We start from the raw sequence: 230,686 nt of genomic DNA on the forward strand, positions 1-230,686 counted from the left end.
ATCGTCAATGTACTGCGCGCGATCGATACGGCGTTCGTGCAGCAGCTTGGCGATTTTTTTATATTCATCAGGATGCAGATAGCGGAAGCAGAAATCCTCCAGCTCCCACTTCAACTGGCCGATACCCAGGCGGTTAGCCAGCGGCGCATAGATATTGGTACACTCTTTGGCCGCCAATACCCGTTCTTCTTCCGGGGCATCCTTCACTTCACGCAGGTGCGCAATTCGCTCCGCGAGCTTGATCACCACGCAGCGGAAATCTTCCACCATCGCCAGCAGCATGCGGCGGATGTTATCGACCTGCTCAGACGCGCCGGAATCATTCTGCGTCGCTTTGAGCTGGCGGATTGCATCCATATCGCGCACGCCATGCACCAAATCAACGATGTTTTTACCAAACGCGGCTTCCAGCGTCGCCTCGTCGACCACGTTCGCATCGGCCAGCGGAAAGAGCAGCGCCGCGCGCATGCTGTCATTGTCCATGCTGAGCGTGGACAGAATTTCCACCATTTCAATGCCGCGCCACAACAGTAGCGATGCATCGGCGTGATCTTGCGTTTGCTGCTCACAGTAACGCCAGGTTTCGGCTAAACGTTCACACGATTGCTGGCTGGAAATACCCAGTGAAGCAATCCACGCGTCAGGGACAAATTCACCTGCCGTATTCAAATGCGCACTTCTTACCGCAACCATAATTTCTCCCTACGTTACCCTTCACCTTGCAAACGACGCCGCTTTGCTGCCTGTTACGCCTTTCGCGTGCCGGTATCGTGCAAAAACAGTGCCATCGACTCAAGGTGACCGGTATGTGGAAACATATCCAACATGGCGACATTCGCCAGCCTAAAACCTGCGGCCAGTAATACTTTGCTGTCGCGTGCTAGCGTCGTGGCGTTACAGGAGACATACACCACGCGTTTCGGTGCCAGTCTGGTTATCTGCTCCATCACGCCTGCCGCGCCTGCACGTGCCGGATCAAGTAATATCTTATCAAAACCCTGAGCCGCCCACGGCTGCTGGGTGACGTCATCTTCAAGATTTTGGTGAAAAAATGTGACATTGGACAGCCCATTGCGTCGGGCATTCTCGCGTCCTTTCTCAACCAACGCGGTCACACCTTCCACGCCGACGACGCTAGCGGCGCGCTGTGCCAGCGGTAGCGTGAAGTTACCCATGCCACAAAACAGATCTAATATTCTATCCTGTGGTTGCACATCCAGCCATGTCAGCGCCTGCGCGACCATCTGCTGGTTCACCGCGTCATTGACCTGAATAAAATCGCGCGGGCTAAAGGCCAGCGTCAGCCCGGCAACGTGATAAACCGGTTCTTCACCCTGTAGACACGTCAGCGAGTCGGCATCCGGTGCCAGATAAACCGAAACGCCCTGCTGCTGCGCAAAATCACGCAGCGCCTGCTGATCCGATGCATGCAGTGGATCAAGGTGCCTCAGCACCAGCAGCGGACCGTTCTCCGCCTGCACCAGTTCCACATGCCCAAGACGCTTCACCGCCTTTAATCGGCTCAGGCAGTCGCGCAGCGGTTGCAGCAGCGCTTCAAGCTCGGGGCGCAACACCGGACAGACTTTGATATCCACCAGATCGTGAGAATTTGACTGCCGATAACCCATCAACAAGCGCTGCTCTTTTGCCTGAAAGTATAACGCAAGCCGCGCACGCCTCCGATAGGCATAAGGTGTGCCGGCAATCAGCGAGGCTTCAGGCAGCTCTGCGCCTGTTTCCCGCGTCATCAGGCGCACCAATGCAGCCGTTTTGCTGCTCTGTTGCAGCGTGATGTCTGCGTGCTGCTGCTGGCAGCCGCCGCAGCGGGTAAAATGGGGGCACGGCGGCGTAACACGCTGCGGGCTAGGCGTCAGAAGGCGTTTCAGTTTTGCATGCGAAAACTGACGCTTCTCTTCCGTCAACTGAACCTCGGCCTGCTCTCCCGGCAGTACACCCGTGACAAACACCGTCTTGCCTTCGTGACGCGCCACCCCCTGCCCAAACGGATCAAGCGACGTGACCGTAACAGTGAGGTTCTTAGCAGGAATCGCTTTCCGGGTCGTCACACGCCGGTTTGGAGAGTAGAATTGCGCCATAATGTACTATCGATTTTCTCTTGAGTTGAACGGCTGTACCCGAATACCCGTCATACTTCAAGCTGCATGTGCGTTGGCTTTCCTCGTTCACCCCAGTCACTTACCTAAGTAAGCTCCTGAGGATTCACTGTGTCGCCGCCTTCCTGCAACTCGAATTATTTAAGGTATAACTAATGACATAATAGGGTGCCTAGCATCCCCTAATTCTCCCACATTGGAACCCCATGACCAAATACAGTCTTCGTGCACGGATGTTGATACTGATTTTGGCACCGACGCTGATGATCGGGCTGCTGCTGAGTTCGTTCTTCGTCATTCATCGTTACAATCAGTTGCAGTCGCAGTTGGCCGATTCGGGTACCAGTATCATTGAGCCGCTGGCGACCATCAGCGCTTACGCTATTACCCATCGCCAGATGGACACGATTCCCGCGTTAATCAATACGCTTCATCGCCGCCACTCCGCGATTATTCGTACCATTAGCGTGTTCGATGCGCGTAATCAGCTTCTGGCGACCACCAACGTACGCAACAACGTGACATTGCAGCCGCTCAGCAGCGATGCGCTTGCGCACAATAAACTGCACCTGCACCACACGAATGACGCGCTGATTCTGCACATGCCGATCGTCAATGACAGCGAATTCATGCCGGGCGGAACAACACCGGTGCTGCCCGGTACCGCTACACCTCTCGGCTATCTGGTGATCGAGCTGGATACCAGCACCATTCGGCTTCAGCAGTATCAGGAAATCTTCATCGCCGCGCTCCTGCTGCTGCTCTCTCTGGGTGCCGCTGTCATCTTTGCCTATCGTCTGATGCGGGATGTCACCACCCCGATTCGTAATATGGTGGATACCGTTGACCGCATTCGCCGTGGGCAGTTGGATAGCCGGGTCGAAGGTTACATGCTCGGCGAACTGGATATGCTGAAAAACGGCATCAACTCGATGGCAATGTCGCTGACCGCCTACCACGAAGAGATGCAGCAAAATATCGATCAGGCGACCTACGATCTGCGGGAAACGCTGGAGCAGATGGAGATCCAAAACGTCGAGCTGGATCTGGCCAAAAAGCGCGCGCAGGAAGCGGCGCGCATAAAATCAGAGTTTCTGGCAAATATGTCGCACGAACTGAGAACGCCGCTGAATGGCGTGATCGGTTTCACCCGCCAGACGTTGAAGACGCCGCTGAACACCACGCAGACGGACTATCTGCTCACCATCGAACGGTCCGCCAATAACCTGCTGAATATTATTAACGATGTGCTGGATTTCTCGAAGCTGGAAGCCGGAAAACTGGTGCTGGAGGATATTCCTTTCTCGCTGCACAACACGCTGGACGACGTTGTGATGCTGCTGGCGCACACGGCACATGAAAAAGGATTGGAGCTAACGCTCAGTATTCAGAATGACGTGCCCGAACAGTTTGTCGGCGATCCGCTGCGGATACAGCAAATCATCACCAACCTGCTGGGCAATGCGATCAAATTCACTGAACAGGGCAATATCGATATTCGGGTGGAGAAGCGTCGACAGGAATCTCATCAGGTGCAGCTAGAGGTGCAAATACGCGATACCGGCATCGGTATCGCCGAGTTACAGCAATCGCAGCTGTTCCAGGCTTTCCGTCAGGCCGACACCAGTATTTCACGCCGTCATGGCGGTACGGGGCTCGGGCTGGTCATCACCCAGCGTCTGGTCAAAGAGATGGGGGGCGATATCAGTTTCCAGAGCCAGCTCAACAAGGGATCGACCTTCTGGTTCCACATCACGCTGCCGCTCAACCCGCACGCTATGCCGACCGAGCCAGCCTACACGATGCTGCAAGGCAAACATCTGGCCTACGTTGAGTACCATCCCATCGCTGCGCAAGCCACGCTGGATATCCTGAGCCAGACGCCGCTTATCGTGAGCTACAGCCCGACGTTTGAGCAACTGCCGGAAGGGGAGTTCGATATCCTGCTGCTCGGTATTCCCGTGCAATATCGCAACACCCTGCTCGACTACACGCCCAGACTGCGCGATATCTGCCGCCGCTCGCCTTGTGTGATTCTGGCGCTGCCCAGCCTCGCGCAAATGGATGCCGAGCAGTTGAAAACCTTCGGCGTACATGCCTGCCTGAGCAAACCGCTCGCCGCGTCACGCCTGCTGCCGCTGTTACAGGACAGTACGCTGTTCCAGCTCTCTTTTCTGCCGGACGATGCCGCACCGAATCAGGGTGTCGTACGCCATCCCGCCCGTTTGCCGCTGCGCGTGATGGCGGTGGATGACAATCCGGCTAATCTGAAACTGATAGGCACGCTGCTGGAAGAGCAGGTCGAGACGATTATCCTGTGCGAAAGCGGACAAGATGCGATTGCACAGGCAGAACTGAATCAGTGCGATATTATCCTCATGGATATTCAGATGCCGGGTATGGACGGCATTTGCGCCAGCGAGTTGATCCGTCAGATTCCTCATCATGCCACCACGCCGATCATCGCGGTGACGGCGCAGACCATGACCGGTGAGCGCGAGCATCTGCTGCGTTCGGGTATGGATGACTATCTTGCTAAACCGATAGACGAACAGATGCTGAAAAGCGTGCTGACACGTCATGCACGGCAAGATCCGTTGAAGCGCAATCAGGGCGATATGACAGGATTACTGAACGAGCACGACGATAGCCAGCTATCACTCGACTGGGCGCTGGCGCAGCAACAGGCGGCCAACAAACCAGAACTGGCGCGTGACCTGCTGCAAATGCTGTTGGATTTCTTGCCGGAGGTTCAGCGGAAGATAGAAAACGTGCTGAAGGGCCAGACGGATGATGGCATCATCGAGCTGGTTCATAAACTGCATGGCAGTTGCAGCTACAGCGGCGTTCCGCGTCTGCAACGCATCTGCCGCTATCTGGAACAACAGCTGCGTAAAGGCGTTCACGCCAGCGATCTGGAACCCGAATGGCTGGAGCTGCTGGACGAAATCGACAACGTCAACAAAGCCGCCCAACCGCATATCAACCCTATGCATTCGTAATCAATATCCCCACGTCATATTTTATGTGGCTGTGGAGACAGTTTCGTGCGCTTTGCTGTTATCCGGCGTAAAAAATTATGCTGAGGAGATAGCGGGCTTCGGATGAGCCGCAGGGACGCGGCGAAAGCTTGCGCCACGTCAGACAAAAACGTCAGAGACGTTTTTGAACAGCACTCGTGCTGGCCCGAAGGGCGAGCCCCATTTATGGGGCGAGTAAACGTGTCGCAAGCGGTCCGTTAAGCCAGATACCGACGAAGGCACCGCGTCAGCGGCATAATTTCCCGCCTAAAGCCTGGGGTCACGGGGCGAGCGGCGTTTGAGCCGTCCCGTGTCGGGCGCGTGCTGCGAAGTAGCATGAAATAGCCGTATTGTGGCGCACGAAACCGTCTCTCAGTCTGCATAAAATATATAGATAAGGCACTGACTAACCGTAGCGCCATCCCATCACGATGACGATCAACGCGATACCGACTGCGCCAGTCGGATCGTGGCAGCGATATTACGTGCCGTCATCCGTACATTCTCTGCCGCATTATCCAGTGCTTCTTCGAGTGAGCAGATGTTATAAAGCACGCTGAATACGGCATCCAGGCCATGTTCATGCACCACGGCGACATCTGCCGTCAGGCTGCCAGCAATGCCAATCACCGGTTTATTATACTGTTTGGCAACCCGCGCCACGCCAATCGGTACTTTGCCGTGGATCGTCTGACTGTCGATGCGCCCTTCCCCGGTAATCACCAGCGTGGCATCTCGTACCAGTTCATCCAGCCCCAACGCTTCAGTGACAATCTCAATGCCCTGACGCAGCTCAGCACCGCAAAAGGCCTGTAGCGCCGCCCCCATACCGCCCGCCGCCCCCGCACCGGGAACGTGTTCCACGTCCATATCCAGATCGTGGCGAATCACCGCCGCATAATGCTTCAGCGCATTATCCAGCTGTTCAATCATCTCCGGCGTTGCCCCTTTCTGAGGGCCAAAAATCGCCGACGCGCCCTGTTTCCCCGTCAACGGGTTAGTCACATCGCAGGCCACTTCAAAGCGACAATTTTTAATACGCTCATCCAGCTCGCTGATATCGATGCGTTCAAGTTTGTCGAGTTCACCACCGCCAAAACCAATCTGTTCGCCCTGCTTATCCAGCAACTTCGCGCCCAGCGCCTGCACCATGCCTGACCCACCGTCATTGGTTGCGCTTCCGCCAATCCCGATGATGCAGTGCCGAACACCGTGATCCAACGCACAGCGAATCAACTCGCCCGTGCCATAGCTGGTGGTTTTTAACGGATTACGCAGTTGCGAAGGCACCCGCTCCAGACCACTTGCCGCCGCCATCTCAATAAAAGCCGTTTTTTCATCGCCAGACAGGCCAAAGAACGCATCGATGTTATCGCCTAACGGTCCTGTCACCTTAACATTCACAATCTTGCCATCGGTCGCAGCGACCATGGCTTCAACGGTGCCTTCCCCACCATCTGCAACAGGCAATTTGACATAGCAGGCATCGGGAAATATTTCACGAAATCCCTTTTCAATCTGCGTAGCAACATCTTGTGCAGACAGGCTTTCTTTATAAGAATCCGGTGCGATCACTATTTTCATAAACGATCCGATTTCATCAACGTTCCGATTGCATCAATAATCCGCGCGCTCATGAAACGGCGCTTATACCTGCCAACGTTCAGGGCAGAAGATCCTGAAACCCAGTAGGTAGATCAGAGTGATTATCTGCCAGTCGGCTGGCATCCTGTGCCAGCCTCGTGACTATCGCTTCACGGCTTATCGCGTAACTTCAACTTTGGCCAGCTTCTCGTAGTAACACGCCAGCGCACTGTGGTCGGCCGATCCCAGATCGTCCGCTTTCAGTGCCTGCATCATTTCCATCACCGCCGCGGTTAACGGCAGCTGTGCACCAACGCCGTGTGAGGTATCCAGCGCGTTTGCCAGATCCTTGATATGCAGATCGATGCGGAAACCTGGCTTAAAGTTACGATCCATCACCATCGGAGCTTTCGCATCCAGCACGGTGCTGCCCGCCAAACCACCGCGGATCGCCTGATAAACCAGATCCGGGTTAACGCCTGCTTTCGTTGCCAGCACCAGCGCTTCAGACATGGCGGCAATGTTCAGCGCCACAATCACCTGGTTCGCCAGTTTGGTCACATTACCCGCGCCGATATCACCGGTATGCACAACGGAACCTGCCATGGATTTGAGAATCTCAAAGCAACGGTCAAACTGCGCTTTGTCGCCACCGACCATCACGGACAGCGTGCCGTCGATCGCTTTAGGCTCACCGCCACTGACCGGCGCGTCCAACATCGCGATCTCTTTCGCCGCCAGTGCGGTAGCAATTTCACGGCTGGCAAGCGGGGCGATTGAGCTCATGTCCACCACAATGCTTCCGGCGCGCGCGCCGTCGATGACGCCGTTTTCACCCAGCACCACGTCTTTAACGTGCGGAGAGTTAGGCAGCATGGTGATGATGACATCGCACTGCTCTGCAACCTGTTTCGGCGTTTCAGCCGCTGTAGCACCCGCTGCAACCACTTCCGCGACCGCGTCCAGATTTCGATCCATCACGACTAATGAGTAACCTGCTTTCAGCAGATTTTTACTCATCGGTTTTCCCATAATGCCCAATCCAATAAAACCAATTTTCATCGCCCTAACCTCATTGTCTGATGTAGATATCTCTTCAATTCACGATGAACCCGCCTCATGGCGGATCCGATTCGCACGGAATGACTGAATTTGCTGACAAAGTACGCCGAGCAATGGCAATGGGTAGATCGTAAAGACGCTGCAAGTACGTCCCTGTAAGCTCGAGCCGCGCCATCCCTGGCGCGGACGCTTTACTCTTCTATCCCATTACCATCGTTCTCGTTCCGTAAATAGGTTTGTCAACGGCCTGAATTACTTCTTGTACTTGTCGCTCAGCGCCTGTGTTGCGCTGCGGAACACGCCCAGATCGCTACCGACTGCAACGAAGCTTGCGCCCCATTCCAGATAGCGACGCGCATCGGCTTCAACCGGAGCCAAAATGCCGCACGGCTTGTTATGCGCCGCGGTACGATCGAAGATGTGGCGGATCGCCTTCTGCACCTCAGGATGGTTAGGCTGACCGAGATAGCCCAGCGCCGCAGACAGGTCGCTCGGGCCAACAAACACGCCGTCTACGCCGTCAACCGCGATAATCGCATCCAGATTGTCGAGGCCATCCTGACTTTCGATTTGCACCACGACGGTAATGTTGTCGTTAATCTTGGCGAAGTAATCCGGTTCGGTGCCATAGCAGTTGCTACGGTGCGCCACGGAAACCCCGCGAATTCCCGCTGGTGGATAACGGGTTGATGCAACCGCACGCGCGGCTTCTTCCGCCGTTTCCACGAAGGGAATCAGGAAGTTATTGAACCCAATATCCAGCAGTCGCTTAATGATGATCGGCTCATTGCACGGCGGACGGACGACGGGTGCGCTGTGGCTGCCTTTCAGCGCCATGAGCTGAGGAATAAACGTCACGATATCGTTAGGCGCATGCTCTCCATCCAGCACCAGCCAGTCGAATCCCGCCAGCCCCAGCACTTCAGTTGAAATCGGGTTGCCCAGCGCACACCAGCAGCCAATCAACGTTTTCCCCTGCAGCAAATCTTGGCGAAAACGGTTAGGTAACAGCGGAGTCTTCATTTTTTATCCTCGGTCATTCCAGCGCCGCTTGCCTGAAGCGGCGCGCTCAAAAAACGGAAAATCAGAACGTTAGCGAACCAGACACGGACGTTTATTATCAAACGTCCACTCAGGGATAAGGTACTGCATTCCCATGGCGTCGTTACGTGCGCCTAATCCCATGTTTTTATACAGTTCGTGTGCTTTCATCACCTGGTCCATATCCAGATCGACGCCCAGACCCGGTTTCTTCGGCACTTCCACCATGCCGCCAACAATCTGCAACGGTTCTTTCGTCAGGCGTTGGTTGCCTTCCTGCCAGATCCAGTGCGTATCAATCGCCGTAATCTTGCCCGGCGCAGCCGCGGCGACCTGAGTAAACATGGCCAGTGAAATATCAAAGTGGTTATTGGAGTGAGAACCCCAGGTTAAGCCCCATTCGTGGCACATTTGCGCCACGCGAACGGAACCTTGCATCGTCCAGAAATGCGGATCGGCCAGCGGGATATCGACCGATTGCAGCGAAATGGTGTGCCCCATCTGCCGCCAGTCGGTGGCGATCATGTTGGTCGCGGTAGGCAGCCCCGTCGCACGACGGAATTCCGCCATGACTTCACGCCCGGAGAAGCCTTGCTCCGCGCCGCACGGATCTTCCGCATACGCCAGCACGTCGCGGAGCTGTTTGCCCAGACCGATAGCTTCATCCAGCGACCAGGCACCGTTGGGATCCAGCGTGATACGCGCCTGTGGGAAGCGTTTTGCCAGCGCGGTAACCGCCTCGGCCTCTTCGCTACCGGCCAGTACGCCGCCTTTCAGTTTGAAATCGTTGAAACCGTATTTTTCGTACGCGGCTTCAGCCAGACGCACGATGGTCTCTGGCGTCAGGGCTTCTTCGTGACGCAGGCGATACCAGTCGCATTTCTCATTAGTCTGGCTCTGGTAAGGCAAGTCGGTTTTATTACGATCGCCGATGTAGAACAGGTAGCCCAGCATCTCGACGGCATCACGCTGTTGACCATCGCCCAGCAGCGAGGCCACGCTGACGTTGAGGAATTGCCCCAGCAGATCGAGCATGGCGGCTTCGATCCCTGTGACGACATGGATAGTGGTACGCAGATCGAACGTCTGCAAACCACGCCCAGAAGAATCGCGGTCAGCGAACTGCGCACGCACCGCCGTCATCACGTTTTTGTATTCGCCCAGCGTTTTTCCCACCACCAGCGCGGCAGCATCCTCCAGCGTCTGACGGATTTTCTCACCGCCGGGAATTTCACCGACACCGGTATTCCCGGCGTTATCTTTCAGAATCACAATGTTGCGAGTGAAATAAGGTGCATGTGCGCCACTCAGGTTGAGCAGCATACTGTCGTGACCTGCAACCGGAATAACCTGCATGTGAGTAATCACCGGCGTTGAACTTTGCAATGTCATTTTCTTATCCTTTCTCTCTCATTTTTCTATGTAGGGTTAGCGGCCAAAAACCGGGCGTTTACGATCAAATTTCCAACCAGGAATCAGGTACTGCATGGCGACGGCATCATTACGTGCCCCGCTCGGTAATTTTTTGTACAAATCGTGGGCTTTCATGACCTGTGCCATATCCAACTCAACCCCCAGACCGGGGCGATCAGGCACCTTAATTTTGCCGTTGACGATTTGCAGTGGCTCTTTGGTCAGATGCTGCCCTTCCTGCCAGATCCAGTGCGTATCAATCGCCGTCGGGTTGCCCGGTGCCGCAGCCCCCACATGCGTGAACATCGCCAGAGAAATATCGAAGTGGTTATTGGAATGGCAGCCCCACGTCAGACCCCACTCATCACACAGTTGGGCGACGCGCACCGCACCGTGCATCGTCCAGAAATGCGGATCGGCCAGCGGGATATCGACCGCCTGTAGCATCACGGCATGGTTCATTTCGCGCCAGTTGGTGGCAATCATGTTGGTCGCTACTGGCAGCCCGGTGGCGCGGCGGAATTCCGCCATCACTTCACGGCCGGAGAAACCTTGTTCGGCACCGCACGGGTCTTCCGCGTAGGTCAGAATGCCCTTCATGTCTTTGCACAACCCAATCGCTTCATCCAGCAGCCAGGCACCGTTTGGATCGACGGTGATACGCGCATCCGGGAAACGTTTCTTCAGCGCCTTCACGGCATCGATTTCCTGCTCGCCGGGCAACACGCCGCCTTTGAGTTTAAAATCTTTGAATCCGTAGCGGTCAGTTGTGGCTTCGGCCAGACGCACAATCGCTTCGCTGTCCATCGCCTGCTGGTGACGCAGGTGATACCACTCGTGCTTGCCTTTCTCACCAGATAAATAAGGTAAGTCCGTCTTCGTGCGATCGCCGATATAGAACAGATAACCGAGTACGGTGACTTCATCACGCTGTTTACCGGGTCCCAGCAGCTCGGCAACGGGAACACCCATGAATTGCCCCAGCAGATCGAGCAGCGCCGCTTCGAGTGCCGCCACCGCATTCACGCGCAGCTCAAATGTCCAGGCACCTTTGCCGAAGGAATCAAAATCAGAAGATTGGTTGCCGACATGAATGTCATGAACCAGACGGTTCATACGGGCGATTTGCTCGCCTTTCACACGGGGAATCGCCTCAACCAGCGTGTTGTAAATGACTTCACCACCGGGCGCTTCGCCGACACCGGTATGCCCGGCGCTGTCGGTTAAAATGACGAGGTTACGCGTGAAGTAAGCACCATGTGCACCGCCGATGTTCAACAACATGCTGTCATAGCCCGCAACGGGGATGACTTTCATGTCGGTAATCACAGGCGTCGCTGAAAAGTTTGTCATGACAGGCTCCCGTCATGAATGGCGCGCACAGAATTGACGCTTAGGTTTCCGATGTGTGCCACAACGCAGGGGCGCGCTGAGGCGGATGAAAATAATTCAGTCATACAGAAATAAAAAAAAGATGGTGCACCAGTAGATGATTTCATGTTGTTTTCCTACTTTATTAGCGCGACCTTGTTTTTACTCTGATTTGAACTGAACACTGCTTGTAGGGTTATCAGAATAAAAACAGGTTATAACGGTCCCGATACCGAAATAAACCAGTCAGGAAAGCGATGCTGTACTCCGTACCGCCTTACCAACCTCAGTAAAAAGTATAAGTTTTCTTATTTCACAACTCATTGGGCAATAGCACAGCATTCCCTGTCGAAATGCAGATTAAATATGTCATTATCACAGGCCAATGGGAGGTGTTTCACGAAAACCGGGAAAAGCGAATTTCCGCCTTATAAACACCGAAATACGTCTTCCCAGCAGCCGATTTCAAAGAGATAAAACCTGGATTTCCATGAGATAAATAAACGGCAAGCCTATACCCTAAATAATTCGAGTTTCAGGAAGGCGGCAAGAGAATGAGTCCCGATGAGCTTACTCAAGTAAGTGATTCGGGTGAGTAAGCGCAGCCAACGCACATGCAACTTGAAGTATGACGGGGATATAGCAAAACGCTGCGCCATCAGTACGATAGCGCAGCGTTTTGTGTTATTGCCTATATTCAGATTAATGCAGTAACGACTGGCCTTAATTCTTAACGAACGGCTTCAATTCGATACGTTTAATATCTTTCACAATGAACAGGTAGCTAAAGATCGCAACCAGCGCATGAATCCCGACATACACCAGACCACCATTGAAGGAACCGGTCATTCCGATGATGTAGCCAATCGCAATCGGCGTCACGATACCAGACGCGTTACCGAACATATTGAACAGCCCGCCGCTTAACCCGCTGATTTCTTTCGGTGCGGTATCGGCCATAACCGCCCAGCCCAGCGCACCAATGCCTTTACCGAAGAAGGCTGCTGACATCACTGCAATAACCACCCACTCGGTTTCAACGTAGTTACAAATCACCATCGACATGGAGAGCAACATACCGAGAACGATGGGCGTTTTCCGGGCAAAGGTCAGTGAATTGGTCCGGCGCATCAGGTAATCGGAAATCACGCCACCCAGAACGCCCCCGACAAAACCACAGATAGCAGGAACCGAGGCGACAAATCCCGCTTTGAGGATCGACATACCGCGAGCCTGAACCAGATAAAGTGGGAACCAGGTGATGAAGAAATAGGTCAGTGCGTTAATACAGTATTGACCGATATACACACCCAGCATCATACGGGACTGCATTAATTGCTTGATTTGGTGCCATTTTTCGCCTTTTTCGGTCGCTTTCTTTGTCCCTTTGGCGTCCATGTTAATTAGTGCGCCACCGGCTTCGATGTAGTCCAGTTCGGCCTGATTCACACCAGGGTGATCTTTCGGATCGTGGATCACTTTCAGCCAGATGAAGCTCAGAATGATACCCAATCCGCCCATGAACCAGAACACGTGCGCCCAGCCAACTGCCTGCGTCAACCATCCCATGATCGGTGCAAAAATGACCGTGGCAAAATACTGTGCCGAGTTGAATATCGCAACGGCAGTACCACGTTCTTGTGCAGGGAACCAGGCAGCGACAATGCGGCTATTTCCTGGGAAGGAAGGCGATTCACACAAGCCGACCATAAAGCGCAGGAGGAACAGAGAAATAACAATGCCCGCGCCGCTGAAGATATCGACAAAGCCTTGTAATAAGGTAAAAAGCGACCAGGTCAAGATACTGTAGAAGTAGACTTTCTTTGAGCCAAAGCGATCGAGCAGCCAGCCCCCAGGTATTTGCCCAATAACATAGGCCCAGGAGAACGCCGAGAAGATATAACCCATCCCCACCGCGTCCAACCCAATTTCCTTAGACATTGCTGAGCCAGCAATGGACAAGGTCGCACGGTCTCCATAGTTAAATGACGTGACAATAAACAACATCACGACAATCCAGTAGCGGGCGTTTGTTCTCTTTTGTATCGCGCCAGCTGCTGAGCTTACTGTATTCATGATGAACTCCTGCTTCAATCGCGGTTCGCTCATTCATTCCGAATAACAGATAACGGTGTAGGGTTATCAGAATGAAGATCAGTGGATAGTTAACATTCCCATTTTTATTTTTTTTGCGAATAGCCAGGCTATATAGCATCAGAGTAATTAGCTGACATATTCAACTCGCAGGAACATTATAATTTTTACCCGCTGACTGCTCACTAGATAAAAGCACAACATTAAAAATGTCCTTTTGAATATGTTGGTGCACTTGCACGATATAATGCGAGGTATTTCACGAAAAACACCGCCGTTCTCTTTTTACATTTATACACATTATTGTCATTTCCTCCTGAAAAAACCGTACGCAGTCAGAATGTGATCAAACTCACCGAAAATTGGTTCTTCGCCTGATAAATCCGAAACAAAAAGCGCTGGCTTAGGTCAATTGCATAATGTACGAGAAGAGAACCTCACGTATACTCGTTAGCGAGCAATGAAATAATAGCGTGATAATAGTTATCACCGCGTTTCTGATAAACCAATAATAAAGGCTTGCATCATGTCAGATAAATCAGAAAGTAATGCTGCACAAGAGCAGCCACTTTATATTAAGGTTCACGATTCTGATAATGTTGCCATTGTTGTTAATAATAATGGCTTACGTGCTGGAACCCGTTTTAATGACGATCTGGAATTAATTGAGCATGTTCCGCAAGGTCACAAAGTAGCCCTTGTGGATATCGCCAAATCAGGCGCCATCATCCGCTATGGTGAAATTATCGGGTATGCGCTGCGCGATATTGCCAAAGGAAGCTGGATCGATGAATCGCTGGTCGAGTTGCCTCAGGCTCCCGCGCTGGAAACCCTGCCGCTAGCGACCAAAATTCCCCCTGCTCTGCCTGCGCTGGAAGGTTATACCTTTGAAGGCTACCGCAACGCCGACGGAAGCGTAGGGACGAAAAATCTGTTAGGCATCAGCACCAGCGTGCACTGCGTCGCGGGCGTGGTGGACTATGTCGTCAAAATTATCGAGCGCGATTTATTACCGAGATATCCCAATGTGGATGGCGTGGTCGCACTCAACCATCTTTATGGCTGTGGCGTAGCAATCAATGCCCCCGCTGCGGTGGTTCCTATCCGTACCATTCACAATCTGGCGCTGAACCCGAATTTTGGCGGCGAGATATTGGTGGTCGGCCTGGGCTGTGAAAAATTACAGCCGGAGCGCCTGCTGGAAGGAACGTCTGACGTACAGGCCATCTCCCTTGACGACACCAGCATTGTCCGCTTGCAGGATGAACACCACGTGGGTTTCAGATCGATGGTGGACGACATTCTGACGATGGCAGACAAGCACCTGCAGCGGCTGAACAAACGTCAGCGTGAAACCTGCCCGGCCTCTGAGCTGGTTGTCGGCATGCAGTGTGGTGGCAGCGATGCTTTCTCCGGCGTGACCGCGAACCCAGCCGTTGGTTTTGCATCCGACCTGCTGGTACGCTGCGGCGCAACCGTCATGTTCTCCGAAGTGACCGAAGTGCGCGACGCCATTCATCTGTTAACGCCACGCGTCATCAATGAAGAAGTCGGTAAACGCCTGCTGGAAGAAATGGCCTGGTACGATAACTACCTCGACAGCGGGCAAACTGACCGTAGCGCCAACCCATCGCCGGGCAACAAAAAAGGCGGCCTCGCGAACGTGGTGGAAAAAGCGCTTGGTTCCATCGCCAAATCCGGCACCAGCGCGATTGTCGAAGTCCTGTCCCCCGGACAGCGTCCAACCAAACGTGGCTTGATTTACGCCGCAACACCGGCCAGCGACTTTGTGTGCGGTACCCAGCAGCTTGCTTCCGGTATCACCGTGCAGGTCTTCACCACCGGTCGCGGTACCCCCTATGGCCTGCTGGCTGTACCCGTCATCAAAATGGCGACCCGCACTGCATTGGCAAACCGCTGGCACGATCTGATGGATATTGATGCCGGTACGATTGCGACCGGAGAAGCCACGATCGAAGACGTAGGCTGGCAGCTTTTCCACTTCATTTTGGATATCGCCAGCGGCAAGAAAAAAACCTGGTCCGATCAATGGGGGCTGCATAATGCACTGGCCGTCTTCAATCCAGCGCCAGTAACCTGATTACCGTTCTCCGCAGGCCAGCGTCATTATCTGGTCTGCGGATAGCGTTATTTGATCTAAAATAAATTCAGCGTTAATAAAAACGAAAGAAAGGCGGTAATTAAAAGAATAAACAGCAGAGCAGCAACATTTAATTTCATTCACGCAAAGAAAAAATAAAAAAAACTTAACAAGTCATTCTTCTTAGCGTCAAATTCATCGATTCCAAAACATCTTTTAAGAAAAATCCCTATTTTACTTCCTACCTATTTTTTAATCATTTTTTACCAATTATTTATTGCTAATAAAATGAATCAATTGACAGATAATCGCCCTCATCATAAATTTACGCGTGCTGAAAAAGCGTGCTAACACTGATGAAATATTTGTTACAAAATCGCCATCACGCACAATATAGGGTAAATAGGCCGATCATTATAAATAATGCATAAAATTATTTTATATAAATGAACGAGTCACCCAAAAAATTTCAGTATACCCATTTGAATAACTTGAATATTTACACAGCAATATGCCTGACAGATTTCACGGGACGAACCATTCGGCAGCGACACGGCGTTTCAGCCTCTGTAATAACCAGAGCGACTGAGGCGAGAAAAGCGGCCAGCATGTCTGAACCTGGAAACTGAGCGGGATACGTACGCCGGGGTTTCTAATGAGATTAAATACACCTGTTACACAGCAGGAGTATCTGTTAGACATGGACACCATATTGATGTCCACGACAAATATTCACAGCCACATTACCTATGCCAACTCTGCCTTCATTACGGTTAGTGGTTTTTCCGAAGAGCAGCTCATCAATCAGCCTCACAATATTGTGCGCCATCCTGACATGCCCGTTGAAGCCTATGCCGACATGTGGTTTACGCTGAAACAAGGCGATAGCTGGACTGGGTTAGTTAAAAATCGTCGCAACAACGGTGATCACTATTGGGTTCGCGCTAACGTTACGCCGGTCTACCAGCAGGAGCAGCTCGCAGGCTATATTTCGGTACGTAACACGCCCAACGCCGAAGAAATCAAGTCTGCCGAAGCGCTGTATAGCGCCGTGCAGAAAAAACAGGCGGGCAGCCGTAAGTTCTACAAAGGATTAGTCGTTCGCACCGGACTCTTTTCGCCACTGTCGCTCTTGCAGAAATTGTCAGTCCGCTGGCGCCTGCGCATTGCGGTCTTAGCGGTGGGCCTCATTCCCGCACTGCTTGCTTTCAGCGGTATGAATCCGCTGTGGCTGCTGGCACTGACGCTACTACTCATCGTCATCATGGATCAGTTTCTGCAACAGCAAATTGCACAGCCAATCAGGATGATACTGAAGCAGGCTCAGCATGTGGTATCAGGCCGTAAAGTAAAGCATGTCCACCTGAACCGGGTCGACGAAATTGGCTTGCTGCTACGCTCTGTTAACCAGTTTGGCCTGAACCTGCATTCGCTTGTCGGCGACGTCAGTACACAGGTAAACGGCATCACCAACGTCAGCCATAAGCTGGCGGAAAACAATGTCGACCTGAATACCCGCACGGAAGAAACATCGGCCAATCTGCAACAAACCGCCGCCGCCATTGAAGAAATTACCGTTGCCGTGCAGCAAAGTGCAGAAACGGCGGCACAGGCCACCATCATGGCAGAAGCCGCCAGCGGTACCGCGCTTAAAGGTGGCAACATCATGAAGGAAACCATCGGCATGATGGATTCCATCTCCAGCGCCAGCGATAAAATCGTTGATATCATTGGCGTGATAGACAGTATTGCCTTCCAGACCAACATCCTTGCGCTGAATGCGGCCGTTGAAGCCGCTCGTGCAGGCGTACAGGGGCGCGGATTTGCGGTGGTGGCCGCTGAGGTTCGCAATCTGGCACAGCATTCCGCTTCTGCGGCCAAAGAGATTAAAGCGCTGATCGATGCCAACGTCGAAAGTGTGAAACAGGGCAGCACAATGGTCGAGAACGCGGGCAAACATATCAGCGACATTGTTGATGAAGTCTTGCAGGTCTCCACCATGATCAAAGAGATCAGCAACGCAACGCATGAGCAAACCTCAGCATTGGGCCTGATCAATACCTCTATTGCGCAGATAGAACAAATGACACAGCGCAACACCGATATGGTTACGCACTCAACAGAAGCCGCTGAAGGGCTCAACCTTCAGGCAAGGCGGCTGAATAGCGCGATTAACGTGTACGGTAGTTAACTAACGTCATCTCATCCATTGCGGCAAGGGAGTAGAAAAGCCCCCTTGCCCCCCTTTATTTCCCTCCTGTAAACGCATATCCCCCTCGTAGTTTTGTAAGCTTTTCGTAAAGAAAAGGGCGAGACTGCCGATAATCACTGCAGAATTGACTTATTTCAGGAGGAAGTGATGGCCAATGATATCAGCCGGATTACAATGAATACGGTATCAAACGTAGCGGCGGCCTCTACGGCCAGCAAGTCTGGATCTAATACGGAGGGTAAGGCTGCATCGACGAGTGATAGTAAAGCTGCGCCTTCTGGCAGTAGTGCTGCTCAACAAAAAATTGCCGCAATACAACATCAGATCAAACAGCTGACCAAAAAGCTAAAAGATCTGGGCACATCGGCCGCCAATGCGCAAAGTGAAGACGAGCGTAAACTCATCAAACAGCAGCAGCAGATGATTCAGGCACAAATCCAGGCGCTCTATGCCGAAATTGCCCGCATCCAAAAAGAAGAAGCGGAAAAGAAAGCGATGGAAGCTGCATCAAAAACAACATCACAACAAACTGTAAATAAAGCCAAAAAAGGCGGTGTTGATATCTACGTCTAACTGCAATATCTGGCGTATCCCCCTGCTTCTTTTTCTCCCTTTCCTGACTGATACATTTTGTTACATGAGCTGTCAGGAAAGTGAGCATTTCATGTTTCATTGCCAACAATATCCCCTTCGAGAAAGTGCTTAAATTGCCGATGCACAGGCATCTAGCCCAAGTCATTCGGGTATCAACCCTAAATAATTCGAGTTTCAGGCAGGCGGTAAGCGAGGGAGTCCCGATGAGCTTACATAAGTAAGTGATTCGGGTGACTAAGCGCAGCCAACGCACATGCAACTTGAAGAATGACGGGTACATCGGCATCTTTTCAGGAGGGAAAATGTCAAACACCATCAGTAGTATCAGCGTATCGACAACCACGGCAAGCAGCAGTAAAAGCAGCAACACCTCAGAGCAACAGATTGCGCAGCTCACCAAGCAGGTTCAGGCGCTTACCAAACAGGTGAGTAAACTGACCGAATCCGCTTCCAGCGCAGAAAGCGACGAAGAACGTAAACTGATCGAACAGCAGCAGCAGGCCATTCAAGCGCAGATCCAGGCGTTACAGGCACAAATTGCCCGTTTGCAGAGTGAAAAATCGGAACAGCAGTCTGATTCCTCTGCTTCGGCTCAAAGTGCTAAACAAGAAGGCGTTAACCGCCCGACAGCAGATAACCAGATTAATATCTACGTGTAGTCTGCGTCAGGGATGGGGTAGCTAGTCAATGTGAAAGGTCGCTTCATTGAAGCGACCTTTTTCGTCAGAGGTTACGACAGGAAATGATAATCAGGAGCGGGACCGCTTCAGCGGCGTAACCAACCCTTGCAGACCTTCTATCTTGATTGCCAGCGTAATCTGCATCAATTCCCCTAAGCGACCTTTAGGAAATTCATCCTTGCGGGAGAACCACAGCAGGTACTCTTCCGGTAAATCGATCAGCACTCGCCCTTTGTATTTACCAAACGGCATCTGCATCGTGGCAATGTCTATCAGGTCTTCTTTTTCCATCCGTTTACGCCCCCAATAGTCGGATCATTTCCGCCTCATCGATCACTGGGATCCCTAGTTCCTGCGCCTTCGCCAGTTTAGAACCCGCGGCTTCACCCGCAATCACCATATCGGTTTTCTTCGAGACGCTGCCGCTTACTTTCGCCCCTAACGCCGTTAACCGATCTTTGGCTTCGTCGCGGGACAGAATACTTAGCGATCCGGTCAAGACCACCGTTTTCCCCGCAAATGGGCTGTCGATCTCTTCCGCATTGACCACCTGAACCTCAGGCCAGTGAATGTTGATGCCGGCGGGATCGGTCAGTTCGCGGATCACGGTTTGGTTGTGCTCTTCCTCAAGGAAATGACGCACATGCGCGGCAACGACTTTACCGACATCCGGCACCGCCAGCAGCGCGTCTTCATCGGCAGCAAAAAGCGCCTCTAGCGAACCAAAATGAGCAGCCAGATTAGCCGCCGTCGATTCGCCAACGTCACGGATCCCCAACGCATAGAGGAAACGTGCCAGCGTGGTACTTTTCGCCTTTTCTAGCGCATTGACCAGATTCGTCGCGGATTTCGGCCCCATGCGATCCAGCCCCGTCATGATCCCAGCGCTCAGACGAAACAGATCGGCTGGCGTCTTGACGTACTCTTTTTCCACCAGTTGATCGATGATCTTATCGCCCATGCCTTCCACGTCCAATGCGCGACGAGAAACAAAATGCTTCAGTGCCTCTTTGCGCTGGGCACCGCAGATCAGGCCACCGGTACAGCGCGTGACGGCCTCGCCCTCTACGCGTTCAACGTCAGATCCACACACGGGACAGGCTGCCGGGAAAACGATCGGGCGCACCGTTTCTGGCCGCTCAGATTCCACGATGCCGACGATCTGCGGGATCACATCCCCCGCTCTACGCACAATGACGCGATCGCCAATCTGCAAACCTAGCCGCTCAATTTCATCCGCATTATGCAGCGTGGCGTTGCTGACGATAACCCCAGCCACGGCGACCGGCTCCAGACGCGCAACGGGCGTGATTGCGCCTGTCCGCCCAACCTGAAACTCGACATCGCGCACCCAAGTCAGCTGTTCCTGCGCCGGGAATTTAAAAGCCACCGCCCAGCGAGGCGCACGGGCAACGAACCCTAACCGTTCCTGCAGTTCCAGAGAGTCAACTTTGACAACCACGCCATCGATATCAAAGCCTAACGCGCTACGTGTCTGCTCAACCTTACGATAAAAATCGAGTACCTCGGCCGGACCAGTGCACAGCTTAATTCTGTCGCTAACCGGCAGTCCCCAATTCTTGAACTGCATCAGTCGCTCCCAGTGGCTGGCGGGCAACTCACCGCCTTCCAGCAGACCGACGCCATAGCAGAAGAAGGTCAGCGGACGCTTAGCCGTAATGCGCGGGTCAAGCTGGCGCAGCGATCCGGCGGCAGCGTTACGCGGGTTGGCAAACACTTTACTCCCCGTACGGCGAGCCTCTTCGTTCAGCTTTTCAAAACCGCTGTGCTTCATAAACACTTCACCGCGTACTTCAACACGGCGCGGAATATTGTCACCCTCAAGGCGCAGTGGAATCGCTGCAACGGTACGGATGTTACTGGTGATATTTTCCCCGGTCGTGCCATCTCCGCGCGTGGCCGCCTGCACCAGAACACCGTCTTCATATAACAGGCTGACGGCTAAGCCATCCAGTTTCAGCTCGCAGCAGAAGGTCAGATCGTCACCGTTCTTCAGCCTGTCGCCAATTCGCTTGCTGAAGGCCAGATAGCTTTCCTCATCAAAGACGTTATCCAGCGATAACATCGGCACTTCATGGCGTACCTGCTCAAATGCCGCCAGCGGTGCCGCACCCACGCGCTGCGTGGGAGAATCGCTGGTCACCAACTCGGGGTGATCCGCCTCTAACGCTTTCAGTTCCTGCATGAGTTTGTCATATTCGATATCAGGAATTTCGGGCGCATCTTCAACGTGATATTTGTATTCGTGATGGCGTAAGACCCGGCGCAACTCCGCTACCCGCAGTGCGGCCGCATTCACTTCGGCTGGTTCTTTCTTCACTGGTTTCATACCTGTTTTATCTGACGTGTCGCCCTGTCGGCGTCGTGATTGTTATGATTCTCGCCCGTGATGTACCAGAGCGAGAATCATTAGCTTGCGGACTAACGGCGCCGAAACCTTTCGAGCACCGTCAGTTTTATTTCATTTAAGATTTAGACGTGTTGGCTTTAATCGTGTTGATGATGTTCGTCGTGGAACAGCCGTCCTCAAAGTTCAGGACTTTCACTTCACCGCCGTTGGCCCAGACTTCTTCACTACCGGCGATTTCATGTGGCTGGTAGTCTCCGCCTTTCACCAGAATGTCCGGCAGAATGCTGGCAATCAGGCGCTGCGGCGTATCTTCTTCAAACGGCACGACCCAGTCGACGGCTTCCAGTGCACCCAGCACGATCATCCGCTGCGGCAGCGGGTTGACGGGACGAGTCGGCCCCTTCAGACGCTTGGTTGAGGCATCGCTGTTTACCGCAACAATTAATCTGTCGCCAAGTTTGCGGGCGTTTGCCAAGTAAGACACGTGTCCGGCGTGCAGAATATCGAAGCAGCCGTTGGTCATCACGATCTTTTCGCCACGCTGACGCGCCAGTTCAACGGCATGCTTCAGCTGTTCTTCGGTCATTACACCAAATCCGGTGTCGGCACGGCCGCGGATAGCATTTTCCAATTCAATCGGCGTGACCGTAGACGTACCCAGCTTGCCGACGACGACGCCTGCGGCGGCATTCGCCAGGAAACAGGCCTCTTCCAGCGGGTTGCCTGCCGCCAGCGCAGCGGCCAACACACCGATTACGGTATCGCCCGCACCGGTCACGTCGTACACTTCCTGCGCCTGCGTCGGCAAATGCAGCGGTGCTTTGCCCGGCTGTAGCAGCGTCATCCCTTGCTCGGAACGGGTAATCAGCAACGCGGACAGATCGTAATCGGCCACCAGTTGCATACCGCGCTCAACCAGCTCGTCTTCCGTTTTGCAACGCCCTGCCACCGCTTCAAACTCAGACAGGTTTGGCGTCAGCAACGTCGCGCCACGGTAACGGGCAAAATCCGTGCCTTTCGGGTCGATCAACACCGGAACGCCAGCCGCTTTTGCCGTCTGAATCATGGTTTGCACATGCGCTAATGCGCCTTTCGCATAGTCAGACAGCACCAGCGCGCCAATTTTTGGCAGCGCCAGTTGAATACGCTCGATGATCGGCTGAGGATCAATCCCTTCAAATCCCTCTTCGAAATCCAGTCGGATCAACTGCTGATTACGCGACAGCACGCGCAGCTTGGTGATCGTCGGATGCGTAGGAACCGCGACAAAGTCACACTTCACATTCACTTCGCCAAGTTTGGCATTCAGTGCGCGAGCAGCATCATCAATGCCCGTTAACCCCACCAGACGCGACCCCGCGCCCAATGCAGCGATGTTCATGGCGACGTTCGCCGCGCCGCCGGGGCGCTCTTCGATCGTATCCACCTTGACCACAGGCACCGGTGCCTCCGGTGAAATTCGGCTGGTCGGCCCATACCAGTAACGATCCAGCATGACATCACCCACCACTAACACACCCGCTTGACGGAAATCAGGCAGCGTCACTTTCATCCTCTACTCCAGGCTTATTTCGCATAATGCGCGTAATAATATCATAGGCACGTATCATACACGCCACTGCCGCGCGGCTCTAAACCGCACGACACATTTGACCAATAGATAGAAGGAACTTACGCTCCCACCAGCCACTTATTCCAACTCACCAGCACCTGCTCCCGCTCCGCAACAAACCGATCCTTGCTGACCCGACCGGACAGCTCTTGCAAAGCCAGATGGTGCAGTTCATTGCGCATGGTGACGTAGGCCAGCTTGAGCGCGTTGGCTTCGCTCTCTTCCATCACGCCATATTGCGCCATCAGTTCCAGAATACGCACATTGTCTGACCAACGGGTCAAACGCGGTTCCTGAGCGGCGTAACGCAGCATCAGATATTGGGCAATGAATTCGATATCCGTAATACCGCCCGCATCCGTTTTGATGTCAAAGAGTGCTTTATCTTTGTTCGCCAGATGCTGACGCATTTTTTCCCGCATTTCTCGCACTTCGGTTCGCAGCGTCTCCGCGTCACGCTCGGCGCACAGAATGCTGCGGCGAATAGATTCAAAGGTCTGCTGCACGCCGCTTTCGCCGTACACCATACGCGCGCGCACCAGCGCCTGATGCTCCCACGTCCATGCCTCATTGCGCTGATACTCATCAAACGCTTCTACCGTACTCACCAGCATCCCCGCCGCGCCCGATGGCCGCAGACGGGCATCCACTTCATATAAAATGCCTGATGACGTCCGGGTGCTAAACAGATGCATCACTCGCTGTGCAAGGCGCAGGTAAAACTGACGACCATCAATACTGCGCTCACCATCCGTCATCACGTCTGAGGGACAATCCAGCAAGAATACCAAATCCAGATCGGAGCTATATCCCAGCTCCCAGCCGCCAAGTTTGCCATAGGCAATAACGGCAAACCCACGGCCTTCACGGTGCTGCAAATGGGACGGTTGGCCATAGCGCGCTACCATCTGTCCCCACGCCTGCTGAACCACCGCCGCGATAATCGCTTCCGCCAAATACGTTAAGTGATCGCTCACTTTCATCACGGGCAGTACGCAGCCGATATCCCCTGCGGCGATGCGTAGCTGCTGCGACTGCTTGAACTGGCGAACCGCTTCTAACTGCTGTTCTTCATCATCCTCAGGAACGCGCATCAAATACTGACGTAGCTCATCGGCATACGCACCCGGTGCCGTCGGCTGATACAGCGTTGACGCATCGAGCAGTTCATCCAGCAGCAGGGGATAGCGCGCCAGTTGGCTGGCAACCATTGGCGACGCCGCGCACAGGCGAATCAGTTGGCCGAGCGCCGCACGAGACTCCAGCAGCAGTTCGAGATAGGTGGTGCGTGTGACGATCCCCAGCAGCAGCGGCGTCAGACGAGACAGCACCGTATCTGCTTCCTGACGAGCGCAGACTTCCGCCAGCAAACACGGCATGAGCTGATCCAGCACGTCTCGCCCGCGCGGCCCTATCGTGCGTTTCGCCACATCGTGGCGGAACTCCACAATCGTCCGCATCAGCTTTTCACGCACGTTTTCCGAGAGATGCGGCGTCAGCGGAGCCAGCTCGCCATCATCCAGCGTGTCCTGCCATAGGCTGCTATAGCTGCTATGTTCAGGGATGTCATTATTGTCCGGCGCATCATCGCCAATCAGGTCATCAAATACATGGCGCACCGCCTGCATATGCTGTTCCAGCATGGATTGCAGCGCGTCCCAGTTATCGAAACCCATTCCCCATGCCAGCCGCTGCTGATTCAGCTCATCACCCGGCAAGGTTTGCGTCTGCTCATCGGCAATCGCCTGCAACAGGTTCTCTAAACGGCGCAGAAACAGATAAGAAGTACTGAGATCGAGCACCTGCTGCGGCGTTAATAATCCCAGAGTGCCGACATGCTGGAGCGTAGGCAGCAGCGAGCGCCCCTGCAATCCTGGTTCACGCCCGCCACGAATCAGTTGGAAAACCTGCGTGATAAATTCGATTTCACGAATGCCGCCCGCACCCAGCTTGATGTTATTGCGCAGATCCCGGCGACGCACTTCGCGGGCAATCATGCTCTTCATATTTCGCAGCGACTGGATCACGCTGAAATCGATATAGCGACGGAAGACAAAGGGCTTCAGCGTACTGCGCAGTTCCTGACTGTAGGCATCGTCCATTCCTCCCATCAGGCGCGCTTTGACCATCGCATAGCGTTCCCAGTCGCGGCCTTGTTCCTGATAGTAATCTTCCATGGCCGCAAAGCTGAGCACCAGCGGGCCGCTGTCACCAAAGGGACGTAGCCGCATATCCACGCGATAAACAAAACCATCAACGGTCGGCTGATCCAGTACCTTAATGAGCCGCTGTCCCAGACGCGTGAAGAACTGCGCGTTATCCAGCTCGCGTCGTCCGCCTTGCGTATGACCATTTTCGGGATAGACGAAGATCAGGTCGATATCCGAAGAGAAGTTAAGTTCTCCCCCACCCAGTTTTCCCATGCCAAGAATCAGCAGAGGCTGAGCCACGCCCTGCGCATTGCAAGGTGTGCCCCACTCGCGACAACAGGCCTGATATAGCCAGCTTCTGGCCGCCACGATCACCACTTCTGCCAGTTCACTCAACTGACGCAGCGTGTGTTCCGTGGTACTGGTTTGCAGCGCCTGCGACCACGCAATTCGCGTCAGCATATGGCGACGAAACCGGCGCAATGCCGCCATCAACGCATTTTCATCGTTAATATCGACCAGCGCGTTATTCAACCAGTCAGCGTAATGCTGCCACTCTTCGGGCTGCGGCGGTTGCTGATGAATCCCTTGCCACCAGTCAGGATGCAGTGCAAGCGCATCGCTGACAAAATCGCTCAATGCCAGAACAGCAGAGTCACTGTCGGTTATCGGTTCATCAGGTGCGGCTTCCCGCAAACGCGACAGAGCACGCTGAGATTGTTCCGTCAGAAGCACAGGTAAAGCGGGCAAAGGAAGTATCGACATGGGGGTTCCCTTGATGCGCCGCCTATCCTCACTGACAAGCGGCAGTTAACGGTTACTGTGATGGTCCGCCGCTATGTAGCCAGAACGGAGACAAGTTCAGCACCTCTTTACGGTAGGCTTCCAGATAGGCAGAAGGAGCCTGCCCGGCAGCGAGCCGCTCAATTTCCTGGAGTAACGCCCGCCAGTGTGAAATGTAGGTTTCCACCTGCTCCGCCGGATAAGCGCTGGATAAGAGAAGAAACGCGTAGATATTCCGTTGCAGACGAGGGATTTGCTGTTCGTACTGCGCTTCCGTCAATTTAGAAGAAAAGGCGCTTTTCAGATCCGCGGTGCTACGGCTTAGCATAATGTCGGCAAAGCGTTTGAACGAACCCTGTAGTTTAATGCGATCTTTATTATCCATATGGTCACGCCAGCCAGACTCAACCAGCCAAGAAGTCAGTACCAACTTACTTTGCAGATAGTCGACGCTGTAGCACACTTCCGCACCGTCGGAGCTTTGTAGCCGAGCCTCCAGAGTGGCGAGTGCAGAGCGAAAAAGCGTGGTGACCTTGCGTAACACGACACCTCCCACCAGCACCAGCATTTCGCGCATCATCGCGCTGGCCTCTGGCAGGGCTTCACGGGCAGAGGCATTCCCTCTTACCCACAGTTCTTCGTGGTATTGCCAGTGACTCAACCCCAGCTCCAGCGCTGCGCGGATGGCCTGATCGATATTGGTTTTTGGATCCACAACCAATCGAGTGAGAGGCTGACACTCGCGAACGGGATTACCTTTAGCCAGATGATATCCGCGCGCCGCCTTACTCAGGCTGCCTTGGCGCATACCACCAAACTCTGCGATTTCCTTTGCCAGCTCCAGCAGATGGGTGGTCTGCCCAATCTTAAGTTCCATCTCCAATTCGCACAGCGGTTCACTCAAGTCGCCTGCACGAATCTCACCGCGATCTAAGGCAACCTCAATCACGCTTTGATAGTAAGTAAACACCCACTTTTCACGCGTAAAATCCGTACTAAACAGCGGATTGAGCGAGGATCGCAGTTCCACAACATCGCAATCTTCCGGCCAGACTTCCGCAGGAAACAGGCTGAGATCCAACTCAGCTTTCTCCAGCTCAACGTTATATTCTGGGTGTTGATGCAGCCCGCCAATCACCTTACCAGCCGTTTTCGCCGTCATTTCGTAGCGTTCATTTTCGCCACGAATACGCAGGCCGATGCCATTGCGACGCAGGTAATTATCCGCCGTTTCATAATAGGTATTGCTCAGACGCTGAGCACGCATGTGCTCATACTGACTGTAATCACTTTCCCAGTCAGCCAGTTGCGTCAGCAGCGATTCAACGCTGTCGGGATGAACAATAAACTTCAGCTCAATTTCTTCACTCATAGCATTCACAACACCAAGACCACGTTCATTATCATGTCAGTAAATAACATTTTACTTCAGCTTACTACTCTTACCGCACACACTCTTTTTCACCTGCGAACAAGCGCGCATTTCTTATGCAAACCTGCTATCAGTGACACCGCTTTCCCCCGCTTAAACAGGCTGCCTGCCGCCTTCTAACAACCTATCCCAGTAGGCATTATTGGTGTGAAATAGCTCTAATGGGGAGGTTCTAAGACTGTTCTCATTTCGGTTTATACATTGCCTCGTCAGACTTAAGCCTCTACTATCGGACCACCATTAACGCAACATGATGATCTTATGCAGAAATTAGGCTTACTCTGTTTTACTTTATTTTCTCTCACGCTGAGCTGGACCGCACAGGCGGAAGAAAAACGCTACATTTCCGATGAGTTATTGACGTATGTCCACAGCGGCCCTGGCAATCAATATCGTATCGTCGGCACACTGAATGCAGGTGCAGAGGTCACGTTACTCAGCGTTAATGAGAACGCGGGCTATGCGCAGATCCGTGATGACAAAAACCGCACCACCTGGATTCCTCTCGACCAGCTTAGCAATACGCCGAGCCTGCGCACGCGGGTGCCGGAGCTGGAAAATCAGGTTAAAGACCTGACTGACAAACTGAATAATATCGATCAGACCTGGAACCAGCGTACCGCTGATATGCAGCAGAAAGTCGCTGCCAGCGATAGTGTTATCAATGGATTACGCCAGGAAAATCAGGATCTGAAAAATCAGCTTATCGTTGCGCAGAAGAAAGTCAGCGCGGCGAATGTCCAACTTGATGATAAGCAGCGCACCATCATTCTACAGTGGTTTATGTATGGCGGCGGCGTTGCTGGCATAGGCTTGCTGCTAGGTCTGCTGTTGCCGCACATCATCCCCCGCAAAAAGAAAAATGACCGTTGGATGAGCTAATCAGAACATGTGCCTGCTTCTTGCAGGCATTTTTCTTTGCAGCCAACGTAGCGGCGCAAAGATGGTAGTATGTAATGAAGTATTGGTTATTGATTCAGGAGCCCGACGTTGAAGATTTACCTTGTCGGCGGCGCTGTTCGGGACAGCCTGCTGGGTTTACCCGTCACCGAGAAAGATTGGGTGGTGGTCGGCGCGACGCCGGAGAACCTGCTCTCGCAGGGCTACCAGCAGGTTGGAAAGGATTTCCCCGTCTTCTTACACCCCGTTAGCCGCGATGAATACGCTCTCGCGCGCACCGAACGCAAATCTGGCAAAGGCTATACTGGGTTTGTCTGTCATGCCGCACCCGATGTCACGTTAGAGCAGGATTTGCTGCGCCGCGATTTGACCATCAATGCCATTGCCCGCACCGAGCAAGGCGACCTTATCGATCCTTATCACGGTCGTCGCGATCTTGAGAATCGCGTGCTACGCCACGTCTCCGACGCATTCAGCGAAGATCCGTTACGGGTGCTGCGCGTCGCCCGTTTTGCCGCGCGTTTTGCGCATCTCGGCTTCCAGATTGCCGAAGAAACCATGGCGCTGATGCAAAAAATGGCGCATGAGGGCGAACTGGCTTACCTGACGCCAGAGCGCGTCTGGAAAGAGACGGAAAAAGCGCTCGGTACCTCGTCGCCAGATGTCTATTTTCAGGTGCTGCGAGACTGCGGCGCGCTGGCCGTGCTGTTCGCTGAAATCGATAACCTGTACGGCGTGCCCGCCCCCGCTAAATGGCACCCGGAAATCGATACCGGCATTCATACCATGATGACAGTGGCGATGGCTGCTCGTCTCAGCCCTGAGATTGACGTACGTTTTGCTACGCTGTGCCACGATTTAGGAAAAGGGCTGACGCCGCCTGAACTCTGGCCGCGTCATCACGGGCATGGCCCGGCGGGTGTCAAATTGGTTGAAGCACTGTGCCAGCGCCTGCGCATCCCTAACCCGATTCGCGATTTGGCAAAGCTGGTTGCGGAATATCATGATCTGGTTCATACCGTGCAGGTACTGCAACCCAAAACCCTGCTGAAGTTATTTGATGCGATTGACGTCTGGCGCAAGCCACAGCGTCTGGAGCAGTTAGCGCTCACGAGCGAAGCCGATGCCAGAGGCCGTGCCGGTTTTGAAGAGAACCCGTATCCACAAGGCGACTATCTGCGTGAAGCCTTCCGCGTCGCCAGCCAGGTCAGCAGTGCGGATGTCGTCGCCGATGGATTTAAGGGCATTGACGTGCGTAACGAACTGGCACGCCGCCGCATTCATGCACTGGCAGACTGGAAAGCACAGCAGCCAGATTCATCAGGCGCGTCCTGAAACAAAGAGGCCACGCTAATGCGTGGCCTCTTCTCTATCACGGTCGACCTAAAATCGACGTTCTCAGTCTTACATAAACACCATGTAAACCACGCCCGCGACGATAAAACGGTAAATCGCGAACGGGACAAACGAGATGCGTTTGATGATTTTCAGGAAGGTTTTAATCGCAATCAGCGCCACGATAAAGGCCGTCACGAAACCAACGGCAAACATCGGCACATCGGCCAGCGACAGGAAATGCCAGCTTTTATACAGATCCAGAACGGTCGCGCCCATCATCATGGGAACCGCCAGAATAAAAGAGAACTCAGAAGCGGCATAGCGGCTGACGCCCATCAGCATCCCGCCGGAAATGGTCGCCCCTGAACGTGAAAAGCCGGGCCACAGCGCCAGACATTGAAAACAGCCAATCATAAATGCCTGACGATGCGTGATGTCATCCAGCCCGACAGCACGCGGCTGTTTTGGCTTGAACCATTCCGCCGCTAACAGCAGGAAGCCACCGATCACCAGCGCATACATCACGTTCTGCGGATAAAACAGCGACTTGATGACGTCATGAAAAATCAGACCAAGCACCACGGCAGGAATCATTGCCAGCAAGATGTGCGTCAGTTTCAGACGCCCAGAGGTTTGTCCCTCGTGTGGAACTTCTCCGAAGTGAATCCCTATCAGACCAAAGAGGCGGCGCCAGAACATCACGACAACGGCCAGAATCGAGCCAAGCTGAATGATAACTTCAAACGTCTTGGCTTTCTCATCAGCAAACCCTAACCAATGACCAACGATAATCATATGCCCCGTAGACGATACGGGCAAAAACTCGGTCAGTCCTTCAACCACGCCAAGAATAAATGCGATTAGCAATGAATGCAGGTCAGTCATCTAAAAATCCTTGCCTCTAATAAAAACGAAAAATGCAGCGCACAAAAAAGCGGCTGCGTACTTCCGCGAGCCGCTATAACTGGCTTATAGACTATTTGGGTTACGGTTTAGTTGCACGTAAATCAGTATTTATTCTGTTAAATCAGATTTATCGTGTACCGCGCTCAATGATGACGCCTACTTGACGTGCCTGTGCGACGGCACCCGGCTTGCTGAGCTTGATCCGCAGCCAAGGGATCGAGAAGCGCTGCATCAGCATGTGTGCGACTTCTTCGGCAACGCGTTCCACCAGAGCAAAGCGCTGGTTTGCCACGTGGGCAATCACCGCCTCGCTGACATCGGCATAGCTCAGGCAGTCATTCACATCGTCACTGGCAGCTGCCTGACGGTTATCCCAGCCCATTTCGATATCGAACACCAGTTTCTGCTGGATGGTCTGTTCCCAATCGTAAACACCAATAGTGGTGATTACAGTAAGTTCTTCAATAAATACGATATCCATCACGCCATTCTCTGTTTTTGTCGCTGTCGGATACCACTTCCGACGGAATGTGCGTATTATCCACAGATGAGAAGAGTAAAACGACCCTTATTAAACGTCTCTCTATACAAACTAAACGGAATAGCGTTATGAGTGTTACCGCGCTTGGTATGATGTTAATCGCGTATCTGTGTGGCTCTATTTCCAGTGCGATTTTGTTTTGCAGAATTGCTGGGCTACCCGACCCGCGCCAGCATGGTTCTGGGAACCCCGGAGCCACTAACGTATTGCGTATTGGCGGCAAAGCGGCCGCTGCAACCGTATTGGTGTTTGATGTTCTGAAAGGTATGCTGCCAGTCTGGGCCGCTTACGAACTGGGCGTTCCGCCGCTGTATCTTGGGCTAACCGCTATCGCTGCCTGCCTCGGCCATATCTATCCAGTCTTTTTCCACTTTCGCGGTGGCAAAGGCGTGGCAACGGCGCTGGGTGCCATCGCCCCTATCGGCTGGGATCTGACGGGTCTGATGACCGGCACCTGGCTACTGACCGTGCTGCTCAGCGGCTATTCCTCGCTTGGCGCGATTGTCAGTGCGCTCATCGCACCGTTTTATGTCTGGTGGTTCAAGCCACAGTTTACCTTCCCCGTCGCGATGCTCTCTTGCCTGATACTGATGCGCCATCATGACAATATCCAACGCCTCTGGCGCGGACAGGAAAGTAAAATCTGGAATAAGCTACGCAAGAAGAAGCAGCCAGAAGACGAACAGACGTCCTCCGAGGAATAAGACAAAAAAATTCCCGTTTTCACGGGAATTTTTTTATGAAGTATGACGGGAATTAGAATCGGCCGATGGCGGCAAACTCCTGCGACTGCACTTTAAACTGAGACATACTTTCTGCCAGCAGGCGCGCCTGATCTTCCAGTGAGCGCGTAGCGGCGGCGGACTCTTCTACCAGAGACGCATTTTGCTGTGCGACTTCATCCATCTGCGATACCGCCAGATTCACCTGCCCAATGCCATTGCTTTGCTCACGCGTGGCCGTTGAGATCTCACGCATCAGGGACGTCACGCGCGCCACGGCGTCAGAAACGTCATTCATCGTTTCGCCCGCCATTTTCGCCATCACGGTGCCTTCACTGACGCGGCTTTGAGATTCCTCCATCAGCATTTTTATCTCTTTGGCCGATTGCGCACTGCGCTGCGCCAGACTGCGGACTTCACCCGCAACCACCGCAAATCCACGCCCCTGCTCACCTGCACGCGCGGCTTCTACTGCCGCATTCAGCGCCAGAATATTGGTCTGGAACGCGATGCCGTCAATCACCGCCAGAATATCGCCAATGCGTGCGGAGCTGCTGGAGATCATCTCCATTTTCTCAATCATGCTCCCCACGGTTTCGCTGCCTTTATTGGCGATGTCGGATACATTTTGCGCCAGCGTATGCGCTTGCTCTGCACTCTCCGCGTTCAGCGTCACTGTCGCGGTCAACTGCTCCATGCTGGCTGCGGTTTCTTCCAGCGAGGAGGCTGATTCTTCCGTACGTGCGGCTAAATGGGTATTGCCGGAAGACAACTCGCGCGTGCCGACGTCAATCTGCATACCGGCATCACGGACGCGGCCCACGGCGGTTGCCAACGAATGCTGCATGGCCTTCATCGCCTGAATCAGACGGCCAATTTCATTATTGCCACCATCGGCGATGCGCTGGGTCAAATCACCACGGGCAATAAACTCCAGTTGACCGACCGTCTCTTCAAGCGGAGACAGGATAGAACGCTTCAAGGCAATCCAGGCTGCCAACACCAGCAGCAGCACGGAGATACAGGCAATACCGATGATCATCAGGCGGTTGAACGCGAAATTTTCCGCTTCTGCGAGCATGTTTTCCCCCACTTCCAGACCGAAGTCGCGGAATTCATTCGCCACCTTGTCCATCTTTACGCTAAGCGGTGGTAACACGTCCTGCAACAGCACGTAGTAGGCAGCAACATCGCCACGTTTCAGCGCATCAACCATCGGCTGAACGCCAAGATTCATGTATTGCTCGTAGTTACTTTTCACCTCTGCGGCCATTTTGGCACCGCGCTCCGTTACTGTGCCGTAGGAAAGAAAGCGTGCCATTTCTTTGTGGGAAAGCGCCGTGTAGGCTTCTGCTCGTGCGACCGATGCATTCGCCAGATCGGTCAGCCCGCTTTCCATCTGACGAGCCGCCAACGCTGCCCCCGTTCTTGCACGCAGTGACGCGGTATAGCTCCCCGCCAGCGCCGTGACTTCTTTGCCCTGAATCTTGTCGATTGTCGTAAGTGAAGTGATTCCCTGATTGATTGAGGTGATGCCAATTCCGCACACCAGCAATAACAGCAGTACCATCGTTCCTAACAAAGCAATCAAGCTCGTCTTGATTGTGATGTTTCTTAACATTTTTGTTTCCCTGATATTACAAATGATAAATAAATGCGGAGAAATGCTCCGCATAACGTGATCTCGATCATGTTTCTATCGGTAGCAAGCCTGCTTTCTTTAAAGAAACTTTAGTAACGAAAGTATTTTTACTTAAACGACTCGCGCCAGCGCATCGCGCCTTGCACACGCTAAAAATCGGGGACATTAAACGCTTTTTGGCTATAATGACGGCCACGCTATTTCAGGTTTAAGAGAAGGAAACCGACATGAGTCTGAACAATGTCCCGGCGGGTAAAGATCTGCCGGAAGATATCTATGTAGTGATTGAAATTCCCGCGAACGCCGATCCGATCAAATATGAAATTGATAAAGATACCGGTGCGCTGTTTGTAGACCGTTTCATGTCTACGGCCATGTTCTACCCATGCAACTACGGCTACATCAACCACACGCTGTCTCTGGATGGCGACCCGGTTGACGTTCTGGTGCCGACCCCGTATCCGTTGCAACCAGGCTCAGTGATCCGCTGCCGTCCTGTTGGCGTGCTGAAAATGACCGACGAAGCGGGCGAAGATGCCAAGCTGGTTGCCGTTCCGCACAGCAAGCTGACCAAAGAATACGATCACATTAAAGACGTTAACGACCTGCCTGAACTGCTGCGTGCGCAGATCGGCCACTTCTTTGAACACTACAAAGATCTGGAAAAAGGCAAGTGGGTTAAAGTTGAAGGTTGGGATAACGCTGCTGCGGCGAAAGCCGAGATCGTTGCTTCCTTCGAGCGCGCGAAAAACAAATAAGCGCCATACGATATGCATTAAAGCCCCTACGGGCTCAAGATATCGCATGATCAAAAACACCGCCTTGCGCGGTGTTTTTATTTATGGCGACCATGACTTGATTGGCGATTCGGCCTCAAGCCTCTTCTTCACTGCGCTTTAGCCAGTCACCGCTGGCAATACGCGTCAGCCCTACAACAGGGTGCTTGTACAGATAGATCCAGGCACTGCCCAGAGGCGTACGAATCAACTCACGTTGGTATTCGTGGCCGTCCCGCTTTAAGGCATCCAGTTCTGTCAAAATCGACGAACTAATGCGATAAACCTCGCAATGGATTTCTCCATCGCCGGGTACGACTGCCGGATAATGGCCGAGATCGTACAGCTCGAAACCTGCGAGCTGACAATCCCCTAACCATTGCGCATTTGTCATCCAATGACTGTTTCCCTGTTTGCGTCGTAAACTGCCGTAAACAATAATTCGCATCGCTAGAACTCAAACTGATAGAGCACATCTAATGCCTGGCTAATTCCAGACACCGCTTCCAAGTATAGTTTTGGCATCAGGCGATAACGTAGCGTTAACGTTGCCAAAGAATCGAATATGCCAACACCATATTTCACTTGCAGACCCGGAAGGACGTAGCCGCTGACGACAACCTGAGAATTATCGCCAACACCCTGTGTATCCAGAGCTAAATTACTTACGCCAAAGGCCTCGCCGATTTTACCCACAACTTGACCACTTTGTGCAACCCCTAAACCGACTAACATTGAGGTCATTGCCGAGCTATCTGCTCCACCGCTGTCCAAACCCTGTCCACGCAGCAGATAAGAAAGCGCTTCCTGCTGTGACATCGCCGGATCGGAGAAGACTTCCAGCTTAGGCGTAGCGGCCATTCCGGTAACACGTACGCCAGCGGTGACGTCATCGGCCGTGTTGTCTGGGTTACGAATAGCTTCGATATTCAGGATCGGCTGATCCGGCGGGCCGGAGAACAGAATCAGCCCTTTGCGGACGATCAGATCCTGCCCGTAGGCTTTAAAGCGGCCAGATGGAATGTCGATCTGGCCGTTCAGCCCTAATCCGCGTTCGTCCTGAACCATTTTCAGGTCGCCCTGTAGACGAGCCGCCAGCCCGAACGCATCCAGCCGCACATCATTACCGACGCGGATCGTCAGGTTGCTGTTAATCGGAATCGCGGCGCTGGCTTTCTTCAGCGGCTGGCGCTGTGCATCCAGCATCACTTCATCCGATGACACCGCCACCGCACTTTCCGGCATGTCTTTAACCACAATGCGTGCCCACGGAATACTGACCGATCCGTTTAATGCGAACAGCTGCGGCGTAGCCTCAAAGACAATATCCGGTGAGACATCCAGCCGCGCCATCGGCGGAATCGTCACCCGCAGCTTCTGGCCTTTCGCCGCAATCCGCGCACGCCAGGCATCAGGCTGCGACCAGTCCGCGTTCCCGCCGAGGTTCAACTGCCCGTTATCCGTTTTCAGGAAGCCTTGCAGCGTTGACGACATCCCACTGAAATTCACCGCCAGCCGTCCATTGGTCAGATCGACCGGCATCCAGTTGCCATCAATATCCAAGCGTTCCAACACCATCTGGCCGAAGATCTGAGGACGCGCCGCATCCCCCGCCAGACGCAGGTTCGCATTCAGTATCCCCGCCGCTTTTTCTCCTTTACTCAACGCAGGGTTGAGCAGCGCCAGCGAAATATTGTTGATCGTGACGCTGCCGCCGAGGTTGCGTCGGCCCTGTGGATCGGTCACCTGAATATCACCGCTGAAGCGTCCGTTCTCGCGAATCGCCATCAGCCAGCCAAGCTGTGCTCGCCCGCGATCGAGCCCGGCATTCAACGTAAAGGTATCGAAATCAATCGGCAGCGTGTTGCCCTGCATTTGCTGACGAACGCTGACGCCGTTACCCACCAGCGACACTTTTGCCTGCGGTAAGCCTTGTCCCGCCTGCCAGCTGATATCGGCACCGCCGGTAAACGTCCCGGCCAGCACCGTATCCGCCGTCAGGAACGGTTTCAGCATGGCGAGATCGAAGCGGTTCAGTCGAATACTCGCCTGTCCACTCGGTCCAGCTTCAATCGCTTTTGGTACACAAAGCTCCGCGTTTGGATTCCGCCAGCAGTGCGTACCGATAGTGATCTTCTGCTGCGCATTCAGGTAATCCAGCGCCATATCCTGCGTCAGACGCCATTCACCCACTGGCGTATCAAAGCGGGTATTGTTCAGCGTGCCGCGCCAGCGCTGTTCCTGACGATCGAAGCTACCCGAAAGTGCCAATTGCCCCGCAACGGGTTCGCCCTGCATATTCAGGCGAAGCTGGTGCTGCTTTTCATTGCCGCTGGCATCCAGCGTCAACAGCGCAATATTCAGGCCATCCTGCTTGAGCGCTTCAAGACGCACGGCCAGCTTGCCCTGAATCTGCTGTTCAGAGCGCACATCGCCTTCCACCCTCACACTGCTAATCGTCATCGCCTGCCAGCGCAGACCAGACGCCGTGATGTCCGCCAGCATCTGCGGTTCACGCAGATTGCCTCGGAGTTTGAGTGTACCGATGGCACGCCCCGCTAGGCCGGGCAACATGCCGTCCAGCGACGGCGCATTGATATCTGCATCCAACTGCCACTTATCGCTCAGCTCGCCTTTAACGTTCAGTTGGTTGCGACCTAACGCCAGATTCAGCGCTGGAATTGTCCACTGACCCGCCGCGTTACCGCGCAGTTCGCCTCTGGCCGTGAGCTTATTCGCTTTCACATTGCCGTCCAGACGCAGTTCAGGCACCTGTAACTGCCAGCTACCGCCATAAACGCTGCCGCGCGTCGTAATCTTGCCGTCGACTTTTGCAGGCCATTCAGGCCACTGTTTCGCGGTATTAATCCCGTTCAGCAGCAGCTCGCTACGCCAGCTTATGGCTTTGCTCCAGTCGATAAGCGCCGTCAGATCGGCATTTCCCTGCAACGCCGCCAACCGCAGGCGGCTCAGCGTAAACTGCTGTTCGTTGCCTTTGCCATCCAACAGCAGCGTCGCGGGGGGAATATCCGCCCCGCTCAGATCGCCGCGCAGCGACAGCGCATAGTCGGTCGCTTTGCCGTTAAAACGCAGCCTGACGTTGTCAGCTTGATACTGCGTTGCACCCGTCAGCGGCCAGCGCACGCGTTCGGTTTGCAGCGTCAATGCCAGCGGCAGCCCGGCTTCCGCCAGTTTGGTTTGCAGATCCAACTGGGCACGCTGCGGTCCCGAGAGATTCAGCGCCACATTCAACTGTTCGCGCAGGCCGCCATCAACCGTCAGTTTCAGCTTTTCGCCTTTGATCGGATCGACGTTCAGCACGCCGTTCGCCGTCAGCGAGACGGGCCAGTTCTCGCTGAGCGTCGCTTCACCGCGCACATTCAGTCCGCCATGCGGCGATTGCACGATCAGCTTGTCCAGACGCAAATGCTGTTGCTGGGTAGAGGCCTGTACGAACAGGTTATTAATCAAAATGTCCTGATCGCCCGTCAGCCGCAGCTGTTCGCCGTGAATCTCGACAATATTCAGATCCAGCGGCAGCGTGAACTGGGGTAAATCAGGTAATAGCGGTTTGGAGAACAGCTCGCTAAGGCGTTCACCCAGCGGTTTTTCAGGCACGGCTGGCTTGTCAGAAGCGCTATCCGTTTTGGATGTCGACGCTGTTGGTATCGGTGTCGTGGTAGTAGCTGCCGCGACCCTATTATTTGCCGCCAGCGCGTTATCGATATGAACGGTTTGCGACGAGCCTTTTTCGGCCGCTTCACGCACGCTTTCCGCCGTTTCTTTGATGACAGAGGCCATTTCTGCCGCCGTCACTTTGCCATCTTCCAGCACATCGACAGGGGTTTTCGGCAAGGCCACCAGCAGGGCGCTGATTTTGGTCGGCAATAGCGTCAACGCGCGCCCTTCCCACTGCATCCCGGTGCGGAATTCGCTCAGTGAAATCGCCGTGTCATCCACGGTAACCTGAACGTTGCTGAGCGTTAACTGACGCAGTGAAATCGGGAATGGTGCAGAGATTTCCGTGACTGGCGTTGAAGGCGGCGGTGGCTCTGCTGCCGCAGGCAAGGCTTTGGTATCCACAACCACATCGACGCGATTCGCCGAAAGATCGTTAATGCACAGTTGGCTTTTGCGCAGACATCCCAGCGCGAGCGACAGATGAAACTCCTCGCTCTTTACCGTCACGCCCGGCATTTGGTAGCTGACATTTTTCAGCGTTAAATCACGCCAGCCGCCGCTCACGCTGGCAATGTCCAGCCCCGGCACCACGCGTGATGCGGTATTCAGCAACAGGTGCAGACCCGGCGTAGTGCCCACCAGCAGCCCCACACCAACCACGAGCAGCAGTAAGAATGCCACGAAGCCAATACCGATGCGTTTCCACCAGCGCCCTTTTCGTGCCGGCGTCGTCGGCACGTTATCCTGCGCGACGTTTTCTTCTGTCACCAGATCCTGGGCTTTTTTTTCGTTTTTCTCATCCATCATAATTCAGGCCCCAGCGCGATATAGAACTGAACATCGTTCTTCTTCTCTGCATCGCCGATCGGCATAGCAACATCGAGTTTCACCGGGCCAATCGGTGAGGCCCAGCGTACGCCGACGCCCGTGCCTGTCTTAAAGTTACTGCGTTTGATGTCATTCACTGCTTCACCTGAATCAACAAACACTGCGCCCCACCATTTTCCCGTGACGTTGTATTGGTATTCGAGCGAGCCGGTCGCCAGCTTGGACGCACCGGTCAGTTTACCGTCGCTGTCGCGCGGCGAAATCGATTTGTACTTATAGCCACGGATGCTGCGATCGCCACCGGCAAAGAAACGCAGTGAAGGCGGGACGCGGGAGAAATTATTGGTTTCAATCCAACCCAAATTACCGCGCGCGACAAAGCGGTGTTTATCCGCCAGCGTACGAATCCAGACGTTTTGCGCCTGAACCACGGCAAAGTCGATATCCGATCCCCAGGCGGTGTCAGAAATATCGATGGAATAGCGCTGCGTATCACCCCATACCGGCATTAGCCCGCCGCGTTGGCGAGTTCGGTTAATGCTGACGCCCGGATAGATCAGCATGGTGGTATCCGTCACGCTCGCCTGCGTAAAGTGATCGAGGCTCCAGCGCAGGTTAATCGCCCGTTGCCAGCCGCTGGAGAGATCCCAATAGCGTGCCACGTTCAGCGTGGTGCCATCGGACTGAGTATCGTTGAGATCTTCGCGTTTGAAGCCGCCTTGCAGCAGGTAATACTGCTCAAGCGGGTTCTTCAGCAAGGGGATTTTATAGCTAAAATCGAGCGACTGCTCCGGCGCGGACACGCTCAGGCTGCTTTCCAGACTGTGGCCCCGTGAATTCACCCAAGGCTTATTCCAGGTCGTTTTAAAGCGAGGGCCAACATCCGTGGCATAGCCGACCCCGGTTTCAATGCGATTACGGGTTCGTGGCGTCACCACAGCTTCCAGCGGTAGCACCTTGGAGCTTTTCGACCGCTCGAAATCAGGCGAGACTACGACAGAGTTAAACCACCCCGTCGCAGAAAGACGGCGGTTTAATTCACCAAGATCTTCGCTGGTGTAAGCATCACCTTCGTGAAACGGCACCAGATTTTGCAGATAGTCATCGCGGATTTGTGCGCCCTGAAAATGTACGGCACCGAAGCGATAGCGCTCGCCGCTGTCAAAGTCGATATCCCAAAACGCCTCCCTCTCTTCCCGCATCACGCCAAGCTGGCTTTGCTGGAAGCGCGCATCGAAATAGCCTTTGCGTAATGACAAACCGTTCAGCCCGCTTTTAAAGCGATCGAAATCACCGTGGTTCAACACCGAACCGATTTCAGGGCGATCGTCTTTAACCAGCTGTTGGTAGTCTTTATCGTCATGCGCACCGCCGCGCAGGGTGATGTTCACCCCAGCAATTTTTACCGGTTCACCGGGAGTAACGGTGGCAATCAATACGGGTCGTCCGCCATTAACGGCAGGCCGGAATTCGAAGCCAATCTGTGGATCGTAGTAGCCGAGCGCGCGCAATCCCTGACGGATCGCTTCATCAACGCGTGAGCGGAAACGCCCATCGGCATTCACCTCATCAACCGAAATGGTCGATAAGCGTGCCCGTACATTCTTTTGTAACTGCCCTTCCAGCCCCATAACTTGCAGACGCACATTCGCCGCCTGGCTCTCTGGGGCCAGCATCAGCAGCGCGCACATCAGGCCAAGAACCCGGTATCGTGGCGCACCGCAGCCAGCAAAGCTATTTTTTTGTCCTGCTATGCCTTTTTGCCCGGTAACGCTTTTTTTTCCAATGAAACTTTTCGTTGAGATGAAAATAGTCACTGAGCTCCCTGATAAATCTGTCTGTCGCCTAAAACCTTGTCTTATAAAACCTATAGCATGGCTTTTATCACTTCGCCCGCCGCATTGACGGCCGTCGCTGTACGCTTACCTGACAATCCGCCACGCAGCGCCGAAATCTCCTACCAACTTTGCATGATATTAGTGATAAATACTAATTTTCTATCTTAAGAATAGATTTTCACCTACAAACATCAATATGCGACATTACAGATAAACATTACCTTAACATCAAACACCATGAAGATATAAAGACAGCCCAACGCTTCTTGGTTATGCTTTCCATGAAAACGGGTTATTTACCCAGTCTAGCTGGAGTTAACAACGTGATGAATTCAATTGATAAAACGCAGCGGATTACGCAATCCGATGCTTTACCAGGGCGTTCCACCCCCATGCCCGTCGCCAGGCTGCATGTCGTGCATGAACATTCGATGACGCATGTGCCGGATCACATGTCCGTGGCAATTTTTGCGATGGGCTGTTTCTGGGGAGTAGAGCGCTTATTCTGGCAACAGCCAGGCATCTACAGCACCGCTGCGGGTTACACTGGCGGTTACACGCCCAACCCGACCTACCGTGAAGTGTGCAGCGGGCAGACCGATCATGCCGAAGCGGTGCGTGTCGTTTTCGATCCTGCGGTGATCGGCTACGAGCAGTTGTTGCAACTGTTCTGGGAAAATCACGACCCCGCGCAGGGTATGCGTCAGGGGGGCGATATCGGTAGCCAGTACCGTTCCGCTATCTATACGCTCACGCCTGAACAGGAAAAGGCGGCAGAGGAAAGCCTTCAACGCTTCCAGCAAGCAATGAGGGAAAACGGTGACGGACGCGCCATCAGCACAGAAATCGAGCCTGCGGGTCCGTTCTATTATGCGGAAGACGATCACCAGCAATACCTGTACAAGAACCCGAACGGCTACTGTGGATTAGGCGGTATCGGCGTCTGTCTTCCACCTCAGCGTTGACCACTGGCGGTAATTTCACCGCTCCTGCTATAATGCGTCCGAACCGGGCAGCCCGTTGCCCGGTTATAGTCCTTCAATAACTACCATAATGTGTTCACCTTTCTGAGGATCGCTGCGTCAATCTCGACTCATGCGAAAACTTTAAAAATGATGTTAAACAGTCTATTACTGATTCTTTGTCTCATTGCCATCAGTGCGTTTTTCTCGCTGTCCGAGATCTCGCTGGCGGCGTCCCGTAAAATCAAACTCAAGCTAATGGCCGATGAGGGAAACCTCAACGCCGATCTGGTGCTCAAGTTTCAGGAAACACCGGGCATCTTCTTTACCGTAATTCAAATTGGCGTCAACGCCGTCGCGATTCTGGCCGGTATCATCGGCGATGCGGCATTTTCCCCGACGTTTTCCATACTGTTTGAACGCTTCATGTCACCCGAAGCTGCAGATAAAGTCAGCTTCATCTGCTCATTCGTACTCGTCACCAGTCTGTTTATCCTGTTTGGCGATCTCACCCCGAAACGCATTGGTATGATTGCGCCGGAAACCGTCGCGGTCCGCATAATCAACCCCATGCGCTTCTGCCTGTTCCTCTTCCGTCCGCTGGTTTGGATCTTTAACGGTCTGGCTAACGTCATTTTCCGCCTGCTCAAGCTGCCGATGGTGCGTAAAGATGACATCACGTCCGATGATATTTATGCCGTGGTGGAAGCTGGCGCACTGGCTGGCGTACTGCGTAAGCAGGAACATGAGCTTATCGAGAACGTGTTTGAGCTAGAATCCCGTACCGTACCGTCTTCGATGACCTCACGCGAAAGCGTGGTCTATTTCGATCTGCGCGAGCAGGAAGACAGCATTAAGGAAAAGATCGCCCAGCAGCCGCACTCCAAGTTTCTGGTTTGCGATGGCACGATCGATCAGATCGTCGGCTACGTGGATTCCAAAGACCTGCTGATTCGGGTGCTGGGAAACCAGAGCCTGACGCTGAGTAGCGGCGTGCAGATTCGTCCGGCGCTGATCGTGCCGGATACGCTGACGCTGTCCGAAGCGCTAGAAAGCTTTAAAACCGCGGGCGAAGATTTTGCCGTTATTCTGAACGAATATGCGCTGATCGTCGGCATCATCACGCTTAACGACGTGATGACGACGTTGATGGGCGACCTCGTGGGTCAGGGAATGGAAGAACAGATTGTCGCGCGCGACGAGAATTCATGGCTGGTTGAAGGCGGCACGCCAATAGAAGACGTGATGCGCGCGCTGAATATTGATGATTTCCCGCATTCCGGCAACTACGAAACCATCGGCGGCTTCATGATGTATACGCTGCGGAAAATCCCGAAACGTACCGATGCGGTGCGCTTCTCAGGCTATAAGTTTGAAGTGGTGGATATCGACAGCTACAAGATCGATCAGCTGTTGGTGACGCGTCTGGAAGATCGCCCGATTGTCTCATCAAGCGTGAAGATTGATAGCGACGATTAACCGCTAAAAGACATGCATAAGCCAATCAGGCTTCATAAAAACCAGAACGGCCCGCTACGGGCCGTTTCTTTATCAATCATCCCATCTCGGCCTGAAGCCGGATGACCTGGCGATTCACTTCAGACATCACCAGAAGATGCTGCTTATCCTGTTTCTTTGGCAATAGAATTTTGCCGTAGTCGAACTCAAAAGCACCAACCCCTTTTATGTACAGCCGCCCACGAAACAGGGTTTTCACATACTTGGCGACTTTCAAAGGATTGTAACGTTCGAAGATCCTCATCGTTTTACTCTCCCGTTTTATTTTTTTACGCTCTCCCTTTCGCCAACATGGCTGAGGTTATGGAGCGCTAATGAGATAACGGATACTGCTAATTAGTGCTGTAAAACGGCATTTAGTTCCCCACTATTCAGTATTCTTAACTGCTTTTACAGATTTTTACAGAGTAGTGTTTAAGGAAACCCTTAGTCATCAGTATAAACCTTCAAAAATAAGGGTTTTGTGCACTCGGGCACAAACCGTTTTATCGCAAAGCAGGACAGACCAGTTTCCTGAATCTACGCTTATTCCATAGCTCGATATTTTCCATCATTGATATCGCATCGGGCCCCACACTGAAGGACATACCATGATAAAAATACGCCACCTGCTCCTCGCGCTCTCTATCACGCCTCTGCTGGGGCTCCCAGCCTTAGCCCATACGCTGGTACTCAACCAATTGGTTCCTCCCGTCGGCGTCGCAGACAGAGGAGAACTTCAGTACCTTAATAATCAGTTTAGTTATAAAAACTGGAACAGCGCGCAATTGCCCGGAAAAGTGCGGGTGATACAACATATCGCTGGCCGAACCTCTGCCAAAGAGATGAACGATCCGCTCATCTCCGCACTGAAGGCCGCTAACCTACCGCATGATTATTACCAAACGACGACAATCGTGAATACCGACGATGCCATCATCGGCACCAGCATGTTTGTGCGCAGTAGCCTGGAGGACAACAAGAAAGCCTTCCCGTGGTCGCAATTTATTGTCGATAGCAACGGCAACGTGCGGAAAACCTGGCAGCTACAGCCGCAAAGCTCGGCTATCGCGGTGCTGGATAAACAGGGGAAAGTCCGTTTCGTGAAGGATGGCGCGTTGAGCGGGCAGGAAGTGCAGCAGGTGATGTCCCTGCTGCGCCAGTTGCTGGAAGAGAAATAACGAATCCAGGCTCTAGCTGATTAAAATAAAGAGACGCGAAAACCGGGGTTAAGGAAAGATTCACGCGGCGTGTAGGACAGCGGACGCCCTTGCCAATCGTTAACCTGCGCCCCGGCTGCCACCGCTACCGCATGGCCTGCTGCGGTATCCCAAATGTTGGTCGGCCCGAAGCGTGGGTAAAGCTGCGCTTCGCCTTCCGCCACTAGACAAAATTTTAGCGATGACCCAATCGCCACCGTCTGGTGTTCGCCCAACTGGTTGAGGTAATCCTTTAATTCCTGATCGGCATGAGAGCGGCTAACCACCACCAGCGGCAGACTAGCCTGCTTCACCGTAATTTGCCGACGTTGGCCGTTCTCTTCTTTCCAGGCTTTGCCGTCCGCCGCAGAATACATCACGTCAGTGACCGGCACATACACCACGCCCAACACGGGCTGACCGTTCTCGATCAACGCAATATTCACCGTAAATTCGCCATTGCGGCTGAGGAACTCTTTGGTGCCGTCCAGCGGATCGACCAACCAATAGCGCTGCCAGTGCCGACGGGTTTCCCATTCAGGCGGATCTTCCTCTGACAGCAAAGAAATATCGGGATACGCCGCAGCCAGCCCGTCCTTAATCACTCGATGCGCCGCAAGGTCAGCAGCCGTCACCGGTGAATCATCTTTCTTGTGCGCAACATCGACAGGATGTTGCCCTTCGTAAACCTGCATAATCGCAGCACCGGCATCGCGAGCCAGTTGGCAAACAGTTTCTAACATGATCGACCTCGTCGTTATCGGTTACACGTAACGCAGACTTCATCTCTGTCATTCATTATACATCTGTGAGGCAATCTACGATTATTGCCATTATTGATGTCATCCTCAGCATTTAGGGACGATAATCACTTTAACTTCATCATGATATGAAAGACACCCCCGATCGCCTCACGCGTCGACAATTACCTCACAAGGAGTTACGCAATGAAGCATTCACTGGCACTCAGCCTGCTTGCTACGCTGGTCGCCACGACCGTTCATGCCGCTACTGTTGATCTACGGGTATTGGAAACCACCGATCTACACAGCAATATGATGGATTTCGATTACTACAAAGATACGCCAACCGATAAATTTGGTCTGGTGCGTACCGCCAGCCTGATTCACGCCGCACGCGAACAAGCCACCAATAGCGTGCTGGTGGATAACGGCGATCTGATTCAGGGCAGCCCGTTAGGCGATTACATGGCCGCGAAGGGGCTGAAAGCGGGCGATGTGCACCCGGTTTATCAGGCGATGAACACGCTGGATTATTCCGTCGGCAACATCGGTAACCACGAATTCAACTATGGCCTGGACTACTTGCACAAGGCGCTGTCCGGCGCGAAATTCCCTTATGTGAACGCCAACGTGCTGGATGCGAAAACGGGTAAACCGCTGTTTACGCCTTACCACATTGAAAACAAGTCAGTTACGGATCGCGACGGCAAACAGCATACCCTGCGTATTGGCTATATTGGTTTCGTCCCGCCGCAGGTCATGGTGTGGGATAAAGCCAATTTGACAGGAAAAGTCACCGTAGAAGACATCACGGAGAGTGCCAAAAAGTGGGTGCCTGAAATGCGTAAGCAAGGTGCCGATCTGGTGATTGTTATCCCTCACTCCGGCCTTTCTGCCGAACCGTATAAAGCGATGGCAGAAAACTCGGTTTACTACCTCAGCCAAATTCCTGGGGTCGATGCGATCATGTTCGGCCATGCTCACGCCGTTTTCCCTAGCAATGATTTTGCGAACATCAAGGGTGCCGACATCAAACAGGGAACGCTCAACGGCGTGCCTGCAGTAATGCCGGGGCAATGGGGTGACCACCTCGGCGTCGTCGATTTCACGCTGAATAACGACAGCGGCACATGGAAGGTGGAACAGGCGAAAGCGGAAGCCAGACCGATCTATGACAAAGCGCAGAAGAAATCACTGGCGGCGGAAGATGACAAGCTGGTGAAAGTACTGTCCGATGCGCACCAGAATACGCGCGAATTTGTCAGCAAACCGATCGGCAAATCCGCAGACAACATGTATAGCTACCTGTCGCTGATTCAGGACGATCCTACCGTGCAGATCGTCAACAATGCACAGCGCACCTATGTGGAACACTTTATTCAGGGCGATCCCGATCTGGCCGATCTGCCGGTACTTTCCGCCGCCGCGCCGTTTAAAGCCGGTGGACGTAAAAACGATCCGGCCAGCTACGTCGAAGTAGAAAAAGGCCAGCTCACCTTCCGTAACGCTGCCGATCTGTATCTCTACCCGAATACGCTGGTGGTGGTGAAAGTTAACGGGCAGCAGGTACAAGAGTGGCTGGAGTGCTCTGCGGGTCAGTTCAAACAAATCGATCCAAGCAAGCGTGAACCGCAATCTCTGCTCAACTGGGATGGTTTCCGCACCTATAACTTCGACGTGATCGATGGTGTTAATTATCAGATTGATGTGACGCAGCCTGCCCGCTATGACAGCGAGTGCGCATTGATCAACGATAAATCGCACCGTATCAAAGGGCTGACGTTTAACGGCAAACCGATCGATCCCAAAGCGACCTTCCTGATCGCCACCAATAACTATCGCGCCTACGGTGAGAAATTTGCCGGTACGGGTGAGAAGTATGTGGCCTTCGCCTCGCCGGATGAAAACCGCTCCGTTCTGGCGGCCTACATCAGCGCGGAAACGCAAAAGTCGGGAGAAGTGAAGCCGCAGGCGGATAACAACTGGCGTCTGGCACCTATCGTCAGCGATACGCCGCTGGATATCCGTTTTGAGACATCACCGTCTGAGAAAGCCACAGCGTTTATCAAAGAGAAAGCACAGTACCCGATGACGTCCGTCGGCAATGACGAAACGGGCTTTGCGGTTTATCGCTTGGATCTGCAACACGCGAAATAAAGACTGACAGCCATGTCATCCACAGGCTCCTGCTTCGGCAGGAGCCTGTATGAACGGCTAGTCGCGAAACGATCCCCGACCATTGCGATAGTAACCATTACCCCGCTCATACCCGCGTCTGTCCCAATCACCGCGACGCGGCCCGCGCTCGTCAACGTAGCGAGGGGGCTCAAAACGGCGCTTGTCATAATCGCGTCTGTCGCGCTGACTTTCACGCCACCCGCGGGCATCGCGCCAACGCCAACCATCCCAATAGTAACCGTGCCGATTACGTTCACCACGCTGGTAACCCCGGTGCTCCTGCCACCAGCGCTCGCTGCGCCAGTCATAGCCATCCCAGTAATTACCTCGTCTGTCACGCTCGCCGATATTCAACGTGACACCGGGCATCAGATCGATGCTGGCACCCTTAGCCTCTGGCGCTGGCATGACCGCAAACATTCCCACAAACAGGGCACTGATGACGAGTGGCTTAAACATAGGGTAACTCCTTGCTCACCGCGACTGCGGCCTGACAGAGATATACGGGGAAATCCTCTGCACCACTATCAGATAAATACTTATTTTCCTGATTTTACCATTCTTAACGTTTCGCTAACGCCGATGCACGCTATTCATCAGCACCCTATTAATTCATTAATAAATTTAATACTAAAAAACCTCTCAAGTACGAAAAAACGTAGCTTTAAGGATTAACCATAGGGAATAAATATTAGAAATATTCACCTTAACGCTAATACTTAACGTCAGAATATCCGTCATTCATAGAGGAATCAGCGATGAGCGAAAACTATACAGTGGGTGATTATTTACTGGATCGCCTGGCACAAATTGGTATTCAGCATCTCTTCGGCGTGCCGGGCGATTACAACCTGCATTTTCTCGATCATGTTATCAGGCATCCTGAGATCGCCTGGGTCGGCTGTGCGAATGAGTTAAATGCCGCTTATGCCGCCGATGGCTATGCGCGATGCCGTCCGGCGGCGGCCCTACTCACCACCTTCGGCGTCGGCGAGCTCAGCGCGATTAACGGTATCGCAGGCAGCTACGCGGAATGCCTGCCCGTCATTCACATTGCCGTTGCGCCCAGTCTGGCATCACAGCACAACGGAGAATTACTCCATCACACATTAGGCGACGGCGACTTTAGCCACTTTTCCCGCATGGCGGCAGAAGTCACCGTTGCGCAAGCCAGCCTCACCGCCGAGAACGCCACCACAGAGATCGACAGGGTCATTGGAGAAGCGCTTGCTCAGCACAAGCCGGTATACCTGTTTCTGCCCTTAGACGTGGCTGCGGCACCGGCTGGAACACGACCGTATTCGCTCGTTATCCCTGAACCATTACGCTCTGATGAGTCACTACAAGCCTTTGTTACCGCCGCCACAGCGATGCTGAGCGAGGCAAAATCGGTCTCATTACTGGCTGATTTTCTGGCTCAGCGCGTTGGCGTTGCAGAGCAAATCCAACGCTGGCTCGATAAAACGCCGCTCCCCCACTCCACCTTACTGATGGGGAAAGGCACGCTAAACGAACAGCACCATAGCTTTACCGGCACCTACTCGGGTGGCGGCAGTCACGAAGCGATCCGGGCACACATCGAAGACGCGGATGTCATCATCAGCATTGGTGTACGCTACACCGATACGATTACCGCAGGCTTCAGCCACCAGATTCCCAGCGAAAAAAATATCGATATCCAGCCCACGCTGGCGCGTGTCGGCAGTCAGGTTTTCCCAGCTATTCCAATGTCAGACGCTATCGCCGCGCTGGAAAACATCACCGCGACACTCGCGCCCCGTTGGGATCACCGCACCATTACGCCTCCGGCTTTACCACCATCAGAGCACACAGACGCACTCAATCAGCGGGAGTTGTGGCAACAGATGCAGCGCTTCCTCCGGCCCGGCGATATTCTCGTGACCGACCAGGGCACCTCCTGTTTTGGGGCAGCAGCGCTTCGGTTACCGAACAACTGCCACTTCATCGTTCAGCCGCTGTGGGGATCGATAGGCTATTCTCTGCCAGCGGCATTCGGCGCACAAATTGCTGAACCAGAACGGCGCGTGGTGCTGTTGATCGGCGACGGCTCACTTCAGCTCACCGTACAGGAGCTTGGCTCTATCATTCGGGATCGCTTGAACATGGTCATTGTGGTGCTGAATAACGAAGGCTACACAGTCGAACGCGCCATTCACGGCCCTGAACAGCGCTACAACGATATTGCCGCCTGGAACTGGACACAGCTTCCCGCTGCACTAGGTGCAGATGAAAATGAGATACTCTGCAAACAGGTGTGTTCACCAGCTGCACTCGCGCAAGCGCTTGAGCAGGTGAACACAGAATCTCGCCTGTCGCTTATAGAGGTCGTACTGCCGAGAATGGATATTCCCGCGCTCTTACACACCATCACGCAGTCGCTTGAGACCCGCAATACCGTGCAGTAGAACGACATACTTTATACCGCCTACCTCGTAAGCGGTATATTCAATGATTAAAGATGCATTTAAAATGCAATTTATAAACTGCATTCGTTGAGAGGCATCATCATGGCATACCGCGATCAATCCCTGGGTGAGTTGGCTATCGCTATTCCGCGCGCGACCAAACTCTTTCGTGAACTCAATCTGGACTTCTGCTGTGGCGGAAAGCAAACGCTCAGCCGCGCAGCGGGCAAAAAAGATCTCAATATCGACGAGCTGGAAGCACAGCTAGAAAAACTGGCCGCACAGCCTTCTGACGCGCGCGACTGGCGTGAAGCACCGCTGGCCGACATTATCGCGTACATCATCCCTCGCTTTCACGATCGCCACCGCGAACAGCTGCCGGAGCTGATTCTGATGGCAGAAAAAGTCGAGCGCGTGCATCACGATAAAACCGACTGCCCGCACGGCCTCGCAAACCAGCTGACCGCCATCTATAACGAGCTGTCTCAGCATATGATGAAAGAAGAACGCATCCTCTTCCCGATGATCAGTCAGGGAATGGGCGCGAATGCTGCCGCACCGATTTCAGTGATGGAGCATGAGCACGATGACGCGGGACGTGATGTGGAAGTGGTCAAAGAGCTGACCAACGGCGTTGTACCACCGGAAGGGGCCTGCAATACCTGGCGTGCGCTGTACTCCGGTATCAACGAGTTCATTACCGACCTGATGGAACACATCCATCTGGAAAACAATTTGCTGTTCCCACGCGCGCTGCGCGGTGAGTAATGTCGCTTCAATAAAAAAAGAAAGTCAGTAGAAATAACCATTCAGTAAAAACCATTCCGTAGAAACAAGAAAAGCGCTCATTGAGCGCCTTTCTTTTTGTCTGGAGATTACAGAATTTCCAGCAGTTCCACTTCAAAAATCAGCGCGCTGAACGGCGGAATGGAAGCACCTGCGCCACGTTCGCCATACGCCAGATTGTGCGGAATATAGAGTTCCCACTTGGAACCCACTGGCATCAGCGTCAACGCTTCAATCCAGCCTGGAATCACGCCGCTTACTGGGAATTCAGCAGGTTGACCACGCTGGACGGAGCTGTCGAACACGCTGCCGTCAATCAGACGACCGGTATAATGCACACGTACGCGATCCTGACGAGCCGGGATCGAACCTTCACCCTGCGTCAACACGCGGAATTGCAGACCAGATTCCGTGCTGTTCACGCCTTCTTTCTGCGCGTTTTCAGCTAGGAACTGCTGACCTTCTACCGCCAACACCTGTTGGCGATCGCGACGTACCGCATCAGCACGTTCGTGAATTTCACGCAGCGCACGATGAACCACATCCACAGGCACCGCAGGCGCATTACCTTCCAGCGCGTCACGTAAACCAGCAAGCAGCGCTTCTGGGATCAGGCCTTCAAGACCTGATTCCTGTAACTGTTGACCAACCTGTAAGCCGATGCCGTAACTTGCCTGCGCTTCGACGCTATCAAAAGAAGGAGTTGTCATGGATGTTCCTTTTAATCTGTAAAAAACTGAAAGCGCAGCATAACAGCGACGGGGATTGGGGTAAAATCCTGTGTGCAGGTAATCACGTTAACCGCACGCCAGCCAAGCCATTCCGGGAAGCTGGCCTATACTGGTAGTTCTGGTGTTTCTATCGCACGGGTTGCCTTAATCATCAACGCGTTAACTGGTCAGCCTATGCGGATTATCGGTATACTGGATTGCGTTATTATCCTGATACTGTTTTTATGCCGACGCCGTCTGGCTACTGGTATAGCGTAGTGACTGGCATAGCGTTGTTAATGACATCATTTTTATATGATGCTGTTTTTATACTGATTTTTATACTGAACTGTTTTTATATTAAACCGTAGTAAGAGAGGTCACCATGGGCAGAATTGCGCCCAGGAAGCGGAAAACCACCTGGGATTATCAAACGCTAGTACGCTTCTGCCAGCGAATCATCCAGCGGCAGCCCTCACATGCTGTAGCCGTAGAAAACGACGGGGAACGCGAAGAGCAGGAACAACTGCACTCTCCTTCCCTGCGCGAGCGTCTTGGTGCCATGCTACAGAAAGTCTGGCATCTGCCCGACGGCTATCACTGGATGGAACCGTTGCCGTTCCTCCATCGCCGCTGGATTTTAATCGCTATCGCACTGCTGCTCGTTGTGTTGCTTTGGCCTTACAGCGCCCAACATCCGCAGCCTGCCCGTACCACGCCCGTACCTCTTACGCAGGCAGATAATCAGGCTGCAATGCAGGCCGTAATTATTGAAAGCCAGCCTTCCATACCCCAGCAGCAGCCTGCGGCTACCGAGCCTCCGGCGCCATCATCAGCGCCGTGGCGACAGTATGAGATCGCCTCGGGGCAAACGCTGGCCCAGCTCTTTCGCGATAACAATCTGCCCGTCAGCGATGTGTTCGCGATGGCTCAGGTGGAAGGCAGGGATAAGCCGCTCAGCAATTTACGCGCAGGTCAGGCAGTTAAATTACAGCTGAATGCACAAGGTATGGTCGCCGAGCTAGAGATCGAAACCACGGCGAACCAGACGATTCGGTTCACCCGCGGTGCGGACGGTGCCTTTACTCGCACTCGCTAGCGAGCCAGCCGTTCTAATAGAAAATCGCGCAGGACGATAGCATGGTTGTGCTGCGCGTCTTTGCTGCCATAAAGCAGCGTGATTGCCTGCTTCTCTTCAAGTAACGCCAACAGCCTGCCGCACGCCGAGCCCTGCGCTAACTCATTACGATAATAATCCACAAATTCCGCCCAGCGTTCAGGCTCGGCGTGAAACCACTTCCGCAGATCGCTGCTCGGCGCGATGTCTTTAAACCATTCAACGCCCTCCAGACGCGCTTTGCTGATGCCACGCGGCCACAGGCGGTCAATCAGAAAAGTGGGGGAAGAGAAAGGCGCGTGCGCGTCATAAACACGGATGAGATGAATCAAGTCAGACATGCGGCCTCCGGCCTGCTTTTTAGGTATAGGTAATGATAGGTCATTTCCCGATCCCTAAAATGCAAAACGCTGGCACAAGGCCAGCGTTTCACATGTTAACTAAAGTGTTAATTCAACGATAAACGTGAATTACGCTTCAGCAACAACAACAACATTCAGTTCAGCAAAGACATCGCTGTGTACCTGGAAGCTCACTTCGTGCTCACCCAGAGTACGCAGAACGCCGTTCGGCAGGCGAACTTCGCTCTTAGCAATGTCAACACCGGCAGCCGTTACCGCATCAGCGATATCGCGAGTACCGATGGAACCGAACAGTTTACCTTCGTCGCCTGCTTTAGACGCGATGGTAACGCTACCCAGTTCTTTGATCTTAGCAGCGCGAGCTTCAGCAGCAGCCAGAACGTCAGCCAGTTTGGCTTCCAGTTCAGCACGGCGTGCTTCGAAGAACTCAACGTTTTTCTTGGTTGCCGGGACAGCTTTGCCCTGTGGAACCAGGAAGTTACGAGCATAGCCCGCTTTAACGTTTACCTGATCACCCAGGCTGCCCAGGTTTGCTACTTTATCAAGCAGAATAACTTGCATTACTTTATCCTCTCAAAGTCTCGTTAATGGACAGTGGCCGATTACTGATGACGGTCAGTGTACGGCAACAAAGACAAGTAACGCGCACGCTTGATAGCGCGGGCCAGCTGACGCTGGTATTTTGCACGAGTACCGGTGATACGGCTCGGAACAATCTTGCCGCTTTCAGTGATATAGTTTTTCAGCGTAGCGATATCTTTATAATCAATCTCTACAACGCCTTCCGCGGTGAAACGGCAGAATTTGCGACGACGGAAATAACGTGCCATGTGGCTAGTCTCCAGAATCTATCAATTCAATCTGCTCGGCATGTAACACTATCTTGCTCAAGCCATTGCGCCCTTGATGGCAGCTAATGAACCCGTGCACGGTAAGTTGCGTGCCGACCGTTATACTGTGGGTAACTGCTTGTGACGAGAGTCCGCTGACAATCACGGGCATACGACACCATGCTTGCCGACTCAATCCGGCTTCCTCCTGTGTCGAGCGGTGCTCAAGCACAAACTGACAGTGAGGAATGCCTGACGGACTGACTTTACGAATGGGCGTCTTGCACACTGTGCCGGACAACACCAGACGATTCACCGTCACCACAACAATTACTCTTCAGAATCCCCTGCATCCACATCATCGCCAGCTTCAGCGAAATCTTCACGACGCTCACGGCGTTCGTCTTTCGCTTTCACCATTGGAGATGCTTCAGTTACCGCGTGCTTAACGCGCATAACCATGCTGCGGATAACGGCATCGTTAAAGCGGAAGTTTGTTTCCAGCTCATCGATCGCTTCCTGCGGCGCTTCAACGTTCAGCAGAACGTAGTGTGCCTTGTGCAGTTTGTTGATCGGGTAAGCCAGTTGACGGCGGCCCCAGTCTTCCAGACGGTGGATCGTGCCCTGCGCACCAGTGATAGTGGCAGTGTAGCGCTCGATCATGCCCGGAACCTGTTCGCTCTGGTCAGGATGAACCATAAATACGATTTCGTAATGACGCATCAAATTGCTCCTTACGGATTATTCAGCCTCCTGTCTGGGTCAACCGCGGCCCGTGGAGGCAAGGAACGTGTGTATGTGCGGCTGAAAAAATGACGCGTAAGTATAGTGCCCGACATTAAAGAACACAAGGAAGAAACACAGGAGTTTTCTGCGTGGCGATATTTCAGCGATCGGGGCAGGATTACAGCGTCCGCCGGAAGAAATCAGCGCCCGCCTGCAGCGCCGTTGGCGTAATGCGATGCCCCACGCCCGGTTCGGTCAAATACGTCAGATTAGCCAGCTTATCGCGCGCCTGTAATGCCTGATAGAGACGGGCGCTTTCTGCCGCCGGTACGACATCATCCGCTTCACCGTGCCACACCAGCAGCGGACGTTCGGACAACGCGTCCAGACGCATAGTGACATCATAATCAGCCAGTTTGCTCGCTAACGTCTGCAACACCGCTTGATTTTCCTCATTATCGGCAGGAACCGGTGGAAACAGCGCGGACGATAGCGTAGAGAAATAACCCGATCCCATAAACGCCGCCACCGCGGTAATCCAGGGATAGCGCGCCATACACCCAAGTGCACTCATTCCACCGAGCGACGCGCCGCAAACACCAATCCGTTCCCCATCAATTAAGCCACGCTGCCGATATTCCGCCACATAGCCGGGGAGTTCTTCTATATTCGATTGCAGAATATCCCAGAAGTGGCGCAACCGCCGTGCGTCATCCCCGTCATAGCGCGCACCGTGCATGGCCGCATCGGCCAAAATCACCCGAAACCCGGCCTGAGCCAACGCATAGCCAAAATACGAGTACACCTCTTTTGATGAAGTGTAACCATGAAAGAAAAAAATCGTCGGAAGGGGCTGCTCTCTCCTTCCCGCGGGCGCCGCGTGAATCGTTTCAATACCGCTACCGAGTTTATCCAGTGACATTTCGACCATATTTCCCTCGTTTTCTGTTCTGTCAGCCTATGCTTATGTAGCGAAATCGTATTTAGCAGAAAGGGGGTGACCTTCTACGATAACCCACTCACAGCCATTTTCTTATCTCCGTGTCGTCACTGATTCCGTGCTGGTTTAATCGGCGTATTTATGTAAATAAAAAAATCACATTGATCTAGATCAATAACAGAAATGAATGTTTACACTCCGTGATTAATTTTTTTGCACTTACTGCCGTTAACGCATGTGAAGCAAGACTAAAAAATAACCTTTTTTATTATAAGAGACACACATATGTTGGGACTTTCTTTTAAACACTGGGGCCTGGGTATCAAGCTATCCGTCATCGCTTCACTGAGCGTGGCGATACTTTTCATTGCATTCACCCTATCCCTCACCCGATCAGCAGGCAATCAGCTCAAGACCCTGACCCTTAACGACATGCAGAGCCAGGTGAATGGCGTCACCGACATGATCAACATGTACGATACCAGCCTACAAGCCGAGGTCAGCAACTATACGCGGCTGCTGGCGAGCTTTCTGCCGACGCGGTTTTCACTGGATACCGTTAACCGCACGCCTTTTGGCAACACCTCTCACCCAACGCTTAAGGCTGGCGATACGGTATTGAACCTCAACACCGAAGTGCCAGACGACTTTCTGAGCCGTACTCACGCGATTTCAACGATTTTTGTCCGTGATGGAGAGGATTTTACGCGCGTTACCACGTCGCTGAAAAAAGAAGATGGATCGCGCGCGATGGGCACCAAACTCGATCGTGAAAGCCCAGCTTATGCACCCGTGATGAAAGGCGACACCTACAGCGGGTTAGCCACGCTGTTCGGCAAACAATACATCACTCAGTATCAACCGATACGCGATAGTGAAAACAAGGTGATCGGTATTCTGTTCGTCGGTGTCGACATCACAAAGCAATTTACCGAGATGCAGCAAACGATTCTGAACAAGAAAATGGGTGAAACTGGCCATTTCTTTGTACTTAGCTCGAAAAAAGGAAAGGATACAGGCAACTATCTTTACCACCAAAGCAATGCCAACCAGCGCCCTGACTGGTCAGAAGGTGCGTTAGAGAAAGTGCTGGCAACCGGTAATGGTACGATCGAATACGACAACAACACGATGACTGGCGAAGAAAAAACCCGAATCATGGTGTACCGCAGTATTCCGCAGTGGAACTGGATTGTTGCAGGCACGGTGAGCAAAGAAAGCCTAATGGCAGAAATTAACCACACCCGTAACCTGTTTTTGGGCGGCGGCATTATTCTGGTTCTGCTCTTCGCTGGATTCTTTGTCGTACTGACGCGCAAATGGCTGAGCCAGCCGCTGGTTGAAATCGTCAAAGTGGCGGAACAGTTCTCTGCTGGTAACCTGACCGCGACGCTTTCCAGCAACCGTTACGATGAAGTTGGCCGCCTGATCGATGCCATTAACGGCATCGGACAAGGGCTAACGACCATCGTGTCGCAGGTGAGAAATGCGTCCGAAGAAATCAGTGCCAGCACCGATGCGCTGGCTGCTGATAGCGAAAACATCAGTGAACAGATTGCCCGTCAGGCCAGCAGCGTCGAAGAGACGTCTGCCAGCATGGAGCAACTCTCCGCCAGCGTGAAGCAGAACGCCGATAACGTCTCCGCCGCCAAAGATTTGGCAGAGCAGAGCGCCGCAGCAGCACGAAACGGCAGCCAGACCGTCACCGACTCCGTTTCTACGATGAGCGATATCAAGAATTCATCGCAGCGGATTGCTGATATCACGACCGTGATCGAATCTATCGCTTTCCAGACCAATATTCTGGCACTGAATGCCGCAGTAGAAGCCGCTCGCGCAGGTGAACATGGCAGAGGTTTCGCCGTCGTTGCTGCTGAAGTGCGGGCTCTGGCACAGCGCAGCTCCACCGCGGTGAAAGAGATCGAAAGTCTGATTGATGAGTCACTGGAGAAAATCGAAGCGGGTTATCATTTCTCAGAGAAGACACAGGCGGTAATGGACGACTTGCGTAACCGCATCTTGCAAGTCAGCACCATCGTGAACGATATCGATATCGCCTCACGCGAGCAGTCCGCCGGTATCAGCCAGGTGAACATTGCGATTGTACAGATTGGTCAGGCAACGCAGGAAAACACCATTCTGGTCAACAATTCGGAAGACACCGCGCAGAACCTGCGCCAGAAAGGCCACCACCTCAGCGAGCTGGTCAGCGTCTTCCGTATTTAACATTCACACAGCGGCCATCGTGTTGCAGGTATTGCACGATGGCCGCCGCTTGCGTATTATGCCGACGTTTTTTCACCCATCCCCCACACTGACAAAGGAGACGACATCATGACAGCACCAACTCTGATTCTTTGCAGGACATCTCGGGACTAATTCCGCATTTTTTTCCGCTTTGCGTTATCCCCCCAGCTGTAGCCTGCCTTACCCTATTTTTAAATTGATCAGCAGGATGATCTATGGGCAATGCTATTCGCTCTATTTCGGCGCGCGTCAGTGTGATCGCGACGGAAAATACCTGGATTGAAGATAAAGCAATCCAACAGCTTCAAATTACATCACAACTTCCCGATATGGTTCGCGTGGCCGGCATGCCAGATTTGCATCCGGGCCGAGGTTACCCTATCGGTGCCGCCTTTTTTTCACAACAGCGCTTCTATCCGGCGCTGGTCGGAAACGACATCGGCTGCGGCATGGCGCTATGGCGTACGAGCCTGAACGCCAACAAAATCTCTCTGGATAAGCTGGAGAAACGGCTTGGTAATATCGATGGACCACTGGAAGACGATATCGAGATTCCCCCATCGCTAGCGGATTTCCGCTATTCGCTGGGCACCATCGGCGGCGGTAATCATTTTGCGGAATTGCAGCAGCTTGATGAAATCTATCAGCCAGATGCGCTGCACGCTCTGCACATTGATCCTAAACAGCTGCTGTTGCTCGTTCACAGCGGCTCACGCGGATTAGGGCAAACCATACTGGAAGCTCACGTGCGGGAATTCGGCCATCAGGGGCTTGAAGCCAACACGCCTGCCGCGGAGTCCTATCTGGAACAGCACCAGTTCGCGCTGACGTTTGCTACCCACAATCGACGGCTGATCGCGCAGCGAATGCTGGAACGTTGGCATACGGAAGGCGATGCCGCACTGGACGTGAACCACAATCTGGTGACATCAGCAACGATTGAAGACATTTCCGGCTGGCTGCACCGCAAAGGCGCGACACCCGCCGACTGTGGCACGGTCATCATTCCCGGTTCGCGCGGCGACTACAGCTACATCGTGCAACCCATTCCTCACGCCGACAGCCTGTATTCGCTGGCACATGGCGCGGGCAGAAAGTGGATGCGCACGGAGTGTAAAGATCGGCTGTCTTCACGTTACAGCGTCCAGCAACTCGCGCGTACCCGCTTCGGCAGCCGCGTGATTTGTCAGGACAGGCAGCTGATTTTTCAGGAAGCGCCGGAAGCCTACAAACCGATAGACAGCGTGATCGGTGCGATGCAGCAAGCAGGGTTAATCACGCTGATTGCTCGCCTGAAACCGGTACTCACCTACAAAACGCGCGGGGAGGATAAATGATATTACTTCAACTCTCCGCCGCGCAGGGGCCGGACGAATGCATGCTGGCAACCGCAAAGGCTTTGCAGGCTCTGACGCAAGATGCCGCGCGGCAAGGCGTCGACTGCGAAATTATCGAAACCGAAGCGGGGAAACGCGCAGGCACACTGCGTTCCGCACTGGTTCTGTTAAACGGTGAACTGGCAGAAACGCTAGCTGCCAGCTGGTGCGGTACGCTTCAATGGACGTGCAATAGCCCCTGGCGTAAAGGTGGCGGACGCAAAAACTGGTTTATCGGCGTCGCGCGCTTTCATCAGGAACAGGCGTTTGCCGATAACGAGATTCGCTTTGAAGCCACCAAATCCTCTGGTCCCGGTGGGCAGCATGTGAATAAAACCGAGTCTGCCGTCCGCGCCACCCATATCGCCAGCGGCATCACGGTGAAGGTACAGAGCGAACGCAGCCAGCACGCCAACAAGCGTCTTGCCTGTTATCTCATCGCCTATCGTCTGGAAGCATTACAGCAACAGCAGCATGCTGAACTACGGGCACTGCGGCGTCTGTTCCACCACCAGATCGAGCGCGGTAATCCAGTAAAAGTCTTCAAAGGCGAAGACTTCACGCTGGTCACGTCGCGCTAACCTCAACTCACGGGCAGCACCGACTGCCCGTTATTTTTTCCTGTTAAAGAGAATGCCATCGGCCCGGTGATAGCGCTACACTTCCGCTATCTACTCCTGTCAGGCTGAAACGATGAACATCGTGCGGATACTTTTCTTACCCTTAATATTGATGCTGTCCGGCTGCCAAATCATACAAGGGAAGCCTGTCGCGGCACCGCCGACTGCGGAGAAAGCGCTCGAAATTCGCTATGCACAAACCAGCAAGCTGGAAAAAGTGGGGATGATTTCGGTTAGCATGCGCGGAAACGCTGATGATGTGGATCGCGCTCTTCAACAAAAAGCCGATGCCTCCGGCGCGCATTATTATGTGATTGTACTGAAATCCGAAGCTGCCACGCTCCCCGGCATGTGGTTCGCGCGCGCCGTGCTGTACCGCTGAATCGACGGGGCTGCTTGTAAAAACGCGGTAAACAAAGGTGCAGGGCAAGGAGGTCCGCCAAACAATACCGGGCAGATTCCCGGTATTGTCATGCAACGGCAAATTAATACGACATACACGCCGCATTCAGAATCCCGCCGCTTAGCGAAGCGGCACAGAGAAAGGCACCGGTGGCGACATCATTATTCTGGATATGCTGGCTGAGGCGTGGCATATACAGGCGCACCGCGAAATAAATCAGCAATTGCACCACCAGCGCGACTGCACCCCAGGTGATGTAATCCACCAGACTCACCGAATTAATCGCCGCACTGGAAAGTGGGATCACATAGCCAATTAGCGCCCCACCAAATCCAATGGCTGCCGTACTGTTGTTCTCTTTAATCAACGCCCACTCATCATGCGGCGTGACGCGGGTGTAGATAAACAGAAAGGCCAGCACCATGGCAAACCCGATAAAGAAATAGGAGGCGAAAGCGAGTAGCGACGTAACAATAGGCATAGCGATATTCCTTTTAAATGAGCCCCGTTGGCGCATCAGTAATAATAAGAGGAAGCATGAAGAATATAGATGATTCTTGCATAGCAAAGCGTTTATACATGACTTTACGTGATAAACAATGCGGGAATCCCCAGCGGAGCGCGTTATCCCCCCAGCCTTCACATCCGCACGAATCTCCTCACATTTTTTAAGAAAACGGATAAGCATTGCGCCTGAAATGCCGATAACAGATAAGGCATTTTTTATCAGTTAGATAGTGCCGATTTCACCTTCATCACCTGCTTTTTATGCAAACACACAACAACAACTAATCCGTTATTGACCTGCGATGACGGTAAATAATTAATGAACGAAAGGAAGAGGTTTATGCTGCGCTGGATGTCATTTCAAAACCTGTCTGTAACGCGAAAGTTATTGGTAGGGTTTGGTTTATTGCTCATCATGGGAGTCATCCTCTCTATGGTCGGCTTTTACGGATTGCACAATAGCGACCAATCGTTAAAACGCATCAGCCGTCTTGGCGCCATGTATGACAAGACGGTGGTCGCACGGGAAGGCAACTTTGGTTATGCGCTGGAGCGTAAAGCACAGTATCTGGAACAGCACGACAGTGCGATCGGCAACATTAAGGAAGAGCTGTCCGCACTGCTGAAAGCGATCGACACGGGACATTGGCCAGCGGAAGACAAAAGCGCCATTCAGGATATTAGTGCGTCACTCAACGCTTATATTTCACAGCGCCAGCAGGTGATGAGCCCGGATGTCAGCCAACAGCGGCTCAGTGAATTGAACGAGCAGATGGCAGGGTTGCAGGAAAACATCAACAAACTTTACTTCACGGAAGAGAGCCGCGCAGGCCGTAACGTCATTAGCAGCGATATCCAACTGGGCGTGATTACACTGATTGCCATCATACTCGGTCTGACCACGGCCATCGTTATCTCGCGGCAGATCGTTCGCCCGCTGCATCAGGCGTTACATGCCACCCGCGCGATTGCGGAAGGCGATCTCACCGTGCAGCTTCACAACGATCGTCATGATGAATTAGGCCAGTTGATTTCAGCCATGGGGCAGATGAACAGCAACCTGCACAGCATGATTGATAAAATTCGCCTCAGCGCGAACCAGATTTCCTATGCTGCTGGGGAAATTTCTGCCGGCAACACCGATCTCTCTTCTCGCACAACGCAGCAAGCCGCCGCGCTTGAAGAAACTGCCGCCAGTATGGAACAGCTGACGTCAACGGTGAAACAGAATGCTGATAACGCCCATCAGGCCAACCGACTGGTTATGGATGCTTCTGACACCGCGAATCAGGGGGGAGAGCAGGTTTCTAAAGCCGTCAACACCATGCACGATATCGCGCAAAGCTCCCACCGCATCGCTGAAATTACCTCAATGATTAACAGCATCGCGTTTCAAACCAATATCCTGGCACTCAATGCTGCGGTAGAGGCAGCACGAGCCGGTGAACAAGGGCGTGGTTTCGCCGTTGTTGCCAGCGAAGTGCGTAATCTGGCACAGCGCAGCGCGCAGGCGGCTAAAGAGATCGATACGCTCATTGGTGAGTCGGTTTCGCAGATTAATAACGGCGCGGCACTCGTTAACGGCGCGGGGAAAACGATGGAAGGGATTGTCCAGTCAGTGACGCAGGTCCACGCCATCATGAAAGACATTACTACCGCTTCGGACGAGCAGCATCGCGGCATTTCTCAGGTCGGTCAGGCCATTATAGAAATGGATCAGAACACGCAGCAAAACACCGTACTGGTGGAGCAATCCTCGTCTGCCGCTCAATCGCTGGAACAGCAGGCGATCGTGCTGTCTGACGCGGTGTCTGTTTTCCGGCTTTTACAACCTTTACAGCAAGACGTGCGCAGACTGGCAATCCCCGCTGCATAGCACCAATGAAAAAGAGGTGCCCAGGGCACCTCTTTACTATCATTCGCGACACTGATTACGCGCGCTGGCGAACGGCTTCGAACAGACACACGCCAGTGGCAACCGACACATTCAGTGAAGACACGCTGCCCGCCATCGGAATGCTGATCAATTCATCGCAGTGTTCACGGGTCAAACGACGCATACCTTCCCCTTCCGCGCCCATCACCAGCGCCAGCGGCCCGGTCAGCTTGCTTTGGTACAACGTATGATCCGCTTCACCCGCCGTGCCGACGATCCAGATATTACGCTCCTGCAACAGGCGCATCGTACGGGCCAGATTGGTCACGCTGATAACCGGTACGGTTTCCGCCGCACCACAGGCCACCTTCTTCACTGTCGCATTCAGTTGTGCAGAACGATCGCGCGGCACGATCACCGCATGCACGCCGGCCCCGTCCGCATTACGCAGGCAAGCGCCCAGGTTGTGTGGATCGGTCACGCCGTCCAATATCAGCAGGAAAGGCGTTTCCAGATTGTCTAACAGTGCAGGCAGGTCGTTTTCCTGATATTTCCGCCCTTCTTTGACTTTCGCTACGATCCCCTGATGCACCGCGTCGTCAGCCTGCTTATCCAGCCATTGGCGATTCGCCACCTGAATGACGATGCCCTGCGCTTCCAGTTCCGCAATCACAGGCTGAAGGCGACGATCGTCGCGCCCTTTCAGAACAAAAACTTCCAGAAAACGCTGTGGATCGCGCTCAAGCAGTGCCTTAACCGCGTGGATACCGTAAATAATTTCGCTCATTGATACTCTTCAAATTAACCATAACAGGCGGTGCCCGTTAATGTAGAGATTAGAGGTTTTCCCCACGCGCTCCCCTTCTCAGTGGAGCGCGCAGGCTAACTAACCTTACTCAGCAGATTTTTTCTTCGCACGTTTCGCTTTGGTCGCGGCGGCGATTTTACGCGTTTTTTCCGCGTTCTTTTTCGCTTTATCGCGGTTCTTTTTCGGCTTGGCTTTTGACTTATCCGACTTCGTGTTGCTATCGCCTTCTTTGCGGAATGCGGCATCCGGCTCAAAGTTTGCCGGCGCTTTGCTCGCGCTGCGACGACGTCGACTTGGCTTGGCCTCACGCGATTCCGGTTTCTTCACACGATCGCGTGCCGTTTTCCCTTCGCCACGCACCTTGCGCGTGCTGGAAATCAACGCGAAATCAATGTTGCGCTCATCCATATGGACGGCTTCAACACGAATTTCGACTTCATCACCCAGACGATAAACCTGCCCACGCGATTCGCCGATCAGCCGCTGACCAATATTATCGTAGCGATAGTAGTCATTATCCAGCGTGGAAACGTGTACCAGCCCATCGATAAACAGCTCTTTCAGGCGCACGAAGAAGCCAAAGCCGGTCACGCTGGAGATAATTCCCGTAAAGACCTCACCCACGTGATCCTGCATAAAGTCGCATTTCAGCCAGTCCGCGACGTCACGCGTGGCTTCATCCGCACGGCGCTCCGTCATCGAGCAGTGCATACCCAGCTGTAGCATCTCGTTAATGTCGCTATGCCAGCCGCCCGTTGGCGTCCAGCGCTCATGACGATCGCTCAGCAGATACTTAATGGCACGGTGCAGCGACAGGTCTGGATAACGACGAATCGGTGACGTGAAATGGCCGTAAGACGTTAATGCCAGACCGAAGTGGCCGCGGTTCTCTGGGTCATAAATCGCCTGCTTCATGGAACGCAGCAGCATGGTTTGCAGCATTTCCCGGTCAGGACGATCAGCCAGCTCATTCATCAATTCTGCGTAATCTTTCGGCTGTGGCTTCATTCCGCCTTTCAGCGTCAGCCCCAGCTCGCCCAACACGCTACGCAGGGCTAAGACATGGTCTTCACTCGGCTGATCGTGTACACGGAACAGCGCAGGCTCTTCGTTTTTCTCCACAAATTTCGCGGCGGAGATATTCGCCAGAATCATGCACTCTTCGATCAGCTTGTGCGCATCGTTACGCACCACCGCTTCCACACGATCGATACGGCGTTCAGCGTTGAAAATGAACTTCGCTTCTTCCGTTTCAAACGCGATGCCGCCACGCACTTCACGCGCGTGTTCAAGCACTTTGTACATGCGGTGCAGCTCTTCCAACCCGCCCACCAGCGGCTTGTAGTGCTCGCGCAGCTCGGCGTCGCCTTGCAGAATATTCCACACTTTGGTGTAAGTCAGGCGCGCATGTGAGCTCATCACTGCTTCATAGAACTTATAGGACGATAGCTTACCCTGCGCCGAAACGGTCATTTCACAGACCATACACAGGCGATCGACCTGCGGGTTAAGCGAACAGAGTCCGTTCGACAACACTTCTGGCAGCATCGGCACGACCTGAGACGGGAAGTAGACCGAGGTGCCACGCGCCCGCGCTTCATGGTCAAGCGCCGTATTCGGCCGAACGTAATAGCTCACGTCAGCAATCGCAACCCATAAGCGCCAGCCACCGCCGCGTTTCGGCTCACAGTGCACTGCGTCATCAAAATCGCGAGCATCTTCACCGTCAATCGTAACCAGTGGCAGCTTACGCAGATCCACTCGGCCTTTTTTCGCGGCTTCCGGCACCTCTTCGGAGAGATCTTTCACCTGCTCTTCCACTTTAGGCGGCCAGGTGTGCGGAATATCATGGGTACGCAGGGCGATATCTACCGCCAGCCCGGTTCCCATGTTGTCACCGAGGATCTCAACGATCTTACCCACCGCTTTCGTGCGGCGTGTGGCGCGTTGCGTCAGCTCAACCACCACCACGAAGCCCATACGAGCGCCGTTAATGTCTTCTTTCGGGATTAGAATATCGAAGCTCAGGCGGCTATCATCCGGTACGACGAACCCAACACCGGCATCGACAAAGTAGCGGCCAACAATTTGCCCGGTACGCGGTTCCAGCACGCGCACAATGCGCCCTTCACGACGCCCTTTGCGATCTGCACCCAGCGGCTGTGCCAGCACAACATCGCCGTGAATCGCCCGTTTCATCTCTTCAGCCGACAGATAAAGATCGTCTTTGCGGCCTTCCACACGCAGGAAGCCGAAACCATCGCGGTGACCAATGACCGTACCGCGCAGCAGATCGAGTTTTTCCGGCAACGCATAACACTGACGGCGGGTAAAGATAAGCTGACCATCACGCTCCATCGCACGCAGGCGACGGCGCAGTGCTTCGAGCGCTTCTTCTCCGGTTAATTGCAGGTCGGCGGCTAATTCTTCCCGGCTAATCGGGGTATCGCGCTTGGCGATGTGCGCCAAAATATATTCACGACTGGGGATGGGGGATTCGTATTTTTCTGCTTCTCGTTCCAGGAATGGATCTTGTGACATTGCGGTTCCTCCGTTGTCATCAGCAGGAGGCTGAACAAAACTCATTCAACCAACAATAATTTATAAAGCGGCGGGTTTTCTTTGACCATATCAGCCAGCGTGTATTGATCCAGCTCATGCAGGAAATTTTGTACCGCTTGTTGAAGCACCTGCTTTAAGCGACAGGCTGGCGTAATGTGGCAAAATTCATGGCTACAGTTAACCAGCGTGAGCGGCTCCAATTCGCGCACGACATCACCAATTCGGATGGTTTCTGCCGGCTTTCCAAGACGGATACCGCCATTCTTGCCGCGCACGGCCATCACCAACCCAGCACGACTAAGTTGATTGATAATTTTGACCATATGATTACGAGACACGCCATACACTTCCGTTACTTCCGAAATGCTGGTCATTTTCCCGCCCGGCAGCGATGCCATGTAAATCAGCGCCCGCAAACCATAATCCGTAAAACTTGTTAACTGCACATAAACCTCGGATACCTCTGGGTATCATTAACTGGCGTATTGAGTACGCCCCTGAAAAACCAACGCTATTGACAGATAATAAACTGGCGTAAACGCTACGGCTAATTATTTATACCCTTTGCGTTGCGAGAAATCCGAGTGGGAGAAACCTGTGTTGCGGGAAACCTCTCGGCTACGCCCTTCTTGCCCGACCCTTTTCACGTCTACCATAGCTTTTTAATTTTATCTCACCGCAACACAGATAACGTATTCTCTTTCGTTGCACACACCACATCCAATGATGACTGGGTTATCACCCACGAAGGCGGCGTAAGGAAAAGGACACCATGGGGTTGAAAAATATTTCTATTCGTACCGGCTTATTAACGTTATTGCTGCTAACTACCCTGCTGCTGCTTATCGTCAGCAGCATGGGCGTAGTCGCGATTAAGAAAGACAGGGAAACGCTGACAGCACAAAATCAGATTCAGGGCATTGAGCTGGGCAGCCTGATGAGCGGCTATAACCAGACACTCAGCGCGAGAGCCTCGGCAACGCTCGCCGTCAGGAAAATCGAAATCGGCCTGCTGGACGACGGTGCCAAGGAAACCGGAGTCGTAGAGAAACATCTTCGCCAATCGCAGGAAGACATTGAACGCGTGATCAAATCGGCCAATGCCGATCCCAAACAGCAGGCGCTGGCGCAGGACGTATTGAAAACCTATCAGGCCTATTTTCAGCAGGGCATGACCCCGATGCTAAGTGCGCTGCAAAAACAGTATACCGACGAATATTATGACGTTCTGGAAAAGCAGCTCGGCCCGCTGAGCGAAGCCTTTGATTTGTCGATCCAGAATTTCCGTCAGTATGCTCAGCAGCTTTCCGAACAGGGTCTGGCGCAGTCCGAGAGCAATGAACGTATCATGCTGCTGCTCATTGCTATTGCCAGCCTCTTGTCTATCACGCTGGTGGCATTAGCCTGGGTCGCGCTACGGCACATGCTGCTCAAACCGCTGGACTATGCGATTGAGCAGTTGGAGCAGGTTGCTGGAGGTAATCTGACCCGCCGCCTGATTCAAGGCGGAGATAACGAGCTGGGCCGGCTCAATGATGCCATCGGCCGCATGCAGGGTGCGCTACTGGAGTCGGTCAGTCAGGTGCGCGATGCCAGCACGAAAATCGATCTCGGTAGCCGCGAACTGTTTGAAGAAAACGCGCAGCTTTCCCAACGCACCGAAGAATCCGTTGCAGCACTGGAACAGACCGCAGCGAGCATGGAGCAATTGAGCGCGACGGTGAAACTCAATGCCGATCACGCGGAACTCGCGCATCAGCTCGCTAATAATGTCTCGAACACCAGCAGCCGCAGCAACGAGTCTGTCTGTTACGTCATTGAAAAAATGCAGGAGATCGCCACCAGCGCCAAGCGTATCAATGACATTCTCAGCGTCATTGACGGCATCGCGTTCCAGACCAACATTCTGGCGCTGAACGCCTCCGTTGAGTCCGCGCGCGCTGGCGAACAAGGCAGAGGCTTTGCCGTCGTCGCCGGAGAAGTGCGTAATCTGGCGCAGCATAGCGCACAGGCGGCGAAAGAGATCCGCGCATTGATTTTGGATTCCCAGACGCGCGTGTCCGAAGGGCTTGAATTAGCCTCTAAAGCAGGCGAAACCATGGACGAAGTGACCGACGAAATCATCCGTATTACACAACTGATGCGAGACATTTCCACCGCCACGCAAGAACAGCATCGCGGTATTGAGCAGGTTAACGTCGCCTTCACACAGATCGATAAGGTCGCTCAGCACAACGCACAGCTCGTCAAAGCCTCATCTGCGACGACGCAGTCGCTGGAGCAGCAGTCCCAGCAGTTGATGCGATCTATGGCGCTGTTTCAGGTCGATCCTCGCCTTTCCTAATCTACTGATGGATTGCACCGCCTGTAGTCAGCCCTGCGCTGACTACAGGCATCCCCCGCAGAGAGCTCCGCTTCCGCCTATTCCCTAAAAAAAATCGAATAAATAATGAGAAAAAGCAGGACCCCTTTCCTCCCCTAACACACCTATTTCATAGATATACTTTCAGATAATTTGAGTATTATTTTTTTACCGCTATTCTCTGTTTTTACACATGAGCGTATAAATAGAGTTGCAGTGTTAACGCTGACCAAAATAATTTCCTCAATACATTGAATAAGAAGACAATGAGAGACGTTTCTTATTGGTAATATTTATCATGCGTTTTAGTCTATTAATTATATCTCGATATAATATTTATTAACTTAATTAATAGCACGCTATTTTATTAATTCGACCCATTGGTTTTCGCGTACAAAAAAGGGGACAGCCAATCACCCGATAACATCACAGATGGCATCATGATAAAACGAATGCCTCTGACAACAGCGAATCAAGGGTAAAGACAGAAAGAATATAGGCAAATATAAACATGAATAATCAGTCAGTTGATGTTGATTTGATTACCAGGTTTGACAATGAAGCCAAACTGCACGCGTTCAATTCCGTTTATGCCATCGCCGAATTCGACCTGGCAGGGAAACTGATTGAAGCCAATCCTCTTTTTTGCAAAATGCTGGGCTACAAAAAAGAAGACATTATTCAGAAGAACCACACGCTTTTTATGCCAGAAGCGCTGCGCCAAAAACACGATCATTTCTGGCACGATGTGATTAAAGGGAATATCAACGCAGGGGAATTCCAACGGAAAACCCAAAAAGGAGACATCATCTGGCTCCATGCCGCCTATACGCCCATTATTGATCATTCAGGTCGCCGCATTGGCGTCATAAAACTGGCGCTCGATATTACTCAAGAAAAGCGTCTGATGTCGGAGCACCGGGCACAGCTAGACGCGATTGAAAATTCGCAAGGCGTAATCGAGTTTGATAAAGACGGCTATATCACCCACGTCAATAAACATTACCTGATGTTGACGGGCTACGAAGAGAAGGAAATTCTCGGCCTGCACCACAAGTCACTCTGCGATCCTCTCTATACCGAACAAGCCGACTATCAAACATTCTGGGAAACCTTGCACCGCGGTCACCCTATCAGCGGGCGATTCCACCGCCTTGGCAAAGGCAGACATTCATTCTGGATACAGGCAACTTACAGTCCGGTTATGGATAGCGACGGCAATGTACGAAAAATCATTAAATATGCTCACAACATCACGCAAAATGTCGAAACCGAAAAGAAAGCCCATCAACAAGGCATCATTCTCGATATTCTGCTCTCAGTCCACGACAGCTTTCTGCTCGACCACAATCTGCCTTCCGCCTGCGATAAAGTCTTTGAGCGACTGCTGAGCGTCACCAACAGCACCTTCGGCTTCATTGCCACATTGCAGGAAGACGAAGACGGCCAGTCGCTCTATCTTCCCGCGATATCCAACCTTGCCTGGGATGACGAAACCCTGAACTGGTACAGGCACCAGCGCAGAACCCACGGTGGCCTGAGGCTCCGTAAACTGGACAATCTGTTTGGTCACGTGGTCACCCACAATACGGTGGTGTGCACCAATAACCTACTGAGGCAGAAGGCTGGCCGAGACCTTCCGCCTATCCATCCCGCGCTGTATTCCCTGCTTGGGATTCCTATCTCCCACAACGGCAAAGCGATCGGGATGATCGCGCTGGCTAACCGCCGGGAAGGTTACGATCAAACAATGATCGAGCTACTGGCTCCGCTAGTGAAAACGCTCGGCATCATTATTCACGCGCGTTCGCTGGAAGATGAGCGCACGCAGATAGAAGCCTCTCTGCGCTTTAACGCGGGGCATGATTTTCTTACTGGCCTGCCGAATCGCAGCAGTTTCTTCGAACAGGCCAACGCTTTTTTTCAGAACAAGAAGCAAAGCCATCAGACGGACAAAAGCTGTCTGGCGATTATTGATATCGATTTATTCAAAAACATTAACGATCAATACGGTCATCTGGCTGGCGATGCCGTCCTCAGAGAGCTGGCGATGCTTATGCGCATGTCGCTACGTCAGGAAGATCTGGTCGCTCGCCTCGGTGGGGAAGAATTCATCATTCTGTTAAAAGACGTCTCTTACCAAACGGCGGTGGTAACGATTGAGCGTATTCGACAGGCGATCGAGCAACATACGCTGGAATACGATCGCCAAAATCTGCGTTTCACGATTAGCGCTGGCATTGCCGCCTACTGTTCCGATCTTGCGTCCGTTGAGGACTGGATTCAGTTAGCCGATGAAAACCTCTATGCGGCTAAACGGCAAGGTCGCAACTGTGTGAAATAAGCCCATCCCGACAGCGCTGCTGGTAGCTTTGCTCGAACGTTTGCATTCCCGCAGCGGCTCCGGTTTGAATCAGGCCGGGAAGCTGGTGCGTTTTCCCTTCCCGAATCAGGTTACTGACTGCCGCAGTCGCCGTCAGCACTTCATAAAGCGCGATTCGACCACCTTGCGCAGCGGGCAACAGCCTTTGCGTCACGACGGCCTGCAAACAGGTGGCTAACTGGCTACGAACATAGGCTTTCTCTTCACCGGGAAAGACGTCAATCAGACGATCGACCGCCTGCGATGCACTACGTGTATGCAGCGTCGACAACACCAGATGGCCGGTTTCCGCCGCCGTCAGCGCCAGCCGAATCGTCTCCGTATCGCGCAATTCTCCCAGCAGAATCACATCGGGGTCCTCCCGCAATGCGGCCCGTAGCGCCAGTGCAAACGATGCACTGTGCGCACCGATCTCCCGCTGTTGAATCAGACAGCGTCGGCTGGCATGGATAAACTCGATCGGATCTTCCAGCGTAATCACATGGCGATCGCTGCTGTCGTTTAACGCCCCAAGCATGGCCGCCAGCGTCGTGGATTTGCCGCTCCCCGTCGCCCCGGTAATCAGGATCAGTCCGTTCGGCTTCTCCAGCAGCGTCGAGAGAACGGGTGGCGCCTGTAGCGCCTCCAATGAAGGCTGAGCGGACGGGATAATACGCAGCGCCGCAGACAGCCCTTCACGCTGGCGAAACACATTCACCCGCAGGCGTTGTCCATCGGGCAGCATTAACGCGCCGTCCACCTGACCAGCCTGCCGCAGTTGCTCACGTTGAGCCGGTTCGAGCCAGGCATCACACCATTGTGCCACCTGCTCCGGCGTTAAACGTGGTAAGGTATTTTCAGGCTGTAGCCGCCCGTCCACACGCAACACCGGCGGGTGACCGCTACAAAGGTGCAGATCCGAGGCATTATGTTTTACACTACGCGCCATCCACTCATCCAACTCCATAGATAACCTCCTGAATAACCATGACGACAATCCAGCAGAATCTACAGGACATCCGGCAGCAAATCGCCACCGCCGCTGCGCATTGCGCGCGGGCACCAGAAGAAATTACGCTACTTGCAGTCAGTAAAACCAAACCTGTGAGCGCGATCGAAGAAGCCATCGCGGCAGGGCAACGAGCGTTTGGCGAGAACTATGTTCAGGAAGGCGTGGAGAAGATCCATTATTTCCAGAAAAACCACCCGGACACGCCGTTGGAGTGGCACTTTATCGGCCCGCTACAGTCAAACAAAAGTCGACTGGTGGCCGAGAATTTTGATTGGTTTCACACCGTGGATCGTCTGCGCATCGCGCAGCGTCTGAGCGAACAGCGCCCGACCACATTGCCGCCGTTAAACGTTCTGTTGCAGATTAATATCAGCAGCGAACCGAGCAAATCAGGCATTATGGTCGCTGAATTAGCAGAGCTTGCCGCCAGCGTCGCCGCACTGCCCAACCTGCGTCTGCGTGGCCTGATGGCGATTCCGGCACCAGAAACCGATTACGAGCAGCAGTTGGCTGTTTTCAAACAAATGGCCGCGTTGTTCCAAACGTTATCTGCAAATCATCCGCATATTGATACACTTTCTATGGGGATGACGGACGACATGCGCGCGGCGATTACCGCGGGCAGCACGCTGGTGCGTATTGGTACGGCAATCTTTGGCGCGCGCGACTATTCAGCAAAAAGCGCCTAAACAGTCAGTCAAGCGTGTAGCTGTCAGTAAAAGGTCCATAAACAGGAGTACGCGCTGAACGGCACGTCATCTTTGACAGAATACAAACGGAACAGGTGATTAGCGATAATGCAGATGCAGCAACGTAAAATAGCGTTTATTGGTGCCGGAAACATGGCGCAGGCCATTATCGCCGGATTGGTCAACGGCGGTTATCCCGCTCAACACATCAGCGTCTGCGCGCCTTCGGGTAAGAACCGCGATGCGCTGGCTGCACAGTATGGCGTGATCAGTAGCGCGGACAATGTACGCTGCGCTCAGGAAGCGGACGTTATTGTGCTGGCCGTCAAACCGCAGATGATGGCAACGGTTTGCGAACCGCTGCGTGAACAGGTCAATTTCAGCGGTAAGCTGGTACTGTCGATTGCCGCAGGCATCAACATCGCCCGTTTTCAGGCGCTGCTGGGCGAACCGCTGAATATCGTGCGGATTATGCCCAACACGCCGTCTCTGGTCGGCAAAGGCATGAGCGGGATGTATGCCCCCGCCTCCGTCAATCAGGCTGATAAAGACTTCACGGCACAGCTGATGCAGAGCGTCGGTAAAATTTGCTGGGTGGATAGCGAGCAAGGCATCAACGGCGTGATCGCCGCGGCGGGCAGCGCACCGGCCTATTTCTTCCTGTTTATGGAAGCGATGCAGCAGGAAGCCATCCGTCAGGGGTTCAGCCAGGAAACGGCTCGCCTGTTGGTGCAACAGGCCGCGTCCGGCGCTGCCGCGCTGGTTGAAGCTAATGCAGATACGCCGCTGTCGACCCTGCGGGAGAATGTGACCTCGAAGGGCGGCACCACGGCAGAAGCCCTGCGGGTATTTAACGAACAGCAGTTGGCGCAAACCGTGGCCGAGGCCATGCAGGCGGCAATTGCTCGCGCACAGGAAATGGAAACGCTTTTTTAACCAAAGCGGGTTCCCCGATTCTTTATCTTATTAAGGAAAAGACGTACTTATGCTCACCCTGACTTTTCTGGTCAAAACGCTGGTCGACCTCTATGTAATGGTTCTGCTGCTGCGCATCTGGATGCAGTGGTCACGCAGCGATTTTTATAACCCGCTGTCGCAGTTTGTCGTCAAAATCACTCAGCCGATTGTCGGGCCGCTGCGCCGCATTCTGCCGTCGTTAGGCCCGATTGACAGCGCTTCGCTGCTGCTGGCCTTTATTCTCACGACGATCAAATATCCGTTACTGCTGTTGATTCAGGTTGGCGCGATTTCTCTTAGCCCAATGAACCTGCTGGTCGGGCTTATCTCGCTGATTAAATCCGCGGGCTATCTGGTCTTCTGGGTCATCATCATCCGTTCCATCATGAGCTGGGTCAGTCAGGGCCGTAGCCCAATCGAATATCTGCTGCACCAGTTGACTGAACCGCTAATGGCGCCGCTCCGCCGCGTTATTCCAGTTATGGGCGGCATTGATTTCTCTGCGATGGCCGTGATTCTGATTCTGTATATGCTCAACTATCTGGGAATGGACCTGTTCCCGGGGCTGTGGTTCCTGCTGTGAGTGCCATTACCCGCCACGGCGATGCGCTGGTGATTCGGCTGTATATTCAGCCGAAAGCCAGCCGGGATCAGATCGTGGGTTTGCATGGCGACGAACTGAAAGTCGCCATCACTGCACCACCGGTTGATGGGCAGGCTAATGCCCATCTGACCAAATTTCTCGCCAAACAGTTTCGGGTCGCCAAGAGTCTGGTCGTGATTGAAAAAGGCGAACTCGGGCGGCATAAACAGATTAGAATTACCCATCCGCAACACATCCCGGCTGACGTCGCGGACTTCATTGAATAAATACGCAGGACAAGACGATGCAAAAAGTGGTTTTGGCTACCGGAAACCCCGGTAAAGTGCGCGAGCTCGCCAGCTTGCTGGCAGATTTCGGTCTGGATATTGTGGCGCAGACCGAACTAGGCGTGGATTCCGCCGAAGAAACCGGCCTGACCTTCATCGAAAACGCCATCCTGAAAGCACGTCACGCGGCGCAAATCACGGGACTGCCGGCGATTGCCGATGATTCCGGGCTGGCTGTCGATGCGCTGGGCGGCGCACCGGGCATTTACTCGGCACGCTACGCGGGTGTGGATGCCAGCGACCAGCAAAATCTGGATAAACTGCTGCTGACACTAAAAGACGTACCGGACGAACAGCGCCGCGCCAGCTTCCACTGCGTGCTGGTTTATCTACGCCACGCGGAAGACCCGACGCCGATTGTCTGCCACGGTAGCTGGCAGGGTGTGCTGACGCACGAAGCGGCGGGCAGCGGTGGCTTCGGCTATGATCCGATCTTCTTCGTGCCGGAGCTGGGTAAAACGGCAGCGGAGCTGACGCGTGAAGAGAAGAACGCACAGTCTCATCGCGGCCAGGCGCTGCGCCTGCTGCTGGATGCGCTACGCAATGCTTAAGCTTCCCCCGCTCAGCCTGTACATTCATATTCCGTGGTGCGTACAAAAATGCCCGTACTGCGATTTCAACTCTCACGCGCTGAAAGGCGACGTGCCGCATCAGGAATATGTCGATCACCTGCTGGCGGATCTGGACGCCGATTTGCCGTTAGCGAGCGGTCGTGAACTGCACTCGATTTTTATCGGCGGCGGCACGCCCAGCCTGCTGAGCGCGGAAGCGATGCAGGCACTGCTCGACGGCGTGCGGGCAAGAATTCCACTAACGCCGGATGCCGAAATTACGATGGAAGCCAATCCTGGTACGGTTGAAGCCGACCGCTTCAGCGGCTATCAGCGCGCGGGTATTAACCGTATCTCCATCGGCGTGCAGAGTTTCGATCCGCAAAAGCTGACGCGCCTCGGGCGTATTCACGGCCCGGACGAAGCCAAGCGCGCCGCACACCTGGCGACCGGTCTGGGATTACGCAGCTTTAATCTGGACTTGATGCACGGCTTGCCAGATCAATCGCTGGACGAAGCGCTGGACGACCTGCGTCAGGCCATTGCGCTCAATCCGCCGCATTTATCGTGGTATCAGTTGACTATCGAGCCCAATACGCTGTTTAGCTCACGCCCTCCGACACTACCGGACGACGACGCGCTGTGGGACATCTACGAGCAGGGTCATGCGCTACTGAGTGCGGCGGGTTACCAGCAATATGAAACCTCCGCCTACGCCAAACCGGGCTACCAGTGTCAGCACAACCTGAACTACTGGCGCTTCGGTGACTATTTAGGGATTGGCTGCGGGGCACACGGCAAGCTGACTTTCAGCGATGGGCGCATTCTGCGCACGGTCAAAGTCCGCCATCCGCGTGGCTATATGCAGGGCACGTATCTGGATAAACAGCATGACGTTGCTAACGACGATCGGCCTTTTGAGTTTTTCATGAACCGCTTTCGCCTGCTGGAAGCCGCCCCGCGCGAGGATTTCACGGCGTACACCGGTCTGGAAGAACACAGCATTCGTCCGCAGTTGGATCAGGCGCTAGCGCAAGGCTATCTGACGGAAACCGCCACGCACTGGCAAATCACCGAACACGGCAAACTGTTCCTGAATTCCCTGCTGGAGCTGTTTCTGGCGGAAGAAGAGTAATCATTCCGTGGGCACGTTTATCACAGAAAACCTGCCCATTGTTTCCCATCCGATTTCTCCTTTTGCAACGCTTACAAACCTTATTTCGAGCCGTCTCCCTTTTCCATCACGCGCCGCTTGCTCGCAGCGCGGAAATCCTTTTTCCTTGTACTGGACGACGATTTCATCTTTAAGTACGCTACGTGCTTCTGGTAAGAATAAATCTTACATTTGAGAATCGGGAGGCATAATGGCCAGAACCATGACAATTGACCTTGGAGATGAACTTCGCCATTACGTGGAATCGCTGGTGGAATCCGGTGATTACCGCACGCAAAGTGAAGTCATTCGGGAAGCGCTGAGAATGCTACGGGAAAAACAGGCGGAGTCAGATCTGCAAACGCTGCGTCATTTACTCGCTGAAGGGATAAACAGCGGAGAGCCACAGGAGTGGAATAAAGATGAGTTCTTGCAAAAAATCAGAAACAGGACGCGAACGGCCACCCGATAAAATCAAGCTAACGCCGTTGGCGCAGCGCGATCTAGAAGCGATTTACCTCTACGGTTTGCTGCATTTCAATGAGGAAAGCGCCAACACCTATCTGGAAACCATCGAACACGCGTTTACCGCTATCAGGCACAACAAGATAGGGATCGAACGTAAGGAGCTTGGGCCAGGCTTGTACTCATTTCCCGTCGTCAGACATACGCTATTTTTTCTGTACGAAACAGATAGCGTCATTATTGTTCGAATACTTCATCAGTCGCAGGACATTGTGCGGCATCTTAAGTGGCTATGAGCCATTTTCTGCGAGCATAGGTAGCATTAGTTAAGACTTGACTCACGGGCAGAACACCATCAAATCTGACAGGCTGTAATGAGCGAGGAGCGGAAGTTCGCCATTTACCTCGCCACTGATAAGTTGCTTCACTTATAATGAAATGTATTAATTAATGGGGTGCAGGCCACTATAGTTTATATGTGATATTATTTTATATAAGTTTTCACACATAATGAAATAAATAAAATTCACTTCATTTCCATTTTGGCTAATTCTTCCCATTCATCGAGAGAGTGATTATAAGGAAATATTTCTTTAACTATAAAAGGAATGTAGCTTTCTTCAGCATTGTGATGTATTTCATTACTAATATTGCTGGTCATTCCGAATTTTACATCAGGATCGTTTTCAGAGAAATTTATATAAAAAGGTTGTTGACTCAAAGCCTGTCTGATTTTACTTGCTTGTTCCAATGGTAGAATTTTAAGTAGTTCTTTAAACGTTTTTTTGTTAAAGTCTAGAGAAATAGCCATATCAATATCCCCAGGTATTGTAGATGTGCAAGTGTATGACCGTTCACTCAATCGACTAATAAATTTAGTATTTATAGCTGGCGCACTGAAAAGCCCACCTTTAACTAAACCCATCTTTCGAATGTGAATTCCAAAATCAGGCGCATAATTTAAAAGAGCCGGATTAGCTTTAACATCAGGATTTAATATTCTAAAAAATTTATCCCAGTGATTTTCAATATCTTTTAAAGAAAAACTGAGTATTGGGTTTAGCTCCCGGATGCTATATAGAACAAATTCATTGCCATTGCATAAAGCATACATTTCTGCTCTTATTTCTGGATGTATAGCATAACTATAGGCTTGCTCAACGTGCATGCTTTTGTTTATTTTTTCATTAGGAGCCTTTGCATCAAGAATCCAATACGGTCGGTCATTAGAAAGAAAAACATAATCCGGTACTATTGAAATTTTTCTTGATTGTGAACCTATTGAGACAAATGGATGTGAAAGTGTTTTGCTCCTGATTACACGGTTATCTCCCGATGCTTTATAACCAAGAGCTTTGATAATTGGTAAAATTAACTCTTCTCTAACTGAATCCTCTTTAAATTCATTGGAGTTTAGTAGGTCAAAATCGAAATCATCAAACATATTTTTCACCATGTTTTTATTTAATAAACGATATGCAACGCTTTACTCAGCGCTACAATTAAATCATTGTAGAGTTAAAAAATAACTTCAAGTGATGGTTTTATCTAAATCTTGTAACTTTATAGCACAAAAACCGACCTTTAAAGGTTGTTTTTTACTCTACTTTAAGTTGATCACATTTCGGCAACCAGTCCAAAACGCTCTCTTCAATAAGGTTGAGGTTGATTTGTATACCTTGCATTCATCTGTGCACTTGCACAATACTTTCAAGTGATATGACCTATTTCCCTAATGATTAATGCAGTGCAGACCTTTCAACTTCCGCTTCTGGCACAAAACCACTTGTCAGATTAGGTTTAGCTCTGTGCTATAAAAGTGCCAGCTCAGCTCCGAGCTAATACACATCAGCAGCAACATAATATCAAACAATATCAGCTGGTTCAGGCCATACGAGGATTGAATTTTTACCTGCGGTTATGACACAGTAGAAGCCTATCACGCTCTGTTTATCAACAACCTGCGGGTAACGATGATGAAACGTATAACAACGATCGTAGTAGCACTGCTGGTCACAGCAACATTGAGCGGCTGTAACACCACGCGCGGCTTTGGCCAGGATGTGCAGAAACTGGGTAGTAAAATCTCCCACGCCGCCAGCTAACCCACCGTCAGACAACAAAAAACCGGCCATACGTTAGCCGGTTTTTTCGTTTACGCCGCGCCCCCTACTCCTTCCGCAGCTGGCTCAACATCCCTCAGAATGCCGACAGCATATCAATATGCGGAATGCCGTCTTCGTCGTATTCCTCACCGGTCGCCACAAAGCCAAACGCGCCGTAGAACGATTGCAGATGAGCCTGCGCGGACAGGAACAGATGTTTTTGCGGCCAGTGGCGCGCGCAGGCAATCAGCGAGTGTTCCATCAACTGGTGCCCCAGATGTTGCCCGCGGGCATGCGGCGCGACAATCACGCGCCCAATCGTCACCACATCGTTGTTCGGATGGGGAGCAAGCAACCGGGCGCATGCTGCCAGCTTGCCGTCACGGTACGCCGTAATATGGCGGTTACCGTCCACCAGATCGCGGCCATCGATATCCAGATAGGGGCAGGTTTGCTCGACCACGAATACCTGATTGCGCAGCGCCAATATGTCATGCAGTGAATACACGTTAAGGTCTGCCACATCCCAGTCATGCCATATCAGACTCATTGCTACCCTTCCTATTTCGTTTATTCCGCACCGGTAGAACCATCGCGGCGCTTAGCCAGAATCAGCCATGCCCACAGGAGCGCAATTGCCAGCGCAAACAAGACGCCAAAGCCAATCCCGATAGTGATAACCGACACACCCAGTTTTACCACCAGAGAATACAGCCCCAGCATTAACAGCATAGCGCCGTTCTCACCCAAATTCTGTACGGCGATCGCATTACCCGCCCCGACGCTGGCCTTCCCACGCTCCTGCAACAGCGCATTCAGCGGGACGATAAAGAACCCACCGAGTGCCCCCAGCAGAATCAGCAGGGAATAGGCGCTCATGAGGTTGTGCTGAAGTGTGAAAATCACCACCACCACGCCGATGAGGAAGCCCGCAGGCAAGCAGCGCCGTACATTATCGAGCGTCACCAGCTTCGCAGCTGCACCGGCTCCCACCACGATGCCCACGGCGACCATCGCGTTCAGCAGCGTCGGTGTTGCATTGTCGGTGATGCCGAGCGCATGCGGCACCCACAGCACCAGCAGAAAACGCAGCGTCACACCAGCGCCCCAGAACATACTGGTGCCGATCAGCGAGAGTCGGGCATCGCCATCGCGCCACAGCACCCGACAAGCGGAAAAGAAGCTGCTCGCCATCTGCACCGGATGCCACGGCTGTCCTGGCCGCGCCGCGTTGAGACGAGGAATCAGCATATTCGCCCCCAGCGCTATGCCGTAAGCCACCGCACAAACCGACAGCGCCCCGTAAATGTTCCAGTCCGCCAGCACGCCGCCTGCGACTGAACCGGTCAGAATCGCCGCAATCGTCGAGGCTTCCATCAGACCATTCGCTTTGACTAACTGACCGCCACGCGTGATCTCACCCAGAATGCCGTATTTCGCTGGGGAATATGCGGCTGCGCCAATGCCCACCAGCGTGTATCCCAGAAACGGATTACCGCCCACGCAAATCAGCAGCGCGCCCGCCAGCTTCAAGGTATTGGCGAACATCATTACCTGCCCCTTGGAGAAGCTGTCCGCAATTTGCCCGACAAACGGTGCCAGAATGATGTACGCAGCGACAAACCCCATCTGCAAAAACGGCTGGCTCCAGTCGGGATACACCAGCTGTTTGATCAGCGCTAACGTGGCAAACAGCAGCGCGTTATCGCCAAACGCGGAGAAGAACTGCGCGATAATCACCGCGCTCATACTGCGCGACAGCAAAGGCGTCGCGGGTTCAGTCTGTTGACTCATGCATTCGGCTCCGACACGTTAGTTGCTGGTTCTTCGGCCATCTGGCGCAGCGTGACAAAGTCAGGCTTGCCGCTGCCGAGTAGTGGTAAGGCTTTCACATAGCGAATATCACGCGGCACCGCCAGTTCCGGTACGCCACTGCTGCGTGCCTGTGCGAGCAATGCGTCGCGGGTTATCTGGTTGTCCGTCGTAAACAGCACCAGCGCTTCGCCTTTGCTGCTGTCACTTTTCGCACTGGCCGCATGCTGCGCTTCTGGCGATATCTTCACCGCCAGCTGTTCCACGCTTTCCAGCGAGACCATCTCCCCCGCCAGCTTGGCAAAGCGCTTCACGCGGCCAATGATGGTGCAGAAACCTCTTTCATCCAGCTCGACGATATCGCCCGTGTCATACCAGCCCGGCTGCAACTCGCCTTGGGCATTTTCTGCCGCAGGCGCTTCGAGCACGCCGGGGTTTTCCACTCGCAGATAGCCCTTCATGATATTCGGCCCACGCAGCTGTAGACGGCCACCGCGCGTAATGCCCGGCACCGTAATCAAACGCGATTCGATTTCCGGCAACAGCTTGCCGACGGAATGGATTTTCGTCGCCATCGGCACGTTGATCGCCACCACCGGCGCGCACTCGGTCACGCCATAGCCTTCCAGAATGCGGATACCAAACTTGTCTTGCCAGACCTGACGCGTGGTTTCAGACAGCTTTTCTGCCCCGGCAACCACATAGCGCAGGCGAGCGAAATCATACGGATGGGCAAAGCGTGCATAGTTGCCTAAGAACGTTGATGTCCCAAACAGCACGGTGCAGTTCTGGTCATAAACCAGCTCCGGCACGATGCGATAGTGCAGCGGGCTGGGATAGAGGAACACGCGAGCGCCCGTCATCAGCGGCGTTAACAGCCCCACCGTCAAGCCAAACGCATGGAACAGCGGCAGCGCAGACATAAAGCGGTCGCGCGGAGTGAAATCCGCCACCGTGCGAATCTGCTCAACGTTCGCCAGCAAGCTGTCATGGGAATGCACGACACCCTTAGGATTCCCCTCGGAACCGGAGGTAAACAGCACGATAGCCGCATCGTCAGGCTTCTGCGGCAGCATCGCGCGGGCAGGAAACAGCAGATGAAACAGGATCCACAGCTTATCCGTCAGCGTCACGGTGTCTTTCAAATCTTCCAGATAGACCCAGTTGGCCTCGCTAACCTGCTTTGGTAGATCTGTTAACTTGCCCTTTTCAAGAAACTGGCGAGACGTGACGATCGTTTTGATCCCTGCCGCTTTCATCGCGCTTTGTAGCCCTTTCGCGCCAGCGGTGTAGTTCAGCATGGCAGGAACGCGGTTACGCAACGATGCGCCCAGGACGGATGCAGCAGTAATGGTCGCGTTGGGCAACAACATGCCGACATGTTCATCGACGCGGGTGAAGCGCTGCAAAATACGCGACACGCCCAGCGATTTTTTCAGTAAGCCCTGATAGCTGTCTTCATTGAATGAGATATCCGCAATGCTGGGGGAGGAACGCCCGTAACGGGTTCTCGCAGCCAGAAAAGCCTGATACAGCGTGTGCTGCGGGCGCGTATCCATCCGCGCGTTCATCATAATCTGGTGCAAATGCTCACCGGCCAGCGCGCGGCGTTCTCTGGCACTGCTGGCTTCCGGCATCGGCAACGTGGTCGGGGGCAAATAGGTGATCGTAATCTGTGGGAGGCAACGGCGTTTAAAGACGCCCGCCAGCCGACCAAACGGCGTGAACTCTGCGCCATCAATGCGCACGGGGATAATCGTCGCACCCGACTTCGCCGCGACAAACGCCGCACCGCTGTAAATCTTCATCAGCGATCCGGTTACGCTGATGCGCCCTTCTGGGAAAACGACGACGGGCTGGCCGCGCTCGATCACCTTGATCAGCCCTTTGATTGCCAGAGGCTTGGTGGGATCTAACGGCACGAAATCGATATACGGCTTCAGCCAGCGCATAAACCAGCGATCGGATATGGAGGAGTACACAGCAAAGACGGGCTTTATCGGTAAGAATAACGCCAGCAAAACGCCATCAAGGAACGAGACGTGATTGGGCGTGATGAGCAATTTGGATTGCTGAAACTGGCTGCTGTCGCCCTCGATCCGGATGCGGTACAGACGCTGGAACACCCAACGTAACAGGGTATGAATCATGCCGTCTCCCAATAGACAGATAAATGGATTGATCCTTTGGCCGATCTCTCATGATATCCGTACATAGCGATCGGCACAGGACAAAGGGTATTATACTATTTCTTTGAATATCATAGCCTGCATGTAAAAAATCATGACAGTAAAGGTTATGGCTAATAATCTGAATAGGGTTAACCCTTCCCGTTTCAATCTTATGCTGGTTATCCCATTCCTCCGTTCCCATCACCGGTTCTTCCGTTTACGACAGCACAAAAAGACGAAAAACAGCACCCATCCTCCATTGACAGAAGCGTCAAACAAAATTAAAACTATACCGTACAGTTTATTTATGAAAAAAACTACCCTCTCATGTCAGGAGAAAAAAAGATGAAAAGTCTATTTCTACTTAGCTGCGTCGCATCAGCATTTATGCTAAGCGGCTGTGTTTCTTTGTTTTAGTTCAAGCATACAAGCGCGTTTATACTACGTGGAGAACGTATGAAAAATCTATTTCTTGCCGGCTGTATCGCTGCGACGTTCCTGTTGAGCGGCTGCCTTTCTATCGGTAGCCACCTCAACTGACCTTTCGCGCTATGGTGCTCCCCGTCATAGCGCGATATTCTTTCCTTCCCCCAGACAGATCCTTTACCGCATCAACCGCCAACGTTAAATTTAGGCAAAAAAAAACCTACGCATCCGCGTAGGTTGGTGTAATCAAATGGTTTCAATGTACAGAGCACATCGATATATCACCAATCAATACCTCTGGGACTTGTAACTCTAAAGATCGCCGCATCGCTTCACCAGCGATGAATCGAAAGAGTTATTCTATAAGTGCAACCAACTGTAAGATTCTGGTGAATCATGTAAGGCAGTCGCCTTTTAGCGCGTTTTCTAGCTTGATAGTGACTGGTGATACAGGCGCACGGCTTTGTCTGGATAGTCCAGCCCGTCGCCGATGTAACGCCAACCGTGTTTTTCGTAATAGCCGCTAAACGTGGCGAACAAATAGAGATCGTCAAAGCCCTGACGGCGACAGAAATCCAGTACGTGCTGTTGCAGCGCGATACCCAACCCTTTGTCACGCTGGCTTTCTTCCACGTACAGCGATGCCAGCCAGGGCGTCAGATCCTGTCGGCTGATTAAATCGCAGCGCCATAATCCCACCGTCCCGACTAAGCGCTCGCCCTCCAGCGCGATAAACGTCAGCGGCAGCGCCTCTGGGTTCAGGCTATTGCGCACCACGCTGGCAAAGAATTCACGGCTGTTCTGGCTGCCGAACGACTGCCAAATCCAGTCAATCACCTGTTCCTGATGCTGAGGACGATCCGCCAGATAAACAATTTTCACGCTAGATACGTCCGCCATAATTACACCAGTTTCCCCTGGAAGATCGGCACAGAATCAAACAAATAGCCGTCAAACTCTGGCGCATCGGCGTCAGAGATTTCCATCAGCGTATTTTTGACGTTTTCGAGGTGCTGCCACATCGCCTGATAAGACCCAGACACATCGCGACGCCGCAGCGCCGCCAGAATAGCCTGATGATCCGCCAGCCATTTCAGGCGATAGCCCTGCGTCCCGACGTGCGTGTAGAGCTGCTGCCAGAGCGCGTTATCGTCACGGCACGCCCAGATATTGCTGACCGTTTCCAGCAGCATCTGGTTTTGCGTCGCACCAGCAATTTGCAGATGGAACAGGCGATCAAAATCGCCACGGTAATCTTTTCCGGCAATCGCGGCCTGCTCTTGTTCCAGCGTCTTACGCAGGTTTTCGATATCCGCACGCGTTGCCATGCGGGCCGCAAACGCCGCAATATTGCTTTCCAGCAGTTGGCGAGCCTGTAGCATTTCAAACGCGCCGATATGGTTTTTACCACCCTCTGCCGTGTCGTCTTCATCAGGAATACGCAAGACATAAACCCCGGAGCCCTGACGAATATCGACTGTGCCTTCCAGTTCGAGCATCAGCAGCGCTTCGCGCACTATCGTCCGGCTAACACCATAGGTTTCCGCAATATTTCGTTCAGGAGGAAGGCGCGATCCGACGGGGTAATCCCCTGACTGAATCTTCTGGCGTAAATCACAACCGATTTCCTGATATTGCTTCTTCTCTTGCAGAACCACATCCTTCGCCACGCTTTCACCCTACATGCACTGTCGCTCTGAGTGCGGGCGTCAGGCCCGCTCTGATTGTGCCCGTCATACTTCAAGCTGCAACTTGAATGATGACAGGCACGTCTACAGCCGCGTACTGACACAGCGGTAGCGCGCTAGTTTACCAAACTCAGCGCCTGATCCAGTACTTTTGCGCCATTTAATGTGCCGTAGGCGACAGGGTCGATCACCGCGATAGGAATCTGGTAGCCGTCCGTCAGCTTTTTATTTTCGTTAAGCTTGAAGCGCACCTGCGGCCCCAGCAGAACCGCAATGATGTCGCCGCCAAATTCCTGCAACTCATCACGCAAATTTTGCTCTGGGATCGCGTAGATCTTCAGCTCCATTCCCCGCGTTTCTGCTTCCTTCTCCATCTTGGTGACCACCAGTGAGGTCGACATTCCTGCTGAGCAGGCCAGTACGATTCTTTTCATATTCCATTCCTCATTTTGGTTATCTGCACCTATTTCTCTTCATCATCCAGCGTCAATTCGAGCCGACGCGTGTCGTGTAGCTGACGAAACCAGGCGGCGGATTTTTTCGGCCGCCGTTGCCGATCCTGTTCCAGATCGATTTCGATCAATCCGTAGCGGTTTTTAAACGCGTTCATCGGTGAGACGTTGTCGGTAAAGGCCCACAGCATGTAGCCGCGGCAGTTTGCGCCCTCTTCCTTCGCCTTCAGCGTCCAGTACAGGTGCTCAGCAATAAACGCGATGCGGTAATCGTCCTGAATCACGCCCGCATCGTCTTTAAAGCGCGCCTCGTTCTCGATACCGATGCCGTTTTCCGCCACAAACCACGGCGCATTGCCGTAGTCGCGCTCTATGCGTTTCGCCATGTCGTAAATGATTTTGGGATTGATCTCCCAGCCACGCGAGGTGTTCATGCGACGCCCCGGCAGCTCAAAATGCTCGTAATAATAGGCCGGATGGAACGGTGTCTCTTTGTTCCACTCACGGCTAGGCGCTTTGACCCGATGTGGGTAATACAGGTTGATCCCCACCTCATCGACCGTATTCTCCCGAATGATCGCCAGCTCTTCTTCCGTGTAATCCCACTTCACCTGATGCTGCGCCAGCAGCGCCACCAGCTCCGCCGGATATTCGCCCTTTAACACCGGATCGAGGAAAACCCGGTTATAGAACAGATCGTAAAGGTGCGCCGCTTTCACATCGTGCGCCGCTCGGGAACGTGGATACGTGACTTCAGGGTTGAGGATCACACCGATCGAACCGCCATCCCGGTGATAGCCCTGCTGTCGAAACCGCTGCACCACTTTTGCCGTCGCCAGATTCTTATGGTGATTCCACTGCATCCACGTGTGCGTGTTCTGCTCATAAGGGTAGCGTAGCGCGTCCAGATAAACGCGCGTCTGCACCACAATCGGCTCATTGAAGGTAAACCAGCGCTTCACTTTTCCGGCATAGCGGGCGAAAACCGCGTCGGCGTACAGCACAAACCACTCCACTACCTGCTTGGATGACCAGCCCTGATACTTCTCCAGCAGGCAGGCGGGTAGCTCGTAATGTTCAAGGCAGATCATCGGCTCGATCCCCTGCCGGTGCATTTCATCCAGCAGGTTATCGATATAGGCCGCGTACTCTTCATCGACGATGCCTTTCTCATAGTCCAGCATAAAGCGTGACCAGTTGATCGACGTACGATAGTGCGTCAGCCCTGCCAGCTTCATCAGCGCCACGTCTTCCCGATAGCGATTAAAGAAATCTGTCGCTTTCGCCGGGCCGTAGCCGTTGTGCCAGACCTGGCGATCCTGCTTGTACCAGAGATCCAGATAGGAATCCTGCCCGGCTTTCTTGCCGCTCCATCCTTCCGTTTGCCATGCCGATGCCGCCGCGCCCAGAATAAAATCCGGTGGAATAGTCAGTGCAACCTTACTCATGCGTTACCTCTCCTCTCGTCCGTTTCAGGCTTTTTCCGCTGCGGCCTGCTTTTCTGCTTCCAACTGCGCCAGCTCGGCACGACGGGACGCCACTTTGACAAACGGCAGATAGATCAGCATCGCGACGATGATGCATACGATCTGTGTCGCGACAGCCCCCATCGATCCCGCTGTCGACAGCCAGGCGTTAATGATCGGCGGTGTCGTCCACGGCACCATCACCACCGCTTTGCCCGCAAACCCCATGCTGGTGGCGAAATAGCCAATCGTGCCCGTCACTAACGGTGTGATAATGAAAGGAATAGCCAGAATCGGGTTGAGCATAATCGGCATACCAAAAATCACCGGCTCATTAATATTGAACACGCTGGGGCCGAAAGAAATTTTGGCGATCTCTTTCATCTCTTTGCGCTTGGAAGCAATCATCACCGCCAGCAGCAGACCAATGGTCAGGCCGGAACCACCGATGCTCATGTACACATCCCAGAACGGCATGGTGATAATGTTCGGTATCTCATGCCCCTGCTCGAACGCGGTCATGTTGACGGCAATCGCCCCCAGCAATAGCGGTTCACGAATCGGTTTAATCATCTGGTTGCCGTGAATCCCGATCACCCAGAACAGCTGAGCGACAAACATCAGCACCAGTAAACCAGGCAGGCTTTGCACCACGGATTCCAGCGGCTGCTGCACGACTTTATAAACGGCGTCATACAGGTACATGCCCGTCACGCGGTGAAACACAAACCCAAAGGTGGCGATGGCAACCACCGTGATGATGGAAGGAAACAGCGCAGAAAAAGAGGCTGCGACGTTGGGCGGCACGCTGTCTGGCATTTTAATCTGTAGCCGATCGACATTTTGCAGCTTGGTATACATCTCGACAGACAGGATGGCGATGAACATCCCCAAAAACAGGCTTTTGGTATCGGAGAACTGTTTCGCCAGCACGTCTTTCACCACCATCATCTGCCCGTTGACGGCCATTTCGATCGTGGTTGGCGTAACGGCAATAAAGCAGATCACCGCCAGCAGGCCGGGAAACAGCCCGCGTGAACCGTTAATCTTCCCAAGCTCGATACCAATCAGGAAGACGGCACCGATAGTCAGAAAGCTGAGCGTGGCGTAGTTAATCCCGCTCATAATCGGTTTCAGTTCCGCCAGAAACGAAAACATCGAAAAACTGGCCAGACCATTTTTCGGATCCATTACCATGTTGGAAATCAGAACGGAAAACGCCCCGACGATAATGACAGGCATCAGCGTAATAAAGGATGCCTTAATCGCCATAATGTAACGCAGACTGTTAAATTTATTGGCAAAGGAGCCCAATGAATCAATCAGTTGGTCCTTAAGTGACATAACACCACCTCTTTCATCATCATATTGTTATATCGCGTGTGACACGCGGGATGGCCGTTACGCGCAGGGTAAATGCAGGTACCGCGCTTTCGCGTTTGGCATACCAAAAATCAACCATAATGAATTATTTTTCTGTGACATGATTCTCACAAGACGATATTGGAATTCCAATATGATGAAAATGTGATTTTTGGCATACCATAATTTCTCAGCTACATAGATTGTCAGCCACAATAAGTTCTCAACCAACTTGGGCTGCTTTCCTGACTGCGATAAGGAAACCTACGATGAAAGACACAGAAAACGTTCCAGCATTCGATATGGAACAAACCGTGATGGAACTGCTGATTAATGCGGGTGAAGCGCGCTCAAACGCCATGATGGCCATTCAGGCGGCGCGCCAACGAGAGTGGCAACAGGCTGACAATCTGCTCGCGGCGTCACAAGAAGCGGCTCGTGCGGCTCACCGCGTTCAAACACGGCTGATCGGTCTGGACGAAGGGGAAGGCAAGGTGCCCGTCAACCTGATCATGGTACATGCGCAGGATCATCTGATGACTGCCATGCTATGCCGGGATTTGGCGGAAGAGATTGTCTTGTTACGCCGTGAAATGGCGGAAGAGATTGTCTTGTTACGCCGTGAAATGGCTGCATCACAAAATTGACAAAAATCTGGTTGAGAAACGAACATCAGGCGTTAAATCCAACAATATGCCTGTGGTAACATGGCGCATGATGTTCGTAACAGGGATGGATAGGCGTTTTTAGCCCGTCATCATACTCAATGAAGGTGCAGCGATGAAAACCATGCTTGAGGTGGCAAGACGTGCAGGAGTGTCTAAAGCGACCGTCTCCAGAGTGCTCAACGGCACGGGTCAGGTCAAACAGGCAACACGCGATGCCGTATTTCAGGCAATGGAGGAGCTAGGCTACCGTCCTAATTTTCTGGCGCGTTCGCTGGCTCGTCGTACTTCAAACAGCATTGGTCTCGTTATTTCCAATTTTGACGGCCCCTACTTTGGCCGCCTGCTGCGCCGTGCAGCGGATATCGCGGAAAGCAACGGTAAGCACCTGATCGTCACCGACGGGCATGATACGCCGGAAGATGAGCATCGCGCAGTGCAGCTTCTGTCTGACAGACAATGCGATGCCATTATCCTCTACACCCGCTATATGTCCGAATCGGACCTCATGACGCTGCTCGACACGCTGACTATTCCAATGATCGTGATGAATCGCGATCTGCCGCAGGCGCGCGAACGCTGTATTTTCTTCCGCCAGCAGCAGGCCGCGTTTGATGTGGTTAATTACCTGATTGAGCAGGGCCACCGTGAGATCGCTTTTATCACCGCACCGATGAAAACGCCGACGGCGCAAGCGCGACTCGCGGGCTATCAGCAGGCATTAACCGCCCATCAGATCGAGGTTGATCCTCGGCGGGTAGCGCACGGAACCAGCATGGTCGCCAGTGGCTATCAGGCCGCACGCCAGCTTCTGGACAGCGGCGTCAGCTTTAGCGCGCTGTTTGTCAGCAACGATCACATGGCGATTGGCGCAATGAAAGCGCTGTACGAGGCGGGGAAAAAATTACCGCAGGATGTCTCCGTTTTCGGCTTTGACGACGAACCCTGCGCGACCTATCTGCACCCTTCTCTTTCCACCGTCTACATGCCGATTGAAGAAATGGCTGCCACCGCGATTACGCAAGTGCTGGATCTGATCGCAGGCAAAGACGTCAACCCGCTACAACCCTTCACCGGCGAACTTAAGCTGCGCGAGTCGGTACAGAAAGGGCCGTACTACGCTAAGTAAAGCTCACCGTAAAATTACGCCCCGCGCAAACAGCCTGCACGGGGTTTGCCTCTTTAGCCATGCTCAATCAGCATCACCGCGCTCGTATCCGCTTCCAGCGCGTCAAACAGGTGTGGGACATCAGCGGAGTAGCTGATGTAGTCCCCCGCGCTCAGTTCAACGGGCTGTGCGACAGGCCCAATTCTGGCGCGACCGCTGCTTAGAATCACGTGTTCGATCGTCCCCGGTTTATGCGGTTGGGAGACTCTGGCTTCTCCCGGTTGCACCTTCAGCCGATAGATATCACGGTGCGCGCCTGCCGGACATGCCGCCAGCAGCGTTGCGGCATAGTTTGCCTGCTCCGAATAGGTTGTTGCGCCTTCATTAGCCCGAATCACCTGTACGTGCTGGCGAGACTGACCAATCAACTGGCTGACCTGCACGTCAAGCGCCATCGCCAGCGCCCAGAGCGTTTCCAGACTTGGATTGCCGATCCCGGTTTCCAGCTGCGAAAGCGTTGATTTTGCCAGCCCTGCGCGCTTTGCCAGCTCGGTGACTGACAGGTTTAACCGCTCACGCTCACGCCGAATAGCAACGGCCAGCCGTGCAATAGGCGTGATTTCCTGCGCGCCATTTTCCTGATTATCGATCGTCATAGCGTTCACCATAATGTCCATTTGTTCGACTTGACGAACAAATGGTTTGTGTTCATTATTTTGTCCTGTTGTTCATTATAAAAAATTTTGTTCGCTATAGCAGCACACTTTTCACACTGACAGGCAGGAAAAAAAGATGACACCCCAGACTCGCGGCACGATAGAAATGACTATCGCGATGATCATTTCCGGTACGGTTGGCTGGTTCGTTTTAACGGCAGGGCAACCTGCGATGACAGCCGTTTTCTGGCGCTGCGCGTTCGGCGCATTGACGATGTTAATCGTCTGCGGGCTATTGGGCTTACTGCGGCGAGGCATCATTAGCAGAAAGCAGGCTGGCATTGCCGTACTCGGCGGCCTGGCACTGGTGCTCAACTGGACGCTGCTATTTGGCGCTTATGCGCATGCGTCTATCGCCGTCGCCACCGTGGTTTATCACACGCAGCCCTTCATGTTGGTGGGACTAGGCGCGATCTTTTTCAGGGAAGCGCTGACCCTCAACAAAACCAGCTGGTTACTGTGCGCCTTTGGCGGCATCGTCCTGATCGTCAGCGCCCAAACGGGGGCCGACAGCGATGGCAAAGGCTATCTGTCCGGCGTGCTGATGGCATTAGGTGCGGCATTCTTCTACGCCGTGGCAGCTGCGATAACGAAAAAGTTGTCAGGGATCCCGCCGCACCTGCTGGTGTTGATACAGCTGCTCGTTGGCGTCGTGGTGCTTGTCCCCTTCGCGGCAATGCCTGCTTCTCCTACGACTTCACAGTGGGGAATGCTTGTGGCGATTGGCGTGATCCATACCGGGCTGATGTCGACGCTGTTATACAGCGCGATCCAGAAGATCCCGACCGCGCTGGTTGGCGCACTGTCGTTTATCTATCCCGTTATCGCCGCACTGGTCGATTGGGTAGCCTTTGGGCATCGGCTGGACATGATGCAGCTTGCCGGGGCGGTCGCTATTCTGCTGTCCGCCGCCGGAATGACGTTTGGCTGGCGTATACCCCTCAACAGGAAAAGGGATCGCCTGCGTTAGACTGTACGTTCGGAGGAAAAGCAGAAGGCTTCTCCCCCAATCCAGCCGAATAATCCCGATTAAAGCGCTTCCAGCGCCAGCAGTTCGTCCAGCGTCTGGCGACGGCGAATCAGGCGTGGTTCACCATTTTCAAACAGCACTTCCGGCAGTAGCGGACGGCTGTTGTAGTTCGAGGACATGGATGCGCCGTACGCGCCGGTGTCGTGGAACACCAGATGGTCGCCAACCTGCGCATCCGGCAGCGCGAACGTTTCCACGCCGCCGCCCGCCTGCTGGGTAAACACATCGCCAGACTCACACAGCGGCCCGGCAATCACGCTATCGAGCAGCGTGGACTGACTGATATCGCGGCCATCACCCGGCAGCAGAGAAACATGGTGATAGCTGCCGTACATCGCCGGACGCATCAGATCGTTAAATCCAGCATCGACCAGCACAAAGTGGCGACTTCCCATGGATTTTATCGCCCGCACTTCCGCCACCAGCACGCCGGATTCCGCGACCAGAAAACGTCCTGGCTCGATTTCCAGCGTCACCGGATGGCCGAGATGCGCAGCAATTTTCTCACGCGCCGCGTTCCACAGCCCGTAATAGTGTTCGGTATCAATCGCTTCTTCGCCGTGGCGATAGGGAATCGACAGCCCGCCGCCCGCTGAAATCGCCTCGATATCCTGACCCAGCTCAACGACCTGCTGCACCATCGCCTCACACACCTGCTCCAGATGGCCGTAATCAACGCCGGAACCAATGTGCATGTGGATTCCCACCAGCTTCAGCTGATAGCGCTGAATGTGCGCCAGCGCCAGCGGCAGATCGCCGTACCAGATCCCGTGCTTGCTGTTCTCGCCGCCGGTGTTGGTTTTCTGGCTGTGACCATGACCAAAGCCCGGATTCACGCGCAGCCACACCGGATGCCCCGGCGACTGCTGCCCCAGTTGTTCCAGCATATCGACCGAGCCGGCGTTCACCGGAATGTTCAGTTCAGAAACGCGTTGCAGCGTCGGGCGATCCAGCAGATCGGCAGTAAACACGATCTCATGCGCGTCGGTGCCCGGCACAAATCCTGCAATCAGCGCACGCTCGATCTCACCCAGCGATACCGAATCCACTTTCACACCCTGCTCACGCATCAGGCGCAAAATGTGCGTGTTGGAACACGCCTTCTGCGCGAAGCGGATTGTGTCGAACTGGCGCAGTTGGGCGATGCGGTTAACGATAGTCTGCGCGTCATAGGCCCAAACCGGGCAACCAAAGCGGGCAGGCAGTTCACGCAGGCTTTGCGCGTTCAGGGCGTGTGTTACGTCATTCAGATCGTGAGGCATAATAGTTACCAAAAGTCATGCATAAATGTATTAAAAGTGGCTGAATGGACTATACGTTGTTACCTTTCCGGTAAACAAATATCGTTTTAAGCAGACTCTATTCATTTTTGATATGGGTAGAGGGAAAACATCATGACAATATCCTTACGGCACATCGAAATTTTCCATGCGGTTATGACGACCGGGAATCTGACGGAAGCAGCAGATCTGCTGAACACGTCGCAACCGACCGTCAGCCGCGAGCTGGCACGTTTTGAGAAACTGATTCAGATGACGCTGTTCGAACGACTGCGCGGCAGGCTTTACCCCACCGCGCAGGGGCTACAGCTGTTTGAAGAAGTGCAGCGCTCGTATTATGGGCTGGATCGAATTATCAACGCCGCCAGCGATATTCGCCGTTTTCAGCAGGCGCAGCTTTCGATTGCCTGCCTTCCCGTGTTCTCACAGTCGCTGCTGCCCGACGCCTGCAAGCCGCTGCTCGCGCGCTATCCGTTGCTTAATCTGCACATCATTCCACAGGAATCGCCGCTGCTGGAAGAGTGGCTGTCTGCCCAGCGCCACGATTTGGGCTTAACGGAAAACAGCCTCACGCCAGCGGGTACCGAGCGGCAAACGCTGATGTTGCTCAATGAAGTGTGCGTGCTGCCTGCAGGGCATCCGCTGGCGCAAAAAGCGGTGCTCACGCCGCAGGATTTTGCCGATGAACCCTTTATCAGCCTGTCGAGCGCCGACAGCTATCGCCAACTGCTGGACAAGCTGTTTCAGGAACAGGGCGTGTCGCGCCGGATGGTGCTCGAAACCCACAGCGCGGCGTCAGTGTGTGCGATGGTGCGGGCGGGTATCGGGCTGTCGATCGTTAACCCGCTCACCGCGTTGGATTATGCCGCCTCCGGCGTGGTCGTGCGGCCTTTCAGCATCGACGTGCCTTTTACGGTCAGCCTGATTCGTCCGCTGCACCGCCCTGCTTCGGCGCTGGTCGATACCGTGATTGATCAACTCAAGCAGTATGCCGCCGATGTGCCTTCACGTCTGGAGCAGGTCTTACAGCGCTAATAACATGATTCGCTTGTGATTAGCGCCGTCACATCGCCAATGGCTGTGCTAGCGCCCGCCAGCGAGGATCGTGAGCAAACCATTCCACCAGAAAATCCAACAGGGTACGCAGCGCAGCAGGCATCTGGCGGCGCGAGGTGTAAATACCGTAAATCCCCATCGCCTGCGGGCGGTATTCCGGCAACAGCGCCACCAGTTGTCCGCTAGCGAGATAAGGTGCCACAGAATAGCGCGGTTGCAGCGCGATGCCGGCCCCTTCCAGCGCGCCCGCCAGCAGCACCAGCGACTCGTTGCCGCTCAGGTTACCGCTAACGGGAATCGTAAACTTTTCATCACCGCGGGAAAAATGCCACAGGCTTTTGCCGAAATAGGTGTAGGTCAGGCAGTTATGAATCGAGAGATCGGTCAGCTGTCGCGGAATCCCGTGTTCATTCAGATAAGCAGGCGATGCACACAGCACCGACTCACAGCTTGAAAGTGGCCGGGCAATCAGATTGGGATCCAGCTCGTTGGTGATGCGCAGCGCCAGATCGATACGTTCCTCAACCAGATTCACCGTTCGGTTATTCATTTGCAGATCGATAGCGACCCGAGGATGCCGCCGCAGAAAAGTCGTTATCGCCATACCGAGCGCGCCCTGCGCCAGCGACTGCGAACAGCTGACGCGCAGCAAACCGCTTAACGTAGCATCGTCGGTATCGGCCTCGACGCGCATATCCGCCGTCAGCGCCAGCATTTCCCGACAGCGTGCCAGCGTTTTTTCACCCGCATCCGTCAGGCTCAGCTTGCGCGTGGTGCGATGCAATAGCCGCGCTCCTGCCCATGCTTCCATCTCCGCCAGATAGCGCGTCACCATCGCCCGAGACATATCCAGCGTCTCTGCCGCCGCAATCATGCTACCTCGGTCTATAATCGTTACAAACACTTCAGCAGCCGTAATGCGATCCATAAATTAGTCCGTTTTATGCAACAAACAATTGCCCGTTTTGCGGTTTTTCGTACGATTAATGCAACATAACATGATCCCACTTTCTGTCATACCTGTGGAGTATCACCATGTCTAAATCTATCGCTTTTACCGTGTCTTTACTCGCTGCATCGCTGGGTCTGGCTTCTGCGGCTAACGCCGCCGAGTTAAAAATCGACGTGTTTAATCCTGGTGAAGCCAGCATATTCCCGGTTTCTTCTGAAATTATCAGCGGCGATAAAGAAGTCGCGCTGATCGATGCGCAGTTCCAGCGTAACGATGCCCAAACGCTGGTTGATCGCATCAAGGCCACCGGAAAAAAACTGACCACCGTCTATATCAGCCATTCTGACCCTGACTACTATTTCGGTCTGGACGTGATTAAAGCCGCGTTCCCAGACGCGAAAATTATTGCGACTCAGGCGACCATCGATGCGATCAACGCCAGCAAAGACGGCAAAGTGGCGCACTGGGGCCCAGTACTGAAAGAGAACGCGCCGAAAGAGATCGTGGTTCCTCAAGCGCTTGAAGGCGATAGCTTTACCGTTGACGGCAAAAAACTGGAAGTGAAAGGACTGAAAGGGCCAACGCCGGATCGCACTTACGTCTGGATCCCTTCGCTGAAAGCCGTAGTCGGCGGTATTCCGGTATCTGCCAACATCCACGTCTGGCTTGCCGATACCCAAACGCCAGAATCTCGCGTTCACTGGCGTGACACACTGAAATCCATTGAAGCGCTGAAGCCAACCACCGTCGTGCCGGGTCACTTTATCGCGCCAACGGATTACACCTTGAAAAACGTGACGTTTACGCTGCAATATCTGGATACGGTGGAAAAAGAGCTGGCAAAAAGCAAAGATTCTGCCGAACTGATCGCAGCAATGAAAAAACACTACCCGACGCTGAAAGAAGAGTCGGGTCTTGAACTGAGCGCCAAAGTCCTGAAAGGTGAAATGAAGTGGCCACAGTAAGACTGCATTACATTTACGATCCGTTGTGCGGCTGGTGCTACGGCGCCGCCCCACTCGCACTGGCAGCGCTGGAGATTGACGGGCTGGATCTGATCCTCCACGGCGGCGGTATGATGACCGGCAGCAATAGCCGCACCATCACCCCAGAGTGGCACGATTACGTGATCCCCCACGATCGCCGCATTGCGCAAATGACCGGGCAGACCTTCGGGGAAGCGTATTACGAAGGGCTACTGCGCGACACCAGCGTGGTGCTGGATTCCGCGCCACCGACGGCTGCCGTACTCGCGGCAGAAGCGATGGATGATAAAGGCATGGTGATGCTGCACGAGATCGAGCGTGCGCACTACGTTTCCGGGCTAAAAATCGTCGACGCCGCCGTGCTGCGTCAGTGCGCGGAAGCAATCGGTCTGGATGGCGAGGCTTTCAGCACCGAGTTCGCTTTTATTCAGGCAGAAACGCTGTCAAAGCACATCAGCGCTAGCCGGGAATTACTGGCGAAAGTACGTGGACAAGGCTTCCCTACTTTTGCGCTGGAAGACGCCAACGGGAATTTCCAGCAAATCCCAGCCTCAAACTATCTGGGTCAGGTAGACGCATGGCGCAAGGTGCTGACACAGATGGTCAACCACGCGACCGCATAAGCATCCGTATCAACCTTCATAAGGGAGCACGCCAACGGCCTGCTCCCTTTTCTTTTAATAACCGCCAAGACGTGAATCTGTAGCTCTCAAACCACACCTAGAACCATCAATTGCAATATCGTACTCATAGCGACACCTTCCTGGGTAGTCATTCTTTGAATCCTCATCATCGGATTCAGCAGCGACTACTACGCTCAAAATGAATAGCGGTACACCAACAATAAGCCCTGTTGTTCTCCAAAAACTAATTTTTTCACTCCCATCGGCATTATGGATAATCTGACCTTGATCGTCACGCGCAGCACAACCTGTCATTAATAGGCATAAGGCTATTATCAGTATTTTTTTCATGATTTTTAGTTAGAGAAGAACCTCTTGGCAGATTAAAGAACACGCCCAAAAATACTATTGATAACGATCATGATTTTTTGAAAAAAGTTTTTAAATACCAGCAGTTATCACAACGCCCCTCTAGCCACACCTTCAGAAACTTGTTAGTGCTTTTAGGGTTGAATTAAACAATTTAACCTACCTGAAAACCTTCCAATGTTGTACCGATGAATCCTGCCTAAAGCAAAACTCTGCACGTAAACCGACGACGGAAGTTTAGGTACTCGTTAAGAAATGGCACTGGCAAAAGGAGAACGTCAAGAAGTGATGTTAACGTCCGCTTTTGGCTGTGAGTTCAATCGATTAATGCAACACACTGGTTTAACCCTGTTCGAGCACAGAACACAGCCGGAACAAGTCTGAGCCAGTACCCGTAATACATCGCTAACAGCGGCGTGATTCATATTTATTGATCTCAGATTGTTGTGCACTAAAGACACCAGTTCCCTAACCCTGAGTAAGATAGCTATCAGTCATGACCCGCACCCTGTGCTATAGTCAGCGCCAGCACAGATAACCTCAGACAACACCGCCAGACACACGAAACGATAACTGACAAACCATGACCGACGTAAAATCAGGTACACACAACACGGTATCCACCGACTCCCGCGCTTCTCGCCTTAACCGCTTCTCCATCGCGCCGATGCTCGACTGGACCGATCGCCATTGCCGGTATTTTCTTCGCCAGTTGACTAGCCAGACGCTGCTGTATACCGAAATGGTGACGACAGGCGCGATTCTTCACGGCAAAGGCGACTATCTGGCCTACAGCGAAGAAGAACACCCGCTGGCGCTACAGCTCGGCGGGAGCGATCCGCAAGCGCTGGCACAGTGTGCCAAACTGGCAGAACAGCGAGGCTACGATGAAGTAAACCTGAACGTTGGCTGCCCGTCTGACCGTGTACAGAATGGCCGTTTCGGTGCCTGCCTGATGGGCGAAGCCGCGCTGGTGGCAGACTGCATCAAGGCGATGAAAGACAGCACCTCAATCCCGATTACGGTGAAAACCCGCATCGGCATTGACGATCAAGATAGCTATGAATTCCTGTGCGACTTTATTCAAACCGTCGCCGAACGCGGCGAGTGCGATACCTTTATCGTCCACGCGCGCAAAGCCTGGCTATCGGGCCTTAGCCCGAAAGAGAATCGCGAAATTCCACCGCTGGATTATCCGCGCGTTTACCAGCTCAAGCGCGATTTCCCGGCGCTCACTATCGCCATCAACGGCGGCGTCAAAACGCTGGAAGAAGCCAAAACGCATTTACAGCATCTGGACGGCGTGATGATGGGCCGTGAGGCTTACCAGAATCCTGGTATTCTGGCGCAGGTCGACCGTGAGCTATTTGGCATCAATTCCGCCACGCCGGATCTCGCTGGCGTGGTGCGAGACATGTATCCCTATATCGAACGCGAACTCTCTGGCGGCGCGTCGTTAGGCCACATCACGCGCCACATGCTCGGCATGTTTCAGGGCATCCCCGGCGCGCGTCAGTGGCGACGCTATCTGAGTGAAAACGCCCACAAACCCGGTGCTGACGCTGCGGTGGTAGAGCGTGCACTGGCGCTGGTTAATCTGGTTTAAAAAATACTAATAGTTAGTATTTTTCATCAACACTCTGTCATTTCTCTTCCTGACGCCGCTGGTAAATCAATCACTTACCAGCGGCACATCTTGGCACGATTCTTGTTATAGCTTATGTAGCACGCAGAACTTTTCTCTGCGGTTTAACCGCTACAGGAGCACACCATGTTGGAAATTTTCTTCGTTATTGGCTTTTTTATCATGCTGATGTTGACGGGCGTGTCACTGCTGGGCGTGATTGCGGCACTGTTTGTGGCGTCCCTTTTTATGTTGATTGGTGGGCTGTTTAGCATCGCGATAAAGGTGCTGCCGTGGCTGATTTTAGCCGTCGCGGCGGTGTGGCTGTGGCGCAAATTTAGCGGTCGACCTGTCTACAACTCGCACCGCTATACTTATCGCAAATACACGTATCGCCAGCGCAACGGAAATGAGTGGTAATGCCTGAAAGGGAAAAATCTGGGTTACACGAAAGTGAGTTGCGTGCGCAAATGACGGGCAAGGCCGTGTTTAACAACAACTTGTTTGAATACGGCCGGTTTTAGTACAAAAGTGTGCGCCAGCAGATATTTTTTCCCGGATGTGGCTGCTAGGATGACGCCACAGTTTGACACCCGATTGTCGGTGAGCAAACTACACATGGTAAATAAACCATGGTGGCAAAAAGCCACACGATTTCATCGTCGTCAGGGAAATAATAGCCGCACAGCGGCACTTTCGTGACGTTCACCACGCTGTACCCTACATACAGTCTGATGAAATTAGCGTAACGGCCAAGGCCTTTCAGGCAATAATACCGACTCTTAACGAGTCGGTATTATTGTCAGGCTCTGCCGCTCAGCAACCGCCTTCCCTGACCTCAGCACGTTCACTCACACACCACGTCCACCCTTGTTATTGCAACGACTCACGCTTGTGTAGCTTCACACGAAAGCCTGATGGCGACATCGTAAAAGCAAAGGTCTCGGTGACGTCCGATGCGGGCTGCTGCGCCTCGACACGGAACCCGCTACACAGCGCGTGAAACCCCAGCTTAATTTCCATTAATGCCAGCGACCGTCCGGGGCACATACGCGCCCCTCCACCGAAAGGCTGGAGATCGGAAAAAGAGGCCTTTCCGCGTTCAAGCCACCGTTCAGGCACGAAATCATAAGGCTGCTGAAACAACGCGTCGTCAAACCCGCTCGCATTCAACATCAGCAACAGAGGCGTGCCTTTTTTGATCTGGAAATCATCAATAACGGTGTTCTTCGTTGGCTCAAGATACAGCAGCGGTGCAACAGGCTTGAGCCGCATCGATTCATACATCACAGCAGTGAGCCAGGGCATACGCGGTAGCGGCCACGGGAGGATAGCCCCGGCCCCATCAGCCGCCTCTTTGCACTCCTGAAAAACGCACTCTTCTACCGAAGGCGACGAGCACAGGAGAAAGCTCATCCAGGCAAGCGTATTCGCCGTCGTGTCCTCCCCTGCGATAAGGAGCGTAATCGCATTCGCTACAATGTCGTCGTCTGTCAGCGTCCCGTCTTTTTTCTGCTCGGCAAGCATCACCTGTAGCATATTTTCAGGCGCTTCCATTAACTGTGGATTTAACCGGATGCGTTTCCGCTGGCGATAAATAAACCCATCAACGTATTCGCGAATCAGGCTCAGACTTGCATCGAACTGCTTATCTCGCTCCCTCCTGATGTACCGCCATAAAGGAAACAAGGACCCGCTGCGGGCATTAATCATGGGGAATAGATGGCGTAAGCTTTGCGATAGCGGGTTCTCCCCCTGTTCGAGCGTATTCACGTCTTCACCAAAAGCCAGTAATGACGTGATATCAACCGTATAGCGCTTGAATTCTTCCACGAGGACAACGGTTTCCCCAGTTTCAGCCAGCATCGCGAAACGGTCAGATAGCCGGGCGGTCACCTTCCTGAGGCTGGGATAGAAATATTTCAAATGGGCGGGCTGAAACATCGGCTCCGTCAGCCTGCGCTGATGCTCCCAGCGCTTCCCTTCCGATGAGAAAACACCGTTCAACCCGGCTTCCTGAAACACAGATTCAATGCTATTGATTCGCCGAAATTCATCGGGGCGGGATTTCATGATGGTGCGAATGCATTCCGCGTCGGCAATCACTATCGCGGACGTGAGCCCCAGCCTTAAGCGATAAAAGCGGCCATACTGCTCTTTCCACCGCAACATCTGTAAATGAACATCACTTCGTTTTAGGTAATCAACATGCCCGAGAATGCTTCGGGCAGGGGGCATTGGCAGGCGTTTAATGGATCTCATACTCACATCCTCCTTTAGTGTGTTCAAAATCAGGCGAGAAATCGCCTGTGAAAACAACAATCGAGATAGCGAAGAGGTAAAGAGAGAACCATGTTGAAAAAATGCCGTGGAACCTATGCTCACAGCCAAACGCAACATACGCATTCGACTCTAGCTTATTGGGATTGATGTACGGCGCAGAGAACGAGCAAGGCACAAGATCTGAATGACCGTCTTAATCTATTTTTCGTCAAATCCTACAGAGGGGTGTTTAAAAAACAAACAGGAGGTTTTGGTTTTTTTGTTAAGAAGTAATACCGTAGGCAGCCCTTTACCCTGGATGAAAAAAGGGGCGGGAGAAGCGAGGTTATCGCCAGAACGCGATAACCTCATTGAGCCATTAGCCCGGAATCAGCAGGCAGGATCCCTGCGTACTGCGGCTTTCCAGTGCCCGATGAGCCGCTTGCGCATCCGCCAGCGCGAATTTCTGGTTCTGCGGCACATCGACCGTAATCGCCCCACTGGCGAGCAGTGAAAAGAGTTCATTGCTGGCTTGTTCCAGCTCGGCGCGATTCGTCACGTAGCCAAACAGCGACGGACGCGTGACATACAGCGAGCCTTTCTGGTTCAAGATCCCCAGATTGACGCCGGTGACCGGCCCGGACGCATTGCCAAAACTGACCATCAATCCGCGACGACGCAGGCTATCGAGCGAGGCTTCCCAGGTATCTTTCCCGACCGAGTCATACACAACATTCACTTTCTGCCCGTCGGTCAGTTCCGCGACGCGCTGTGCAATATTCTCGGTACGGTAATTAATGGTTGCCCAGGCACCCGCCTGTTTTGCCCGTTCCGCTTTCTCATCAGAGCCCACCGTCCCGATCAGCTTCGCCCCCAGCGCCTTCGCCCACTGGCAGGCGATCAGCCCAACGCCACCCGCCGCGGCATGGAACAGAAAGACTTCATTTGGCTTGATTTCATACGTCTGGCGCAGCAGATAGTAAACCGTCAGCCCTTTCAGGAAAGAGGCCGCGGCCTGCTCAAAGCTGATGGCATCCGGCAGCAGCGCCACCTTCTCCGCCACCACGTTATGCACGTCGCTATACGCGCCCAGCACGGACTGCGCATACACCACGCGATCGCCGACTTTCAGCACGCTAACCCCTGCTCCGACTTTCGTCACGACGCCCGCCGCTTCGGTTCCCAGCCCGGAAGGCAAATCAGGCACCGGATACAGGCCGCTGCGAATATAGGTATCGATAAAATTAATGCCGATGGCGCGGTTCTCAACCTGAACCTCTCCCGCAGCGGGGTCGGCAGGCGTGAAATCCACATATTGCAGAACCTCTGGGCCACCATAAGCTCGGAACTGAACGCGTTTTGTCATGTTATCTCCTCAACCTTGACAGGTTCATCGTGTCGCTATTATGGATATGGATTGTGTTATTTCGGACGAGTGGCATATACAATGCCCCCTAATCCAATGGCAAATCAACCGGTAAAGAACCCGTTTCATGGCAGAGAAAAGACCCACCAATAAATCGAATGAACCCCGTGACCGCCAGATGGAAGGTCTGAAACTTCCGCCACATTCGCTGGAAGCGGAGCAATCGGTATTGGGTGGCCTGATGCTCGACAATGAGCGCTGGGATAATGTCGCCGAGCGTGTTGTCGCGAACGATTTCTATAACCGCGCCCACCGCCTGATCTTCACCGAAATGCAGCGCCTGCTCGAAATGAGCAAACCGATTGACCTGATTACGCTGTCAGAATCGCTCGAACTGCAAGGCTCGCTGGAATCCGCCGGTGGCTTCGCCTATCTTGCCGAACTGGCAAAAAACACCCCGAGTGCCGCGAACATCGGTGCCTATGCCGATATCGTGCGCGAGCGCGCCGTGGTGCGTGAAATGATCTCCGTCGCCAATGAGATCGCCGATGCGGGCTACGATCCGCAGGGTCGCAGCAGTGAAGATCTGCTCGATTTGGCGGAATCCCGCGTCTTCCAGATCGCCGAAAACCGCGCCAGCAAAGATGAAGGCCCGAAAAGCATCGACCGTATTCTGGAAGACACCGTTTCCCGTATCGAGCAGCTGTATCAGCGCCCACACGACGGCGTAACCGGCGTGTCTACCGGCTATCAGGATTTGGATAAAAAGACAGCAGGCTTGCAGAAATCTGACCTGATTATCGTCGCGGCGCGTCCATCAATGGGTAAAACCACCTTCGCGATGAACCTGTGTGAAAACGCAGCGATGATGCAGGATAAACCGGTATTGATCTTCAGTCTGGAGATGCCCGGCGAACAGATCATGATGCGTATGCTCGCGTCGCTGTCCCGCGTGGATCAGACCCGTATTCGTACCGGTCAGTTAGACGATGAAGACTGGGCGCGTATTTCCAGCACCATGGGGATCCTGCTGGAAAAGCGCAACATGTACATCGATGATTCCTCCGGCCTGACGCCAACCGAAGTGCGATCCCGTGCCCGCCGCGTGTTCCGTGAACACGATGGCCTGAGCCTGATCATGATCGACTACCTGCAATTGATGCGTGTGCCGTCGCTGTCCGACAACCGTACGCTGGAAATTGCAGAAATTTCCCGCTCGCTCAAAGCATTGGCAAAAGAATTGCAGGTTCCCGTCGTCGCCCTATCGCAGCTTAACCGTAGTCTGGAACAACGCGCCGATAAGCGCCCGGTTAACTCGGATCTGCGTGAATCCGGCTCCATCGAGCAGGATGCCGACCTGATTATGTTTATCTATCGTGATGAGGTTTATCACGAAAACAGCGACCTGAAAGGCATCGCTGAAATCATTCTGGGGAAACAGCGTAACGGCCCGATTGGTTCCGTTCGTTTGACCTTTAACGGGCAGTGGTCGCGCTTTGATAACTATGCCGGCCCACAATATGACGATGAATAACGCAGCGCTCAGCAATGACAACACTGCACTAAGGAACAAGAATGAAAACGGCAACTGCCGTCATTAACCGGCGTGCTTTGCGCCACAACCTGCAACGCATTCGCCAGCTAGCACCTGGCAGCCAGGTCGTTGCCGTCGTGAAAGCCAACGCCTACGGCCACGGCATGATCGACGCTGCCCATACTTTTTCCGACGCTGATTGCTACGGCGTCGCGCGGCTCTCCGAAGCGCTGGCACTGCGCGCCGCGGGCATCACCAAGCCTATCGTCCTGCTGGAAGGCTTTTTCTCCGCCGACGAGCTCCCGCTTCTGGTGGAGCACCAGCTAGAAACCGCTGTTCACAGCCCAGAACAACTTGCCGCGCTGGAACAGGCCACGCTGCCACAGCCGATACCCGTGTGGATGAAGCTCGATAGCGGCATGCACCGCCTTGGCGTTCTGCCGGAACACGCCGAGGCGTTTTGGCAGCGCCTGACCGAATGCCGCAATGTGGTTCAGCCAGTCAATATCATGAGCCACTTTTGCCGCGCCGATGAACCCGAAGCCGGAACCACCGAACGCCAACTAGCCTGTTTCGATGCCTTTACGCAGGGTAAACCCGGCGCACAGTCCATCGCGGCCTCCGGCGGCATTCTGCTGTGGCCGCAGTCGCACCGCGATCGCGTCCGTCCCGGCATCATTCTCTATGGCGTGTCGCCGCTGGATAACGAAGACGCCGCGCATTTCGGCTTCCAGCCTGCAATGACCTTTACGTCTCACCTGATTGCCGTTCGCGAACACAACGCGGGCGAAGCGGTCGGTTATGGCGGCACCTGGACCAGCCCGCGCAATACCCGTCTGGGCGTGGTAGCCGTCGGCTACGGCGATGGCTACCCGCGCTGCGCGCCAGCCGGAACCCCCGTGCTCATCAACGGTCGTGAAGTGCCGCTTTCCGGCCGCGTATCGATGGATATGATTACGGTGGATTTAGGACCGGATGCGCAGGATAAGGTCGGTGATGAGGTCATTCTTTGGGGGCCAACGCTACCGGTTGAACGCATTGCCGCGCATGCGGGTGCCAGCGCCTATGAACTGATTACGCGCTTAACCCAGCGTACCACGTTGGAATACGTCGACGGTGAGTAAAAACGGACCGGCTGGTTTTTATCGGCAGGCTCATGGCTTGCCGATTTTAAAACAGGTTATCTACTATGCGGCAAGCTGGCTTGCCGTCTCCGCTATCCTGACGCTGTTTGCCCTCATTAATTTCTATACCCTGAAACCGACGGATGTCGGCGGCACGCTGTTTGGCGGCATGTTTAGCGCGATGTTCGATCTCATCTACTGGTCTTGCGCGGCATCGGGTTTCTGCTTTCTGGCGCTCTTTCGGCTTTCAGGATGGCGTGTTGCCTGGATACTCGCGGGGCTGGTGCAAATCGGCATCAGCGCCCTGTGGCGCATTCAATATTGGCAGGATTATGAAAACGAAGAGCTGATACTTTCTCCCATGCCCGGAGAACTGTATGTTTCCATGCTGGTGGGCGCATGCATGGCCGCCATCGGCATCGTGAAATATCGGCACGCGCGGCGCAACCCAGTCGCTCAAAGCTCAACCTATGCTAAAGCCGTCGCCGCACTGCTGCTCGTTGCGCTTTATCTGGTGCTTCCGCTACATCTCTACCTACGTGAACCTCTCCCCTACTGCGCCTTCAGCCCTGACGGGCAGCAGTTAAGTGTCTGTCTGGGAGACAATGACGAACGGATTATTGTGGAGTGATGGGTTTACTGCCGTATAGGCAGCTTAGAAACACGCGCCCTGATTCAGGTCGGCCTTCTGCGGGTTCACTGCCGTGTAGGCAGCTTAGCAAATGATGTTGAACGCATAGCCCGGACGGATCTCAGTTCACTGCCGAACAGGCAGTTAATAAAAATAAACGCAGCAAAAATCAGGAATAAAAAACTCATAGGCAACGCGGCCTAAAAAGCTGGTAGTCTGTTTGGCCGACTGCCTGATACTGTTTAGGAAACGCGATGTACCACATTGATGACTTCGATCTGAAAATCCTGACGCTGCTACAGACGAACGGCCGCCTGACCAATCAGGAGCTGAGCGATCTGGTTGGGCTTTCTGCCTCGCAGTGTTCCCGCCGTCGCATCGCGCTGGAGCAGGCACAGCTGATTCTCGGCTATCATGCCCGCCTGTCGCCGAACGCGGTCGGGCTGGAATGTCTGGGGTTGATTGAAGTGCGGTTGATCAATCACACCAGCGAATACGTTGAGCGCTTTCACCAGATGCTGGGGGAAGTGGACGCCATCATCGACGCCTATAAAACCACGGGTGATGCCGATTATCTGTTAAAAGTCGCCGTGGCCGATCTGCCAGGGCTCAGCACGTTGATTAGCCAGATTCTGTCGCAGAACAAGAGCGTCGCGCACCTGAAAACCTCCGTGGTATTGAACCGCCTCAAAGAGAACGGTTTGATGATGCCAGAACTGCCTGCGTTGCCCTAAATTGGGGCAATTGCATCCATTTGGTGCAAAAAATGAATACTTCACGCAATAAACCCCAAGAAGATGCACGGGAAAGACAAATAGATAATAAAAAACGCATGAATCACGCATTATTTTCATTCATATAATTCAACACGTTATTTTTATCGCAGGCGAGAGTATGCAGACACCAGACGCTAAGCAGCACTATCTGGTGCGATTCTTGCTTTGGTAAGCACATGTTTTTACGACAGTCTGTTGAGTGCTCACCATGGATAACGTTATTCCCACACAAAAAATATCACACACGCTGCTGGAAGATATTCTGGCGATACTGATCGGCACGCTGATGGTGTCGTTTGGCGTCATTCTGCTGCGTCAGGCCGGTGCCCTCACCGGCGGCACCGCTGGCATCGCTTTCCTTACCCACTACCTGACTAACGTCTCCTTTGGCGTTGCCTTTTTCCTGCTGAATCTGCCCTTCTATTATCTGGCCGTGCGCCGCATGGGGTGGGAGTTCACGGTGAAAACGTTCTGCGCCGTCGGGCTGGTTTCCCTGTTCTCCGACCTGCACCCGATGTTCGTTCATTTCGATCAGCTCAACCCGTTCTACGCCACGCTGTTTGGCAATATCATCACCGGCATAGGCTTCGTAGTGCTGTTCCGCCATAAGGCCAGCCTCGGCGGTATGAATATTCTGGCGCTGTATCTTCAGGACAAATACGGCCTGCGGGCGGGAAAACTCCAGATGGGCGTTGACGTTGTGATTGTGCTGACTTCCCTGTTCGTGGTAAGCATACCAATGTTGATTGCTTCGATTCTGGGGGCAACCATTCTGAACCTGATTATCGCGATGAACCATCGCCCCGGCCGTTACGCGGCCTGATTGTTCCCCACCATCGTCGGGGTTGCGGTACCCATAAAAATGACACACTCAGGAGAGCTACACTGTGTTTCAAAACGTTGATACCTATGCCGGAGATCCTATCCTGTCTCTGATGGAAAAATTCAAACAGGATCCAAGAGCGGATAAGATCAATTTGAGTATCGGGCTCTACTACAACGAGCAGAATATTATCCCGCAACTGCGCTCCGTCAGCGCAGCCGAAAGCAGCCTGAAACAGCCAGCGCAGAGCGCGAGCTCTTATCTGCCGATGGAAGGGTTACAGCCTTACCGTACCGCGATCCAACACCTGCTGTTTGGTGAAAACCACGCGGCACTGGAAGCGGGTCGCATCGCCACCATCCAGACGCTGGGCGGTTCCGGTGCGCTGAAAGTCGGTGCAGATTTCCTGAAACGCTACTTCCCGAACTCAGAAGTGTGGGTCAGCGATCCAACATGGGAAAACCATATTGCGATCTTTGAGGGCGCGGGCTTTAACGTTCACACCTATCCGTATTTCGATGGCGAAAACCTGGGCGTGAAATTTGACGCCATGCTCGCCACCCTGCAAGCGTTGCCAGCGCGCAGCATCGTGCTGCTGCACCCGTGCTGCCACAACCCGACCGGTTCTGACCTCACCACAGAACAGTGGGATCGCGTCATTGAGGTCATCATCCAGCGTGAGCTAATTCCGTTTATGGACATCGCCTATCAGGGCTTTGGCCTCGGGATTGAGCAGGATGCCTATGCGATTCGCGCCGTTGCCAGCGCGGGCGTTCCAGCACTCATCGCCAACTCGTTCTCCAAGATTTTCTCACTGTATAGCGAGCGCGTTGGTGGTCTTTCCGTGGTGTGTGACGATACCGACAGCGCACAGCGCGTGCTGGGTCAGTTAAAAGCCACCGTTCGCCGCAACTACTCTTCCCCCCCGAATTTCGGCGCACAGGTGGTTTCTAAAGTCCTGAACGACGCACAGTTGAACGCCGACTGGAAAGCGGAAGTCGAAGAGATGCGCACCCGCATTCTGAGCATGCGTCAGGAACTGGTGTCGGCACTGAAAAACGCGCTGCCGAACCGTAACTTCGACTACCTGCTCACCCAGCGCGGCATGTTCAGCTACACCGGATTCAGCCCGGAACAGGTGGATCGTCTGCGTGAAGAATTCGGCGTCTACCTGATCGCCAGCGGCCGTATGTGTATGGCGGGGCTAAACCACAGCAACGTCCAGCGCGTCGCTGCGGCTTTCGCCGCGATTCAGTAAATTGTAAAACGACAACGCCACTGGCTTAACCGACTCACCGTTGTGAACTCGCTTAACTCAGTGGCTTTTGTGATAAAAATCCCATGACCCAACTACGCTACCTGAACGGTTACCCTCCGGCGATTGTTGCACAAGTACAAACGCTCCTCGATCAAGGCAAACTCGGCCCCTGGCTGGAAAAAAGATACCCGGACCGCCATCCAATCCAGAGTGACAAGTCGCTCTATCAGTTTGTCGCCGAGCTGAAACAGCGCTATCTGAAAAATGCCCCGGCAATATCAAAGGTGCTTTACGACAATAAACAGAACCCAATAAAAGGGACGCTGGGCACTAATACCTTTGTGGCGCGCGTGCAGGGTGGAAAATTAAAGTCCAACAACGAAATCAGAATAGCGACGCTATTCCGTGACGGGCCGGAAGATTTCCTACGGATGATCGTGATACACGAACTCGCCCACCTCAAAGAAAAAGACCACAACAAAGCTTTCTATCAACTCTGCTGCCATATGGATCCTGATTATCACCAGCTGGAATTTGATATGCGAATCTGGCTGAACTGGCGGGAAATAAATGCGGGTTAGATATAAAATCACCTTTTATGAGGGCTCACTTTGCTTTAACGTTGCCTTAGCCGTATTATTTCCGTGCTGATGATTGATATATTCTCACTCAGCCTATTGATAAATTTTCTCATAAGGATTTGATATGGCTAATTTGATTTACGCCAGCATTAATGGTCAAAAACAGGGTTTAATATCATCTGGTTGTTCAACGCTCGATTCAATTGGTAATCGCTACCAAACAGGTCATGAAGATCAAATACAGGTATTAGGTTTAAACCATAGCATCAGCCGCGATCAGAATGTCGCTCATCATCCGATTCATTTTATTAAACCAATCGATAAGTCGTCCCCGTTATTAGGGATGGCAATCTCTTATAATGAAAAGGTAGATGTGACATTTTATTTTTATCGCGTTAATTCCGCTGGGCAGTTAGAGCTTTATTATGAAGTCACCTTAACAGATGCGAGCATTGTCGATGTCACCTGTGTCTATCCGCACGTCATCGATAACAACGACATCATGCCGTATGAAAAAGTCCAGCTAAAATATAAAACCATAGCATGGAACCATAAGATCGCAGGCACGTCGGGTTATAGCATTTGGGAGGAAATGAGTCTCTAAGATCTATGACCTTTGATAACAAGCGCATCTTATCAGGTGTGCTTGTTATTCACCATTTATCACAGAGAACGAGATTTTTTACATACTTATTGGGATCCATCCAGGAGTTTCTAGGACAGATTTTATAGCCTTGAACATTAAAGGAATATGTAATATAAACTGATGAGACAAAACTAACAACCGCACCCGATATAAATATAATAACTAATACGTTAGCTAATTTATCATTCATTCTAGGCTCTTTATTTTTTATGACTGAATAAAATGCCAAATATGAGAAATAAAACAACAAGGGTGAGCCAAATACCATTAATCCAACTTTCCATGAAAAAACAATCACATCATTTAACTGAAAGAGATTCAAGTATGAATTAAAAGAAAACCAACCAGTAAAACATGTCAACAGAAAGAGAAAAACTGCAAACGCGCCAACCAATGGCCTGTTTACCTTAACCACAAATACCCCCTAAATCATAAAATAATTATAACTATATTTATTCCTTACAAAGAGCAATATTCCTTACATATTTATTGGGAGCTATCCATGAGTTCTTGGGACAAATTTTATAACCCTGCTCATTAAGACTATAAGAGATATACATAGATGAAAATAAACTCACTACAATACCAAAAATAGCAAATATAACCAATGCATTTGAAATCTTATTATTCATTTTAATTGGTCTATTTTTTATAGCAGAAAAAAAACCAAAATAAGAAAACTGAAACACTATTGGAACTAGAAAAACTATCACCCCGAGCTTCCATGAAAATGAAATAACATCATTTAGATTAAAGAAATCAATATACCCGCTTAAAGAGAACCATCCTCCCCAGCATGAAAGAAAGAAAATAAAAATCGAGTATATGAAAAAGAATGGTCTGTTTATATTAGTCACGACTGACTCCCCCTAGGCATGAAAAAGCATACTCTCGTACCATTTTTACTCTTTACAAAGAGAAATGTCTTTTACATATTTATTGGGATCCATCCAGGATGTTTTAGGGCAAACATTGTAACTCTTATTGCTAAGACTGTATGATATATACACTGATGAAAAAAAGCTAAATATAGCACCAAAAATAAGTATTTTTACCAACCACTCGCCTAATTTATTATTGATCTTCACATGCTCATTTTTTATAGCAGAACAAAAACAAACATATGAAAAATAGAATGATAAAGGTACTCCAAAGATAGCAAGGCCAACTCTCCATGAAAAAACAATCACATCATCTAATTTAAAAAATGATAAATATTCGCTTAAAGAAAACCAAGTTCCCCAGACGGAAAGGCATAAAAGAAAAACAGAAAACGCACCAATCAATGGTCTGTTTACTTTAACCACGGCTAATTCTCCCCCAAGCATTAAAAAATTGATCGGGATGATAAGGTGTATATTGCTTTTTATGTGATTTAATATTATTTATTATTGTTTCACTTATTTTGTATTTATTATCTAACCAGTATAATGACAAACTAACTAGAAACCCTACGACAAATATTCCCCCAGCAATAACAATAACGCTGGTTCCTGTGACCATCGCTGAGGTAGCGGCGACTTTTGCTACCCAACCTGCTCCAATAGATACCGCTAATTTTGCTGCATCCATCGTTAAATTAACAAAGAAATCGGTTAGTGCGTATTCATCTTTCAACATCAACTCAATGGCCCGATAAGCAGCTGAAAAAATAATGCAGAACCTTGCCCCTGTCGCGATACCACTTTCAATACCTTTCGTACCAATGCCTATGTCGACGATTTTTTGGTTGCCGACCAAATATCGGGTGGCATCTAAATACTTTCTTACTCCCGGATAGCCAGACAGTCTTATATATTTACTACCATTTTTCCCAACATACTCCGTTGCCTTTACACCAACCCCTTTAAACTCCATAACGATTCTGCTTACAGATACCGCTTCTGCAATATTTCCAGCAAACGACGAGATGGGATCGGTACAGCCAAATATTGCTGTTTTCCAAGAGTCATTAGGATTTGGTGTACATAACGTCTTTAAAAAATACGTCGCTTCCTGCGCAGTCAATATGGCATGAATATTATCGTTATTTATTTCGTTTAGTTGAGCATGTAATTTCTGATAGTTAATATCAGCATGCTGCTTTTTAAAATCAAGATGATCTTCTAACCGATAGTCATCATCAACAAGCGTTTTTAAAACCGGATCGTATTTCACAGTCACTCACTCCCTTGAATTTGACTTAAGTCAACGTGCTATTTCCCTGTAAGGACACTTTAACGGAAAAATGATGATTTTTAAATGTTAATAATGCCGCCCCCACAATTTTTCATTCCTTCTAAAAGAAACTCATTACTTAAAAACGTTACGGAATAAGGCCATCAATATGCGTTATTTAAGGGGGTGAGAGCTGGCGCAGTGCTACCTCGATAATAGCCAGACAATAGCGCTTGAGGCCGTGGATAAACTGCCTGTGCGGCAGTGAACCAGCAAGGACGCGCAGCTTCCCGAATCGCTGTTTTCTAAGCTACCTATGCGGCAGTGAACCCCGTGCGATGCCCGCTGCATGGGTGACGTTCTTTCTAAGCTGCCTATGCGGCAGTGAACCAAAATCGCATTGGTATCGATAGCGCCTTGCATTTCTAAGCTGCCTATCCGGCAGTGAACACCGTGGCGCACGGCCGCTGAATGTATCGACTTTTCTAAGCTGCCTATACGGCAGTGAACCATCCATCAGCGGGAGCGGCAAATAGTCATGCTTTCTAAGCTGCCTATGCGGCAGTGAACCATCGAAACAAAAAGTGGTGCCGCCCCAATCATTTCTAAGCTGCCTATCCGGCAGTGAACTTACATCCAAATGGAAAGCACTGCGTGTCAAATTTTCTAAGCTGCCTATCCGGCAGTGAACTCTGGCTAAACCCTGTAAGCCTTTATCACACATTTCTAAGCTGCCTATCCGGCAGTGAACCAGCCCTCTCTCGTCTAATCCTCGTTACCATCTTTCTAAGCTGCCTATGCGGCAGTGAACTTCGATAACGGCTATTCCGTCGCCGGTAGCAATTTCTAAGCTGCCTATGCGGCAGTGAACGAGATTGGTACTCGCTGGTGGCAATGTGCATGTTTCTAAGCTGCCTATGCGGCAGTGAACATATCATTCGCATCAATGATGCGACCGTCGCATTTCTAAGCTGCCTATGCGGCAGTGAACTTTAATGTCGCCATATTATTTATTCTTGTGTCTTTCTAAGCTGCCTATGCGGCAGTGAACTTATTTTTCCGTGGACATAATGTGGACACCAATTTCTAAGCTGCCTATGCGGCAGTGAACTAGTTGTTCTGAGGCGGTCAGAGATAGCCAGATTTCTAAGCTGCCTATGCGGCAGTGAACTTTATTAATCAGCGGGAAATATTTATCGGTCATTTCTAAGCTGCCTATGCGGCAGTGAACCGTAGCCCGATCACTCTAACGATTTGTTTTATTAGCAGCAATTGCCGTTTTCGCCGCAAAAACCCTTTTTTTCCGCCCTTTCGTAACTCATTGATTTTTAATCCTGTGAAATAGGCCAAATAAAAAGGGTCTGCGTCTGGGTAATATTTTTTGCAGCCACCATTTTCCCAGAATATTTGTGATAGTCTGATTTTCGTTAGTTTTCTGAAGATTATATTTTTTCTTATCAAATAGTTAGCCTGCGATTTATTTCGCTGGCGTCACAGCTATTATCGATTGCGGCAGAAAATACATTATGGATAACGCCTTTAGCCCTTCGGACTTAAAAACGATTCTGCATTCCAAACGCGCCAATGTTTATTACCTCCAGCATTGCCGCATTCTCGTTAACGGTGGCCGTGTCGAATATGTCACGGAAGAAGGAAATCAGTCTCTGTACTGGAATATCCCCATCGCCAATACCAGCGTTGTCATGCTGGGAACCGGCACCTCCGTCACGCAGGCAGCGATGCGGGAATTTGCCAGAGCCGGTGTAATGGTTGGCTTTTGTGGCGGCGGCGGTACTCCACTGTTTGCGGCCAACGAGACGGAAGTGGCGGTATCCTGGCTATCACCACAGAGCGAATATCGGCCAACCGAGTATTTGCAGGATTGGGTCAGCTTTTGGTTCGATGATGAGAAAAGGCTGGCCGCCGCCATCGCTTTCCAACAGGTGCGGATAACACAAATTCGTCAGCACTGGCTGGGCTCTCGCCTGTCCCGCGAATCCCGCTTTACCTTTAAGGCCGACCATCTTCAGGCGCTTCTTGATCGCTATGAAAAAGGGCTAACCGACTGCCGCACCAGCAATGACGTGCTGGTGCAGGAAGCGATGATGACCAAAGCCCTGTACAAACTGGCCGCTAATGCCGTGAGCTATGGCTACTTTACCCGTGCCAAACGCGGCGGTGGCACCGATCTGGCTAACCGCTTTCTCGATCACGGCAACTATCTGGCTTACGGGCTGGCTGCCGTCGCAACATGGGTGCTGGGTCTGCCGCACGGGTTAGCCGTGTTACACGGTAAAACTCGCCGCGGCGGGCTAGTATTCGACGTTGCCGATTTAATTAAGGACGCACTCGTACTGCCGCAGGCGTTTATTGCCGCGATGGAAGGCGAAGATGAGCAAGAATTTCGTCAGCGCTGCCTGACCGCATTTCAACAATCCGAGGCGCTGGATGTTATGATCGGCAGCTTGCAGGATGTCGCCAGCAAGCTGAGCCAGGTGGGTCGATGAACATTCTGCTGATTTCAGAATGCAATAAGCGCGCGCTGGTCGAAACCCGCCGGATACTGGATCAGTTTGCCGAACGCAAGGGCGAGCGCACATGGCAAACCGCTATTACGCAGGAAGGGCTGAACACGCTACGCAAGCTGCTGCGCAAAATGGCGCGTCGTAATACGGCCGTCGCCTGTCACTGGGTTCGCAGTACGAATCATACCGAGCTGCTGTGGATCGTCGGTAATTTACGGCGTTTTAATACGCAGGGGAGCGTACCGACCAACACCACCAGCCGCGATATTCTGCGCTCGAAAGATGAAAATCCGTGGCACAGCGCCGAGGTGTTTAGCCTGTTGGCGGCTATTTCCGGGTTATTTCACGATGTCGGCAAGGCCAATGCGCTATTTCAGGCGGGACTACAGAGCCAGGCAAAACGTGGTCAGCCATATCGCCATGAGTGGGTGTCGCTGCGGCTGTTTCAGGCCTTCGTGGGGGAGCAAGACGACAAAGGCTGGTTAACCGCGCTCAGCACGATGACTCCAGAGGCAGAAACAACCCTGCTGGCAGCCCTGCAACGGGATAATCAAACGCCCAGTAGCAGTCCATTTCGCACCCTGCCGCCGCTGGCGCAGGTTATCGCCTGGCTGATTGTTTCGCACCATCGGCTACCGGTGTTTAACAAATCGACAGAGCTTGCCCCCAACGGCAGTGAACCGCAGCTCAACTATGCAGAAACATGGTTAACCGACCATCTCTCGGCACAATGGAATGCACTCAATCATTGCAAGACCGATGTTACGCCGTCCGATCTTGAGCGAAACTGGCAGTTTCCGCATGGCACGCCGCTACGCAGCAGCGTCTGGCGTGAGAAAGCACACAAGTTTGCGGGTCGAGCGCTAAAACTCCCCTCATTCATGCATTTCGCTCAGTTAGATCAACGGCTGACAGTACATCTGGCTCGTCTCGCACTCATGCTGGCTGACCATCATTATTCAGCAGGCGATCCAACAGCGGGCTGGCAGGATCCCGCTTATCCGGTTTGGGCAAATACCAAAGGTCGTGGCGGTAAGCCTGAATGTAAACAGAAGCTGGACGAACACTGCGTCGGCGTCGGGCAAAATGCTCTGCTGCTGGGACGCAGCCTGCCACACCTGCGCGAAACGCTACCCGCGATTACTCGCCACAAAGGATTCCGTCAGCGCAGCACTCACCCGCGCTTTCGCTGGCAGGATCGCGCATTCGATCTTGCCTGTTCCATTCGGGAAGCCAGCAAGCAGCACGGCTTTTTCGGCGTCAACATGGCCTCGACAGGCCGGGGGAAAACCTTTGCCAACGCGCGAATTATGTATGGCTTGTCGGACGAGTCTACCGGCTGTCGCTTCTCGGTCGCGCTGGGGTTACGCACCCTGACGCTACAAACCGGTGATGCACTAAGGCAGCGTTTAAAGCTGGATGAAGACGACTTAGCGGTGCTGATTGGTTCACAGGCAGTGCAAGATCTCCATGAAATGCGGTTGGAAAATAAGACGCACCAACAAAACACGCCGCAGACGGGCAGTGAATCCGCCGATCCGCTGTTCTCTGAGCATCAATATGTCCGTTACGACGGTGCACTGGACGATGGCAGGTTAAAGACGTGGCTGGAACGTAGCCCCACCCTGCATCAATTACTGAGTGCACCGGTGCTGATCACCACCATCGATCACCTGATGCCCGCCACAGAAAGTCTGCGCGGCGGCCACCAGATTGCCCCGATGCTACGGCTATTGACCTCCGATCTGGTGCTGGATGAACCGGATGATTTTGGGCTGGAAGATCTTCCCGCGCTCTGCCGACTGGTGAACTGGGCAGGAATGCTGGGATCGCGTGTTCTACTTTCCTCGGCCACGTTGCCACCAGCGTTAATTCGTGCGCTGTTTGGTGCCTATCTTGATGGTCGTTCTGCCTGGCAACAGGCTTACGGTACACCGAATACACCCTTGAACGTGTGCTGCGGCTGGTTTGATGAATTTGATTGTCAGCATGAGCAGTACGGCGATGTGAAAGGCTTCATGACCCAGCACGATGCGTTCGTTCAGCAGCGGCTGAAGAATCTTGCCAAAGAGGAACTTCCGCTCCGGCTAGCTTCCATTGTGCCCGTCAGCAGCCCCAGCAAAAATAAAGATGATGTTCATCTGGCCGTCGCACAGGCAATCCACCCACTGCTGCGCGATTTACATTCACAGCATCACCAACAGCATAAGAGCGGAAAAACCGTCTCGCTGGGGCTGGTCAGAATGGCAAACATCAACCCGCTGGTTGCCGTCGCCCGTCAGTTGCTTGCCATCCCCTCGCCGCCGGACACCTGTATTCATTACTGCATTTATCACAGCCAACATCCGCTGGCGATGCGTTCCTATATTGAACAACGGCTCGATGCCGCGCTGATGCGCAACGACGCCGATGCGCTATGGCAGGTAGATGAAATTCGTCAGGCGATAGAAAACGCGCCGCAGCAGCATCATATCTTTGTGGTGTTAGCGACCTCAGTCGCCGAGGTCGGTAGAGATCATGATTACGATTGGGCGATTGTCGAGCCCAGCTCAATGCGTTCATTCATCCAACTCGCCGGACGAATATTACGTCACAGGCAAGATGAACAGCATGTGCCTAAAACCCCCAATATCTGCCTACTTAGCCACAATATTCGCGCGCTGAGAGAGGAAGACGTCGCGTACTGTAAACCCGGCTTTGAGTCGAAAGACGACCGGCTGGATACGCACGATCTTCGTCAGCTATTGCAGGAGGAGGACTACCGTCATCTCAACGCCGCCCCACGCATTGTGCAACCGGCGTCCCTCACCAAACCGTTTTCACTGGTGGCGTTAGAACATGCTGTTTTAGGAAAAACGCTACTTTTCCTCAAAAATCAAAAGCTCGATGACCTGAAACGCCCGCCCGCCGCATTCTGGTGGCGTGCACATCCGCACTGGAACGGTGAATTACAACGGCGCACACCCTTTCGAAAATCCGACAGAGATGAACCGTACTACTTGTGGATCGCCGACGACGATGAAGATGCCGTTTTCATGATACCGGACGACGGCCCCAGTGAATGGAAGCAAAGCGATATTATCCGCCCCACGTCACTGGATATGGCAGAAGGTGTTTGTACGTGGATCGATCCCAACTACCACGCCTTATACCAGCGGCTGGCGGACGAGAAACAGTGGGAACTCAAACGGGTTAGCGCCCGCTTCGGCGAAATTCGCCTGCGGGAAGACGAGGAAAGAGACTGGCTCTGGCACCCGCTGTTAGGGGTGTTTGCACAATGACAAAAATAGCAACAGGAGGAGGAATGGAAGAAAACAGACTGACACAGTTCATTGTGTCCTACATCAACAATCGAAAGCAGGCCAAACTGGATGTGTTCGATAAAGAGGCGGAGAAGAAACGTGCGACGCTTAGCGGTGAAGCGTTAGCCGCAGAGGAATTGGAGCTGGCCGAGAAGCGGCGAGAGCTCGAGCAAAAACACGAGGTTCGCGCTTGGTTAACCGATGCCGCTAGCCGCGCTGGACAAATCAGTCTGGTCACCCACGCGCTGAAATTTACCCACAGCGATGCCAAAGGCAGCAGCATCTTTAGCGCTGAAACGGCAGCAGATGCTAAAACGCTTTCGACCTCAACACTGGCACAGCCCGCTATCGATGCAGTCGGCAACGCAGCCGCACTCGATGTCGCCAAGCTGCTACAGACCGAGAATGACGGAGATTCACTGGTCGCGGCCTTACAGCGTGGTGACCACCGTGCATTAGAAGCGCTGGCAGAAAACCCGGAACAGCTCACGCAATGGCTGGCAGGGTTTCAGCAGGTCTTTACCGATCGCCAGCCCAGCTCGCATAAGCTAGCCAAACAGATCTATTTCCCAACAGAAAACAGTGAATACCATCTGCTCAGCCCGCTCTACTCTTCGTCGTTGGCGCAGGCGCTACACCAGCGGATTAATGCCGTGCGCTTTGGCGATGAAGCTAAGGATATCCGCAAAGCACGCAAAGATAATCTGTGGCACGACCAGCTTGATATCAGCTATCCCAATCTGGCAGTACAGAATATGGGGGGCACCAAGCCGCAAAATATTTCCTCACTCAATAGCAGCCGCAGCGGCCGTTCCTATTTGCTCAGTTGCGCACCGCCACAGTGGAACAGCATTGAAAAACCACCACAGCAGCATGACTCTATTTTCCGTCCACGCGGCGAGGTGGACTATCACACCCGAGCGACCTTAGCGCAGATGCAGCACTTTTTGCTTAGCGTCAAAGAGGTGGAAAACAATCGCGACATTCGCCAACAGCGCCTGCGTTATCTCGACCAGTTGATCGATCAGCTCTTCTTTTATGTCTCTAGCGTGCAAAACCTGCCCGCCGGTTGGAGCGCAGAGTCTGAATTGAAACGCGCCCAGCAGCTGTGGCTCGATCCCTATCGTGCAGAAACGGATACGGTTTTCCGCCGCGAGCGTGAAGCAGAAGACTGGCAAAAGGCCGTGGCCTACGATTTTGGTCGCTGGTTGAACCGTCGACTCAAGCATGAAGAATTGATCTTCGGCGAAGTCGAACGCAGAGAATGGTCCACCGCAGCACTGTTCAAGCGCCGGATGCGCGAAATGGAAAGTAGCCTGAAAGAGGATCTGGCATGAGCACGTTGATTATCTTGCGTCGTATCAAGGTCGAAAACGCCAACGCTATTGCCGGGCTGACCTATGGTTTCCCCGCTATTACGCACTTTCTCGGGTTTACCCATGCGCTGTCGCGGAAATTACAGGCCAGCCACGGGTTAACGCTGGAAGGCTGCGGCTTGGTGAGCCATCAACATCAGCTACACGCCTACGGTTCTAGCTGGGAACGGAGTTTCGCCCTGACCCGTAATCCATTGACCAAAGAAGCGAAAACCGCCGCCTTCAATGAAGAAGGCCGTATGCATATGACCGTCTCGCTGTTAATCCGCTGCCACGGGCAGATTCCGGCGGATACCACGGCATTGCGTGATTTCCTCACCCAGCAGGCGCAGTGCCAGCGGCTGGCGGGCGGCACGATTGTCGATATCGAGCGCGTCACCCTCCAGTCATTACCCAGCGACGAAGCGGAAACCCGTAAAGTGATGCGCCGTTTGTTACCGGGCTTTGTACTAAAAGACCGCACATCGCTGCTGCATGACCATTTCCAGACGCTACAGCAGACCAATCCACAAGCGGAACTGATCGATGCCTGGCTGGATTTCGCCGCGTTAAAAATGCGGGCAGAGCGCGCCCCCAACGGGGGCAACGTTCAGTGGCAGTACCAGCCCAAACCCGGTGGCGGTGGATTCCTGATCCCGTTAATGATCGGCTACCGCGCTATTTCACCGCTCTACTCTCCCGGTGAAGTCGATAAAATCCGCGATCCGCACACGCCATTCTGTTTCGCCGAAGCCGCCTACGGCATCGGGGAATGGCAAGGCGCGCATCGCATCAGTGATATCCGCCAGATACTCTGGGAGTACGACTATCAGAACGGCGATTATCACTGCCGCCAATTAGCGGACACCCATTCAGCAGCAGAAGACACTTCCTACGAATTCGATGACTAAAAAGGACGACATCATGGCAAAAGCACCAACAAGCTTAAAAACTGCATCGGTACTGGCTTTTGAACGCAAGCTGGCGAATTCGGACGCGGTAATGTACGCAGGCAACTGGGAGAAGCAGGACAACTGGACGCCGATTGCCATTCAGGAGAAATCGGTGCGCGGGACGATCTCCAACCGCCTGAAAAATGCCCTCACCAGCGACCCGGCCAAGCTGGATGCGGAAATTCAGAAAGCCAACCTGCAAACGGTGGACGTTGCCGCCCTTCCCTTCGGTGCCGATACTCTGAAGGTCGTTTTTACTCTGCGGGTACTGGGTAACCTCGCGCAGCCCTCGGTCTGTAACGATCAGGATTATCAAACCGCGTTGGGTAACATCATCACCGGATACGCTCAGGATCAGGGTTTTGGCACACTGGCGGCACGCTATGCGGAAAATATCGCGAACGGTCGTTTTCTATGGCGCAACCGCGTCGGGGCGGAAGCTATTCGCGTAGTCGTGACCACAGGTGAGCAGCGCTGGGAATTTAACGGCGAAGACTATTCGCTGCGTGAGTTCAGTCAGCCAACGGGTGACCTTGCCGCACTGGCACAGGCTATTGAGCAAGGGCTGGCTGGCGACTCATCGGTGCTTTTTACCGTGGAAGCCTATGTGCAGCTCGGTAACGGGCAGGAAGTCTTCCCTTCTCAGGAACTGGTGCTCGATGAAAAAGCGCGTAACGGCAAGAGCAAGATCCTCTATCAGGTCAATGACGTCGCCGCGATTCACTCACAGAAAATCGGTAACGCACTGCGCACCGTTGATGACTGGTATCCCGCTGCGGATGAAGCGGGCCCGATAGCTGTCGAACCCTACGGTTCCGTCACCAGCCGGGGTAAAGCCTACCGCCAGCCCAAAGAGAAAATGGATTTTTACACGCTGCTGGATAACTGGGTGATTAAAGGCGATGTTCCTGAACCAGAGCAGCAGCATTACGTGATTGCCACGCTGATTCGCGGCGGCGTGTTCGGTGAAAAAGGCGAATAAGGTGGCGGTATGGATCACTATATTGATATTCACGTCCAGCCCGATCCCGAGTTCACTGCCTCGCAGCTCTTGAACGCGCTGTTTGCCAAACTGCACCGGGCGCTCGGACAGGTGGCGGATGGCAAGATTGGGATCAGCTTTCCCAACGTGGGTAAAACGCTGGGGGAATGTCTGCGGCTGCACGGTACAAAAGAGGCACTCTCTACGTTGGAGCAAACGGCCTGGCTGAAAGGATTGCGGGATTACACGCAGGTTTCCGCGTGTAAAGCCGTACCTGACAGCGTGAAATTTCGCACCGTACGCCGCGTTCAGCTCAAGAGCAGCGCTGAACGGTTGCGCCGACGCTCAGTCAGCAAAGGCTGGCTGACGGAAGCGGAAGCCGCAGCACGGATTCCCGACGCGGTGGAAAAACGCAGCGCACTGCCGTTTGTGCAAATTAAGAGCTTATCCAACGGGCAAATGTTTTTCGTGTTTGTGGAACATGGCCCGCTACAGGACGCCCCCGTCGCTGGCCGCTTCTCCTCCTACGGTTTAAGCGCAGAAGCCACCGTTCCCTGGTTCTGACCCTTTTCTGGCGACCGGCTGCAAGCTATTGATTTTTAATTGCGGTTGGTCGCCCTAATAAAAAAGGGTTTTTCAACAAAAAAAGCCATATTCTCTTTAACAATCTGGTGGTTAGATTAAAAGCCTAACCGTTCACTGCCGTATAGGCAGCTTAGAAATTGATGATGCTTGCCTTGATGGGCTGTATAAGGTTCACTGCCGTATAGGCAGCTTAGAAAAAGAAAACCGACCTCGTCACATGGGCCAACGAGTTCACTGCCGTATAGGCAGCTTAGAAAAACCTGCGTTAACTCACTCAGGCATACTGTAAGTTCACTGCCGTATAGGCAGCTTAGAAAACATTCCCGCAATTGCTGGGCGAATTCACGCAGTTCACTGCCGTATAGGCAGCTTAGAAATGCACTGAATACCTGATCCGGGGAGCCGAACTGTTCACTGCCGTATAGGCAGCTTAGAAACTACGGCGCTGGGACAGCCAACTAAGTATGGCGTTCACTGCCGTATAGGCAGCTTAGAAAATAAGGAACAAGCCAATGAGACGGGCGCTGGTGTTCACTGCCGTATAGGCAGCTTAGAAAGTAACCGGCCGACGTCTTCCCGTATCGATGACGTTCACTGCCGTATAGGCAGCTTAGAAAATCAGAAACTGCATACCAGGCTGCGCTACTTTGTTCACTGCCGTATAGGCAGCTTAGAAACCCCGTCCTGCTAAGCAATAACGGGCTTTCAGGTTCACTGCCGGATAGGCTGCTTAGAAAAGCGGAAAATCTGCTGCCTGTTGTTATTTATCGTTCACTGCCGCATAGGCAGCTTAGAAACTTGCGTTTCGCCCAGGCTTCCCCGTCCGGTGGTTCACTGCCGCATAGGCAGCTTAGAAATAACAAAGAACACCGCGACGAAAGTGATCGGTGTTCACTGCCGCGCAGGCAGCTTAACAAATATCAGGACTTTCACTTCGCCAGACATCACCCGGTCAGATTGACCGATTATTTAACCCAATCTTCCAACGTTAGCCCCTGTACTCGCTCAAACTCTCTCAGATTATTGGTGACCAATATGGCCTTAGCGCTGATGGCATGACCCGCGATGGCTGTATCATTTGGGCCAATAGGCGTGCCAGCGGCGGCTAACGCGATCTTGATTTTCGTTGTGGCGTCTACCGCAGCACTATCCCAAGGTAACACCGCATCGAGTCGACGACAGAAAGCATCAACTAGTTGCATATGGCGTGGCGAAGCTTTTTTTCCAACCGCCCCGAAACGCATTTCAGCGTAAGTGATAGCAGAGACCACGATCCGATCACGCCGCAATGTGCACTGCTGTAGCTTGTCAATCACCGCTGTCGGGTGTTCACGCATAATGAAGGAACAGATATTGGTATCCAGCATGAACAAGCGACTCACAGTTCGAATCTCCCCTCTTCGACTATATCCTGACGTTCTGTCATAAAGTCAGCGTCAGCGCGCTCTTCTTGCAAAAATGAATGCCAATTGGGTTTGACCGGACGCAGCATGATGGTATCCCCCTCACGCACGATCTCCAGTTCGTTGACCCCTTCAAAGTCCATATCACGCGGCAAGCGAATGGCACGGTTGTTACCGTTTTTAAATACCGAAACAATACGCATGATGCACCTCCTCCTTCATATAAAATTCAGCCAGCCACTTACCATTTATCATTGCTGGCTAAAACATAAGCTAAGTATAGGTATTAATCACTCGATTGTATATTCATAGCATATGCAGATACCTAGCATAGGCCTATCGGCATATGTTCATGACCCTTTTTTACGCATCACCGTAACTCATTGATTTTTAATTTCGATTATCGACTCTGATAAAAAAGGGTTTTTCGGGAAAAATGGTTTATTTCCTTTTAAAATTAGGCAACTACCGTAAAATATGAACGGTTCACTGCCGCATAGGCAGCTTAGAAGTTCGCAGCTACCAGAGCTGGGAAACAAAGGGCGTTCACTGCCGCATAGGCAGCTTAGAAGAATTCAATCCGCCTGGCGCTGCCAGCCGAACGGTTCACTGCCGCATAGGCAGCTTAGAAGTGATTTAAACACGGAGAACATCACCTCATGGCGTTCACTGCCGCATAGGCAGCTTAGAAGAAAAACAGCGTGCTCCCTGCGCTGGGTGACAAGTTCACTGCCGCATAGGCAGCTTAGAAGAGTCCACGCTGTGCCTCCCGATGTTCTCTAATGTTCACTACCGCATAGGCAGCTTAGAAGTGGTTCAATGCCAAAAAGCTGAAGCCCGGCTTGTTCACTGCCGCATAGGCAGCTTAGAAAGATGTTCTGGGGCTGGGCCAAATCAAGACGGTGTTCACTGCCGCATAGGCAGCTTAGAAATGCCAAACAGCAACGCGCTGCAAGAAGAAGCGGTTCACTGCCGCATAGGCAGCTTAGAAAATGTACACGGCCCAATATTCGGACAGGCGGTCGTTCACTGCCGCATAGGCAGCTTAGAAACATTGCGTAGTGCCCAGCACCACAACGCATCGATTCACTGCCGCACAGGTAGCTTAGAAAAAGTGACGCGCGCAGAGCGTATACGGTCAGAGGTTCACTGCCGTGCAGGCAGCTAGATGCTTATCGGGATGCGTCGCTAGCGCGACGCATTTCGGGAGTTATTCCCCGTTGAGCGTGACAACCAGCGAGCGACTGCCGCCGTGGTTGCGATGTTCGCACAGGTAGATGCCTTGCCAGGTGCCGATGTTCAGGCGTCCATTGGTGATGGGAATCGTCAGGCTGTTACCCAGTAGGCTGCCTTTCAGGTGCGCGGGCATATCGTCGCTACCTTCATAAGTATGACGGTAGTACGGTTCATTCTCCGGCACTAAACGATTAAAGAAACTCTCGAAATCCTGCCGCACCGTGGGGTCAGCATTCTCATTAATCGTTAGCGCCGCAGAGGTATGTTTGATGAACACCTGCATCAGCCCGACGTTTATCTGGCGCAGTGCAACAACCTGCGCCAGTATTTCGTCAGTCACCAGATGGAAACCTCTGGTTTTCGGCTTCAGGCAGATTTCATATTGTATCCACATCGCCGCCTCCGGCTATCAGGCTTCGCGCGCCAGAATCGGGCGCAGGAAGCGCGCAGTGTGAGACTGTTCGCACTCTGCTACCGTTTCCGGCGTACCGGAGACCAGAATTTCTCCGCCGCCGCTGCCGCCTTCTGGCCCTAAGTCGACAATCCAGTCTGCCGTCTTAATTACATCCAGATTGTGCTCAATCACCACAATGGTATTGCCCTGATCGCGCAGCTGATGCAGAACGGTAAGAAGCTGCTGAATATCGGCAAAGTGCAGGCCGGTCGTAGGTTCGTCGAGAATATACAGCGTCTGCCCGGTTCCACGTTTTGACAGCTCGCGAGACAGTTTTACACGCTGCGCTTCCCCGCCGGACAGCGTGGTGGCCGACTGCCCAAGGCGAATGTAGGACAGGCCAACGTCGATCAGCGTTTGCAGCTTCCGCGCCAGCGCCGGGATAGCATCAAAGAACTCCCGCGCTTCTTCGATGGTCATATCCAGCACTTCATGGATGCCTTTGCCTTTGTATTGAATTTCCAGCGTTTCACGGTTATAGCGCTTGCCTTTGCACTGGTCACACGGCACATAGACATCCGGCAGGAAGTGCATTTCGACTTTGATCACGCCGTCACCCTGACAGGCTTCGCAGCGTCCGCCACGCACGTTAAAGCTGAAACGGCCGGGGTTGTAGCCACGGGTACGCGCTTCCGGTACGCCGGCAAACAGTTCACGAATCGGCGTGAAAATACCGGTGTAGGTTGCCGGGTTGGAGCGCGGCGTGCGGCCAATCGGACTTTGATCGATATCGATCACCTTATCGAAATGCTCCAGCCCCTGAATTTCGCGGTGAGCGGCGGGCTCCGCCAGCGTCGCACCATTCAACTGACGCTGCGCCAGCGGGAACAAGGTATCGTTAATAAGGGTGGATTTGCCGGATCCCGACACGCCGGTGATGCAGGTAAACAGCCCAACCGGCAGCGTCAGCGTGACGTCTTTCAGGTTATTGCCCTTCGCGCCAATCAGCTTCAGCACTTTGGTCGGATCCGCAGGCACGCGCTGTTTCGGGATTTCGATCTTACGTTTACCGCTGAGGAACTGCCCCGTCAGCGAATCTGGCACCGCCATGATCTCTTCCATCGTGCCTTCTGCGACAATCTGGCCGCCATGCACGCCCGCACCGGGGCCGATATCAATCACATGGTCGGCGGCGCGAATCGCGTCTTCATCGTGTTCCACCACAATAACGGTATTGCCCAGATTACGCAGGTGAATCAGGGTTTCCAGCAGGCGCTCGTTATCGCGCTGATGCAGGCCGATAGACGGCTCATCCAGGACGTACATGACGCCAACCAGCCCGGCACCGATCTGGCTCGCCAGACGAATACGCTGCGCTTCGCCGCCGGACAGCGTTTCCGCTGAGCGGGATAGCGACAAATAGTTCAGCCCGACGTTCACCAGAAACTTCAGTCGATCGCCAATCTCTTTCAGCACTTTCTCGGCAATTTGGGCGCGCTGCCCGCTGAGCTTCATATTCTGGAAGAACGTCATCGCATGGCCGATGCTCATATCGGAAATCTGCGGCAGCGTCGTCTGCTCAACAAACACGTTACGCGCCTCTTCACGCAGGCGCGTCCCGCCACAGCTAGCGCAGGAACGGTTACTGATGAATTTCGCCAGCTCTTCACGTACTGCCGTGGATTCCGTCTCTTTATAGCGGCGCTCCATGTTGTGCAGCACGCCTTCGAACGGATGACGACGCACCGAGGTATCGCCGCGATCGTTGATGTATTTGAATTCGACGTTCTCTTTACCGGAGCCGTACAGAATCACTTTCTGAACCGCGGCGCTCAGGCTTTCAAACGGGGCATCGACGTCAAATTTGTAGTGCTCCGCCAGTGAGCGCAGCATTTGGAAATAGTAGAAGTTGCGGCGATCCCAGCCGCGAATCGCGCCGCCTGCCAGCGACAGCTCAGCATTTTGAACCACGCGGGACGGATCGAAGAATTGCTGCACGCCCAGACCATCACAGCTTGGGCACGCGCCCGCTGGATTGTTGAACGAGAACATACGCGGTTCCAGTTCGTGCATGCTGTAGCCACACACCGGACAGGCAAAGTTCGCCGAGAACAGCAGTTCTGGCTGCGTCGGGTCATCCATATCAGCGACAACTACGCTACCGCCAGACAGATCCAGCGCGGTTTCGAACGACTCTGCCAGCCGCTGCGCCAAATCTTCTCGCACTTTAAACCGGTCAACGACAACTTCAATGGTGTGCTTTTTCTGTAATTCCAGCTTCGGCGGATCGGACAGATCGCACACTTCGCCGTCGATACGGGCGCGGATATAGCCCTGTGAAGCCAGGTTTTCCAGCGTCTTGCTGTGTTCGCCTTTGCGATCTTTCACAATCGGTGCCAGCAGCATCAGGCGCTTACCTTCCGGCTGCGCCAGCACGTTGTCCACCATCTGGCTGACCGTCTGCGCATCCAGCGGCACATCGTGCTCCGGGCAGCGCGGCTCACCCACGCGTGCAAACAGCAAACGCAGGTAGTCATGAATTTCAGTAATCGTCCCGACCGTGGAACGCGGGTTATGCGAGGTGGATTTCTGTTCGATAGAGATGGCGGGCGACAGCCCTTCAATATGATCGACGTCCGGTTTTTCCATCAGCGACAAAAACTGACGGGCGTAGGCGGAGAGTGATTCCACATAGCGCCGCTGCCCTTCGGCATACAGCGTGTCAAACGCCAGCGATGACTTACCCGAACCAGACAAACCGGTGATTACGATCAGCTTGTCACGAGGGATTATCAGGTTGATATTCTTGAGATTATGGGTACGAGCACCACGAACTTCGATCTTATCCATTCACACACTTCCCGGAATAAAAACGGTTTGTCATCGCCTCTCGAACGGAGAGAACCGGTACGAAACGAGCAATTATGGCACAAAAAAAACTGAATGGATATCCAGTATTAAACCCGTTTACTTTGCAAACGCTGCAAACCTTACTTTCATTTCTGAAGCCATTTCGCAGGTATGACAGAGAGTTTTCCCATGGTAAGATTGATCGTTTAGACTTAGAAAATAAATCTACCGATTCATCAGGAGACGAGCATGGCCAGCAGAGGCGTTAATAAAGTGATTCTTGTCGGGAATCTGGGTCAAGACCCGGAAGTCCGCTATATGCCGAATGGTGGTGCAGTTGCCAACATCACGCTGGCTACGTCGGAAAGCTGGCGTGACAAGCAAACCGGTGAGCAGAAAGAGAAGACCGAGTGGCACCGCGTGGTGCTGTTCGGCAAACTGGCAGAAGTCGCGGGCGAATACCTGCGTAAAGGCTCTCAGGTTTACATCGAAGGCGCACTGCAAACCCGTAAATGGGCCGATCAGGCTGGCGTAGAGCGCTACACCACCGAAGTCGTCGTTAACGTCGGCGGCACCATGCAAATGCTGGGTGGACGCCAAGGCGGCGGCGCACCAGCAGGCGGTAACGCAGGTGGTGGTCAGCAACAAGGCGGTTGGGGTCAACCTCAGCAGCCGCAGGGCGGCAACCAGTTCAGCGGCGGCGCGCAGTCTCAACAGCGCCCTGCACAGAACAGCGCTCCAGCACAAAGCAACGAACCGCCAATGGATTTCGACGACGACATTCCGTTCTGATTTCGAAAGTATCCTTGTCACATTGATGGTTACCACATTCTTTTGTGGTAACCATCAGCTCTTGAAGCATTGATTCATCACCCTTTTATGATAAAGGGTCATCATCTTCATCATAATGGAAAAAGTATGGTTTCCCTGAAGGATGTGGCGCAGTTAGCGGGTGTGTCAATGATGACGGTGTCACGCGTCCTCAACCATCCCGATACCGTTCGCCCTGAAACCAGAAAGCGCGTCATGCAGGCGGTGCAGACGCTTAACTACATCCCCGACCATTCCGCACGAAAAATACGTACCCAGCGTAACAGCGCCTCAACTATTGCGATTCTGGCAAGAGATACCGCAACAACGCCCTTCTCCGTCGAAATTTTATTAGCAATAGAACAAACTGCGCGGGAAAAAGGCTGGAATAGTTTTCTTATTAATATCTTTTCAGAGCAAGACAGCGAGCGGGCAGTACGGCAGCTGTTAGCACAGCGCCCAGACGGAATTATTTATACCACTATGGGGCTTCGCCACGTCACGCTGCCAGATGTGCTGAAAGGGGAAAATGTTATTTTAGCGAACTGTCAGTCAGACGATAAGTCGCTTCCCGCCTACATCCCCAACAATTTTGACGCACAGTATCAGGCAACACGCTATCTGATTGATCGTGGCTACCAAAAACCCCTGTGCTTTTGGCTCCCTGACGCAGAAGCGGCAAGCCGCGACCGCCGCAACGGGTTTGAGCATGCCTGGCAAACGGCGGGACGTTCATTATCAGACACCTCGCAGCATCATATGATGTTGGGAGATGAACACTACACCGACCTGGCAGAATTACTGGCCATCAAATTAAAAGATAATCATCCTGATTTTGATGTCCTTATCTGCGGTAACGATAGGATCGCCTTTATCGCTTATCAGGTCTTGCTGGCACACGGCATTGCTATCCCCGAACAGGTTGCAGTATTAGGGTTTGATAATCAGGTAGGCATGGGCAATTTATTCCTCCCTCCCCTTTCTACCATACAATTACCTCACGATGAGATTGGCCGGCAGGCAACGCTTCACATTATTGAAAACCGCGAAAACGGCGGTTGTCAGCAACTCCCTTGTCCACTCCTGATCCGCTCATCGACATAATACGGCTGCGGTAAGATTCGCTTTTACGTTTGACAAAGACTCAGCAACAGTGAGACTACCGAGTCTTCGTGTATCAATGCACCAATCTTTTGATTACGCGGTGGTTTCAGTACGCAATGATTCAGTACGTAATGAATAGCGCATCGCAGTAAACGATTGATTACAATGCAAACAGGCGCTATTCAAGACGCCAAAGCGAACCGCCAAGCATGACCGCCTCTCCCTGACTGGAATAAAGCGTCAATGCACGCTGTTCCGACTGCGGATAAATTCGACTCGTCATACAGGCTTCTCCATCGTTCACAAAAACTTCCACCGAAGAACGATCGATAAACATCCGAATTTTTACCTGTTCACACTGCGGTAACGCGATGCTCCGATAGCCGTCTATTCCTTCATGTAGATAGCGACGCCATAACACCAGCCGCTTAGCTTGATTATCCACATACAGTTGCAGCCCCTCTCCCAACCTGACACCATACTGCTCTGCCTGGCTGCGTGCCGTGTCCCAACAGATTTCCAGTTCAACCGCGTCTGCATAAGGCGTGATAAGAAAGGGACCCGTCATGGTCGCGGGCTCAATAAGCTGCGGTTGCTGGCGCAGGTTTTCCAGTTCACGAACCGGCTGCTGATATAGCTTTCCGTGACATTCAATGAGTTCACGCGGCAAGGTAAACGATCCGGCCCACCCTTCCTGTTTGGACGGCATAGGCGACTCCCACATGTCCATCCACCCTAAAATGACGCGTCTGCCGTCTGCCGTTAAAAACGACTGTGGCGCATAAAAATCGTGCCCATGATCCAGTTCTTCGAAAGCCCCAGTCCGTTTAAACATGGCTTCAGGCTGCCAGTGTCCCCGCAAGACGCCACTTTGAAAGCGATTGCGATAGGCATAGCCTTCTGCTTTCATCCCCTGAGGAGAAAACATGAGGTAGCGGTGTTCACCTAATGGAAAAAAATCCGGGCACTCCCACATATACCCTTCCTGTGAATCGGCATGAGCCAGTACCCGTTCAAAACACCATTCAGATAACGACGAACCGCGATACAGTAATACCTGCCCCGTATCGTTCCTGTCCCGCGCACCGATCACCATCCACCAAGAACCATCCTCACGCCAGACCTTCGGATCGCGAAAATGCATAATGCCTTCTGGCGGCGTCAGGATGACGCCCCGTTTTTCAAAATGGATACCATCGTGGCTGATTGCCAGACATTGCACTTCACGGATGGCACTGTCGTCCCCTTCTCCTGACAACCAGACATGTCCGGTGTAAATCAGCGTTAGCACGCCATCATCATCCACGGCGCTGCCAGAAAAGCAGCCATCAAGATCATATTCATCCCCTGGTGCCAAGGCGATAGCCTCATGCTGCCAGCGCACCATATCCGGGCTTGTCGCATGCCCCCAATGCATCGGCCCCCAGTGTTCACTCATGGGATGATGTTGATAGAAAGCGTGGTAGACGCCATTGAAATAGATCAGGCCATTGGGGTCGTTCATCCACCCCGCTGGCGGCGCTAAATGGTAATGTGGGTAAAACGTATTGCCGCGCTGCGTCAACAACGTATTCCGTGCAGATTCTGCCTTTATCAAACGTGATTTCATCATTTCACCGTGGTGCTGTATTCATATTTTCAGAAACGGATTCATCATCCTCCGCGCGAAGCAATACGCCAGACACCAGTGTCAGAATGAGTACAGCGACCGCCAGTATCATATAGGTGTCAGCAAAGCCCAGTGCGTCATAGCCATACCCCACAATCGGGGAGAGGATCGCGGCGCAAAATGAGGTAACAAACTGGAATCCAACCAGATAGAGCGTGGCCGACAGACGTTTGTCGAACTGCGAGGTAATGTATTTGAACATGGCGATGAGCAGGATCGGCAGTTCGACGGCATGGAGTAATTTTAACAACGAGATGGCAAATGACCCTTCCGCCAGCCCCGATCCGAATATCCTAAACGTCATGATAAGGCCGCTTAATAACAAGCCGCGTTTGGCACCGATACGGTTAACCAGAAACGGGGCTAAAAACATGCCACCGGCTTCTAAAAACACCTGAAACGAATTGAGGAATCCGAACATTTCGTTGCCGCGCGCAGGGTCGCTAAACAGTGAGGCGAAATAGACAGGAAACTGTTGATCGTAAACGTTATAGACGCTCACACCGCAGACAAACACCACCAGAGACCAGAAGCGCGGCAAGCGCAGCAGCCCAATGGCATCCGCGACAGTGAGCGCATTACTCTTCCCGTATTCCAGCTCGCCCATCGCGTGCGGCTTAATATCATTAAGACGCCATAACAACAGCAAGAACACACTGGCTGATACACAGGCCATCCAGAAATTCAGGTTAGGATCGATGTTAAATAACATTCCGGCGAAGAACGTCGCCCCCGCCCACCCAAGCGATCCCCACATACGGGCTTTTCCGTACTCAAATCCCGTAATGCGGCTGACACGCTCGGTATAGGATTCCAGAACCCCGATCCCTGCAAAAAACGTAGCGCCAACATAAGCACCGACGCTGAATGCGCCGAGAAACATATTCCAGCGTAAAAGCGGTGTTCCAACAAAAATAAACCAGGGCCCGCTCAACAACAGCAGAACGCCAATGCACCACAACAGGTTTTTTCGCAGTCCCAGTTTATCCTGAATAAAACCATAAATCGGCTGAGCGAAAAACGCGGTAAGGCTGATGATTGAAAAAATGATCCCCGTATCCGCTCCCCGTAGTCCAACCTTCTGGTTAAGCCACAACGAGATCAGTGAAAAGGCTGAAGACCATGTCCAGAAGAAGGCGAATAGCAACCCACTTAATTTTAAGTAATTTTGTCTGGCAGAGTATGCCGGTATATGCGCGTATTTATTCATGTTGATCTATTCCGCAAGAAGTTCACCGCCATTGTTAACGTTAACAATCCATCATTTACATCATCCTTGTGGAGATATGGGATGGTAATCACAAATGTTAACGTTAACTTAGAGGTTTTGTGACCTAACCGCCAATTTTTACTCATGTCAACGCACCGGAACCGGAACAAAAACAAAGCTTCTTCTTTTTGGTCTCAGCCAGCCAGGAGAGTGAAAAAATTGGTCTGGTCCTCTCTCAATAAGTGGAGGGGCATATCCATCTATTTGATTGCTATTTTATTCCGGAAAATATCAGCCTGATTGCCAGCACTTATCCACGATAATAGGAAAATAAAATGATGAATACAGACCAAGAAATTATTGTTAATCCCGTTGAGCCAGAAGATCACGCGCAGTGGCTGCCCTATTGGAAGAGTTATCAGGAATTCTATAAGGTGCAGCTTTCCGCTGAGGTCACGGAAGCCACCTGGAGCCGCTTTTTTAAAGCCGATATCCCCGTGTACTGCGCGGTAGCGAGAGAAGGATTACATATTGTGGGCTTCGTGCACTTTGTTTTTCACGATTCCACCTGGGGAGTAAACTCTTATTGTTACTTAGAAGATCTGTTTGTTGCTCCGACCGCTCGCGGTAAACACGTCGGGAAAAAACTGATTGAATACGTGAGAGAACAGGCACAGGAAAAAAGCTGCGACCGATTGTATTGGCATACTCAGGAAACCAATAAAACAGCTCAGCGACTTTATGATTGGGTGGCAGAAAAACCGGGCGTTATAGAATACAGAATGCCGCTTTAACGATAAAAAATAGATTTCCGCCGCACAAACTTTCTGTGCGGCATCAGGAATTCACGACCAAAGCGTTATTTGTTCGACTTGGGTATCGGCCGCCAGTCCACCTTTATGGGATACGCTTTGAAGTTATAGTCGATACCATAAGAGTGCTGCCTGCCAGCAAGGCTGCATTTACCGAAAAAAGAGTATTCTCCGTTGTATCTCTCTGGAGGTGTCGAAATCACAATTTTTCCGCAGCAGTCAGGATAAATACACGCCGTCGTGTGGGTAAATACCACATAGCCGCCTTCAGTTCTGCTAAATAACCTGTCGGCATAAAGCTGTTTGCATTCCCCTTTATTCGGCGCGCCGGAGACAAAAATGCGGAGATTGTCATAATATCCCGCCACCACCACAGCAAATATCACCCCGAATGCAATGACATATGCCCACAGCGGCAAGTTGATTGCAGGATGAATCTGCATAAGATCCGCGACAAGACTCAATCCCGGCAATAAACAAACGGCCACAAAGCTGACAATGAACTTACTCTGCTCAGAATGCGATATTTCCTTATAAATGCGAGCCGTGTTTTCACCCGCCAGATTAGTGTATTGCCCGTGGTGATTATTGACGTTAATAACGCCGGATTCATTATTGATAACCGTTTGATGTTCGCCAGTATTTCTCTGTTCAATATCCATCACTCCCTCCTTAGACACAAAGTCATCACAGTAAGGGATTTGAGCACAACATGAATGAACCCGCTACGTTGATCTTCGCTACCCCACCCGCCGTACCGATTCTCTGACCACTACCTGTCCGGCTAACTCGGTACGTTGGGCAATACCGAGCGCCTGTGCTGGCGTCATTTGCTGCGCCAGCAGCTGTAGCGCCGCGCGGGCGATGGTCTCAAACGGCAAATGCACCGTGGTGAGCGAAACTGGCAGCATATCGAACGGCAGTATGTCGTCCATGCCCATCACGGACATGTCCTCTGGCACCCGCAGCCCGTGCTGATACAGCGCATCGATCACGCCGATGGCCTGATTATCCGCCGCACAGAAAATCGCGGTGACACCCAGCCTGTCAGGATTGGCCGTTAGCCAGCGCAGCAGCGCATCACGCGCCGTGCGTGGGTGGAAATCCGGCAGCGAGAGGATCAGATCCTCATCGACCGCAATCCCCGCTTGCGTGAGCGCATCCCGATAGCCGCGCTCGCGCTGTTTGATCGTCATGCGCGACGTCCAGGTCAGATGCAGGATCCGCGTATGCCCTTGCTCGATCAGGTAACGCACGCCCGCCGCTGCCGCATAGTGGTTAGCGGGCGTCACGCTGCTCAAGCGCATCGAGGGATCTTCACCGTTGATCAGCACCGCCGGAATGCCGCTTTCCGCGACAGCGTTCAGCAGCGTCGGGTGATCGTCATTCACAATCAGAATGCCGCTCTCTTTTCCGCCCTGAAGTTCACGCAAGAGCTGCTGTTCGTTAATGGTGTCGTGTTCCCCCAAAAACGGACGCAGCTGGATATTGCGTTGCAGACAGAGCGTTTTCAGGGCGTTAATCAGCGTCAGCGACACCAGATTGTACTCACTCTCCAGCATCAGGTTGCGCGGCGTCGCCAGCAGAATGTGGCGCAGCGGTTCCGTCTGCGCGACGGTCGCTTTAGCTACTTTATGCAGCGGATAGCCCTGCTCGGTAGCAATCGCCATGATGTGCTGCCTGACTTTGGCGCTGATCGGTGCCGTCCCGTTCAGCGCGCGGGAAACCGTGCTGATGGAAACCCCCGCGCGGTCAGCAATATCCTTGAGTGTCGCCATTATTTCATCCCCGTGTTGGCAATCCCCGTCGTGATGTATTTTTGCAGGAAGACGAACACCGCCGTCACCGGCAGAAGCGAGAGCATCGTCATCGCCAGTATATAGTGCCACTGCACCGAGAACTGCCCCTGAAACGCATTCAGGCCAATTTGCAGCGTAAAATTATCCTGACTGGAGAGGACGATCAGCGGCCAGAGGAAATCATTCCAGCGCCAGATCACCGAGAAGATCGCCAGCACCGCCAGCGCAGGCGCGGTTAACGGCAGGATGATCTTCCAGTAAATACGGAACTCGCTGGCGGCATCGATACGCGCGGCTTCGATCAGCTCATCAGGGATCGTCAGCATGTATTGCCGCAGCAGGAATACGCCAGTCGGCGTCGCCACCGTGGGAATAATCACGCCCCACAGGTTATCGCCCATGTTCAGGCCAATCACCACCAGAAACGTCGGCACCATCACCACCGACAGCGGAATCATCATCGTGGAGAGAAACAGCGTCAGCACCGTGCCGCGCCCGCGAAACTCGTATTTCGACAGCGCAAACGCCGCCATCGAACTGAGCAACAGGGTCAGCAGCGTTGCCATTACCGTCACAAACACGGTGTTCTTCAGATAGGTGGCAAAGTGGAACTTCGTTATCGGCGTCGTGTAGTTCTCCGTCTCCAGATGTAATGCCTTCATCGGCACCAGATCTTTCGTCGATACACGCACCACCTCACTCGGCGCATCCGGGTTCACCAGTTGTGCAATCAGGCCGATGCGTCTAACCAATGCCATGGTTTTTGCTTCGCCGTCTTCCTGCTTAACCTGCCACAGCTCCAGCGGCTTCGGGTACTCCGGCAGCGTGATGGTATCCGCCGCCTGCGGCAGAAAGCTGGGCGGAAAGCGGTTGATCTCCGCGGGCGTTTTGAACGACGACATCGCCGCCCACATCACCGGAATCATCACCAGCAGCGTACCCACCACCAGCCAGACCCAGCTCATGATATCCGTTATGTGAATGCGCCCCGGATGACGGGTACGGGTGAGAAATGCGATTATTTTCATCATGGCTCCCGTTATTTTTTCCCTTCCAGCCGACGCGTCAGCAGGAACTGCAACGCCGTCAGGATCATCAGCACTACGCCCATCAGCACCGAGGCCGCCGAAGCCAGCCCGTAGAGTGACGCGTTTGACGAAAAGGCCGTCTGGTAGATGTACTGCACGATAAAGCTGTTGGCCGTGCCGGGGCCGCCGCCGTTGGTCAGCACCCAGGCTTCATCGAAGATCTGCACGCTGTTGATGGTCAGCAGAATCACCACCACCAGAATGTTCGGTGCCAGCAGCGGTAGCGTCAGGCGATAGAAACCGCGCCAGCGCGAGGTGCCGTCCACCGCCGCCGCCTCATAAATATCACGCGGGATCGCCTGCAATCCGGCCAGCAGGATCAGGGTATAAAACCCGACGTGGAACCAGACGGAGACAAACACCACCCAGAAGCGCGACAGCGTCGGGTCGAGCAGGAAGGTAATCGGCTGCCCGCCCAGCGACGACAGCACCAGATTCAGCAGACCGTTGCGGTTAAGGAACCACTGCCAGATCAGACCAACGACCACTGGCGACAGCAGCACCGGATAGAAGAACATGGCGCGGAAAAAGCCACGGGCGATAATCTTGCGGTTGAGGATCAGCGCCGTCACCAGCGCCACCAGCAACGTGCAGAGCACGTTGAAAAAGGTGAACGACACCGTGTTGTAGACGCCGGTCCAGAACAGATCCTGTTCACAGGTCGATGGCTCGGCGTAGTTGCCGCAGCTCAGCAGCGTGGAAAAGTTATCCACGCCGACGTAAGGGCGCTCCCACAGCAGGATATTGGTGCCGCCGGTAAAGGCGTAGCACACCGCCAGCAGAATCGGAATAAAGACAAAAACGGCGAACAGCAGCATATTCGGCGCGATAAAAAACCACGGCATCACTTTGCGGCCACCGAGTTTTTGTAGCAGATTCACCGCTTTTTCCACTGGCGTGACCAGCTTATCGATCAGCGATCCTGCGGGCAGTAAGGCAATCTTTTTCATGTCGTCCTCTCCCGTCGCGATAATTAATGCTCGGTACAACGCGGCAATGTGTCATCCGTTTTGCCGTCGAACAGATGGCAATACGTCGGCGGGAAGCGGACGAACACCGACTCACCCGCGGCGAACTCGCGATGCTGCGCCAGATGGACGATCATCTCATCGTCAATGCCGCTCATTCGCCCGTAGATAAAGGTTTCATGCCCCATCATCTCGCAGCGATCGACGCACAGCGCCATGCCCTCGCCGTCCTCTACCAGTTCACAGTGTGAAGGACGAATGCCGAGCGTGACGTTCTGCCCGACGGTACCGATAAACGGCAGCACCAGACGATTGCCGGACGGACACTGCACCTCAACGCCGTCCGCGCAGGTGGCAACGATCTGCGCCGGGAACATATTCATACGCGGTGAACCAATGAAGCCCGCGACAAATTTGTTTTTCGGCCGATTGAACAGCTCCAGCGGCGTGCCAACCTGCTCGATGCGACCGGCGTTCAGCACCACAATGCGCTGCGCCATCGTCATCGCTTCCACCTGATCGTGGGTCACGTAAATCATGGTGGTGCGCAACTTCTGGTGCAGGCGGGACAGCTCGCCGCGCGTCTGCACGCGTAGCTTGGCATCCAGATTGGAGAGCGGTTCATCAAACAGGAACAGGTCGGGTTCGCGTACAATCGCGCGACCAATCGCCACGCGCTGCTGCTGCCCACCCGACAGCGCACGCGGCCGACGATCCAGATACGGTTCCAGCCCCAGCATGCGGGCGGCTTCATCAATACGGCGGGCGATTTCATCTTTGGGGAAGTGCAGGTTCTCCAGCCCGAACGCGAGGTTCTTGCGCACCGAAAGGTGCGGATAGAGCGCGTAAGACTGGAACACCATCGCAATCTTGCGTTCCGCTGGCGTGAGATCGTTCACTTTACGGTTGTCGATCCACAGCTCGCCACTGCTGATCTCTTCCAGCCCGGCAATCATCCGCAGCAGCGTGGATTTTCCACAGCCCGACGGGCCGACAAAGACCATGAATTCGCCATCATGAATCGTTAAATCCACGCCTTTAATGATGTTCACCGCACCATAGCTTTTGTGGACGTTTTTTAGTTCCAGACTCGCCATTGTCAGCCCTCGCAAACAGAATCTAACTGTGCCAATAACATCAGCATGACCAGCGCCTGCCCGTAAGGCACGGCGACATTGGGAATATCGCGATAGAACTGTAAGTCGTGCCCCATCGCCGTGCCGTCCGAGACACCCTGCACCACGCCCTGTGCGTCAATCTGCGCCACCACGGCGGCATAGCCTTTTTCCAGCACGTCCTGCGGGAAATCGTGCAGCATGCCCAGCCGACGCGCCGTCAGAATCCCAGCAATGAATCCCGCGCTGGCAGACGTCTCCAGCGGTGAATCCGGGTCATCCAGCAACGTGTGCCACAAGCCGGACTCATGCTGGCAGCGCGCCAGCGTTGTCGTTTGCTGTTCCAGAATCGCTTCCAGCGTGCGCATGACCGGCGCGGACAGCTGATCCTCCGCCAGCACCCGCATTTCCGGCAGCACCAGCGTGATCCAGGCGTTGCCGCGTCCCCAGAACGCATTGGCATAGTGATGGCGACCGACGAACGTCCAGCCGTGATACCACAGCCCGCTGCGCACATCGGCCAGATAGCGTGCGTGCGTGACGAGCTGATATTCCGCCTCTTCGATCAGATCGCGGCGAGAGAGTAATTTCCCCGCGACCACCAGAAACAGACCGGCCATAAACAGCGTGTCATCCCACAGCTGTCCGGTGTTCGGCCGCTCTTTCACCGTATGCTGGAAGCCGCCGTCCTCGGTTTTCGGCAACGAGTGCAGCAGCCAGTCCGCCCAGTCGCTCACGGTTTCACGCCACTGTGCAGGCGCATCCGGTTTGTCCTGACACAGCAAAGCCAGCACCAGCATCGGTGCCGTCGAGTTGATCTGACGCGGCGGCAGCCCGGCATCCAGCTTTTGCTGATACCAGTTCGCCAGCGTCGTCAGCATGGTGTCGTCCTGCGTCAGATGCGCCAGCTTCCAGAAACCGTACAGCCCGACGCCAACTTCCCAATCCCACTCTTCGAATTGAATCGTCAGTCCAGCGTCCGGCGCATCGTCCTGCGTCACGCTGTCGATCGCTTTCAGGCGGCAAAATGCCCGCGCCACCTGCGCCAGCAGCGCTTCGGTTTGTTGTCGGTTAAGTGAACCTGTCTGCATGTCATGGGTTTCCTGTGTTGAACTGCGGGACGACCGGGACATCGTCGGGAAAAATGAAAGGCTGCTGCGCCACGCTGAATCCTGCCGCGTGGCTAAAGGCCAGTTCGCCGTAATCGGGATCGTCGATACGCACGCCGTCACTGTCCTGTATCAGCGAACGCCCGCGGAAGCGGTCAGCAAACGCGGCAAATCCTTCTGCACCATCGCCGCTGTCCACGGCAACGAACCACACATTCTGCTCGCCATACGCCCGCAGTTCGCCTTCCGCCTGCTGGCCTGCGGTCGCAAACGGCTGCAATCCGGCGGGATTATGAAACGCGGCATAGCCGTTGCCACCGCGTACGAAGCACCAGACATCTTCAACGATGACGTCATCCAGCGCGGTTTGTGGCAGATAGAGGTGTGTCCACGGACGGATATCCTGTTGCAGATCGAACACCATCAGTGCGCGGTTGCGATGCTGCATCAAGTGCGGCAAACGTCCGTTGCCCGCCCAGTAAGAAGGACGGTGCACGCCGTCAGGGCGATCCTCGCCGGGGTGGTTCACCCACAGGCGGGCGGCATAGTGCGTACCCAGTCGCACATCCAGCAGATGCTGTTGGTGTCCTGGCTGGCCGGGGTGATGATCGAAGACGGAAGAAAACGCAACGTCGCGCTGCTTCCAGGCGATGATGCGGGCGCTGCGGTTCAGCCCCTGCACCCAGCGTGCTTCTGCACCGTGCGGCAGTGACCAGTGCGCAATCCGATCTGTCGTTTCCGGCGGCTGATAGTCGCTCAGGCACAGCAGCGGCAGCGCGGCGCAATGCGGAATCAGCCAGCCCTCGCCCCACATCAGCGCACACAGGCCGGACAGTTCGGTCAACATGCCGGAGCGCAGCTCTTTATCGTAGGCGCGCCCCATCGTGCCAACCGCGACGCCGTTCTGATGCACCCACGCCGTCATCAGCATAATGCGGTCGATCACCACACGGGATTTCTCGCGTAGATCGGCGTCCTGCGCCAGTTCATACAGCGCGACCAGCCCTATCAGATCGATGGGGTAATAGGCGGCCGAATTCCACTCCACCAGCCCGTGTTCCAGAATGGAATCAAACCAGCGCGTCAGGCGTTCGTGAGCAATCGCCTTTTGCTCCAGACCGCGACGGCCGCTGCATGGGAAGGTGTCATCCGGGAAGTTTTGTCCGGCAAGATACTGCGCGACGTGGAAGCACAGGCAATGGTTTTCACTCCAGAACCACATGGTGTCGTTGCCCGGTTCATCAATCCAGTAGCGGAAACCGAGAATCGCGCTGCGCACGCGACGCCAGTCCTGCGGCGGCAACTGCTGCCCTTGATAGCGCTGCCACAGCCAAATCAGCGGCACTAACTGGAAATCGGCACAGTCTTCACGGCGGCTGATTTTCTGCAATGCGCTGTTGAGAATCGGCGCGGCGGCATCACTTCCCTCGCCCGTCGCGACAATCGCCAGTAGCCGCCCGAGGCGCTCAAAACCGTGCAGCGCGGTATGGCGCAGCAGCGCTTCACGCCGTGCCGCCAGCGTCGGTAACGCAGGCATCGTTTGCGATGGCAAGCGCCCAAAGCTGAGGGTGCGCGTCAGCGTAATGCCGTTGCAGGTCGCGGCGCAGACCAGATCGTAGTAGCCCACCAGAACCGCAGGCAGATCCACCTGCCAGCCCAGATTTCCAGCAGGCAGCGTTTGTTTCTGCTGCCATGCGGGGACGGATTCGTTGACGTTGCCAATCAGCCGATGCGCCATCATCACGGATTCCGGCAGCGGCTGCGTGCTGTTCAGCACCAGCACGGGCGGTTGGATCAGGTTATTTTCCAGCGTCAGCCCGTTCACCCAGCTATCCAGCGCGGCCAGCTGTGCGCTGAGCGCCGCGTCTTCATCAAGCTGCCAGAAAAGCGTGTCGTCTCCCTGATAGCACAGGCTGAACAGGTAGTCGGTATCACGCTCGCACAGCTCTTCGCTATGCACCACCAGCGTGTTTACCCCTGCTTGCAGCGGCAGCGTGATAGCACAGGTTTGTTCGGTATTGCGGGTAAACGGCGTAAAGCGGGTAATCGGCTCACCGTTCAGCCACAGCGTGACGCCGCCGCAGGTGCTGAGCGTAAACGGTACCACCTGCGCGCTGTCGCTATGGATTACGCAGCGGGAAAAGCGCTGCACGTGAACCGGACACGGCCAGAAATCGCTGAAATTCACGCTGCGGCTTTCATCGCCGCCGCTCCACATCAGCGGGAAGCGTAAATCGTCCGGCAGCGCCACGTCGCGCTTTGCTTCTTCCTGCAAAAAACGCACGCGGCAGGGCAGCACGCCGACATCGACAAAACCGTTAATAAAGCGGTAATTCACCTTATCCGGCAGCGTATCCGGCTCGGCGAAATAACGTTTTTCCGTCAACTCGGTGATGAGAAACCGATTAATGACGCCGTTCTTCTTTAATTTCCAACCGATATTCATACGAAATCCTGTTTACGGCGTTGAAAAATAAAATAACGAAAATGTATGACGGCACTTATTTGCACTCTCGCTGTGCACACCCTGCCAATATTTAGGGCAGCGGGTCATTCCCTGCACCGTGATATCGCAATGAGAATGCAAATTTGCATTAAATTTTCATTTGCATTCATTTATTGACATTTCGCATTAATAAATAAGATTATCGCGTTTATATATGTGATTAATATCACAAAAATGCTTTATTTAAATCAACATTTAAAATATCTTTAACCTGCTTCACATAAATCAATCAGCGTTCTGTCCATGATTGCATGATGAAAATGACAGATGAATGCAAATTTGCATTAATTAAAAGACAGCATAAATCGCAGGAATAAAATAAACCCCGTTAACAGCGACAGGGTATTTACGTCATTAATCAAACATAAGATGTGCTCACCAACGGAGATTTTTATGATGCGTTCCAACACCGCGTTATTTTTTTCCGCCCTTGCACTGGGGTTATTCAGCAGCAGCGCGTTAGCCGCTAAAACGCAAATAACATTTTTATATAGTGATGACGATCCCGAATTAGTGCATTTCATGGAGCAGAAAGTAAAAGCTTTCTCCCAGAGCAATGAGCGCATCGATGTGAATTTTGTCAGCACTGGCTATAACGCGCTGCAAACACAGTTACCTATGCAACTGGCAGCGGGTTTAGGCCCGGATATTGCCAAAACCACGCAAATGGGGCTGCTCGGCTATACGCTGGATTTGCGCCCCTACCTGAAAGACCCAGCCGCCTTTGAGAAACGCTATAGCGCCGGTATCGAAAAGATCATGCGCGTGAAAGGCGTGCATAAAGCGGATGCGCTGCCGGGCTTTGTCGCTTCCTGGACTGCCGATCTGCCGTTCGTTAACGTGACGCTGTTTGAACAGGCAGGCGTTCCTCTGCCGCAGCCGGGCTACACGATTGATGACTTGATGAAAGCCTCGAAGCTGGTCGCGGAAAAAACCGGCGTGCATATTCCCTTCACCATCGACCGCAGCGGTTTCCGCTTCTCCGGTCCGGCCTACTCTTACGGCGCACGTTACGATAAAGACGGGCTGATCAACTTCCCGGACGCGGCAGCGCAGCAGTGGATTAAAGATCTGAAACGCTGGTCGGATGAAGGTGTGTTCCCGCGTGAAATGTGGGGCGCAGCGGGCGGTGGCCAGTACAAGAGCATGGCGGATGATTTCGTGAACGGAAACATCGTGACCTACTTCTCCGGTAACTGGCTGTTGAACCAGTTCAGTAAGCAGATTGGCGACGGCTTTGACTGGAAAGTGCTGCCTGCACCTTGCAAAGAGAAATGCATCTCGATGGGCGGCGCGACCTTCATCATGCCGTTCACCACCACCAAACACCCGCAGGAAGTCGCCGAATTCATGGAGTGGCTGGGCAGCGAACCGCTACAACGTGAGATCGCCGAGCGCTTCAATATCATCGTCGGCGCGGATATTACCGATCTGCACTACCAGACCAAAGATAAACACGTGATCGACGGCCTGAACACCGCGCGCGAAGAGATCAAAAAGATCCCTTCTTACGTCTTTGATTGGGAACGTATGGAAAGTCTGGGTGCGAACGAGCTGTACCCGATCATTCTGACGCGCTTTACCCAATACCTGAACGATCAAGTGTCGTTTGATGAGTATCTGCGCCTGACGTCCAACGATGTGAAGCGCCTCAACGAAACGATCGCGACAAATCAACAACAGCGGAAAAACGCACCGTGAAATGGCAACTGAGGGAGATCGACATCGATGGCGATCGCCCCTTTGATCGCATTAGCGAAAGCACGGTATGCGAACAGCACTGGCCGGGGCAAAGCCGCTATCTGCTGGTCAGCGGCGGTTTTACCCGGCTGCTGCACTGGCATGACGGCCTCCTGACCTGTCGCGGCGGTGACAGCTTCCCCATCGGCAACCCGGCCAGCCTGTCACGGCTGGGGCTGTGGGCGGTGCAGGAGATGCTTCAGGCGGTTGAGGGCATCACCCCGCTGACGCCACTCAGTGAAGTACTGTTCTTGCACTTCGATAAACATGTCGATCGCGTGATCGACTGGTCAAAACAGGCACAGACCACAGACTACACCACGCTCGGGCACGTTGTGCTGGCACACCAGCAGGATGCGCTGGCAGTGCAGCTACTGACCCGCTGTGCGGGTGAACTGAACCTGCTGCTCAACAGCCTACCGGATTCACAAACTGAGTCCGTCAGCCTCAGCGGCGATCTGGCGGTGGCCTGTCTTCCCTATCTGGATTCTGGAGCGCACGCATCATGACGACATGGCTCTATGCCGGGGTGGATGGCGGCGGCACAGGCTGTCGGGCTCGTATTTATCAGGCCGACGGTACGCCGCTCGGTCAGGGACACGGCGGTCGTGCCAATCTGCTGCTCGGCGTGGAAAGCGTGCGCCAGTCGGTGGATGATGCCATCGCACAGGCGTTGAAGCACAGCGGGCTGTCACCGGATGACGTCTCCCGACTGAAAGTCGGGCTGGCACTCGCCAGCGCAGAACACCGCGTCGCCTACGAGGCGTTTCTGGCATTGCCACATCCTTATGCCGCCCAGGTGCTCAATACCGATGCGCTGGGTGCCTGTCTGGCCGTCAACCAAGGGAAAGAGGCGGGCGTGGTCATTGCCGGAACCGGCTCCTGCGGGCTGGCGTGGCAGAACCAGACGATTACCGCCTACGGCGGCCATGAATTCCCGATTTCCGATCAGGGCAGCGGTGCACGGCTTGGGCTGGCGGCGCTGCAACATACCTATAATGTGCTGCAAAGCTGGTGCGCGCCGTCTGCGCTCAGTCAGAGCATCGACGACGTCTTTTCCGCCAGCGCAACACCCACGCAGGCCGCAAATACGCTCGACGCGCTACAGACATTCAGCCAGCAGGCGAAACCGGGCGACTATGCGCAGTTCGCCCGCCACGTATTTGACTGCGCTCAGCAGGACGATGCCGTGTCTCACGCGCTGCTGGCGCAGACGGCCAGCGAAATCAGCCTGCTGTTGGCCGCCGTGGCGCGCCACGCCACACCTCGCTTATCGCTCATGGGCAGCATCGGCTTACACATTCGCCCGTGGCTGCCGGACGAGTGGCAATCCCAACTCGCCTCCCCGATGGGCGATGCGCTCGACGGCGCACGATTGATTGCCTGTCATGATTATGCGTTATACCGCTAGTCCTTTGGGTTCGACCAGCAACCCCGCCTATGGAGATAGTCATGGAATCACTCACTCGTAGAACTTTCGTCAAGCTCGGCGCAGGCAGCGCCATTACGCTGGCTGGCGGCTTTTTTCACGCGAATGGCGAATCAGCCGCCCCCGCCGGGCCGCTGCGCATTGCCATTATTTCGGATGTCCACGTCCATAATATTTACGGCAACTACGATTTTGACGGCCTGCCCGATGTGCAGACCGGAAAAAAGCTGACCATTCGCACCCTGAAAGATTCGGTGAATTCGACCCGCATCTTCAATGAGCCCTACTTTGCGCTGCTGGCCGCGCTGGATGAACTGGCAAAACAGCAGGTGAAATACGTCGTGCTGTCCGGCGATTATTCTGATGACGGCCAGCAGCCTACCGTTGAAGGGATTGCCGCCATCCTGACGCAGTATGAACAGCGCCACGGCATGCGCTTCTTCGCCACGCCCGGCAACCACGATGTCAATCGTCCACAGGGTGATGATTCCTGGCAAAGAATGCTCAACGCCGACGGCAGCAGCACCATGCTGAGCAGCAAACCCGGCGTTAAACTCGGCGACGCACAGTCGCTGATTGTCACCGCCAAGATGCAGGCGCTCGGCTATGAACGCGGCCTGCCGCTGATGAAGCCGTTTGGTTTCTTTAAACGCGACGACTTCCTGCACTGGGAAACGCCGTTTGGCGACAGCGATGAACTCAGTAAACGCCAGTATCTCGCGCGCTCACCGGACGGCAGCAAGCAGTGGAATATCGTGGATGCGTCCTATCTGGTGGAGCCGGAAGCGGGACTGTGGCTGCTTTCCATCGATGCCAACGTGTATCAGGTCAAAGACGGCCCGGAGAAACGCGAAGGGATTGAAGGCTATTCCACCAGCAGCAATACCGGCTGGAACGCGCTGCTGACCGAGAAACCGTTCATGCTGCCGTGGGTAAAATCGGTGGTACAGCGGGCAAAAGCGCAGAACAAGAAGCTGCTGGTGTTCTCACACTATCCGCTGGTCGATTTCCTCGACGGCACGGTAGAAGACGAAAAGCAGCTGTTTGGCAGCAACAGTTTCATTAAACGCACGCCGCGGCCAGAGGTCGCCGAACAGGCGCTGGCGGCAGGAATCCGCCTGCACTTCAGCGGCCACCTGCACGTTAACGACACCGGCGTGTATCGAGGTTCACAAGGGACGCTGGTCAATGTTGCCGTGCCATCGCTGGCTGCCTATCCGCCCGCCATGAAGCTGGCGACGCTGCATAATGACCGAGTCGATATCGATACGCTGGTCCTGCGCAACGTACCGCAGTTCAACCACCTGTTCCCGTTTTATCAGAAAGAGTTGGATCGCACTGGTGAACCGCTGGGCGACATTCTGAAAAGCCGCGATTATTATGACTTCCTGCACCATCATCTGGCGCTGCTGGTACGCCAGCGTTTTCTGGTGAAAGACTGGCCGGAAGATTTATCGTCTCTCATCAATACGCTGAACTGTGCCGATCTGCTGTGGATCGCACAGCAACAGGAACCGATCAGCACCAAAACGCTGCCCGACGCCGCCGAGCGTAAACCGAATGCGGTTGCAGGCACAGATGGGTTACAGGATATTTCACTGCTCACGCTGGTGACCGACTGGTACTGCCTGCGCAACGGCAGCGATCTCGCCTGGCAGGATATTCCGTCAGCGCGGGTGAAACAGTACCGCGCCCTGCTGGCGGCCTACACGCCAACGGCCACGCTACCGCCGGACAGCCTGCAATACCGCTTCGGCCTGATGCTGAAAATCCTCGCCGGTTATATTAATGACGAGCCTGCTACTCGCTTTGTGGTTGATATGCAGGGGAATTTCGTCACGGTGTGATGCATCTTGGTTATGTAGCGCTGGAGGTGGTTTCGTGCGCTTCAAACACCGTTCTCTTCATGCTACGTCGTAGCACGCGCCCGACATAGGGGGCTACGCCAGCCCCCTATGAACCCCGGCTTTTGGCGGAAATTATGCCGCTAAAGCGGTACCTTCGGTGCCCATGCCCGCGTTTCGAGCCGCCAGTGACGCGTTCCCTACGCGGCACTGGCTTTCGCGGCATCCATGCCGCTCACTCGGCGTTCATGTTCCCCTCAGCATAATTTTTTACGCCGTGAAAAGAAGAGCCATCGCGATATGAGTTAGCTGGTTTTTTTTCAGCAGTGAAGCGCACGAAATACTGCACACCTGTAGCAATCACACCAAATCCCCCTAATGTCGACTTACATACTTTCTTACCTATTCCCTCTATCATCATCGATAAAAATCGGTATGTTATAATATAACAATTTAAAGTTTTACCGATGATAATGACAAGTTTTTACTCCCTCTCCGCGCTGAAGCGCGTGTTACTGGTTTCCCTGCTGTTAGTACCGTTGTGGCTATTGGTGGGGTGGGCGGTGGTGTTGCCATGATTGCCCTACAGGAACTGGCCTTTGGCTATCGTAATCAACCACCGCTCGCGACGCTCAGCGGGTGCTTTCATCAAGGTTCGCTGACGGCGATTATTGGCGCAAACGGCTGCGGAAAATCCACATTGCTGAAAACGCTGGCGGGTCTGTTGCCGCCGCTTTCTGGTTCGTTCAGTCTCGGTAACGGCTGCAAAGATAATGCTATCGGCTATTTGCCACAGCTCTCCGAATTCGATCGACAGTTCCCTATCAGCGTGCGCGATCTGGTGCTTATGGGGTCGCTGCCTCATCGCGGGTTGCTTAGGAGTATCAACGCCAACTGGCATCGCAAAGCGACTGACGCGCTCGATGCCGTCTCCATGACGGATTTCGCCGATCGGCATATTGGCGTCCTGTCCGGTGGACAATTACAGCGCGTGCTCTTCGCGCGGCTGCTGCTGACACAGGCTCCCATCATTCTGCTGGATGAGCCTTTTACCGGCATCGATAGCCAAACCACGCAGGCGCTTTTACAGACAGTCGAGCAGCTTCACGCCGAAGGCAGAACCATTCTGGCCGTTTTGCACGATCTGGAACTGGTCGGTCAGCACTTCCCCAACATTTTGCATCTCGCCCCGGACGGCCATCGCTGGGGTGAGGCTCAGCCCATATTACATAGCCTGCGCAAGGCCGACAGCGATACGCCAACGCTCAGGATCGTCACGTCATGATGTTATTTCACCTGATCACTTCTCCTTTTGCCGAATTCGGTTTTATGCGCCGTGCGCTGGTCGGCTGTCTGGTCATCACGCTGAGCGCCGCGCCGCTGGGCTGTTTCCTGCTGCTACGGCGTATGAGCCTGATTGGCGATGCGCTGTCACACGCGGTCTTACCCGGCGTCGCCATCGGCTACCTCATCTCCGGGATGTCGCTGCTGGCGATGGGAATCGGCGGCTTTATCGCCGGGCTGGCCGTCGCCATGCTCTCCGGCTTCGTCACCCGCCACACGGAATTAAAAGAGGACGCCAGTTTTGCCGGCTTTTATCTCGGCTCGCTAGCGCTCGGCGTCACGCTGGTGTCCCTGCGCGGCTCCAGCGTCGATCTGCTGCATGTGCTGTTCGGATCGATCCTCGCGGTAGATCGCGCAGCGCTGATCGACATTGCGCTGATCGGATCGACCTCTTTGCTGGTGCTGGCAGTGATCTATCGGGCACTGGTGATTGAATCGTTTGACGTGACCTTCCTGCGCATCAGCTCAGGGCGCTATCGGGCGTTGATCCACGGGCTGTTTCTGTCGCTGGTGGTACTGAATCTGGTCGCGGGATTCCAGCTGTTAGGCACGCTGATGACGGTCGGCATGATGATGCTGCCTGCCGCTAGCGCACGGTTCTGGACGCAGCGCCTGCCCGTGATGCTCGGCATTGCGGTGCTACAAGGGATGCTCGCCAGCCTGATCGGGCTGCTGTGGTCCTACTATGCCGAGCTGCCCGCCGGGCCCGCCATCATTCTGACGATTACGCTGTTTTTCTGTTTCTCGGTCTGCGTTGGTCACAACGGTGGGCTGTTACGCCTGCGTCGGTGACCGATGAATCTTGTTATCTGCAACTGTCTGTGAGGGAAAAATGAAACGTTCACTGTTAGCTATTGCGTTATCCGGCCTGCTGCTTAGCCCACTGGCGATGGCAAAGAACCTTGAGGTTGTCGCCAGCTTTTCCGTGCTGGGCGATATGGTCAGCCATATCGGTGGCGATCGCGTTATCGTCACCGATCTGGTGAAGCACAATGGCGATCCGCATGAGTTTGAGCCTTCTCCGAAAGACAGCAAAACGCTGGCTAAAGCCGATCTGGTTTTCGTTAACGGGCTGGGGCTGGAAGGATGGATCGATCGGCTGGTCACCGCCTCTGGCTACCGTGGCGACGTCATCACGGCCTCAAACGGAATTGAAACCCGCACCATGGTAGAAGACGGCAAAACGGAAACCGATCCGCATGCCTGGAACAGCATGAGCAACGGCGTGGTCTACGCGCACAACATCGTCAACGCGCTGGTGAAAGCCGATCCAACGAATGCCGATTACTATCGCCAGCAGGGTGAAGCCTACATCAAACAGCTACAGGGGCTGGATAGCTACGCGAAGCAAACGTTCGCCACCATTCCGCCAGAAAAACGTAAAGTGCTGACCAGCCATGACGCGTTCGGCTATTTCGGCCAGGCCTACGGCGTGAAGTTCCTGTCGCCAGTAGGCTACTCTACCGAATCGGAAGCCAGCAGCAAAAAAGTGGCCTCGCTGATTAAGCAAATCAAGCAAGAGAAGGTGAAAAGCTACTTCATTGAAAACCAGACCGATGGACGTCTGGTGAAGCAAATCGCCGATGCCAGCGGCGCACAGCCCGGCGGTGAGCTGTACCCGGAAGCCCTGACCGATGCCTCCGGCCCCGCGGCAACCTACACGGCCGCGTTTAAACACAACGTCGATACCCTCGCCGCCAGCATGAAGTAAGCCTCATTCCTGCCAGTGTGACATCGCTGGCAGGAACCCTCTCTGCCGCCCTCTGGAAAAGATTCACTACACTTAACCCATACGCTATTTCCAAGGAGTTCCTATGACATCGCAATCTTTCAATAACAACGGGTTACGTCAGAAACTTCGCGGGCTATGGTTTCTGGAATCCTTCATTGATGTACTGGGTGACGGCAGCGTGGTTGACATGATGGGGAAAGGGGCGACCGGCTATATCCAGTATACCGACGATAACTGGATGACGGTGCAAATCATGGGCAGCGATAGACTTCCCTACGATACGGGCACCATGACAGGTGGCTCAGAGCAACAGCTGATACAGGCCGCCGCCACCTACTTCGCCTACGCAGGCCGTTATGAAACCGATGACGAAGCGCAGACCGTCACGCACTATCTGGATTATTGCCTCATTCCGAACTGGATTGGTTCCAGCCAGCTGCGCTACGCGCAGCTCAGTGAAAACGACACGCGTCTCTGTTTAACAACGGACTCGATGACGTTCAACGGCGTGGTGCATAAACCCGAACTCAACTGGCGGCGGCAGTCGGCCTGACACAAAGCGTCAGGCACAAGGCGTCAGGCACAAACCCGGCTTACACCAGCGTCAGATTGAACGTTTTGCCTTTTAGTTCCGTTTGCGCCTCGGGTGCTAACGCGCTGTCGGTGATGATATCGGTCAGTTCCGACAGTGGCGTCACGCAGAACAGCGAATACGCGCCGTATTTGCTGCTATCGGCCAGCAGTATCCGGCGGCTGGCATTCGCGCCGAGATCTTGTTTTACGCCCGCTTTCTCTTCCGTTGGCGTGGTGACACCTTTATCCAGACTCCACGAGTTGCAGCTGATAAACGCGATATCGGGATAAATACTGCGCAACAGACGACGACCGTGTTCACCAATACAGGACTGGCTGCTGTCATCAATACGCCCACCGATAATCGTCACTTCGATCTGCTTGAACTCAGACAGGAACAGCGCAATTTGCAAATCGGCGGTAATCACGCGCAGCGGCAGATGCGTCAGGTGACGCGCCAGCTCCAGCATGGTCGTTCCCGCATCCAGCACCACCGCGCTGCCCGGTTTTACCAGCGTCGCGGCATAGCGGGCTATCGCCTGCTTCTCTTGAAGGCTACGATGTAGCTTCTCATTCGTGGTCGGCTGGGAAGGAATAAAACGATTGAGCGTCACGCCGCCATGACTGCGGCTAATCACGCCCTGCTCATCCAGTTTGATCAAATCACGACGGATCGTCGCTGGGGAAGCGTCGATCACGGACACCAGTTCATCTACCGTCACCAGATTATGGCTTTTCAGGTAATCCATAATCTGATCAAGACGGCTCTGCCCTTTTACTTTATCCCCGCTCATGCGGAAAGCATCAGTTAATGTAGGATCCACGGCGATATCCATCTTGCTGTCATATACCCGTAATACTTCAAGCTGCTTGTGCGTTGGCTGCGCTCACTCACCCGAATCACTTACCTGAGTAAGCTCATCGGGATTCCTTCGCTTGCCGCCTTCCTGCAACTCGAATTATTTGGGGTATAAAGTTATTTTATGTTGTTGGTTCTTGATTGCAGGATACCAGAAACCTTCTCGAACACGGGAAGGAAGATATCCTGCAATGTGCACTGTAGCTTAAAAAACCGTGCTATCAACCGTGATGGGTTACCGAAAATCAGGCCAGTTGCATGGCGAGCTGGATAGAGATCGCCATACTTTCTGACTTCGCTTTCCCCGTCCAGGCAATATCAAACGCCGTGCCGTGGTCAGCAGAGGTGCGAATAAACGGCAATCCGGCGGTGATATTCACCCCATCATAGAAGCCCAGCAGCTTAAGCGGAATGTGTCCCTGATCGTGATACATCGCCACTACCATGTCGTACTGGCCTTCATACGCCTGTAGATAGACGGTATCCGGCGGGCATGGGCCATAAACATCAATACCTTTGGCCTTCATCGCTTCAACCGATGGCGACACGATGGTGATCTCTTCGTCACCAAACAGACCATTCTCACCCGCATGCGGGTTAACCCCGGCAACGGCGATACGCGGATGAGTAAAACCGACGCGCTTGAGGAAGACATCCGCCATGTCGATCACCGTTTCCACGCGATCGCGGTTCAGCGTATCCAGGAATTTACGCAGCGCGATGTGCGTTGAAACATGGATCACCTTCAACTTATCGGTATACAGCACCATCGCATAGTCGCGGCTGTTGGTCAGCTTCGCCAGCAGTTCGGTGTGGCCCGGATAGAGGTGGCCCGCCGAGTGCAGCGCTTCTTTATTCAGCGGCGCGGTGGCAATCGCATGGACTTCACCCGCCATCGCCAGCTCGGTCGCTTTCTTGATGCAGCGATAAGCCAAATCGCCCGCCTGCGACTGAACAACGCCAGGCTTCAGCGCTTGAGGATCTTCCAGCGGCTCATCAATCATGTTGATGACGCCCGGCGCGAAGACCGCGTCAGCCGGCTTATCAATGATTTTCAGCTCTACGGCTGGCACGATATTCAACGCCAGAATACGTTGCATCGTCTGTACACAGCCCACCACCACAGCGGATGCGCCGGAAAGCTCGCCTTCGGCCAGAGACTTGATAATAATTTCCGGTCCAATCCCTGCCGGATCACCCATCGTTACCGCAATAATTTTACTCACTGACCTTCTCCTCAATAAAACGTAAAACGTCGAGCAAAGTAGTTTCGTTGCCAAAACCCCCCGCTTTAGTCATCACAGGGGTCGTGCCGACAACGCTGTTCAGCAGGTATCCCCAGGGCACACAGGATGCGATTTGCCCCTTAATCTGAAAGCCGGTCGCGCCCAGTGCGGTTGCCACAGCAATCGCAATGTCACCACCGGATAAATACAGTCCGCTCGGCAGACGCCGGTTAGCGCTGTCCGCAGTCAGGCTGTCTAGCGCCTGAACAATATTGCGCGTAAGTTCCCCCAGATAGTGGCTGATCGTTTCGCCAAGCTGCTGTCGGCTAAGCCCAAGCTGCTGGCACCGCGCGTCGATCTCAAAGCGCTGATTTTCGTTATGACAGGTACGAATAATGCAGTGATTGCCGTTCATCAGCGCCTTCACCGCATCCTCACACTGGGATGCCATGACGGCGGATGACTCAGCTGAAAAGAGTGCGTTGATATCGATCTCAACCAGCGTGACATCGCTGCGCAGCCTGACGGCCGCAATCTGTTTTTGAGCGATATCGCTCATCGAGCCGACGACAGCCAGCAGCGGCTTTTCTGTCTTACGCGTAAAATTCTGCGCATTCGCCAGCGCTTCGCTCAGGCCCGCCGAGCCGACCAGCAAGGGGCGAAACGGCAACGTTCTGGCGGCATCAACGATATGTGTCAGATCGTCCTGCACGTCCGTATCAAGAATAATCAGACGTACACCTTCGTCCGCCAACTGCTGCAAACGCTGGGCTAAATGGGCCTGACGGACGTCATCAAGGTGTATTTCCGCCACCGGTAAAGCGGTTTGCTCTGCCAGACGGGCAGCGATAGAAGCAGAGGTGACTGGCGTTTTGGGATCGCTGGCAAATTCCGTGTCGGTAAGCAGACGACCATTCACCCAAACTTCACCTTTGTGGGTCACACGTCCCAGCGTCGGCGACGCCGCAGCAATCAGCGCGACGGGCACGTCTGCCGCAGACAGCGCGGCGGCGATTTCCGCCCCCACATTCCCGCGCAGCGTCGAGTCAATTTTCTTGATAATCCAGCCTTGTCCACCGGCTGCCTGCCAGGCTGCAACCGCTTCAGCGGTGCGTTGAGACGCCACGTCATCACGCGCCGCACGGCTATCGGTGTTGATCACCACCGCATCACCCAGTAAATCTGCATGCAGTTTATTAACGTCAAATACGACGCTAACCCGCGCACCATGCTGCGCCAGACCGACGCCCGCATCATTGGCACCCGTAAAGTCATCAGCGACTACTAATACCTGTTCTGCTGATTGCTGCACGTTTGACATACTTCATCCCCGGTTCATGATTACCTGATAATGATTATATTGAATCACATTTGATTATATGTGAGCAATATCAAATTATTTAAAAGGAATTTCACCTATAAATTATCACCACGATGTGGCAAATGGCGTTTCGGCGTGATGAGAACCACGTCATTTGACTGAAAGTAATCACCATCGCAACCATTATCATCATAGCGATAACGCTCTGGCGAAAGAGAAAAGGCAAGGTAATAAGCATGAACATCAATAGCACTATCCTCAGCGGTTACCGGGTACTTCAGGACATTAGTCACCTGTTGGCAGGGAAACAGCACGTTTTATTTGTCACCGACAAAAACATCGTCGGGCTGCCTGACGTTCAGGCGCTGATCGCACAAGTTAAGCAAGCCGTTCCGCAGGTTCTGTTGGTTGATCATGTTCCTGCCGAACCAAGCCAGCACGATGTTGCGCAGATACTGAGCCAACTTAATCAAATCCAGACCGATCTGGTCATCGGCGTGGGCGGCGGCAGCGTTCTGGACGTCGCCAAACTGCTTTCCGTACTGTGCGCGGGCGATGAAACCGTCACGCTGGATAGCCTGCTGGCAGGAGAGAAACCGACTCGCCGCACGACATCCCTGCTTATCCCGACCACCGCAGGAACCGGCTCAGAAGCCACCCCGAATGCCATTCTGGCGATCCCGGAAAAAGAAACTAAAGTCGGCATTATTACGCCAGTGATGCTGCCGGACTACGTTGCGCTGGTGCCGGAGCTGACCATCAGCATGCCGTCACATATCGCCGCTTCAACCGGTATTGATGCGCTCTGCCACCTGATTGAGTGCTTCACCTCAACGATTGCCAACCCGGTCAGCGACAACTACGCACTGATTGGCCTGAAAAAGCTGTTTGCCAACCTCGAAACCTCCGTGCGCGAGCCGAACAACATGGAAGCCAAGCTGAACATTCTGTGGGCGTCCTATTACGGCGGTGCCGCCATTGCCCACTCCGGTACGCATCTGGTTCACGCCATGTCTTACCCGCTGGGCGGCAAGTACCACATCCCGCACGGCGTAGCGAACGCCATCCTGCTCGCCCCTTGCATGCGTTTCGTGCAGGACGCCGCACAGGAGAAATTCGCACAGGCGTATGACCTGCTGCCGGATGCCGATCTGACGCTCAGTACCGCGGAAAAAGCGCAGGCGCTGGTGACCTACTTCAGCGAATTGGTTAAACGACTCAACCTGCCTAACACCTTACAGCAGCTCGGCGTGGAAAAAGACCACCTGCCGTATCTGGTTGATGCCGCGTTACAGGTTCAGCGCCTGATGAAAAACGTGCCAACACAGGTCAGTGCCGACGACGTCCGTGAGGTTTATCTGACTCTGTTTTAAAGCGCGCGGGTTTAGGTAGAACGGTTTTAACTTTTCATCTTTTTGATTACGTGTCACGAGGAAGAACAATGAGTAAAAATATTACCGGCGTACTAACTGCCATCGTCACGCCGTTTGATAACCAGGGCGAATTTAACCCCGCTGCTATGCGTCTTCAGGTTCAGCGCCAGATGCGCTACGGCAACGGTATTTTTTGTAACGGCACCAACGGTGAGTTTTTCGTGCTGCACACCGATGAGAAAGTCGCCGTCACTGAAACCTGCGTTGATGAAGTTGCCGGAAAAGTGCCGGTTGTCGGCCACATCGGTGAAATCTCCACGCGGGAAACCATCAAGCTCGGCAAGCGCATCGCCGCGCTGGGTGTTGATGCCGTTTCGGTCATCACCCCCTATTTCATCCCACTCAAACAGGAAGAACTGATCGCCCACTACACCGCCGTCGCCGATGCGCTGACTGTGCCGGTGTTTCTCTACAACATTCCTGCACGCACGGGGAATACGCTGGCGCCGGAAACCGTCCGCACGCTGGCGGATCACCCGAACATCATCGGCATTAAAGACAGCGCAGGCAGCTATGAAAGCCTGAGCGGTTATGTGCAAGCGGTGAAAGGTGTACAGGGCTTTAACGTATTGAATGGCCCAGACTCGCTCATTCACCAGGGCTTTGTTGACGGCTGCTCCGCCTGTATTTCCGGGCTGGCTAACGTGGCACCGGAACCGATCAGCCAGATTTGGCACCGCTTCAACGCGGGTGACATCGAAGGCTCCCGTCAGGCACAAGAACAGGTTGCCGAGTTGCGTAAGACACTGTACGCCATCGCGTTCTCACCAGCTGTGGTGAAAAAAGCGCTAGCGATCATGGGCGAAGATGTCGGCGTCAGTCGCTATCCGATCCAGTTTTCCGCACAGGATGAAGACAACATCCGCAACATACTTAGTCAATTCTCGCAGTAACAGAGAAATTTCAATTTCCACTTATAGGCCGAGAAGATATGAACCATTTTAACTTTACTGACACCCTCATAATCGTTGGGATGATTGTGTTTTATATCGCATTCACCTCATGGTTAACCTACAAGCTCCGCAGTAAATCGAACACCGAGTTCATGGAAGGTTCACGCGCGCTACCGGCGTTTATCGTCGGTATCCTGCTGATGACCGAGTTCATCGGTGCCAAATCCACCATCGGTACGGCACAGTCCGCCTTTGAGAACGGCTTTGCCGCATCATGGTCGGTGATTGGCGCCGCCATCGGCTTCCCGCTGTTTGGTATGATTCTGGTGAAGAAGATTTATAACACCGGGAAAATCACCATCTCCGGCGCGATTGCCGAGAAATACGGTACCAGCACCAAGAACATCATTTCGATCATCATGATCTATGCGCTGTTGCTGGTTAACGTAGGCAACTACGTCAGCGGCGCGGCAGCCATCGCCACGGTGTTGAAAGTCTCCCTGCCTGTCGCCGCGCTGATCACTGCTGTCGTCAGTACTTTCTACTACTATTTCGGCGGCTTGAAAGGAACGGCCTACATCACGCTGATCCACAGCGCCGTGAAATACGCAGGCGTCATGATCATTCTGTTCGTCGCGTTGAAAATGACGGGCGGCTTCAAGCCAATGATCGAACAAATGCCGGATTACTACTGGACGTGGGACGGTAAACTCGGTGCTGGCACCATCTTCGCCTGGCTGATCGGGACTATCGGTTCTATCTTCTGTACGCAGTTCGTGATTCAGGCCATTTCGTCAACGAAAGATGCCACCAGCGCTAAACGTGCGACCTGGGTTGCCTTCTTCTTCTGTATGCCGATTGCGCTGGCTATCGCGGTCATCGGTGTTGCGGCGAAGTTTGCCCACCCTGAAATCAACAGCCTGTACGCGATGCCAGTCTTCCTGCAAGACATGAACCCGTGGCTCGCCGGTCTGGTCACCACGTCATTGGTCGCCTCTATCTTCATTAGCGTGAGTATGGTGGCACTGGCTATCGTCTCCCTGTTGATTAAGGACTTCTACGTTCCTTACTGGAAACCGACGCCAGAAAAAGAGATGAAAATGACCCGAATCCTGTCGCTTGTCGTCGGTTTCGCGCCGCTCCTCTTCGTTCTGTTCGTCCCTGAGATCCTGAAGCTGTCATTCTTTACGCGTGCCATTCGCCTGTCGATTTCCGTGGTTGCGGTGATTGCGTTCTACCTGCCGTTTTTCAACAGCGCACGCGGTGCCAACGCCAGCTTGATATCAGCCTGCGTCGTCACCTCTGTTTGGTATATTCTCGGCAACCCGTACGGCATCGATAACATGTATGTCGCGTTGGTTACCCCTGCTATCGTCATGCTGATCGACCGCATGATTCCGAACAAAGCGGCCAAAATCAAAATTTCTCAAACTGAAAATAAATCGGGAGCCTGAGTCATGAGTAGCGAAACCATTACCGTGGAACGTAGCGGAAAAATTCATCACGCAGAAGGCGATGCCGCGCGTCTGGATGCCTACATTCCATCGGAATGCCCGCAGAATCATGCGGCCAACCTGCTCCATCTGCCAAACGGCGATGTGCTGTGCGTCTGGTTTGGTGGTACCCAAGAAGGGATTGCGGATATCTCTATCTACATGTCCCGTCTGGTGAAAGGCAGCGATAGCTGGAGTCAAGCCGTTAAACTGTCTGAGGATTCCACGCGTTCTGAACAGAACCCGGTTCTGTTCCTCGCACCGGACAACGTGCTGTGGCTGCTGTACACCGCGCAGAAATCCGGTAATCAGGACACCGCGATTGTGCGCTACCGTCAGTCTACGGATTTTGGTGCCACCTGGGGCGAGATCGGCACGCTGCTCGATCAGCCGGGCACTTTCATCCGCCAGCCTATCACCGTACTGAAAAACGGCGACTGGCTGCTGCCGGTGTTCTACTGCCGCGTTCAGCCGGGTGAGAAATGGGTCGGCAACGATGATGACAGCGCCGTAAAAATTTCCAGCGATCAGGGGAAAACCTGGCAGGAATACCCAGTGCCAAACAGTACGGGCTGCGTGCATATGAACATCACCCCGTTACACGACGGCACGCTGCTGGCGCTGTACCGCAGCCGCTGGGCGGATTTCATCTACCAAAGCCGTTCAACAGATGGCGGTAAAACCTGGTCAGATCCCGTACCGACCGATTTGCCGAACAACAACTCGTCCATTCAGGTGACGACGCTGGAGAATGGCCATCTGGCGCTGGTGTTCAACCACATGAGCGCCGCCGATGCCACCGAACGCCGTCTGTCGCTGTACGATGAAATCGAGGATGAAGAAGACAAAGCCAATAATGCCAAAATGCCGGAAGTGCAAGCCGGTGGTCGTAGCGCCTTCTGGGGTGCTCCACGCGCGCCGATGACGCTCGCCATTTCGGAAGACGGCGGCAAGAGCTGGCCGTGGCAGCGCAATATCGAAGTGGGCGACGGTTACTGCATGACCAATAACTCCACGGAAAAACTGAACCGCGAGTTCTCTTACCCCAGCGTCAAGCAGGCGCAGGACGGTAAGCTCCACGTAGCGTTCACCTACTTCCGTCAGGCGATCAAGCACGTCGTGGTGAGTGAGGAGTGGGTCAAAGCGAACTAAACCACGCAGCTTTTTCTCTTTGTCAGCGGGGGGCGCTCCCCCGCAATACCCTAAATAATTCGAGTTTCAGGAAGGCGGCAAGTGAGGGAATCCCGATGAGCTTACTCAAGTAAGTGATTCGGGTGACTGAATGAAGCCAACGCACATGCAACTTGAAGTATGACGGGTATATCTTCAGGACACTATTATGATTGCAGGAAACCTAAACGCCCTCAAACTCGCCACGCTGCCCGATGCGCTGTGGGCTATTCTGTCCGCACCGGGCATGTCGTTAGCTGAACTGAACGCGCTGCCCGAAGGCCGTTACCAGCCGGAAGGGGCCGACTGGTTCTACAACATCGGCACCGTGAACACCGCGCCGCGCGCCACACGACATACCGAATTTCACAGCAACTACCTCGATATTCAACTGATTCTGGAAGGCGAGGAGATTATCGGTTACGGTCTGAATGATGTGCACGGCCAGCCCGCAACTGAACGTAAGCCGGATCTCTATATTCTAGATAACCCACAGGTGCCGCATCAGATCCACCTGCGGGCAGGCGACTTCGTCACCTTCTATCCGGGCGAAGCTCATCAGGCGCTGTGTGCGATTAACGACAGCCCTGCTCCGGTCAAAAAAGTCGTGTTTAAAATCCCCGTTACGTTGTTGTAATTAAAATGGTTGCATCAGAACGGTTGCATCAAAGCCGTTAAGTCCGCATTAAGGAGACACATCTCATGTCAGCGACAGCCCCTAAACACGCCCTGATTACCGGTAGCAGCTCAGGGATCGGTGCCGCCATCACTCAAAAATTACTGGCGGAAGGCTGGCGGGTAACCGGCCTGTCACGCAAGCCGGGTGACTATTCACATCCACACTTTACCCACCGCGCGGTGGATATCATGGATACGCCCGCGCTGACGGCCATTCTGGACGAGATTACGCAGGTTGATGCCGTCATCCATGCCGCTGGCATCATGAAAGCAGCCCCGCTCGGTCAGCTTTCGCTGGAAGACGGTGAAATGCTATGGCGATTGCATATCAATGCGGCGCAGGTGCTTGCTGACCGTCTGGTCGATAAACTGCCGCAGGGTGGCCGAATTGTGCTGCTGGGCAGCCGCACGTCGAGCGGTTCCGCGGGACGCAGCCAGTACGTCACCACCAAATCCGCGATGATCGGCATGGCAAGAAGCTGGGCGGCGGAACTGGCTCCGCGCGGCATTACGGTAAACATCGTCGCGCCAGGCGCAACAGAAACGCCGATGCTGACGATGCCGGGTCGCCAGAGTTCTCCACCGAAGCTGCCGCCGATTGGGCGCTTCATCCAGCCACAGGAAGTGGCCGATCTGGTGGGCTATCTGCTCTCCCCGTCTGCCGCAGCCATTACCGGCCAGCAGTTGGTGATGTGCGGCGGTGCATCGCTGTAAGCCATCACGATTTCCATAACGACATAACGACATAACTACAGGCCAATATTCTTAAACGGAGATTGGCCTGAATTATTTCTCCGCTTCTTGTCCCCATGTCACTCGCCTATTGTAGAGAGATATTATTCCCTTTCATTACTATGAACACATCCATTCGAAATAATTAACAAAAGAATAATAAAAACACACCATCCAATAAAATAGAATGGGTTGATCTCAATCAATTTATTAACACCATTATTAACCACCATTATATAAATAGCATCTACACTATCTTTAACGTATAAAAACAGAAAATGTAAAAGATTCGCCAACTACTAATAATTTACCCAACTTGACTGGCGAGATAAAATAATAAAATCAAACAATTTATAAATAAAACAAATACATAAAAAATCAAATAACCAAAAAAACAGCACCACCATGAATAGTCATTAAGACATTCAGGGCGCTATTTTCTGCCTATTACACCATTCAGACATGAAATATTTAACTCACCCTATCGCTCTTGATTTAATCGGACAAATAACAACAGGATATTTTCGTATGGATAATGACATGTTAGCACCAGAAAAAAATCATTTCCCGTTTAATAACAGCCTATTAAATAATGAAAAAATGATTACGCCGAGTGGCATAAAAAAATCATCTGGCATAGCAGAACAAGAAACCCTTACGCCACGCATGCAGCGTCTTCGCGCCCGCTATTTAGAGGCACGTCCCAGTATTTCTATTTATCGCGCACTGGCCTTCACCGAAGTGGCAAAGCACAATCCTGGCCTGCCGCCTATTCTGTTACGGGCCAAATCCTTTCGTAAAGCCTGCGAAACGGCACCGATACTGATTCAGGATGAGGAACTGATCGTAGGCCATCCCTGCGGTAAACCGCGTGCGGGGGCGTTCTCTCCCGATATTGCCTGGCGCTGGGTACGTGACGAACTGGACACCATGAGCACCCGCCCTCAGGATCCTTTTCAAATTTCAGAAGAAGACAAAAAAACCATCCGTGACGAGATAGTCCCGTTTTGGCAAGGTCGCTCGTTGGATGAAATTTGCGAGACGCAATACCGTGAAGCGGGCGTCTGGGCATTCAGTGGAGAAACCTTCGTCAGCGATCTTTCTTACCATCAGATCAACGGCGGCGGCGACACTTGCCCCGGCTACGATGTGCTGCTGTTCACCAAAGGTATGGAAGGCATCAAAACCGACGCACAGGCAAATCTGGCTCAGCTTGATAGGAGAGAACCGGAGGATATCGATCGTATCTATTTTTATAAGGCCGCAATTGAAACCTGCGACGGCGTCATGGCCTATGCGCGCCGCATCGCGGCACGCGCACGCGAACTGGCGGCACAGGAAGGTGACGCTTCACGGCGAGCTGAACTTCTGGCCGTTGCAGAAGTAAACGAGAACGTGCCAGCTCATCCCCCCAAAACGTTGCAGGAAGCGCTGCAAAGCATCTGGACGCTGGAGTCGCTGTTTGAAGTGGAAGAGAACCAGACAGGGATTTCACTGGGGCGTGTCGATCAATACTGCTACCCGATGTATGAGGCCGACATTCAATCCGGTCGCCTGACGCGCGAACAGGCACTGGAAATGATGCAGATGTTCATTCTGAAATGTGCGGAGCTGATGTGGATGTCCAGCGAAAGCGGTGCGAAATATTTCGCAGGCTATCAACCGTTCATCAACCTGACGGTCGGCGGGCAGAAGCGTAGCGGAGGCGATGCTTGTAACGACCTGACTTACCTGATCATGGATGCAGTGCGCTTCGTGAAGGTGTATCAACCGTCACTGGCCTGCCGTATTCATAACCAATCTCCTCAGGCGTATCTGGAAAAAATTGTCGACGTCGTTAAATCAGGGATGGGCTTTCCAGCCTGCCACTTCGATGATTCCCATATCAAGATGATGCTGCGCAAAGGCTTCGATTTTGAAGATGCGCGCGACTACTGCCTGATGGGCTGCGTTGAACCGCAAAAATCAGGCCGCATTTATCAGTGGACCTCCACGGGCTACACCCAGTGGCCCATCGCTATTGAGTTTGTCTTAAACCGCGGCCGTATGATCCTGTTTGATCGCGTTCAGGGACTGGACACTGGCGAATTGAGTACGCTGGATACCTTCGAGGCTTTTGATCGCGCAGTGAAAACGCAGATTGCGCACATTATCCGCCTGTCCGCGATTGGCACGGTGATCAGCCAGCGCGTGCATCGTGATGTGGCGCCTAAACCGCTGATGTCCCTGCTGGTCGAAGGCTGTATGGAAAAAGGGCGGGATGTCGCTGCCGGTGGCGCCCTCGTCAATCACGGGCCGGGGCTCATTTTCTCAGGACTGGCGACTTACGTTGATTCTATGGCAGCCATTCGCAAGCTCGTTTATGAAGACCGTCAATACACCTTGGAACAGCTACGTGATGGCCTGTTGGCGAATTTTTCAGGCCATGACGAACTCAGAAGAGACTGCCTGAATGCCCCGAAATATGGCAATGATGATAACGCAGTCGATCAGCTCGCGCGGGATCTCACGGAATGGACGGAAAAAGCGTGCCGTCAGTACAAGATGCTCTACTCCACGTTTAGCCACGGCACATTGTCGATCTCAAACAACACGCCAATTGGTGAACTGACGGCAGCCAGCGCTAACGGCCGACTGGCGTGGATGCCGCTTTCCGATGGTATCAGCCCGACACAAGGGGCGGATACCCAAGGCCCAACTGCCGCTATCAAATCCGTCAGCAAGTTGAACGTCGAAAGCATGAATATCGGCATGGTGCATAACTTCAAATTCCTTAAAGGCATGCTGGATACCCCAGAAGGCCGTAATGGATTGATCGCTCTGCTGAGAACGTCGTCCATTCTGGGTAATGGGCAAATGCAGTTCAGCTACGTTGACGATGAAATATTGAGAAAAGCCCAACAAACACCGGAGCAATACCGTGATTTGATCGTGCGCGTCGCAGGTTATAGCGCCTATTTCGTTGAATTATGCAAGGAAGTCCAGAATGAGATCATCAGTCGCACCATGATCGATAAGTTCTGATCGACAAGCTCTGATCGCCACAGGGCCTAAAGACATCCACAGAATATTGTCGAGCAAGGAAGCTTACGGTGACAGAAGGAGGCATAACAATGAAACCTGCGCAGAAAACCACAGGGCGAATATTCAATATTCAGAAATATTCGATCTACGACGGAGACGGCGTCCGCACGCTGATCTTTATGAAAGGCTGCAATATCCGTTGTCCCTGGTGCGCGAATCCAGAAGGGATCAGCAGCGCCTATCAAATCATGATTTCTCAGGATAAATGCGTAGACTGCGGCAAATGTGCGGACGTTTGCCCGACAGGCATTCACAGCATGCGGGCAGACAGCAAGGGTCAATGGCACCATCATCTCGATCGCACAGCGGACTGCATGGGCTGCCGGAAGTGTGAAACAGCATGCCCGTCAGGTGCGCTGGACGTCATGGGAAAAGAGATGACGGTTGCGGAGCTGATGGAAATTATCATGCAGGATCATCCTTTTTATATGTCCTCTGGTGGTGGCGTCACGCTTAGCGGCGGGGAAATGAGCCTACAAACGAGTTTCGCTGTCGAACTGCTCACCGCCTGCAAGCGCATGATGATTCACACCGCAGTAGAAACACAGGGCACGACCCTAAAATCCCACTACAGCAGATTAGCCGCCGTAACGGATTTATTCCTTTTTGACATCAAGCACATTGATACCCAGCAGCACAAGACACTGTTTGGCATCGGGAATGAAAACATACGGCGTAATCTGGAACATCTGGTCGGACTGGGAGCCGATATCGTCATTCGTATGCCACTCGTTCGCGGCTATAACGATTCGTACGATGCGGTGACCAACGCCATTCACTATGTTCAGACGCTGGCACAGCGCGGCAGTATACGGCGCATCGACGTGCTGCCCTACCACCAGTTAGGCCGTAAAAAGTACGAAAGGTTGGGCATGATTTACCCAATAAAAGAGGATCCCAGTTACAACGAAGAAGAGTTAAATCGTTTGGAGATTTTCTTTAACGAATTTGATTTTGATATTCGTCTGGTTCGTCATTAAAGAGAAAACCGGATCGCGTATTCTTAATATAAGTCAGGAGCAATATATGTCAATTAGAAAGCAATCATGGCTTTGGATGTTATTAGTTATCCTGTCAGAAACGTCAGCCACATCCACGCTAAAAATGTTTGATGATAGTCAGGGGATAACAAAAATAGCGTTATTGGGGGTTATTATTCTGCTGTACTGCGTCTGCTATTATTCGCTGTCAAAAGCCGTAAAACATCTTCCAGTGGGGTTAGCCTATGCAACCTGGTCCGGTACAGGTATTTTATTAGTTTCTACGCTCAGTATTATTTTTTACGACCAACGTCCTGATATTCCTGCCATCATTGGTATGAGCGTGATTGCCACTGGCATAGCAATCATGAATCTTTTCTCTAAAATGGGCGCTGATGAACAGCCCGAAATACTAACTGACAGCGATAAAAACCCGCCATTGAACACAAAAATCATTCATTAAAAATAAGGATGACCATCATGTTAAACGGATTTCTCTGGCTGGCACTTTCCATTGGTTCAGAAATTACCGGCACATCGATGATAAAGAAAACCGATGGATTCAAAAAACGCGCCCCCTCCATTGTCGTGATTCTGGCTTACTGCCTTTGTTACTTCTCGTTAACGCGTGCAATGGGCTATTTACCCGTAGGGGTTGCCTATTCCCTATGGTGCGGTTTTGGCATCGTCGGCGTGACGTTTATTTCGATGCTGCTTTATAAACAAAAACCCGATCTCCCGGCCCTATTCTCTATGGCATTAATTATCAGCGGGGGAATTATCATGAATATGTATTCGAGTATGTAAAAGGTATTGATTTCATTACGTTCCATCATGAGCACTTATCGTCCCGCCCAGCACTATGGTATCTACATCACGGGGCCATTCAGGCCCCACTACACTCGTCCACCGTTATCGGCAGGTAGCATAACATTTAATAAAAATATGAAAATAAAAATTCAAAAATAAAAAATAAAACCCTCCATCCTTATGAAATCATTCATTAATAAAAACCAAACCCAATTAAATTAATAATATGCACCCTACTTAATAGCGACGAATGATTATTTACCCCTTGAACAAAACAAAGTCACAACTATACTGAAAAACTCTTGTAATTGAGAAACCCCATATATTTATTTAATACTATATCCAATACTCTATCGGATGGTGAGCATGTCTTGTAATGATAAATTTAATAAAATCATAGAAATGAAATTATTTGATCCAAGAGTAAGGCATCATATTTCATCACGTGATTATATGGAGTTAACGGTAAAAAGAATGCGGGTTATTTTTCAAGAAGGACTGATTAATAACGAAATGTGGTTGGGGCAAGAAAACCAAGCGCAGTTTGATGAGCTCTGTAAAAATGTCGCTTTATTTGGCACGTTAGATTTATCATTAGGCATATCCCTTGCGGCACACCTCATTGCAGGAAATGTAATATTTACGCAATCCAGCCCCAGTCAGATAAGACAGTATCGAGATGAGGTAATTAACTTAGATCGTATCTATTCTTTTTGCTGCACAGAAATAGCCTGTGGTACTAATTTACGCAATATAAAAACGACCGTCACTTACGATCATCTACAGCACAGACTGATACTCGATTCCCCAACCCCTGATTCTGCGAAATTCTGGATAGGAAATGCACTTTATTCCGCTACCGTCGGCATGGTATTGGCGAGACTGATCGTTAACGATCGTGATGAAGGCATTCATTGGTTTCGAGTACCACTGAGAGATAAAGAAGGTGAGAGTTTACTTACCGGTATCAGTGCTATTTCTTGCGACCCCAAAGGCGGTGTGGAAGGATATCAAATCTCCGGCCTTCGCTTTAATCAGGTCAGTTTGCCCCTTGAGGCGATGATGCAGCGTCATTCTGAAATTACTTCCGATGGCGTATTTTATAGTCAGGCGTCAAAATCCCAACGTTTCGCATCGCTGTTTGAAACCTTTTTGCAGGAACGCATTTTTCCATTGAGCAGCGGTAGCCTGTCTGCAGCAGCCGCACTTTATATTACCTATAAATTTTCTGAACACCGAGTCACATCATTAAAGCCAACATATCAAACCTTAATTATGGAACCATTATTTTGTCAACGATTATACCCCGAGTTACTCAAGGCATTCTCTCTGCACATTTTGAATAATGTTATCATTGAGCAATTCAAAATAAATTGGGAAGATAAAAGCACGCATAAACAATTGCAGATTTTAGTCGCAGTCGGAAAATATTTAGGGTCATCACTCGGGTTGGAAATCCTACGCAAATGCCGGGCGATGTGCGGGGCTCAGGGTCTACATCACTACAACCAAATTATGTCCATGCAGATTGACTATGAGGCTAATATTACCTTTGCCGGTGATAACTCCGTCATGTCTTATCAGATTGCCAAGTATATGATTGGATTAAATAGATTTAAAAATCATGATATTAAACCAGAAAACATCGCACAAGAAATAGAAAAGAAAGTTGTCACTGCCTGCAATCAGCGCCGATTCACCCATGCAGAAGCACAGGCTCTTACCTATACCTACGCACTAGACCTTATTATTCAAAACATCCAAAAAACAGGCATTTTAGATAGTGATATGCTACAAGATCTCAGCAATAGCTTTACACCGTATATGTCAGACACCCTATCTTTCAATGTCATTAACCCGACGATAGAAAAGATAAATTATTTGATGAAGATACTTACTCCACCAATTGAGTTAATTACCGCACCAATCATTACCCCTAATTACACAGAAGAGTTTACTTCAGAACTTTACGCGATGTCATAAATAGTCAATTAACATTTCACCTGCCTCCCGGAGAAATACATCATGAATGTACCTATATCTAATCTGATAGATAGAGATGATAGCGCAAAGTCAAAACAAATCAGAAAAGTCATTATTGAGCATGGTAAGGAACTGCGAAATAAATATCCTATTCTAAATCATCAGGATCTATTAGGATTTAGTGCCTTAACTGCAATCACAGTCGTGATGGTGCTCAGTTCCTTATTCTATTTTTATGGCTATCTTCCCTGGTGGGCTTGCCTGATAGTCAATACGCTATGTATTTCTGTTGCACATGAAATTGAACATGACCTAATCCACAATTTATATTTCAGAAAAAATCGTTTTATACACCATATGATGATGACCATAGTCTGGCTAATGCGTCCCAGCACAGCCAGTCCATGGATGAGGCGTGACGTACATCTACTGCACCATCAGGTATCAGGATCTGAACATGATGTAGAAGAGAAGTTTTTAGGTAATGGTAGAAAGTGGGGGCTTCTGCGAATTTTAATGCTCAGTGATTTAGTTGTCGCCGCCGTTGTTATGATGAATAATGCTAAAACGCCTTTGGAGAAAAAGAAACTGCTTTCATTCTCCGTCAAAGCGTTTTTCCCCTTTGCCGTAATCTACTCGGTAATATGGTATTCTTTTTTAATTTTTCACGGCATAAACCTTTATTTTATATTAACAGAAAACCCAGTAATCTGGTCTGAAACCATGATGAGCACCATTCACTTTATTAATATCTCCGTGGTAATCATTGTTGGCCCAAATATGCTATGGTCATTCTGCTTACATTTTATCTCGTCAAATCTGCATTACCATGGTGACAATGAAAGCGGAAATGTCATTCAGGAAACACAGGTTCTTAACCCCTGGTGGCTCTATCCCATTAATTTCTTCTGTTTTAACTTTGGCAGCACACATGCAATACATCATTTTGTCGTGAATGAACCCTTTTATATAAGGCAGCTATCAACCCCCGTGGCGCATAAAGTCATGAGGGATATGGGCGTTCGGTTTAATGATTTCGGTTCTTTCAGTCGCGCAAACCGCTGGAGCAAGAATCAATAATGAAGAAAGGCGGCACTTTCTGAAGCGTGGCATAGGATAGTGGCTGCCAACCATCGCAATATATCAACGGCCGAAATCTCTGTTTTGGCCGTTGATACTCAGTGCGAGTCTCTTTTCAGGAAAAACACGATCATTTTGCCCAATAGCGATGCAACGTGCAGCATAACACGCCTCTCCGGCTAGCTGCTGGCACGCGGTTCAAAGATAAACTTCACCTTTTCCTGTACGGGGGGATGCTCGTCGTTGTCCATCATCGCGAGCACCAGACGCCCAACCTCCGCACCCAGCTTTTCATAATCAAGCCGCATAGCGGTCAGCGCCGGGAACGTGTGTTCACATTGTTCAGAGCCATCCAGACAGGCAATCGCCAGATCGTAAGGGACTTTCATCAGGCGGCGCTGGCATTCAAAGAGTGCACCCAGCGCAATCTCCTCATGGCTACAGATAATCGCATCCAGCTCCGGCTGGTTTTGTAGCAGTTCCGTCATGGCATAGCGGCCAAACTGCAGGCTGGGGGCTTCTGGGATCGTAATTTTCAAATCCGCATTGTGATAGTGCGCCAGCATGGCTTTATTCCAGCCATTCAGCTGCTGTTTTTGCAAACGGTTATCCGTATGAGCGCCGATATAAGCCACATGACGATACCCCTTTTCCAGCAACGACATCGTCAGTTGCTCTGCCGCTTCGGCAAGGGCAATATCAATATTGATGTTCGCACTCAGCGCGTCAGCACCGGAAACGTTCACCGTAATGACGTTACTAGCCTGGATAATGTCTCGGGTTCGCTGTGAGAGTTGCGCGCTGAATAGCACCAGTGCCGCTGGCCGCTGCTGCAGGAGTTTTTCGACCATTCCCGCTTCGGTATGCTGGCGATATTCATGGCAGCCCATGATTAACGGAACGTTATGTTTGCCCACCGCCTGTTGCAGCGCCTGCACAAAACGCACGCTGGCGCGGTCTTGCTGAAAAGGATAAAGCACAGCGATAGCGGGTTGATAGGCTGATGCCAGCGCGCCTGCGGCCTGATTCGGTACATAGCCCAGCGTTTTTATCGCGTCATTGATTTTCTTCTGTGTGGCATCGGAGACCAGCCCTGGCTCCCGCAACGCGCGGGACACCGTCATCGCGCCGACACCAGCATGGCTCGCAATGTCCTGTAGCGTCACGCGACTCGTACTCTCGGTGAGCTGGCTGGCCTCTTGATTGGGTTCATAGCCTAATGCTCTGGCGGCCAGTTCCACTTTGCTGCGTAACTTTTCAGAGACCAGATCGGGTTTGCGCATCACGCGCGATACCGTCATCGTCCCTACGCCCGCGTAGTCGGCGACATCCTGTAGCGTAACCTTACCGGTACTGCGACGCTTACGCATGCTCACTTCCTCTCCATTCGTCATTTTCTCATCGCACGGTCGCGATAACAGCCTGTTACGTCATTGCCTTCAGGCTAGCGTGAAGGGCGAACACCCCGATTTCCCGACTCATTCACGCCGTGTTATCGCCGTTCATAGTGTGCCTGTGACGACACGGGGGAACAAATAATGGCCCCGCTTGTGCTAAGCAGGTCACAGTTAATGATAGCCATATCAGTTAGCGCTATCTTTTTAGATGTTAATCACATTATTTTCGAAGCTGGCACACTATCCTGCGTTCAGAATGATACAGAGGTGACTCTAATGCTTAACACTTTACTAACACCAGACGTTGTTCAGATTTTACCTGCCTGTGATGACTGGCGTCACGCTATCGCCTTGTCCTGTAAGCCTTTACTGGATAACGGTTCGATTGAACCCACCTATGTTGAGGCGATCTACCGCTCTCATGAGGCCATCGGTCCTTACTACGTCGTCGGCCCGGGAATTGCCATGCCGCATGCGCGCCCGGAAGACGGCGTGAACCAACTCGCCGTCAGCCTGACGCTGATTCGCGACGGCGTGGTTTTCCATTCCGAAGGCAACGATCCCGTACATTTATTGATTGTTCTGGCCGCCACGGACAGCAATAGCCATATCGATATTATTTCACAGCTCGCTCAGTTGTTCGACACGCCTGATGACGTCGCCGCGTTAATTAACGCGACGGAAGTCGAACAGGTGCTTTCCGTTATTTCTCGTTATTAATTGCCACCAGAGGACACACATTATGAAAATTACAGTCGTATGCGGTAACGGCCTGGGTACCAGCCTGATGATGGAAATGAGCATTAAAAACATCGTTAAAGAACTCGGCGTAGTTGCTGACGTGGATCACGTGGATTTAGGTTCGGCGAAAGGCACGGACAGCGACATCTTTGTCGGTACAAAGGATATTGCCGATCAGCTCGTCGCACAGGCAGTGGCGGGGAAAATCGTGTCCCTGAATAACATGATCGATAAAGTGGCGATGAAAGAGCGCCTGTCGGTCGCCCTGACAGAACTTGGCGCATTATAAGCGAGGGATTAAAAATGGAATTCTTCCGTTTTTTAATGAGTGATGTGCTGTCTGAGCCGTCCATATTGGTCGGTTTGATTGCGCTTATCGGCCTGATTGCACAGAAAAAACCGGCTACGGAATGCATCAAGGGCACGGTGAAAACCGTCATGGGCTTCCTGATCCTCGGTGCAGGCGCGAGCCTGATCGTGTCCTCGCTGGGAGATTTCGCCCAGATTTTCCACCATGCGTTTGGTATCGCCGGTGTCGTACCGAACAATGAAGCCATTGTCGCGGTAGCACAGAAGAACTTCGGCACCGAGATGGCAATGATCATGTTCTTTGCGATGGTCATTAATATCGCGATCGCCCGCTTTACGCCGTGGAAATACATTTTCCTGACTGGCCACCACACGCTGTTTATGTCGATGATGGTTGCCGTGATTCTGGCGACCGCAGGCATGAAAGGCGTGCTGCTGATTACCGTTGGGTCGCTGGTCGTTGGGGTATCAATGGTGCTGTTCCCTGCCATTATTCACCCGTATATGAAGAAAGTCACAGGCTCGGATGACGTCGCCTTTGGTCACTTCTCGGCGATATCACAGCTGCTGTCGGCATTTATCGGCAGCAAGTTTGGTAATAAAGAGAAATCAACAGAGGACATGGAAGTACCGAAGAGCCTGCTGTTCCTCCGTGATACGCCGGTTGCCATCGCCTTTACCATGTTTTTCATCTTCATTTTCACCTGTCTGTTTGCCGGTCCGGAAGCGGTGAAAACGATGAACGCCGGTGGGAAAAACTGGTTCATGTTTTCGCTGATCCAATCCATTACCTTTGCCGCTGGCGTATACATCGTGCTGCAAGGCGTGCGGATGGTGATTGCGGAAATCGTGCCTGCGTTTAAAGGCATTTCTGACAAACTGGTTCCCAACGCTAAACCGGCATTAGATTGCCCCGTTGTCTTCCCGTATGCCCCGAATGCCGTTCTGGTCGGCTTCCTGAGCAGCTTTGCGGCTGGGGTGATCGGTATGGTCCTGCTCTACCTGATGGGATTAACGGTGATCATTCCTGGCGTAGTGCCGCACTTCTTCGTCGGCGCAGCGGCTGGTGTGTTCGGTAACGCCACCGGCGGACGTCGCGGTGCGATTCTAGGCTCTTTTGCCAACGGACTGCTGATTACCTTCCTGCCTGTTTTCCTGCTGCCAGTGCTGGGCAGTATCGGACTGGCGAACACCACGTTCAGCGATTCCGATTTCGGCGCAGTGGGGATTCTGCTGGGCATTATCGTGCGCTAAGTCCGCATGATGAATGTCATCCGACAGACCGGTTTTAGTTAACGGGGGAAATGATGGAATTCTATTTAGATACGGCGGATGTCGCCGCAGTAGAACGACTTGCTGGCGTGTTGCCGATTAAAGGCGTGACCACCAATCCAAGCATTGTCGCACGCGGAAAATCCGATATTTACAGCGTGCTGCGGGACATGCAGGCCGTTATCGGCACGGAAGGACAGCTGTTTGCTCAGGTGATGTCGCGCGATCCTGATGTGATGGTGGAAGAGGCATTGAAGCTCAGAGATGTAATTCCTTCTCTGGTTGTCAAAGTGCCGGTGACGCATGCGGGTTTGAGCGCTATCAGGCTGTTGACGGCGTTGGATATACCCACCCTCGGCACCGCCGTATACGGTGCGGGACAAGGGTTTTATGCCGCGCTGGCTGGTGCTCGCTATATTGCGCCTTACGTCAACCGCATTGATGCGCAGGGTGGCGATGGGATTGCGCTCGTGAAAGAGTTGCAAACCCTGATTAACCTGCACAGCCCGCAGACTCAGGTACTGGCAGCCAGCTTTCGCACGCCGCGTCAGGTGCTGGACTGCCTGCTGGCGGGGTGCCGGGCGATTACCGTCGACCCTGCCGTGGCAGAACTGTTCCTGCAAGATCCCGCGGTTGAAGATGCGCTTAACCGGTTCGATCATGACTGGCAAGCACGCTTTGGTCATGCCGATCTTGGTTGATTGATGGAAAACACCACTCGCTCGCCGGGTGGTGTTTTACACGGTTTGTAAACCCACCTCTGCCCCCTTCTCGCGGATTCAAAGGCGAGCGCTGAATCACCCATTTCCCCCACACCAGACCTCATGCGAACACGCGGTATCTCACCGTAGCCACAGCTCTGTTCTCCCATAAGATAATTGATTGGACAAAATTTGCACATTAAGAAAGAGGTGATTATATTTATCACTTAGTAGTTTTTTTGGTGATAATAACAATAATCAATAGTTACAATATTAAACTACTTGTCTTATAAGTTTAAATTAAGGTTTAAATGGCGCATTGCTGAGGCTCTGTATTCTGGCAGAAATACGGCTCTTATTTGAAATGCGGCTTTTACCCTTTGCCGACAGCGATAGTGGCAATACTTTTCTCCTATGGTTGATTCAAAATACGTATGTATCTTCCTACCCTAAATAATTCGAGTTTCAGGAAGGCGGCAAGAGAGGGAATCCCGATGAGCTTACTCAGGTAAGTGATTCGGGTGACTGAACGTAGCCAACGCACATGCAACTTGAAGTATGACGGGTATATTACATTCAGGAGTCCAGCATGTTACTCAAAACATTTTTATTAGGCACAATTTTAGGAATAACCTCATTTACGGCTTTCGCCGCCAATCCTGTCGATGGAAAGACACTTAACGTTGCGGTTTCTCCAGCGTCACCCCCGATGCTATTTAAATCCGCTGACGGGAAATTAGAAGGGATCGATCTTGAACTCTTCTCTTCTTATTGCAAAGAAAGAAACTGCAAACTGAAAATAACGGAATATTCCTGGGATGGCATGCTGGGTGCCGTGGCAAGTGGTCAGGCTGATGTGGCGTTTTCAGGGATATCAATCACAGATAAACGCAAGAAAGTCATGGACTTCTCTACTCCTTATTATGTGAATTCGTTTCATCTGGTCAGTTTAAATAATCGCGACATCGATTTGAGCGATCTACATAATTTAAAAAAATACACCGTAGGGTTTCCCAGAGGTATGGCTTACGCCGATTTGATAAAAACCGATCTGGAACCCAAAGGATATTACTCGCTCAGCACAGTAAAACTTTACCCCTCTTATAATGAAACCATTGCCGACTTGAAAAATGGCAACTTAGATCTCGCCTTCATAGAAGACCCGGTTTACTTTAACTACAAGAACAAGCAAAAAGCCCCGATTGAAAGCCGCTATGTTTTCAAAGGCGTTGACCACCTTGGGTTTGCCTTTAAGAAAGGTTCCCCAGTGCGCGATGACTTTAATACCTGGCTGAATGAACAGGGTGAAGCAAAAATATCGGGCATCGTAGATAAGTGGATGAAATAAAAAACGATGTCATCGCAAGACATGATAAACATCTATTATTTCTTGTTTGAAGGTGTCAAGTACACGCTCATCGTTACATTGACGTGTTTTGCATCAGCCTTGGTTATTGGATTAACCGTCGCCGTGTTACGGCGACTGGTTTTTCCCTCGGTGAAGAACATACTGGATATTCTGGTCTTCATTTTTCGTGGTATTCCCGTTTTAATCGCCGTTTTCCTCGTTTATTTCGGCCTTCCGGCAATAGGCCTGAGCATTCCCCCCCTGCTTGCCATGAACATTAGCATTGGATTAATCAGCGGGAGTTATCTTGCGGAAGTGTTCCGTGGTGCGCTTCAATTGGTCGATCCATCAGAGATTACCGCCGCCAAGACCGCAGGTTTAGGGAAATTACAAATTATAAGATACATCGAGCTACCGCAAATGCTCCGCTTTTCTGTTCCTGGGGTAGCCAACGAATTCTCATCGGTATTAAAAGCCACACCTTTTGCCTACACCGTTGGCATACCGGAAATCACCAAGCAGGCCATGTCCCTGACAGCGGTCACGATGAACGGTCTGGTCATTTATACGCTGGCGGCAATCCTTTATTTTCTCATTTACAAATTATCTATTATTGCCGTAAGGCGGCTTGAAATGAGATTTCAGGTAACGGGCGATAGCTTGAAAAATCAGGGTGACAATAGATGACGTTAATAGAATTACGCGAGGTCAGTAAAACACTCGGTAGCAAAAAGGTACTGGATAATCTCAATTTACAGATTGAGCATGGTGAAATAAAAATCGTCATGGGCCCATCGGGCTGTGGCAAAACGACGCTGCTGCGCTGTCTGGCTCAGCTTGAAAGCCCGGATACGGGTAATATATTTTTTCATGGTCAGAACGTTGCCGATAAAAAATTTAATATTCTCGATTTCAGGAAAAAAATTGGATTCGTTTTTCAGAACTACGCGCTATATCGCCATCTGAACGTTATGGACAATATTACTCTGGCGCTGCGTAAAGTCTTTAACGTCTCCGAACGTGATGCCAGAACTAAAGCCTTATATGAACTGGAAAGGCTGGGGATGGAGGAGCACGGTATGAAATACCCTTCACAGCTCTCTGGCGGCCAGCAACAGCGCGTTGCTCTCATCCGCGCTCTGGTTACCGATCCTGAAATCATTGTATTTGATGAGCCGACATCCGCCCTCGATCCGCTCATGACCCGCGAGGTGGGTTCGCTCATTAAGCAGCTTCACCGGCGGAAAGTCACCGTATTATGCGTCACCCACGATATACGTCTGGCTAAACAGCTTTGTGACAGAGTGACCTTCCTAAATTATGGCAGGATCCGGGCCGAAGGATCTTTCGCAGAGCTGTCAGCCCTCAATGGCGAGCCGGACATCCATTATTTTTTTGGAGAAAAGTAATATGCTTGCCGGATGGATGAGTTTTTATCACGAGCTGATAGATCAGCTTCCACTGGTGCTTGATGGAATCAGCCAGACAGTAAAGCTGGCGATAGTGGTTTCTCTCACGGGATTTTTCTGGGGCATATTTATTTTTTTTCTGAGTATCAGCAATCGACCTGCCGTTAAAAAGCTAACAGAAATATATATGGATTTTTTTATCGGCACGCCATTAATTCTTATTTTATTTGTCATGTATTACGGCTTGCCACAAACCGGTATTAACTTATCGCCTTTCGCTGTCGCGGTAACGGGATTTACCCTGAATATCGGGGCTTATAACGCTGCCTATATGACCACCGCTTACAATTCCCTGAACAAGTACGAGACAGAGGCGGCCGTCGTACAAGGGTTTAGCCAGTGGCAAATATTCCGCTTGATGATATTGCCTCAGGTGTTAATCACCTCAGTGCCCGCACTGACTAATCAGGTCATTAATAATATCAAGGACAGCACCATCGCTTTCCTCATCCAGTACACTGAATTTTTTTCCCGCATCCAGGAAGTCGCGGCAACTAACTTTGAGTTTTTCAGTGCCTACCTGTTCGCTGCGCTGGTTTACTTAGTGCTGATTTCTTTTATTGTGCTGCTGTCCAGAATCATTGAACGCAAGCTACTTGTCCTCACTCAGGCCTAACCTGACAGTGGGCGATGATTGATGCAGATAACGGCCAAAGGTTCCCCGCGTACTGATTCCAGCACGCTTTTCCTTCACCGTTCTGTCAATGCAGGACGAATTCGCGGTACTTTTCCACCAGCGTCAGAAAATCATCCAGACCGCATAAAGACAGGCTCTCTTCGTCGTAATAACTCATGCCCTCTTCCAGCTCATCCGTGGTGAAAGACAGCTGATTTGCCTGCACCATCACTTCTTCTTCATCCAGCGACAGCGTGTATTCATGGCCCACGCGCCGCCACTGCCGCTCGCTACCTGCGACGGAACGCGCGCCATCTTCGACGTCAGTCAAGATCGTCAGTTGGCCTTTCACTTCTTCATTGAACCAGTGTCCGATCGCTTCATGTCCCATCGACATACGAACGATGACCTGGCCCGTCACATCCCGCAAAAATTCATAGTCCATGATGCCATCCTCACTGTTATGTTTCTTTTGTTCAGTTTAGTCGCCTCTGCCCCCTATCGTCGTGATACACCTTCACCTTTCATGCTGCAAAGGCACGATGCCAACCACCAATGCACAGGCAGCGTGAGGTATGACGGGTATAAAACGGGCAGAAAAAAAGGAGGCACAAGGCCTCCTTCGGTGTAGAGATGCGAACTATAGCGAGTTAGACCGCCGTCTGGAAGATCACGCTATCCGCTTTCTCGGTATATTGACCTAACTGGTCAAAATTCAGATAGCGATAGGTGTCCTGCGCGGTTTTATCCACCTGCGACATGTAGGTCTGGTACTCTTCTGACGTCGGCAAGCGACCCAGCAGAGAAGCAACCGCAGCCAGTTCGGCAGAGGCCAGATACACGTTAGCACCAGTTCCCAAACGGTTCGGGAAGTTACGCGTCGAGGTAGAAACGACCGTCGCACCATCCGCTACGCGCGCCTGGTTACCCATGCACAGCGAGCAGCCTGGGATCTCGATACGCGCTCCGCTCTTACCAAACACGCTGTAGTAGCCTTCTTCGGTCAGCTGTGCCGCATCCATCTTGGTCGGCGGCGCAACCCACAGGCGGGTCGGCAGCTGGCCTTTGTGGCTATCCAGCAGTTTACCTGCTGCACGGAAGTGACCGATGTTGGTCATACAGGAACCGATGAAGACTTCATCAATCTTCTCGCCCTGCACGTCAGACAACCAGCGCGCATCGTCTGGATCGTTCGGCGCACACAGGATCGGCTCTTTGATGTCGGCCAGATCGATGTCGATCACCGCCGCGTACTCGGCATCGGCATCCGCTTCCAGCAGTTGTGGATCGGCCAGCCATTTTTCCATGCCCTGAATACGACGCTCCAACGTACGACGATCGCCGTAGCCTTCGGAGATCATCCATTTCAGCAGTACGATGTTGGAGTTCAGATACTCGATGATCGGCTCTTTATCCAGCTTGATCGTACAGCCAGCCGCAGAACGTTCCGCCGAGGCATCGGTCAATTCAAACGCCTGCTCGACTTTCAGATCTGGCAGACCTTCGATTTCCAGAATACGGCCAGAGAAGATGTTCTTCTTGCCTTTCTTCTCAACGGTCAGCAGGCCTTGCTTGATGGCGTACAGCGGAATGGCGTGAACCAGATCGCGTAGGGTAATGCCCGGCTGCATTTTACCTTTGAAGCGCACCAGAACGGATTCTGGCATATCCAGCGGCATCACGCCCGTCGCGGCAGCAAACGCCACCAGACCGGAGCCCGCAGGGAAAGAGATACCGATTGGGAAACGAGTATGTGAGTCACCACCTGTACCAACGGTATCCGGCAGCAGCATACGGTTCAGCCAGGAGTGGATAACCCCATCGCCCGGACGCAGCGATACACCGCCACGGTTCATGATGAAATCAGGCAGCGTATGGTGCGTGGTCACGTCAACCGGCTTCGGATAGGCCGCGGTGTGACAGAACGACTGCATCACCAGATCGGCGGAGAAGCCCAGACAGGCCAGATCTTTCAGCTCATCACGGGTCATCGGCCCGGTGGTGTCCTGTGAACCTACAGACGTCATCTTCGGTTCGCAGTATTCGTCAGGGCGAATACCCGCAACGCCACAGGCGCGTCCCACCATTTTCTGCGCCAGCGAGAAGCCTTTTTTGCTGGCTTCAACCGCTTTAGAAATACGGAACACATCGCTGTGCGGCAAGCCCAGTGACTCACGCGCTTTAGACGTCAGTCCACGACCGATAATCAGCGGAATACGGCCACCGGCGCGGACTTCATCCAGCAGTACGTCGGTCTTCAGCGCGAACGTCGCCAGCACTTCATTGGTGTCATGACGGCGCACTTCACCTTCATACGGGTAGATATCAATCACATCGCCCATATTCAGATCGTTCACATCAACTTCGATCGGCAGCGCACCGGCATCTTCCATCGTGTTGAAGAAGATCGGAGCGATCTTGCCGCCCAGCACTACACCACCGCCGCGTTTGTTCGGGACGTAAGGAATATCTTCGCCCATGAACCACAGCACGGAGTTGGTTGCCGATTTACGCGACGAACCAGTACCGACAACGTCACCGACGTAAGCCAGCGGGAAGCCTTTCTTGTTCAGTTCTTCGATCTGTTTGATCGGGCCCACGGCGCCAGGTTGATCGGGATCGATACCTTCACGGGCGTTTTTCAGCATCGCCAGCGCGTGCAGCGGGATGTCAGGGCGTGACCAGGCATCAGGTGCCGGAGACAAGTCATCCGTGTTGGTTTCACCGGTGACTTTAAAAACGGTAACGGTAATTTTTTCCGCCAGTTTCGGGCGGGACAGGAACCACTCGGCATCGGCCCAGGATTGAATCACTTTCTTGGCGTGCGCATTGCCTGCTTTCGCCTTTTCTTCTACATCGTAGAAGTTATCAAACATCAGCAGCGTGTGAGACAGCGCTTCGGCGGCAATCGGCGCCAGCTTGTCGTTGTCTAACGCATCAATCAGCGGATGAATGTTGTAGCCCCCTTGCATGGTGCCCAGCAGCTCAACTGCTTTTTCCTGGGTGACCAGTGGGGAAGTGGCTTCGCCTTTAGCGACGGCAGCCAGAAAACCAGCCTTCACGTAGGCGGCTTCATCAACGCCGGGGGGGACACGGTTAATCAGCAGGTCAAGCAATACTTCTTCTTCGCCCGCCGGGGGATTCTTGAGTGACTCAACCAGCGCGGCCATCTGCGTGGCATCTAACGGTTTAGGAACAATCCCCTGCGCAGCCCGGTCGGCTACGTGCTTACGATATTCTTCTAGCACGACGTTCTCCTCGCTCTCATTGTCTTCATTATGCCCGGCGCTCTTGTTCCCGCTTGTGGTGTCCATGCCTGGGTGCCAGCGTGTGGATGTAAGGTAGTAGAGTGTCCGGTCCAGCCTCGCCAGCATATCAGGATTTGAATTGATTGTTAATTCGTTCACATAATAGCAACATTAATTTTTATTCAACTATGCTATGTGTCCAATTTCACTATCGCTGAAAAATGCCGACATCAGCAGAATAGCATGTCCCTGACGGCACACACTAACTATGCTGAGTTAACCACATAATAGGTAAGTTTTTAACAACATAGCGCGATTAATCATCGTTTGATGGCGTGCGATAATCAGAATGTTCGCAATAGAGTCGGGAAAAGTGTTAACAGATGATAGGTGCCTTTACGGCAATGATGCCGGATGACCTCTTTGATAACAGGAAAAAACGCCATGAAGATAACACGGTATCTGCCAATGGTTTTCGTCTCTGCTTTCGCGTTCACCGCATCCGTCTATGCCGCCCCTATCGAGCTGGAGGGGATCGGTTTAACGCGCGATATTCCTTGTAATGGCAATGATGTCAATATTTCAGGCAACGGCAATAACATCGTACTGACGGGTAAATGTGCCGATATTTCTGTCGCGGGCTCTGAGCACAACATCACGTTCGATACTGCAACATCGCTTACCGTGACCGGTTCAGAGATTGCCGCCACAGGTCAATCGACGGGTGACCTGACCGTCGCCGCGTATAAAAACACCATCCGCACGCACATCCTTTCCGAGGATAAACCAGCAAAGGTGAATGTGACGGGTACGGAACATCATCTCGATCTGGATTTTAAAGGCCCTGCGATTGTTTCCTTTAATGGCATCAGCAACCGCCTCTCATGGGGAGGAACAGAACCGAAACTCTCTTCCAGCGGTGCTAATAACGTCATCAAACAAAAACCATAACTTGTAGCATTCCCTCATCCGGTAAATGGACGTGGGCAACGAAGAACACACGCCTCAATCGACAGCTCGCCGATTGAGGCGTTATTTTTAGTACAAAGACTATTTTAGTACAAAGACTATCGAATCAATTCCCGCTAGAGCGGGTCACATCAGGCCTTAAACGTCAGCCACGGGCGTAGCCGTGCCACAGGTTGAATCAGCCCTGACTGCGCCTGAATATCAATCACAGGCGCAACCGGTTTATAGGCTGCTGGCGCTTCTTCCCGCAGGCGTTCGTCTTTCAGCGTGATGCATTGCCAGGGCAACGTATCTGCCGGCTTCGCCGTATCGACCTTGTTACGCATACTTTGCCGCCGTTCGGCACGCCCCGCACCGTGTGAACACGACCACAGCCAATCGGGATTTCCCTTCCCTGTAACGAGATAAGAGTAATCGCCCATTGAACCGGGAATCAGTGCAAATTCCCCAGCTTTGGCGGGCGTCGCCCCTTTACGATGCAGATTCATTCCATGTTCCGGCAGAATAATGTTATGCGACAGATCGACCACCAGCTTGCTGGCGTCATGCGTAAACACCTGCTTCCAGGAAGAGCGAATCAGTTCAGTCAGCACGATCCGGTTGATCCACGCATAGCGTGCGGCGACGCCCATGGCTTCCATATACTCCGTCGCCTGCTCATCAACCAGACCAAACAGGCCGGACGCCGGATATTTTTCTCCCGCAGGCCAACAGGCTCGCGCTTTATCGATCCCACGCTGGCCGACATAAAAACCCACGTCTCGTGAACCGGTGTGAATCATCACCACAACTTCGCCTTCCTGCACGCCAGCCTGATACGCCGCGTGCCTGTCCAACACGGTATCGACAATTTGCAGCTCAACGAAATGGTTACCCGACCCGACCGTACCCAAACTGGAAGGTCGAAGTATCTCGCGAGATGCAAAAAACGGCTCAGGCGCATGTCGACTATTGGCACGAACCGCCTCGGTTCCAGCGATGGAGCCGAGTTCCGCCGACAGCCGTCGGAAGTCCACCTCCTGCCAAAGCCCCTGCCGAGGCAGTGCCGCCAGCCACGCGGACAACCCCTCATCAAAGAGCGCGGAAAACGAATCCGGCGTAACGGGAACATCACGCCGATCCATCAGTAACGTGTTTTTGAGCGCCTGAATCAGCGCGAGTTTGTGCTCATCGGCATCCGTATGATGCACGCCCGTCGTCAACAAGCGCATGCCGCAATTGATATCCGTCCCAATCGCCGCAGGGATAACAAAGTTCTCCGTTGTGGCGACAATGCTGCCGACAGGAGCAAGCGTACCGGGATGGAAATCCGGCGTCGCGCGTGCGGCACAGACGCGTGCATCGCTGCCCGGTAGGTGTACCGAGGCGAAATCCAGCAGTTGCTGAACTGCCTTTTCTTCCAGCGGCAACGTGTCCGGCAACAGAACCTGCGCTTCTGCGTGCTGCCTGCGAAGATGATAAATAGAATGTTGGTAATCGGTGTCTATCCCCAAACGGGATAAACGTTTTTGTAAGCGAGTAAATGTAGACATGGTGCTACCTAGAAAAACAAAAAATCGCTCCTCCCGTTTCGGAGAGAAGGTTGTTTTTCCTGCAGCAGCAGATTCAGGAAAGGATGTCGGGCTATTTTAGGGAGGAACGCCCCTATTGTAAACCGCAGGTCGCATCGCGCTGGCTCAGTTATGCGCTGTTTTATCGATGTCAGTCATTATCCTCGCTCATGACCGAGGGTATGGTAAGCTCAATACATTAGGTATCACTAAATTAGTCAGTTACGCAGGATGGTAGGAACATGGCGTTGAGCAATTCGGATCGAGAATTTATGCAGGACGGTGCAGCAAAAGCCGCAACGATGCTGCGCGCGATTGGCAACGAGAACAGGCTACTGGTGCTTTGCCTGCTTATCGAGCACGGTGAAATGTCGGTTGGCACGCTGCTTGAACACATCCCGCTGAGCCAGTCCGCCCTCTCGCAGCATCTGGCGAAAATGCGTGAAGAAGGGTTGATTAGCTACCGGCGCGAATCGCAAACGCTGTACTACCGCATCGAAAATCAGGACGTGGAAAAAATCGTCGCCGCCTTAAAAGGTATTTTCTGTCCCTGATAGCGGCAACGACCCGCAGGGTGGCAGCCAGGGACAGCACGCCATAAAAAACGCCACGGCACAATAGCACCGTGGCGTTCGCGATTCAGTATGACGGATATAAAGCTTAGAACGACGTATTCACGCTGACAAAGAAAGTCCGTCCCGGTTCGTTATAGGTTGCCGCACCGGCACCCGCGATGGTAACCACGTTATTGTTCACCACATCCTGCGCATTACCCGCGCGGAACAGGCGTTTATCAAACAGGTTATCAACCCCACCGGTCACGCTCAGGTTCTTATTAAACTTATAGGTACTGCTTAACCCGAACAGCACATAAGGGCTTAACTCATTGGTTGCGCTACCCGTTACACGCTCACCTTTGTAGTTATATTTCTTCGGCTTCTGGCGACCATACCAGGTCACATCGGCCAGGAAGGAAAGGCTTTCCGTTGCCTGCCAGTCTACCGATGAATTCAGGGTAAATTCTGGCGTAATCGACAGATAATCACCCGTGGTTTTATTTTTCGATTCCAGCATCCAGGTCAGGTTGTTACGCCAGTTGATGGTCTCCGTGACGGGAACGGTCAGGTTACCTTCCAGCCCCTGAATAACGGCTTTTGGTACATTGCCCCACTGGAAGATATTGGCGTTGGCATATTGGGCATTGGTTCCGCCCACCGCTTTACCGATGACATTGTTGCCTGCTTCAATCTTGTTACGGTAATCGTTATGGAAGTAAGTGATACCCGCGATCAACCCATCACGGTGAAACTCCAGACCAATCTCTTTATTCAGGCTGGTTTCCGCCTTCAGGTCTTCATTACCGATCAGGTAGCAGGACGTGCCGCCAGCACAACCCTGTCCACGGCTATAAAGGAGATAATTCTCGTTAGTCTGGTATAGGTTCGGCGCTTTATAAGCACGAGCGATACCTAACTTCAGCGTATAGTCGTCACCCAGTTCCTGCGACAGGTTAAGCGACGGGCTCCAGTTGGTGCCTGCCGTGCTGTGATGATCGACACGCAGTGCCGGCGTCAGCATGGTGCTGTCCGTCAGTTGGACGTTATCTTCCACGAAGGCAGAAGCCAGACGAGCGGCGGATTTCTCACTACGACCGCTGCTGGTCAGTGAACCCACACTGCCCGCCTCGGTTGTCGTTTGCATGTTCGACACCGGATCCTTCATCTTCTGCTCGTTCCATTCAACCCCGAACGTGAGCACCTGATCGACCCAGACATTCAGTGGAATATTCACTTCGTTATGCGCAGTAAAATTATCCAGCTTTATCGTTCCGAAAGTATCCGCCGCAGAAAAAAGTCCTTCGGTTCCACCAGCCAATCCTTCCAGAATACGGGTATTGTGCGTACGTTCGTATTGCAGATACGACGTAGAGCTGACGCCACTGTCCCAGTAGCCACGATGCGTAACCGCAAAATTCTGGCGGTACATGCGGTTGGTTTCCTTACCATAATTACCGCGAACATAGCCTGTATTGACATCGGTATTTGTATTTTGTGTATCGCCCGCATAGATATTGCCCTGACGGCTGGAACCTGCTTCAAACTCCAGCGACTGCTGCTCGGTCATATCCCAACGCAACAGGCCGTTGATATCTTTATTACGCACGCCTTCACGCCCGGAAGGCAGTGAAGCTGACTGATTGCCCGCGCGTGCGGACTGATGCCCTTGGTTAATATCGCGTGCATCAGCCTCGGTTTTATTCAGATTGCCGTACAGACGGAAGCTCAGGCTGTCGGTCAGGCCGCCCATCAGGCTGAAATCGGTACGCTTGGTGGCGCCTTCTGAGCTATGCTCCGGCGCGTTCAGGAAGGTGTTCCAGGTGCCGTGCCATTCTTGCGTCGGCTGTTTGGTGATGATGTTAACCACACCGCCGGCTGCACCGTTACCATAGCGCGCCGCCGCAGGGCCACGCAGCACTTCAATGCGCTCGACCATATCGGCAGGCACCCAGTTGGTGTCACCACGGGTATCGCGCTCGCCTCGCCAGCCGTAACGCACGGCCGTACGGCTCGACACGGGCTTGCCATCCACCAGAATCAGTGTGTTTTCCGGTCCCATGCCGCGGATATCAATCTGGCGATTGTTACCGCGCTGGCCACTGGTTGAGTTACCGGACAAATTGACGCCCGGCATGGTGCGAATCAGATCGGACAGATCGTTAGCAGGCGGACGCTTACTGATATCTTCAGCCGTAATTACTGACACGCCAGGAGCCTGACGGGTTTGCTCAGCGGCCGTCACCACCATCGTGTCGCCCGATGCTTTACTTTCGGCCTGATTCTGCACCTGAGGGGCAGGTTCTGTTGAAGGCGAGGTCTGCGCAGCGCTCAGAAACGACGTCATCCCGCAGCTAACGCCAATGAGCGTCGCCAGATAACGACGCGATTGTGGTAGTTTCATCAAAATTATCCTGCCCTGTAAGAAATGAATAAGTAGCCTGAAAAAGGATCAACATCGCAGCCGGTACAGCGACACCTAACGACAATCAGCAAAACGCTGAATAACGGCGGAGATAAAACGCGCAAACGTGGCGGTTATCGGGGAGAAGCGTCATGCCAATGGCATCACGTCGTGTTGTTATGAAATGCTGTGTGTAATCAATCAGCCCTTTTCTCCGCATTGCCGGAAATGGAAAATGCCTTTATCGTGCAGTGTGACGTTCTCAACGAAAAATGCTATTGAGAAGTATTTGCATTACCATTTTGGCGCGGTCATTGTTACATTTGTCATTCAGGACGGGGTTTGCTCTAGCAGCAAAATGTTTTGCCAAAGCATCAAAATGGAAGGCGCAGGTCGAAGGGTTTAATCAGGTAGGTAATCACGTGCGCAGCTTCACTCAGTCATCAAAGCCGATCTATAAAGATCACATCGTTCAGCAATCGAGTCTGGTCGCGAATAATTACCGTTTTATCGGCCCTCGGTTGATCGATAATACGCCAGTGCTATTCGGCTCGTTCACTGTCGTCCAGCTCAATCCCCATCTGATCCTGCATACCGCGGATGTGATTAATCGCCACAACATGAAAACCCAAAACCTGCTGGATGGCGCAATCAAGCTGGCCATCGTGGTCAGTGGCAATGCGCACATCTCATTTGGTCATCAGGAACTGCATCTGGGAGAGAAGCAGCCCGCCTCGCTGATTGCGCTGACGGAGCCGACGATGTTTACCCGCATCGGCAAACGTGATGAATATGAGCGAACGATTACGCTGACGTTCGACAGGGAATGGCTGTACGGCAATATGATGGACACCGTTGGCGACTGGCAAGCCATCCACGATTTCACGCAGACGCATCTGGCAACACACCTGTGGACACCGTCCCGACAGGCGCTGGCGATTGCCTTACAAACGCTGGATGCCGAACCTTGTCAAACGCCGCTCCAGCGCCTTTATCTGGAAATGCAGTGTATGAGCCTGATTATCGAGGCGTTTACCTCATTGACCGCCAGCGTAGCACAGGAAAAAAGCAGCGGCGTTACCCTGCGCAGCTACCATCGCATTCAACAGGTCAGAGACATGCTGGAAAGCGGCAGCGCCGACCACCTTTCGATGAGTGAGATCGCCAAAAGCGTCAATATGAGCGAAAGCACGCTACAGCGCCATTTTCGTCAGACGTTCAATATGAGCGTGTTTGAATACCTGCGTAACTGTCGTTTGCAGCGCGCCATGCTGGCCTTGCAGAAAGACGGCATCGGCATTGCGCAGGCAGCCAGCATCGCCGGTTACAACAGCCCCGCCAACTTTGCCACCGCCCTGCGCCGTGCATTCGGTATTACGCCGGGGCAGCTAAAAGACCGTTTCTGATTCTGAACCACTAATAACCAAATGGAATTTGTTATTCCGTTTGGTTATTAATCGCTATTCAGCGATGCACAGTAAATTAGTATTTTTCTGCCAGCACATGACTATCCATGACCAATCAGACTGATATCACCGCAACGCTTGCCCACCACATCATCCATAGCGAACCCAATCGGGAAGCGATAGAGGCCGCCCGCGACGGGGTGACTGACTTTGTTTCCACCGCACTTCCCATCGTACAGGGTGCGATAGCCGATAGCGGGCTCGCGCCGTTAAAGCAGGTCTTCAGCGGTACGGACAGCCTGACGCGCAGTCTGATCCTGGGTTATGCCGGTCACGTATTGGATTTTGACGATTACCACCCAGCGTTTCGTGGACATCCCAGCACCGTCATTCTGCCTGCCCTATTTGCCCTGGCTGCAGAAGACTCATCCATCACGGAAGAGGCGTTTTTGACGGCGTATGTGATCGGCGTGGAAGCGGCAGGCAGAATCGGGCTGGCATGCGGCCCGCGCCATTACAGCCTCGGCTACCACAATACGGCGACACTCGGCGCTATCGCCGCCGCTGCCGCTGCTGCACGTCTGGCTGGAGCTTCGGTAGAACAGACACAAATCATTCTTGGTCTGGCTGCCACACAGGCCGCAGGACTGCGAGCGCAGTTTGGTTCAGCGGTCAAACCGCTACATGCCGGGCTTTCCGCCAGAGCAGGGCTAACCGCCGTCAAGCTGGGCTTAGCGGGCTTTGAAGGCAACAAACAGCAGGTGATTGACGACTTTCTTGCGGCGCACGGCGATCAAAAACAGCAGCCGGAACTGCTGGTTGAAAACTGGGGTGCGCCGTGGCGCATGCTGTCTCCCGGTCTGGAGTTCAAGCGCTACCCAACCTGTGGCGGCACCCACAGCGCTGCCGAGGCAGCTTTTGCACTGCGGGAACAATGGCATAAGCAGAATGGTGCGGATGCCGATCTGGCCGCGGCTATCGAACAGATCACGGTGACCTTCCCGCCGGGCGGCGATGTTGCTCCTTTTATCCGTAACGCGACCAACGGCGTAGAAGCCCGGTTCAGTCTGGAATATGTGATTGCGGCGGCGCTGATTGAAGGGGAACTGAAGCTGGCACATTTCTCGGAAGCCCCGGTTGAAACCACGATCTCCGCGCTGGCGAATCGCGTTATACGCCGCGCCGATGAAACCGCGCCACCCGATGAGCTTGACCCGGAAGCACGTTTTCATGAGGTTACGCTGCACCTGCGTAACGGCAGCACGCTAATCCAGCGCACCACACGTCAGGAAACCTCGGCGCGTCCTACCGATCTCCGTGCCAAGCTGCAGCAAACGATCGGTTCGCTGGCGCATCTCGACAGCAGCCAGATCGCCGACCGCTGCGCATTACGACAGGAAGGCGATCTACGCTATTTGCTTGGGCTGTTGTTTTAACAAAATACTGTTTTAACAATGCTGGTTTAACGGGATGCTGTTTTAGCAGGATGCGAGGTGCTGTCGATAATCATCATTATCGACAGCACGATTACCGGCAATACGATTACTGGCAATACCATGACCGCCAATACCATTACCGACAATCACCACGCTGTCAGATCGAATTAGTCTTTCTGATGGGAAAGCCATTTCCCTTTTTCATCAAATACCGTCACGCCCGGAACTCTGGAATAACTCCCTTCCCCCTCTGATTTATAGTGGGTCGCCAGTATGTGGGGAGAGCGATAGTCAAAATTGAAATAGCCATCATCAGGATTCTTGACGATCAATTTGCCCGTGCTGTCGATGAGACCTTCTTCTACCTTGAAGTAGCGATTATCAAGGTTGTTTTTAAAAGACGTCGCTTCGCCATACGTAAACAGGTTCTTTTTCTCTTGCGCGGCAATAGCAGGGAATCGCGTCACATCAAGCTGACGTAATACATGCAGGAACATCAGGCGTTCCAGCGGCGTTCCTGCATCTTTCGGGACTAAAAATTGTAATGTGAGTCCACTTCCCACATTCACATCGTATTCATAGCCGACAAACGCGCTGTCGCCATAAATAAAGATGTTATCCACTTCTTTACCTTCGGGGACGATCTCTTTGGTTTCAGCCATGAGTTCAGGAATCGACTGAGGAGCGACCTTAAAATAAACATCGTACTTAAACACTTCCGACGGGAATTTTATTTTAATGCGCGTTTTTGACATGCTCCGTTTAATAAAGCGCTCAGGCTTTTCCATGCGCTGTTCGAGTGCTTTCCAGATAGTCTGATGCATTTCTGCGATCTTAAATTCATCAGCGATCTTTACGCCATACTTCGCTTCCAATTCCGGCTGAGATAATGCCAGATCGTACATCGACAATGCCTGCTCGCCACGGTAACGTTCATCCATCGTACGCAGTACGGCAAACGCTTTGGCTAACGCGACGGTGTACTCAGCATTCGCTAACCCGATAAAGTAGCGTTGATTAGCCTCATCATATTGAAAATAGACGGCTTCTAATTTTCCCTGTTTATTATCATATGCTGCGCCGTTTTCCGACTGGAATAACACACCCTTTTGTCCTTCCAGCCACAATGCCAGATTAAAATCCTCTTTTGCTGCGCTAACGGTAAGCAGGTCAAAATCGGTATTATTCTGCTTATCCCGATAGGTGTAGATCTGCGTGTCTTTATTTTCCCGGTCGATGAGTAGACGCCCCATCTTGCGAATATACATCCCGTGCTCTTCTAGGCTCAGCTTGTCGTGCATGCTAAACGGTAGCTTAATCGTGAAATACTCTTCGGGGTAAAAGGGGATACCGGGGAAATCATCCATCGGCGCGCGATTAAATACCGCTTTCTCTTCAAGAAGCCACGCCTGATAGGCTTTTTTATATTCTTCAAAACGCTGCTGGATTTTGAGTAAACCGGGTGACTGTTCTTCCGTCTTTTTCAAGACCATGGTGATTTCACAATAATAAAACGCACAGGCAGCGCTTTTATCGGATACGAACGTAACTGTGTTTCTCCCGGTGATGTTTAGCGTGTGCCACATACCGTTTACCCGTATACGGTTGTCTTTTATCTCCTCGGTATATTCGCCATCCTCACTGTAGTAACTCACCTGCGTCGGCGTCAGATTAAAATAGAGGTCGTTTTTAATGCCTTTGAGGTTTTTTGCGATATGTTTCTGAAGGTTATCTCTGTTTTCATTGGCTTCAGGATGTTTACTGTTATCAAACACCACGCGAATATCCTCAACCAGATATTTCCCCTCGCTCAGTGTTTGTTCTCCATTACAGCCCGACAGCCATAAGGCCATCATGATAATACCCAGGTATTTCTTCATCACTTCATCCCTGTAAAATTAAAAAGCCTCTGAATGCCGCGGCACGCAGAGGCGAGTCATGCATCAGTAAGCTGATGTTATCAAAAAACTTATTACATTCGTCATACTTCAAGTTGCATGTGCGTTGGCTTCGCTCAGTCACCCGAATCACTTACCTGAGTAAGCTCATCGGGATTCCTTCCCTTGCCGCCTTCATGAAACTCGAATTATTTAGAGTAGATAATTCAGGCACTGTGGGCTAGGGCTTTAGCCATTGGTCTAAAAAGCTAAAGACTTCTTCCTGCTGTTCCTGATAGAACACGTGCCCCAGCTCAGGCCAGATTTTGGTTTGCAGCTTGCTGTCCGCCCGCTGGGATTGCCACACCTTGTGCATTTTGGCGTAAGCATCTTCAACGGATTGTGTCGGGAACAGTTTGTCTTGACCACCGTTAAATAGCAGCATCGGTTTTGGCGCGGCGACGCTCGCCACATCAGGGAAATCAAAGCGCGTCGGTTGCCCCGGATGCAGCATGTAGAATGCCGACTGCCCTCTCAGCACATTGTTGCCCGGCGTCATCAGGCCATCATACGTGCCAATCCAGGACACCGCCGCCGTTGCTGCTACCTTGTCGGATAGCGCGGCGAGCTGCCAGGCACGATAGGCGCCCATCGAGAAACCCACGACGCCAATACGTTGCTTATCAACCTGTTCAAGCGATGCCAGAAAGTCCGTCGCCCGCATGTCTTCGTAGGCCATCAGCCCCGCGAGTGAGCGCCCCAGATTAAAGAAATTGCTCGCCAGCGCCTGCTGCTGCTCATATTTAATTGGCCCGCGCGATCCCCAACCTAGCGCATCGACCGCCAGCACCACATAGCCCCGCTTCGCCAGTTCATCCCCGACAAAGCGGCCGGTGAAGAACTTATCGGCCCACGCCTGTGCGGAATCGAGCTGTGCGTCATTGCCCCACGGCTTGATCATCTTCTCTTTGCCGATATCAAACTTCGCGCCGTGATCGTGCAGCAGGATCACCGCAGGATGCGGCCCCGCGCTTTTTGGCGTCAGGATCAGCGCGTCTACGCGGCTTTCATCGGTCAGGTTAAAGGCGACTTTCTCCGCCATGTAGCTGCCGCGATCCTGTTTTTCCATCGTCTGTGGGGCAAAGTCTTTGGTGGAATCCGGCGTCAGGAGCAGCGAACGCAGCGTTTTTCTCGACTGGGCTTGCCATTGGCTAAAATCCGTAAAATTCCCCGATAGCCAGGAATCCGAGTAGGTCATCTGCTGTTTAAGCTGCGGATAAAATGAAGGCAGTCCTTCATCCGTCACCGCCTGATCTGTCGCGGGTTGAATCGTAGGGTTCATATCGTTCGCCATCAGTGAAGGGCTGGTCAGCAAAGCCGCCAGTAGCCAGACAGAGGAGCGTAAGGTATTAAGATTCATCATAACCTCAAAAATAAAACGTCGTTTCTTTTTGAGGTTTGATTGTAATTGACGCCGCTAAAAATAAACGGACGGAACGCGCATTCTGCGAAGCGTCCCTAAAAAATACTGCGATACGTTGGAAGAAAAATCGGCACGATCGTCATCGTGCCGAAAAAACATCATTTAGGTACGGTATACACACTTTCCCATTTCACAGGGAGCGTCATCCCATCACCAAGGTAAAAGCTAGTGTGTGGTGGTTGGTTATAGCCTGCATTCTGAGCCGCAACCTGTGTCCGATAGGCCGGGTCGTGCATCAACGTTGGCATACGGTAGGACGTTTCCGTCGTGGTGCTGAAAATCTGTAACTCGCTATTATCAGACTTGGGAATAATGAACTCTTCGCGCCAGTCACCAAAAAGATCGGCACTCAGGACGGGTGTCGCTTTCGTCCCATTTATCCACGTCCCCGAATTGTAGGTATAAGCGCTGAACACCCGCTCGGTTTTCTCTTGTTCCGGAATCCATTTATCAATCATCGTGCGATCCCATGTCTCACGCAGCAGATCGCCATCCCACCAGATAGCAAAATTGATTGCTGTGGGCTTCTTATCAGAGATCTGCTCGCCTTTCACATTGAACAACCCGCCCTGTGAAGACCAGCATTCCACACCCAAATGGGCAGGATCAATATCCATGCAGACACCACGCCCGTTATCACCACCTGAACCGTTTGTGTATCCCCAGAGGATCTCGCCCGTGGCGGCATCATGCATTTCCATTGCATTATCGCCATATTGTTTCGCGCCCTCATGCACCATGAAGACTTGTTTGCCTTCCCGCGAAGGATCTAGTACACCAAAATGCAGCGCATCACCATGGCCCAGGCCTGTGGAATTCAATAACTTGCCATTGCTGCCAATCGTTGCTGCGCCAAAGATAATGTCGTCTTTCCCATCCCCATCGGCATCGCCAGTGCGAAAATGGTGAGCACCTTGCCCATAGGCGGTGTTCAGCACATCGCCAGACGTTCCGCTGTCATAAGTCCAGCGCTTCGTCAGCTTGCCATTACGCCAGTCCCACGCGACAATCACCGCGCGCCGATAGTAGCCGCGTGAAAAAACCGCGCTCGGTCTTTCGCCATCAAGGTAGGCAACCCCCGCAAGAAAGCGATCAACGCGATTACCATAGCAATCACCCCAGCCGCACACATCACCACGTTCGGGGAGATAATCCACTGTCGCCATCGCTTTCCCGGTTTGACCATTAAATACCGTCAGGTATTCAGGCCCAGTGAGAATATAACCGTTGTTGCTACGGTAATCCGCCTGACTATTGCCGATAACCTTTCCTGTACCATCCACCGTACCATCGGCGGTTTTCATCATCACTTCCGCTTTGCCATCACCGTCCAGGTCATACACGATGAAATCGTTGTAATGCGCTCCAGATCGGATGTTCTTTCCTAAATCAATGCGCCACAGCCGCGTTCCATCCTGCTTATAGGCATCAATATAAACGTTGCCGGTGTAGCCAGAGTGCGCATTATCTTTTGAGTTACTCGGTGCCCACTTGATCACATACTCATATTCGCGATCGCCATCCAGATCGCCAACCGATCCATCATTCACACCATAGGAATAGCTGTCACCTTTTGGCGTCACCCCATCGGCAGGTTTCTTTAACGGAATAGACTGATAACGTTGGCCGTTCAGTACTGATTTAGCGACGTCCTCTTTTCCTTCGACTCCCTTAATGACCGGGCGTATCGCATAAGTAGAATCGGCTTTACCATCTGGATCGATAAAGTTAGTCGTTGTACTCAGAGGGGAAGGATTGATGAGTTGACCATCTCGATAGAGATTAAAAGCAATATTTTCAGGGTCAGTAGCGAAAAGCCGCCAGCTTAAAAAAACATGTTTCGATGATTTGAATGCAAACAGTCCGCGATCCAGCAATTCAATTTGCTTACTTTTTCCTGCCGCATAAGCCGACGTCATCAGCCCATCCTGCCCACCGCCCATCAGTGTAGCAAGCAATGTAACAGCAATGACGCCTGCTCGCGGCGTTGATAAATAGCGTTTCATTTTCTCTCCTTGATTACGTGAAGAATGCCCTTACTCCCGTTGTACAAATTGCATACAGGCATATCCACGCCAGATTAGTACAGCAGCGTAATTATCAATCACGAAAATAAGGCAAGAAATCATGACGTCTATGTATGATAAATAAACAATTTATTGCGCTAGAAAAATCACAGACAAAAAATCCGGCACCTGGCACCCTACCGTCGCGTCATGGGGAAGCCGTGTTGTCTGGCAGACCACACCACAACGAACGTAATCAATAACAGCACCAGCAGCACCGGAGAGAAGGCGGTAACGCCAAGGCGCTCCAGCAGAACACCACCGATGATACCTCCCCCTGCAATAGCCATGTTCCAGGCGGTGACCAACATAGACTGCGCCACGTCGGTCCCCCCTTTCGCCGTTCTGACAAGCGCCGTCTGGAATAGCGTTGCCGCACCGCCGAAGGCTAACCCCCAGATGGCTACTGCCGCATAGACCACAACCAGTACATCACCTGCCACACCAAGCGCCAGGACGGACAGACAGAACAATGCCGAGCAGGCGAGCGTCAGGGCGCGCAAATAGCGGTCAATCAGCACACCGACGATCCAGATGCCCAGCAGTGATGTAACGCCGAATACCAGCAGCACCAAACCGGTTTGTGCAACCATACCCACTACCGCGAGAAACGACGCAATGTAGGTGTAGAGAATGTTATGCGCCAGCACAAAGGCCAGCACGGCACATAGCACGGGCCGCACGCCTGCCATAGTGAACACCTGTCCCAGAGATAGCCTCCTGCCCGTTGATTGCCCAGCGAAATCAGGCACCTGAATACGTACCCACAACATCAGTATTAAGGCCAAACCACTCATCATACCGAAACACATTCGCCAGCCGATCGCGTTGCCAAGAAAGGTTCCCGCGGGTACACCGAGCGACAAGGCTAATGGCGTGCCGACCATCGCTATCGCAATAGCCCGTCCCTTCTGGTGTTCAGGCACCATACGGGCTGCATAGCCCGCCAGCAGCGCCCACAGCAGCCCAGCTGAAACACCCGCCAGAAAACGCGCCGCCATCGTTAGCACGTAGCTACCGGAAAATGCCGTAATAGCATTGGCGACAGCGAAACCTGCAATGGCTGACAGCAGCAGCGGGCGGCGACGCACACCTTGCGTCACAGCAGTTAACGGGATCGCGGCCGCCAAAGAGCCTACGGCGTAGATAGTGACGGTTTGCCCGACCCAGGCTTCGGACACCGCCAGACCTTGCGCCATTTGCGGCAGCAAGCCTGCTGGCAGCGCTTCGGTCAGGATAGTGATGAAAGCTGCCGTGGCTAATGCCAGCAATGAGGCAATGGGCAACCTGTCACGGTGTATATCGGTCAGTGAGGCAGTCATCGTGCCGCCTCCAACTCGCCATACACGGCATCGCGCAGCTCGGTGACAAAACGCCCCGACATCCCTTCGTACATCGTGTTGGTGAAAGCTACGACGCTCAAACCTTGTGTTCGATCGACAAACCATGAATGACCGTAGGCACCTCCCCAGCGCCAGGTGCCTGATGATTCCGGCGACTCGGCTAACAGCGGATCGCGCAAGACCGAGAAACCGAGGCCAAAACCGCATCCCGGTGCATTGGGCAGTTCCAGCCCCTGGGTCTGATCGCGTCCCATCTCCTCGATCAGCGCGTCAGGCAGCGGAACGCTGCCCCCTTTACGCAGGGCTTCCAGCAGGCGTAACAGATCCCAGGCAGTACCCGCCATGCCAGCACCACCAGATGGAAAGGCCTGAGGATCAAAGATGCGCGCAGGGCTGTACGCAATACCAATTGCTCCTTCAAAGGGAGAAACCGTTTCACCTTCGGTCAGGCGATGCGGCTGCGGGGTGTCGTTCACGTAAGCAGTAGTCAGGCGCGATGGGTCACGTATAACGAAGTCGGTATCGTGCATGCCCAGTGGGTCGGTCACCAGTTGGCGAACCGCCTCGTTCAATGACGTACCGTGAATGCATTCGATCAAGGCTCCCAAGACATCTGTTGCCAGCGAATAACCCCAGGCCTCTCCCGGCACGTATTGCAGGGAAACGCTGGCAATACGACGCAGGTTCTCAGTCAGGCTGATGCCAGAAGCATCCATACCGTCCGAGACACCCGCCAGTGCATAGGGGCCGTCTGCATGGGGCTCGAAAAAGCGGTAGCCTAAACCCGCGGTATGGCTAAGCAACTGCCGCGCGGTAACGCGAGCAGGGCTGCCGTCGGCCAGCCGGAGCTGGAACGTCGGCATCCAGCGAGTGATGTCCTCATCCAGATCGAGCCGACCTTGCGCCACCAGTGCCAGTGCCGCGACTGACACGATGGGTTTGCTGACAGAAGCCAGCCGGAAGATGGCATCCAGCGCCATAGGACAGGCACTCTCCCGGTCAGCCCATCCTGCGGCCTGCTGATGAATCAATTCTCCGTTGCGCGCGGCCAGCACAACAGCACCGACCAAACGCCCATCCTCCAGCGCCTGTTGAACGACGGCCTGAATTCGGGCAGAGAGAGGGGCTGTTGAGGCATCGGTATCCAGAGGAAATACGGGAGTTATCACGGGGTGTTCCTTTATCAATGAGCGTTCCCGTTACGATAGAAAATCGACAATTAAAGAAAAAGTAGGCTACTGTTCCTTAATATAAGGAATAAATTGTCCGTAATAGAGAGGGTATATGGACAGCCTGAATGGCTTAGCGGTATTTGTGCAGGTGGCCGAAACGCGTAGTTTTATTGCCGCTGGCCGACTACTGGGCGTGTCAGCGTCTGCGGTAGGCAAAAGCATCGCTCGGCTTGAAGAAAAATTGGGCGTGAGGCTATTTCACCGCAGTACGCGCAGCATCACATTGACCGCCGAAGGCTCACTATTTCTGGCGCGTAGCCGGCGAATTCTGGCTGAGATCGAAGCAGCAGAACTGGAGCTGTCGCAGACCAGCGCCGTACCGCGCGGACGCCTGCGGGTAAGTTTGCCGTTGGTCAGTTCACTGGTGTTACCCGTACTCGGCGAATTCATGCGCGAATACCCCGAGATCGAACTGGATTTGGACTTCACCGACAGAATGGTGGACGTCATTGAGGAAGGTTTTGATGCTGTGGTACGGACAGGAGACCCCGTTGACTCACGCCTCACCTCACGGAGGCTGGGTGCCTTCCGTTCTCTGCTAGTCGCTGCGCCAGATTACCTTACCCGGCGTGGCACCCCTCAGCTCCCTGTCGATCTGATGCAGCACGCTTGTCTGCACTACCGCTTTCCCAACAGCGGCAAACTGGAGCCGTGGGCGCTACGACTTCCCCCCGGCGAACCAGAGTTGCCATTACCCACCTCGATGGTCTGCAACAACATCGAAACGCGCCTCTGTTTCGCTCTGCAAGGGCTGGGGATCGCCTACCTGCCAGACTTCTCCATCCGTGAACCGCTGGCCAGCGGCCATCTACAGCCGATCCTGACCGACTATGTGGAACGCAGCGGCGTCTTCTATGTGTTGTGGCCTGCCAGCAAACACCCGTCACCAAAAGTACGGGCACTCGTGGATTTCCTCTGCGCGCGAGTATTTCCCGCCTCTGATACGTAAAAAAAAATCCGGCACCTATAAAAGGTGCCGGATTGAATTCACGCTAGTCGAACCTGAGCGAACTTACTTCTTCTTCGCTTTCGGGTTCGGCAGGTCGGTGATGCTGCCTTCAAAGATTTCAGCCGCCAGACCAACAGACTCATGCAGCGTTGGGTGCGCATGGATGGTCAGTGCGATATCTTCTGCATCACAGCCCATCTCGATCGCCAGACCGATTTCACCTAACAGTTCACCACCGTTAGTGCCGACAATCGCACCACCGATAACACGGTGAGTTTCTTTGTCGAAAATCAGTTTGGTCATACCGTCAGCACAGTCAGACGCGATAGCACGGCCAGACGCTGCCCATGGGAAGGTCGCGGTTTCGTAGCTGATGCCTTTCTCTTTCGCTTCTTTCTCGGTCAGACCTACCCACGCCACTTCCGGTTCGGTATAGGCGATAGAAGGAATCACTTTCGGATCGAAGTAGTGTTTCTTACCGGAGATCACTTCGGCAGCAACGTGGCCTTCATGCACGCCTTTGTGCGCCAGCATCGGCTGACCGACGATGTCGCCGATAGCATAGATGTGCGGCACGTTGGTGCGCATTTGCTTATCAACGTGGATGAAGCCGCGATCGTCAACTTCCACGCCCGCTTTGCCAGCATCCAGGTTTTTGCCGTTCGGTACACGACCGATAGCAACCAGAACCGCATCGTAACGCTGTGGCTCGGCTGGCGCTTTTTTGCCTTCCATCGTCACATAGATGCCGTCTTCTTTGGCTTCTACTGCCGTCACTTTGGTTTCCAGCATCAGGTTGAACTGCTTGCTGATACGCTTGGTGAAGACCTTAACGACATCTTTGTCAGCAGCCGGGATAACCTGATCGAACATTTCAACGACGTCGATCTGTGAACCCAGAGCATGGTAAACGGTACCCATTTCCAGACCGATGATACCGCCGCCCATAACCAGCAGACGTCCTGGGACGTTTTTCAGCTCCAGCGCATCGGTAGAATCCCATACGCGCGGGTCATCATGAGGAATGAAAGGCAGTTGGATTGGACGTGAACCCGCCGCGATAATCGCGTTATCGAAGTTGATCGTCGTTTTGCCGTTTTCACCGTCAACTTCCAGCGTGTTGGCACCCGTGAATTTGCCCAGACCGTTAACAACTTTAACTTTACGGCCTTTCGCCATGCCAGCCAGACCACCGGTCAGTTGGGTGATGACTTTTTCTTTCCACAGACGGATTTTATCAATGTCGGTTTTAGGTTCACCGAACACGATACCGTGTTCTGCCAGTGCTTTGGCTTCTTCAATGACTTTAGCAACGTGCAGCAGGGCTTTGGAAGGGATACAACCAACATTCAGACACACCCCACCCAACGTGGAGTAGCGCTCTACCAGTACGGTTTCCAGACCCAAATCCGCCGCGCGGAATGCAGCAGAGTAACCCGCGGGGCCGGCACCAAGTACCACTACCTGAGCTTTAATTTCAGTACTCATCATGACCTCTTAATTGATTTCCGGCGGGTCTGTGACGTCATTGTTATTGAGTCTTAACGCCCTCTTCCACCGGGACGTGTCTTTGCCGCAGTAGTTTACAAAATCGTTAACAATTTTGAAACAACAAGCGACTAACGATTTGTCCTTGATCACTGACAGCTGTAACAAATAACAGCTTATCAGAAAAAAGCCGGCCGTCAGGCCGGCTTTTCGATTACATCACCAGACGGCGGATGTCAGACAACGTGTTGTTAATGATGGTAATGAAGCGAGCACCATCAGCACCGTCAATGACACGGTGGTCGAAGGACAGAGACATCGGCATCATCAGACGCGGAGTGAACTCTTTACCATTCCAGACCGGTTCCATCGCGGACTTAGACACACCAAGAATAGCGACTTCCGGCGCGTTGACGATCGGCGCAAAGTGCGTAGTCCCGATGCCACCCAGGCTGGAGATCGTGAAGCATCCGCCCTGCATTTCGCCAGCGGTCAGCTTACCGTCACGGGCTTTCTTGGAGATCGCCATCAGTTCGCGAGACAGCTCAGTGATGCTCTTCTTGTTCACGTCTTTAAAGACCGGAACCACCAGACCGTTCGGGGTATCAACCGCAACACCGATGTTGATGTATTTCTTCAGCGTCAGACGTTGCGCATCTTCAGACAGTGAACTGTTGAAGCGTGGCATCTGCTCAAGCGCAGCGGCAACGGCTTTCATGATGAAGACAACTGGGGTGAATTTCACATCCAGTCTACGCTTCTCAGCTTCGGCGTTCTGCTGTTTACGGAACGCTTCCAGATCGGTGATGTCAGTTTTGTCGAAGTGCGTAACGTGTGGGATCATCACCCAGTTACGGCTCAGGTTAGCACCAGAGATTTTCTGGATACGGCCCAGTTCCACTTCTTCCACTTCACCAAACTTGCTGAAGTCGACTTTCGGCCATGGCAGCATGCCTGGCAGACCGCCGCCAGCGGCAGCAGCTGGCGCAGACTCAGCGCGTTTCACTGCATCTTTCACGTAAGCCTGAACGTCTTCGCGCAGGATACGGCCTTTACGACCAGAACCCTTCACTTTTGCCAGATTCACACCGAATTCACGTGCCAGACGACGGATAACCGGCGTTGCGTGAACGTAAGCATCATTCTCAGCGAACTCGCTCTTGCCTTCTGCTTTCGCAGCCGGTGCAGCAGCAGGTTTTGCCGCTGGAGCTGGTGCAGCCGCCGCTTCTTGCTTGGCAGCTGGAGCCGCCGCAGGTGCAGCGCCTTCCACTTCGAAGACCATGATCAGTGAACCGGTTTTCACTTTGTCGCCGGTGCTGATTTTGATTTCTTTAACCGTACCCGCGAACGGCGCAGGGACTTCCATTGAAGCCTTATCGCCTTCAACGGTGATCAGTGATTGCTCAGCCGCGATTTTATCGCCAACTTTAACCATCACTTCAGTCACTTCGACTTCGTCACCGCCGATATCCGGTACGTTGACTTCTTTCGCCGCAGAGGCCGCTGGCGCAGCTGCTGCAGGAGCAGCGGCTTGTGCCGGAGCGGCAGCAGATGCTGCACCCGCCACTTCGAATACCATGATCAGAGAACCGGTAGAGACTTTATCGCCGGTGCTGATTTTGATCTCTTTAACCGTACCTGCGAAAGGTGCCGGGACTTCCATAGACGCTTTGTCGCCTTCTACGGTGATCAGAGACTGTTCAGCAGCAACGGTGTCGCCCACTTTAACCAGCACTTCAGTCACTTCGACTTCGTCACCGCCGATATCCGGTACGTTGACGTCTTTCGCTGCTGCCGCCGCTGGGGCAGCAGCCGGAGCCGCTTCTTTCTTCTCTTCTGCCTTGGCAGGTGCAGCATCAGCTGCACCGTCGGCGGAATCGAAAATCATGATCAGTTTGCCAGTTTCAACTTTGTCACCGACAGAGACTTTAATCTCTTTCACGACACCAGCCTGCGGAGAAGGGACTTCCATAGAAGCCTTATCACCTTCAACCGTGATCAGCGATTGTTCAGCTTCAACTTTATCGCCAACCTTCACCAGCACTTCGGTGACTTCAACTTCATCTGCACCGATATCCGGTACGTTGATTTCGATAGCCATGTAATCTTTACCTCTTATGCCAGACGCGGGTTAACTTTATCTGCATCGATGTTGAATTTAGTGATGGCATCTGCAACCACTTTTTTATCGATTTCACCGCGTTTAGCCAGTTCACCCAGAGCCGCAACCACGACGTAAGACGCATCCACTTCGAAGTGGTGACGCAGGTTCTCACGGCTGTCAGAACGACCGAAACCGTCAGTACCCAGTACGCGGTAATCGCTAGCTGGGATGAAGTTACGGATTTGCTCAGCAAACAGCTTCATGTAGTCAGTAGATGCCACCGCTGGCGCATCGCTCAGTACCTGAGCCACGTAAGGTACGCGTGGCGTTTCGGTTGGATGCAGCATGTTCCAACGCTCACAATCCTGGCCTTCGCGTGCCAGTTCAGTGAAGGAAGTCACGCTGAATACATCAGAACCGATGCCGTAGTCTGTCGCCAGAATCTGAGCCGCTTCACGTACGTGACGCAGGATAGAACCTGAACCCAGCAGCTGCACTTTACCTTTGCTACCGTCAACCGTTTCCAGCTTGTAGATACCTTTACGGATACCTTCTTCCGCACCCTGCGGCATCGCAGGCATGTGGTAGTTTTCGTTCAGCGTGGTGATGTAGTAGTAAATGTTTTCCTGTGCTTCGCCGTACATGCGGTGCAGACCGTCATGCATGATGACCGCAACTTCGTAGGCGAATGCTGGATCGTAGGAAATACAATTCGGGATAGTCAGAGACTGAATATGGCTGTGACCATCTTCGTGCTGCAGACCTTCGCCGTTCAGCGTCGTACGACCTGAAGTACCACCGATCAGGAAGCCACGAGCCTGTTGGTCACCCGCTGCCCAGCACAGGTCGCCGATACGTTGGAAACCGAACATGGAGTAGTAGATGTAGAACGGGATCATCGGCAGGTTGTTGGTGCTGTAAGACGTTGCCGCCGCCAGCCAGGAAGAACCTGCGCCCAGCTCGTTGATACCTTCCTGCAGAATCTGACCTTTCTGGTCTTCTTTGTAGTAAGCAACCTGCTCACGGTCCTGCGGAGTGTACTGCTGGCCTTTCGGGCTATAAATACCGATCTGGCGGAACAGACCTTCCATACCGAAGGTACGCGCTTCGTCAGCGATGATTGGAACCAGACGATCTTTGATAGATTGGTTCTTCAACATCACGTTCAGGGCACGAACAAATGCGATAGTGGTAGAGATTTCTTTGTTCTGCTCTTCCAACAGGGTGCTGAAATCTTCCAGCGTTGGTAGTTCCAGCTTCTCATCGAAGTTCGGCTGACGAGACGGCAGGTAGCCACCCAGTGCCTGACGACGTTCGTGCAGGTATTTGTACTCTTCAGACTCTTTATCGAAAGTGATGTACGGCAGTTTTTCGATATCGGCATCAGATACTGGCACGTTGAAGCGGTCACGGAAGTAACGCACGCCATCCATGTTAACTTTCTTAACCTGGTGAGCGATATTCTTACCTTCAGCCGCGTCGCCCATACCATAACCTTTAATGGTATGTGCCAGAATAACGGTTGGTTTGCCTTTGGTATCCTGCGCTTTTTTCAGTGCAGCGTAGACTTTCTTCGGATCGTGACCACCACGGTTCAGTGACCAAATTTGATCGTCGGTCCAGTCTTTAACCAGTTCTGCCGTCTCCGGATATTTACCGAAGAAGTGCTCACGCACATAGGCACCGTTTTTGGATTTGAAGGTCTGGTAGTCACCGTCAACGGTTTCTTCCATCAGTTGGATCAGTTTACCGCTGGTGTCTTTACGCAGCAGTTCGTCCCAACGGTCGCCCCACATGACTTTGATCACATCCCAGCCAGCGCCGCTGAAGATACCTTCCAGCTCGTTGATGATCTTACCATTACCGGTAACAGGACCATCCAGACGCTGCAGGTTACAGTTGATGACGAACACCAGGTTGTCCAGTTTTTCACGGGTCGCGATAGTGATCGCACCTTTGGATTCTGGTTCGTCCATTTCACCGTCGCCCAGGAAGGCATAAACGGTTTGCTTAGAGGTATCTTTCAGACCACGGTTTTCCAGATACTTCAGGAATTTAGCCTGGTAGATAGCACCGATCGGGCCTAGACCCATAGAAACGGTCGGGAACTGCCAGAAGTCTGGCATCAGTTTAGGGTGCGGATAAGAAGACAGACCGTTACCGTGAACTTCCTGACGGAAGTTGTTCATCTGGTCTTCAGTCAGACGGCCTTCAAGGAAGGCACGAGCGTAAACGCCCGGAGAAATGTGGCCCTGGAAGTAGACCAGGTCGCCGCCGTCCTGCGCAGTGCGAGCACGGAAGAAGTGGTTAAAGCACACTTCATAGAAAGTGGCGGAAGACTGGAAAGAAGCCATGTGGCCGCCCAGATCCAGATCCTTTTTAGAAGCACGCAGTACTGTCATGATCGCGTTCCAGCGGATTGCTGAGCGAATACGACGTTCCAGATCCAGATTACCAGGGTATTCCGGCTCGTCTTCCACTGCGATGGTGTTGATGTATTGACGTGCAGCTGTACCAGCAGCAACGCTGACACCGCCTTTACGTGCTTCACTCAGAACCTGATCAATCAGGAACTGGGCGCGTTCAACACCCTCTTCACGGATGACCGATTCGATCGCCTGCAGCCAGTCGCGGGTTTCGATCGGATCCACGTCATTATTTAAACGATCTGACATGGTTATTCCTTATCTTCTCTAATCAGTTAGTTTATGGAGCCTGTCTTCCTGCACTCTGACTCAGGTTTCGTCCTAAGCAAAACGCATGAAGACAGGCTCATCGTCGTCATTACCGCATTCAGAGCCCCAAATTACGGATGCTCAATCCCTGCGTTGCTGGAGCCGACGCAGCGATCTCTCGCGCCGACTATGTTCCCGGTTAAGATCCAGCAATACTTCCTCAATAAACGCCAGATGACGGTGTGATGCTTCGCGCGCCTTTTCCGGCTCACGGGCAACAATCGCCTCAAAAATGCTGGCGCGATGAATGCTAACCTGAGCCAACACTTCACGGCTCAAATAAAGCAATTCAAAATTCTGCCTCACGTTCTGTTCGAGCATCGGCCCCATACAGCGCACCAAATGCAGCAACACCACATTATGCGTGGCTTCTGTTACAGCAACCTGATACTGCATAACGGCTTCTGACTCGGCGTCCAGATCGCCCGCTTCCCTCGCCTTCTCAATCACGGCATGACAATCCCGGATACGTTGCAGATCCGACTCTGTGCCACGCAACGCAGCATAGTAGGCAGCAATGCCTTCCAGCGCATGACGCGTTTCCAGAAGATCGAACTGTGATTCGGGATGTGTGCTCAGTAATTCTGCCAGCGGATCGCTGACACTTTGCCATAGATTGGCTTGAACGAAGGTACCACCACCCTGACGGCGCAAAAGGAGACCTTTGGCTTCCAGGCGTTGAATGGCTTCTCTCAGAGAAGGGCGGGAAACATCGAACTGTTTTGCCAGTTCGCGCTCCGGTGGGAGCTTCTCGCCGGGGCGCAAGGTTCCCTCAAGGATCAGAAACTCCAGCTGCTGTTCAATCACATCTGACAGTTTGGGCTGACGGATCTTGCTGTATGCCATAGTGAATTCTTCTCTGCGAATGGCGCGGAGTCAATTGGTAATACCAATTTCAAAAACGTGACGCTAAAGTAACAAAGTATTCACCTTCTGTCCATAAGGACCTTGAGCTAAATCACCAATCCCACCAGTTTTTAACAAATGCACGAGAAACATGCAGCAAAGCGATAGCCCGCCTGTGGTATTACCATTAATCCCCTCTGTCTATATTTTAACTTTTTTGAAACGTAAAGCAGGCATTGCTGAACCGTTTAAATACAAAAATAGTGAATTTTTATTCAAAAATTAAGATTTTTTATTCTTTATGAAATAGCACGATCATCAGTAGCGCCCTATTGGGGTAAACACTATTTTTACAGCAGGGATAAAGAGATAATAAAAGGGAGTAAACCTAAAGGAGTAAAAACCCTCCTCCCATCCTAAAAAGTCATCTCTCGATTTTCCCGCCATCACGTTCTTAATCGGGGAGAAGTAAAAATTTTGATGTGGCGATAGTTTTTAATTATCAGACTATAAGAAATCAGTGCAATCTTGAGCACTTACCACTATTCTCTGGAAAACGGTAGGTGTTTTCTTATTTTAAGATATTCCAAACCGTAAAAATAAAATTACACAAACGTACAGTCACTAATACGCGTGTTCGTTCACACCGTGTTTTTTACTTGCACTGGCAGAGGGTTAAATTTGATGGATAATCAACAAGCGGACGGCACGCTAAAACGTGGTTTGAAAAACCGTCATATTCAGTTGATTGCCTTGGGTGGCGCGGTAGGTACTGGCCTCTTTCTTGGTATTGCGCAGACAATCAAAATGGCCGGGCCATCGGTCCTGTTAGGCTATGCGATTGGCGGGCTGATCGCGTTTCTCATTATGCGCCAACTGGGCGAGATGGTGGTTGAAGAGCCGGTAGCCGGATCGTTCAGCCACTTTGCTTATAAATACTGGGGCGATTTCGCGGGCTTCGCATCGGGATGGAACTACTGGGTGCTGTATGTGCTGGTCGCCATGGCCGAGCTCAGCGCCGTGGGGATTTACGTCCAGTACTGGTGGCCAGACATTCCGACCTGGGTGTCCGCCGCCGTCTTCTTCCTGCTGATTAACGCCATCAATCTGGCGAACGTCAAAGTCTACGGTGAGATGGAGTTCTGGTTTGCCATCATCAAAGTTGCCGCGATTATTGGCATGATCGTCTTCGGTGGCTGGCTGCTGCTCAGCGGTACGGGCGGGCCGGAAGCGACCGTAACCAACCTGTGGGCGCAGGGCGGGTTCTTCCCGAACGGCGTGCTCGGTCTGGTGATGGCAATGGCGGTGATCATGTTCTCATTTGGCGGGCTGGAACTGGTGGGGATTACCGCAGCAGAAGCGGATGACCCAGAGAAAAGCATTCCACGCGCGACCAATCAGGTTATCTACCGCATCCTGATTTTCTACATCGGTTCACTCGCTATCCTGCTGTCACTGTACCCGTGGGGCAAGGTTGTGGAAGGTGGTAGTCCGTTCGTCATGATCTTCCATGAACTGAACAGCAACGTCGTAGCAACGGTGCTGAACATCGTGGTGCTGACCGCGGCGCTGTCCGTTTACAACAGCTGCGTGTATTGCAACAGCCGCATGCTGTTCGGTCTGGCGAAACAGGGTAACGGACCAAAAGTACTGAAAACCGTCGATGCTCGTGGCGTCCCGGTTGTTGCTATCGGTATCTCCGCGCTGGCAACGGCGCTGTGCGTACTGATCAACTACCTAATTCCTGGCAAAGCGTTCGAACTATTGATGGCGCTGGTTGTATCTGCTCTTGTGATTAACTGGGCGATGATCAGTCTGGCGCACCTGAAGTTCCGGGCGCAAAAGGACAAAGAAGGTACGGTGACCAAGTTTAAAGCGCTGCTTTATCCGCTGGGTAACTATATCTGTCTGCTGTTCCTTGCGGGTATATTGGTCATCATGTTCCTGACGCCGGGTATTCAGATTTCCGTCATGCTGATTCCGGTCTGGCTGGTTATTCTGGGCGTAGGCTATTTTATCAAAAAGAAAAATCAGCCGACGTAAGCCTAAGCCTCAGCGTTCACCCCATCCTTTTCATGGCCGACTCTGTCGGCCATTTTCATATTTGCCACGTCCATCACACTTTGCTCCACCCGACCCGTTTGTCCATTTTTGCAACCGATTTCATACGCTCTTTTATCCCTATCGAGGGGAATAATCGTGCTTACACGTTAAGCACAGGAGTCGTATTCATGAAGAACAACGCACTGTCCGTTAAAGAAAAGATCGGCTACGGAATGGGTGACGCAGGATGCAACATGATTGGCGGAGCCATCATGCTATTTCTGAGCTACTTCTACACCGATATCTATGGCCTCTCGCCAGCCTTGGTCGGCACCCTGCTCCTCTCCATTCGCGTTATCGATGCCGTCACGGATCCGATTATGGGCGCGATCGCCGATCGCACCCAAAGCCGCTGGGGTCGCTTTCGGCCTTATCTGCTTTGGGTCTGCGTGCCCTACGTTCTGTTCAGCGTCCTCATGTTTACCACACCGGACTGGAGCTACAACGGCAAAGTCATCTACGCGTTCGTCACCTATTTTCTGATGTCGCTGACGTACACCGCCATCAACATTCCTTACTGCTCGCTTGGCGGCGTGATCACCGCTGACCCGCATGAGCGCGTGTCCTGCCAGTCATACCGCTTCATCATGGTCGGTATCGCCACACTCATTCTCTCTTCGACGCTGCTGCCTATGGCAGAGTGGTTCGGCGGCGAGGACAAAGCGCGCGGCTACCAAATGTCGATGGGCGTGATGGCGATCATTGCCCTATTCATGTTTCTGTTTTGCTTTGCCACCGTTCAGGAGCGAATTAAGCCCGCCATCCCCACCAACGATGCGCTGAAAGCAGACTTGCGAGACGTCTGGAAAAACGACCAATGGCCGCGCATTCTGCTGTTAACCCTGTGCAACGTCTGTCCCGGATTTATCCGCATGGCAGCCACGATGTACTACGTCACCTGGGTGATGGGAAAATCCGCCTCATTCGCCAGCCTGTTTATCAGTCTCGGCGTGGTCGGCATGATGTTCGGCAGCGCATTGGCGAAGCCCCTGACTGACCGTTTCTGCAAGCTGAAAGTGTTTTTCTGGGTCAACATCGCGCTAGCGATCTTCTCCAGCGCCTTCTATTTCTTCAACCCTCACCTGACCAGCTTTATTCTGGTGATGTACTTCCTGCTGAACGTTCTGCACCAGATCCCGTCCCCGCTCCACTGGTCGCTGATGGCCGATGTGGATGACTACGGCGAGTGGAAAACCGGCAAGCGAATCACCGGGATCAGCTTCTCAGGCAATCTGTTCTTCCTAAAAGTCGGGCTGGCGATTGCAGGGGCGATGGTCGGCTTCCTGCTGTCCTACTATGGTTATGATGCCAACGCTCCACAGCAAAATGCAGAAGCCATGAACGGCATCATTATGTTGTTCACCCTTATTCCCGGCGTAGGCTATTTGATTACCGCAGGCGTTGTGCGTTTGCTGAAGGTTGATCGCGAGCTTATGCAGCAAATACAAATCGATCTGGAAAAACGCCGTAATAACTATCGGGAACTGAGCGAGAGCCGTGACAGTCAGTCACTCAACGTCAAAAGAGGAGGAGAGAATGATGAACCCACATCAATGGCCTAACCCACTGATTGAACAACGGGCTGACCCTTTCATTCTTCGCCACACGGATGGACAATATTATTTTATTGCCTCGGTACCTGAATACAATCGGCTCGAAATTCGCCGAGCCAGTTCGCTGGAGGCTCTTGCCCACGCGACACCGGTAACGATCTGGCGCAAGCATGAACGCGGCCCGTTAAGTGCGCTGATTTGGGCACCGGAGCTGCACGTGATTAACGGCAAATGGTATGTCTATTTCGCCGCCGCGCCGACGGAAGACATCAAAGACGGCTTATTCCAGCACCGCATGTTTGCGCTGGAATGTGCAGACAGCGACCCGCTAAAAGGCAACTGGGTCGAAAGAGGCCGGATTTATACGCAATTCGATACCTTCTCGCTGGATGCCACCCACTTTGAACATAAAGGAAAACGCTACTATCTGTGGGCGCAAAAAGATCCCGCGATTGCAGGTAATTCGAATCTGTATCTGGCGGAAATGGAAAATCCGTGGACGCTGAAAGGCACGCCGGTCATGTTAAGCAAGCCAGAATTACCGTGGGAAGTGATTGGTTTTAAAGTCAACGAAGGGCCCGCCGTCATTAAGCACGGCGAGCGTCTCTTCATCACCTATTCCGCCAGCGCTACCGATGAAAATTACTGTATCGGCTTACTGTGGGCGAATGCAGGCAGCGATCTGTTGAACCCGACAAGCTGGCATAAATCGCAGCAGCCGGTCTTTACCACCAGCCGAGCAAACCGGCAGTTTGGACCAGGCCATAACAGCTTTACCCAAACAGAAACGGGTGAAGACGTTCTGGTTTACCACGCCCGCAACTACACGGAGATCGAAGGCGATCCGCTGTATGACCCAAATCGCCATACGCGGATTAAAACCTTCATCTGGGATCGTGACGGTATGCCGGTGTTCGGCGAACCGCCCGCAGACAGGCAATAAGCGAGAAACGGGTGTGCTGGGACGTCGGTTGGGACGTACATTTAGAAATTAAACCAGCGCACCGTATATCGTCAGAAGCGCGACGACGACCACTAATGCCAGCGTCACCTTTTTCGCTAGCGTCACGGCGGCTTTGGGCGTCTCCACAGGCTCAACGTGGGATTCACGCGCGAGAGAAAATTGGGCCAGTTGAGTCAACACCCAATACTGTGAACTGCGGGAATCCCCCAACGAGGCGAACCACGCAGGCAGCGCTTTCTCTCCGTGCCCCAGCAATGCATAAGCGGCACCGACCAAGCGGGCGGGAATCCAATCAAGCCAATGCAGTAAACTATCGACGCCAGACTGCGCGCGCTCCAGCGGGGTGTGGTGGCGGGCAAGCCAGGTCTGTCTGGCGCGTAAAAATGCATACCCCGTCAGCGCAATCGGCCCGTAGGGTCCAGCAGCGATAAACCAGAACAGCGGCGCTAAATAAAACCGGAAATTTATCCACAGCAGCGCATTTTGCAGCTCTTTCAGTTGCTCTTCTTCTCCCGTGCCAACGGGCAGACCGTGAATCAGCGCCAGTTCAGCCGCCATTTCCCGGCGGGCATCCGCCTCGCCGCGCTGTGCCGCCTGCAAATAGCGCCGATAGTGCTGACGGATTTCACCCGCGCCAATGCACATCAGGCTGATAACAATCCACAGCAAAAGAGAAATCAGGCCGAACAGAATGCCGCTCGTGAGCCACAGCAAGCCCGCCACGATGCCCATGCTGCAGAGCGTCAGGAACAGCGTTTGCAATAAAGACGGAGACGGTACGTGCCGGAATACAACCTCAAGCCGATGATCGATCTGCCAGTGCTCGCCCTGTTTGAACAAGCGTTCCCATGCCAGCGTAAGCAAAAGTGTAAACAGCGTCATTAATCCAGACTCCCTTTATTCTCTGTCCAGTTTTCTTGTAGCAGGCGGTGATAGCCGTCCCAGTCAAATGCCGGTCCGGGGTCGGTTTTACGGCCCGGCGCGATGTCGCTGTGTCCGGTAATGCGCGATAGCGTAATAGGATAGGCCCGCATTAATAGGCGTGTAACCGCCACCAGCGAGTGATACTGCTGCGCGGTAAAAGGCAGCGTATCCGTCCCTTCCAGCTCAATGCCAATAGAGAAATCATTACAGCGTTCCCGACCTTCAAACACCGACACACCAGCATGCCAGGCGCGCTGCTCGAAAGGCACATACTGTGTGATTTGCCCATCGCGGCGAATCAGGCAGTGTGCCGCGACGCGTAAATGGGAAATGTCGGCGAAATAAGGATGCGCAGTGGGATCCAACGTCGCCGTAAACAGTTGATCGATATACGGCCCGCCAAACTCGCCGGGCGGCAGACTGATATTGTGGATCACCAGTAGGGAAGGCACCTCATCATTCGGGCGACCATCATAATGCGGTGAAGGCGTGTGTGTAATGTCGGATAACCAGCCATTTTCCAAAAGCATCGGCGATAACCTCGCATCGTATCGTTTGCCGGCTGAATCAGGCGAAAAATCAATTTCCGGAATAAAAACAATGTCAGATATAAAAATAATGTCAGGTGTAAAAACAATTGTAGCCAAAAGGTGCTTGTCTCCAAGATACCATGTTTCGCGCCACGCTATCTATTCAACTGGATATCAATAGGTTTTACCGTTTGTTTTGTGATATTCCCGTCGCTTTCCTGCCCAAACGCAATACCGATACCTTTTTTAGTAAGGTGAAATCCCTAACACCATTATGTGATTAAAATCACATTACAAATGTAATGGCATAACAAAAGGCAATCGTTTTCGTGCATTGCGTCTATTTTTACTTAAAATGCATGACAAAATTATCTTCTGATTTTTTTAGATATTACCAAAACTTATTTTGCGGTCTTACGTACGACGTAAATAACGTCTAACACTATGGTACTTAACATGAAAAAAACTTTCGCCGCAGGCGCGTTGCTCGCACTGTCATGCTCAATGCCTGCTCTTGCCGACAGCAATAAAGCCGAATACCTGTCCGACTGGTGGCACCAGAGCATTAACGTCGTCGGTAGCGCCCACACGCGTTTCGGGCCGCAACTGAACAGCACGACTTACCTGGAATACGAAGCATTTGCGCGTAAAGACTGGTTCGATTTCTACGGCTACGCCGATGCGCCTAAGTTTTTTGGTGGCGATCCCGACAGCCGTGGCATTTGGGACAAAGGCTCTCCGCTGTTTGTCGAGATCGAACCACGCTTCTCCATTGATAAACTGACGGGCGCTGATCTGAGCTTTGGTCCGTTTAAAGAGTGGTACATCGCCAATAACGTTATTTACGATCAGGGTCGCAACAGCGGTTCACGCCAGAGCACCTGGTACATGGGCTTAGGTACCGATATTGATACCGGCACCGACCTGTCTCTGTCAGTGAACGGTTATGCCAAATACCAATGGCAGAACTACGGCGCCGCTAACGAAAACGAGTGGGACGGCTACCGGGTAAAAGTGAAATACTCTTACCCACTGGGCTCAATGCTGGGCGGCAACGTCTCGTATATCAGCTTCACCAATTTCGATTTTGGCTCAGAACTGCGTGATAAATCGAATTCCAGCCGCACCAACAATTCCATTGCCTCCAGCCATATTCTGGCGCTGGGCTACGACCACTGGCACTACTCTTTCGTCGCTCGTTACTTCCACAACGGCGGCCAATGGGCTGATGGCGCAGAACTTAATTTCGGCAAAGGCCCGTTTGAAGTGAAATCTACCGGCTGGGGCTACTACCTGGTCGTCGGTTACAACTTCTAAAATCGCCTCCTCTTTCCGGCGACCACGGATGTTCGCCGGAAGATTAATAACAGTAACCAACTGAATTGTAATAACTATTCATTCTGGATGTCCTGATGTAAACAAGGTAGCATAGACCTCCGAATCCCCCCTTCGGAGTTTTGTCATGTCAACGCGTCGCTACAGTCAGGAACAACGCCAACAAGCCTTGCTCGCTCGTATTGCACAAGATATCCCCGCCAGCGTGCAACTGGCCTTGCGTGAAGATTTAGGTGGCATCGTCGATGCTAATCAAGACATTACCGCGCTTCTGCTCCCCGACAACGAGACCGTCAGCGCACGCATTATCACGCGTGAAGCGGGCATATTCTGCGGTACGCGCTGGCTTGAGGAAGTCTTTTCTCAATTAGGCGACACGACAACGATCGTCTGGCACGTTGCCGATGGCGACGCTATCACGCCCAACCAAACGCTGTGTGACATCACAGGGCCAGCTAAACAGCTCCTGACAGGCGAACGTACCGCGCTGAACTTCCTGCAAACGCTATCCGGCGTCGCCACTGAAGTCAGCCGCTATGTTGCCGTATTGCAGGGAACACGCACTCGACTGCTGGATACGCGCAAGACGCTGCCGGGTCTGAGAACCGCACTGAAATACGCCGTATCATGCGGTGGCGGAGACAACCATCGACTCGGTTTATCCGACGCCTTCCTGATCAAGGAAAACCACATCATCGCCGCGGGCTCAATCAAAAATGCGGTAGAAAAAGCGCAGTCTTTACGCAGCGATGTTCCGGTAGAAGTTGAAGTCGAATCGCTGGATGAATTACAGCAAGCGCTGGAAGCGGGCGCCGATATCATCATGCTGGATAATTTTAGTCTGGATAACATCCGGGAAGCTGTTAGCACCACACAAGGCCGCGCGCTGCTGGAAATATCCGGCAATGTCACCCTCGACACGCTGCGTGGCTACGCTGAAACGGGTGTGGACTATATCTCCGTGGGGGCGCTAACCAAGCACGTACAGGCGCTGGACTTATCCATGCGCTTCATCTAACCGCTCTTCTATTTCTATCGGCGAGGTGCTATTTCGCATCTCGTTCACCTCTCGACACCCCATCCTCTCGCACACCATCGTAACAACACACACTGCAAATCCCGCGCGGACTTCCTGTCCGACAGCGTGAAAATTGCGTCTCTGCTCGCAAAAAATTTTCAATCCTCTGCAAGTCCGCTAAAAACCTGTCGTAGCGCTTTCCTGTTTCACATTTCCCCGCTCGTCAGCCTTCGCTCCCTTTTCTATGCTGCCGCATCCGTATGGATTTCTGCACCGAAGCCTTTCATTTATGTGCCACAAAATTTATATGCAACAACAGGGAAATCAACATGATAAAACAGCAAGGATTTACGCTGATTGAGCTAATGATTGTTATTGCGATCGTCGCTATCCTCAGCGCTATTGGCGTACCGGCTTATCAAGGCTATCTGCAAAAAGCTGCGCTAACGGACATGCTGCAGACGATGGTGTCTTATAAAACGCCCGTCGATCTCTGTGGTCTGGAAAATGCCGCGTTTACCGCCTGCAATGCAGGTAATCAGGGAATTCCGGGCAGCAAATCTTCACGCTATGTCAGCGCCGTTAGCGTCGCTCAAGGAGTGATTACGCTGACTGGCCAATCCACACTGCAAGGGCTGCGCGTTATTCTGACGCCAACGTGGGATACCGAAACTGGCGCTTCACGCTGGACGAAAAACTGTGCCACGGACGACAGCACAGAAAGCCTGCAATCTGCCTGTCAGGACGTTTTCCGTTTCGATAACACGGCGGGTTAATCATGACGGACTCATCCTTCTCCTCTGAGCATACGCTCAGCGAGCTACAGACGCTGTGCCGACGCTATCAGGCATTGTTGCTTAGTCTTGATGAACAAACGCTGTCGGTCGCCGTCACGGCTTCCCCTTCTGCGGAGATGATTGCCGCGCTGCGTTTCGCCAGCAATCGCCGCATTATGGTAGAACAATGGCCACAGGCCAGAATGGAACAGCAGCTTAACCCGGTGAACGCCGTTGCCGAACCCGCAGAAACCTACCATGCCAGCACATCAGCTAACACTTATCGCAACAGCGCTGGGCAACAGGATCATGACGATGACTCCCCCGTTGCACAGTTTATCCATCAAACGCTACGTCTCGCCGTTCAGCGTCGCGCCTCTGATATCCACTTTGAGCCGTTACTGGACAGCTATCGCGTCCGATTACGTATTGACGGCGTGCTACAGGCCATATCCGCACCGCCGCCCGAACTGACAAACCGTATTACCGCACGGCTGAAAATCATGGGTAAGTTGAACATCGCCGAACGGCGTTTGCCGCAGGATGGCCAGTTCAGCCTGACGCTGGATCAACAAGCCTATTCGTTGCGCATTGCTACGCTGCCCGTACAACAAGGCGAAAAAGTCGTACTGCGTATTTTGCAAACGCATCAGCAGGAGCTGGCACTGGATAAACTTGGGCTAACCGCAAAGGCGTTACAGCAGTTGATTAGCGTGCTGAGCGCCTCACAGGGAATGCTGTTAGTCACGGGCCCGACAGGTAGTGGCAAAACCGTCACGCTTTACAGCGCGATACGCTGGCTGAACGAGTGCAGCCGCAATATCTGTAGCGTAGAAGATCCGGTCGAAATTCCCTTGCAGGGCATCAACCAAACGGCAATCAATCCCAAAGCCGAACTGGGCTTTGGCCGAATTTTACGAGCGCTGCTACGACAGGATCCAGACGTCATTATGATCGGTGAAATCCGTGACGCTGAAACCGCAGAAATTGCGGTAAAAGCCGCACAAACTGGCCATCTGGTCATGTCCACGCTGCATACCAATTCTGCCGTAGAAACGTTAACTCGCCTCAGTCATCTGGGCATCCCCGGCTACCTGTTAGCCGCAGCGCTAAAACTCATTATTGCCCAACGCCTTGTACGTCGGTTATGTCCGCACTGTAAAACGCCGGGAGAACCGCTACTTTCACTGCCAAACGACGTATGGCAAGGGGCACTGCAACATTGGCAAGCCCGCGGCTGTAGCCACTGTTTTTCTGGCTACTATGGCCGCGTCGCGCTCTATGAATTGTTGCCTATCACGCCAGATTTTCAGGCAGCGCTAGCGAGCAACGCCAGCACGGGGGAATTATCTGCGTTGTCTCGCCATTCAGGTTTTCCAACGTTGCTGGCCGCAGGGCTTGAGTTGGTCAACGAGGGCCTGACCTCACTTGCTGAAGTCTACCGTGTGGTGGGCGATGAGCGGTCAATAAATCAGGAGGCGCAATGAGGCTACAGCGCTTATATCACTGGCAGGCCATCACGTCCGAGGGCGAATTTATCGCTGGAGAACTCATTAGCACACATCGCCAGCACGCCTATGCCAGCCTGATTGCACAGGGTTACCAGCCGCTTCTCGTCAAAGCCGGCCATTACCTATCGCTACGCTACTGGAAACGTGAACAGCTAGGCGAGTCAATCAAACAGCTTGCTGCCCTGCTACAAGCCGGATTACCGCTGCTGGAAGCATTAAAATTGGTCTCGGAACAGCACGAGCGCCCCGGCTGGCGCTGCGTATTACGGGATGTGCGTACCCATGTTGCTCAGGGAAATTCGTTCTCTGAGGCACTACAGGAATACCCGCATATCTTTCCCGTTCTGTATCGTTCCCTCATTGCCGTCGGCGAATTGACCGGGAAGCTAGACGCATGCTGCCTACAGTTGGCACAACAGCAAGAAAAACAGTCCAGGCTGCAACAGAAAGTCATCAAAGCGCTACGCTATCCCTGCTTTGTTTTGGCAATTGCCCTACTGGTCAGCATGATGATGTTAACGCTGGTTCTGCCCGAGTTTGCGTCGCTCTATTCCTCGTTCGATACGCCGTTGCCGTGGTTTACCCGTCAGTTGCTTTATCTGGCAGAAATCATATCTGACTATGGACTGATTGGGTTGCTGATACTTAGTTGCTTGGTGGTGGGGTACGCCCGCTTGAGGCAGAAACAGCCATTGTGGAAAACCCGAGAGCAAGAATGGCTGCTGAAGCTTCCTATCGTATCCAGCCTGTTACGCGGTAAATCGCTGAACCAGATATTCCATATTCTCGCCATGACGCAACATGCCGGTTTGACGCTCCCGGAAGGGCTGGATGCCGCCGCGACGATCCGTCACACGCTTTATCAGGCCGCAATTCAACAGATACAAGTGCAACTGCATCAGGGGACGTCGCTATACCATGCCACACAGCATCACACCATGCTGTTCCCTGCGCCCTGCCCGCAGCTGATCCGCGTGGGGGAAGAAACCGGGGCGTTGGATGCGATCTTTACACAGCTGGCAGAATGGCATGAAGGTCGGGTACAACAGCAGGCAGACATGCTGACACAAACGCTGGAACCGGTGCTGATGATGGTCGTCGGGGGAATGGTCGGGGCGCTGGTGATTGGCATGTATTTGCCTATCTTCCAGTTGGGGAATGTATTGGCCGGTGCCTGAACCGACCAATACAGCATACAAACAGCGACAAGCTACGTCGTACGCACCTCCGCTACCAGCGGAAAGACGGCGCGTAACGGCGGCAACTACCCGTTGAAAATACGGTTTTCCTGCTCGGCCACGCGGATAAACGTTGTACGCTTCGTCAGCTCTTTCAAACGGGATGCACCAACATAGGTACAGGCCGAGCGCAGGCCGCCGAGAATATCACGCACGGTATTGTCTACCGGACCACGCAGAGGCAATTTCACGGTTTTTCCTTCCGCAGCACGGTACTCTGCCACGCCGCCAACATGACGCTCCATCGCAGATGCAGAGCTCATACCGTAGAACAGCATCATTTTCTCACCGTTTTCTTCCACAATGGTGCCTTCACATTCATCATGCCCTGCCAACATACCGCCCAGCATGACGAAATCGGCTCCGCCGCCAAATGCTTTCGCGACATCGCCCGGCATGGCGCACCCGCCGTCGCTCACGATTTGCCCACCGAGGCCATGTGCTGCATCGGCGCATTCGATCACGGCAGAAAGCTGAGGGTAGCCTACACCCGTTTTAACGCGCGTCGTGCAGACAGAACCGGGGCCAATGCCAACTTTCACGATGTCCGCGCCGGAGAGGATAAGTTCTTCCACCATTTCACCGGTCACGACGTTTCCAGCGCAGATAACTTTGTCTGGGCAGGCCTCACGCGCTTTTTGCAGGAACGTCACAAAGTGCTCAGAATAGCCATTGGCGACATCGATACAGATAAATTTCAGCTCAGGCGACAGCGCCAAGATTTGCTTTAGCTTGATAAAATCAGCCTCAGATGTCCCGGTCGAGACCATTACGTGGCGCAATACCGATGCCGGAGTGCGTTGCACAAACTGAGACCATTGTTCGACAGAGTAGTGTTTATGGACAGCCGTCAGAACATCAAAAGAGGCCAGGACTTCCGCCATACTAAACGTACCCACGGTATCCATATTGGCGGCGATAATCGGTACGCCGGACCAGTTGCCGCCGGCATGGAGGAAAGTGAATTGACGTTCCAGTTCAACGTCGGAGCGGCTTTTCAGCGTCGAACGCTTTGGCCGGATGAGAACGTCTTTAAAGCCTAACTTTAAATCTTCTTCAATACGCATGAGGTTCGAGTTCCTGGTTAGTGACGGCGGAATACTCAGTATCGTTACTGAGCATAATCATTTCTGAAAAAATAATAGCCCTTTACCAGTGACGTTATCATACGCAGGAATAATCCTGCGGCAAGACTGCGATTTTCACTTTATTTGGGATAAAATCAGAGAAATTTACCTATCACCCAGCAAAGTGATAACGTGAAGCACACTGCGGTTGATACCTGATTGACTTCAGGGGGACGGGAAGAGATTCCTCACCCTTGAAAATAGTAGAAATGTTAACTTTTCAATACGGGTGCAATGACATACATCGTAGCCTTAACGGGCGGTATCGGCAGCGGAAAAAGCACCGTAGCCGATGAATTTGCCAAATTAGGAGCCACTATCGTTGATGCGGATATCATCGCGCGTCAGGTAGTCGAGCCTGGGGAACCCGCACTGGATGCCATCAGGCTCCGGTTTGGCGACGCTATGCTCAATACCGATGGTTCATTGAACCGTGCCGCACTACGCCAACAGATTTTTTCCTCACCAGAGGAGAAACAGTGGCTGAATAATTTACTCCATCCGTTAATCCAACAGGAAACACAGACCCAGTTTCAGGCTGCATCCGCACCGTACATTCTGTGGGTCGTCCCTTTATTGGTGGAGAACGGTTTACAACAGCGAGCACAGCGTGTTCTGGTCGTTGATGTAGACAAAGAAACTCAGCTTGCACGTACGCTGGCCCGCGATGGCATCAGCCGGCAGCAAGCAGAAAACATACTGGCAGCACAGGCTACTCGAGAACAGCGCCTGGCTTATGCCGATGATATTATTGATAACAGTCGCTGCCCAAACGAGCTGGCTCCACAGGTTGCGGAATTACACCGCCAGTACCTGGAGCTCGCCGCCTCCGCAGCCGACAGGATGACTAAGAATGAGTGACGCCCCCTCAACGATTTTATTCGAATACCCGCTGAACGAAAAAACACGTACCTGGTTGCGTATCGAATCATTATTGCAGCAGCTACATCAAAACCACTCCCTGACCGATATGGGAGGCGCTCTAACATTTTTTCGTGCTATCGCCGAACTGCTTGATGTGCTGGAGCGTGGAGATGTCCGTACCGAGCTGCTGAAAGAACTGGAGCGGCAACAGCAAAAACTGCTACAATGGAGTGATGTTCCGGGCGTTGACATGGAACGCATCCATACGTTGAGACGCCAGTTGAAAGATCTGGCCAGTACGTTGATGGCCGCACCACGAATGGGGCAGTTCCTACGGGAAGATCGCCTGATTGGCATGGTACGCCAGCGTCTTGGCATTCCCGGCGGATGCTGTAGTTTCGATCTTCCCACTCTGCATAGCTGGCTGCATCAGCCTCAGGAGTTGCGTGAGAAATTGGTTTCCGGCTGGCTTAACTCCTTGTCACCGCTCAAACAAGCGCTGGATATGATCCTGGAACTGATCCGCCATTCTGGCACGTTCCGCCCGCAGACCAGCCTGAACGGTTTTTTCCAGGACAATGCCTCCGATGCTGATCTGCTACGTTTGCGCCTTGAGCAAGTACATCAGCTCTATCCGCAAATATCTGGCCATAAGACACGCTATGCCATCCGTTTTCTGCCATTAGATAGCGAAAACGGCCACATTCCTCCGCGTTTAACCTTTGAACTGGCCTGCTGCTAGACTAAGCCCCCTGACAGACAAAAATGTGTTACGTACCAATATGTGTTAAGTACCAAATAGAGTGAAAAGAATCTTATGACAGCAGAAATTACGACGGTGAAGTGCCCAACCTGCAAGCAGGCGGTTATCTGGGATGAAACCAGCCTCTATCGCCCATTTTGCAGTAAACGTTGTCAGCTCATCGATTTGGGTGAATGGGCAGATGAAGAAAAGCGCATTCCAAGTGATGATATGGTTTCTGATAGTGAAGACTGGAGCGAAACGCGCTAACGGCCACGTTTCGCGATAACGACTTTCACACAGGTAAAGCTAGATTAAAGCGATTTCAGCCAGCGGATCATCTCCGCATTCGCTGGCGGAAATTCGTCCTCACGTAGTTCTTCTACGCTCACCCAGCGTGATTCCTGACCTTCCCGACCATAGGGTTCCCCCAGCCACGTTTCAACCAGGAAGAAATGAAGCGTGATGATTCTCTCCGGCGTAGAAAACGTCTTGTCGTTCAGCGGCTGTGGTGCGCTGGCTTCGATGCCCGTTTCTTCACGCAGTTCACGAATCAGCGCCTGCTCTGGCGTTTCGCCTTCTTCAACTTTACCGCCGGGAAATTCCCACATCCCTGCCATATGAACGCCATCAGGGCGGCGAGCAATGAAATATTGCTGCTCCGAATTGCGGATGATGCCGACCGCGACGGATAACTGTTTTTGCGTCATGACACTTCCTATCAGATTCTTATCAAGTAAAAGGCGGTCAATGACCGCCCTTATACTTATCACATTTTAATCACTGGACTCAGCAGCCAATTATTTCTGTAAGCGACCGTGGCACTGCTTATATTTCTTGCCTGAACCACATGGGCAAGGGTCATTACGTCCAATTTTACGATCTGCCTGCGCTGGTGAACCGGTGTTCAGGCTATCTTCTTCCTGATGGCTAAACTGTTGCTGCTGTGCCAAACGCTCAGCTTCTTCGCGGCGTTGCTGCTCCAGCGCTTCAATTTCTTCCGGCATTCTCACCTGGACCTTGCTCAGCGTACTGATCACTTCATATTTCAATGATTCCAGCATCGCGGCAAACATAGAGAACGACTCACGCTTATATTCTTGCTTCGGATCTTTCTGTGCATAGCCACGCAGATGAATACCCTGACGCAGGTAATCCATTGCCGCCAGATGTTCTTTCCACAAGGAATCCAGCGTCTGCAACATCACGCCTTTCTCGAAGTTGCGCATAACTTCAACGCCAACCACTTCTTCTTTGCGATGATAAACCTCAAGCGCCTGCTGGAAAATACGCTCACGTAGCGTTTCTTCATGCAGCTCAGGCTCTTTATCCAGCCACGCCTTGATCGGCATATCCAGATCGAAGTCGTTCTTCAGGCGCTGTTCCAGACCTTCCGTATCCCACATTTCTTCCAGAGATTCCGGTGGAATATAGCTGTCGATAGTCGCTTTAAACACATCCTCACGAATACTGGTGATGGTTTCGCTGATATCGGACACATCCAGCAGTTCGTTACGCTGTGTGTAGATCGCACGACGTTGGTCGTTCGCCACATCATCGTATTCCAGCAGCTGTTTACGAATATCAAAGTTACGGCTTTCTACTTTACGCTGTGCGTTAGCAATCGCCTTGGTGACCCACGGGTGCTCAATCGCTTCGCCCGGTTTCATCCCCAGCTTACGCATCATATTAGAAACGCGATCGGAGGCAAAAATACGCATCAGCGCATCTTCCATCGACAGATAGAAGCGTGATGAACCCGCATCCCCCTGACGACCGGAACGACCACGCAGCTGGTTATCGATACGGCGAGATTCATGGCGCTCTGTACCGATAATGTGCAAGCCACCCGCAGCCAACACCGCATCATGGCGCTCTTTCCAAGCCGCTTTGATTTCTGCAATTTGCGCGTCATCTGGGTTTTCCAGATGTGCGACTTCGGCCTGCCAGCTACCACCCAATACGATGTCCGTACCACGACCGGCCATATTGGTCGCGATGGTGACTGCACCAGACTGACCCGCCTGTGCAACGATGTCCGCTTCCATGGCGTGGAATTTCGCATTCAACACATTGTGTTTAATGCCCGCTTTTTCCAGCGCCTGAGAAACCACTTCTGATTTCTCAATGGAGATCGTACCGACCAGAATAGGCTGGCCTTTTACAGAGCGGTCTTTGATATCCTCAATGATGGCATCAATTTTTTCCTGCTCGGTCATGTAGACCAGGTCAGGCAAGTCTTTACGAATCATCGGACGGTTAGTCGGCACCACAATCGTATCCAGCTTATAGATGGAGCTGAATTCGAACGCTTCGGTATCTGCCGTACCAGTCATACCCGCCAGTTTTTCATACAGGCGGAAGTAATTCTGGAAGGTAATGGAAGCCAGCGTCTGGTTTTCATTCTGAATGGCCACCTTCTCTTTCGCTTCCACAGCCTGATGCAGACCATCAGACCAGCGACGCCCTTGCATGGTACGGCCGGTGTGTTCATCGACGATGATGACTTCACCGTCTTTCACAATGTAATCAACATCGCGGGTAAACAACACGTGCGCACGCAGTGCAGCAGTCACATGGTGCATCAGCATAATGTTGGTCGGAGAGTACAGCGACTCGCCCTCTTCCATAATGCCTTCTTTCACCAGCAGTTCTTCCACCAGAACCAGACCACGCTCGGTGAGGTTAACCTGACGTGCTTTCTCATCAACAGAGAAGTGGCCTTCACCGTGGAAGGTATCCGAATCTTCTTTCTCCTGACGGATCAGGTTAGGGATGATTTTATTGACGCTGATATACAGCTCAGAGCTGTCTTCAGCCGGGCCGGAAATGATCAGCGGCGTACGCGCTTCATCGATCAGGATGGAGTCAACCTCATCCACCAGCGCGTAGTATAATTTACGCTGCACGCGCTCTTCCGGGCTGAACGCCATGTTGTCACGCAGGTAGTCAAAACCGTATTCGTTATTGGTACCGTAGGTGATATCTGCGGCATAGGCTTCACGCTTCGCTGGAGCCGGCATTCCCGGCAGGTTGATACCGACGCTCAGGCCAAGGAATTCAAACAACGGACGGTTATTCTCGGCATCACGCTGTGCCAGATAATCGTTCACGGTAACCACGTGTACGCCACGACCAGTCAGCGCATTCAGGTACGCAGGCAGCGTTGCCGTCAGTGTTTTACCTTCACCGGTACGCATCTCCGCGATGCAACGTTCGTTCAGTACCATACCGCCGATAAGCTGCACATCGAAGTGACGCATGCCAAAGACACGCTTACTGGATTCACGGACTACCGCGAAGGCTTCTGGCAACAGGTTCTCCAGCGTCTCACCTTTTTCCAGACGAACCCGGAACTCTAGCGTTTTTGCTTGCAGTTCTTCATCTGAAAGTTTTTCCATTTCTGGTTCTAAACGACCGATGACATCAACATTTTTACGCATACGACGCAGCGTACGATCGTTACGGCTACCAAAAATTTTGGTTAGGATATTCATGACCATAATAGTTTTAATCTCACAAGTGCCACGTATCCAGTGGCAACACAACATCGAAAAACTGAGAAACTCAGCAAAAAACGAGAGAAATTTCTTCAGCTAATTATCCACTACACGTTCAGCTGAAAAGAGAGGGTCCTGCACGGATGCCGCGGATTTGGGCAAGCCAGACGCCGATTTGATGGTGTGCCTGAGGATAAAAAGTGACATGCCCAGCATGGGGGGAGATCACAAAGGGATACTGGGAATCCTGCGTCAACAACGCATTTAGCGTATCCAGTAAAACCAGAGAGTGAGGTTGAAGATCGTCAACCTGCTGGGCACTGGCCGTCTGTGGCGTCGTCAACGCAAAAGAAAGATGACGGATTACCGTGCGAATCGCATGCTGATGCCAATAATCAACGCTGTAGGACGAGCGCCGATGCGCTTCCTTCAGCGCGACCAGATCGGTAAGGTTCAGCGATACGTGATTCTGGCGACTCACGCTGGAGCTTGAATTAGGAAGTGAGGCGATATCCTGTGAGTCGTTCAGGCTTGTTGGCAGGCCAAGACTCGCCGCGACCATCCCTAATAAGAGATGCGGCCAGAAATAACGTCTGCCAAATTGTCGCCAACGATTTAGAATACCAATCACGAGTAACATCCACCGGAGCCAGGTCTATGCGTGATAGCCGCCCACAATCACTGGAATTTCTGTTTGATAGCGCATCCATGTCGGGTAAAGGCCCGCTGCAAGATGTGCAACAGCGCGCTATCGCCTTATTAAAACTCAACCGTGCCGTACGCGGGTTACTGCCTGCACCGTTGCACCCATGGTGCCGCGTCGCTAATTACCGGCAAGGTTTACTGATACTGGAAACCGCCAACGCCAGTTGGCTGATGCGGTTACGTTACGAACAACCTGCGCTGCTCTCTGCATTGCGCGCACAAATACTACCATCATTGGCTTCAATCGACATCAGGATTAATCCAACGCTTGCCGCAAAAGGGCATGAAATCGTGAAAAATAGTGACATTACGCCGACGGAAAATCCCGATGACAAACCGTTGCGTCAGTTGAGTGAACAAAGTGCGGAGACATTGAGGACGTTAGCAGGCAATAGCCCGGAAAAACTCAGAAAGATATTAGAACGACTGGCTTCACTGGCCGGAGAGAGTACCAGTAAAACCAGTCGTAATAAGAAGTAACGGCTTTAAGCGTTACGCCAGCACGATAGACGGTGCTTTAAACGCCAGCGGCATTTCAGCTTCGTCTTCAAAGGTCACGTATTCCCACGCTTCCTGATTGGCCAACACAGCCTGCAACAGTTTGTTGTTCAGAGCATGGCCGGATTTAAACGCAGAGAACGCACCGATGATGTTGTGACCACACATAAACAGGTCACCGATGGCATCCAGCATTTTATGGCGGACAAACTCATCTTCAAAACGCAGACCGTCTTCGTTCAATACGCGGTAATCGTCAACGACGATGGCACAATCCATACTGCCGCCCAGGCACAACCCACGAGACTGCAAGTATTCGATATCGCGCATGAAGCCGAATGTACGCGCACGGCTGATCTGGCGAACAAACGCATCAGCAGAGAAATCCAAACGATAGCGCTGGTTACCCGCATCAATCGCCGGGTGGTTGAAGTCGATAGTGAAATCCAGGCTGAAGCCGTTGAACGGTTTCATTTCGGCCCACTTGTCGCCATCTTCAACACGAACTGGCTGTTTGATACGCACGAATTTCTTGGCGCAGTTCAACTCTTCAATACCCGCATCTAACAGCAGGTAAACGAACGGGCTGGCGCTGCCATCCATGATTGGAATTTCCGGTGCGTCAACATCAATGACAATATTGTCAATGCCCAACCCTGCAAGCGCAGCGTTAAGATGCTCCACCGTAGAAATACGCACGTCATGCTCATTAACCAGGCAAGTACAGAGCATGGTATCACGCACGGATTTTGCATCAGCCGGAAAATCAACCGGGGGATTCAAGTCTGTGCGGCGATAGATGACCCCGGTATTTGCCGGTGCAGGACGCATGGTCAGCGTGACTTTCTTGCCGGTATGTAACCCGACACCAGTCGCCTGAACAATACGTTTTAGTGTACGTTGTTTGATCATCATTTTATCTCGCATGTTACTGAACCTACCGACCTAGTATACACCAGGCTCGGTGGCACAGTTTAGCACAAAGAGCGGAGATTCCAACGTTATCTGGCAGCAAATTAGTCTGCCTGCTTACGCAGAAACGCCGGGATATCCAGATAGTCTGGCTCTTTATTCGTCTGCGGATTCTGGTCGTTAACCACTTTGGCAGCTGGTTTTTCTTGCGCCAGAGGCGTCATACCGTGCTGCTGATAACGATGATCCATCACAGGCTGGCTGGCCTGCTTGTTCGTCACCAACGTAATCTCAGGACGTTTGTCCATACCGATACCCGTTGCAACGACCGTTACACGCAGTTCGTCATTCATTTCTGGGTCAAGCGACGTACCGATTACCACTGTCGCATTGTCGGACGCGAATGCACGGATGGTATTACCGACCGTCTCGAACTCATCCAGACGCAGGTCAAAGCCCGCCGTGATGTTGACCAACACGCCGCGCGCGCCGGACAGATCGATATCTTCCAGCAGTGGGCTGGAGATCGCCATTTCAGCAGCTTCTTCTGCACGGTCTTCACCACGCGCAACGCCAGAACCCATCATGGCATAACCCATTTCGGACATCACGGTACGCACGTCAGCAAAGTCGACGTTCATCAGACCCGGACGTGTGATCAGCTCGGCGATACCTTGCACCGCGCCTTTCAGCACATCGTTTGCCGCGCCAAATGCGTCCAGCAGGGAAATACCGCGCCCGAGCACTTTCAGCAGTTTGTCGTTTGGAATGGTGATCAGCGAGTCGACGTGCTTAGACAGCTCGGCGATACCCTGCTCCGCAAACGCCATACGCTTTTTGCCTTCAAAGTTGAAAGGCTTGGTCACCACAGCGACAGTCAGAATGCCCAGGTCTTTTGCGACTTCAGCCACAACCGGTGCAGCACCTGTACCCGTACCACCGCCCATACCTGCGGCGATAAACACCATGTCCGCACCTTCCAGTGCTGAACGCAGCGCTTCGCGATCTTCTTCAGCCGAGTTACGGCCGACTTCCGGGTTAGCGCCTGCGCCCAGACCTTTTGTGATGCCACTACCGATCTGAATCGTCTGGCCGACAGCCGTTTTACGTAATGCCTGCGCATCCGTGTTAACCGCGAAGAATTCGACGCCTTCGATGCGCTCACGCACCATGTGTTCAACGGCGTTACCGCCGCCGCCACCGACGCCGATGACTTTAATCACCGCGTCGTTGGTTAATTCCATTGGTTCAAACATAATTTCTCTCCGTTTGTGCCTGTAACTGCGAGATCATAAAACTGTGCCAGGTGATCTCTTTGATAAAATTAAAATTCTTTCCTCAACCAGCTGTTGATTCGTTTGAACCAGTTGCTCACTGAGGCTCGTTTTTCGACTTCATGCTCACCACCCAGATGAGATTCTTTTCCGTAATGCAGCAACCCAACCGCCGTTGAGTAATAAGGCTCTTGGGCATAATCCGTCAGCCCTGTTATATTCATTGGTTGTCCAATACGCACCTGTGTATGGAACACACGCTGCGCACAGGCCGCCAGACCGTCTATTTGCGCGGCACCGCCCGTCAGCACAATCCCTGCTGCCAGATGGTGTTTCACGCCTTGTTGACGTAACTGCTCCTGCAACTGTAAAAGTTCATCGTTCACCAAGTTCAACAGCTCGGTGTAACGTGGTTCAATCACTTCCGCCAGAGTCTGTCTTTGCAGACTGCGGGGTGGACGTCCTCCAACACTCGGGACTTCCACATTCTCATCCTTGCCGACGATCGCGCCTAATGCACAACCGTGACGTACCTTGATCGCTTCGGCATCCGTCGGCGGCGTACCAAATGCGTAGGCAATATCGCTGGTAACCACATTGCCCGCATACGGAATCACTTTAGTGTGTCGCAATGCGCCGCCAGTGTAGACCGCGATATCCATTGTACCGCCACCGATATCCACTACGCACACGCCCAGCTCACGTTCGTCTTCTGTCAGAACCGCATAACTGGAAGCCAGTCCCGCAAAAATCAGCTGGTCGACTTTTAAACCGCAACGCTCAACGGCTTTAACAATATTCTTCGCCATATCGTTATGGCAGGTTATCAGGTGGACTTTCGCCTGCATGCGCACGCCGGATAAGCCAACCGGGTTTTTAATCCCTTCCTGATAATCGATCGCGTACTCCTGTGGGATCACATGGAGAACACGATGTTCATCACGCACGCGCACGGATTTAGCGGTATGCACCACGCTTTCCACGTCGTCCTGCGTAACCTCTTCTTCTGAAATAGGCACCATCCCTATTTCATTCTGGCAACTGATGTGTTTTCCCGAGAGCGCCAGATACACGGAAGAGATCTGGCAGTCTGCCATCAACTCAGCCTGATCAATAGCGCGCTGAACACATTTAACGACCGATTCCAGATCGTTTACGCCGCCTTTATCCATACCGCGTGACGGGCAACTGCCTACGCCAATAATGTTGACCATGCCATCGGGCAGAACTTCCCCTACCAGCGCAGCCACTTTTGCTGTACCGATTTCCAGCCCAACTACCAGTTTTCTGTCCGTCGACTTGATCATTGTTGTTTAGCCTGTGCCTGTTTCTGGTTACTGTTCTGTTGCTGATCAATGTCTTAGTGCTGACCAACTCGTTGCCGATCACCGTGTTGTTGTTGATCACCCTGTTGTTGATCAAGCAAAGCTGGAGCCCAACCTATCGCAGCCCCGCTGTCATACCGCAAATCCACATGGCTGATACGTTTGTTTTCGCTCTGAGCCTGCCGCTGCAACAGCGGATACAGCTCGATAAAGCGTTGCAGACGTTTGGCCCTATCATCCCGCCCCAATTCAAGGCGAGTATCATCGTCTAATCCTAGTTGCCACGAATGCCGCGCACTCATCGCCACCATTTTTAACGTAAACTTCCCGGCGGCCAGCGTCTGATTCATTGTGCGATAGCCTTCCAACACTTCTGCTTCACTGCCTTCTGGGCCATACAGCAGCGGCATCTTGCGATTGCCAATACGTTCGGCGGGTACACTGAACGAATTTCCTTCTGCATCAACCATTAGCTGGTCATTCCAACGCGCTACCGGAACATATTCAACCAGATGAATCTTTAATTCGTCCGGCCACTGCTTGCGCACGCTAGCCTGTTTTATCCACGACAGACGCTCGATCTGCTGCTGGATCACGTTCACATCCTGTGTCATGAACGTGCCCGGCGACCCCAACGACAAAATAGCCTGACGGATATCGTCGTTGGTGGTGTACTGCCTTTCCCCTGTCACTGCCATGCGGGAGAGCGGTAAGCGGCTGGCATCTTTCATCCACCCCACGACCATCCAGCTTCCCCAGACGATCGTCCCTATCACCATCAGCAGGAAAATCATCCCTGCCAATTGGCCTCCATTACTGCGACGTGTTCCCTTCGTTTCAGGCTCTCGTCCGCGTGTATTCAGCGCTGCCTGCGACATATCAGCCAGCGAGCTCTAAAATTTTCACGACCAGTTGCGAGAAAGTCAGCCCACGTTGGCGCGCTGCCATAGGAACCAGGCTGTGGCTCGTCATCCCCGGAGACGTATTCACTTCAAGCAGATAGAAGGCACCGTCGCTATCCAGCATAAAATCGACGCGTCCCCATCCGCTACAGCCCACCGCACGATAAGCCGCCATCGCCAGTCCTGCTAACGCCTGCTCTTGCTCGTCCGGCAAACCACTCGGACAAAAATACTGCGTATCATCCGATAAATACTTCGCTTCATAATCGTAAAACGTACCCGCAGGCTGAATACGAATAGAAGGCAATACTTCATCGCCCAGGATAGCCACCGTATACTCTGGGCCGCTCAGCCACTTCTCGATCAGAATATCGTCATCGTGACGGAATGCTTCTTCCAGTGCCGCAGGCAGTTCGCTCAGCGTATTCACTTTGCTCATCCCCACGCTGGAACCTTCACGGCTTGGCTTGACGATCAGCGGCAACCCGAGATGGGTAAATTTCGCCAACAGCGCGTTTGCCGCCGTTTCTGAATATTGGCGACGATCCAGCGCCACGTATGGCGATACGGGTAATCCCACAGCTTGCCATACTTGTTTGGTGCGGAGTTTGTCCATCGTCAGTGCCGATGCCATGACGCCGCTACCGGTATAAGGCAGCCCCAGGAATTCCAGAACGCCCTGCAATGTACCGTCTTCGCCACCACGACCATGTAAGGCGATGAAAATTTTGGTGAAACCTTCTTCTTTTAACGTCGTCACAGAGACGTCACGGGTATCAACCGCATGCGCGTTGATGCCCGCTTCTTTCAGGCCAGCCAAAACCGCCTGACCGGAAAGTAACGACACTTCACGTTCGGCAGAGGTTCCACCAAGCAATACAGCAACTTTCTCAGTCATGATGTTCCTCATTCACTCATCTGTGGCTGTAATCTGGAATCAGCCAGTTTACGCGCCAGTTTACCGATGTTGCCGGCGCCCTGAACCAAAATCAGGTCTTCACCTCGCAGCGCCTGTGACAACAGTTCCGGTAAAGTATCCACATCCGTCACCAGAATCGGATCAATCTTACCTCTTCCGCGAATCGTACGGCACAGCGAACGGCTGTCCGCGCCTGGAATCGGCGACTCTCCAGCGGAATACACATCCAGCATCAGCAGCACGTCAACCTGCGATAACACGTGCGCGAAATCGTCATACAAATCGCGGGTTCGCGTATAGCGATGCGGCTGAAAAATCATGACCAACCGCTTATCTGGCCACCCGGCGCGGGCAGCTTTAATCGTGGCATCGACTTCCGTCGGATGGTGGCCGTAATCATCCACCAACATCGCCGTACCGCTTTGACCATTCACCAGCTCAAGCGGATATTCACCGAGAAAATCAAAGCGACGACCGGTGCCCTGAAAACGCTCAAGCGCGCGCAGAATCGCCTCGTCATCAATGCCTTCATCGGTCGCTACTGCAACCGCTGCCGCCGCGTTGAGCGCATTGTGACGCCCCGGCGCATTCAGCGTGACAGTGAGCAGCGGTTTATCTTTCCGCTCCAGCGTGAAATGCCCTTGCGCGCCAGTCTGGTGATACCCTGAAATACGCACATCAGCATCGTCGCTAAAACCATACGTGGTGATATGACGACCCACGCGTGGCAGCAGCTCACGGATTACCGCATCATCAATACACATCACCGCTTGCCCGTAAAACGGCAGGTTGTGCAGGAAATTGATGAACGTCTGCTTCAGGTTTTCAAAATCCCCCTGATAAGTGTCCATATGGTCAGCTTCGATATTGGTCACAATCGCCACCATCGGCTGCAAATGCAGGAAAGACGCATCGCTTTCATCTGCTTCCGCAATCAAGTAGCGGCTTGAGCCCAAACGCGCATGCGTTCCCGCCGCCTTCACCAATCCACCGTTCACAAACGTCGGATCCAGTCCCGCTTCCGCGTAAATACTGGAGACCATAGCCGTTGTCGTCGTCTTACCGTGCGTACCTGCGATCGCAATACCGTGACGAAAACGCATCAGTTCCGCCAACATCTCGGCACGACGGATCACCGGAATACGTGCATCATGCGCGGCGACAATCTCAGGGTTATCCGCAGTAATCGCACTCGACACCACCACCACACTGGCGTTCAGAACGTTCTCCGCACGGTGGTGGAAGTAAATCTGCGCGCCAAGTTCAGTCAACTGCTGCGTCACCGCATTCGGTGCCAGATCGGAACCGCTAATTTCATAACCTTCGTTGGCCAACACTTCGGCGATACCACCCATGCCAGCACCGCCGATGCCGACAAAGTGTATGTGCCGGACGCGATGCATCTCGGGCACGATTGAACGTAGTTTCGCCAGTTGTTGAGTATTCACTTTATTCTATCGCTACCTTGTAGCGTCGTCGCACAGCCTTATGTCCGACAACGTTGTATTAATTAACCATGAGCCACATGTGTGGCCCGACTGCCTGCCGCTGCACTGACTTCCGCCGCAACCCGGTCGGTTGCATCTGGAATGGCCACTGCGCGGGCTTTTTGTGCCATTGTCAGCAAGGTTGCGCGATCCCAACCGGATAGCACCTCACTAACAGCCGCCACGCTGAACTGTGGCTGCTCAATAATTTTTGCCGCGCCTGCTTTTTCCAGCGGCAGCGCATTCCAGTACTGCTGCCGATCTTTATGCTGAAACGGAACAAACAGGGCCGGTAACCCAGCCGCCGCAATTTCACTGACGGTCAATGCGCCAGAACGGCATACCACCACATCCGCCCAGGCGTAAGCGGCCGCCATGTCATCAATAAATTCGGTAATCTTGTGCTGCGTCTGCCCAACATCCTGATAGGCCTGTTGAACGGTTGATAACGCCCCTTTACCAACCTGATGCCAAATCGTCACGCGATTGCCCAGCTGTGCTGCCACGCCGGGTAGCGTTTGATTCAACACTCTTGCGCCCTGACTACCTCCGACAACCAGCACCCTCACAGGGCCTGAGCGATCGGCTAATCGTGTTTCCGGCGCAGGCAATGCCAACACATCAGTTCTGACCGGGTTCCCCACAACATCTGCTTTAGGAAACGCGCCCGGAAATGCCTGCAATACCTTTTTGGCGATATGGGATAACCAGCGATTGGTTAGCCCTGCAATACCGTTCTGCTCATGCAGGACGACCGGAATGCCGCACAGCCAGGCAGCCAAGCCACCGGGGCCGGAAACGTAACCGCCCATACCCAGCACCACATCAGGCTGGTAACGGCGCATAATCGCGCGAGCCTGACGCACTGCCTGAAAAATACGAATCGGCGCGCTTAACTGCGCCCGAATGCCTTTACCACGCAAGCCAGAAATGCGGATAAAATCAATTTCGATACCATGCTTAGGCACCAAATCGGCTTCCATACGATCCGCTGTACCTAACCAGCGAACCTGCCAGCCCTGCGCCATCAGGTGGTGCGCAACCGCCAGCCCGGGGAAGACATGCCCGCCCGTACCGCCAGCCATCACCATCAAACGCTTGCCTTCGCCACTCATCGGGCACCTCTCGTAAACGCCTGCGCTTTCGTCAGACGCGTTTCAAAATCAATGCGTAACAGCAACACGATCGCCGTCGACATAATCAGCAAGCTGGAACCGCCGTAACTGATCAGCGGCAACGTCAGCCCTTTTGTCGGTAGCATCCCCGCCGCCGCGCCTACGTTCACCAGCGTCTGAAAGCTGAACCAGACACCAATCGAACACGCCAGAAAGCCCGAAAAACGCTGATCGATCTCCAGCGCCCGCTTCCCGATAGACATCGCGCGAAAAGCGACGAAGAATATCATTAACAACGCTAAAACCACACCGATATAGCCGAGTTCCTCACCTAAAATAGAGAAAATGAAATCGGTATGTGCTTCCGGCAAATATTCCAGTTTCTGTACTGAATTCCCGAGCCCTTGCCCCCAGAATTCACCGCGCCCAAA

At 52.8% G+C, this 230,686-nt stretch carries 201 protein-coding genes and 3 CRISPR repeat arrays (2 of these 204 only partly in view); of the genes, 104 read left to right on the forward strand and 97 right to left on the reverse strand.

Going from position 1 to position 230,686, the window contains the following annotated elements:
* Both relA and rlmD read right to left on the reverse strand, forming a co-directional pair.
* On the reverse strand, positions 1-693 hold the 5' end (the start) of the coding sequence (relA, locus tag NXT09_RS06690; protein WP_240583672.1) for a GTP diphosphokinase. The gene continues 1,542 nt to the left of window position 1, outside the view; only the first 693 of its 2,235 coding nucleotides appear in the window; it begins with the start codon at positions 691-693; the stop codon falls past the left edge of the window.
* 53 nt (positions 694-746) lie between these two features.
* Positions 747-2,096, reverse strand: coding sequence for a 23S rRNA (uracil(1939)-C(5))-methyltransferase RlmD (rlmD, locus tag NXT09_RS06695; protein ID WP_268579222.1), 1,350 nt, complete (start codon positions 2,094-2,096; stop codon positions 747-749).
* Positions 2,097-2,320: 224 nt separating this feature from the next.
* On the opposite strand from rlmD, the gene barA reads away from it, so the two are divergent.
* Positions 2,321-5,116 carry a two-component sensor histidine kinase BarA gene (gene barA, locus NXT09_RS06700; protein ID WP_268579223.1) on the forward strand — a complete coding sequence of 932 codons (2,796 nt, stop codon included), beginning with the start codon at positions 2,321-2,323 and terminating at the stop codon, positions 5,114-5,116.
* Between the two features lie 456 nt (positions 5,117-5,572).
* Here the strand turns inward: barA and NXT09_RS06705 are convergent, their stop codons facing one another.
* From NXT09_RS06705 to NXT09_RS06730, 6 genes are all read right to left on the reverse strand, one after another.
* On the reverse strand, positions 5,573-6,718 hold the full coding sequence (locus tag NXT09_RS06705) for a glycerate kinase (protein ID WP_014916492.1): 1,146 nt from the start codon (positions 6,716-6,718) through the stop codon (positions 5,573-5,575).
* A 177-nt stretch (positions 6,719-6,895) separates the two neighbouring features.
* On the reverse strand, positions 6,896-7,810 hold the full coding sequence (gene garR, locus NXT09_RS06710) for a 2-hydroxy-3-oxopropionate reductase (RefSeq protein WP_267882692.1): 915 nt from the start codon (positions 7,808-7,810) through the stop codon (positions 6,896-6,898).
* A gap of 222 nt (positions 7,811-8,032) precedes the next feature.
* A complete protein-coding gene (gene garL, locus NXT09_RS06715) occupies positions 8,033-8,803 on the reverse strand; it encodes a 2-dehydro-3-deoxyglucarate aldolase (RefSeq protein WP_119888568.1) in 771 nt (256 codons plus the stop codon).
* A 69-nt stretch (positions 8,804-8,872) separates the two neighbouring features.
* Positions 8,873-10,213 carry a glucarate dehydratase gene (gene gudD, locus NXT09_RS06720; RefSeq protein WP_268579224.1) on the reverse strand — a complete coding sequence of 447 codons (1,341 nt, stop codon included), beginning with the start codon at positions 10,211-10,213 and terminating at the stop codon, positions 8,873-8,875.
* A 36-nt stretch (positions 10,214-10,249) separates the two neighbouring features.
* Positions 10,250-11,587, reverse strand: a complete 1,338-nt coding sequence (locus NXT09_RS06725; RefSeq protein ID WP_268579225.1) for an enolase C-terminal domain-like protein — start codon at positions 11,585-11,587, stop codon at positions 10,250-10,252.
* A 741-nt stretch (positions 11,588-12,328) separates the two neighbouring features.
* Positions 12,329-13,681, reverse strand: a complete 1,353-nt coding sequence (locus tag NXT09_RS06730) for an MFS transporter (protein ID WP_205551443.1) — start codon at positions 13,679-13,681, stop codon at positions 12,329-12,331.
* Between the two features lie 544 nt (positions 13,682-14,225).
* Here NXT09_RS06730 and garD point away from each other — a divergent pair.
* The 4 genes from garD (at position 14,226) to NXT09_RS06750 (ending at position 19,265) form a co-directional block, all read left to right on the forward strand.
* Positions 14,226-15,800, forward strand: a complete 1,575-nt coding sequence (garD, locus tag NXT09_RS06735) for a galactarate dehydratase (RefSeq protein WP_014916496.1) — start codon at positions 14,226-14,228, stop codon at positions 15,798-15,800.
* Positions 15,801-16,455: 655 nt separating this feature from the next.
* Positions 16,456-17,991 (forward strand): methyl-accepting chemotaxis protein, encoded by a 1,536-nt coding sequence (locus tag NXT09_RS06740; protein ID WP_268579226.1) that lies wholly within the window; start codon positions 16,456-16,458, stop codon positions 17,989-17,991.
* Between the two features lie 168 nt (positions 17,992-18,159).
* Positions 18,160-18,585: a FlxA-like family protein gene (locus NXT09_RS06745; protein WP_268579227.1), complete on the forward strand. Its 426-nt coding sequence runs from the start codon at positions 18,160-18,162 to the stop codon at positions 18,583-18,585.
* A gap of 323 nt (positions 18,586-18,908) precedes the next feature.
* Positions 18,909-19,265: a FlxA-like family protein gene (locus NXT09_RS06750; protein ID WP_268579228.1), complete on the forward strand. Its 357-nt coding sequence runs from the start codon at positions 18,909-18,911 to the stop codon at positions 19,263-19,265.
* Positions 19,266-19,355: 90 nt separating this feature from the next.
* On the opposite strand, the gene NXT09_RS06755 is transcribed toward NXT09_RS06750, so the two are convergent.
* The 5 genes from NXT09_RS06755 to NXT09_RS06775 form a co-directional block, all read right to left on the reverse strand.
* Positions 19,356-19,577: a DUF3820 family protein gene (locus NXT09_RS06755; RefSeq protein WP_039486232.1), complete on the reverse strand. Its 222-nt coding sequence runs from the start codon at positions 19,575-19,577 to the stop codon at positions 19,356-19,358.
* A gap of 4 nt (positions 19,578-19,581) precedes the next feature.
* Positions 19,582-21,636, reverse strand: coding sequence for an NAD-dependent DNA ligase LigA (gene ligA / locus NXT09_RS06760; protein WP_268579229.1), 2,055 nt, complete (start codon positions 21,634-21,636; stop codon positions 19,582-19,584).
* A gap of 136 nt (positions 21,637-21,772) precedes the next feature.
* Positions 21,773-23,209 carry a bifunctional D-glycero-beta-D-manno-heptose-7-phosphate kinase/D-glycero-beta-D-manno-heptose 1-phosphate adenylyltransferase HldE gene (gene hldE, locus NXT09_RS06765; RefSeq protein WP_205551454.1) on the reverse strand — a complete coding sequence of 479 codons (1,437 nt, stop codon included), beginning with the start codon at positions 23,207-23,209 and terminating at the stop codon, positions 21,773-21,775.
* Between the two features lie 119 nt (positions 23,210-23,328).
* Positions 23,329-26,184: a bifunctional [glutamate--ammonia ligase]-adenylyl-L-tyrosine phosphorylase/[glutamate--ammonia-ligase] adenylyltransferase gene (gene glnE / locus NXT09_RS06770; RefSeq protein ID WP_268579230.1), complete on the reverse strand. Its 2,856-nt coding sequence runs from the start codon at positions 26,182-26,184 to the stop codon at positions 23,329-23,331.
* A 52-nt stretch (positions 26,185-26,236) separates the two neighbouring features.
* Positions 26,237-27,574: a CYTH domain-containing protein gene (locus tag NXT09_RS06775; protein WP_268579231.1), complete on the reverse strand. Its 1,338-nt coding sequence runs from the start codon at positions 27,572-27,574 to the stop codon at positions 26,237-26,239.
* Positions 27,575-27,895: 321 nt separating this feature from the next.
* On the opposite strand from NXT09_RS06775, the gene NXT09_RS06780 reads away from it, so the two are divergent.
* Positions 27,896-28,516: a TIGR04211 family SH3 domain-containing protein gene (locus NXT09_RS06780; RefSeq protein WP_010287218.1), complete on the forward strand. Its 621-nt coding sequence runs from the start codon at positions 27,896-27,898 to the stop codon at positions 28,514-28,516.
* Between the two features lie 108 nt (positions 28,517-28,624).
* Entirely contained in the window at positions 28,625-29,869 is a 1,245-nt protein-coding gene (locus NXT09_RS06785; RefSeq protein ID WP_268579232.1) for a multifunctional CCA addition/repair protein, read from the forward strand.
* A 69-nt stretch (positions 29,870-29,938) separates the two neighbouring features.
* Here the strand turns inward: NXT09_RS06785 and bacA are convergent, their stop codons facing one another.
* Both bacA and folB read right to left on the reverse strand, forming a co-directional pair.
* The gene (gene bacA, locus NXT09_RS06790) at positions 29,939-30,757 is read right to left on the reverse strand and encodes an undecaprenyl-diphosphate phosphatase (protein WP_205551461.1); all 819 of its coding nucleotides are present in this window, start codon (positions 30,755-30,757) and stop codon (positions 29,939-29,941) included.
* A gap of 148 nt (positions 30,758-30,905) precedes the next feature.
* Positions 30,906-31,259: a bifunctional dihydroneopterin aldolase/7,8-dihydroneopterin epimerase gene (gene folB, locus NXT09_RS06795; protein WP_010287496.1), complete on the reverse strand. Its 354-nt coding sequence runs from the start codon at positions 31,257-31,259 to the stop codon at positions 30,906-30,908.
* A 128-nt stretch (positions 31,260-31,387) separates the two neighbouring features.
* Between folB and plsY the strand changes: the two genes are divergently transcribed.
* Complete coding sequence (plsY, locus tag NXT09_RS06800; protein ID WP_010287497.1) at positions 31,388-32,023, forward strand: glycerol-3-phosphate 1-O-acyltransferase PlsY; 636 nt, start codon at positions 31,388-31,390, stop codon at positions 32,021-32,023.
* 52 nt (positions 32,024-32,075) lie between these two features.
* Here plsY and NXT09_RS06805 read toward each other — a convergent pair whose 3' ends face one another.
* Complete coding sequence (locus NXT09_RS06805) at positions 32,076-33,662, reverse strand: methyl-accepting chemotaxis protein (RefSeq protein WP_268579233.1); 1,587 nt, start codon at positions 33,660-33,662, stop codon at positions 32,076-32,078.
* A 248-nt stretch (positions 33,663-33,910) separates the two neighbouring features.
* Here NXT09_RS06805 and ppa point away from each other — a divergent pair, with 248 nt between their 5' ends.
* Positions 33,911-34,441: an inorganic diphosphatase gene (gene ppa / locus NXT09_RS06810; protein ID WP_010278977.1), complete on the forward strand. Its 531-nt coding sequence runs from the start codon at positions 33,911-33,913 to the stop codon at positions 34,439-34,441.
* 115 nt (positions 34,442-34,556) lie between these two features.
* Here the strand turns inward: ppa and NXT09_RS06815 are convergent, their stop codons facing one another.
* From NXT09_RS06815 to tamA, 3 genes are read right to left on the reverse strand one after another with little or no spacing between them, the layout of a single operon-like run.
* Positions 34,557-34,907 carry a gamma-glutamylcyclotransferase family protein gene (locus NXT09_RS06815; protein ID WP_095992797.1) on the reverse strand — a complete coding sequence of 117 codons (351 nt, stop codon included), beginning with the start codon at positions 34,905-34,907 and terminating at the stop codon, positions 34,557-34,559.
* A gap of 2 nt (positions 34,908-34,909) precedes the next feature.
* Positions 34,910-38,947: an autotransporter assembly complex protein TamB gene (gene tamB / locus NXT09_RS06820; RefSeq protein ID WP_268579234.1), complete on the reverse strand. Its 4,038-nt coding sequence runs from the start codon at positions 38,945-38,947 to the stop codon at positions 34,910-34,912.
* The gene (gene tamA, locus NXT09_RS06825) at positions 38,944-40,659 is read right to left on the reverse strand and encodes an autotransporter assembly complex protein TamA (protein ID WP_268579407.1); all 1,716 of its coding nucleotides are present in this window, start codon (positions 40,657-40,659) and stop codon (positions 38,944-38,946) included. The genes tamB and tamA overlap by 4 nt, the downstream gene beginning before the upstream one ends.
* 473 nt (positions 40,660-41,132) lie before the next feature.
* Here tamA and msrA point away from each other — a divergent pair, with 473 nt between their 5' ends.
* Both msrA and paeA read left to right on the forward strand, forming a co-directional pair.
* Positions 41,133-41,771 (forward strand): peptide-methionine (S)-S-oxide reductase MsrA, encoded by a 639-nt coding sequence (gene msrA, locus NXT09_RS06830; protein WP_268579408.1) that lies wholly within the window; start codon positions 41,133-41,135, stop codon positions 41,769-41,771.
* A gap of 150 nt (positions 41,772-41,921) precedes the next feature.
* Positions 41,922-43,247: a polyamine export protein PaeA gene (gene paeA / locus NXT09_RS06835; protein ID WP_039361310.1), complete on the forward strand. Its 1,326-nt coding sequence runs from the start codon at positions 41,922-41,924 to the stop codon at positions 43,245-43,247.
* A 76-nt stretch (positions 43,248-43,323) separates the two neighbouring features.
* On the opposite strand, the gene NXT09_RS06840 is transcribed toward paeA, so the two are convergent.
* Positions 43,324-43,530 (reverse strand): DUF1107 domain-containing protein, encoded by a 207-nt coding sequence (locus NXT09_RS06840; RefSeq protein ID WP_005974755.1) that lies wholly within the window; start codon positions 43,528-43,530, stop codon positions 43,324-43,326.
* A 346-nt stretch (positions 43,531-43,876) separates the two neighbouring features.
* Here NXT09_RS06840 and NXT09_RS06845 point away from each other — a divergent pair, with 346 nt between their 5' ends.
* Positions 43,877-44,446 carry a YtfJ family protein gene (locus tag NXT09_RS06845; RefSeq protein WP_010279011.1) on the forward strand — a complete coding sequence of 190 codons (570 nt, stop codon included), beginning with the start codon at positions 43,877-43,879 and terminating at the stop codon, positions 44,444-44,446.
* A 20-nt stretch (positions 44,447-44,466) separates the two neighbouring features.
* Here the strand turns inward: NXT09_RS06845 and cysQ are convergent, their stop codons facing one another.
* Complete coding sequence (gene cysQ / locus NXT09_RS06850; RefSeq protein WP_268579235.1) at positions 44,467-45,207, reverse strand: 3'(2'),5'-bisphosphate nucleotidase CysQ; 741 nt, start codon at positions 45,205-45,207, stop codon at positions 44,467-44,469.
* Between the two features lie 204 nt (positions 45,208-45,411).
* Here cysQ and NXT09_RS06855 point away from each other — a divergent pair, with 204 nt between their 5' ends.
* Positions 45,412-47,364 (forward strand): bifunctional 2',3'-cyclic-nucleotide 2'-phosphodiesterase/3'-nucleotidase, encoded by a 1,953-nt coding sequence (locus NXT09_RS06855; protein WP_268579236.1) that lies wholly within the window; start codon positions 45,412-45,414, stop codon positions 47,362-47,364.
* A gap of 57 nt (positions 47,365-47,421) precedes the next feature.
* Here the strand turns inward: NXT09_RS06855 and NXT09_RS06860 are convergent, their stop codons facing one another.
* Positions 47,422-47,844, reverse strand: coding sequence for a DUF2502 domain-containing protein (locus NXT09_RS06860; RefSeq protein ID WP_268579237.1), 423 nt, complete (start codon positions 47,842-47,844; stop codon positions 47,422-47,424).
* 299 nt (positions 47,845-48,143) lie between these two features.
* Between NXT09_RS06860 and ipdC the strand changes: the two genes are divergently transcribed.
* Together ipdC and ytfE are read left to right on the forward strand one after the other, a co-directional pair.
* On the forward strand, positions 48,144-49,811 hold the full coding sequence (gene ipdC / locus NXT09_RS06865; RefSeq protein WP_268579238.1) for an indolepyruvate decarboxylase: 1,668 nt from the start codon (positions 48,144-48,146) through the stop codon (positions 49,809-49,811).
* A gap of 102 nt (positions 49,812-49,913) precedes the next feature.
* Positions 49,914-50,579, forward strand: a complete 666-nt coding sequence (ytfE, locus tag NXT09_RS06870; protein WP_268579239.1) for an iron-sulfur cluster repair protein YtfE — start codon at positions 49,914-49,916, stop codon at positions 50,577-50,579.
* Between the two features lie 107 nt (positions 50,580-50,686).
* Here the strand turns inward: ytfE and bamJ are convergent, their stop codons facing one another.
* Positions 50,687-51,307 (reverse strand): BamJ family beta-barrel-assembly machinery protein, encoded by a 621-nt coding sequence (gene bamJ / locus NXT09_RS06875; RefSeq protein WP_010279036.1) that lies wholly within the window; start codon positions 51,305-51,307, stop codon positions 50,687-50,689.
* Between the two features lie 2 nt (positions 51,308-51,309).
* Here bamJ and NXT09_RS06880 point away from each other — a divergent pair, with 2 nt between their 5' ends.
* Together NXT09_RS06880 and NXT09_RS06885 are read left to right on the forward strand one after the other, a co-directional pair.
* The gene (locus NXT09_RS06880) at positions 51,310-51,444 is read left to right on the forward strand and encodes a hypothetical protein (RefSeq protein WP_010279037.1); all 135 of its coding nucleotides are present in this window, start codon (positions 51,310-51,312) and stop codon (positions 51,442-51,444) included.
* Between the two features lie 248 nt (positions 51,445-51,692).
* Positions 51,693-52,406, forward strand: coding sequence for a LysM-like peptidoglycan-binding domain-containing protein (locus tag NXT09_RS06885; RefSeq protein ID WP_268579240.1), 714 nt, complete (start codon positions 51,693-51,695; stop codon positions 52,404-52,406).
* Here NXT09_RS06885 and NXT09_RS06890 read toward each other — a convergent pair.
* The 6 genes from NXT09_RS06890 to yjfP form a co-directional block, all read right to left on the reverse strand.
* The gene (locus NXT09_RS06890) at positions 52,403-52,765 is read right to left on the reverse strand and encodes a DUF488 domain-containing protein (RefSeq protein WP_268579241.1); all 363 of its coding nucleotides are present in this window, start codon (positions 52,763-52,765) and stop codon (positions 52,403-52,405) included. The genes NXT09_RS06885 and NXT09_RS06890 overlap by 4 nt on opposite strands.
* Positions 52,766-52,894: 129 nt before the next feature.
* Positions 52,895-53,347: a 50S ribosomal protein L9 gene (gene rplI, locus NXT09_RS06895; RefSeq protein WP_010279043.1), complete on the reverse strand. Its 453-nt coding sequence runs from the start codon at positions 53,345-53,347 to the stop codon at positions 52,895-52,897.
* Positions 53,348-53,388: 41 nt separating this feature from the next.
* Positions 53,389-53,616 carry a 30S ribosomal protein S18 gene (gene rpsR, locus NXT09_RS06900; protein ID WP_005974788.1) on the reverse strand — a complete coding sequence of 76 codons (228 nt, stop codon included), beginning with the start codon at positions 53,614-53,616 and terminating at the stop codon, positions 53,389-53,391.
* A gap of 4 nt (positions 53,617-53,620) precedes the next feature.
* Positions 53,621-53,941, reverse strand: a complete 321-nt coding sequence (priB, locus tag NXT09_RS06905) for a primosomal replication protein N (protein WP_015841576.1) — start codon at positions 53,939-53,941, stop codon at positions 53,621-53,623.
* Positions 53,942-53,946: 5 nt separating this feature from the next.
* Positions 53,947-54,339: a 30S ribosomal protein S6 gene (gene rpsF / locus NXT09_RS06910; protein ID WP_005974793.1), complete on the reverse strand. Its 393-nt coding sequence runs from the start codon at positions 54,337-54,339 to the stop codon at positions 53,947-53,949.
* A 181-nt stretch (positions 54,340-54,520) separates the two neighbouring features.
* The gene (yjfP, locus tag NXT09_RS06915) at positions 54,521-55,273 is read right to left on the reverse strand and encodes an esterase (protein WP_268579242.1); all 753 of its coding nucleotides are present in this window, start codon (positions 55,271-55,273) and stop codon (positions 54,521-54,523) included.
* Positions 55,274-55,567: 294 nt separating this feature from the next.
* Here yjfP and NXT09_RS06920 point away from each other — a divergent pair, with 294 nt between their 5' ends.
* From NXT09_RS06920 to bsmA, 4 genes are all read left to right on the forward strand, one after another.
* Positions 55,568-57,508 carry a methyl-accepting chemotaxis protein gene (locus NXT09_RS06920; RefSeq protein ID WP_268579243.1) on the forward strand — a complete coding sequence of 647 codons (1,941 nt, stop codon included), beginning with the start codon at positions 55,568-55,570 and terminating at the stop codon, positions 57,506-57,508.
* A 236-nt stretch (positions 57,509-57,744) separates the two neighbouring features.
* A complete protein-coding gene (locus NXT09_RS06925) occupies positions 57,745-58,866 on the forward strand; it encodes an RNA ligase RtcB family protein (protein WP_268579244.1) in 1,122 nt (373 codons plus the stop codon).
* On the forward strand, positions 58,863-59,486 hold the full coding sequence (prfH, locus tag NXT09_RS06930; RefSeq protein WP_240583690.1) for a peptide chain release factor H: 624 nt from the start codon (positions 58,863-58,865) through the stop codon (positions 59,484-59,486). Before NXT09_RS06925 ends, prfH begins: the two co-directional genes overlap by 4 nt.
* 112 nt (positions 59,487-59,598) lie before the next feature.
* Positions 59,599-59,907, forward strand: coding sequence for a biofilm peroxide resistance protein BsmA (bsmA, locus tag NXT09_RS06935; RefSeq protein ID WP_268579245.1), 309 nt, complete (start codon positions 59,599-59,601; stop codon positions 59,905-59,907).
* Positions 59,908-60,010: 103 nt separating this feature from the next.
* On the opposite strand, the gene NXT09_RS06940 is transcribed toward bsmA, so the two are convergent.
* A complete protein-coding gene (locus NXT09_RS06940; protein ID WP_205551492.1) occupies positions 60,011-60,409 on the reverse strand; it encodes a DUF350 domain-containing protein in 399 nt (132 codons plus the stop codon).
* Positions 60,410-60,775: 366 nt separating this feature from the next.
* Between NXT09_RS06940 and NXT09_RS06945 the strand changes: the two genes are divergently transcribed.
* Positions 60,776-62,311, forward strand: coding sequence for a methyl-accepting chemotaxis protein (locus NXT09_RS06945; protein WP_268579246.1), 1,536 nt, complete (start codon positions 60,776-60,778; stop codon positions 62,309-62,311).
* A 55-nt stretch (positions 62,312-62,366) separates the two neighbouring features.
* Here NXT09_RS06945 and rlmB read toward each other — a convergent pair whose 3' ends face one another.
* The 3 genes from rlmB to nsrR form a co-directional block, all read right to left on the reverse strand.
* Positions 62,367-63,098 carry a 23S rRNA (guanosine(2251)-2'-O)-methyltransferase RlmB gene (gene rlmB / locus NXT09_RS06950; RefSeq protein WP_015841585.1) on the reverse strand — a complete coding sequence of 244 codons (732 nt, stop codon included), beginning with the start codon at positions 63,096-63,098 and terminating at the stop codon, positions 62,367-62,369.
* A gap of 105 nt (positions 63,099-63,203) precedes the next feature.
* The gene (rnr, locus tag NXT09_RS06955; RefSeq protein ID WP_268579247.1) at positions 63,204-65,660 is read right to left on the reverse strand and encodes a ribonuclease R; all 2,457 of its coding nucleotides are present in this window, start codon (positions 65,658-65,660) and stop codon (positions 63,204-63,206) included.
* Positions 65,661-65,701: 41 nt separating this feature from the next.
* The gene (nsrR, locus tag NXT09_RS06960) at positions 65,702-66,127 is read right to left on the reverse strand and encodes a nitric oxide-sensing transcriptional repressor NsrR (RefSeq protein ID WP_010279087.1); all 426 of its coding nucleotides are present in this window, start codon (positions 66,125-66,127) and stop codon (positions 65,702-65,704) included.
* Between the two features lie 326 nt (positions 66,128-66,453).
* Here nsrR and NXT09_RS06965 point away from each other — a divergent pair, with 326 nt between their 5' ends.
* Complete coding sequence (locus tag NXT09_RS06965; protein WP_205551498.1) at positions 66,454-68,025, forward strand: methyl-accepting chemotaxis protein; 1,572 nt, start codon at positions 66,454-66,456, stop codon at positions 68,023-68,025.
* 529 nt (positions 68,026-68,554) lie between these two features.
* Complete coding sequence (locus NXT09_RS06970; protein WP_268579248.1) at positions 68,555-70,387, forward strand: sensor domain-containing diguanylate cyclase; 1,833 nt, start codon at positions 68,555-68,557, stop codon at positions 70,385-70,387.
* On the opposite strand, the gene NXT09_RS06975 is transcribed toward NXT09_RS06970, so the two are convergent.
* Entirely contained in the window at positions 70,356-71,372 is a 1,017-nt protein-coding gene (locus NXT09_RS06975) for a type IV pilus twitching motility protein PilT (RefSeq protein ID WP_268579249.1), read from the reverse strand. The genes NXT09_RS06970 and NXT09_RS06975 overlap by 32 nt on opposite strands.
* 20 nt (positions 71,373-71,392) lie before the next feature.
* Here NXT09_RS06975 and NXT09_RS06980 point away from each other — a divergent pair, with 20 nt between their 5' ends.
* The 8 genes from NXT09_RS06980 to NXT09_RS07015 all read left to right on the forward strand — a co-directional run bounded on the left by NXT09_RS06980 (position 71,393) and on the right by NXT09_RS07015 (position 76,458).
* The gene (locus NXT09_RS06980) at positions 71,393-72,106 is read left to right on the forward strand and encodes a YggS family pyridoxal phosphate-dependent enzyme (RefSeq protein ID WP_268579250.1); all 714 of its coding nucleotides are present in this window, start codon (positions 71,393-71,395) and stop codon (positions 72,104-72,106) included.
* Positions 72,107-72,220: 114 nt separating this feature from the next.
* On the forward strand, positions 72,221-73,042 hold the full coding sequence (gene proC, locus NXT09_RS06985) for a pyrroline-5-carboxylate reductase (protein ID WP_268579409.1): 822 nt from the start codon (positions 72,221-72,223) through the stop codon (positions 73,040-73,042).
* A gap of 49 nt (positions 73,043-73,091) precedes the next feature.
* Positions 73,092-73,646: a YggT family protein gene (locus NXT09_RS06990; RefSeq protein ID WP_010279107.1), complete on the forward strand. Its 555-nt coding sequence runs from the start codon at positions 73,092-73,094 to the stop codon at positions 73,644-73,646.
* Positions 73,643-73,933, forward strand: coding sequence for a DUF167 family protein YggU (gene yggU, locus NXT09_RS06995; protein ID WP_010279110.1), 291 nt, complete (start codon positions 73,643-73,645; stop codon positions 73,931-73,933). Before NXT09_RS06990 ends, yggU begins: the two co-directional genes overlap by 4 nt.
* A gap of 17 nt (positions 73,934-73,950) precedes the next feature.
* Positions 73,951-74,544, forward strand: coding sequence for an XTP/dITP diphosphatase (locus NXT09_RS07000; RefSeq protein ID WP_039470191.1), 594 nt, complete (start codon positions 73,951-73,953; stop codon positions 74,542-74,544).
* Positions 74,537-75,679 carry a radical SAM family heme chaperone HemW gene (hemW, locus tag NXT09_RS07005; protein WP_039530837.1) on the forward strand — a complete coding sequence of 381 codons (1,143 nt, stop codon included), beginning with the start codon at positions 74,537-74,539 and terminating at the stop codon, positions 75,677-75,679. Before NXT09_RS07000 ends, hemW begins: the two co-directional genes overlap by 8 nt.
* 229 nt (positions 75,680-75,908) lie before the next feature.
* Positions 75,909-76,169: a type II toxin-antitoxin system ParD family antitoxin gene (locus tag NXT09_RS07010; protein ID WP_072040255.1), complete on the forward strand. Its 261-nt coding sequence runs from the start codon at positions 75,909-75,911 to the stop codon at positions 76,167-76,169.
* Complete coding sequence (locus NXT09_RS07015; protein ID WP_262253331.1) at positions 76,120-76,458, forward strand: type II toxin-antitoxin system RelE/ParE family toxin; 339 nt, start codon at positions 76,120-76,122, stop codon at positions 76,456-76,458. The genes NXT09_RS07010 and NXT09_RS07015 overlap by 50 nt, the downstream gene beginning before the upstream one ends.
* 230 nt (positions 76,459-76,688) lie before the next feature.
* On the opposite strand, the gene NXT09_RS07020 is transcribed toward NXT09_RS07015, so the two are convergent.
* Complete coding sequence (locus NXT09_RS07020) at positions 76,689-77,606, reverse strand: type I restriction enzyme HsdR N-terminal domain-containing protein (protein ID WP_268579251.1); 918 nt, start codon at positions 77,604-77,606, stop codon at positions 76,689-76,691.
* 532 nt (positions 77,607-78,138) lie between these two features.
* On the opposite strand from NXT09_RS07020, the gene NXT09_RS07025 reads away from it, so the two are divergent.
* The gene (locus tag NXT09_RS07025) at positions 78,139-78,267 is read left to right on the forward strand and encodes an entericidin A/B family lipoprotein (RefSeq protein ID WP_039347108.1); all 129 of its coding nucleotides are present in this window, start codon (positions 78,139-78,141) and stop codon (positions 78,265-78,267) included.
* Between the two features lie 94 nt (positions 78,268-78,361).
* On the opposite strand, the gene NXT09_RS07030 is transcribed toward NXT09_RS07025, so the two are convergent.
* The 8 genes from NXT09_RS07030 to NXT09_RS07065 all read right to left on the reverse strand — a co-directional run bounded on the left by NXT09_RS07030 (position 78,362) and on the right by NXT09_RS07065 (position 87,626).
* Positions 78,362-78,817: a GNAT family N-acetyltransferase gene (locus tag NXT09_RS07030; protein WP_040033053.1), complete on the reverse strand. Its 456-nt coding sequence runs from the start codon at positions 78,815-78,817 to the stop codon at positions 78,362-78,364.
* 20 nt (positions 78,818-78,837) lie between these two features.
* A complete protein-coding gene (gene lplT, locus NXT09_RS07035; RefSeq protein ID WP_268579252.1) occupies positions 78,838-80,061 on the reverse strand; it encodes a lysophospholipid transporter LplT in 1,224 nt (407 codons plus the stop codon).
* Positions 80,058-82,229 (reverse strand): bifunctional acyl-ACP--phospholipid O-acyltransferase/long-chain-fatty-acid--ACP ligase, encoded by a 2,172-nt coding sequence (gene aas / locus NXT09_RS07040; RefSeq protein ID WP_268579253.1) that lies wholly within the window; start codon positions 82,227-82,229, stop codon positions 80,058-80,060. The genes lplT and aas overlap by 4 nt, the downstream gene beginning before the upstream one ends.
* An 873-nt stretch (positions 82,230-83,102) precedes the next feature.
* The gene (locus NXT09_RS07045) at positions 83,103-83,576 is read right to left on the reverse strand and encodes a GNAT family N-acetyltransferase (RefSeq protein ID WP_268579254.1); all 474 of its coding nucleotides are present in this window, start codon (positions 83,574-83,576) and stop codon (positions 83,103-83,105) included.
* Positions 83,577-83,578: 2 nt separating this feature from the next.
* Positions 83,579-84,346, reverse strand: coding sequence for an FCD domain-containing protein (locus NXT09_RS07050; protein ID WP_268579255.1), 768 nt, complete (start codon positions 84,344-84,346; stop codon positions 83,579-83,581).
* A 134-nt stretch (positions 84,347-84,480) separates the two neighbouring features.
* Positions 84,481-84,798, reverse strand: a complete 318-nt coding sequence (locus tag NXT09_RS07055; protein ID WP_010295033.1) for a PTS sugar transporter subunit IIB — start codon at positions 84,796-84,798, stop codon at positions 84,481-84,483.
* Positions 84,799-84,827: 29 nt separating this feature from the next.
* Entirely contained in the window at positions 84,828-86,264 is a 1,437-nt protein-coding gene (locus tag NXT09_RS07060) for a glycoside hydrolase family 1 protein (protein WP_268579256.1), read from the reverse strand.
* A gap of 24 nt (positions 86,265-86,288) precedes the next feature.
* Complete coding sequence (locus NXT09_RS07065) at positions 86,289-87,626, reverse strand: PTS sugar transporter subunit IIC (RefSeq protein ID WP_039470177.1); 1,338 nt, start codon at positions 87,624-87,626, stop codon at positions 86,289-86,291.
* Between the two features lie 287 nt (positions 87,627-87,913).
* Between NXT09_RS07065 and NXT09_RS07070 the strand changes: the two genes are divergently transcribed.
* Entirely contained in the window at positions 87,914-88,291 is a 378-nt protein-coding gene (locus NXT09_RS07070; protein WP_268579257.1) for a PTS lactose/cellobiose transporter subunit IIA, read from the forward strand.
* 133 nt (positions 88,292-88,424) lie between these two features.
* A complete protein-coding gene (locus tag NXT09_RS07075) occupies positions 88,425-89,438 on the forward strand; it encodes a LacI family DNA-binding transcriptional regulator (RefSeq protein ID WP_268579258.1) in 1,014 nt (337 codons plus the stop codon).
* A 53-nt stretch (positions 89,439-89,491) separates the two neighbouring features.
* Here the strand turns inward: NXT09_RS07075 and NXT09_RS07080 are convergent, their stop codons facing one another.
* The gene (locus NXT09_RS07080) at positions 89,492-90,085 is read right to left on the reverse strand and encodes a helix-turn-helix domain-containing protein (protein ID WP_370690908.1); all 594 of its coding nucleotides are present in this window, start codon (positions 90,083-90,085) and stop codon (positions 89,492-89,494) included.
* Positions 90,086-90,209: 124 nt separating this feature from the next.
* Between NXT09_RS07080 and NXT09_RS07085 the strand changes: the two genes are divergently transcribed.
* Complete coding sequence (locus NXT09_RS07085; protein ID WP_268579260.1) at positions 90,210-91,103, forward strand: DMT family transporter; 894 nt, start codon at positions 90,210-90,212, stop codon at positions 91,101-91,103.
* A gap of 59 nt (positions 91,104-91,162) precedes the next feature.
* Here NXT09_RS07085 and lysA read toward each other — a convergent pair whose 3' ends face one another.
* Entirely contained in the window at positions 91,163-92,425 is a 1,263-nt protein-coding gene (gene lysA, locus NXT09_RS07090; protein WP_268579261.1) for a diaminopimelate decarboxylase, read from the reverse strand.
* A 129-nt stretch (positions 92,426-92,554) separates the two neighbouring features.
* Between lysA and NXT09_RS07095 the strand changes: the two genes are divergently transcribed.
* Entirely contained in the window at positions 92,555-93,478 is a 924-nt protein-coding gene (locus NXT09_RS07095; RefSeq protein ID WP_103183973.1) for a LysR family transcriptional regulator, read from the forward strand.
* Between the two features lie 28 nt (positions 93,479-93,506).
* On the opposite strand, the gene NXT09_RS07100 is transcribed toward NXT09_RS07095, so the two are convergent.
* The gene (locus tag NXT09_RS07100) at positions 93,507-94,427 is read right to left on the reverse strand and encodes a LysR family transcriptional regulator (protein ID WP_268579262.1); all 921 of its coding nucleotides are present in this window, start codon (positions 94,425-94,427) and stop codon (positions 93,507-93,509) included.
* 107 nt (positions 94,428-94,534) lie between these two features.
* On the opposite strand from NXT09_RS07100, the gene NXT09_RS07105 reads away from it, so the two are divergent.
* Together NXT09_RS07105 and NXT09_RS07110 are read left to right on the forward strand one after the other, a co-directional pair.
* Entirely contained in the window at positions 94,535-95,416 is an 882-nt protein-coding gene (locus NXT09_RS07105) for an MBL fold metallo-hydrolase (RefSeq protein ID WP_014916558.1), read from the forward strand.
* Entirely contained in the window at positions 95,404-96,060 is a 657-nt protein-coding gene (locus tag NXT09_RS07110; protein WP_205551528.1) for a DsbA family protein, read from the forward strand. The genes NXT09_RS07105 and NXT09_RS07110 overlap by 13 nt, the downstream gene beginning before the upstream one ends.
* 54 nt (positions 96,061-96,114) lie before the next feature.
* Here the strand turns inward: NXT09_RS07110 and NXT09_RS07115 are convergent, their stop codons facing one another.
* Positions 96,115-96,411, reverse strand: a complete 297-nt coding sequence (locus NXT09_RS07115; protein ID WP_099606215.1) for a hypothetical protein — start codon at positions 96,409-96,411, stop codon at positions 96,115-96,117.
* Positions 96,412-97,012: 601 nt separating this feature from the next.
* Between NXT09_RS07115 and dusA the strand changes: the two genes are divergently transcribed.
* Positions 97,013-98,035: a tRNA dihydrouridine(20/20a) synthase DusA gene (gene dusA / locus NXT09_RS07120; RefSeq protein ID WP_268579263.1), complete on the forward strand. Its 1,023-nt coding sequence runs from the start codon at positions 97,013-97,015 to the stop codon at positions 98,033-98,035.
* Positions 98,036-98,200: 165 nt separating this feature from the next.
* Positions 98,201-98,473 carry an envelope stress response protein PspG gene (gene pspG, locus NXT09_RS07125; protein ID WP_010279209.1) on the forward strand — a complete coding sequence of 91 codons (273 nt, stop codon included), beginning with the start codon at positions 98,201-98,203 and terminating at the stop codon, positions 98,471-98,473.
* A gap of 453 nt (positions 98,474-98,926) precedes the next feature.
* Here pspG and NXT09_RS07130 read toward each other — a convergent pair whose 3' ends face one another.
* Positions 98,927-100,315, reverse strand: coding sequence for a cytochrome P450 (locus NXT09_RS07130; protein ID WP_268579264.1), 1,389 nt, complete (start codon positions 100,313-100,315; stop codon positions 98,927-98,929).
* A gap of 379 nt (positions 100,316-100,694) precedes the next feature.
* The gene (locus tag NXT09_RS07135) at positions 100,695-101,681 is read right to left on the reverse strand and encodes a quinone oxidoreductase (RefSeq protein WP_268579265.1); all 987 of its coding nucleotides are present in this window, start codon (positions 101,679-101,681) and stop codon (positions 100,695-100,697) included.
* Between the two features lie 127 nt (positions 101,682-101,808).
* Between NXT09_RS07135 and dnaB the strand changes: the two genes are divergently transcribed.
* The 8 genes from dnaB to NXT09_RS07175 all read left to right on the forward strand — a co-directional run bounded on the left by dnaB (position 101,809) and on the right by NXT09_RS07175 (position 109,012).
* Complete coding sequence (dnaB, locus tag NXT09_RS07140) at positions 101,809-103,215, forward strand: replicative DNA helicase (RefSeq protein ID WP_010279223.1); 1,407 nt, start codon at positions 101,809-101,811, stop codon at positions 103,213-103,215.
* Between the two features lie 41 nt (positions 103,216-103,256).
* On the forward strand, positions 103,257-104,339 hold the full coding sequence (gene alr / locus NXT09_RS07145; protein ID WP_268579266.1) for an alanine racemase: 1,083 nt from the start codon (positions 103,257-103,259) through the stop codon (positions 104,337-104,339).
* Positions 104,332-104,970 (forward strand): hypothetical protein, encoded by a 639-nt coding sequence (locus tag NXT09_RS07150; RefSeq protein WP_268579267.1) that lies wholly within the window; start codon positions 104,332-104,334, stop codon positions 104,968-104,970. The genes alr and NXT09_RS07150 overlap by 8 nt, the downstream gene beginning before the upstream one ends.
* A gap of 254 nt (positions 104,971-105,224) precedes the next feature.
* Complete coding sequence (locus tag NXT09_RS07155; RefSeq protein ID WP_010295086.1) at positions 105,225-105,704, forward strand: Lrp/AsnC family transcriptional regulator; 480 nt, start codon at positions 105,225-105,227, stop codon at positions 105,702-105,704.
* A 250-nt stretch (positions 105,705-105,954) separates the two neighbouring features.
* Positions 105,955-106,569: a YitT family protein gene (locus NXT09_RS07160; protein ID WP_039483668.1), complete on the forward strand. Its 615-nt coding sequence runs from the start codon at positions 105,955-105,957 to the stop codon at positions 106,567-106,569.
* A 64-nt stretch (positions 106,570-106,633) separates the two neighbouring features.
* Entirely contained in the window at positions 106,634-107,827 is a 1,194-nt protein-coding gene (locus NXT09_RS07165; protein WP_268579268.1) for an amino acid aminotransferase, read from the forward strand.
* A gap of 83 nt (positions 107,828-107,910) precedes the next feature.
* Positions 107,911-108,408 carry a M48 family metallopeptidase gene (locus NXT09_RS07170; RefSeq protein WP_268579269.1) on the forward strand — a complete coding sequence of 166 codons (498 nt, stop codon included), beginning with the start codon at positions 107,911-107,913 and terminating at the stop codon, positions 108,406-108,408.
* Positions 108,409-108,532: 124 nt separating this feature from the next.
* Positions 108,533-109,012, forward strand: coding sequence for an Hcp family type VI secretion system effector (locus NXT09_RS07175; protein WP_010295094.1), 480 nt, complete (start codon positions 108,533-108,535; stop codon positions 109,010-109,012).
* 49 nt (positions 109,013-109,061) lie between these two features.
* Here NXT09_RS07175 and NXT09_RS07180 read toward each other — a convergent pair whose 3' ends face one another.
* From NXT09_RS07180 to NXT09_RS07195, 4 genes are read right to left on the reverse strand one after another with little or no spacing between them, the layout of a single operon-like run.
* On the reverse strand, positions 109,062-109,469 hold the full coding sequence (locus tag NXT09_RS07180) for a DUF1240 domain-containing protein (protein ID WP_268579270.1): 408 nt from the start codon (positions 109,467-109,469) through the stop codon (positions 109,062-109,064).
* Positions 109,470-109,506: 37 nt separating this feature from the next.
* Entirely contained in the window at positions 109,507-109,911 is a 405-nt protein-coding gene (locus tag NXT09_RS07185; protein WP_268579271.1) for a DUF1240 domain-containing protein, read from the reverse strand.
* Positions 109,912-109,956: 45 nt separating this feature from the next.
* A complete protein-coding gene (locus NXT09_RS07190; RefSeq protein WP_268579272.1) occupies positions 109,957-110,361 on the reverse strand; it encodes a DUF1240 domain-containing protein in 405 nt (134 codons plus the stop codon).
* Positions 110,354-111,211: a hypothetical protein gene (locus tag NXT09_RS07195; RefSeq protein ID WP_268579273.1), complete on the reverse strand. Its 858-nt coding sequence runs from the start codon at positions 111,209-111,211 to the stop codon at positions 110,354-110,356. The genes NXT09_RS07190 and NXT09_RS07195 overlap by 8 nt, the downstream gene beginning before the upstream one ends.
* A 242-nt stretch (positions 111,212-111,453) precedes the next feature.
* Positions 111,454-112,442: direct repeats of the CRISPR family, unit length 28 nt; unit sequence TTTCTAAGCTGCCTATGCGGCAGTGAAC.
* A 295-nt stretch (positions 112,443-112,737) separates the two neighbouring features.
* Between NXT09_RS07195 and cas1f the strand changes: the two genes are divergently transcribed.
* The 6 genes from cas1f to cas6f are packed head-to-tail and all read left to right on the forward strand — an operon-like array spanning position 112,738 to position 120,892.
* Positions 112,738-113,718, forward strand: a complete 981-nt coding sequence (gene cas1f, locus NXT09_RS07200) for a type I-F CRISPR-associated endonuclease Cas1f (RefSeq protein ID WP_268579274.1) — start codon at positions 112,738-112,740, stop codon at positions 113,716-113,718.
* The gene (cas3f, locus tag NXT09_RS07205) at positions 113,715-117,017 is read left to right on the forward strand and encodes a type I-F CRISPR-associated helicase Cas3f (protein WP_268579275.1); all 3,303 of its coding nucleotides are present in this window, start codon (positions 113,715-113,717) and stop codon (positions 117,015-117,017) included. The genes cas1f and cas3f overlap by 4 nt, the downstream gene beginning before the upstream one ends.
* 23 nt (positions 117,018-117,040) lie before the next feature.
* Entirely contained in the window at positions 117,041-118,375 is a 1,335-nt protein-coding gene (gene csy1, locus NXT09_RS07210; RefSeq protein WP_268579276.1) for a type I-F CRISPR-associated protein Csy1, read from the forward strand.
* On the forward strand, positions 118,372-119,304 hold the full coding sequence (gene csy2 / locus NXT09_RS07215) for a type I-F CRISPR-associated protein Csy2 (RefSeq protein ID WP_268579277.1): 933 nt from the start codon (positions 118,372-118,374) through the stop codon (positions 119,302-119,304). Before csy1 ends, csy2 begins: the two co-directional genes overlap by 4 nt.
* Positions 119,305-119,317: 13 nt before the next feature.
* Positions 119,318-120,328, forward strand: coding sequence for a type I-F CRISPR-associated protein Csy3 (csy3, locus tag NXT09_RS07220; protein ID WP_268579278.1), 1,011 nt, complete (start codon positions 119,318-119,320; stop codon positions 120,326-120,328).
* A gap of 9 nt (positions 120,329-120,337) precedes the next feature.
* Positions 120,338-120,892: a type I-F CRISPR-associated endoribonuclease Cas6/Csy4 gene (gene cas6f, locus NXT09_RS07225; protein WP_268579279.1), complete on the forward strand. Its 555-nt coding sequence runs from the start codon at positions 120,338-120,340 to the stop codon at positions 120,890-120,892.
* Positions 120,893-121,022: 130 nt separating this feature from the next.
* Positions 121,023-121,831: direct repeats of the CRISPR family, unit length 28 nt; unit sequence GTTCACTGCCGTATAGGCAGCTTAGAAA.
* Between the two features lie 47 nt (positions 121,832-121,878).
* Here cas6f and NXT09_RS07230 read toward each other — a convergent pair.
* The 4 genes from NXT09_RS07230 to uvrA form a co-directional block, all read right to left on the reverse strand.
* Positions 121,879-122,280 (reverse strand): type II toxin-antitoxin system VapC family toxin, encoded by a 402-nt coding sequence (locus NXT09_RS07230; protein WP_240346463.1) that lies wholly within the window; start codon positions 122,278-122,280, stop codon positions 121,879-121,881.
* An 11-nt stretch (positions 122,281-122,291) separates the two neighbouring features.
* On the reverse strand, positions 122,292-122,519 hold the full coding sequence (gene vapB, locus NXT09_RS07235; RefSeq protein WP_095700536.1) for a type II toxin-antitoxin system VapB family antitoxin: 228 nt from the start codon (positions 122,517-122,519) through the stop codon (positions 122,292-122,294).
* A 281-nt stretch (positions 122,520-122,800) separates the two neighbouring features.
* Positions 122,801-123,428: a CRISPR direct-repeat array (repeat unit 28 nt).
* A gap of 98 nt (positions 123,429-123,526) precedes the next feature.
* Positions 123,527-123,946: a secondary thiamine-phosphate synthase enzyme YjbQ gene (locus NXT09_RS07240; protein WP_268579280.1), complete on the reverse strand. Its 420-nt coding sequence runs from the start codon at positions 123,944-123,946 to the stop codon at positions 123,527-123,529.
* Positions 123,947-123,961: 15 nt separating this feature from the next.
* On the reverse strand, positions 123,962-126,796 hold the full coding sequence (uvrA, locus tag NXT09_RS07245; protein WP_240583727.1) for an excinuclease ABC subunit UvrA: 2,835 nt from the start codon (positions 126,794-126,796) through the stop codon (positions 123,962-123,964).
* Between the two features lie 74 nt (positions 126,797-126,870).
* Between uvrA and NXT09_RS07250 the strand changes: the two genes are divergently transcribed.
* The 3 genes from NXT09_RS07250 (at position 126,871) to NXT09_RS07260 (ending at position 128,710) form a co-directional block, all read left to right on the forward strand.
* A complete protein-coding gene (locus NXT09_RS07250) occupies positions 126,871-127,065 on the forward strand; it encodes a hypothetical protein (protein WP_182912385.1) in 195 nt (64 codons plus the stop codon).
* Positions 127,046-127,588 (forward strand): single-stranded DNA-binding protein SSB1, encoded by a 543-nt coding sequence (ssb1, locus tag NXT09_RS07255; RefSeq protein WP_039283288.1) that lies wholly within the window; start codon positions 127,046-127,048, stop codon positions 127,586-127,588. Before NXT09_RS07250 ends, ssb1 begins: the two co-directional genes overlap by 20 nt.
* 126 nt (positions 127,589-127,714) lie before the next feature.
* A complete protein-coding gene (locus NXT09_RS07260) occupies positions 127,715-128,710 on the forward strand; it encodes a LacI family DNA-binding transcriptional regulator (RefSeq protein WP_119888516.1) in 996 nt (331 codons plus the stop codon).
* Between the two features lie 178 nt (positions 128,711-128,888).
* On the opposite strand, the gene NXT09_RS07265 is transcribed toward NXT09_RS07260, so the two are convergent.
* Complete coding sequence (locus NXT09_RS07265) at positions 128,889-130,322, reverse strand: glycoside hydrolase family 32 protein (protein ID WP_268579281.1); 1,434 nt, start codon at positions 130,320-130,322, stop codon at positions 128,889-128,891.
* Between the two features lies 1 nt (position 130,323).
* On the reverse strand, positions 130,324-131,589 hold the full coding sequence (locus NXT09_RS07270) for an MFS transporter (protein ID WP_240583729.1): 1,266 nt from the start codon (positions 131,587-131,589) through the stop codon (positions 130,324-130,326).
* Positions 131,590-131,924: 335 nt separating this feature from the next.
* On the opposite strand from NXT09_RS07270, the gene NXT09_RS07275 reads away from it, so the two are divergent.
* Positions 131,925-132,383: a GNAT family N-acetyltransferase gene (locus NXT09_RS07275; RefSeq protein WP_268579282.1), complete on the forward strand. Its 459-nt coding sequence runs from the start codon at positions 131,925-131,927 to the stop codon at positions 132,381-132,383.
* A 65-nt stretch (positions 132,384-132,448) separates the two neighbouring features.
* Here NXT09_RS07275 and NXT09_RS07280 read toward each other — a convergent pair whose 3' ends face one another.
* From NXT09_RS07280 to NXT09_RS07310, 7 genes are all read right to left on the reverse strand, one after another.
* Positions 132,449-133,063, reverse strand: coding sequence for a hypothetical protein (locus NXT09_RS07280; protein ID WP_205551571.1), 615 nt, complete (start codon positions 133,061-133,063; stop codon positions 132,449-132,451).
* Positions 133,064-133,141: 78 nt separating this feature from the next.
* The gene (locus tag NXT09_RS07285) at positions 133,142-134,179 is read right to left on the reverse strand and encodes a LacI family DNA-binding transcriptional regulator (RefSeq protein ID WP_095700540.1); all 1,038 of its coding nucleotides are present in this window, start codon (positions 134,177-134,179) and stop codon (positions 133,142-133,144) included.
* Positions 134,179-135,231 carry a carbohydrate ABC transporter permease gene (locus NXT09_RS07290; protein WP_014916590.1) on the reverse strand — a complete coding sequence of 351 codons (1,053 nt, stop codon included), beginning with the start codon at positions 135,229-135,231 and terminating at the stop codon, positions 134,179-134,181. The genes NXT09_RS07285 and NXT09_RS07290 overlap by 1 nt, the downstream gene beginning before the upstream one ends.
* A gap of 8 nt (positions 135,232-135,239) precedes the next feature.
* A complete protein-coding gene (locus NXT09_RS07295; RefSeq protein ID WP_010279314.1) occupies positions 135,240-136,238 on the reverse strand; it encodes a carbohydrate ABC transporter permease in 999 nt (332 codons plus the stop codon).
* Between the two features lie 23 nt (positions 136,239-136,261).
* Complete coding sequence (locus tag NXT09_RS07300) at positions 136,262-137,353, reverse strand: ABC transporter ATP-binding protein (RefSeq protein ID WP_205551574.1); 1,092 nt, start codon at positions 137,351-137,353, stop codon at positions 136,262-136,264.
* Positions 137,354-137,355: 2 nt separating this feature from the next.
* Entirely contained in the window at positions 137,356-138,462 is a 1,107-nt protein-coding gene (gene bglB / locus NXT09_RS07305; RefSeq protein WP_240583733.1) for a beta-galactosidase BglB, read from the reverse strand.
* 1 nt (position 138,463) lies between these two features.
* Positions 138,464-140,926, reverse strand: coding sequence for a hypothetical protein (locus NXT09_RS07310; RefSeq protein ID WP_268579283.1), 2,463 nt, complete (start codon positions 140,924-140,926; stop codon positions 138,464-138,466).
* A gap of 453 nt (positions 140,927-141,379) precedes the next feature.
* On the opposite strand from NXT09_RS07310, the gene NXT09_RS07315 reads away from it, so the two are divergent.
* The 8 genes from NXT09_RS07315 to NXT09_RS07350 all read left to right on the forward strand — a co-directional run bounded on the left by NXT09_RS07315 (position 141,380) and on the right by NXT09_RS07350 (position 149,628).
* Entirely contained in the window at positions 141,380-142,687 is a 1,308-nt protein-coding gene (locus tag NXT09_RS07315) for an ABC transporter substrate-binding protein (protein ID WP_010286561.1), read from the forward strand.
* Positions 142,684-143,235 carry a glucosamine kinase gene (locus NXT09_RS07320; protein WP_268579284.1) on the forward strand — a complete coding sequence of 184 codons (552 nt, stop codon included), beginning with the start codon at positions 142,684-142,686 and terminating at the stop codon, positions 143,233-143,235. The genes NXT09_RS07315 and NXT09_RS07320 overlap by 4 nt, the downstream gene beginning before the upstream one ends.
* On the forward strand, positions 143,232-144,137 hold the full coding sequence (locus NXT09_RS07325; RefSeq protein WP_268579285.1) for a glucosamine kinase nucleotide-binding domain-containing protein: 906 nt from the start codon (positions 143,232-143,234) through the stop codon (positions 144,135-144,137). The genes NXT09_RS07320 and NXT09_RS07325 overlap by 4 nt, the downstream gene beginning before the upstream one ends.
* 41 nt (positions 144,138-144,178) lie before the next feature.
* Positions 144,179-146,002: a metallophosphoesterase family protein gene (locus tag NXT09_RS07330; protein ID WP_268579286.1), complete on the forward strand. Its 1,824-nt coding sequence runs from the start codon at positions 144,179-144,181 to the stop codon at positions 146,000-146,002.
* Positions 146,003-146,573: 571 nt separating this feature from the next.
* Entirely contained in the window at positions 146,574-147,284 is a 711-nt protein-coding gene (locus tag NXT09_RS07335) for a metal ABC transporter ATP-binding protein (RefSeq protein WP_268579287.1), read from the forward strand.
* Entirely contained in the window at positions 147,281-148,135 is an 855-nt protein-coding gene (locus tag NXT09_RS07340; protein ID WP_205551590.1) for a metal ABC transporter permease, read from the forward strand. The genes NXT09_RS07335 and NXT09_RS07340 overlap by 4 nt, the downstream gene beginning before the upstream one ends.
* A gap of 40 nt (positions 148,136-148,175) precedes the next feature.
* Positions 148,176-149,054: a metal ABC transporter substrate-binding protein gene (locus tag NXT09_RS07345; RefSeq protein ID WP_268579288.1), complete on the forward strand. Its 879-nt coding sequence runs from the start codon at positions 148,176-148,178 to the stop codon at positions 149,052-149,054.
* A 103-nt stretch (positions 149,055-149,157) separates the two neighbouring features.
* Positions 149,158-149,628, forward strand: a complete 471-nt coding sequence (locus NXT09_RS07350) for a lipocalin-like domain-containing protein (RefSeq protein ID WP_268579289.1) — start codon at positions 149,158-149,160, stop codon at positions 149,626-149,628.
* Positions 149,629-149,668: 40 nt separating this feature from the next.
* On the opposite strand, the gene NXT09_RS07355 is transcribed toward NXT09_RS07350, so the two are convergent.
* From NXT09_RS07355 to dtnK, 3 genes are all read right to left on the reverse strand, one after another.
* A complete protein-coding gene (locus tag NXT09_RS07355) occupies positions 149,669-150,484 on the reverse strand; it encodes a DeoR/GlpR family DNA-binding transcription regulator (protein WP_240583742.1) in 816 nt (271 codons plus the stop codon).
* Positions 150,485-150,752: 268 nt separating this feature from the next.
* Positions 150,753-151,733, reverse strand: a complete 981-nt coding sequence (locus NXT09_RS07360) for a D-threonate 4-phosphate dehydrogenase (RefSeq protein ID WP_268579290.1) — start codon at positions 151,731-151,733, stop codon at positions 150,753-150,755.
* Positions 151,726-153,054, reverse strand: a complete 1,329-nt coding sequence (gene dtnK, locus NXT09_RS07365; RefSeq protein WP_268579291.1) for a D-threonate kinase — start codon at positions 153,052-153,054, stop codon at positions 151,726-151,728. The genes NXT09_RS07360 and dtnK overlap by 8 nt, the downstream gene beginning before the upstream one ends.
* Positions 153,055-153,290: 236 nt before the next feature.
* On the opposite strand from dtnK, the gene NXT09_RS07370 reads away from it, so the two are divergent.
* From NXT09_RS07370 to NXT09_RS07425, 12 genes are all read left to right on the forward strand, one after another.
* Positions 153,291-154,427 carry an iron-containing alcohol dehydrogenase gene (locus tag NXT09_RS07370; protein ID WP_268579292.1) on the forward strand — a complete coding sequence of 379 codons (1,137 nt, stop codon included), beginning with the start codon at positions 153,291-153,293 and terminating at the stop codon, positions 154,425-154,427.
* 68 nt (positions 154,428-154,495) lie between these two features.
* Positions 154,496-155,380: a dihydrodipicolinate synthase family protein gene (locus tag NXT09_RS07375; protein ID WP_039470120.1), complete on the forward strand. Its 885-nt coding sequence runs from the start codon at positions 154,496-154,498 to the stop codon at positions 155,378-155,380.
* Positions 155,381-155,418: 38 nt separating this feature from the next.
* Positions 155,419-156,834, forward strand: coding sequence for a sodium:solute symporter family protein (locus NXT09_RS07380; protein ID WP_205551605.1), 1,416 nt, complete (start codon positions 155,419-155,421; stop codon positions 156,832-156,834).
* A gap of 3 nt (positions 156,835-156,837) precedes the next feature.
* Complete coding sequence (locus NXT09_RS07385) at positions 156,838-158,025, forward strand: sialidase family protein (RefSeq protein WP_268579293.1); 1,188 nt, start codon at positions 156,838-156,840, stop codon at positions 158,023-158,025.
* A gap of 187 nt (positions 158,026-158,212) precedes the next feature.
* Entirely contained in the window at positions 158,213-158,680 is a 468-nt protein-coding gene (locus NXT09_RS07390) for a NanQ anomerase/TabA/YiaL family protein (RefSeq protein WP_268579294.1), read from the forward strand.
* Positions 158,681-158,745: 65 nt separating this feature from the next.
* Positions 158,746-159,435 (forward strand): SDR family NAD(P)-dependent oxidoreductase, encoded by a 690-nt coding sequence (locus NXT09_RS07395; RefSeq protein WP_240583746.1) that lies wholly within the window; start codon positions 158,746-158,748, stop codon positions 159,433-159,435.
* Between the two features lie 546 nt (positions 159,436-159,981).
* Entirely contained in the window at positions 159,982-162,477 is a 2,496-nt protein-coding gene (gene cutC / locus NXT09_RS07400) for a choline trimethylamine-lyase (RefSeq protein WP_306417464.1), read from the forward strand.
* A gap of 89 nt (positions 162,478-162,566) precedes the next feature.
* The gene (cutD, locus tag NXT09_RS07405; protein WP_268579296.1) at positions 162,567-163,517 is read left to right on the forward strand and encodes a choline TMA-lyase-activating enzyme; all 951 of its coding nucleotides are present in this window, start codon (positions 162,567-162,569) and stop codon (positions 163,515-163,517) included.
* A 46-nt stretch (positions 163,518-163,563) separates the two neighbouring features.
* Positions 163,564-163,980: a DMT family transporter gene (locus tag NXT09_RS07410; protein WP_268579297.1), complete on the forward strand. Its 417-nt coding sequence runs from the start codon at positions 163,564-163,566 to the stop codon at positions 163,978-163,980.
* A gap of 17 nt (positions 163,981-163,997) precedes the next feature.
* Positions 163,998-164,324 carry a DMT family transporter gene (locus NXT09_RS07415; protein WP_224073132.1) on the forward strand — a complete coding sequence of 109 codons (327 nt, stop codon included), beginning with the start codon at positions 163,998-164,000 and terminating at the stop codon, positions 164,322-164,324.
* Positions 164,325-164,693: 369 nt separating this feature from the next.
* A complete protein-coding gene (locus tag NXT09_RS07420; protein ID WP_268579298.1) occupies positions 164,694-166,310 on the forward strand; it encodes an acyl-CoA dehydrogenase family protein in 1,617 nt (538 codons plus the stop codon).
* Positions 166,311-166,352: 42 nt separating this feature from the next.
* Positions 166,353-167,390, forward strand: coding sequence for a fatty acid desaturase (locus NXT09_RS07425; protein WP_268579299.1), 1,038 nt, complete (start codon positions 166,353-166,355; stop codon positions 167,388-167,390).
* Positions 167,391-167,569: 179 nt separating this feature from the next.
* On the opposite strand, the gene NXT09_RS07430 is transcribed toward NXT09_RS07425, so the two are convergent.
* A complete protein-coding gene (locus tag NXT09_RS07430) occupies positions 167,570-168,760 on the reverse strand; it encodes a LacI family DNA-binding transcriptional regulator (RefSeq protein ID WP_205551622.1) in 1,191 nt (396 codons plus the stop codon).
* Positions 168,761-169,063: 303 nt separating this feature from the next.
* Here NXT09_RS07430 and NXT09_RS07435 point away from each other — a divergent pair, with 303 nt between their 5' ends.
* From NXT09_RS07435 to NXT09_RS07470, 8 genes are all read left to right on the forward strand, one after another.
* Positions 169,064-169,507: a PTS sugar transporter subunit IIA gene (locus tag NXT09_RS07435; RefSeq protein WP_010286817.1), complete on the forward strand. Its 444-nt coding sequence runs from the start codon at positions 169,064-169,066 to the stop codon at positions 169,505-169,507.
* Between the two features lie 22 nt (positions 169,508-169,529).
* Positions 169,530-169,817 (forward strand): PTS sugar transporter subunit IIB, encoded by a 288-nt coding sequence (locus tag NXT09_RS07440; protein WP_205551624.1) that lies wholly within the window; start codon positions 169,530-169,532, stop codon positions 169,815-169,817.
* A gap of 14 nt (positions 169,818-169,831) precedes the next feature.
* On the forward strand, positions 169,832-171,091 hold the full coding sequence (gene ulaA / locus NXT09_RS07445; RefSeq protein WP_205551626.1) for a PTS ascorbate transporter subunit IIC: 1,260 nt from the start codon (positions 169,832-169,834) through the stop codon (positions 171,089-171,091).
* Between the two features lie 53 nt (positions 171,092-171,144).
* Positions 171,145-171,810 carry a fructose-6-phosphate aldolase gene (gene fsa / locus NXT09_RS07450; RefSeq protein ID WP_268579410.1) on the forward strand — a complete coding sequence of 222 codons (666 nt, stop codon included), beginning with the start codon at positions 171,145-171,147 and terminating at the stop codon, positions 171,808-171,810.
* Positions 171,811-172,399: 589 nt separating this feature from the next.
* Complete coding sequence (locus NXT09_RS07455; RefSeq protein WP_268579300.1) at positions 172,400-173,158, forward strand: transporter substrate-binding domain-containing protein; 759 nt, start codon at positions 172,400-172,402, stop codon at positions 173,156-173,158.
* A gap of 6 nt (positions 173,159-173,164) precedes the next feature.
* The gene (locus NXT09_RS07460) at positions 173,165-173,845 is read left to right on the forward strand and encodes an amino acid ABC transporter permease (protein ID WP_268579301.1); all 681 of its coding nucleotides are present in this window, start codon (positions 173,165-173,167) and stop codon (positions 173,843-173,845) included.
* A complete protein-coding gene (locus NXT09_RS07465) occupies positions 173,842-174,567 on the forward strand; it encodes an amino acid ABC transporter ATP-binding protein (protein ID WP_268579302.1) in 726 nt (241 codons plus the stop codon). Before NXT09_RS07460 ends, NXT09_RS07465 begins: the two co-directional genes overlap by 4 nt.
* Before the next feature lies 1 nt (position 174,568).
* On the forward strand, positions 174,569-175,243 hold the full coding sequence (locus NXT09_RS07470; RefSeq protein WP_268579303.1) for an amino acid ABC transporter permease: 675 nt from the start codon (positions 174,569-174,571) through the stop codon (positions 175,241-175,243).
* A gap of 85 nt (positions 175,244-175,328) precedes the next feature.
* On the opposite strand, the gene yacL is transcribed toward NXT09_RS07470, so the two are convergent.
* Together yacL and acnB are read right to left on the reverse strand one after the other, a co-directional pair.
* Positions 175,329-175,688 carry a protein YacL gene (gene yacL / locus NXT09_RS07475; protein WP_109411697.1) on the reverse strand — a complete coding sequence of 120 codons (360 nt, stop codon included), beginning with the start codon at positions 175,686-175,688 and terminating at the stop codon, positions 175,329-175,331.
* Positions 175,689-175,893: 205 nt separating this feature from the next.
* Entirely contained in the window at positions 175,894-178,491 is a 2,598-nt protein-coding gene (gene acnB, locus NXT09_RS07480) for a bifunctional aconitate hydratase 2/2-methylisocitrate dehydratase (RefSeq protein ID WP_205551634.1), read from the reverse strand.
* A gap of 444 nt (positions 178,492-178,935) precedes the next feature.
* On the opposite strand from acnB, the gene NXT09_RS07485 reads away from it, so the two are divergent.
* On the forward strand, positions 178,936-179,442 hold the full coding sequence (locus NXT09_RS07485) for a DUF3060 domain-containing protein (protein ID WP_240583754.1): 507 nt from the start codon (positions 178,936-178,938) through the stop codon (positions 179,440-179,442).
* Positions 179,443-179,591: 149 nt separating this feature from the next.
* Here NXT09_RS07485 and NXT09_RS07490 read toward each other — a convergent pair whose 3' ends face one another.
* Positions 179,592-180,992: an RtcB family protein gene (locus NXT09_RS07490; protein WP_268579304.1), complete on the reverse strand. Its 1,401-nt coding sequence runs from the start codon at positions 180,990-180,992 to the stop codon at positions 179,592-179,594.
* A gap of 260 nt (positions 180,993-181,252) precedes the next feature.
* On the opposite strand from NXT09_RS07490, the gene NXT09_RS07495 reads away from it, so the two are divergent.
* Entirely contained in the window at positions 181,253-181,564 is a 312-nt protein-coding gene (locus NXT09_RS07495) for an ArsR/SmtB family transcription factor (protein ID WP_268579305.1), read from the forward strand.
* A 106-nt stretch (positions 181,565-181,670) separates the two neighbouring features.
* Here NXT09_RS07495 and NXT09_RS07500 read toward each other — a convergent pair whose 3' ends face one another.
* A complete protein-coding gene (locus tag NXT09_RS07500; protein WP_268579306.1) occupies positions 181,671-183,968 on the reverse strand; it encodes a TonB-dependent siderophore receptor in 2,298 nt (765 codons plus the stop codon).
* Between the two features lie 422 nt (positions 183,969-184,390).
* Between NXT09_RS07500 and NXT09_RS07505 the strand changes: the two genes are divergently transcribed.
* Together NXT09_RS07505 and NXT09_RS07510 are read left to right on the forward strand one after the other, a co-directional pair.
* On the forward strand, positions 184,391-185,374 hold the full coding sequence (locus NXT09_RS07505) for a helix-turn-helix transcriptional regulator (protein WP_014916622.1): 984 nt from the start codon (positions 184,391-184,393) through the stop codon (positions 185,372-185,374).
* A gap of 107 nt (positions 185,375-185,481) precedes the next feature.
* Positions 185,482-186,810 carry an MmgE/PrpD family protein gene (locus NXT09_RS07510; protein ID WP_268579307.1) on the forward strand — a complete coding sequence of 443 codons (1,329 nt, stop codon included), beginning with the start codon at positions 185,482-185,484 and terminating at the stop codon, positions 186,808-186,810.
* A 167-nt stretch (positions 186,811-186,977) separates the two neighbouring features.
* On the opposite strand, the gene NXT09_RS07515 is transcribed toward NXT09_RS07510, so the two are convergent.
* The 5 genes from NXT09_RS07515 to NXT09_RS07535 all read right to left on the reverse strand — a co-directional run bounded on the left by NXT09_RS07515 (position 186,978) and on the right by NXT09_RS07535 (position 194,748).
* Positions 186,978-188,690 carry a hypothetical protein gene (locus NXT09_RS07515; RefSeq protein ID WP_268579308.1) on the reverse strand — a complete coding sequence of 571 codons (1,713 nt, stop codon included), beginning with the start codon at positions 188,688-188,690 and terminating at the stop codon, positions 186,978-186,980.
* A gap of 238 nt (positions 188,691-188,928) precedes the next feature.
* Positions 188,929-190,107: a dienelactone hydrolase family protein gene (locus NXT09_RS07520; RefSeq protein ID WP_268579411.1), complete on the reverse strand. Its 1,179-nt coding sequence runs from the start codon at positions 190,105-190,107 to the stop codon at positions 188,929-188,931.
* Between the two features lie 161 nt (positions 190,108-190,268).
* Positions 190,269-192,176, reverse strand: coding sequence for a rhamnogalacturonan lyase (locus NXT09_RS07525; protein ID WP_306417466.1), 1,908 nt, complete (start codon positions 192,174-192,176; stop codon positions 190,269-190,271).
* 197 nt (positions 192,177-192,373) lie between these two features.
* Positions 192,374-193,558: an MFS transporter gene (locus tag NXT09_RS07530; protein WP_268579309.1), complete on the reverse strand. Its 1,185-nt coding sequence runs from the start codon at positions 193,556-193,558 to the stop codon at positions 192,374-192,376.
* Positions 193,555-194,748, reverse strand: coding sequence for a serine hydrolase domain-containing protein (locus NXT09_RS07535; protein ID WP_268579310.1), 1,194 nt, complete (start codon positions 194,746-194,748; stop codon positions 193,555-193,557). Before NXT09_RS07535 ends, NXT09_RS07530 begins: the two co-directional genes overlap by 4 nt.
* 115 nt (positions 194,749-194,863) lie before the next feature.
* Here NXT09_RS07535 and NXT09_RS07540 point away from each other — a divergent pair, with 115 nt between their 5' ends.
* Positions 194,864-195,760 carry a LysR family transcriptional regulator gene (locus tag NXT09_RS07540; RefSeq protein ID WP_268579312.1) on the forward strand — a complete coding sequence of 299 codons (897 nt, stop codon included), beginning with the start codon at positions 194,864-194,866 and terminating at the stop codon, positions 195,758-195,760.
* Positions 195,761-195,823: 63 nt separating this feature from the next.
* Here NXT09_RS07540 and lpdA read toward each other — a convergent pair whose 3' ends face one another.
* The 4 genes from lpdA to pdhR all read right to left on the reverse strand — a co-directional run bounded on the left by lpdA (position 195,824) and on the right by pdhR (position 202,933).
* Positions 195,824-197,248: a dihydrolipoyl dehydrogenase gene (gene lpdA, locus NXT09_RS07545; RefSeq protein ID WP_010306320.1), complete on the reverse strand. Its 1,425-nt coding sequence runs from the start codon at positions 197,246-197,248 to the stop codon at positions 195,824-195,826.
* Between the two features lie 214 nt (positions 197,249-197,462).
* Complete coding sequence (gene aceF, locus NXT09_RS07550; RefSeq protein ID WP_268579313.1) at positions 197,463-199,349, reverse strand: pyruvate dehydrogenase complex dihydrolipoyllysine-residue acetyltransferase; 1,887 nt, start codon at positions 199,347-199,349, stop codon at positions 197,463-197,465.
* 14 nt (positions 199,350-199,363) lie between these two features.
* On the reverse strand, positions 199,364-202,027 hold the full coding sequence (gene aceE, locus NXT09_RS07555) for a pyruvate dehydrogenase (acetyl-transferring), homodimeric type (protein WP_268579314.1): 2,664 nt from the start codon (positions 202,025-202,027) through the stop codon (positions 199,364-199,366).
* Between the two features lie 141 nt (positions 202,028-202,168).
* A complete protein-coding gene (pdhR, locus tag NXT09_RS07560; protein ID WP_010306328.1) occupies positions 202,169-202,933 on the reverse strand; it encodes a pyruvate dehydrogenase complex transcriptional repressor PdhR in 765 nt (254 codons plus the stop codon).
* A 684-nt stretch (positions 202,934-203,617) separates the two neighbouring features.
* Between pdhR and NXT09_RS07565 the strand changes: the two genes are divergently transcribed.
* The 3 genes from NXT09_RS07565 to NXT09_RS07575 all read left to right on the forward strand — a co-directional run bounded on the left by NXT09_RS07565 (position 203,618) and on the right by NXT09_RS07575 (position 207,532).
* Entirely contained in the window at positions 203,618-204,976 is a 1,359-nt protein-coding gene (locus tag NXT09_RS07565; RefSeq protein ID WP_205551660.1) for an amino acid permease, read from the forward strand.
* Between the two features lie 188 nt (positions 204,977-205,164).
* Positions 205,165-206,598 (forward strand): glycoside-pentoside-hexuronide (GPH):cation symporter, encoded by a 1,434-nt coding sequence (locus NXT09_RS07570; RefSeq protein WP_205551662.1) that lies wholly within the window; start codon positions 205,165-205,167, stop codon positions 206,596-206,598.
* Positions 206,576-207,532: a glycoside hydrolase family 43 protein gene (locus NXT09_RS07575; RefSeq protein ID WP_268579413.1), complete on the forward strand. Its 957-nt coding sequence runs from the start codon at positions 206,576-206,578 to the stop codon at positions 207,530-207,532. The genes NXT09_RS07570 and NXT09_RS07575 overlap by 23 nt, the downstream gene beginning before the upstream one ends.
* Positions 207,533-207,580: 48 nt before the next feature.
* Here the strand turns inward: NXT09_RS07575 and ampE are convergent, their stop codons facing one another.
* Both ampE and ampD read right to left on the reverse strand, forming a co-directional pair.
* Entirely contained in the window at positions 207,581-208,435 is an 855-nt protein-coding gene (gene ampE, locus NXT09_RS07580; protein WP_205551666.1) for a beta-lactamase regulator AmpE, read from the reverse strand.
* The gene (ampD, locus tag NXT09_RS07585) at positions 208,435-209,007 is read right to left on the reverse strand and encodes a 1,6-anhydro-N-acetylmuramyl-L-alanine amidase AmpD (protein ID WP_268579315.1); all 573 of its coding nucleotides are present in this window, start codon (positions 209,005-209,007) and stop codon (positions 208,435-208,437) included. Before ampD ends, ampE begins: the two co-directional genes overlap by 1 nt.
* Positions 209,008-209,463: 456 nt before the next feature.
* Between ampD and NXT09_RS07590 the strand changes: the two genes are divergently transcribed.
* The 5 genes from NXT09_RS07590 (at position 209,464) to hofC (ending at position 214,825) form a co-directional block, all read left to right on the forward strand.
* Positions 209,464-210,324: a nucleoside-specific channel-forming protein Tsx gene (locus NXT09_RS07590; protein ID WP_039283422.1), complete on the forward strand. Its 861-nt coding sequence runs from the start codon at positions 209,464-209,466 to the stop codon at positions 210,322-210,324.
* A gap of 145 nt (positions 210,325-210,469) precedes the next feature.
* The gene (gene nadC / locus NXT09_RS07595) at positions 210,470-211,360 is read left to right on the forward strand and encodes a carboxylating nicotinate-nucleotide diphosphorylase (RefSeq protein ID WP_268579316.1); all 891 of its coding nucleotides are present in this window, start codon (positions 210,470-210,472) and stop codon (positions 211,358-211,360) included.
* A 329-nt stretch (positions 211,361-211,689) separates the two neighbouring features.
* The gene (ppdD, locus tag NXT09_RS07600; protein ID WP_240583765.1) at positions 211,690-212,136 is read left to right on the forward strand and encodes a prepilin peptidase-dependent pilin; all 447 of its coding nucleotides are present in this window, start codon (positions 211,690-211,692) and stop codon (positions 212,134-212,136) included.
* 2 nt (positions 212,137-212,138) lie between these two features.
* Positions 212,139-213,623: a type II secretion system protein GspE gene (gspE, locus tag NXT09_RS07605; protein WP_268579317.1), complete on the forward strand. Its 1,485-nt coding sequence runs from the start codon at positions 212,139-212,141 to the stop codon at positions 213,621-213,623.
* Complete coding sequence (gene hofC / locus NXT09_RS07610) at positions 213,620-214,825, forward strand: protein transport protein HofC (RefSeq protein WP_268579318.1); 1,206 nt, start codon at positions 213,620-213,622, stop codon at positions 214,823-214,825. Before gspE ends, hofC begins: the two co-directional genes overlap by 4 nt.
* An 86-nt stretch (positions 214,826-214,911) precedes the next feature.
* Here hofC and NXT09_RS07615 read toward each other — a convergent pair whose 3' ends face one another.
* Positions 214,912-215,952 (reverse strand): GMP reductase, encoded by a 1,041-nt coding sequence (locus NXT09_RS07615; protein ID WP_010681506.1) that lies wholly within the window; start codon positions 215,950-215,952, stop codon positions 214,912-214,914.
* 294 nt (positions 215,953-216,246) lie between these two features.
* On the opposite strand from NXT09_RS07615, the gene coaE reads away from it, so the two are divergent.
* The 3 genes from coaE (at position 216,247) to yacG (ending at position 217,888) form a co-directional block, all read left to right on the forward strand.
* On the forward strand, positions 216,247-216,873 hold the full coding sequence (gene coaE / locus NXT09_RS07620) for a dephospho-CoA kinase (RefSeq protein WP_268579319.1): 627 nt from the start codon (positions 216,247-216,249) through the stop codon (positions 216,871-216,873).
* Positions 216,866-217,618 carry a cell division protein ZapD gene (gene zapD / locus NXT09_RS07625; RefSeq protein ID WP_010681508.1) on the forward strand — a complete coding sequence of 251 codons (753 nt, stop codon included), beginning with the start codon at positions 216,866-216,868 and terminating at the stop codon, positions 217,616-217,618. Before coaE ends, zapD begins: the two co-directional genes overlap by 8 nt.
* A gap of 75 nt (positions 217,619-217,693) precedes the next feature.
* On the forward strand, positions 217,694-217,888 hold the full coding sequence (gene yacG / locus NXT09_RS07630) for a DNA gyrase inhibitor YacG (RefSeq protein ID WP_205551680.1): 195 nt from the start codon (positions 217,694-217,696) through the stop codon (positions 217,886-217,888).
* A gap of 44 nt (positions 217,889-217,932) precedes the next feature.
* Here the strand turns inward: yacG and mutT are convergent, their stop codons facing one another.
* From mutT to secM, 3 genes are all read right to left on the reverse strand, one after another.
* Entirely contained in the window at positions 217,933-218,328 is a 396-nt protein-coding gene (gene mutT, locus NXT09_RS07635) for an 8-oxo-dGTP diphosphatase MutT (protein WP_268579320.1), read from the reverse strand.
* A 90-nt stretch (positions 218,329-218,418) separates the two neighbouring features.
* Positions 218,419-221,121, reverse strand: a complete 2,703-nt coding sequence (gene secA, locus NXT09_RS07640; RefSeq protein ID WP_268579321.1) for a preprotein translocase subunit SecA — start codon at positions 221,119-221,121, stop codon at positions 218,419-218,421.
* Positions 221,122-221,233: 112 nt separating this feature from the next.
* Positions 221,234-221,749, reverse strand: a complete 516-nt coding sequence (gene secM, locus NXT09_RS07645) for a secA translation cis-regulator SecM (RefSeq protein WP_205551686.1) — start codon at positions 221,747-221,749, stop codon at positions 221,234-221,236.
* A gap of 26 nt (positions 221,750-221,775) precedes the next feature.
* Here secM and NXT09_RS07650 point away from each other — a divergent pair, with 26 nt between their 5' ends.
* Entirely contained in the window at positions 221,776-222,303 is a 528-nt protein-coding gene (locus tag NXT09_RS07650) for a DUF721 domain-containing protein (RefSeq protein ID WP_268579322.1), read from the forward strand.
* Between the two features lie 12 nt (positions 222,304-222,315).
* Here the strand turns inward: NXT09_RS07650 and lpxC are convergent, their stop codons facing one another.
* From lpxC to ftsW, 8 genes are all read right to left on the reverse strand, one after another.
* Positions 222,316-223,233 (reverse strand): UDP-3-O-acyl-N-acetylglucosamine deacetylase, encoded by a 918-nt coding sequence (lpxC, locus tag NXT09_RS07655; protein ID WP_039278868.1) that lies wholly within the window; start codon positions 223,231-223,233, stop codon positions 222,316-222,318.
* 104 nt (positions 223,234-223,337) lie between these two features.
* Positions 223,338-224,489 (reverse strand): cell division protein FtsZ, encoded by a 1,152-nt coding sequence (gene ftsZ, locus NXT09_RS07660; RefSeq protein ID WP_005975217.1) that lies wholly within the window; start codon positions 224,487-224,489, stop codon positions 223,338-223,340.
* 68 nt (positions 224,490-224,557) lie between these two features.
* Positions 224,558-225,814 (reverse strand): cell division protein FtsA, encoded by a 1,257-nt coding sequence (gene ftsA, locus NXT09_RS07665; RefSeq protein WP_010298002.1) that lies wholly within the window; start codon positions 225,812-225,814, stop codon positions 224,558-224,560.
* Positions 225,815-225,867: 53 nt separating this feature from the next.
* Positions 225,868-226,710 carry a cell division protein FtsQ gene (gene ftsQ, locus NXT09_RS07670; RefSeq protein ID WP_039278323.1) on the reverse strand — a complete coding sequence of 281 codons (843 nt, stop codon included), beginning with the start codon at positions 226,708-226,710 and terminating at the stop codon, positions 225,868-225,870.
* A 1-nt stretch (position 226,711) separates the two neighbouring features.
* On the reverse strand, positions 226,712-227,632 hold the full coding sequence (locus NXT09_RS07675; protein ID WP_268579323.1) for a D-alanine--D-alanine ligase: 921 nt from the start codon (positions 227,630-227,632) through the stop codon (positions 226,712-226,714).
* Positions 227,633-227,640: 8 nt separating this feature from the next.
* Entirely contained in the window at positions 227,641-229,101 is a 1,461-nt protein-coding gene (murC, locus tag NXT09_RS07680) for a UDP-N-acetylmuramate--L-alanine ligase (RefSeq protein ID WP_010681517.1), read from the reverse strand.
* Positions 229,102-229,163: 62 nt separating this feature from the next.
* Positions 229,164-230,255 (reverse strand): undecaprenyldiphospho-muramoylpentapeptide beta-N-acetylglucosaminyltransferase, encoded by a 1,092-nt coding sequence (gene murG, locus NXT09_RS07685; RefSeq protein WP_268579324.1) that lies wholly within the window; start codon positions 230,253-230,255, stop codon positions 229,164-229,166.
* Positions 230,252-230,686, reverse strand: the 3' end of a protein-coding gene (ftsW, locus tag NXT09_RS07690; protein ID WP_010298016.1) for a cell division protein FtsW. Its footprint extends 768 nt past the window's final position; only the last 435 of its 1,203 coding nucleotides appear in the window; its start codon lies off the right edge, out of view — the gene reads right to left on this strand; its stop codon occupies positions 230,252-230,254. The genes murG and ftsW overlap by 4 nt, the downstream gene beginning before the upstream one ends.

The sequence above is a fragment of the Pectobacterium jejuense genome, assembly GCF_026800125.1.
GTDB lineage: Bacteria > Pseudomonadota > Gammaproteobacteria > Enterobacterales > Enterobacteriaceae > Pectobacterium > Pectobacterium jejuense.

What these genes read in the sequence shown, in the direction of transcription:
- NXT09_RS06965 (WP_205551498.1), top strand. Translation starts at nt 66,454, where the DNA reads ATGGGGTTGAAAAATATTTCTATTCGTACCGGCTTATTAACGTTATTG.
- NXT09_RS06855 (WP_268579236.1), top strand. Translation starts at nt 45,412, where the DNA reads ATGAAGCATTCACTGGCACTCAGCCTGCTTGCTACGCTGGTCGCCACG.
- fsa (WP_268579410.1), top strand. Translation starts at nt 171,145, where the DNA reads ATGGAATTCTATTTAGATACGGCGGATGTCGCCGCAGTAGAACGACTT.
- gspE (WP_268579317.1), top strand. Translation starts at nt 212,139, where the DNA reads ATGACGGACTCATCCTTCTCCTCTGAGCATACGCTCAGCGAGCTACAG.
- cysQ (WP_268579235.1), bottom strand. Translation starts at nt 45,207, where the DNA reads ATGTTAGAAACTGTTTGCCAACTGGCTCGCGATGCCGGTGCTGCGATT.
- NXT09_RS07575 (WP_268579413.1), top strand. Translation starts at nt 206,576, where the DNA reads ATGAACCCACATCAATGGCCTAACCCACTGATTGAACAACGGGCTGAC.
- NXT09_RS07290 (WP_014916590.1), bottom strand. Translation starts at nt 135,231, where the DNA reads ATGATGAAAATAATCGCATTTCTCACCCGTACCCGTCATCCGGGGCGC.
- ssb1 (WP_039283288.1), top strand. Translation starts at nt 127,046, where the DNA reads ATGGCCAGCAGAGGCGTTAATAAAGTGATTCTTGTCGGGAATCTGGGT.
- NXT09_RS07520 (WP_268579411.1), bottom strand. Translation starts at nt 190,107, where the DNA reads ATGAATCTTAATACCTTACGCTCCTCTGTCTGGCTACTGGCGGCTTTG.
- ftsQ (WP_039278323.1), bottom strand. Translation starts at nt 226,710, where the DNA reads ATGTCGCAGGCAGCGCTGAATACACGCGGACGAGAGCCTGAAACGAAG.
- NXT09_RS06980 (WP_268579250.1), top strand. Translation starts at nt 71,393, where the DNA reads ATGACGACAATCCAGCAGAATCTACAGGACATCCGGCAGCAAATCGCC.
- plsY (WP_010287497.1), top strand. Translation starts at nt 31,388, where the DNA reads ATGAGTGTTACCGCGCTTGGTATGATGTTAATCGCGTATCTGTGTGGC.
- tamB (WP_268579234.1), bottom strand. Translation starts at nt 38,947, where the DNA reads ATGATGGATGAGAAAAACGAAAAAAAAGCCCAGGATCTGGTGACAGAA.
- NXT09_RS06975 (WP_268579249.1), bottom strand. Translation starts at nt 71,372, where the DNA reads ATGGAGTTGGATGAGTGGATGGCGCGTAGTGTAAAACATAATGCCTCG.
- alr (WP_268579266.1), top strand. Translation starts at nt 103,257, where the DNA reads ATGAAAACGGCAACTGCCGTCATTAACCGGCGTGCTTTGCGCCACAAC.
- csy3 (WP_268579278.1), top strand. Translation starts at nt 119,318, where the DNA reads ATGGCAAAAGCACCAACAAGCTTAAAAACTGCATCGGTACTGGCTTTT.
- cutD (WP_268579296.1), top strand. Translation starts at nt 162,567, where the DNA reads ATGAAACCTGCGCAGAAAACCACAGGGCGAATATTCAATATTCAGAAA.
- rlmD (WP_268579222.1), bottom strand. Translation starts at nt 2,096, where the DNA reads ATGGCGCAATTCTACTCTCCAAACCGGCGTGTGACGACCCGGAAAGCG.
- NXT09_RS06775 (WP_268579231.1), bottom strand. Translation starts at nt 27,574, where the DNA reads ATGAGTGAAGAAATTGAGCTGAAGTTTATTGTTCATCCCGACAGCGTT.
- NXT09_RS07415 (WP_224073132.1), top strand. Translation starts at nt 163,998, where the DNA reads ATGTTAAACGGATTTCTCTGGCTGGCACTTTCCATTGGTTCAGAAATT.
- zapD (WP_010681508.1), top strand. Translation starts at nt 216,866, where the DNA reads ATGAGTGACGCCCCCTCAACGATTTTATTCGAATACCCGCTGAACGAA.
- bglB (WP_240583733.1), bottom strand. Translation starts at nt 138,462, where the DNA reads ATGCAGACAGGTTCACTTAACCGACAACAAACCGAAGCGCTGCTGGCG.
- cas1f (WP_268579274.1), top strand. Translation starts at nt 112,738, where the DNA reads ATGGATAACGCCTTTAGCCCTTCGGACTTAAAAACGATTCTGCATTCC.
- NXT09_RS06740 (WP_268579226.1), top strand. Translation starts at nt 16,456, where the DNA reads ATGAGATTAAATACACCTGTTACACAGCAGGAGTATCTGTTAGACATG.
- NXT09_RS07135 (WP_268579265.1), bottom strand. Translation starts at nt 101,681, where the DNA reads ATGACAAAACGCGTTCAGTTCCGAGCTTATGGTGGCCCAGAGGTTCTG.
- NXT09_RS07295 (WP_010279314.1), bottom strand. Translation starts at nt 136,238, where the DNA reads ATGAAAAAGATTGCCTTACTGCCCGCAGGATCGCTGATCGATAAGCTG.
- NXT09_RS07420 (WP_268579298.1), top strand. Translation starts at nt 164,694, where the DNA reads ATGTCTTGTAATGATAAATTTAATAAAATCATAGAAATGAAATTATTT.
- ampE (WP_205551666.1), bottom strand. Translation starts at nt 208,435, where the DNA reads ATGACGCTGTTTACACTTTTGCTTACGCTGGCATGGGAACGCTTGTTC.
- NXT09_RS07525 (WP_306417466.1), bottom strand. Translation starts at nt 192,176, where the DNA reads ATGAAACGCTATTTATCAACGCCGCGAGCAGGCGTCATTGCTGTTACA.
- NXT09_RS07240 (WP_268579280.1), bottom strand. Translation starts at nt 123,946, where the DNA reads ATGTGGATACAATATGAAATCTGCCTGAAGCCGAAAACCAGAGGTTTC.
- NXT09_RS07370 (WP_268579292.1), top strand. Translation starts at nt 153,291, where the DNA reads ATGAACATCAATAGCACTATCCTCAGCGGTTACCGGGTACTTCAGGAC.
- ppdD (WP_240583765.1), top strand. Translation starts at nt 211,690, where the DNA reads ATGATAAAACAGCAAGGATTTACGCTGATTGAGCTAATGATTGTTATT.
- murG (WP_268579324.1), bottom strand. Translation starts at nt 230,255, where the DNA reads ATGAGTGGCGAAGGCAAGCGTTTGATGGTGATGGCTGGCGGTACGGGC.
- NXT09_RS07345 (WP_268579288.1), top strand. Translation starts at nt 148,176, where the DNA reads ATGAAACGTTCACTGTTAGCTATTGCGTTATCCGGCCTGCTGCTTAGC.
- rplI (WP_010279043.1), bottom strand. Translation starts at nt 53,347, where the DNA reads ATGCAAGTTATTCTGCTTGATAAAGTAGCAAACCTGGGCAGCCTGGGT.
- NXT09_RS07065 (WP_039470177.1), bottom strand. Translation starts at nt 87,626, where the DNA reads ATGTCACTTAAGGACCAACTGATTGATTCATTGGGCTCCTTTGCCAAT.
- ftsA (WP_010298002.1), bottom strand. Translation starts at nt 225,814, where the DNA reads ATGATCAAGTCGACGGACAGAAAACTGGTAGTTGGGCTGGAAATCGGT.
- csy1 (WP_268579276.1), top strand. Translation starts at nt 117,041, where the DNA reads ATGGAAGAAAACAGACTGACACAGTTCATTGTGTCCTACATCAACAAT.
- NXT09_RS07315 (WP_010286561.1), top strand. Translation starts at nt 141,380, where the DNA reads ATGATGCGTTCCAACACCGCGTTATTTTTTTCCGCCCTTGCACTGGGG.
- NXT09_RS07470 (WP_268579303.1), top strand. Translation starts at nt 174,569, where the DNA reads ATGCTTGCCGGATGGATGAGTTTTTATCACGAGCTGATAGATCAGCTT.
- ytfE (WP_268579239.1), top strand. Translation starts at nt 49,914, where the DNA reads ATGGCATACCGCGATCAATCCCTGGGTGAGTTGGCTATCGCTATTCCG.
- secA (WP_268579321.1), bottom strand. Translation starts at nt 221,121, where the DNA reads ATGGTCATGAATATCCTAACCAAAATTTTTGGTAGCCGTAACGATCGT.
- NXT09_RS07410 (WP_268579297.1), top strand. Translation starts at nt 163,564, where the DNA reads ATGTCAATTAGAAAGCAATCATGGCTTTGGATGTTATTAGTTATCCTG.
- NXT09_RS06705 (WP_014916492.1), bottom strand. Translation starts at nt 6,718, where the DNA reads ATGAAAATAGTGATCGCACCGGATTCTTATAAAGAAAGCCTGTCTGCA.
- pspG (WP_010279209.1), top strand. Translation starts at nt 98,201, where the DNA reads ATGTTGGAAATTTTCTTCGTTATTGGCTTTTTTATCATGCTGATGTTG.
- cutC (WP_306417464.1), top strand. Translation starts at nt 159,982, where the DNA reads ATGGATAATGACATGTTAGCACCAGAAAAAAATCATTTCCCGTTTAAT.
- uvrA (WP_240583727.1), bottom strand. Translation starts at nt 126,796, where the DNA reads ATGGATAAGATCGAAGTTCGTGGTGCTCGTACCCATAATCTCAAGAAT.
- NXT09_RS07230 (WP_240346463.1), bottom strand. Translation starts at nt 122,280, where the DNA reads ATGCTGGATACCAATATCTGTTCCTTCATTATGCGTGAACACCCGACA.
- lpdA (WP_010306320.1), bottom strand. Translation starts at nt 197,248, where the DNA reads ATGAGTACTGAAATTAAAGCTCAGGTAGTGGTACTTGGTGCCGGCCCC.
- dnaB (WP_010279223.1), top strand. Translation starts at nt 101,809, where the DNA reads ATGGCAGAGAAAAGACCCACCAATAAATCGAATGAACCCCGTGACCGC.
- ppa (WP_010278977.1), top strand. Translation starts at nt 33,911, where the DNA reads ATGAGTCTGAACAATGTCCCGGCGGGTAAAGATCTGCCGGAAGATATC.
- NXT09_RS07010 (WP_072040255.1), top strand. Translation starts at nt 75,909, where the DNA reads ATGGCCAGAACCATGACAATTGACCTTGGAGATGAACTTCGCCATTAC.
- NXT09_RS07300 (WP_205551574.1), bottom strand. Translation starts at nt 137,353, where the DNA reads ATGGCGAGTCTGGAACTAAAAAACGTCCACAAAAGCTATGGTGCGGTG.
- NXT09_RS06925 (WP_268579244.1), top strand. Translation starts at nt 57,745, where the DNA reads ATGGGCAATGCTATTCGCTCTATTTCGGCGCGCGTCAGTGTGATCGCG.
- NXT09_RS07380 (WP_205551605.1), top strand. Translation starts at nt 155,419, where the DNA reads ATGAACCATTTTAACTTTACTGACACCCTCATAATCGTTGGGATGATT.
- garD (WP_014916496.1), top strand. Translation starts at nt 14,226, where the DNA reads ATGTCAGATAAATCAGAAAGTAATGCTGCACAAGAGCAGCCACTTTAT.
- proC (WP_268579409.1), top strand. Translation starts at nt 72,221, where the DNA reads ATGCAGCAACGTAAAATAGCGTTTATTGGTGCCGGAAACATGGCGCAG.
- NXT09_RS07485 (WP_240583754.1), top strand. Translation starts at nt 178,936, where the DNA reads ATGAAGATAACACGGTATCTGCCAATGGTTTTCGTCTCTGCTTTCGCG.
- yacG (WP_205551680.1), top strand. Translation starts at nt 217,694, where the DNA reads ATGACAGCAGAAATTACGACGGTGAAGTGCCCAACCTGCAAGCAGGCG.
- NXT09_RS07275 (WP_268579282.1), top strand. Translation starts at nt 131,925, where the DNA reads ATGATGAATACAGACCAAGAAATTATTGTTAATCCCGTTGAGCCAGAA.
- aceE (WP_268579314.1), bottom strand. Translation starts at nt 202,027, where the DNA reads ATGTCAGATCGTTTAAATAATGACGTGGATCCGATCGAAACCCGCGAC.
- NXT09_RS06725 (WP_268579225.1), bottom strand. Translation starts at nt 11,587, where the DNA reads ATGACAAACTTTTCAGCGACGCCTGTGATTACCGACATGAAAGTCATC.
- NXT09_RS07495 (WP_268579305.1), top strand. Translation starts at nt 181,253, where the DNA reads ATGGCGTTGAGCAATTCGGATCGAGAATTTATGCAGGACGGTGCAGCA.
- NXT09_RS07020 (WP_268579251.1), bottom strand. Translation starts at nt 77,606, where the DNA reads ATGTTTGATGATTTCGATTTTGACCTACTAAACTCCAATGAATTTAAA.
- NXT09_RS07155 (WP_010295086.1), top strand. Translation starts at nt 105,225, where the DNA reads ATGTACCACATTGATGACTTCGATCTGAAAATCCTGACGCTGCTACAG.
- tamA (WP_268579407.1), bottom strand. Translation starts at nt 40,659, where the DNA reads ATGTGCGCGCTGCTGATGCTGGCCCCAGAGAGCCAGGCGGCGAATGTG.
- msrA (WP_268579408.1), top strand. Translation starts at nt 41,133, where the DNA reads ATGAATTCAATTGATAAAACGCAGCGGATTACGCAATCCGATGCTTTA.
- NXT09_RS07565 (WP_205551660.1), top strand. Translation starts at nt 203,618, where the DNA reads ATGGATAATCAACAAGCGGACGGCACGCTAAAACGTGGTTTGAAAAAC.
- NXT09_RS07510 (WP_268579307.1), top strand. Translation starts at nt 185,482, where the DNA reads ATGACCAATCAGACTGATATCACCGCAACGCTTGCCCACCACATCATC.
- lpxC (WP_039278868.1), bottom strand. Translation starts at nt 223,233, where the DNA reads ATGATCAAACAACGTACACTAAAACGTATTGTTCAGGCGACTGGTGTC.
- NXT09_RS06880 (WP_010279037.1), top strand. Translation starts at nt 51,310, where the DNA reads ATGTTCCTTTTAATCTGTAAAAAACTGAAAGCGCAGCATAACAGCGAC.
- NXT09_RS07115 (WP_099606215.1), bottom strand. Translation starts at nt 96,411, where the DNA reads ATGAAAAAAATACTGATAATAGCCTTATGCCTATTAATGACAGGTTGT.
- NXT09_RS07080 (WP_370690908.1), bottom strand. Translation starts at nt 90,085, where the DNA reads ATGGTGAACGCTATGACGATCGATAATCAGGAAAATGGCGCGCAGGAA.
- aas (WP_268579253.1), bottom strand. Translation starts at nt 82,229, where the DNA reads ATGATTCATACCCTGTTACGTTGGGTGTTCCAGCGTCTGTACCGCATC.
- barA (WP_268579223.1), top strand. Translation starts at nt 2,321, where the DNA reads ATGACCAAATACAGTCTTCGTGCACGGATGTTGATACTGATTTTGGCA.
- NXT09_RS07325 (WP_268579285.1), top strand. Translation starts at nt 143,232, where the DNA reads ATGACGACATGGCTCTATGCCGGGGTGGATGGCGGCGGCACAGGCTGT.
- NXT09_RS07335 (WP_268579287.1), top strand. Translation starts at nt 146,574, where the DNA reads ATGATTGCCCTACAGGAACTGGCCTTTGGCTATCGTAATCAACCACCG.
- NXT09_RS07055 (WP_010295033.1), bottom strand. Translation starts at nt 84,798, where the DNA reads ATGAAAAGAATCGTACTGGCCTGCTCAGCAGGAATGTCGACCTCACTG.
- ftsZ (WP_005975217.1), bottom strand. Translation starts at nt 224,489, where the DNA reads ATGTTTGAACCAATGGAATTAACCAACGACGCGGTGATTAAAGTCATC.
- NXT09_RS07310 (WP_268579283.1), bottom strand. Translation starts at nt 140,926, where the DNA reads ATGAATATCGGTTGGAAATTAAAGAAGAACGGCGTCATTAATCGGTTT.
- NXT09_RS07515 (WP_268579308.1), bottom strand. Translation starts at nt 188,690, where the DNA reads ATGAAGAAATACCTGGGTATTATCATGATGGCCTTATGGCTGTCGGGC.
- NXT09_RS06840 (WP_005974755.1), bottom strand. Translation starts at nt 43,530, where the DNA reads ATGAGGATCTTCGAACGTTACAATCCTTTGAAAGTCGCCAAGTATGTG.
- NXT09_RS07540 (WP_268579312.1), top strand. Translation starts at nt 194,864, where the DNA reads ATGGACAGCCTGAATGGCTTAGCGGTATTTGTGCAGGTGGCCGAAACG.
- glnE (WP_268579230.1), bottom strand. Translation starts at nt 26,184, where the DNA reads ATGTCGATACTTCCTTTGCCCGCTTTACCTGTGCTTCTGACGGAACAA.
- NXT09_RS06970 (WP_268579248.1), top strand. Translation starts at nt 68,555, where the DNA reads ATGAATAATCAGTCAGTTGATGTTGATTTGATTACCAGGTTTGACAAT.
- bamJ (WP_010279036.1), bottom strand. Translation starts at nt 51,307, where the DNA reads ATGACAACTCCTTCTTTTGATAGCGTCGAAGCGCAGGCAAGTTACGGC.
- folB (WP_010287496.1), bottom strand. Translation starts at nt 31,259, where the DNA reads ATGGATATCGTATTTATTGAAGAACTTACTGTAATCACCACTATTGGT.
- nadC (WP_268579316.1), top strand. Translation starts at nt 210,470, where the DNA reads ATGTCAACGCGTCGCTACAGTCAGGAACAACGCCAACAAGCCTTGCTC.
- rnr (WP_268579247.1), bottom strand. Translation starts at nt 65,660, where the DNA reads ATGTCACAAGATCCATTCCTGGAACGAGAAGCAGAAAAATACGAATCC.
- NXT09_RS07160 (WP_039483668.1), top strand. Translation starts at nt 105,955, where the DNA reads ATGGATAACGTTATTCCCACACAAAAAATATCACACACGCTGCTGGAA.
- NXT09_RS07330 (WP_268579286.1), top strand. Translation starts at nt 144,179, where the DNA reads ATGGAATCACTCACTCGTAGAACTTTCGTCAAGCTCGGCGCAGGCAGC.
- NXT09_RS07130 (WP_268579264.1), bottom strand. Translation starts at nt 100,315, where the DNA reads ATGAGATCCATTAAACGCCTGCCAATGCCCCCTGCCCGAAGCATTCTC.
- cas6f (WP_268579279.1), top strand. Translation starts at nt 120,338, where the DNA reads ATGGATCACTATATTGATATTCACGTCCAGCCCGATCCCGAGTTCACT.
- NXT09_RS06845 (WP_010279011.1), top strand. Translation starts at nt 43,877, where the DNA reads ATGATAAAAATACGCCACCTGCTCCTCGCGCTCTCTATCACGCCTCTG.
- NXT09_RS07460 (WP_268579301.1), top strand. Translation starts at nt 173,165, where the DNA reads ATGTCATCGCAAGACATGATAAACATCTATTATTTCTTGTTTGAAGGT.
- NXT09_RS07500 (WP_268579306.1), bottom strand. Translation starts at nt 183,968, where the DNA reads ATGAAACTACCACAATCGCGTCGTTATCTGGCGACGCTCATTGGCGTT.
- yjfP (WP_268579242.1), bottom strand. Translation starts at nt 55,273, where the DNA reads ATGGTCGAAATGTCACTGGATAAACTCGGTAGCGGTATTGAAACGATT.
- csy2 (WP_268579277.1), top strand. Translation starts at nt 118,372, where the DNA reads ATGAGCACGTTGATTATCTTGCGTCGTATCAAGGTCGAAAACGCCAAC.
- dusA (WP_268579263.1), top strand. Translation starts at nt 97,013, where the DNA reads ATGACCGACGTAAAATCAGGTACACACAACACGGTATCCACCGACTCC.
- aceF (WP_268579313.1), bottom strand. Translation starts at nt 199,349, where the DNA reads ATGGCTATCGAAATCAACGTACCGGATATCGGTGCAGATGAAGTTGAA.
- NXT09_RS06990 (WP_010279107.1), top strand. Translation starts at nt 73,092, where the DNA reads ATGCTCACCCTGACTTTTCTGGTCAAAACGCTGGTCGACCTCTATGTA.
- NXT09_RS07440 (WP_205551624.1), top strand. Translation starts at nt 169,530, where the DNA reads ATGAAAATTACAGTCGTATGCGGTAACGGCCTGGGTACCAGCCTGATG.
- NXT09_RS07430 (WP_205551622.1), bottom strand. Translation starts at nt 168,760, where the DNA reads ATGCGTAAGCGTCGCAGTACCGGTAAGGTTACGCTACAGGATGTCGCC.
- NXT09_RS06750 (WP_268579228.1), top strand. Translation starts at nt 18,909, where the DNA reads ATGTCAAACACCATCAGTAGTATCAGCGTATCGACAACCACGGCAAGC.
- NXT09_RS07105 (WP_014916558.1), top strand. Translation starts at nt 94,535, where the DNA reads ATGTCTAAATCTATCGCTTTTACCGTGTCTTTACTCGCTGCATCGCTG.
- NXT09_RS07175 (WP_010295094.1), top strand. Translation starts at nt 108,533, where the DNA reads ATGGCTAATTTGATTTACGCCAGCATTAATGGTCAAAAACAGGGTTTA.
- NXT09_RS07170 (WP_268579269.1), top strand. Translation starts at nt 107,911, where the DNA reads ATGACCCAACTACGCTACCTGAACGGTTACCCTCCGGCGATTGTTGCA.
- NXT09_RS07395 (WP_240583746.1), top strand. Translation starts at nt 158,746, where the DNA reads ATGTCAGCGACAGCCCCTAAACACGCCCTGATTACCGGTAGCAGCTCA.
- NXT09_RS07045 (WP_268579254.1), bottom strand. Translation starts at nt 83,576, where the DNA reads ATGGCGGACGTATCTAGCGTGAAAATTGTTTATCTGGCGGATCGTCCT.
- NXT09_RS07100 (WP_268579262.1), bottom strand. Translation starts at nt 94,427, where the DNA reads ATGGATCGCATTACGGCTGCTGAAGTGTTTGTAACGATTATAGACCGA.
- NXT09_RS07675 (WP_268579323.1), bottom strand. Translation starts at nt 227,632, where the DNA reads ATGACTGAGAAAGTTGCTGTATTGCTTGGTGGAACCTCTGCCGAACGT.
- NXT09_RS07280 (WP_205551571.1), bottom strand. Translation starts at nt 133,063, where the DNA reads ATGGATATTGAACAGAGAAATACTGGCGAACATCAAACGGTTATCAAT.
- NXT09_RS06745 (WP_268579227.1), top strand. Translation starts at nt 18,160, where the DNA reads ATGGCCAATGATATCAGCCGGATTACAATGAATACGGTATCAAACGTA.
- NXT09_RS07000 (WP_039470191.1), top strand. Translation starts at nt 73,951, where the DNA reads ATGCAAAAAGTGGTTTTGGCTACCGGAAACCCCGGTAAAGTGCGCGAG.
- NXT09_RS06885 (WP_268579240.1), top strand. Translation starts at nt 51,693, where the DNA reads ATGGGCAGAATTGCGCCCAGGAAGCGGAAAACCACCTGGGATTATCAA.
- NXT09_RS07355 (WP_240583742.1), bottom strand. Translation starts at nt 150,484, where the DNA reads ATGGATATCGCCGTGGATCCTACATTAACTGATGCTTTCCGCATGAGC.
- NXT09_RS07250 (WP_182912385.1), top strand. Translation starts at nt 126,871, where the DNA reads ATGGCACAAAAAAAACTGAATGGATATCCAGTATTAAACCCGTTTACT.
- ulaA (WP_205551626.1), top strand. Translation starts at nt 169,832, where the DNA reads ATGGAATTCTTCCGTTTTTTAATGAGTGATGTGCTGTCTGAGCCGTCC.
- NXT09_RS07015 (WP_262253331.1), top strand. Translation starts at nt 76,120, where the DNA reads ATGAGTTCTTGCAAAAAATCAGAAACAGGACGCGAACGGCCACCCGAT.
- rpsR (WP_005974788.1), bottom strand. Translation starts at nt 53,616, where the DNA reads ATGGCACGTTATTTCCGTCGTCGCAAATTCTGCCGTTTCACCGCGGAA.
- coaE (WP_268579319.1), top strand. Translation starts at nt 216,247, where the DNA reads ATGACATACATCGTAGCCTTAACGGGCGGTATCGGCAGCGGAAAAAGC.
- NXT09_RS07425 (WP_268579299.1), top strand. Translation starts at nt 166,353, where the DNA reads ATGAATGTACCTATATCTAATCTGATAGATAGAGATGATAGCGCAAAG.
- lplT (WP_268579252.1), bottom strand. Translation starts at nt 80,061, where the DNA reads ATGAGTCAACAGACTGAACCCGCGACGCCTTTGCTGTCGCGCAGTATG.
- lysA (WP_268579261.1), bottom strand. Translation starts at nt 92,425, where the DNA reads ATGCCTCACGATCTGAATGACGTAACACACGCCCTGAACGCGCAAAGC.
- NXT09_RS07375 (WP_039470120.1), top strand. Translation starts at nt 154,496, where the DNA reads ATGAGTAAAAATATTACCGGCGTACTAACTGCCATCGTCACGCCGTTT.
- prfH (WP_240583690.1), top strand. Translation starts at nt 58,863, where the DNA reads ATGATATTACTTCAACTCTCCGCCGCGCAGGGGCCGGACGAATGCATG.
- rlmB (WP_015841585.1), bottom strand. Translation starts at nt 63,098, where the DNA reads ATGAGCGAAATTATTTACGGTATCCACGCGGTTAAGGCACTGCTTGAG.
- bacA (WP_205551461.1), bottom strand. Translation starts at nt 30,757, where the DNA reads ATGACTGACCTGCATTCATTGCTAATCGCATTTATTCTTGGCGTGGTT.
- gudD (WP_268579224.1), bottom strand. Translation starts at nt 10,213, where the DNA reads ATGACATTGCAAAGTTCAACGCCGGTGATTACTCACATGCAGGTTATT.
- NXT09_RS07085 (WP_268579260.1), top strand. Translation starts at nt 90,210, where the DNA reads ATGACACCCCAGACTCGCGGCACGATAGAAATGACTATCGCGATGATC.
- NXT09_RS07530 (WP_268579309.1), bottom strand. Translation starts at nt 193,558, where the DNA reads ATGACTGCCTCACTGACCGATATACACCGTGACAGGTTGCCCATTGCC.
- NXT09_RS07570 (WP_205551662.1), top strand. Translation starts at nt 205,165, where the DNA reads ATGAAGAACAACGCACTGTCCGTTAAAGAAAAGATCGGCTACGGAATG.
- NXT09_RS07350 (WP_268579289.1), top strand. Translation starts at nt 149,158, where the DNA reads ATGACATCGCAATCTTTCAATAACAACGGGTTACGTCAGAAACTTCGC.
- hofC (WP_268579318.1), top strand. Translation starts at nt 213,620, where the DNA reads ATGAGGCTACAGCGCTTATATCACTGGCAGGCCATCACGTCCGAGGGC.
- paeA (WP_039361310.1), top strand. Translation starts at nt 41,922, where the DNA reads ATGTTAAACAGTCTATTACTGATTCTTTGTCTCATTGCCATCAGTGCG.
- NXT09_RS07070 (WP_268579257.1), top strand. Translation starts at nt 87,914, where the DNA reads ATGAAAGACACAGAAAACGTTCCAGCATTCGATATGGAACAAACCGTG.
- NXT09_RS07390 (WP_268579294.1), top strand. Translation starts at nt 158,213, where the DNA reads ATGATTGCAGGAAACCTAAACGCCCTCAAACTCGCCACGCTGCCCGAT.
- ligA (WP_268579229.1), bottom strand. Translation starts at nt 21,636, where the DNA reads ATGAAACCAGTGAAGAAAGAACCAGCCGAAGTGAATGCGGCCGCACTG.
- cas3f (WP_268579275.1), top strand. Translation starts at nt 113,715, where the DNA reads ATGAACATTCTGCTGATTTCAGAATGCAATAAGCGCGCGCTGGTCGAA.
- NXT09_RS07435 (WP_010286817.1), top strand. Translation starts at nt 169,064, where the DNA reads ATGCTTAACACTTTACTAACACCAGACGTTGTTCAGATTTTACCTGCC.
- hemW (WP_039530837.1), top strand. Translation starts at nt 74,537, where the DNA reads ATGCTTAAGCTTCCCCCGCTCAGCCTGTACATTCATATTCCGTGGTGC.
- yacL (WP_109411697.1), bottom strand. Translation starts at nt 175,688, where the DNA reads ATGGACTATGAATTTTTGCGGGATGTGACGGGCCAGGTCATCGTTCGT.
- NXT09_RS07265 (WP_268579281.1), bottom strand. Translation starts at nt 130,322, where the DNA reads ATGATGAAATCACGTTTGATAAAGGCAGAATCTGCACGGAATACGTTG.
- NXT09_RS06890 (WP_268579241.1), bottom strand. Translation starts at nt 52,765, where the DNA reads ATGTCTGACTTGATTCATCTCATCCGTGTTTATGACGCGCACGCGCCT.
- NXT09_RS07075 (WP_268579258.1), top strand. Translation starts at nt 88,425, where the DNA reads ATGAAAACCATGCTTGAGGTGGCAAGACGTGCAGGAGTGTCTAAAGCG.
- NXT09_RS07285 (WP_095700540.1), bottom strand. Translation starts at nt 134,179, where the DNA reads ATGGCGACACTCAAGGATATTGCTGACCGCGCGGGGGTTTCCATCAGC.
- NXT09_RS07650 (WP_268579322.1), top strand. Translation starts at nt 221,776, where the DNA reads ATGCGTGATAGCCGCCCACAATCACTGGAATTTCTGTTTGATAGCGCA.
- NXT09_RS06755 (WP_039486232.1), bottom strand. Translation starts at nt 19,577, where the DNA reads ATGGAAAAAGAAGACCTGATAGACATTGCCACGATGCAGATGCCGTTT.
- vapB (WP_095700536.1), bottom strand. Translation starts at nt 122,519, where the DNA reads ATGCGTATTGTTTCGGTATTTAAAAACGGTAACAACCGTGCCATTCGC.
- NXT09_RS06945 (WP_268579246.1), top strand. Translation starts at nt 60,776, where the DNA reads ATGCTGCGCTGGATGTCATTTCAAAACCTGTCTGTAACGCGAAAGTTA.
- garL (WP_119888568.1), bottom strand. Translation starts at nt 8,803, where the DNA reads ATGAAGACTCCGCTGTTACCTAACCGTTTTCGCCAAGATTTGCTGCAG.
- mutT (WP_268579320.1), bottom strand. Translation starts at nt 218,328, where the DNA reads ATGACGCAAAAACAGTTATCCGTCGCGGTCGGCATCATCCGCAATTCG.
- pdhR (WP_010306328.1), bottom strand. Translation starts at nt 202,933, where the DNA reads ATGGCATACAGCAAGATCCGTCAGCCCAAACTGTCAGATGTGATTGAA.
- NXT09_RS07270 (WP_240583729.1), bottom strand. Translation starts at nt 131,589, where the DNA reads ATGAATAAATACGCGCATATACCGGCATACTCTGCCAGACAAAATTAC.
- ipdC (WP_268579238.1), top strand. Translation starts at nt 48,144, where the DNA reads ATGAGCGAAAACTATACAGTGGGTGATTATTTACTGGATCGCCTGGCA.
- NXT09_RS06860 (WP_268579237.1), bottom strand. Translation starts at nt 47,844, where the DNA reads ATGTTTAAGCCACTCGTCATCAGTGCCCTGTTTGTGGGAATGTTTGCG.
- NXT09_RS06920 (WP_268579243.1), top strand. Translation starts at nt 55,568, where the DNA reads ATGTTGGGACTTTCTTTTAAACACTGGGGCCTGGGTATCAAGCTATCC.
- NXT09_RS07490 (WP_268579304.1), bottom strand. Translation starts at nt 180,992, where the DNA reads ATGTCTACATTTACTCGCTTACAAAAACGTTTATCCCGTTTGGGGATA.
- NXT09_RS06815 (WP_095992797.1), bottom strand. Translation starts at nt 34,907, where the DNA reads ATGCGAATTATTGTTTACGGCAGTTTACGACGCAAACAGGGAAACAGT.
- NXT09_RS06940 (WP_205551492.1), bottom strand. Translation starts at nt 60,409, where the DNA reads ATGCCTATTGTTACGTCGCTACTCGCTTTCGCCTCCTATTTCTTTATC.
- rpsF (WP_005974793.1), bottom strand. Translation starts at nt 54,339, where the DNA reads ATGCGTCATTACGAAATCGTATTTATGGTTCATCCTGACCAGAGCGAA.
- NXT09_RS07385 (WP_268579293.1), top strand. Translation starts at nt 156,838, where the DNA reads ATGAGTAGCGAAACCATTACCGTGGAACGTAGCGGAAAAATTCATCAC.
- NXT09_RS07340 (WP_205551590.1), top strand. Translation starts at nt 147,281, where the DNA reads ATGATGTTATTTCACCTGATCACTTCTCCTTTTGCCGAATTCGGTTTT.
- NXT09_RS07025 (WP_039347108.1), top strand. Translation starts at nt 78,139, where the DNA reads ATGAAACGTATAACAACGATCGTAGTAGCACTGCTGGTCACAGCAACA.
- dtnK (WP_268579291.1), bottom strand. Translation starts at nt 153,054, where the DNA reads ATGTCAAACGTGCAGCAATCAGCAGAACAGGTATTAGTAGTCGCTGAT.
- NXT09_RS07030 (WP_040033053.1), bottom strand. Translation starts at nt 78,817, where the DNA reads ATGAGTCTGATATGGCATGACTGGGATGTGGCAGACCTTAACGTGTAT.
- NXT09_RS06730 (WP_205551443.1), bottom strand. Translation starts at nt 13,681, where the DNA reads ATGAATACAGTAAGCTCAGCAGCTGGCGCGATACAAAAGAGAACAAAC.
- hldE (WP_205551454.1), bottom strand. Translation starts at nt 23,209, where the DNA reads ATGAAAGTGACGCTGCCTGATTTCCGTCAAGCGGGTGTGTTAGTGGTG.
- NXT09_RS07590 (WP_039283422.1), top strand. Translation starts at nt 209,464, where the DNA reads ATGAAAAAAACTTTCGCCGCAGGCGCGTTGCTCGCACTGTCATGCTCA.
- ampD (WP_268579315.1), bottom strand. Translation starts at nt 209,007, where the DNA reads ATGCTTTTGGAAAATGGCTGGTTATCCGACATTACACACACGCCTTCA.
- NXT09_RS07615 (WP_010681506.1), bottom strand. Translation starts at nt 215,952, where the DNA reads ATGCGTATTGAAGAAGATTTAAAGTTAGGCTTTAAAGACGTTCTCATC.
- NXT09_RS07455 (WP_268579300.1), top strand. Translation starts at nt 172,400, where the DNA reads ATGTTACTCAAAACATTTTTATTAGGCACAATTTTAGGAATAACCTCA.
- NXT09_RS07260 (WP_119888516.1), top strand. Translation starts at nt 127,715, where the DNA reads ATGGTTTCCCTGAAGGATGTGGCGCAGTTAGCGGGTGTGTCAATGATG.
- NXT09_RS06780 (WP_010287218.1), top strand. Translation starts at nt 27,896, where the DNA reads ATGCAGAAATTAGGCTTACTCTGTTTTACTTTATTTTCTCTCACGCTG.
- NXT09_RS07060 (WP_268579256.1), bottom strand. Translation starts at nt 86,264, where the DNA reads ATGAGTAAGGTTGCACTGACTATTCCACCGGATTTTATTCTGGGCGCG.
- NXT09_RS07465 (WP_268579302.1), top strand. Translation starts at nt 173,842, where the DNA reads ATGACGTTAATAGAATTACGCGAGGTCAGTAAAACACTCGGTAGCAAA.
- NXT09_RS06805 (WP_268579233.1), bottom strand. Translation starts at nt 33,662, where the DNA reads ATGTTAAGAAACATCACAATCAAGACGAGCTTGATTGCTTTGTTAGGA.
- bsmA (WP_268579245.1), top strand. Translation starts at nt 59,599, where the DNA reads ATGAACATCGTGCGGATACTTTTCTTACCCTTAATATTGATGCTGTCC.